202 protein-coding genes and 9 pseudogenes (2 of these 211 only partly in view) are annotated in these 227471 nt (G+C 71.0%); 125 read left to right on the top strand and 86 right to left on the bottom strand.

Annotated features, from left to right (window positions below; all coding sequences use genetic code 11):
• The 3 genes from AC2XR2_RS42685 to AC2XR2_RS42695 all read right to left on the bottom strand — a co-directional run.
• Positions 1-183: the 5' end (the start) of an amidohydrolase family protein gene (locus tag AC2XR2_RS42685; RefSeq protein ID WP_449350638.1), read on the bottom strand. The gene continues 897 nt to the left of window position 1, outside the view; 183 of the gene's 1080 nt are visible here — the first part of the coding sequence; the start codon lies at positions 181-183; its stop codon lies off the left edge, out of view.
• A gap of 126 nt (positions 184-309) precedes the next feature.
• Positions 310-1272, bottom strand: a complete 963-nt coding sequence (locus tag AC2XR2_RS42690) for an electron transfer flavoprotein subunit alpha/FixB family protein (RefSeq protein WP_491518117.1) — start codon at positions 1270-1272, stop codon at positions 310-312.
• Positions 1273-1346: 74 nt separating this feature from the next.
• Positions 1347-2108, bottom strand: a complete 762-nt coding sequence (locus AC2XR2_RS42695) for an electron transfer flavoprotein subunit beta/FixA family protein (RefSeq protein ID WP_491518604.1) — start codon at positions 2106-2108, stop codon at positions 1347-1349.
• 161 nt (positions 2109-2269) lie between these two features.
• Here AC2XR2_RS42695 and AC2XR2_RS42700 point away from each other — a divergent pair, with 161 nt between their 5' ends.
• The 7 genes from AC2XR2_RS42700 to AC2XR2_RS42730 are packed head-to-tail and all read left to right on the top strand — an operon-like array spanning position 2270 to position 9185.
• Complete coding sequence (locus tag AC2XR2_RS42700; RefSeq protein WP_491518118.1) at positions 2270-3592, top strand: phenylacetate--CoA ligase family protein; 1323 nt, start codon at positions 2270-2272, stop codon at positions 3590-3592.
• Positions 3592-4302 (top strand): hypothetical protein, encoded by a 711-nt coding sequence (locus tag AC2XR2_RS42705; protein ID WP_491518119.1) that lies wholly within the window; start codon positions 3592-3594, stop codon positions 4300-4302. The genes AC2XR2_RS42700 and AC2XR2_RS42705 overlap by 1 nt, the downstream gene beginning before the upstream one ends.
• 23 nt (positions 4303-4325) lie before the next feature.
• Positions 4326-5237, top strand: a complete 912-nt coding sequence (locus AC2XR2_RS42710; RefSeq protein WP_381297618.1) for an SDR family oxidoreductase — start codon at positions 4326-4328, stop codon at positions 5235-5237.
• Position 5238: 1 nt separating this feature from the next.
• Positions 5239-5688 (top strand): Zn-ribbon domain-containing OB-fold protein, encoded by a 450-nt coding sequence (locus AC2XR2_RS42715; protein ID WP_491518120.1) that lies wholly within the window; start codon positions 5239-5241, stop codon positions 5686-5688.
• Complete coding sequence (locus AC2XR2_RS42720; protein WP_491518121.1) at positions 5685-6833, top strand: thiolase family protein; 1149 nt, start codon at positions 5685-5687, stop codon at positions 6831-6833. The genes AC2XR2_RS42715 and AC2XR2_RS42720 overlap by 4 nt, the downstream gene beginning before the upstream one ends.
• Positions 6834-6849: 16 nt before the next feature.
• Positions 6850-8073, top strand: a complete 1224-nt coding sequence (locus AC2XR2_RS42725; RefSeq protein WP_491518122.1) for an acyl-CoA dehydrogenase family protein — start codon at positions 6850-6852, stop codon at positions 8071-8073.
• Positions 8070-9185 carry an acyl-CoA dehydrogenase family protein gene (locus AC2XR2_RS42730; RefSeq protein ID WP_491518123.1) on the top strand — a complete coding sequence of 372 codons (1116 nt, stop codon included), beginning with the start codon at positions 8070-8072 and terminating at the stop codon, positions 9183-9185. The genes AC2XR2_RS42725 and AC2XR2_RS42730 overlap by 4 nt, the downstream gene beginning before the upstream one ends.
• Here AC2XR2_RS42730 and AC2XR2_RS42735 read toward each other — a convergent pair.
• The 7 genes from AC2XR2_RS42735 to AC2XR2_RS42765 form a co-directional block, all read right to left on the bottom strand.
• Positions 9152-9628, bottom strand: a complete 477-nt coding sequence (locus AC2XR2_RS42735) for an SRPBCC family protein (protein WP_491518124.1) — start codon at positions 9626-9628, stop codon at positions 9152-9154. The two genes, AC2XR2_RS42730 and AC2XR2_RS42735, sit on opposite strands and share 34 nt — an antisense overlap.
• Before the next feature lie 153 nt (positions 9629-9781).
• Positions 9782-10939: an acyl-CoA dehydrogenase family protein gene (locus tag AC2XR2_RS42740; RefSeq protein ID WP_491518125.1), complete on the bottom strand. Its 1158-nt coding sequence runs from the start codon at positions 10937-10939 to the stop codon at positions 9782-9784.
• Positions 10940-10953: 14 nt separating this feature from the next.
• Positions 10954-11502, bottom strand: coding sequence for a DoxX family protein (locus tag AC2XR2_RS42745; protein ID WP_491518126.1), 549 nt, complete (start codon positions 11500-11502; stop codon positions 10954-10956).
• The gene (locus AC2XR2_RS42750) at positions 11499-12410 is read right to left on the bottom strand and encodes an SDR family NAD(P)-dependent oxidoreductase (RefSeq protein WP_491518127.1); all 912 of its coding nucleotides are present in this window, start codon (positions 12408-12410) and stop codon (positions 11499-11501) included. Before AC2XR2_RS42750 ends, AC2XR2_RS42745 begins: the two co-directional genes overlap by 4 nt.
• A gap of 31 nt (positions 12411-12441) precedes the next feature.
• Positions 12442-13596 carry a CaiB/BaiF CoA transferase family protein gene (locus AC2XR2_RS42755; RefSeq protein WP_491518128.1) on the bottom strand — a complete coding sequence of 385 codons (1155 nt, stop codon included), beginning with the start codon at positions 13594-13596 and terminating at the stop codon, positions 12442-12444.
• A gap of 27 nt (positions 13597-13623) precedes the next feature.
• Positions 13624-14403, bottom strand: coding sequence for an enoyl-CoA hydratase/isomerase family protein (locus AC2XR2_RS42760; RefSeq protein ID WP_491518129.1), 780 nt, complete (start codon positions 14401-14403; stop codon positions 13624-13626).
• Between the two features lie 10 nt (positions 14404-14413).
• Positions 14414-15169: an SDR family NAD(P)-dependent oxidoreductase gene (locus tag AC2XR2_RS42765; RefSeq protein WP_391192163.1), complete on the bottom strand. Its 756-nt coding sequence runs from the start codon at positions 15167-15169 to the stop codon at positions 14414-14416.
• Between the two features lie 101 nt (positions 15170-15270).
• Here AC2XR2_RS42765 and AC2XR2_RS42770 point away from each other — a divergent pair, with 101 nt between their 5' ends.
• The 10 genes from AC2XR2_RS42770 (at position 15271) to AC2XR2_RS42815 (ending at position 26310) form a co-directional block, all read left to right on the top strand.
• Entirely contained in the window at positions 15271-16413 is a 1143-nt protein-coding gene (locus AC2XR2_RS42770; protein ID WP_491518130.1) for an acyl-CoA dehydrogenase family protein, read from the top strand.
• 104 nt (positions 16414-16517) lie between these two features.
• The gene (locus AC2XR2_RS42775) at positions 16518-18008 is read left to right on the top strand and encodes an aldehyde dehydrogenase family protein (RefSeq protein ID WP_491518131.1); all 1491 of its coding nucleotides are present in this window, start codon (positions 16518-16520) and stop codon (positions 18006-18008) included.
• A gap of 25 nt (positions 18009-18033) precedes the next feature.
• Entirely contained in the window at positions 18034-19608 is a 1575-nt protein-coding gene (locus AC2XR2_RS42780; RefSeq protein ID WP_491518132.1) for an AMP-binding protein, read from the top strand.
• Entirely contained in the window at positions 19605-20765 is a 1161-nt protein-coding gene (locus AC2XR2_RS42785; protein ID WP_491518133.1) for a thiolase family protein, read from the top strand. The genes AC2XR2_RS42780 and AC2XR2_RS42785 overlap by 4 nt, the downstream gene beginning before the upstream one ends.
• Positions 20762-21157, top strand: a complete 396-nt coding sequence (locus AC2XR2_RS42790; RefSeq protein WP_491518134.1) for a Zn-ribbon domain-containing OB-fold protein — start codon at positions 20762-20764, stop codon at positions 21155-21157. Before AC2XR2_RS42785 ends, AC2XR2_RS42790 begins: the two co-directional genes overlap by 4 nt.
• A gap of 150 nt (positions 21158-21307) precedes the next feature.
• Positions 21308-24046: a sensor histidine kinase gene (locus AC2XR2_RS42795; RefSeq protein ID WP_491518135.1), complete on the top strand. Its 2739-nt coding sequence runs from the start codon at positions 21308-21310 to the stop codon at positions 24044-24046.
• Positions 24047-24048: 2 nt separating this feature from the next.
• Complete coding sequence (locus AC2XR2_RS42800) at positions 24049-24483, top strand: roadblock/LC7 domain-containing protein (RefSeq protein ID WP_330262219.1); 435 nt, start codon at positions 24049-24051, stop codon at positions 24481-24483.
• A complete protein-coding gene (locus AC2XR2_RS42805) occupies positions 24480-24869 on the top strand; it encodes a DUF742 domain-containing protein (protein WP_381297652.1) in 390 nt (129 codons plus the stop codon). Before AC2XR2_RS42800 ends, AC2XR2_RS42805 begins: the two co-directional genes overlap by 4 nt.
• Complete coding sequence (locus AC2XR2_RS42810; protein WP_330262218.1) at positions 24850-25443, top strand: GTP-binding protein; 594 nt, start codon at positions 24850-24852, stop codon at positions 25441-25443. The genes AC2XR2_RS42805 and AC2XR2_RS42810 overlap by 20 nt, the downstream gene beginning before the upstream one ends.
• Positions 25444-25527: 84 nt before the next feature.
• On the top strand, positions 25528-26310 hold the full coding sequence (locus tag AC2XR2_RS42815; RefSeq protein ID WP_491518136.1) for a FadR/GntR family transcriptional regulator: 783 nt from the start codon (positions 25528-25530) through the stop codon (positions 26308-26310).
• A gap of 20 nt (positions 26311-26330) precedes the next feature.
• Here AC2XR2_RS42815 and AC2XR2_RS42820 read toward each other — a convergent pair whose 3' ends face one another.
• The 3 genes from AC2XR2_RS42820 to AC2XR2_RS42830 all read right to left on the bottom strand — a co-directional run bounded on the left by AC2XR2_RS42820 (position 26331) and on the right by AC2XR2_RS42830 (position 29321).
• Positions 26331-27353, bottom strand: coding sequence for an LLM class F420-dependent oxidoreductase (locus AC2XR2_RS42820; protein WP_491518137.1), 1023 nt, complete (start codon positions 27351-27353; stop codon positions 26331-26333).
• A complete protein-coding gene (locus AC2XR2_RS42825; protein ID WP_491518138.1) occupies positions 27350-28486 on the bottom strand; it encodes an acyl-CoA dehydrogenase family protein in 1137 nt (378 codons plus the stop codon). The genes AC2XR2_RS42820 and AC2XR2_RS42825 overlap by 4 nt, the downstream gene beginning before the upstream one ends.
• Positions 28487-28553: 67 nt before the next feature.
• Positions 28554-29321 (bottom strand): enoyl-CoA hydratase/isomerase family protein, encoded by a 768-nt coding sequence (locus tag AC2XR2_RS42830; RefSeq protein WP_449350657.1) that lies wholly within the window; start codon positions 29319-29321, stop codon positions 28554-28556.
• Positions 29322-29457: 136 nt separating this feature from the next.
• On the opposite strand from AC2XR2_RS42830, the gene AC2XR2_RS42835 reads away from it, so the two are divergent.
• Together AC2XR2_RS42835 and AC2XR2_RS42840 are read left to right on the top strand one after the other, a co-directional pair.
• Positions 29458-30324, top strand: a complete 867-nt coding sequence (locus AC2XR2_RS42835; RefSeq protein ID WP_491518139.1) for a crotonase/enoyl-CoA hydratase family protein — start codon at positions 29458-29460, stop codon at positions 30322-30324.
• A 128-nt stretch (positions 30325-30452) separates the two neighbouring features.
• A complete protein-coding gene (locus AC2XR2_RS42840; protein WP_491518140.1) occupies positions 30453-31862 on the top strand; it encodes a family 1 glycosylhydrolase in 1410 nt (469 codons plus the stop codon).
• Here AC2XR2_RS42840 and AC2XR2_RS42845 read toward each other — a convergent pair.
• Together AC2XR2_RS42845 and AC2XR2_RS42850 are read right to left on the bottom strand one after the other, a co-directional pair.
• The gene (locus AC2XR2_RS42845) at positions 31841-32341 is read right to left on the bottom strand and encodes a MaoC family dehydratase (RefSeq protein WP_381297666.1); all 501 of its coding nucleotides are present in this window, start codon (positions 32339-32341) and stop codon (positions 31841-31843) included. The two genes, AC2XR2_RS42840 and AC2XR2_RS42845, sit on opposite strands and share 22 nt — an antisense overlap.
• A 111-nt stretch (positions 32342-32452) precedes the next feature.
• Entirely contained in the window at positions 32453-33274 is an 822-nt protein-coding gene (locus AC2XR2_RS42850) for an enoyl-CoA hydratase/isomerase family protein (RefSeq protein WP_491518141.1), read from the bottom strand.
• A gap of 108 nt (positions 33275-33382) precedes the next feature.
• Between AC2XR2_RS42850 and AC2XR2_RS42855 the strand changes: the two genes are divergently transcribed.
• The 4 genes from AC2XR2_RS42855 to AC2XR2_RS42870 all read left to right on the top strand — a co-directional run bounded on the left by AC2XR2_RS42855 (position 33383) and on the right by AC2XR2_RS42870 (position 37007).
• Entirely contained in the window at positions 33383-34501 is a 1119-nt protein-coding gene (locus AC2XR2_RS42855; RefSeq protein WP_491518142.1) for an acyl-CoA dehydrogenase family protein, read from the top strand.
• 63 nt (positions 34502-34564) lie between these two features.
• Positions 34565-35743: an acyl-CoA dehydrogenase family protein gene (locus AC2XR2_RS42860; protein WP_491518143.1), complete on the top strand. Its 1179-nt coding sequence runs from the start codon at positions 34565-34567 to the stop codon at positions 35741-35743.
• Positions 35740-36252: a nuclear transport factor 2 family protein gene (locus AC2XR2_RS42865; RefSeq protein ID WP_491518144.1), complete on the top strand. Its 513-nt coding sequence runs from the start codon at positions 35740-35742 to the stop codon at positions 36250-36252. Before AC2XR2_RS42860 ends, AC2XR2_RS42865 begins: the two co-directional genes overlap by 4 nt.
• Positions 36252-37007, top strand: a complete 756-nt coding sequence (locus tag AC2XR2_RS42870) for an SDR family NAD(P)-dependent oxidoreductase (RefSeq protein WP_491518145.1) — start codon at positions 36252-36254, stop codon at positions 37005-37007. Before AC2XR2_RS42865 ends, AC2XR2_RS42870 begins: the two co-directional genes overlap by 1 nt.
• Positions 37008-37028: 21 nt before the next feature.
• On the opposite strand, the gene AC2XR2_RS42875 is transcribed toward AC2XR2_RS42870, so the two are convergent.
• Complete coding sequence (locus tag AC2XR2_RS42875; protein WP_491518146.1) at positions 37029-38225, bottom strand: CaiB/BaiF CoA transferase family protein; 1197 nt, start codon at positions 38223-38225, stop codon at positions 37029-37031.
• 146 nt (positions 38226-38371) lie between these two features.
• Here AC2XR2_RS42875 and AC2XR2_RS42880 point away from each other — a divergent pair, with 146 nt between their 5' ends.
• From AC2XR2_RS42880 to AC2XR2_RS42905, 6 genes are all read left to right on the top strand, one after another.
• Entirely contained in the window at positions 38372-38923 is a 552-nt protein-coding gene (locus tag AC2XR2_RS42880) for a PaaI family thioesterase (protein WP_491518147.1), read from the top strand.
• 4 nt (positions 38924-38927) lie between these two features.
• Positions 38928-39776, top strand: coding sequence for an enoyl-CoA hydratase-related protein (locus AC2XR2_RS42885; protein WP_491518148.1), 849 nt, complete (start codon positions 38928-38930; stop codon positions 39774-39776).
• Between the two features lie 18 nt (positions 39777-39794).
• Positions 39795-40247, top strand: coding sequence for an FAS1-like dehydratase domain-containing protein (locus AC2XR2_RS42890; RefSeq protein ID WP_449348949.1), 453 nt, complete (start codon positions 39795-39797; stop codon positions 40245-40247).
• Positions 40244-40666 (top strand): MaoC/PaaZ C-terminal domain-containing protein, encoded by a 423-nt coding sequence (locus tag AC2XR2_RS42895; protein ID WP_330262202.1) that lies wholly within the window; start codon positions 40244-40246, stop codon positions 40664-40666. The genes AC2XR2_RS42890 and AC2XR2_RS42895 overlap by 4 nt, the downstream gene beginning before the upstream one ends.
• Before the next feature lie 199 nt (positions 40667-40865).
• Positions 40866-42317 carry a class I adenylate-forming enzyme family protein gene (locus AC2XR2_RS42900; protein ID WP_491518149.1) on the top strand — a complete coding sequence of 484 codons (1452 nt, stop codon included), beginning with the start codon at positions 40866-40868 and terminating at the stop codon, positions 42315-42317.
• Entirely contained in the window at positions 42310-43416 is a 1107-nt protein-coding gene (locus tag AC2XR2_RS42905; RefSeq protein ID WP_491518150.1) for a serine hydrolase domain-containing protein, read from the top strand. The genes AC2XR2_RS42900 and AC2XR2_RS42905 overlap by 8 nt, the downstream gene beginning before the upstream one ends.
• A gap of 190 nt (positions 43417-43606) precedes the next feature.
• On the opposite strand, the gene AC2XR2_RS42910 is transcribed toward AC2XR2_RS42905, so the two are convergent.
• The gene (locus tag AC2XR2_RS42910; RefSeq protein ID WP_491518151.1) at positions 43607-44788 is read right to left on the bottom strand and encodes an amidohydrolase family protein; all 1182 of its coding nucleotides are present in this window, start codon (positions 44786-44788) and stop codon (positions 43607-43609) included.
• Between the two features lie 139 nt (positions 44789-44927).
• A complete protein-coding gene (locus tag AC2XR2_RS42915) occupies positions 44928-45731 on the bottom strand; it encodes a FadR/GntR family transcriptional regulator (RefSeq protein WP_381297691.1) in 804 nt (267 codons plus the stop codon).
• A 167-nt stretch (positions 45732-45898) separates the two neighbouring features.
• On the opposite strand from AC2XR2_RS42915, the gene AC2XR2_RS42920 reads away from it, so the two are divergent.
• On the top strand, positions 45899-46741 hold the full coding sequence (locus AC2XR2_RS42920; protein ID WP_491518152.1) for an enoyl-CoA hydratase-related protein: 843 nt from the start codon (positions 45899-45901) through the stop codon (positions 46739-46741).
• The gene (locus AC2XR2_RS42925) at positions 46738-47310 is read left to right on the top strand and encodes a DUF2889 domain-containing protein (RefSeq protein WP_491518153.1); all 573 of its coding nucleotides are present in this window, start codon (positions 46738-46740) and stop codon (positions 47308-47310) included. Before AC2XR2_RS42920 ends, AC2XR2_RS42925 begins: the two co-directional genes overlap by 4 nt.
• On the opposite strand, the gene AC2XR2_RS42930 is transcribed toward AC2XR2_RS42925, so the two are convergent.
• Positions 47297-48523 (bottom strand): acyl-CoA dehydrogenase family protein, encoded by a 1227-nt coding sequence (locus tag AC2XR2_RS42930; RefSeq protein WP_491518154.1) that lies wholly within the window; start codon positions 48521-48523, stop codon positions 47297-47299. The two genes, AC2XR2_RS42925 and AC2XR2_RS42930, sit on opposite strands and share 14 nt — an antisense overlap.
• Positions 48524-48636: 113 nt before the next feature.
• On the opposite strand from AC2XR2_RS42930, the gene fabG reads away from it, so the two are divergent.
• The 5 genes from fabG to AC2XR2_RS42955 are packed head-to-tail and all read left to right on the top strand — an operon-like array spanning position 48637 to position 54109.
• Positions 48637-49383, top strand: coding sequence for a 3-oxoacyl-ACP reductase FabG (fabG, locus tag AC2XR2_RS42935; protein ID WP_491518155.1), 747 nt, complete (start codon positions 48637-48639; stop codon positions 49381-49383).
• Between the two features lie 45 nt (positions 49384-49428).
• Entirely contained in the window at positions 49429-50652 is a 1224-nt protein-coding gene (locus tag AC2XR2_RS42940; protein WP_491518156.1) for an acetyl-CoA C-acetyltransferase, read from the top strand.
• A 1-nt stretch (position 50653) separates the two neighbouring features.
• Entirely contained in the window at positions 50654-52093 is a 1440-nt protein-coding gene (locus tag AC2XR2_RS42945; RefSeq protein ID WP_491518157.1) for an OB-fold domain-containing protein, read from the top strand.
• Positions 52090-53298 (top strand): acetyl-CoA acetyltransferase, encoded by a 1209-nt coding sequence (locus AC2XR2_RS42950; RefSeq protein WP_491518158.1) that lies wholly within the window; start codon positions 52090-52092, stop codon positions 53296-53298. The genes AC2XR2_RS42945 and AC2XR2_RS42950 overlap by 4 nt, the downstream gene beginning before the upstream one ends.
• A 16-nt stretch (positions 53299-53314) precedes the next feature.
• The gene (locus AC2XR2_RS42955) at positions 53315-54109 is read left to right on the top strand and encodes an SDR family NAD(P)-dependent oxidoreductase (protein ID WP_491518159.1); all 795 of its coding nucleotides are present in this window, start codon (positions 53315-53317) and stop codon (positions 54107-54109) included.
• Positions 54110-54170: 61 nt separating this feature from the next.
• On the opposite strand, the gene AC2XR2_RS42960 is transcribed toward AC2XR2_RS42955, so the two are convergent.
• Positions 54171-56876, bottom strand: a complete 2706-nt coding sequence (locus AC2XR2_RS42960; protein ID WP_491518160.1) for an ABC transporter permease subunit — start codon at positions 56874-56876, stop codon at positions 54171-54173.
• Positions 56877-57004: 128 nt separating this feature from the next.
• Between AC2XR2_RS42960 and AC2XR2_RS42965 the strand changes: the two genes are divergently transcribed.
• The 4 genes from AC2XR2_RS42965 to AC2XR2_RS42980 are packed head-to-tail and all read left to right on the top strand — an operon-like array spanning position 57005 to position 61711.
• On the top strand, positions 57005-58246 hold the full coding sequence (locus tag AC2XR2_RS42965; RefSeq protein ID WP_381297710.1) for an ABC transporter substrate-binding protein: 1242 nt from the start codon (positions 57005-57007) through the stop codon (positions 58244-58246).
• 15 nt (positions 58247-58261) lie between these two features.
• Positions 58262-58972 carry an ABC transporter ATP-binding protein gene (locus tag AC2XR2_RS42970; RefSeq protein WP_491518161.1) on the top strand — a complete coding sequence of 237 codons (711 nt, stop codon included), beginning with the start codon at positions 58262-58264 and terminating at the stop codon, positions 58970-58972.
• A 10-nt stretch (positions 58973-58982) separates the two neighbouring features.
• Complete coding sequence (locus AC2XR2_RS42975) at positions 58983-60326, top strand: hypothetical protein (RefSeq protein ID WP_491518162.1); 1344 nt, start codon at positions 58983-58985, stop codon at positions 60324-60326.
• On the top strand, positions 60323-61711 hold the full coding sequence (locus tag AC2XR2_RS42980) for an acyl-CoA reductase (protein ID WP_491518163.1): 1389 nt from the start codon (positions 60323-60325) through the stop codon (positions 61709-61711). Before AC2XR2_RS42975 ends, AC2XR2_RS42980 begins: the two co-directional genes overlap by 4 nt.
• A 76-nt stretch (positions 61712-61787) precedes the next feature.
• On the opposite strand, the gene AC2XR2_RS42985 is transcribed toward AC2XR2_RS42980, so the two are convergent.
• The 3 genes from AC2XR2_RS42985 to AC2XR2_RS42995 all read right to left on the bottom strand — a co-directional run bounded on the left by AC2XR2_RS42985 (position 61788) and on the right by AC2XR2_RS42995 (position 66873).
• Positions 61788-62720, bottom strand: a complete 933-nt coding sequence (locus AC2XR2_RS42985) for an aldo/keto reductase (RefSeq protein WP_491518164.1) — start codon at positions 62718-62720, stop codon at positions 61788-61790.
• 140 nt (positions 62721-62860) lie between these two features.
• A complete protein-coding gene (locus AC2XR2_RS42990) occupies positions 62861-66562 on the bottom strand; it encodes a trypsin-like peptidase domain-containing protein (RefSeq protein ID WP_491518165.1) in 3702 nt (1233 codons plus the stop codon).
• Positions 66559-66873 (bottom strand): trypco2 family protein, encoded by a 315-nt coding sequence (locus AC2XR2_RS42995; RefSeq protein WP_491518166.1) that lies wholly within the window; start codon positions 66871-66873, stop codon positions 66559-66561. The genes AC2XR2_RS42990 and AC2XR2_RS42995 overlap by 4 nt, the downstream gene beginning before the upstream one ends.
• A gap of 216 nt (positions 66874-67089) precedes the next feature.
• On the opposite strand from AC2XR2_RS42995, the gene AC2XR2_RS43000 reads away from it, so the two are divergent.
• On the top strand, positions 67090-67953 hold the full coding sequence (locus AC2XR2_RS43000; protein ID WP_449351543.1) for a leishmanolysin-related zinc metalloendopeptidase: 864 nt from the start codon (positions 67090-67092) through the stop codon (positions 67951-67953).
• Positions 67954-68219: 266 nt separating this feature from the next.
• On the opposite strand, the gene AC2XR2_RS43005 is transcribed toward AC2XR2_RS43000, so the two are convergent.
• The 7 genes from AC2XR2_RS43005 to AC2XR2_RS43035 all read right to left on the bottom strand — a co-directional run bounded on the left by AC2XR2_RS43005 (position 68220) and on the right by AC2XR2_RS43035 (position 75190).
• Positions 68220-68987 (bottom strand): SDR family NAD(P)-dependent oxidoreductase, encoded by a 768-nt coding sequence (locus AC2XR2_RS43005; protein WP_491518167.1) that lies wholly within the window; start codon positions 68985-68987, stop codon positions 68220-68222.
• Entirely contained in the window at positions 68984-69961 is a 978-nt protein-coding gene (locus AC2XR2_RS43010; protein WP_381297728.1) for a fumarylacetoacetate hydrolase family protein, read from the bottom strand. Before AC2XR2_RS43010 ends, AC2XR2_RS43005 begins: the two co-directional genes overlap by 4 nt.
• A 107-nt stretch (positions 69962-70068) precedes the next feature.
• The gene (locus AC2XR2_RS43015; RefSeq protein ID WP_491518168.1) at positions 70069-71001 is read right to left on the bottom strand and encodes a VOC family protein; all 933 of its coding nucleotides are present in this window, start codon (positions 70999-71001) and stop codon (positions 70069-70071) included.
• 4 nt (positions 71002-71005) lie between these two features.
• The gene (locus AC2XR2_RS43020) at positions 71006-72082 is read right to left on the bottom strand and encodes an amidohydrolase family protein (RefSeq protein ID WP_491518169.1); all 1077 of its coding nucleotides are present in this window, start codon (positions 72080-72082) and stop codon (positions 71006-71008) included.
• Positions 72079-73200 carry an FAD-dependent oxidoreductase gene (locus tag AC2XR2_RS43025; protein WP_491518170.1) on the bottom strand — a complete coding sequence of 374 codons (1122 nt, stop codon included), beginning with the start codon at positions 73198-73200 and terminating at the stop codon, positions 72079-72081. Before AC2XR2_RS43025 ends, AC2XR2_RS43020 begins: the two co-directional genes overlap by 4 nt.
• Before the next feature lie 23 nt (positions 73201-73223).
• Positions 73224-74195 carry a cyclase family protein gene (locus AC2XR2_RS43030; protein WP_491518171.1) on the bottom strand — a complete coding sequence of 324 codons (972 nt, stop codon included), beginning with the start codon at positions 74193-74195 and terminating at the stop codon, positions 73224-73226.
• On the bottom strand, positions 74192-75190 hold the full coding sequence (locus AC2XR2_RS43035) for a fumarylacetoacetate hydrolase family protein (RefSeq protein ID WP_491518172.1): 999 nt from the start codon (positions 75188-75190) through the stop codon (positions 74192-74194). Before AC2XR2_RS43035 ends, AC2XR2_RS43030 begins: the two co-directional genes overlap by 4 nt.
• Positions 75191-75319: 129 nt before the next feature.
• Here AC2XR2_RS43035 and AC2XR2_RS43040 point away from each other — a divergent pair, with 129 nt between their 5' ends.
• Both AC2XR2_RS43040 and AC2XR2_RS43045 read left to right on the top strand, forming a co-directional pair.
• Positions 75320-76261 carry a LysR family transcriptional regulator gene (locus AC2XR2_RS43040; protein WP_491518173.1) on the top strand — a complete coding sequence of 314 codons (942 nt, stop codon included), beginning with the start codon at positions 75320-75322 and terminating at the stop codon, positions 76259-76261.
• 287 nt (positions 76262-76548) lie between these two features.
• Entirely contained in the window at positions 76549-77844 is a 1296-nt protein-coding gene (locus AC2XR2_RS43045) for an MFS transporter (protein ID WP_491518174.1), read from the top strand.
• A 233-nt stretch (positions 77845-78077) separates the two neighbouring features.
• Here the strand turns inward: AC2XR2_RS43045 and AC2XR2_RS43050 are convergent, their stop codons facing one another.
• Positions 78078-79208, bottom strand: a complete 1131-nt coding sequence (locus AC2XR2_RS43050; RefSeq protein WP_491518175.1) for an FAD-dependent oxidoreductase — start codon at positions 79206-79208, stop codon at positions 78078-78080.
• 126 nt (positions 79209-79334) lie between these two features.
• Between AC2XR2_RS43050 and AC2XR2_RS43055 the strand changes: the two genes are divergently transcribed.
• Positions 79335-79916 carry a TetR/AcrR family transcriptional regulator gene (locus tag AC2XR2_RS43055; RefSeq protein ID WP_491518176.1) on the top strand — a complete coding sequence of 194 codons (582 nt, stop codon included), beginning with the start codon at positions 79335-79337 and terminating at the stop codon, positions 79914-79916.
• A 143-nt stretch (positions 79917-80059) separates the two neighbouring features.
• Positions 80060-80197, top strand: a complete 138-nt coding sequence (locus AC2XR2_RS43060; protein ID WP_491518177.1) for a hypothetical protein — start codon at positions 80060-80062, stop codon at positions 80195-80197.
• A gap of 78 nt (positions 80198-80275) precedes the next feature.
• Here AC2XR2_RS43060 and AC2XR2_RS43065 read toward each other — a convergent pair whose 3' ends face one another.
• From AC2XR2_RS43065 to AC2XR2_RS43085, 5 genes are all read right to left on the bottom strand, one after another.
• Positions 80276-80473, bottom strand: coding sequence for a hypothetical protein (locus tag AC2XR2_RS43065; protein ID WP_491518178.1), 198 nt, complete (start codon positions 80471-80473; stop codon positions 80276-80278).
• A 580-nt stretch (positions 80474-81053) separates the two neighbouring features.
• On the bottom strand, positions 81054-82013 hold the full coding sequence (locus tag AC2XR2_RS43070; protein ID WP_491518179.1) for an expansin EXLX1 family cellulose-binding protein: 960 nt from the start codon (positions 82011-82013) through the stop codon (positions 81054-81056).
• 182 nt (positions 82014-82195) lie between these two features.
• Positions 82196-83218, bottom strand: a complete 1023-nt coding sequence (locus tag AC2XR2_RS43075; protein ID WP_491518180.1) for a LacI family DNA-binding transcriptional regulator — start codon at positions 83216-83218, stop codon at positions 82196-82198.
• A gap of 223 nt (positions 83219-83441) precedes the next feature.
• Positions 83442-84578 (bottom strand): glycoside hydrolase family 12 protein, encoded by a 1137-nt coding sequence (locus AC2XR2_RS43080; protein ID WP_491518181.1) that lies wholly within the window; start codon positions 84576-84578, stop codon positions 83442-83444.
• A 285-nt stretch (positions 84579-84863) separates the two neighbouring features.
• On the bottom strand, positions 84864-87779 hold the full coding sequence (locus AC2XR2_RS43085; RefSeq protein WP_491518182.1) for a glycoside hydrolase family 48 protein: 2916 nt from the start codon (positions 87777-87779) through the stop codon (positions 84864-84866).
• A 618-nt stretch (positions 87780-88397) separates the two neighbouring features.
• Here AC2XR2_RS43085 and AC2XR2_RS43090 point away from each other — a divergent pair.
• Positions 88398-90146, top strand: a complete 1749-nt coding sequence (locus AC2XR2_RS43090) for a glycoside hydrolase family 6 protein (RefSeq protein WP_491518183.1) — start codon at positions 88398-88400, stop codon at positions 90144-90146.
• Between the two features lie 169 nt (positions 90147-90315).
• Here AC2XR2_RS43090 and AC2XR2_RS43095 read toward each other — a convergent pair whose 3' ends face one another.
• On the bottom strand, positions 90316-90606 hold the full coding sequence (locus AC2XR2_RS43095; protein ID WP_491518184.1) for a discoidin domain-containing protein: 291 nt from the start codon (positions 90604-90606) through the stop codon (positions 90316-90318).
• 308 nt (positions 90607-90914) lie between these two features.
• On the opposite strand from AC2XR2_RS43095, the gene AC2XR2_RS43100 reads away from it, so the two are divergent.
• Positions 90915-91541, top strand: a complete 627-nt coding sequence (locus AC2XR2_RS43100; RefSeq protein ID WP_491518185.1) for a TetR/AcrR family transcriptional regulator — start codon at positions 90915-90917, stop codon at positions 91539-91541.
• Positions 91542-91634: 93 nt separating this feature from the next.
• Here the strand turns inward: AC2XR2_RS43100 and AC2XR2_RS43105 are convergent, their stop codons facing one another.
• The 6 genes from AC2XR2_RS43105 to AC2XR2_RS43130 all read right to left on the bottom strand — a co-directional run bounded on the left by AC2XR2_RS43105 (position 91635) and on the right by AC2XR2_RS43130 (position 99598).
• Entirely contained in the window at positions 91635-92960 is a 1326-nt protein-coding gene (locus AC2XR2_RS43105) for an amidohydrolase family protein (RefSeq protein WP_491518186.1), read from the bottom strand.
• Entirely contained in the window at positions 92957-94537 is a 1581-nt protein-coding gene (locus AC2XR2_RS43110) for an FAD-dependent oxidoreductase (protein ID WP_491518187.1), read from the bottom strand. The genes AC2XR2_RS43105 and AC2XR2_RS43110 overlap by 4 nt, the downstream gene beginning before the upstream one ends.
• Positions 94534-95439: an alpha/beta fold hydrolase gene (locus AC2XR2_RS43115; protein ID WP_491518188.1), complete on the bottom strand. Its 906-nt coding sequence runs from the start codon at positions 95437-95439 to the stop codon at positions 94534-94536. The genes AC2XR2_RS43110 and AC2XR2_RS43115 overlap by 4 nt, the downstream gene beginning before the upstream one ends.
• A 19-nt stretch (positions 95440-95458) precedes the next feature.
• On the bottom strand, positions 95459-96292 hold the full coding sequence (locus AC2XR2_RS43120) for an alpha/beta fold hydrolase (RefSeq protein WP_491518189.1): 834 nt from the start codon (positions 96290-96292) through the stop codon (positions 95459-95461).
• Between the two features lie 515 nt (positions 96293-96807).
• Positions 96808-98346: an MFS transporter gene (locus tag AC2XR2_RS43125; RefSeq protein ID WP_491518190.1), complete on the bottom strand. Its 1539-nt coding sequence runs from the start codon at positions 98344-98346 to the stop codon at positions 96808-96810.
• A 595-nt stretch (positions 98347-98941) separates the two neighbouring features.
• The gene (locus AC2XR2_RS43130; RefSeq protein WP_449351527.1) at positions 98942-99598 is read right to left on the bottom strand and encodes a TetR/AcrR family transcriptional regulator; all 657 of its coding nucleotides are present in this window, start codon (positions 99596-99598) and stop codon (positions 98942-98944) included.
• Positions 99599-99733: 135 nt separating this feature from the next.
• Between AC2XR2_RS43130 and AC2XR2_RS43135 the strand changes: the two genes are divergently transcribed.
• The 10 genes from AC2XR2_RS43135 (at position 99734) to AC2XR2_RS43180 (ending at position 112052) form a co-directional block, all read left to right on the top strand.
• Positions 99734-100879 (top strand): VOC family protein, encoded by a 1146-nt coding sequence (locus AC2XR2_RS43135; RefSeq protein WP_491518191.1) that lies wholly within the window; start codon positions 99734-99736, stop codon positions 100877-100879.
• Complete coding sequence (locus tag AC2XR2_RS43140) at positions 100876-101814, top strand: fumarylacetoacetate hydrolase family protein (protein WP_491518192.1); 939 nt, start codon at positions 100876-100878, stop codon at positions 101812-101814. Before AC2XR2_RS43135 ends, AC2XR2_RS43140 begins: the two co-directional genes overlap by 4 nt.
• Positions 101815-101826: 12 nt before the next feature.
• Positions 101827-103413 (top strand): bifunctional 3-(3-hydroxy-phenyl)propionate/3-hydroxycinnamic acid hydroxylase MhpA, encoded by a 1587-nt coding sequence (gene mhpA / locus AC2XR2_RS43145; protein ID WP_491518193.1) that lies wholly within the window; start codon positions 101827-101829, stop codon positions 103411-103413.
• Positions 103410-105377 (top strand): acetoacetate--CoA ligase, encoded by a 1968-nt coding sequence (locus AC2XR2_RS43150; protein ID WP_491518194.1) that lies wholly within the window; start codon positions 103410-103412, stop codon positions 105375-105377. Before mhpA ends, AC2XR2_RS43150 begins: the two co-directional genes overlap by 4 nt.
• Positions 105374-105727, top strand: coding sequence for a DoxX family protein (locus AC2XR2_RS43155; RefSeq protein WP_491518195.1), 354 nt, complete (start codon positions 105374-105376; stop codon positions 105725-105727). Before AC2XR2_RS43150 ends, AC2XR2_RS43155 begins: the two co-directional genes overlap by 4 nt.
• Before the next feature lie 85 nt (positions 105728-105812).
• Positions 105813-107972 carry a SpoIIE family protein phosphatase gene (locus AC2XR2_RS43160; protein WP_491518196.1) on the top strand — a complete coding sequence of 720 codons (2160 nt, stop codon included), beginning with the start codon at positions 105813-105815 and terminating at the stop codon, positions 107970-107972.
• A 235-nt stretch (positions 107973-108207) separates the two neighbouring features.
• The gene (locus AC2XR2_RS43165) at positions 108208-109392 is read left to right on the top strand and encodes a cytochrome P450 (protein ID WP_491518197.1); all 1185 of its coding nucleotides are present in this window, start codon (positions 108208-108210) and stop codon (positions 109390-109392) included.
• A 42-nt stretch (positions 109393-109434) separates the two neighbouring features.
• Positions 109435-109632, top strand: a complete 198-nt coding sequence (locus AC2XR2_RS43170; protein WP_449351519.1) for a ferredoxin — start codon at positions 109435-109437, stop codon at positions 109630-109632.
• Positions 109629-110771 carry an NAD(P)/FAD-dependent oxidoreductase gene (locus AC2XR2_RS43175; protein WP_491518198.1) on the top strand — a complete coding sequence of 381 codons (1143 nt, stop codon included), beginning with the start codon at positions 109629-109631 and terminating at the stop codon, positions 110769-110771. The genes AC2XR2_RS43170 and AC2XR2_RS43175 overlap by 4 nt, the downstream gene beginning before the upstream one ends.
• A gap of 279 nt (positions 110772-111050) precedes the next feature.
• Positions 111051-112052, top strand: a complete 1002-nt coding sequence (locus tag AC2XR2_RS43180; RefSeq protein ID WP_491518199.1) for an Acg family FMN-binding oxidoreductase — start codon at positions 111051-111053, stop codon at positions 112050-112052.
• Positions 112053-112244: 192 nt separating this feature from the next.
• Here the strand turns inward: AC2XR2_RS43180 and AC2XR2_RS43185 are convergent, their stop codons facing one another.
• The 5 genes and pseudogenes from AC2XR2_RS43185 to AC2XR2_RS43205 form a co-directional block, all read right to left on the bottom strand.
• Positions 112245-112484: a hypothetical protein gene (locus AC2XR2_RS43185; protein WP_491518605.1), complete on the bottom strand. Its 240-nt coding sequence runs from the start codon at positions 112482-112484 to the stop codon at positions 112245-112247.
• 11 nt (positions 112485-112495) lie between these two features.
• Positions 112496-112849: a hypothetical protein gene (locus tag AC2XR2_RS43190; protein ID WP_491518200.1), complete on the bottom strand. Its 354-nt coding sequence runs from the start codon at positions 112847-112849 to the stop codon at positions 112496-112498.
• Positions 112850-112874: 25 nt separating this feature from the next.
• Positions 112875-113156 (bottom strand): annotated as a pseudogene (locus AC2XR2_RS43195) (class I fructose-bisphosphate aldolase); the annotation flags it as partial.
• A 141-nt stretch (positions 113157-113297) separates the two neighbouring features.
• On the bottom strand, positions 113298-114323 hold the full coding sequence (locus AC2XR2_RS43200) for a 6-phosphofructokinase (protein ID WP_491518201.1): 1026 nt from the start codon (positions 114321-114323) through the stop codon (positions 113298-113300).
• Positions 114324-114351: 28 nt separating this feature from the next.
• Positions 114352-114723, bottom strand: coding sequence for a CBS domain-containing protein (locus AC2XR2_RS43205; protein WP_491518202.1), 372 nt, complete (start codon positions 114721-114723; stop codon positions 114352-114354).
• A gap of 1839 nt (positions 114724-116562) precedes the next feature.
• Here AC2XR2_RS43205 and AC2XR2_RS43210 point away from each other — a divergent pair.
• Entirely contained in the window at positions 116563-117636 is a 1074-nt protein-coding gene (locus AC2XR2_RS43210) for a zinc-dependent alcohol dehydrogenase family protein (protein WP_491518203.1), read from the top strand.
• A 475-nt stretch (positions 117637-118111) separates the two neighbouring features.
• A pseudogene (locus tag AC2XR2_RS43215) lies at positions 118112-118939 on the top strand (universal stress protein).
• 11 nt (positions 118940-118950) lie between these two features.
• Here AC2XR2_RS43215 and AC2XR2_RS43220 read toward each other — a convergent pair.
• A pseudogene (locus AC2XR2_RS43220) lies at positions 118951-119118 on the bottom strand (cytochrome ubiquinol oxidase subunit I); the annotation flags it as partial.
• A 633-nt stretch (positions 119119-119751) separates the two neighbouring features.
• Here AC2XR2_RS43220 and pflB point away from each other — a divergent pair.
• The 4 genes from pflB (at position 119752) to AC2XR2_RS43240 (ending at position 125204) form a co-directional block, all read left to right on the top strand.
• Positions 119752-122028, top strand: a complete 2277-nt coding sequence (gene pflB / locus AC2XR2_RS43225; RefSeq protein ID WP_491518204.1) for a formate C-acetyltransferase — start codon at positions 119752-119754, stop codon at positions 122026-122028.
• Positions 122025-122783, top strand: a complete 759-nt coding sequence (gene pflA / locus AC2XR2_RS43230) for a pyruvate formate-lyase-activating protein (protein WP_491518205.1) — start codon at positions 122025-122027, stop codon at positions 122781-122783. Before pflB ends, pflA begins: the two co-directional genes overlap by 4 nt.
• Before the next feature lie 212 nt (positions 122784-122995).
• Positions 122996-124729 carry a SulP family inorganic anion transporter gene (locus tag AC2XR2_RS43235; protein ID WP_491518206.1) on the top strand — a complete coding sequence of 578 codons (1734 nt, stop codon included), beginning with the start codon at positions 122996-122998 and terminating at the stop codon, positions 124727-124729.
• Between the two features lie 124 nt (positions 124730-124853).
• Positions 124854-125204: an ArsR/SmtB family transcription factor gene (locus AC2XR2_RS43240; RefSeq protein WP_491518207.1), complete on the top strand. Its 351-nt coding sequence runs from the start codon at positions 124854-124856 to the stop codon at positions 125202-125204.
• An 82-nt stretch (positions 125205-125286) separates the two neighbouring features.
• Here AC2XR2_RS43240 and adhE read toward each other — a convergent pair whose 3' ends face one another.
• The 3 genes from adhE to AC2XR2_RS43255 all read right to left on the bottom strand — a co-directional run bounded on the left by adhE (position 125287) and on the right by AC2XR2_RS43255 (position 129372).
• Entirely contained in the window at positions 125287-127965 is a 2679-nt protein-coding gene (gene adhE / locus AC2XR2_RS43245; protein ID WP_491518208.1) for a bifunctional acetaldehyde-CoA/alcohol dehydrogenase, read from the bottom strand.
• 222 nt (positions 127966-128187) lie between these two features.
• A complete protein-coding gene (locus AC2XR2_RS43250) occupies positions 128188-128895 on the bottom strand; it encodes a CBS domain-containing protein (protein WP_491518209.1) in 708 nt (235 codons plus the stop codon).
• An 81-nt stretch (positions 128896-128976) separates the two neighbouring features.
• Complete coding sequence (locus tag AC2XR2_RS43255) at positions 128977-129372, bottom strand: hypothetical protein (protein ID WP_491518210.1); 396 nt, start codon at positions 129370-129372, stop codon at positions 128977-128979.
• 289 nt (positions 129373-129661) lie between these two features.
• On the opposite strand from AC2XR2_RS43255, the gene AC2XR2_RS43260 reads away from it, so the two are divergent.
• The 4 genes from AC2XR2_RS43260 (at position 129662) to AC2XR2_RS43275 (ending at position 133069) form a co-directional block, all read left to right on the top strand.
• On the top strand, positions 129662-130354 hold the full coding sequence (locus tag AC2XR2_RS43260; RefSeq protein WP_491518211.1) for a response regulator: 693 nt from the start codon (positions 129662-129664) through the stop codon (positions 130352-130354).
• Between the two features lie 160 nt (positions 130355-130514).
• Entirely contained in the window at positions 130515-131543 is a 1029-nt protein-coding gene (gene gap / locus AC2XR2_RS43265; protein WP_491518212.1) for a type I glyceraldehyde-3-phosphate dehydrogenase, read from the top strand.
• Between the two features lie 86 nt (positions 131544-131629).
• The gene (locus tag AC2XR2_RS43270) at positions 131630-132064 is read left to right on the top strand and encodes a hypothetical protein (RefSeq protein WP_491518213.1); all 435 of its coding nucleotides are present in this window, start codon (positions 131630-131632) and stop codon (positions 132062-132064) included.
• A gap of 15 nt (positions 132065-132079) precedes the next feature.
• Positions 132080-133069 (top strand): Acg family FMN-binding oxidoreductase, encoded by a 990-nt coding sequence (locus AC2XR2_RS43275; RefSeq protein WP_491518214.1) that lies wholly within the window; start codon positions 132080-132082, stop codon positions 133067-133069.
• 463 nt (positions 133070-133532) lie between these two features.
• Here the strand turns inward: AC2XR2_RS43275 and AC2XR2_RS43280 are convergent.
• Positions 133533-133880 (bottom strand): annotated as a pseudogene (locus tag AC2XR2_RS43280) (cyclic nucleotide-binding domain-containing protein); the annotation flags it as partial.
• Between the two features lie 130 nt (positions 133881-134010).
• Here AC2XR2_RS43280 and AC2XR2_RS43285 point away from each other — a divergent pair.
• From AC2XR2_RS43285 to AC2XR2_RS43295, 3 genes and pseudogenes are all read left to right on the top strand, one after another.
• Positions 134011-134922 (top strand): universal stress protein, encoded by a 912-nt coding sequence (locus tag AC2XR2_RS43285; RefSeq protein ID WP_491518215.1) that lies wholly within the window; start codon positions 134011-134013, stop codon positions 134920-134922.
• A 477-nt stretch (positions 134923-135399) separates the two neighbouring features.
• Positions 135400-136323: a carbamate kinase gene (locus tag AC2XR2_RS43290; RefSeq protein ID WP_491518216.1), complete on the top strand. Its 924-nt coding sequence runs from the start codon at positions 135400-135402 to the stop codon at positions 136321-136323.
• Between the two features lie 145 nt (positions 136324-136468).
• Positions 136469-137382 (top strand): annotated as a pseudogene (locus AC2XR2_RS43295) (universal stress protein).
• 22 nt (positions 137383-137404) lie between these two features.
• On the opposite strand, the gene AC2XR2_RS43300 reads toward AC2XR2_RS43295, so the two are convergent.
• The gene (locus tag AC2XR2_RS43300; protein WP_491518217.1) at positions 137405-137791 is read right to left on the bottom strand and encodes a hypothetical protein; all 387 of its coding nucleotides are present in this window, start codon (positions 137789-137791) and stop codon (positions 137405-137407) included.
• Complete coding sequence (locus AC2XR2_RS43305; RefSeq protein ID WP_381297790.1) at positions 137788-138453, bottom strand: DUF4389 domain-containing protein; 666 nt, start codon at positions 138451-138453, stop codon at positions 137788-137790. Before AC2XR2_RS43305 ends, AC2XR2_RS43300 begins: the two co-directional genes overlap by 4 nt.
• Positions 138454-139222: 769 nt before the next feature.
• Here AC2XR2_RS43305 and AC2XR2_RS43310 point away from each other — a divergent pair.
• Entirely contained in the window at positions 139223-139939 is a 717-nt protein-coding gene (locus tag AC2XR2_RS43310) for a hypothetical protein (protein ID WP_491518218.1), read from the top strand.
• Between the two features lie 164 nt (positions 139940-140103).
• Positions 140104-140616 carry a DUF2231 domain-containing protein gene (locus AC2XR2_RS43315; protein WP_491518219.1) on the top strand — a complete coding sequence of 171 codons (513 nt, stop codon included), beginning with the start codon at positions 140104-140106 and terminating at the stop codon, positions 140614-140616.
• Positions 140617-140878: 262 nt separating this feature from the next.
• Here AC2XR2_RS43315 and AC2XR2_RS43320 read toward each other — a convergent pair whose 3' ends face one another.
• Complete coding sequence (locus tag AC2XR2_RS43320; RefSeq protein WP_491518220.1) at positions 140879-141769, bottom strand: universal stress protein; 891 nt, start codon at positions 141767-141769, stop codon at positions 140879-140881.
• Between the two features lie 270 nt (positions 141770-142039).
• On the opposite strand from AC2XR2_RS43320, the gene AC2XR2_RS43325 reads away from it, so the two are divergent.
• The 4 genes from AC2XR2_RS43325 to AC2XR2_RS43340 all read left to right on the top strand — a co-directional run bounded on the left by AC2XR2_RS43325 (position 142040) and on the right by AC2XR2_RS43340 (position 144338).
• Complete coding sequence (locus tag AC2XR2_RS43325; RefSeq protein ID WP_491518606.1) at positions 142040-142762, top strand: CBS domain-containing protein; 723 nt, start codon at positions 142040-142042, stop codon at positions 142760-142762.
• Between the two features lie 139 nt (positions 142763-142901).
• Positions 142902-143324: an Hsp20/alpha crystallin family protein gene (locus AC2XR2_RS43330; protein ID WP_381297800.1), complete on the top strand. Its 423-nt coding sequence runs from the start codon at positions 142902-142904 to the stop codon at positions 143322-143324.
• Positions 143325-143521: 197 nt separating this feature from the next.
• Positions 143522-144037 (top strand): hydrogenase maturation protease, encoded by a 516-nt coding sequence (locus AC2XR2_RS43335; protein WP_491518221.1) that lies wholly within the window; start codon positions 143522-143524, stop codon positions 144035-144037.
• A 46-nt stretch (positions 144038-144083) separates the two neighbouring features.
• Positions 144084-144338 (top strand): hypothetical protein, encoded by a 255-nt coding sequence (locus tag AC2XR2_RS43340; protein WP_491518222.1) that lies wholly within the window; start codon positions 144084-144086, stop codon positions 144336-144338.
• Between the two features lie 282 nt (positions 144339-144620).
• Here AC2XR2_RS43340 and AC2XR2_RS43345 read toward each other — a convergent pair whose 3' ends face one another.
• Positions 144621-144881 (bottom strand): DUF1876 domain-containing protein, encoded by a 261-nt coding sequence (locus tag AC2XR2_RS43345; RefSeq protein WP_391192005.1) that lies wholly within the window; start codon positions 144879-144881, stop codon positions 144621-144623.
• A gap of 681 nt (positions 144882-145562) precedes the next feature.
• Positions 145563-146888 carry a phosphoribosyltransferase family protein gene (locus AC2XR2_RS43350; RefSeq protein ID WP_491518223.1) on the bottom strand — a complete coding sequence of 442 codons (1326 nt, stop codon included), beginning with the start codon at positions 146886-146888 and terminating at the stop codon, positions 145563-145565.
• A gap of 1238 nt (positions 146889-148126) precedes the next feature.
• Here AC2XR2_RS43350 and AC2XR2_RS43355 point away from each other — a divergent pair.
• From AC2XR2_RS43355 to AC2XR2_RS43365, 3 genes are all read left to right on the top strand, one after another.
• On the top strand, positions 148127-149002 hold the full coding sequence (locus AC2XR2_RS43355) for a universal stress protein (protein ID WP_381301628.1): 876 nt from the start codon (positions 148127-148129) through the stop codon (positions 149000-149002).
• 257 nt (positions 149003-149259) lie between these two features.
• A complete protein-coding gene (locus AC2XR2_RS43360) occupies positions 149260-151629 on the top strand; it encodes a glycoside hydrolase family 65 protein (protein WP_491518224.1) in 2370 nt (789 codons plus the stop codon).
• A 142-nt stretch (positions 151630-151771) separates the two neighbouring features.
• Positions 151772-152554: a universal stress protein gene (locus AC2XR2_RS43365; protein WP_491518225.1), complete on the top strand. Its 783-nt coding sequence runs from the start codon at positions 151772-151774 to the stop codon at positions 152552-152554.
• 22 nt (positions 152555-152576) lie between these two features.
• Here the strand turns inward: AC2XR2_RS43365 and AC2XR2_RS43370 are convergent.
• The 3 genes and pseudogenes from AC2XR2_RS43370 to AC2XR2_RS43380 all read right to left on the bottom strand — a co-directional run.
• Positions 152577-153014, bottom strand: a pseudogene (locus AC2XR2_RS43370) (response regulator transcription factor); the annotation flags it as partial.
• A gap of 105 nt (positions 153015-153119) precedes the next feature.
• On the bottom strand, positions 153120-153779 hold the full coding sequence (locus tag AC2XR2_RS43375; protein ID WP_491518226.1) for a CBS domain-containing protein: 660 nt from the start codon (positions 153777-153779) through the stop codon (positions 153120-153122).
• A gap of 44 nt (positions 153780-153823) precedes the next feature.
• Complete coding sequence (locus tag AC2XR2_RS43380) at positions 153824-154288, bottom strand: cyclic nucleotide-binding domain-containing protein (protein ID WP_491518227.1); 465 nt, start codon at positions 154286-154288, stop codon at positions 153824-153826.
• Positions 154289-154499: 211 nt separating this feature from the next.
• Between AC2XR2_RS43380 and AC2XR2_RS43385 the strand changes: the two genes are divergently transcribed.
• The 9 genes from AC2XR2_RS43385 to AC2XR2_RS43425 all read left to right on the top strand — a co-directional run bounded on the left by AC2XR2_RS43385 (position 154500) and on the right by AC2XR2_RS43425 (position 164512).
• Positions 154500-154712: a hypothetical protein gene (locus AC2XR2_RS43385; protein ID WP_491518228.1), complete on the top strand. Its 213-nt coding sequence runs from the start codon at positions 154500-154502 to the stop codon at positions 154710-154712.
• A 163-nt stretch (positions 154713-154875) separates the two neighbouring features.
• Positions 154876-155781 carry a universal stress protein gene (locus AC2XR2_RS43390; protein WP_491518229.1) on the top strand — a complete coding sequence of 302 codons (906 nt, stop codon included), beginning with the start codon at positions 154876-154878 and terminating at the stop codon, positions 155779-155781.
• A gap of 25 nt (positions 155782-155806) precedes the next feature.
• Positions 155807-156829, top strand: a complete 1023-nt coding sequence (locus AC2XR2_RS43395) for a zinc-dependent alcohol dehydrogenase (RefSeq protein ID WP_491518230.1) — start codon at positions 155807-155809, stop codon at positions 156827-156829.
• Between the two features lie 5 nt (positions 156830-156834).
• Positions 156835-157725: a universal stress protein gene (locus tag AC2XR2_RS43400; RefSeq protein ID WP_491518231.1), complete on the top strand. Its 891-nt coding sequence runs from the start codon at positions 156835-156837 to the stop codon at positions 157723-157725.
• Between the two features lie 108 nt (positions 157726-157833).
• Positions 157834-160215, top strand: coding sequence for a phosphoketolase family protein (locus AC2XR2_RS43405; protein ID WP_491518232.1), 2382 nt, complete (start codon positions 157834-157836; stop codon positions 160213-160215).
• A 130-nt stretch (positions 160216-160345) separates the two neighbouring features.
• Positions 160346-163036: a bifunctional acetate--CoA ligase family protein/GNAT family N-acetyltransferase gene (locus AC2XR2_RS43410; protein WP_491518233.1), complete on the top strand. Its 2691-nt coding sequence runs from the start codon at positions 160346-160348 to the stop codon at positions 163034-163036.
• A 13-nt stretch (positions 163037-163049) separates the two neighbouring features.
• The gene (locus tag AC2XR2_RS43415; RefSeq protein WP_491518234.1) at positions 163050-163781 is read left to right on the top strand and encodes a CBS domain-containing protein; all 732 of its coding nucleotides are present in this window, start codon (positions 163050-163052) and stop codon (positions 163779-163781) included.
• Between the two features lie 21 nt (positions 163782-163802).
• Positions 163803-164312, top strand: coding sequence for a flavodoxin domain-containing protein (locus tag AC2XR2_RS43420; RefSeq protein ID WP_381301652.1), 510 nt, complete (start codon positions 163803-163805; stop codon positions 164310-164312).
• 35 nt (positions 164313-164347) lie between these two features.
• On the top strand, positions 164348-164512 hold the full coding sequence (locus AC2XR2_RS43425; RefSeq protein WP_491518235.1) for a hypothetical protein: 165 nt from the start codon (positions 164348-164350) through the stop codon (positions 164510-164512).
• 92 nt (positions 164513-164604) lie between these two features.
• Here the strand turns inward: AC2XR2_RS43425 and AC2XR2_RS43430 are convergent, their stop codons facing one another.
• The gene (locus tag AC2XR2_RS43430; RefSeq protein ID WP_491518236.1) at positions 164605-164841 is read right to left on the bottom strand and encodes a Gmad2 immunoglobulin-like domain-containing protein; all 237 of its coding nucleotides are present in this window, start codon (positions 164839-164841) and stop codon (positions 164605-164607) included.
• 212 nt (positions 164842-165053) lie between these two features.
• Here AC2XR2_RS43430 and AC2XR2_RS43435 point away from each other — a divergent pair, with 212 nt between their 5' ends.
• Entirely contained in the window at positions 165054-166049 is a 996-nt protein-coding gene (locus AC2XR2_RS43435; RefSeq protein WP_491518237.1) for an Acg family FMN-binding oxidoreductase, read from the top strand.
• A 2-nt stretch (positions 166050-166051) separates the two neighbouring features.
• Positions 166052-166642, top strand: coding sequence for an Rv1733c family protein (locus AC2XR2_RS43440; RefSeq protein WP_491518238.1), 591 nt, complete (start codon positions 166052-166054; stop codon positions 166640-166642).
• A gap of 68 nt (positions 166643-166710) precedes the next feature.
• Here AC2XR2_RS43440 and hypE read toward each other — a convergent pair.
• The 5 genes and pseudogenes from hypE to AC2XR2_RS43465 form a co-directional block, all read right to left on the bottom strand.
• Positions 166711-167641, bottom strand: a pseudogene (gene hypE, locus AC2XR2_RS43445) (hydrogenase expression/formation protein HypE).
• Positions 167638-168739, bottom strand: a pseudogene (gene hypD / locus AC2XR2_RS43450) (hydrogenase formation protein HypD). The pseudogenes hypE and hypD overlap by 4 nt, the downstream one beginning before the upstream one ends.
• Positions 168740-168755: 16 nt before the next feature.
• Positions 168756-169376 (bottom strand): CBS domain-containing protein, encoded by a 621-nt coding sequence (locus AC2XR2_RS43455; RefSeq protein WP_491518239.1) that lies wholly within the window; start codon positions 169374-169376, stop codon positions 168756-168758.
• Positions 169369-171786 carry a carbamoyltransferase HypF gene (gene hypF, locus AC2XR2_RS43460; protein ID WP_491518240.1) on the bottom strand — a complete coding sequence of 806 codons (2418 nt, stop codon included), beginning with the start codon at positions 171784-171786 and terminating at the stop codon, positions 169369-169371. Before hypF ends, AC2XR2_RS43455 begins: the two co-directional genes overlap by 8 nt.
• Complete coding sequence (locus AC2XR2_RS43465; protein ID WP_491518241.1) at positions 171783-172814, bottom strand: hydrogenase maturation protease; 1032 nt, start codon at positions 172812-172814, stop codon at positions 171783-171785. Before AC2XR2_RS43465 ends, hypF begins: the two co-directional genes overlap by 4 nt.
• Before the next feature lie 192 nt (positions 172815-173006).
• On the opposite strand from AC2XR2_RS43465, the gene AC2XR2_RS43470 reads away from it, so the two are divergent.
• Together AC2XR2_RS43470 and ppdK are read left to right on the top strand one after the other, a co-directional pair.
• The gene (locus tag AC2XR2_RS43470; RefSeq protein WP_491518242.1) at positions 173007-173669 is read left to right on the top strand and encodes an adenine nucleotide alpha hydrolase family protein; all 663 of its coding nucleotides are present in this window, start codon (positions 173007-173009) and stop codon (positions 173667-173669) included.
• Positions 173666-176353, top strand: a complete 2688-nt coding sequence (ppdK, locus tag AC2XR2_RS43475; protein WP_491518243.1) for a pyruvate, phosphate dikinase — start codon at positions 173666-173668, stop codon at positions 176351-176353. Before AC2XR2_RS43470 ends, ppdK begins: the two co-directional genes overlap by 4 nt.
• Before the next feature lie 226 nt (positions 176354-176579).
• Here ppdK and AC2XR2_RS43480 read toward each other — a convergent pair whose 3' ends face one another.
• Positions 176580-177479: a LysR family transcriptional regulator gene (locus AC2XR2_RS43480; RefSeq protein ID WP_491518244.1), complete on the bottom strand. Its 900-nt coding sequence runs from the start codon at positions 177477-177479 to the stop codon at positions 176580-176582.
• A gap of 204 nt (positions 177480-177683) precedes the next feature.
• The gene (locus AC2XR2_RS43485; protein WP_491518245.1) at positions 177684-178541 is read right to left on the bottom strand and encodes an NAD-dependent epimerase/dehydratase family protein; all 858 of its coding nucleotides are present in this window, start codon (positions 178539-178541) and stop codon (positions 177684-177686) included.
• A gap of 91 nt (positions 178542-178632) precedes the next feature.
• Between AC2XR2_RS43485 and AC2XR2_RS43490 the strand changes: the two genes are divergently transcribed.
• Positions 178633-178899 (top strand): hypothetical protein, encoded by a 267-nt coding sequence (locus AC2XR2_RS43490; protein ID WP_491518246.1) that lies wholly within the window; start codon positions 178633-178635, stop codon positions 178897-178899.
• Positions 178900-178968: 69 nt separating this feature from the next.
• Here the strand turns inward: AC2XR2_RS43490 and AC2XR2_RS43495 are convergent, their stop codons facing one another.
• Entirely contained in the window at positions 178969-179382 is a 414-nt protein-coding gene (locus AC2XR2_RS43495) for a hypothetical protein (protein ID WP_381301683.1), read from the bottom strand.
• Between the two features lie 438 nt (positions 179383-179820).
• Here AC2XR2_RS43495 and rpmG point away from each other — a divergent pair.
• From rpmG to AC2XR2_RS43515, 4 genes and pseudogenes are all read left to right on the top strand, one after another.
• Positions 179821-179986, top strand: a pseudogene (gene rpmG, locus AC2XR2_RS43500) (50S ribosomal protein L33).
• Between the two features lie 57 nt (positions 179987-180043).
• The gene (locus tag AC2XR2_RS43505) at positions 180044-180304 is read left to right on the top strand and encodes a type B 50S ribosomal protein L31 (RefSeq protein ID WP_381301687.1); all 261 of its coding nucleotides are present in this window, start codon (positions 180044-180046) and stop codon (positions 180302-180304) included.
• Between the two features lie 37 nt (positions 180305-180341).
• Positions 180342-180464, top strand: coding sequence for a type B 50S ribosomal protein L36 (gene ykgO / locus AC2XR2_RS43510; protein ID WP_046258531.1), 123 nt, complete (start codon positions 180342-180344; stop codon positions 180462-180464).
• Between the two features lie 305 nt (positions 180465-180769).
• Positions 180770-181801, top strand: a complete 1032-nt coding sequence (locus AC2XR2_RS43515; RefSeq protein ID WP_381301690.1) for a C40 family peptidase — start codon at positions 180770-180772, stop codon at positions 181799-181801.
• A 179-nt stretch (positions 181802-181980) separates the two neighbouring features.
• Here AC2XR2_RS43515 and AC2XR2_RS43520 read toward each other — a convergent pair whose 3' ends face one another.
• Positions 181981-182916 carry a helix-turn-helix domain-containing protein gene (locus tag AC2XR2_RS43520; protein ID WP_491518247.1) on the bottom strand — a complete coding sequence of 312 codons (936 nt, stop codon included), beginning with the start codon at positions 182914-182916 and terminating at the stop codon, positions 181981-181983.
• A gap of 128 nt (positions 182917-183044) precedes the next feature.
• Here AC2XR2_RS43520 and AC2XR2_RS43525 point away from each other — a divergent pair, with 128 nt between their 5' ends.
• From AC2XR2_RS43525 to AC2XR2_RS43545, 5 genes are all read left to right on the top strand, one after another.
• Complete coding sequence (locus AC2XR2_RS43525; RefSeq protein ID WP_491518248.1) at positions 183045-184088, top strand: saccharopine dehydrogenase family protein; 1044 nt, start codon at positions 183045-183047, stop codon at positions 184086-184088.
• Positions 184089-184516: 428 nt separating this feature from the next.
• Entirely contained in the window at positions 184517-185710 is a 1194-nt protein-coding gene (locus tag AC2XR2_RS43530) for a hypothetical protein (protein WP_491518249.1), read from the top strand.
• Between the two features lie 338 nt (positions 185711-186048).
• On the top strand, positions 186049-188169 hold the full coding sequence (locus tag AC2XR2_RS43535; RefSeq protein ID WP_491518250.1) for an MMPL family transporter: 2121 nt from the start codon (positions 186049-186051) through the stop codon (positions 188167-188169).
• Positions 188170-188423: 254 nt separating this feature from the next.
• Complete coding sequence (locus AC2XR2_RS43540; RefSeq protein WP_491518251.1) at positions 188424-189665, top strand: sensor histidine kinase; 1242 nt, start codon at positions 188424-188426, stop codon at positions 189663-189665.
• 286 nt (positions 189666-189951) lie between these two features.
• On the top strand, positions 189952-190260 hold the full coding sequence (locus tag AC2XR2_RS43545; protein ID WP_491518252.1) for a hypothetical protein: 309 nt from the start codon (positions 189952-189954) through the stop codon (positions 190258-190260).
• A gap of 398 nt (positions 190261-190658) precedes the next feature.
• Here AC2XR2_RS43545 and AC2XR2_RS43550 read toward each other — a convergent pair whose 3' ends face one another.
• From AC2XR2_RS43550 to AC2XR2_RS43560, 3 genes are all read right to left on the bottom strand, one after another.
• Positions 190659-191423 carry an N-acetylmuramoyl-L-alanine amidase gene (locus AC2XR2_RS43550; RefSeq protein WP_491518253.1) on the bottom strand — a complete coding sequence of 255 codons (765 nt, stop codon included), beginning with the start codon at positions 191421-191423 and terminating at the stop codon, positions 190659-190661.
• Between the two features lie 624 nt (positions 191424-192047).
• Positions 192048-192557 carry a hypothetical protein gene (locus tag AC2XR2_RS43555; protein WP_491518254.1) on the bottom strand — a complete coding sequence of 170 codons (510 nt, stop codon included), beginning with the start codon at positions 192555-192557 and terminating at the stop codon, positions 192048-192050.
• 695 nt (positions 192558-193252) lie between these two features.
• Positions 193253-195037, bottom strand: coding sequence for a PucR family transcriptional regulator (locus tag AC2XR2_RS43560; protein WP_491518255.1), 1785 nt, complete (start codon positions 195035-195037; stop codon positions 193253-193255).
• A 248-nt stretch (positions 195038-195285) separates the two neighbouring features.
• Between AC2XR2_RS43560 and AC2XR2_RS43565 the strand changes: the two genes are divergently transcribed.
• The 11 genes from AC2XR2_RS43565 (at position 195286) to AC2XR2_RS43615 (ending at position 205840) form a co-directional block, all read left to right on the top strand.
• Entirely contained in the window at positions 195286-195813 is a 528-nt protein-coding gene (locus AC2XR2_RS43565; protein ID WP_491518256.1) for a YflT domain-containing protein, read from the top strand.
• A 66-nt stretch (positions 195814-195879) separates the two neighbouring features.
• On the top strand, positions 195880-197796 hold the full coding sequence (gene dnaK / locus AC2XR2_RS43570; protein ID WP_491518257.1) for a molecular chaperone DnaK: 1917 nt from the start codon (positions 195880-195882) through the stop codon (positions 197794-197796).
• 6 nt (positions 197797-197802) lie between these two features.
• A complete protein-coding gene (locus AC2XR2_RS43575) occupies positions 197803-198390 on the top strand; it encodes a nucleotide exchange factor GrpE (protein WP_491518258.1) in 588 nt (195 codons plus the stop codon).
• Between the two features lie 6 nt (positions 198391-198396).
• Positions 198397-199335, top strand: a complete 939-nt coding sequence (locus tag AC2XR2_RS43580) for a DnaJ C-terminal domain-containing protein (protein ID WP_491518259.1) — start codon at positions 198397-198399, stop codon at positions 199333-199335.
• On the top strand, positions 199335-199703 hold the full coding sequence (locus tag AC2XR2_RS43585; RefSeq protein ID WP_491518260.1) for a chaperone modulator CbpM: 369 nt from the start codon (positions 199335-199337) through the stop codon (positions 199701-199703). The genes AC2XR2_RS43580 and AC2XR2_RS43585 overlap by 1 nt, the downstream gene beginning before the upstream one ends.
• On the top strand, positions 199694-202333 hold the full coding sequence (gene clpB, locus AC2XR2_RS43590) for an ATP-dependent chaperone ClpB (protein ID WP_491518261.1): 2640 nt from the start codon (positions 199694-199696) through the stop codon (positions 202331-202333). Before AC2XR2_RS43585 ends, clpB begins: the two co-directional genes overlap by 10 nt.
• Positions 202330-202776 carry a thioredoxin gene (gene trxA, locus AC2XR2_RS43595; RefSeq protein ID WP_328484205.1) on the top strand — a complete coding sequence of 149 codons (447 nt, stop codon included), beginning with the start codon at positions 202330-202332 and terminating at the stop codon, positions 202774-202776. Before clpB ends, trxA begins: the two co-directional genes overlap by 4 nt.
• 5 nt (positions 202777-202781) lie before the next feature.
• On the top strand, positions 202782-203045 hold the full coding sequence (locus AC2XR2_RS43600) for a UBP-type zinc finger domain-containing protein (protein ID WP_491518262.1): 264 nt from the start codon (positions 202782-202784) through the stop codon (positions 203043-203045).
• Complete coding sequence (locus AC2XR2_RS43605; protein WP_491518263.1) at positions 203045-204844, top strand: FAD-dependent oxidoreductase; 1800 nt, start codon at positions 203045-203047, stop codon at positions 204842-204844. Before AC2XR2_RS43600 ends, AC2XR2_RS43605 begins: the two co-directional genes overlap by 1 nt.
• 41 nt (positions 204845-204885) lie before the next feature.
• Positions 204886-205383, top strand: coding sequence for an Hsp20/alpha crystallin family protein (locus AC2XR2_RS43610; protein ID WP_491518264.1), 498 nt, complete (start codon positions 204886-204888; stop codon positions 205381-205383).
• Positions 205384-205447: 64 nt separating this feature from the next.
• Positions 205448-205840 carry a DUF2267 domain-containing protein gene (locus AC2XR2_RS43615; RefSeq protein WP_491518265.1) on the top strand — a complete coding sequence of 131 codons (393 nt, stop codon included), beginning with the start codon at positions 205448-205450 and terminating at the stop codon, positions 205838-205840.
• A gap of 30 nt (positions 205841-205870) precedes the next feature.
• Here AC2XR2_RS43615 and AC2XR2_RS43620 read toward each other — a convergent pair whose 3' ends face one another.
• Complete coding sequence (locus AC2XR2_RS43620) at positions 205871-206320, bottom strand: DUF1931 family protein (protein ID WP_491518266.1); 450 nt, start codon at positions 206318-206320, stop codon at positions 205871-205873.
• Between the two features lie 356 nt (positions 206321-206676).
• Between AC2XR2_RS43620 and AC2XR2_RS43625 the strand changes: the two genes are divergently transcribed.
• The 3 genes from AC2XR2_RS43625 (at position 206677) to AC2XR2_RS43635 (ending at position 210582) form a co-directional block, all read left to right on the top strand.
• The gene (locus tag AC2XR2_RS43625; protein WP_491518267.1) at positions 206677-208851 is read left to right on the top strand and encodes an FUSC family protein; all 2175 of its coding nucleotides are present in this window, start codon (positions 206677-206679) and stop codon (positions 208849-208851) included.
• 503 nt (positions 208852-209354) lie between these two features.
• Positions 209355-210392 (top strand): acetate/propionate family kinase, encoded by a 1038-nt coding sequence (locus AC2XR2_RS43630; protein WP_491518268.1) that lies wholly within the window; start codon positions 209355-209357, stop codon positions 210390-210392.
• A gap of 64 nt (positions 210393-210456) precedes the next feature.
• The gene (locus AC2XR2_RS43635) at positions 210457-210582 is read left to right on the top strand and encodes a hypothetical protein (RefSeq protein WP_491518269.1); all 126 of its coding nucleotides are present in this window, start codon (positions 210457-210459) and stop codon (positions 210580-210582) included.
• A gap of 244 nt (positions 210583-210826) precedes the next feature.
• On the opposite strand, the gene AC2XR2_RS43640 is transcribed toward AC2XR2_RS43635, so the two are convergent.
• From AC2XR2_RS43640 to AC2XR2_RS43655, 4 genes are all read right to left on the bottom strand, one after another.
• Positions 210827-211285: a hypothetical protein gene (locus AC2XR2_RS43640; protein WP_491518270.1), complete on the bottom strand. Its 459-nt coding sequence runs from the start codon at positions 211283-211285 to the stop codon at positions 210827-210829.
• 133 nt (positions 211286-211418) lie between these two features.
• Entirely contained in the window at positions 211419-211811 is a 393-nt protein-coding gene (locus AC2XR2_RS43645; protein ID WP_491518271.1) for a hypothetical protein, read from the bottom strand.
• Positions 211812-212292: 481 nt separating this feature from the next.
• On the bottom strand, positions 212293-212565 hold the full coding sequence (locus AC2XR2_RS43650; RefSeq protein ID WP_381301718.1) for an SHOCT domain-containing protein: 273 nt from the start codon (positions 212563-212565) through the stop codon (positions 212293-212295).
• 73 nt (positions 212566-212638) lie between these two features.
• On the bottom strand, positions 212639-213082 hold the full coding sequence (locus tag AC2XR2_RS43655; protein WP_381301720.1) for a DUF6325 family protein: 444 nt from the start codon (positions 213080-213082) through the stop codon (positions 212639-212641).
• A 168-nt stretch (positions 213083-213250) separates the two neighbouring features.
• On the opposite strand from AC2XR2_RS43655, the gene AC2XR2_RS43660 reads away from it, so the two are divergent.
• From AC2XR2_RS43660 to AC2XR2_RS43675, 4 genes are all read left to right on the top strand, one after another.
• A complete protein-coding gene (locus AC2XR2_RS43660) occupies positions 213251-214636 on the top strand; it encodes a hypothetical protein (protein WP_491518272.1) in 1386 nt (461 codons plus the stop codon).
• Between the two features lie 321 nt (positions 214637-214957).
• Positions 214958-216376 (top strand): DUF2252 domain-containing protein, encoded by a 1419-nt coding sequence (locus AC2XR2_RS43665; RefSeq protein ID WP_491518273.1) that lies wholly within the window; start codon positions 214958-214960, stop codon positions 216374-216376.
• Between the two features lie 115 nt (positions 216377-216491).
• On the top strand, positions 216492-216902 hold the full coding sequence (locus tag AC2XR2_RS43670) for a DUF7144 family membrane protein (RefSeq protein WP_491518274.1): 411 nt from the start codon (positions 216492-216494) through the stop codon (positions 216900-216902).
• Between the two features lie 172 nt (positions 216903-217074).
• Positions 217075-218442, top strand: a complete 1368-nt coding sequence (locus AC2XR2_RS43675; RefSeq protein ID WP_491518275.1) for a chloride channel protein — start codon at positions 217075-217077, stop codon at positions 218440-218442.
• On the opposite strand, the gene AC2XR2_RS43680 is transcribed toward AC2XR2_RS43675, so the two are convergent.
• Complete coding sequence (locus tag AC2XR2_RS43680) at positions 218410-219246, bottom strand: YhjD/YihY/BrkB family envelope integrity protein (RefSeq protein WP_491518607.1); 837 nt, start codon at positions 219244-219246, stop codon at positions 218410-218412. The genes AC2XR2_RS43675 and AC2XR2_RS43680 overlap by 33 nt on opposite strands.
• A gap of 294 nt (positions 219247-219540) precedes the next feature.
• On the opposite strand from AC2XR2_RS43680, the gene AC2XR2_RS43685 reads away from it, so the two are divergent.
• Positions 219541-220221 carry a GAP family protein gene (locus tag AC2XR2_RS43685; RefSeq protein ID WP_491518276.1) on the top strand — a complete coding sequence of 227 codons (681 nt, stop codon included), beginning with the start codon at positions 219541-219543 and terminating at the stop codon, positions 220219-220221.
• A 192-nt stretch (positions 220222-220413) separates the two neighbouring features.
• Here the strand turns inward: AC2XR2_RS43685 and AC2XR2_RS43690 are convergent, their stop codons facing one another.
• Positions 220414-220815, bottom strand: a complete 402-nt coding sequence (locus tag AC2XR2_RS43690; protein WP_491518277.1) for a hypothetical protein — start codon at positions 220813-220815, stop codon at positions 220414-220416.
• A 330-nt stretch (positions 220816-221145) separates the two neighbouring features.
• Here AC2XR2_RS43690 and AC2XR2_RS43695 point away from each other — a divergent pair, with 330 nt between their 5' ends.
• Positions 221146-221274, top strand: coding sequence for a hypothetical protein (locus tag AC2XR2_RS43695; protein ID WP_391191945.1), 129 nt, complete (start codon positions 221146-221148; stop codon positions 221272-221274).
• Between the two features lie 15 nt (positions 221275-221289).
• Positions 221290-221481 carry a hypothetical protein gene (locus tag AC2XR2_RS43700; RefSeq protein ID WP_491518278.1) on the top strand — a complete coding sequence of 64 codons (192 nt, stop codon included), beginning with the start codon at positions 221290-221292 and terminating at the stop codon, positions 221479-221481.
• Positions 221482-221592: 111 nt separating this feature from the next.
• On the opposite strand, the gene AC2XR2_RS43705 is transcribed toward AC2XR2_RS43700, so the two are convergent.
• The gene (locus AC2XR2_RS43705; protein WP_491518279.1) at positions 221593-221922 is read right to left on the bottom strand and encodes a hypothetical protein; all 330 of its coding nucleotides are present in this window, start codon (positions 221920-221922) and stop codon (positions 221593-221595) included.
• A 105-nt stretch (positions 221923-222027) separates the two neighbouring features.
• Positions 222028-222921, bottom strand: a complete 894-nt coding sequence (locus tag AC2XR2_RS43710; RefSeq protein ID WP_491518280.1) for a class I SAM-dependent methyltransferase — start codon at positions 222919-222921, stop codon at positions 222028-222030.
• A 531-nt stretch (positions 222922-223452) separates the two neighbouring features.
• Between AC2XR2_RS43710 and AC2XR2_RS43715 the strand changes: the two genes are divergently transcribed.
• Positions 223453-223560: a DUF397 domain-containing protein gene (locus AC2XR2_RS43715; RefSeq protein WP_491518281.1), complete on the top strand. Its 108-nt coding sequence runs from the start codon at positions 223453-223455 to the stop codon at positions 223558-223560.
• Positions 223561-223609: 49 nt separating this feature from the next.
• On the opposite strand, the gene AC2XR2_RS43720 is transcribed toward AC2XR2_RS43715, so the two are convergent.
• Positions 223610-224068 (bottom strand): peptidoglycan-binding domain-containing protein, encoded by a 459-nt coding sequence (locus AC2XR2_RS43720; RefSeq protein ID WP_330262105.1) that lies wholly within the window; start codon positions 224066-224068, stop codon positions 223610-223612.
• Between the two features lie 38 nt (positions 224069-224106).
• Positions 224107-224568, bottom strand: coding sequence for a peptidoglycan-binding domain-containing protein (locus AC2XR2_RS43725; protein ID WP_491518282.1), 462 nt, complete (start codon positions 224566-224568; stop codon positions 224107-224109).
• A gap of 128 nt (positions 224569-224696) precedes the next feature.
• Between AC2XR2_RS43725 and AC2XR2_RS43730 the strand changes: the two genes are divergently transcribed.
• Positions 224697-225707 carry an ArsR/SmtB family transcription factor gene (locus AC2XR2_RS43730; RefSeq protein ID WP_491518283.1) on the top strand — a complete coding sequence of 337 codons (1011 nt, stop codon included), beginning with the start codon at positions 224697-224699 and terminating at the stop codon, positions 225705-225707.
• A 464-nt stretch (positions 225708-226171) separates the two neighbouring features.
• On the opposite strand, the gene AC2XR2_RS43735 is transcribed toward AC2XR2_RS43730, so the two are convergent.
• Positions 226172-227471, bottom strand: partial view of a SpoIIE family protein phosphatase gene (locus AC2XR2_RS43735; protein ID WP_491518284.1) — the 3' portion only. 812 nt of this gene lie beyond the right edge of the window; only the last 1300 of its 2112 coding nucleotides appear in the window; its start codon lies beyond the right edge, outside the window; the stop codon is at positions 226172-226174.

A 227471-nucleotide genomic window follows, 5' to 3' on the forward strand; every position in this document is an offset into this window, starting at 1 on the left:
CGCGTCCATGAAGTCGCCGAGCTGGCGGTCGATGCGCTCGCCGTCGATGTAGAGCATCTCGTACTTCTCACCGCGCTCACTGCGCGGCGCCCGCGCGCCCAGCCGCGCGGGCAGCCGCTCGGTCCACACGTCCGCGGGTTCCATCACGTGGGAGTCCCCGGAGTTGACCCAGATCTTCGTCATGACGCTCCTTCGGGTCACGGTTGCAAGCTCGACGGATACAAGCTCGACGGTACAAGCTCAATGGTTGTAATCAGTCAGCTATTTTAATTGTATGGATGGCTGAAGGGAAGGCCGGCCCGGGAAAGATCAGCTCCGGCGCCGCTCGATCTCTTCCACCAGCTGGGGCAGCACCGCGAAGAGGTCCCCGACGACGCCGTGGTCGGCGAGCTCGAAGATCGGTGCGTCGGCGTCCTTGTTGACGGCGACGATGGTCTTGGACGTCTGCATGCCCGCCCGGTGCTGGATCGCGCCGGAGATGCCGGCGGCGAGGTAGAGCTGCGGGGAGACCTGGGTGCCGGTCTGGCCGACCTGGTGGCTGTGCGGATACCAGCCGGCGTCCACGGCCGCGCGGGACGCCCCGACGGCCGCGCCGAGCGCGTCGGCGACCCGTTCGATGAGGGCGAAGTTCTCGGCGCCGTTCACCCCACGACCGCCGGAGACGACGATGTCGGCCTCGGTCAGCTCGGGCCGCTCGCCACGCTCGCGCGGTGTGCGGGACAGGATCCGGACGGCGTGCGAGGCCGGGCCGAAGGTGACGTCCTGCTTCTCGACGACGGGTTCGACGGGGGCGGGTTCGGGGACGGCGGCGTTCGGCTTGACCGTGATCACCGGCACGCCCTGGGTGACATGCGCGGTGACCTGGTACGTCGCGGCGAACGCCGACTGCTCGGTGACCGGTCCTTCCGGCCCCGCGGCGACATCCACGGCGTCGGTGATGAGTCCGGAGCCGAGCCGCAGCGCGACCCGCGCGGCGATCTCCTTGCCGTCCGATCCGGACGGCAGCAGGATCGCGGCCGGGCCGGTGCGCTCGGCGACCTGCGTGAGCGCGTCCACGGCCGGGGTGACGAGGTACTCGTCGACCTCGGGGGCGTCCACGACGTAGACCTTCCGGGCGCCGTACCGACCGAGCACCTCGGTCGCGCTGTCCGCGCCCGACCCCAGAAGGACGGCCGAGGGTTCGCCCAATCGGCGGGCCAGGGTGAGCAGTTCGAGGGTCGGCTTGCGTACGGCACCGTCGACGTGGTCGACGAGGACGAGGATCTCGGCCACGGTGATGCAACTCCTTCAGTCGGCTGTTTCGGGGCGGGGTGCGGGCAGGCGGGGTGCGGTGCGGGCGGGTGCGGTCAGACGAACTTCTTGGCCGTGAGGAACGCGGCCAGTCCGATGCCGCCCGTCCCCTCGTCGGCGACGATCTGGCCCTTGGTGCGCGGCGGGCGCCGGGTGACGGTGTCCACGGCCGACCGCGCCCCGGCTCGGCCGACTTCTGCGGCCTCGATGCCCAGGTCGGAGAGACCGAGGACCTCCACCGGCTTCTTCTTCGCGGCCATGATCCCCTTGAAGGAGGGGTAACGGGCGTCCCCCGAGCGGTCGGTCACCGAGACCACGGCCGGCAGGGCACCCTGGATCCGTACGGTGGCGCCGTCCCCCTCGCGGCGCCCGGTGACCGTTCCGTCCTCGATCGCCAGCTCTTCGAGGTGGGTGACGGCCGGGACGCCGAGCCGCTCGGCCAGCAGCGCGGGCAGCACGCCCATGGTGCCGTCCGTCGAGGCCATCCCGCACAGCACGAGATCGAAGCCGTGCCGCTCGATCGCCTTGGCCAGTACCAGTGACGTACCGAACGCGTCGCTGCCCTCGATGTCCTCGTCGCTGACATGGACGGCCGTGTCACCGCCCATGGCCAGGGCCTTGCGCAGGGCGTCGCGCGCGTCGTCGGGTCCGACGGTGAGACAGCAGATCTCGGCGTCGGCGTCCGACTCGGTCAGGCGCAGCGCCTGCTCGACGGCGTACTCGTCGAGTTCGGACAGCAGCGAGTCGACCGACGCCCGGTCGGTGGTGCCGTCCTCGGTGAAGGTGCGGTCCGCCGTGGCGTCGGGCACGTGCTTCACACAGACAACGATCTTCACGACGGCCCTCCTGTGGTTGAATGAGTGTTAATAGTTAACTATATAGATCGGTAGAGCGCGAGTCATGAGGTCAATCCGTCGAATTGGTTGACTGATTGCGCTGATAGCTGGAAGATCTGGGCACTGAGCCGCGAGGAGGCGCCATGGTCGGTGACAGGGACACCGCTGACAGGTACTTCGAGCCCCAGGTGGAGACCATGCCGCGCGAGGAACTGCGCGCGCGGCAGCAGGAACGGCTCCTGGAGCTCGTGGAGTACGCCTACGCCAACTCGGCCTTCTACCGCGAGCTGTGGGACGAGCACGGCACCCACCCGCGGGACATCCGCTCCCTGGAGGACTTCCGGGCACGCGTCCCGTTCATCACCAAGGACATGATCCGCGCCTACCGGAGCCGCACCGGCGACCCCTTCGCCGGCCTGCTGTGTGTCCCGGTCGAGGAGCTGACCTCGGTCTCCTCCAGTTCCGGCACCACCGGCGACCCGGAGTTCTTCGCCGAGATCTGGCAGGACGCCCCGCCCCTGGTGACCGCACAGGTGCGGGACCTGTGGGAGCTGGGCCTCAGGCCCGGCGACCGGGTCCTGAGCCCGCCCGGCACCTTCCGCAACTTCATGGACGCCGGCTTCCAGGCGCTGGGCGCGGTGGTCATCGAGATCGACACCTGGATGGGCAACATGCCCGAGGTCGTCGAGGCCCTGCGTACCTACCGACCGGCCTATCTGCAGATGATGTATCCGCAGATGGTGGAGCTGGAACACCTGGCCGAGAAGACCGACCTCAGGGAAGCCTTCTCCTCCCTCAAGGGCGCCTCCTGCGCCGGCCAGCCGCTGAGCCGCAGGATGCGCGAGCGGATCCGCGACGACTGGGGCATCGACGTCTACGAGTACACCAGCGCCGCCGACACCGGCACCGCCTGGGAGTGCCGTGAGCACGACGGCTTCCACCTGTGGGAGGACACCGTCTTCGCCGAGTGCGTCGAGGTCGACGGGCACGCCTGGCGGGACGTCCCCGAGAGCGATCTCGGCGAACTGGTCGCCACCGACCTGGACAACCGGGCCGCCCCGCTGATCCGTTACCGCAGCGAGGACCTCGTCCGCCTCTCCCGCGACACCTGCGGCTGCGGCCGCACCCACGCCCGTATGTGGGTGGCCGGGCGGCGCGGCGACGAGACGGTGGTCCAGGGACGCTCCGTCGTGCTGCGGGACATCTGGCAGGCGGTCGAGGACCAGCCGGAGACCGTCGCGGGCGTCTTCCAGATCGTCCGGGACCGGCGCGAGGTCGACGAACTGCGGCTGCGCGTCGGCTACGACCCCCAACTCACCGGCGACGTCGACGCCCTGGCCGGACGCCTGAGCGAGGCCGTGCGCGAGCGGACCGGAGTCAAGCCGGTGCTCGACATGCGCACCGAGGAGGACCTGTTGAAGACCATGACCAGCGTCGCCAAGTTCCCCCGGGTGGTGAGGACCTGATGGCCCGCGCCGACACCCTGGCCCGCGCCAGGACGCTCGACCACCCCGAACTCGCCTACCTCCTGCGCTTTTCCACCGCCGACGGCGTCCGGGACCTGGAGCTCACCTGGGCGGAACTCGCCCGCGACACCGAGTGGGCCACCGCACGGCTGCGGCAACACGGCCTCGCCGCCGGACAGCGGGCCCTGCTGACGGCCTCCGGCTTCGAGGGGTTCTGGGGACTCGCGGTGGTCGGCGCCCTGCGCGCGCTGAAGGTGCCGTACGGCATCGCCGAGGCGATGGGCTGGGACCACCGCCGCACCGCGGTCTTCCACCGCGAACTGACCCCGCACGCGGTGATCGGCCTGTCGGCCCAGACGCTGGAAGGGCTCTCCGGCTCCGCCGACATCGGCGCGATGTTCCGGTCCACGCCCGTCGTGCTGGCCCGGCCCGCCGCCGTACCCGTCCTGCGCACGGCGGGAGTCACCGCCTCCGTGATCTCGGCGGTGGGACCGGCTCTCGCACTGGAGTGCCCCGAGCGCGAGGGCGCACATGTCAACGCCGCCGAATGGCGGTTCGGCGAGCGGGACGGACAGCTGACCGTGGCCGCGGGGGAACTGCGCACCTCGCCCCTGACCGAGACACCGCTCGGCATCACCGGGCGCCTCGTCACGGGCCGCTGCGGGTGTGGCAGCGACGACCCGCGAGTTCTGCTCGCCGAGGCCAACTGACCTTTCCGATGGAGGAACTGAGCATGTCTGAAGGAGTGGTCGAAGGCCGGATCGCGGTCGTCACCGGAGCCGGCAACGGCATCGGCCGGGCCCACGCCCTGGCCTTCGCCGCGCACGGCGCGAAGGTCGTGGTCAACGACCTGGGCGGCGCACGCGACGGCGGGGGCGCCTCGGCCGGACCCGCGCAGACCGTGGTGGACGAGATCGTCGCGGCCGGCGGCGAGGCCGTGGCCAACACGGACGACATCTCCACCTGGGACGGCGCGGGCCGCCTCGTCCAGCAGGCCGTGGACACCTACGGCGGCCTGGACGTGCTGGTCAACAACGCGGGCATCCTGCGCGACCGGATGATCGTGTCGATGACCGAGCAGGACTGGGACAGCGTGCTCGCCGTCCACCTCAAGGGCAGCTTCGCCACCCTGCACCACGCGGCCGCCCACTGGCGCGAGCGCGCCAAGTCCGGTCACGCCAACGACGCCCGGGTGATCAACACGACCTCCCCGTCCGGCATCTTCGGCAACCCCGGACAGTCCAACTACGGCTCCGCCAAGGCCGGCCTCGCGAGCCTCACGATCATCGCCGCCGCCGAACTCGCCCGCTACGGCGTGACGGTGAACGCCATCGCACCCACCGCGCTCACCCGGCTGACCGAGGACATCGAGATGATGCGGCAGGCCGCACAGAGCCAGGACCTCACCCCCGAGGCCATCTCGCCGCTCGTGGTGTGGCTCGGCTCGGCCGCCTCGCGCGAGGTCACCGGCCGGGTCTTCGGCGTCGTCGGCAACCGGATCACCGTACTGGAGGGCTGGGTCAACGGCCCCGGCGTGGGTTCCGAGAACCGGTGGACCCCCGAGGAACTGTCCTCCGTCGTCCCGAACCTGGTGGCCAAGGCGGCACCCAACGCCGACGCCCTCGGCAACCGGAACGGGGCCTGAGGTGACCACTCGTACGGAACAACTCCCCGTCGCCGAGGGCCTGTTCACCTGGCCGCCCGGGGACGACAACCCGCTGCGGCTCATCGGCTCCGAATGCGCCGACTGCGGTCTGGTCAGCTTCCCCGCCGCCCCCGCCTGCGTGCGGTGTGCGAGCACGGAGTCGAAGCGGCGGCTGCTCGCCGACCGCGGCACCCTGTGGACGTACACCACCCAGGACTTCCGCCCGCCGTCACCGCCGTACGACGGACCCGCGGCCTTCGAGCCCTACGCGGTCGGCTACGTCGAACTCCCGGGTGAACTCCTGGTCGAGGCCCGGCTCACCGGACCCGACCCGGACAAGCTGCGCATCGGTCAGCCCATGCGGCTGACGCTCGTGCCCTACACCGTCCGGGACGACGGCACCGAGGTCGTCACGTTCGCGTTCACCCCGGCTGAGGAGGAGACATCGTGACCGAGGCCGTCATCATCGGAGTGGGGCTCCACCCCTTCGGGCGCTTCCCCGGGAAACCGGCGCTGGACATGGGCGCGGACGCGGTACGCCTCGCGCTCGCCGACGCGGGCGTCAACTGGCCGCAGATCCAGGGCGGTTACATCGGCAGCTACGAGGTCGCCAACCCGGACGCCATCGTGGGACGGCTCGGTCTGACCGGCATCCCGCTGCGCGGGGTGTTCAACGGCTGCGCCACCGCCGGTACGGCCGTCGCGCTGGCCGCCCGCGCCATCGAGACCGGCGAGCACGACCTGACCATCGCGATCGGCCTCGACAAGCACCCGCGCGGCGCCTTCGCGGCCGACCCGTCCGTGGCCGGCATCCCCGCCTGGTACGGGCAGACCGGCCTGTTCCTCACCACCCACTTCTTCGGGATGAAGATCAACCGCTATATGCACGAGCACGGCATCTCGCACGAGACCCTCGCCCGGGTGGCCTCGAAGAACTTCGGCAACGCGGCCGCCAACGAGAAGGCCTGGCGCCGCACCCCCCTCACCCCGGAGGAGGTCCTGGCCTCCCCGGTGCTCAACTACCCGCTGCGCCAGTTCATGTACTGCGGCCCGAACGAGGGCGCCGCGGCGATCGTGCTGTGCCGCGCCGACCAGGCCCACAAGTACACCGGGAAGCCGGTACGGGTCCGTGCCACCGCACTGCGCAGCCGCAGACTCGGTGCCTTCGAGGTGCAGAGCCCCTCGTTCCCGGTCGGCGAGGTCGTCGACAGCCCCACGGTGGACGCCTCCCGGGCGGCCTACGAAAGCGCGGGCATCGGCCCGGAGGACGTCGACGTCGCCCAGCTCCAGGACACCGACGCCGGGTCGGAGGTCATCCACATGGCGGAGAACGGCCTTTGCAAGGACGGCGAGCAGGAACGCCTCATCGCCGAGGGCGCCACCGCGATCGGCGGTCGGCTCCCCGTCAACACCGACGGCGGACTCCTCGGCAACGGCGAGCCCATCGGCGCGTCCGGCCTCCGGCAGATCCACGAGATCGTCCTCCAGCTCCGCGGTACGGCGGGGGACCGGCAGATCCCCGGCACCCCCCGCGTCGGCTACACCCACCTGTACGGCGCGCCGGGCGCGTCGGCGGTGACGATCCTCTCGACCTGACAGCGGAGCGAACGCGATGGAATCGGATGACATGCGGGACTTCGCCGCCGAGGCGCGCCGCTTCCTCGACGCCCACGCGGCGAAGGCAGCCGACCGGGCCGCCGTCACCTGGGGTGAGGGCGACGACTCGATGGCGTACTTCAGCAGCCTCCCGCCCGAGGAGGAGGCGGAGCAGGTGCGGCGGGCGCGCGCGTGGCAGCGCACCCGCCACGAGAACGGCTTCGGCTGGATCACCGGCCCGCCCGAGTACGGCGGCCGGGGCCTGACCCCCGTCCACGACCTGCTCTACGACAGCATCGAGTCCGAGTACGACGTCCCGGACACCGGGGTCCTCGGCGTGGTCGGACTCGGCATGATCGGACCGACGATCCTCGCCCACGCCCAACCCGCTCTGCGGGAGCGCTGGTTGCCCGCGATGTACCGCGGCGACGCCATCGCCTGCCAGCTGTTCAGCGAACCCGGCGCCGGATCCGACCTGGCGGCCGTGGCGACCCGGGCCGTCCGCGAGGGCGAGGGCTGGGTGCTCAACGGGCAGAAGGTGTGGACGTCGGTCGCCCAGCACAGCCAGATCGGCCTCGCCCTGACCCGCACCGACCCCGACGCGCCCAAGCACCGGGGCATCACCGCCTTCCTGGTCCCCATGGACGCCCCCGGCGTCGAGGTCCGCCCGCTGCGTCAGATGACCGGCGGCGCCGACTTCAACGAGGTCTTCCTCACCGACGTCCGCATCCCCGACGACCACCGCCTCGGCGAGGTCGACGGCGGCTGGACGGTCGCCCTGACCACCCTGATGAACGAGCGCAACACGGTCGGCAGCGAAGGCGCGGGCCCCGTGGCCGCCGCCCTGTCCCCGGACCACCTCTCGGCCCTCATGCGCGCCACCTGGACCTGGGACGACCGCGCCCTGCGCGGACGGCTCGCCGAACTCCTCGTGGACGCGATGGCCACCGGCTACCTCAACGACCGCGCCCAGCGCACCCTTCGGGCCGGCATCGCCCCCGGCCCCGAGCGGTCCGTCGCCAAGCTGATGTACGGCCAGAACCTGACCCGCGCAGCCCACTTCGTGTCCGAGTGCCTCGGCCCGCGCATCATCGCCGACACCGGCCGCTGGGGCATGTACTCCTGGTCCGAACTCCTGCTGGCCACACCGGCGTTGCGCATCCTCGGCGGCACCGAGGAGATCATGAAGAACATCCTCGCCGAGCGGGTCCTCGGTCTGCCCAAGGAGGCACGCGCATGAGCGCCGACGAGAGCGGACTGAAAGAACTCCGCGCGTCCGTCAGGGAGTTCCTCGAAGCGAAGTCGTCCGAGGAGGCCGTACGCAAACTCCTCGACAGCGAGCCCCGCTTCGACCCGGACGTATGGGCGCAGGCCGCCGACCAGCTGCGCCTGCCGGCCCTGGCGATCCCCGAGGAGTACGGCGGCGACGGCTTCGGACCGGTCGAACTCGGCGTCGTACTGGAGGAGATGGGCCGCGCCCTGTTCTGCGCCCCCTTCTTCGCCACCGTCGTCCTGGCGGTCCAGGCGCTGCTGGCCACGGGAGACCGCGAGGCCTGCGCACGCCATCTGCCCGGCATCGCCGCAGGGCGGACCACCGCCACCCTCGCGGTCGCCGAGGAAGGCGGATCCTGGGACCCCGCCCTGATCACCGCCCGCGCGATCCCGGACGGGGACGGCGGCTGGAGGATAAGCGGCCACAAGAGCTTCGTCATCGACGGCACCACGGCCGACCTGATCCTCGTCGTGGCCCGTACCGTCGCCGGACCCACGTTCTTCGCGGTGGACCGAACGGCCCCCGGAGTGACGGCCGAGGCGATGCGGACCCTGGACGCCACCAGAGCGATGGCCCGGCTCACGTTCGACGCCGTGCCCGCTACGGCCCTCGGCGCCGAAGGGGCAGGCGGGCGCGTCATGGCCGACGTCCTCGACATCGCCTCCGTGGGGCTCGCCGCCGAGCAGTCCGGCGGGGCGCGCCGGTGCCTGGAGATGAGCGCGGAGTACGCCCGCACCCGGTACCAGTTCGGCCGGCCCATCGGCTCCTTCCAGGCCGTCAAGCACAAGTGCGCGGACATGCTGGTCCAGGTCGAACTCGCGGAGGCCGCCTCACGAGAGGCCGCGCTGCTGGCCGCCGAGTGCTCCGCCGCCTTCCCGGTCGCCTCGGCGGTCGCGCACGCGAGCTGCTCCAAGGCGTACATGTTCGCCGCCATGGAGAACATCCAGGTCCATGGCGGCATCGGCTTCACCTGGGAGCACCCGGCGCACCTGTACTTCCGGCGGGCCAAGTCCTCCCAGCTGCTCTTCGGCGGCCCGGCGGTCTATCACGAGCGGCTGCTGGACCGGCTCGGGATCTGAGCGGGGTCGCCGTGCTCGCGTACGGCGATCCGGGCCAGCTTCGTCAGCATCATGCCGTTGCGGATCGAGACGGCGTAGTCCACGGGAAGCCCGTGCATCCGGATGCCGGGCCCCCGGAGGGGATGCCAGTCCAGGACGAACAGGGTGTGCTCGCCCCAGGGAATCAGCCGCATGGCGATGCGGGCCGCTCCGAAGGGCTCCGCCCTGGCCTCCAGCTCCAGACGGGACTGTGGCTCGCAGATGCGGACGACGCAGGTGTCGTCGAGCGTGAGGGGGCCCACGCCCACCCGGACCCGCAGCCGCGCGCCCACCTCCGGCCAGTGCGGATCCGCGGCGAGGACCTGCTGCGTCCCGGTCACCCACTCGCCGTAGCGGTGCCCGTCGGCCAGCAGGCTCCAGACCTCGGACGGCGAGCTCAGGATCAGACGGCGGTTCCGGGCCACGCGGATCACGCTCCTTGCGGACGACCTCGGTCTACGGCACGGACCGCCTCTTCGGCTGCGCACGTGCTCTTCGACCGTAGCCACGCGGTGCGCGTCCGGTACCGGTCGGCTGGTCCGATCAGGTGAGGGCGGCGACCGAGGTCGCCGCCCCGTTCAGCCGCGCGCCGCCTCGCCCAGCAGGGCCTTCGCGATGATGACCTGCTGGATCTGGCTGGTGCCCTCGTAGATGCGGAACAGGCGGGCGTCACGGTAGAACCGCTCGACCGCGACCCCGCGCATGTAGCCCGCGCCGCCGTGGACCTGGACCGCGCGGTCGGCGACCCGGCACACCATCTCGCTCGCGAAGTACTTCGCACACGACGGGCCGACCTTGGTGTCCGTCCCGGCGTCGAAGGCGCGCGCGGCCTCCAGGACGGTGGCCCGGCCGGCGTAGTAGTCGGTCTGCGAGTCCGCGATGAGGCCCTGGACGAGCTGGAAGGAGCCGATGAGGTGTCCGGACTGCCTGCGGGTACTCGCGTACGCGACCGACTCGTCGACCAGGCGCTCGGCCATCCCGACCATCAGCGCGGAGATGTGCACCCGCCCGTGCGCGATGCAGCCCATCGCGGTGGAGAAGCCCCGGTTGAGCCCGTCCGCGCCGCCGACCAGGGCGGAGGCCGGTACCCGTACGTCGTCGAAGTACACGTCCGCCGTCCACGCGCCCAGCTGGCCCATCTTGTGGTCCCGGGGGGCCACGGTCAGGCCGGGGGTGCCGGCGGGGACCAGGAAGGTCGAGATGCCGCGGGTGCGCGGGGCGTCGGGGTCGGTGCGGGCGAAGACCATGAAGACGTCGGCGAGGGGGGCGTTGGTGATGTACCGCTTGGCGCCGTTGATCACCCACTCGTCACCGTCGAGATACGCCTTCGTGGTGAGCGTCGAGGGGTCGGAGCCCGCGTCCGGCTCGGTGAGCGCGAATGACGCCAGCACCTCGCCCGAGGCGATCCTCGGCAGCCACTGCGCCTTCTGCTCCTCCGTCCCGCCGACCATCAGGACGTGCCCGGCGATCCCGTTGTTCGTCCCGAACATCGAGCGCAACGACGGTGTCGTGTAACCGAGTTCGAACATCAGCTGGGTCTCTTCGTACATCGAGAGCCCCAGGCCGCCGTACTCCTCGGGCAGCGCGAAGCCGAACAGGCCCATCTTCTTGGCCGCCTCGCGGATGTCCGCGGGCATCTCGTCCTTCTCGTCGATCTCCGCCTCGAGCGGCACGACTCGGTCCCGGACGAAACGCCGGACCTCGGACAGCACGTCGCTGAAGTCAGCCGCGTCCATGTCGACTCCCTTATCTAGTGATCCGTTTGTGTCTCGTCCAGTGGGGGCGAGTCGGGCGGGGCCGCGTCCGGCGTGCGCTCGGGCCGGTAGCAGACGGTCAGCAGTGCCGCCGCGCTCGCCGTGCCGAGGCCCGCCGCCAGCAACGCGGGCCCCACGCCCGCACGTTGCCGGCGCAGCAGCCCGTCGAGGGAGTACCTGCCGTGGCCCAGCCCCGCCAGCGCGACGGCCGCGCCGCCCACCACACCGACGTACTCCCAGCCGCCCTTGAAGACGAAGAAGCCCTTGCCCCGGTGGTCGGTGCGCGCGGCCACGGCCATCAGACCGACGGCGGCGGCCGCGGGGAGGGGGTTGGCCGCACCCAGGGTGATGCCGACCCCGGCCGCCATCTCGGTACCGGCGGCCATCCACGCGTGCACCTCGGCCGGTCTGAGGCCGAGTGCCTCGAACCAGCCCGTGGTGCCCTTGAGGCCGCCCGGCCCCGCGACCTTGTTCCAGCCGTGGGCGAAGAGCATCGGACCGAGTGTGCCCCGCAGGACGAGTGCGGCGGCGTCATGACCCTTCACTGGCCCACTCCGGTGGCCCGGCCCGCCGGTGCGACGCCGTACAACCGCGGTACGGCGTCCACGAGTTCGTCGTAGGTGAGGGCCTGTCCCGACTCGCTCGGGTGGACCGCGGCGACCGTCCAGCCCTGCAACCGGTTCAGCCGGTTGCCCTCGATCCGCAGGACCTGGCCGGTCAGCCAGGCCGCGCTGTCGGAGGCGAGGTAGACGACGACCCCCGAGGCGTTGGCGGGATCGCGCGGATCGAAGTCACCGGTGGCCCGGAGGTTCTCGCCGACGGCCAGCCCGTCCGTCATCCGGGTGGCCGCGATCGGCGAGATGGCGTTGGCGGTGACGCCGTACTTGCTCATCTCCAGGGCGGTCAGGACGGTGAGCCCGGCGATTCCGGCCTTCGCGGCACCGTAGTTGGACTGGCCCTGGTTGCCGAACAGGCCTGTTCCGGACGTCGTGTTGATGACGCGACCGGTCACGCGCTCACCGCGCTTGTGCGCCTCGCGCCAGTAAGCGCACGCGTGCCGGGTGAGCGCGAACGTGCCCTTGAGATGGACCGCGATCACCGAGTCGAACTCGGCCTCGCTCATCGAGAACAGCATCCGGTCGCGCACGATGCCCGCGTTGTTGACGATGACGTCCAGCCGGCCGAACTCGGCGACCGTGTCCGCCACCATCGTCTCGGTGGCCGCCCAGTCGGTGACCGACGCGTGGTTGGCGACGGCCCGGCCGCCGAGCTTGGTGATCTCCGCGACCACGTCGTCGGCGGGGGAGTCCCCGGTGCGCTCGCCGTGTACGCCCGAGCCGAGGTCGTTCACGACCACGGTCGCGCCGGCCTCGGCGAGCGCCAGGCAGTGCGCCCGGCCCAGGCCCCGGCCACCACCGGTCACGATGGCGACCTTGTCGTCGAGGATGCCCACGCCGTACCTCCAAAGCAGCAGATGTGTCAGGTCAGTTGAGTTCGCGCAGCACGTCGTCGGTGTGCTCACCGAGCGTCGGCGCGCCGGTGCGGGGTTTCTCGTCCACGCCCCAGAAGCGCACCGGGGTCGCCACGGTCCGCAGTGGCGGCGCGTCGCCCATCCCGGGCTGCTCGACGAACGCCCCCACGGCCTCGGCCTGTGGATCGGCGGACACCTCCGCGAGGGTCTGCACGGGGGCCCACCACACGCCCTCGGCGTCGAACCGTGCCGCCCACTCGTCGAGCGGCCTTTTGGTGAACTCCTCGTCGAACACGGCGATCAGCTCGCGTACGTGGCCGCGCCGGGCCTTGCCGGTCGCGAACCGCTCGTCGGCAAGGAGGTCCTCGCGGCCGAGCGCCTTGACCACGCCCGGCCAGTGCCGGTTGCCCTCCAGGCCGACCAGCCAGAACCAGCGGTCGTCCGCGGCCCGGTAGCAGTTGTAGAGCGGGGACTCGTGCTCGGTGCGGTGACGGGTACGGCCACGCTTGCCGAAGAAGTTCTGCAGGGCGAGATCGTTACCGTTGGCGTACGTCCCGGAACGCAGCAGGGACACGTCGACGACGCCGCCCTCACCGGTGCGTTCGCGCCGGAGCAGCGCGGCCAGCACACCGGCCACCAGGTTGGCGGCGGCGGTGCGGTCTCCGAGCCCGGGTCGGATACCTGGCGGCGGCTCCCCGGCCGGGTTGAGCATGCCGGCGATGCCGGGCCGCGCCCAGAAGGCGGAGACGTCGTATCCGGCGCGGTCGCGCTCGGCACCCGTCCAGCCGTAGCCGGTCAGCGTGCCGACGACCAGCCGGGGGTGCCGCTCCCGCAGCTCGTCCGGGTCCAGCCCCAACCGCTCCAGCGCGCCCGGGCGGAGGTTGGTGACGAAGACGTCGGCGCGTTCCAGCAGCCGCTCCAGCACGTCCTTGCCGTCCGGCGAACGCAGGTCGAGGACGATCCCGCGCTTGCCGCGGTTGTCGGTCTCGAACGGGGGCGCGCTGTCGATGTCCTGGCCGACGTGCTTGAGCGTGTACCGGTTGGGGTCGCCGGTCGGTGCCTCCACCTTCACGACGTCCGCTCCCCAGTCGGCGAGCATGGTGGCCGCGGCCGGAGCGGCCACCCACATGCCCAGCTCGACGATGGAAATGCCTTCCAGTGGCCGCACGGCCCACCTCCAGATACGTAGAAACGCCTACACGCCGCGGAACTCGCCCGGGCGGCGCTCGCGGAAGGCCTTGAGCCCCTCGGCCCGGTCCTCGGTGGTGAACAGCACCGAGACGGTCTCGCGCTCGTACGCGATCGCCGCCTCCAGGTCCATGCCGAGCCCGTAGTCGACCAGCCGCTTGCCCGCCGCGAGGGCGAGCGGTGCCCCGGCCGTCAGTCCGCCGGCCAGCTTCTCGGCGGCGGCGAGCGCCCCACCGGGTTCGGCCAGCTCGTTGACCAGGCCGAGCTGCCAGGCGCGCTCCGCGTCGATCGGTTCGCCGGTGAGGATCATCTGCTTGGCGATCGCGGGCGGCATCAGGCGCGGGAGCCGCTGGGTACCGCCGGCGCCGGGGAGGACGCCGAGCTTCATCTCGGGCAGGCCCAGCCTGGCGCCGCGCTCCACGACCCGCAGGTCACAGGCGAGCGCCAGCTCCAGTCCACCGCCGAACGCGAACCCGTGAACCGCGGCGACGGACGGCTTGGGGAAGTCCTCCAGCAGTGCGTACGCCTGCGTCAGCCGCCCCACGAAGGCCCGGAACTGCCCGGCGGAGGTGAACGACTCGATCTCGCCCAGGTCGGCACCGGCCGAGAAGGCCCGGCCCGCTCCGGCCACGATCAGGGCGCGTACGTCGTCGTTGTCGCGCAGGTCGTCCAGTGCCCGGGTGAGCAGGTCCACCGTCTCGGAGCCGATGGCGTTGAGCCGTTCCGGCCGGTCAAGCGTCAACACGGCGATCCGGTCCCGGAGTTCGACACGCAGCACGGTGCTCACGGTGTCCACCTCAGACCATCGTCAGGCCGCCGCTGACCGAGAGCGTCTGCCCGGTCATGTAGGCGGCGTCGTCGGACGCGAGGAAGGACACCACACCGGCGATCTCCGCGGGCTGGGCGACGCGGCGCAGCGGGATCGCCCGCACGGTCGCGTCGTACATCTTCTGGCTGAAGTCGGCGACCTGGCCGAGCAGCGCCGTGTCGGTCGGTCCGGGGCAGACCGTGTTCACGGTGATGGCGTGCCGGGCGACCTCGCGGGCGAGGGCCTTGCCGAAGGCGATGACCCCGCCCTTCGTCGCCGAGTACACGACCTCACCGGAGGAGCCGACCCGGCCGGCGTCCGAGGCGATGTGCACGATCCGGCCGCCGCCGCGCTCGATCATCGAGTCGAGCACCGCCCGGGTCATGGTGATCGTGCCCCGGAGGTTGACGGCGATGATCCGGTCCCAGGTCTCCTCGTCGCTGTCGACGAACCGGCCGATGACGTCGATGGCCGCGTTGTTCACCAGCACGTCCACCGGGCCGAGTTCGGCCGTCACCCGCCGCACCGCCGCACGCACGGCCGCGCTGTCGGAGATGTCGGCGCCGACTCCCGTGGCGGGTACCCCGTGCCGTTCCGTGAGCCGGGCCGCGACCTTGGCCGCTGCCTGGGCGTCCACGTCGCAGACGGCGACCGAGGCGCCGTGGGCGGCCAGTGTGTCGGCGATCGCCTCGCCGATGCCCCGTCCCGCCCCGGTGACGAGCGCCACCTTGTCCCGTACGCTCACGCGCCCTCCCTCGCCCAGGTCCAGAAACAGCGCTATCGTATAACTACTTCAGCTAAATAAGCGAGATGCCGAGTGCGTGAGATGCGGGAGTGGAGCCGAGCATGCGCCGTACGATCTTCACCGAGGAGCACGAGCTGTTCCGGGAGACCGCCCGCTCCTACTACCTGCGGGAATGCGTCCCGCACACCGAGGAGTGGGAGCGTGACGGGCAGGTCGGCCGGGCCGCGTGGGCGGCGGCGGGCAAGGCCGGGCTCATCGGCTGGGAGTTCCCGGAGGAGTACGGCGGTCAGGGCATCCGGGACTTCCGCTACAACGCGATCATGGCCGAGGAGATGGCCGCCACCGGCGCGGTCGGCATCGGGCTCGGCCTGCAGAACGACGTCCTCCCGCCCTACCTCATGAACCTCACCACTCCCGAACAGAAGGCCCGCTGGCTCCCCGGAGTGATCGCGGGCGAGACGATCTGCGCGCTCGCGCTGTCCGAGCCCGCCGCCGGATCCGACCTCAAGGGCATCCGCACCACCGCCCGCCGCGACGGCGACGAGTGGGTGATCGACGGCTCCAAGACCTTCATCACCAACGGCATCCTGGCCGACCTGGTCGTCGTCGCCTGCAAGACCGATCCCGAGGCCGGGCACAAGGGCATCAGCCTGTTCGTCGTGGAGCGCGGTGCCGAGGGCTTCGAGCGCGGACGCAAGCTCGACAAGGTCGGCATGAAGGCCCAGGACACCGCCGAACTCTTCTTCCGTGAGGTGCGCGTGCCCGCCGAGAACCTCCTCGGGCAGGAAGGGCGCGGTTTCTACCACATGATGGGCAACCTCCCCACCGAGCGGCTCGCCATCGCGGTGGCCGCGCTCGCCTCGGCCGAGCGGGCCTTCGGCTTCGCGCTGGAGTACGCCAAGGACCGCACCGCCTTCGGCCGGCCCATCGGGCAGTTCCAGGCGAACAGGTTCGCGCTCGCCGACATCAAGGCCAAGCTCGGCGTGGCCAGGGTCTTCCTCGACGGCTGCATCATGGCCCTGGTCCAGGGCGAGCTGACGGCCGAGGAGGCCGCCGCCGCCAAGTACTGGACCACGGAGACCGGCTGGGAGGTCATCGACCGCTGCATGCAGCTCTTCGGGGGCTACGGCTACATCAACGAGTACGAGATCGCCCGCATCTGGCGGGACAGCCGGGTCCAGCGGGTGTTCGGCGGTACCTCGGAGATCATGCAGGAGATCGTCGGGCGGTCGCTGGGGCTGTGAAAGCCGGGACGTTAATTGACGATCCGTTCCATTGATTGGTTCGGCTAAATAGGTTATCTATTTAAGCTGTACGCAAGTCAGGGCGGCGGGCTCCAGGAGGCACCGTGGTCACGGTCGATGTGAAGCTGCACCAGGAACGGGCCGAGCAGGACCTGCCCCGCCCCCGGCTCGTGATCGGCGGCAAGGACCTGCACGACACCAGCGGCGGGCTGTACGAGCACGTCAACCCCGCCACCGGACGCGTCCAGGCCCTCGTCCCGCTCGCCGGCCCCGCCGAGGTGGACCGGGCCGTGGCCGCCGCCCGGCAGGCCTTCGAGGTGTGGGGGCCCATGCGGCCCGCCGAGCGCCGCCGACTGCTCACCCGCTTCGCGCAGCTCCTGCGCGAGCACATCCAGGACTTCGCGGCGATCTGCCCGCTGGAGAACGGCGTCTGCATCGGCGGCTGGGCGGAGAACGTCGGACCGCACGTCGCCGAGTGGACCGAGTACTACGCCGGCTGGGCCGACAAGATCGAGGGCATGGTCGGGGCCGCCTACAGCCCGCACGAGAACGTCGAGTACACCCTGGCGGAGCCGTACGGCGTCATCGGCCACATCATCACCTGGAACTCACCCGCGCTCTCCCTGGCGATGAAGGTCCCGCCCTCGCTCGCCGCCGGGAACACCGTGGTCATCAAGCCGGCCGAGTCCACGCCGTTCTCCGCCCTGCTCTTCGCCGACCTGGCCCGCGAGGCGGGCATCCCCGACGGCGTGATCAACGTCGTCACCGGACTCGGCGACGCGGGCGAGGCCCTGGTGACCCACCCCGGTGTCGACAAGATCTCCTTCACGGGCGGTCCGGCCACCGCGCGCCGCATCATGGCGTCCGCGGCCCAGAGCCTCAAGCCCGTCCTGTTCGAGCTGGGCGGCAAGTCCGCCAACCTGCTCTTCGCCGACACCGACCTGGAAACCGTCGTGCCGTACTGCGCGGCCTTCGCCATGAGCAACACCGGCCAGGGCTGCGCGCTGCCCACCCGCCTGCTGGTCGAGCGCCCGATCTACGACGAGGTGGTCGCCCGGGTCACCGGGGTCGTCGCCCACCTGCCGGTCGGCGACCCGCTGGACCCGGCGACCTACATCGGGCCGCTGATCGACCGGGCCGCCCGCGACCGCGTCCAGGGCGTCATCGACAAGGCGGTCGAGGACGGCGCCGGACGTCTCGTCCTCGGCGGTGAACGCATCGACGCCGACGGCTGCTTCGTCTCCCCGACCGTCTTCGCCGACGTCGACAACAAGAGCGACCTCGCCCAGCGGGAGATCTTCGGCCCGGTCCTCGCCCTCACCCCGTTCGACACGGAGGAAGAGGCCGTCGCCCTCGCCAACGACACCGAGTACGGCCTGTCCGCCTACATCCAGTCCCGCGACATAGCCCGCGTGAACCGTCTGGTGCCGCGCCTGAAGGCCGGGACGGTCTACGTGAACCCCGGCCCGAACCCGATCACCTCACCTGCCACACCCTTCGGGGGCGTCGGCATCAGCGGGTTCGGACGGGAAGGCGGCAGGGCCGGGCTGGAGGAGTTCATCCACGTCAAGGGCGTCGGCGTCGGCCGCGTCTGACGAGATCCCACAGGAGTCATCGACCGTGAATCCCGCCCGCCGCCTGACGTTCGGCGACCTCATCCGCGAACATCGCAGGTCCTACCCGGACGGCGTCGCCCTCGTCGACGGCGACACCCGGCTGACCTGGCCCCAGCTCGACGAGCGCACCAACCGCCTCGCCCACGCCCTCACCGACGCGGGCGTCGGCCCCGGAGACCGCATCCTGTGGCTGGGCCAGAACTCCCTCCGCATCTGGGAGCTGCTGGGCGCCGCGGCGAAGACCGGCGCCATGGTCTGCCCCGGCTACTGGCGCTGGGCCGCTCCCGAAATGGCCTTCGCCGTCGAGGACTTCGACCCCAAGGTCGTCGTCTGGCAGGACGAGGAGATCGGCGACACCGTCGCCAAGGCACGGGCCGAACTGGGCACCGACCACCGGGCGTTGTGGCTGCGCCACGACACCGACGGGCCCGGCTCCTACGAGTCCTTCCTGGCCTCCGGCTCACCCGAGGACCCGGCCGCGGACGTCGACCCCGACTCCGCGCTGCTGGTCATCTACACCGCGGCGATCTCCGGACGGCAGTCCGGCTCGATGCTCTCGCACCGCAACCTGCTGGCCATGGGCGTGAGTTCCGCCTGGATGGGGGACATCGGCGCGGAGGCCGCCTTCCTCGGCGCGGGGCCGATGTTCCACATCGGCAACTACCAGTTCTGGGGCGTCCCTGCCTTTGTCCACGGCGGCAAGAACGTCATCGTGCGCCGCGTGGTCGCCGAGGAACTGCTCCCGCTGCTCGCGGCGGAGGAGTGCACCCACGCCTACCTGATGCCGCCGACCATCGCGCAACTCGTCGCCCTGAACCGCGAGGCCGGCCACGACCTCTCCCACCTCCGGGCGAGCGTCGCCGCCCCCCTGTGGCAGGGCACCGTGCCCACCGACACCAGCCGCTTCACCCGCAACGGCGGCGGCGAGGGCCGCGGGTACGGGCAGACCGAGGTGACCGGCTTCGCCGTGACCGGCGCCTACGGAGGCACGGGCACCGGCAACGCGGGACGCCCCGGCCCCTTCACGGCCGTACGCATCCTGGACAGCGCCGGCGAGGAGTGCGCGACCGGGGTGGCCGGTGAGATCTGCGTCCGCGGTGACCTCGTGCACCTCGGCTACTGGAACCGGCCCGAGATCAACGAGGAGCGCTTCCGTTTCGGCTGGTGGCACACCACCGACCTCGGCCGGCGCGAGGCCGACGGCACGATCAGCTTCCTCGGCACGACCACCCGGATGCTCAAGTCGGCGGCCGAGAACATCTTTCCGGCCGAGGTCGAGAACTGCATCGAGGCGCACCCCGCGGTGAAGGAGGCCGCCGTGATCGGCGTCCCCAACGAGCGCTGGGCACAGGACGTCAAGGCCGTCGTCGTGCTCCACCAGGACGCGGGCGACATCACGGCGGCGGACGTCATCGAGCACTGCCGGGCGCGGATCGCGTCGTACAAGAAGCCGAAGACGGTGGAGTTCGTCGACGCCCTGCCCCGCACCAAGGACTACGCGAAGGACTACGAGGTGCTCGACGAGCGCTTCGGCGGGGGCGGTTACCCGGGTGGCGACACGCTCGGCGCGGGACGATGACCCCCGCGGACCGTCGCCTGCCGGTCGTCGTCGGTGTGTACGCCACCGAACAGGCGCTGTCCCTCCCGGACCGGGGCGCCATGGACCTCGCGCTGGAAGCCGTGACCGGCGCCGTCGCGGACGCCGGGCTGACACCCGCCGACGTCGACGGCGCCCAGGTCGACTGGCCCGGCCCGGGCGGCGTGCCCGGCGAGGGCAGCTCCTGGGCCCGCCTGCTCGGCCGGGACCTGCGCTGGACCAGCGACTCGATGCTCGACAACGCCGGCTCGCGGGGCCTGCTGAAAGCGGCGGCGGCGATCCGGGCCGGATTCTCGGACACCGTCGTCGTCGGCGGCTGCAAGCTGGTCTCGCGCGGGACGGGGCCCGTCGGGGCCGGGGTGGCGTTGGAGTTCGCCGATGTGTGGGGCAGCTATGTCGTCGCCCAGTTCGCGCTGGTGGCGGCACGGCACATGCACGAGTACGGGACGACTTCGCGCCAGCTCGCGGAGGTCGCCGCCACCATCCGCAACAACGGCACCACCAACCCGGAGGCGATGATGTACGGGCGCGGCCCCTACACCGCCGAGGACGTGCTCGCCTCGCGCATGGTGGCCACGCCCTTCCACCTGCTGGACTGCTGCATCGTCGGCGAAGGCGGTGCCGCGCTCGTCCTGACCACCGCCGAGCGGGCCCGCGACCTGCCGCACCCGCCCGTCGCCGTGCTCGGCGGCGGCATGGAGTACCACCAGGCCGCGTACGCCAACCCGGCCCTGCACCGGGAGGTCGGCGGGCTCGGCCGTGACGCAGCGACGCGCGCGTACGCGATGGCCGGTGTGAGTGCGCACGACGTGGACGTGTTCTCGCTGTACGACCCCAACTCCTTCGAGGTCATCCGGCAGTTGGAGATCCTCGGGCTGTGCGGCGAGGGCGAGGGCGGTCCGCTGGCCGCGAGCGGGGCCATCGCCGTCGGCGGCAAGCACCCCGTCAACCCGGACGGCGGCTGTCTGGCCTACGCGTGGAACGGCACCCAGCAGATGACGCTCAAAGTGGTCGAAGCCGTACGGCAGTTGCGCGGCACGGCGGTGCATCAGGTAGAGGGCGCGGAACTGGCCGTCGTGGGCAACGCCGGCTCCGGGGCTCAGCACTACGAGATGAGCGTGCTGGGGAGGACGCGATGAACCGGCCCGTCCCCGTCCCGACCGAGCTGTCCCGGCCGTTCTGGGAGGCCGCCCGGCGCGGGGAGCTGGTCGTGCCGCAGTGCCCGGCCTGCGGCCTGCGCTTCTTCGTCCCTGAACCGGCCTGTCCCGGCTGTCTGTCACGGGAGTGGCGGTACACGCCGAGTGCGGGCAGCGGGACCGTCTACTCGGTGACCGTCGTGCACCGGGCGCCCGGCTCCGGCTTCGACGCGCCCTTCGCGCTGGCCGTCGTCGACCTGGACGACGGGGGCACCCTGCTGTCGCACGTGGACGCGGGTGACCCCGACCGGGTCGTCATCGGATTGCGCGTCCGCGTGGACTTCCGCACCCTCACCGACGAGATCGCGCTGCCGTACTTCGTACCGGAGAGGTGAACGGCCCCCGGGTCGCTCACCACCTCACTACAATTTAAACACCGATTACTCTAAGTGTATTGAGTTAGCGGTTTACAGCGATAGCATCTCCCGCATCGTGCGGGCCCCACTGGGGCGGCCCGCCCCTGTGAGCATCGCTGAGGTCCTGAAGTGGCAGTGCATGCCCGAGCGTCGAAGAGACAGGGCCGACGGGAACCCCGAGCCGGACGCCAGCCGGCCCTGCGGACGGTCCTGCTCGTGCTGGCCCTGGTGCCCATCGTGACCCTGGTGGCGCTGTGGGCGGTCGACTCCGCACAGCTCTACACCGACTGGCGACGCCAGCAGGACCGCAACGACGTGTCCACGCAGGCCGCCCGGCCGGTCCTGGGGGCCTTCTTCAGCCTCCAGGAGGAACGACGGCTGAGCGAGGCGGCCCAGGCCGACCCCGCCGGGTACCGGAAGCAGCTGAGCGCCCAGCGGGCCCGCACCGACGCGGCCGTCAAAGCCGTCGAGGCGCTGCCCGACAGCGGGTGGAACGCGCCGGACGACATCCGCGGCGACGTCGTCGACCTGGGCAGGGCCCTGCGGAACCTGGCCGGCTACCGCGCGGGCGTCGACGGGCGGACCGCGTCGCCGCAGCAGACGTTCGACGAGTACACGGGTCTGATCTCCCGGCACCTGAAGGTGTTCAACACACTCAGCACCGTCGGCCTGCCCGGCATCGACCACCTGGTGCGCCCGGTCATCGACGAGGACTGGGGCGCCGAGATGATCTCGCGTGAGGACGCGCTGCTCACCCGCGCCTCGGTGAGCGGCAAGTTCACCGGTGACGAGCGGGCACAGCTCGCCGCCTGGATCGGCGCCCAGCAGTTCATCTACGACGACAAGGTCGTGCCGCTGCTGTCGGACGACGAGGCGCGGCAGTTCCGCAAGCTCATGGCGGGCAGCGCCTGGAAGAGGAAGACCGCCGTCGAACAGGCCGTGCTGGCGGGCTCCGCCACCGGCGGCGACACGGACCGCTTCTCCAAGGATCTCGGGCGGAAGTGGCGCGACAGCGTCCAGCAGGTCAGCGCGCAACTCCAGGAGCGCAACGCCGCCTACGCGAAGACCCTCACGGCCGCCACCGACGAGCAGTTGCGGTCGATGGAGACCCGGCTGATCGTCACGAGCGTCACCAACGCCGTAGCCGTGCTCGTGGTCGCCCTGATCACCGCCCTGTTCACCCGCATGCTGCGCCGCAGGATCTCCGCCCTGCGCACCGCCGCCCTGGACCTGCAGACCCGGCTGCCGGACGTGGTGGCCCGCCTGCGCCGGGGCGAGGTCGTCGACCAGGACGCCGAACTCCCGGCGATCCAGCACGGCGGAGACGAACTCGGACAGCTCGGCCGGGCCCTCAACCTCGCCCGCCGCACCGCCCTCGACACCACGGTGACCCAGGTGGGCCAGCTCCACGGCTTCGAGAAGCTCCTCCAGCGCATCGCCCGCCGCACCCAGCTGCTCATCGGCCTCCAGATGAAGAAGCTCAGCGAACTGGAGCGCAAGCACGAGGACCCCGAGGTCCTGGAGGACCTCTTCGACCTCGACCACCTCACCGCCCGCCTGCGCCGGTACGAGGAGAACCTGGTCATCCTCGGCGGCGGCCAGCCCCAACGGCGCTGGCGCAAGCCGGTGTTGGTGCTGGACGTGCTGCGCTCCGCACAGAGCGAGGTGCAGGACTACCGGCGGATCCAGATCGAGGTGCAGGGCCGCGTCTGGCTGTCCGAGCGCGCCGTCGGCCTCGTCATCCACGTCCTGGCCGAGCTGATGGAGAACGCGGTCGGCTTCTCCCGGCCTCCGACTCCCGTGGAGGTGTACGCCGCCCAGGTCGGCCGGGGTCTCGCGGTGGAGATCGAGGACCGCGGAGTGGGCATGGACGCCGAGCAGTACGAGGCGGTCAACCGGATGATGGCCGACCCGCCCCGCATGGACGTGATGTCGCGGGCCGACGACGTGAGACTCGGCCTGTACGTCGTCGCCCGGCTCGCGCAGGGCCTGGGCATCCAGGTGGAGCTGCGGCCCTCGGCGTTCGGCGGGACGCGGGTGGTCGTCCTCATCCCGGACGAACTGGTCGTCATCGACGACTCCGCGCCCGTCGAGGAGATCGTCAGCTCCTGGCCGCCCGCGCCGGCGCCCGTGCCCGATCCTGTGGCGTCGGACGTCGAGTCGGCTCCGGGCGCGGCGGTCCAGGACCCGGACCCGCGTGTCCCACGGCCGGCCACGACCGGTGCGCCGCCCGGCGCGGCCGCGCTGCGCGAGAGGCTGCAGAACGGCTCAGGCCGGCCCCGTCCCGTACCGCGTCAGTTCGGCGCGCCGGGCCCGGGCGACGGTCCGGCCCCGGGCGACGGTCCGGCCCCGGGTGACGGTGCGGCCCCGGGTGACGGTGCGGACCCGGTCACCCCACCGCGCCGGCGCCTCCCGTCCCAGCCGTTCGGCCCGGCACCGGTCCATGCGGCATCGGCCCGGCCCACGCCGGCCCACCCCACCCCGGTCCACTCGACGCCGGACCATCCGGCACCAGGGCATTCGACGAGGCCGGACCATCCGGCACCAGCGCATTCGATGACGCCGGGCCATCCGGCACCGGCCGCCCTCGGCGCATCAGCGCGGACCGCCGGCCCGGACGTGATACGACCGCTGCCCAAACGCGTCCGCCAGGCCAGCCTCGCCGACGAGCTGCGTGACCCCGACGCGGCCGTACGGCCCCCCTCGGACGAGCGGGAGGCCGGGCCCCGGCCCATCCCGGCCCGCTCCGGCGCCACCATCGGCGCCTTCCAACGCCAGTCCCGGATGGCCCGGCGTACGACCCCCACGGCAGACCGCGGCCCCGCCGACGCCCTGCCGACCCGCAGAAGTTCCCCGACGGAAGACTGACCATGACGCTGCGCACGACCGCCACTTTTCAGGATCTCGACTGGCTGCTGGACGGCCTGGTCGAACAGGTCCCGGGCACCCGGCACGCCATCGTGCTGTCCGACGACGGCCTGGTGGTGAGCCAGTCCAGCACCATCGCCCGGGGCGACGCGGAGCGCCTCGCCGCCGTGGCCACCGGTCAGCAGAGCCTGGCCCGCGGGGTCGGCACGCTCTTCGACGGGGGGCCGGTCCACCAGGTCATCGTCGAGCTGGCCGACCTGTGGCTGTTCATCTCGGCCGCCGGCCGCGGCACCCACCTGGCGGTCGTGGCCTCCCAGGAGGTGGACGCCGAACTCATGGCCGTCGCCATGCACACGCTCATGCAGCAGGTCGGCCAGCGCCTCGGCGCGGAGGCCCGCGTCGTCCTGCCCACCCTCGAGGGCGGTGTACGTGAGTGAGCCACTGGACGGACGGCCTGGAGCCGGACGACGCGGACGCCCAGTCCGTGCGGCCCTACACGATCACCCAGGGCCGCACCGCCCCGGGCCGTGACGACCTCACCCTGATCACCCTCGTCACGACCGTCGAACCGGAGGTCGCGGGCCGCTCCTCGCGCGGTCTGCAACCCGAACACCGCGCCATCCTGCGGCAGTGCCGTACGCCGGCCGCGGTGGCCGAGATCGCCGCCGGACTGGACCTGCCGATCTCGGTGGCCAAGATACTGATCGACGACCTGGTCGCCCTGGGCAGGGCGACCACCCGTCCGCCGCTCGCAGTAGCGGCAGGAAGCACCGTGGACATGAACCTGCTCAGGGCGGTGAGGGATGGTCTCCGTAGACTCTGACTTCACCTCACGCACCGTCGGCGCCGCTCCCGCGGCCGTCAAGATCCTCGTGGCCGGCGGCTTCGGCGTCGGCAAGACGACCCTCGTCGGCGCGGTCAGCGAGGTGGCGCCGCTGCGCACCGAGGAGTACCTCACCGTGGCCAGTGTCGGCGTCGACGACGTCGAGGGCGTCGAGCGCAAGACCACGACCACCGTCGCCATGGACTTCGGCCGCATCATGGTCAGCCCCCGGCTGGTGGTCTACCTCTTCGGCACGCCCGGGCAGGAGCGCTTCTGGTTCATGTGGAACGACCTCGTGCACGGCGCCCTGGGCGCGGTCGTCCTCGCCGACACCCGCAGGCTGGAGAGCAGCTTCGCGTCCATCGACTTCTTCGAGAGCCGGCGCATCCCCTTCGTGGTGGGCGTCAACTGCTTCCACGGTCGCCGGGACCGGGACGAGGGCGAGGTCCGTGAGGCGCTCGACCTCGACCCCGAAGTCCCGCTGATGATGGGGGACATGCGGGAACGGTCGGTCGGCCGCGACCTGCTGCTGTCCCTGGCCGACCATCTCATCCGAACAAACTCGATAACCTAGTTGAAATAGTTATCTAGTTGTAGAGTGGGGCCACCGGTACGCGCCGCGCTGCGCGCCTGCCGGCCGGACGGAGGTGGTCCCGCGATGAGTGAGACCGGAAGACGGGGCGGAGGCGGGCTGGGCGGCGTCCAGGTGCGGGTCCCCAAGATGGCCGAGCTGGTCGCGGCACGACTGCGCCGGATGATCGTGCGCGGCGAACTCGCCGAGGGCGACGCGCTGCCGTCCGAGACGGCCCTCATGGAGGAGTTCGCCGTGTCCCGCCCCACCCTGCGCGAGGCGTTCCGGGTGCTGGAGTCCGAGTCGCTGATCACCGTGCGCCGGGGCGCCCGGGGCGGGGCACGGGTCCAGATCCCGGAGGGCACGGTGGCGGCCCGGTACGCGGGCGTGGTGCTGGAGTACCGGGGGACGACCCTGAAGGACGTGTACGACGCCCGTACGGTGATCGAGGCGCCGTGCGCCGGTCTGCTGGCGGAGCGGCGCACGGACGGGGACCTGCGGCGGCTGCGGGACGCCGTTGACGAGGCCGAGGGGCTCATGGACGACCCGTCGGCCTTCATCCGCGCCCACATGGAGTTCCACGCACTCGTCGTCGAACTGGCGGGCAACGAGACCATCGGCGTCCTCAACGGCATGGTCCGGCACATCATCGACCAGGCGAACTGGTCCCATGTCGACCTCGACGCCGGCAGCCCCGAGAACATCCGGGCCAACCGGCGGGGTTTCCGCGCCCACCGCGCGCTCGTCGACCTGGTCGCCGCGCGCAGCGCCGAGGCCGCGGAGGAACTGTGGCGGGTCCATCTCCAGGAGGCCGAGGACTACCTGCTGCGCAGCAGGTCCATGACGACCGTCCTGGACCTGCTCGGCTGACCGTCCGGCTCTCCTGCTGCTCAGCTCTCGCGGAGCTCCGCCACGATCGGCTCCCACACCTCGGCGTCGATCTCGTACGCGGTGTAGAAGGACACCCGGTCGACCAGCGCCCCGTACCGGCGCCGGATCTCGCCCGCCACCCGCTCCGGCTCCGCGACCACGGCGAAGGTGTTGAGCACCTCGTCGTCCACGAGCCCGGTCATCGCCTCCCACTTGTCCTCGCGCCGGGACGTCGACAACGCGTGCAGCTCGTCGCCGAGTTCGCCCCAGCCGTGCAGCTCCAGCACGCCCCGATAGGCGGGCGTGCTGCCGTAGAAGGCGATCTGCCCGCGGGTGCCGTCGATCGCGCGGGCCATCTCCTCCTCGGTGCGGCCGGTCGCGGTCAGCAGCAGGTGGGAGACGGAGAAGTCGGAGCGCGTACGGCCCGACGCGGCCAGCCCGGCCTCGACGGTCGGCAGTGTGACCTCGCGCAGATAGCGCTCCGTGGTGAAGCCGTGCGCGAGCAGTCCGTCGGCCACCTCGCCCGCCACCCGCGTCATCGCCGACCCGACCGCGGCCACGAAGACCTTGGGCGCCCCTCCGGTCGCGGGCGGGGGAGAGAAGAACGGCGACATGAGCGTGTGCGAGTAGAAGTCACCGCGGAAATTGAGCCGTTCGCCCTCGTTCCAGGCGGCCCAGATGGCGTGCAGCGCACTCACGTACTCCCGCATACGGGCCGCCGGCCGGCTCCACGGCATGGCGAAACGCCGCTCGATGTGCGGCTTGATCTGGCTGCCGAGGCCGAGCGAGAACCGCCCGCCCGCATACGTCTGCAAGTCGTGCGCGGTGTACGCGAGTTGCATGGGGGAGCGGGCGAAGGCCACTGCGATGGCGGTGCCCACCTCGAGGCGGTCGGTGTGCTCGGCGGCCAGCGTCAGCGGCAGGAAGGGGTCGTGCTTGGACTCCGAGGCCCACAGGCCGTCGTAGCCCACCTTCTCGTGGTGCCTGGCCTCCTCCACGACCTCCGCGGTGCTCCACACGTTGAGCTTGCCGTCGACCTTCATGCCGCTCCTCCGACTGCTTCCATGCCGATGCGCTGTGCGAGCAGTTCGCGATGGTACGCGGGGTCGCCGAACAGCAACTGCGATGTCTTGGCCCGCTTCAGATAGAGGTGGGCCGGGTGTTCCCAGGTGAAGCCGATACCGCCGTGGACCTGGATGTTCTCCTCGGTCGCCTGGAGACAGGCGTCGGAGCAGAACGCCTTGGCCAGGCTCGCCACGGCGGGCAGGTCCGGCGCGTCGTCCGAGGCCGCGAGCAGTCCGTAGTGCGCGGCGGCCCGCGCCGACTCGACCTCCAGCAGGACGTCGGCCAGCAGGTGCTTGACGGCCTGGAAGGAGCCGATGGGCCGCCCGAACTGGTGCCGCACCTTGGCGTACTCCACCGCCATCTCCAGCGCGCGGGATGCCACCCCGACCTGTTCGGCGGCCAGCGCGACGGCGGCCCGGTCCAGGACCTGTGCGACCAGGTCCCAGCCGTCACCGTGCGTCCGCAGCCGGGTCGCCGGTACGTCGGCGTAGTCGAGGCGCGCCTGTCTGCGGGTCGGGTCCAGGGTGGGCAGCGGCTCACGCGTCAGCCCGGGTGCGTCGCCGTCCACCAGGAAGACGCCGATCCCGTCGTCGGCCCGTGCCACGGTGAGGACGACATCGGCGGCCGCGCCGTCCAGGACGAACGTCTTGTGCCCGGTCAGCAGCCAACTCCCGGCGGACGCACGGGCGGTGAGCCGCACGCCCACCGCGTCCCAGCGCGCGGAGTCCTCGGTCAGGGCCAGTGTGCCGACCAGCTCCCCGGAGGCCAGGCCCGGCAACAGCCGCTTGCGGGCCTCCTCGTCGGCGCAGCGCAGCAGCGTGGTGGTCGCCAGGACGGCCGAGGACAGGAAGGGCGCGCACAGCAGCGCACGGCCCGCCTCCTCCATGACCACGCCCACTTCGACCGGCCCGTACCCGGCGCCGCCGTACTCCTCGGGCACGGCCAGTCCCTGAAGGCCCAGCTCCGTGCCCATACGGCGCCACAGCGCACGGTCGAAGCCCTCAGGGGTCTCCATGAGGCGCCGTACCTCGGTCTCGGGCGAGGTGTCCGCGAGGAACGCCCTCACCGTGCGCCCGAGTTCCTCCTGCTCCTCGCTGAACGCGAAGTCCATGCGGGTACTCCTTTCCGGCTGCGGCTGCGGCTGCGGCTGCGGCTCTGCGGTTGTAAGGCTCTGGGGATCAGCGGCGGCCGCGTGCCGCGATCATCCGCTCGACCGCCGCGATGTGGTCCGGTGCGTGCATGGTGTCCCGCTCGGCGAGCAGGGCCGGTTCCATCACGGTGTCGAGGGCCTGCTCCAGGTGCCGGTTGACCGCGCGCTTGGTCTCGCGCAGCGCCTGCGCGGGCAGGGCCGCCAGCCGCCCGGCCAGGTCCATGGCCTCGTCCATCAGCTTGTCCCTCGGCACGGCGCGGTTGGCGATGCCCAGCCGCACGGCGTCCTCGGCGCTCACCCGGTCACCCAGGAACAGCAGTTCCTTCGCGCGGGTCAGGCCCACGAGCAGCGGCAGGACGTACGCGCCGCCGTCGCCCGCGACGAGTCCGACCTGGACGTGCGGATCGGCGAGGTAGGTGTCGTCGGCGATCAGCACGAGGTCGCTCAGCAGGGCCAGGCTGCAACCGAGGCCGACGGCCGGGCCGTTGACCGCCGCGATCACGGGCAGGGGGCAGCGGACCAGGCCCGTGATGATCCTGCGGGCCTCGTCGACCTGCCGCTCCCGGAAAGCCCTGTCGCGCTGAACCCGGGTCATGGTGTCGAGGTTGCCGCCCGCACTGAAGGCCGGGCCGCGCCCGGTGAGCACGATCACCCGGGCTTCCGGGTCGGCGGCGACCTCGTCCCACACCGACGCCAGGCCGGTGTGCAGTTCGTCGCTCATCGCGTTCCGCTGCTCGGGCCGGTTCAGCTCGATCAGCCGGACCGGCCCGGCGGCCGTCACCACCAGATCCGTCATGTCCACCGCCCTTGTTCGGACTCACTCGTTCCGGATCGACGTCCAGGAACGCCCGTCCAGGATCTTTCCTTAGAGTTGAATGCTATAACTAATTAAGCTTTCTGGAAACGGGCTCGTGGAGCGACGGAGGACACGCATGGCGCAGCAGGAGTACGAGACCGTGCGGGCCGAGACGGCGGACCGGATCCTCACCGTCACCCTCGACCGGCCCGAGCGGCTCAACGCCTTCAACCCGCAGATGATGCAGGACCTGCTCGACGTGCTGGACGCGGCCGACGCGGACGACGAGGTACGGGTGGTCGTGGTGACGGGCGCCGGCCGTGGCTTCTGCGCGGGCGCCGACGTCAGCTCCGGCGGCTCGTCCTTCGACCACCGCAGGGCGGGCGCCTGGCACCGGGACACCGGCGGCCGGGTCGCGCTGCGGATCTTCTCCAGCACGAAACCGGTCATCGCGGCGATCAACGGCCCGGCGGCGGGCGTCGGGGCGAGCATGACCCTGCCGATGGACATCCGGCTGGCGTCGACGACGGCGAAGTTCGGCTTCGTCTTCGCGCGCCGCGGCATCGTGCCGGAGTCGGCGGCGAGCTGGTTCCTGCCCCGGGCGGTCGGCATGCAGCGGGCCATGGAGTGGGTGGCGACGGGCCGCGTCTTCGGTCCCGACGAGGCGCTCGAGGCCGGTCTGGTCCGCTCCGTCCACCCGCCGGAGGACCTGCTGCCGGCGGCGTACGAACTCGCCCGGGAGATCGCCGGGACCACCTCGGCGATCTCGGTCGCCCTGGCCCGCCAGATGATGTGGCGGATGCTGGGCGAGCCCCACCCCATGACCGCGCACCGGCTCGACTCCCGCATCATGAGCCAGATAGGCGGCGGCCCGGACCCGGTCGAGGGAGTCGAGTCGTTCCTGGCCAAGAGGCCGCCCGCCTTCCCCGGCCGGGTCAGCACGGACATGCCGGACGTCTACCCCTGGTGGCAGGACGAGGACTTCCGGCCCTTCGGGGAGTAGGCGGCCGTGGGGTTTACACATCCAGGAGATCTGGCCGAAACATTGTCGTGGTTTGCATGAAGTGTTAGCGTCCGGGCGGCGGACATTCAGTTGAATGCGCTAAACCATTGACCGCCTGGACGGTGCCCATGAGCGATGGTTTCCTGCATGAGTCCTTGCGCGGTGTCGACTGGGGGGTCGCCACGGCGGACACCATCGCGGCTCCACCGCCGCCCCCGCCGGAACGCGGCGGGCACTTCCGGCAGTGGACGGACGACATCCGGCAGCTGCTCGGCGTCACCCCGGACACACACCGCATGGTCGCCGGGTGGCCCCAGCTCCAGCCCGACGGCCCAGGCCGTTGGGACCGGCAAGCCCTGGACCGCTGCGAGCGCGCGCTCGACGCCCTGCTCGCACAGGGCAGGCGCCCCGCACTCACCCTGTTCGACCGCACCCTGCCCCCCTGGCTGGACGCCGCGGGCGGCTGGCTCAGCCGCGACACCGCGGAGCACTTCGCCGCGTACGCCGCCGAGCTGGGCCGCCGCTTCGGCGACCGGGTGGACCGCTGGATCACCTCCACCGACCTCGCCGGTCCCACACTCGCCGACCACGTGGCCGGAATGTACTCACCGGGCCGGGGCGCGGGCCGCGCCGGGCTGCCGGCGGTCCACCACATCCTGCTCGCGAACGGGCTCGCCACCCAGGCCCTCAGGTCCGTCGGCGCCACGGGCCGGGTCGGGACGACGGTCACCCTCGTCGGCGGCTACGCGGCCACCGACGACCCCTTCGACCGGCTCGCACTGGAGCGTCTGGACAGCTGGACGAACCGGCTCTTCCTGGACCCCCTGCTGCTCGGTGAGCACATGGTGACCGAGGACGACGAAGCCCCGGTGGCGGCCTCCGGCTGCGTACGCCCCGGCGACCTGGAGGTCATCGCCACCGCCCAGGACCTGCTGGGACTGTCCTGGCACACGCCGTTCCGCGTCACCGCGCCGGAGAACCTGCCGCGCGTGCTGCCGACCGCCAAGTGCCGCAGTGCCCTCAACGAGGTCAACCGCCTGCTCGTGGGGCTCGGCTTCGCGATCGTGCCCTTCGACGACGTGGAGACGACCGCCTACGGCTGGCCGATCATCCCCGAGGGGCTCGCCGACGCCGTAGCCGGGCTGTGCGACCAGTACGGGGACCTGCTGCCCCCGCTGTCGATCGTCGACAACGGCATGGGCGACCTGGACCTGGTGGACGAGACGGGACACAGCGACGACACCCGGCGTCGGGCCCTGCTGCGGGCCCGGCTCGCCTGGCTGGCGGGACTCGTCGGCGCCGGTGTCGAGGTGTGCGGCTACGAGTACTGGTCGGTCCTCGACAACCTGGAGGCCAAGTTCCGCTACACCCGCCTGTACGCGATGGCGATCCCGGACCACGAGCTCGCGCCCCGGCCCGCGATGCCGTCCGACTGGGTGCACGGAGGGGCGTTCGCCACCGAGACCGCCACGGACTCCGCCGATCCGAAGCCCGGACTGTCCCTCGTCCCCCGCACTCACGGCGCCGGCGCCTTGTAGTCCCGGCCGCGGATCAGCCGCACCGGGCAGTAGACCAGGACGTCCTCGTCCCGCTGGTTGCGCACGGTGATCCGGCTGGTCACCACGCCCCGGCCGGGCTTGCTGGAGGGGCGGCAGCCCGTGGTCTCCACGACGGCGTACAGCGTGTCGCCGACGTAGACCGGTCCCAGCACGTCGAGCTCCATGTGGAGGAAGGCGAGTCCGGTGCCGTGCAGCACGTTGGTCTGCAGCACGAGCCCCTCGGCGAGGCAGTACGTCAGACCGCCCGGCACCAGCCGGCCCGTGTACCCGCCCTCGGCCGCGTGCGTGGCGTCCCAGAAGAGCGGCTCGGTGAAGCCGCCCCAGGTGACGAAGTTGACCAGGTCGGTCTCGGTGACGGTCCGGCGGGCGGTGCGGAAGACCTGCCCGACCGGCATCTCCTCGTAGGTCAACCCCCGTACCAGCGGCGGGACTTCGGTGGTGATCTGCTCAGCAGTCATGATCGGTTCCTCTTGTACGGCGGTCGGGGAGCCAGGGGGTTCTTGTGCGGCGGTCAGTGAGCCGGGGGTTCTCGGGCGGCGGTCAGTGAGCCGGGGATTCTTGAGCGGTGGTCACAGAGCCAGCGGGTTCTTGTCGCCCACGCCCTCGAAGTCCGGGGCGCGCTTGTCGCGGTGGGCGGCCAGGCCCTCGACGACCTCGTGACCCGCGAACCCGAAGAACTCCAGCCCGAGCGAGGCCTCGAAGATCGGCTGGGCGGTGCGGTACCAGTGGTTGAGGGACCGCTTGGTCCAGCTGATCGCGCTGGTGGGACCGGCGGCCAGGACGCTCGCCACCCGCAGCGCCTCCGCGTGCACGTCCTCGTCGGCCACGCACTTCGACACCAGCCCGATCCGCTCGGCCTCCTCGCCGGTCAGCGCCTCACAGGTGAGCAGGTAGTACTTGGCCTTGGCCATGCCGCACAGCAACGGCCAGCAGATCGCCGCGTGATCACCCGCCGCGACCCCGAGCCGGGTGTGCCCGTCGACGATCTTCGCGGTGCGGGCGGCGATCGAGATGTCCGCCAGCATGCCGATGACCAGCCCCGCACCGACCGCCGGACCGTGGATCGCGGAGACCACGGGCTTGGAGCAGTTCATCACCCCGTAGACCATGTCCCGCGCCTCGCGCATCACCCGGGCGCGCACCGCGTAGTCCTCGGTCATGGCCTCGATGGAGTCGAAGGTCCCGCCCGCCGAGAACGCCCGGCCGGCCCCCTGGACCAGCACCGCCCGGGTCCGTTCGTCCCGGTCGATGACCGGCCAGATGTCGGCCAGCTCGCCGTGCATCCGCGGATCGACCGCGTTGAGGTTCGGGGCGTCGAGCACGACGCGCAGCACGCCGGGCGCGGGCCGCTCGAAGGTCAGGCTCGTGAACGGGGCGTAGAGATCGGTCACGTCGCGCTCCTGGTGTATTCAGTGTGGATACTATAATTATCTAACTGTATCGAGCGGAGAGCGGCAAGCGATCGGCAGACGCGTCGCACCGAGGACGGGAAGCTCGGCATGGATCTCACCTTCAGCCAGGAACAGGACGAACTGCGCAAGGTCGTACGGTCGTTCCTGGCCAAGCACTCCGACGAGGCGGCCGTGCGTCGCCTGGCCGCCGAACCGCTGGGCCACGACCCGGTCCTCTGGCGACGGATGGCCGGCGAACTCGGCCTCCAGGGGCTCGCTATCCCGGAGGAGTACGGCGGTCACGGCTTCGGCTACGTCGACCTCGGCATCGTCTTCGAGGAGGCCGGCCGGGCACTGCTGTGCGGGCCGTACTTCGCCACCGTCGCCCTGGCGGCCGAATCCCTCCTGCGCTGCGGCGACGAACAGGCCCGGTGCGATCTTCTGCCAGGCATCGCGTCCGGCGGGACGGTGGCCACGCTGGCGCTCACCGAGGACAGCGGCCGCTGGGACGAGCCGGGCATCCGGCTCACCGCCCGCACCACCGCCGACGGTCCGAGGCTGACCGGGACCAAGACCTACGTCCCCGACGGACACCTCGCCGACCTGGTCCTGGTCGCCGCCCGCACCCCTGGGGGCATCAGCCTCTTCGCGGTCGAGGGCGGCGCACCGGGTCTGGTCCGCACCGCCCTGCCGACCCTCGACCAGACCCGCAAGCAGGCGCGGCTGGAGTTCACCGACACCCCCGCACGCCTGATCGGCAGCCAGGACACGGCGTGGCCCGCACTCGAACGCACCCTCGCCACCGCGTCCGTCCTCCTCGCCGCCGAACAGGTCGGGGGAGCTGCCGCCGCTCTGGACGCCGCCGTGGACTACGCCAGGATCCGGGTGCAGTACGGGCGCCCCATCGGCTCCTTCCAGGGAATCAAGCACAAGTGCGCCGACATGCTGGTGGAGATCGAGTCCGCCCGCTCCGCCGCATACGCCGGACTGTGGGCCCTGGACGCGGACGACGACACGGAGACCGCCGTCGCGGCGGCCCTGGCACAGGCCTTCTGCTCGGAGGCGTTCACCAAGGTCGCCGGCGACACCATCCAGGTCCACGGCGGGATCGGCTTCACCTGGGAACACCCCGCCCACCTGTACTTCAAGCGGGCCAAGAGCTCCGAGGTGCTGCTCGGCACACCGTCGTACCACCGCGAGCTGCTGGCCACCCGGCTCGGCATCTGAACCCCTGAACCCCCTCTGGGCCTCTGCATCTCTGGACCTCCGGAACTCTGGAAGGAAGTCGGCATGGAGCTGGACTTCGGACCCGCCGTACGCGACTTCCGCGACGAGCTGCGGGACTGGCTGGCGGACCACCTCGTCGGCGAGTACGCGGCACACCGCGGCGTCGGCGGCCCCACCGACGGGGAGGCCTGGGAGGTCCGGCTGGCCTGGGACCGCGAGCTCTCGAACGGCGGTTGGCTGGGTGTGGGCTGGCCCAAGGAGTACGGGGGACGAGGACTCGGACTCCTGGAGGAGATCGTCTTCGAGTACGAGTACGCCCGCGCGAACGCCCCCTACCGGGCCACCGGGAACGCCCTCGACCTCCTCGGCCCGATGCTCCTCAAGATGGGCGGCGAGGAGCAGAAGGAGCGCTTCCTGCCGCCGATCCTCGCCGTCGAGGAACTGTGGGGCCAGGGCTTCAGCGAGCCCGGCGCCGGGTCCGACCTGGCCTCGGTCCGCACCAGGGCCGAGCGCGACGGCGACGAATGGGTGGTCAGCGGGCAGAAGGTGTGGACCTCCTTCGGCATCCACGCCGACTGGCTCTACGTCCTCGCCCGCACCGACCCCGACTCGGCACGTCACAAGGGCCTGACCATGCTGCTCCTGCCCACGGACCAGCCCGGTGTGGAGATCCGCCCCATCCGCAACCTCGCCGGCCAGGACGAGTTCGCCGAGGTCTTCCTCTCCGACGCGCGCACCGGCGCGGACATGATCGTCGGCGAGGTCGGCCAGGGCTGGCGCACCGCGATGGCCACCCTCGGCATCGAACGCGGCACCACGCTCCTGCCCCAGCAGCTCACCTTCGAACGGGAGGCCGAGGCGCTGATCGACCTGGCCCGGGAGCGAGGCGCTCTCGACGACCCGATGCTGCGCCGACGCATCATCGACGCCTGGATCTCCGTACGCATCATGCGCACCACCAACCTGCGCACCCTCGCCGAACTGACCGCGGGCCGCACCCCCGGCGCCCAGTCCACCACGGCCAAGCTCTACGCCTCCACCCGCCACCAGCAACTCGGTCACCTGGCCCAGGAGTTGGCGGGCCCGGCCGGTCAGATCGTCGGCGAGGACTACGGCCTGGACACACGGCAGCGCTCCTTCCTGCTCTCCCTGGCGGAGACGATCTACGGCGGATCCAGCGAGATCCAGCGCAACATCATCGGCGAGCAACTCCTCGGCCTGCCCAAGGAGCCCCGGCCATGACACCGCTGGAGGAACGCCTCGACCGCATCGAGTCGCACCTCGCCGTCCAGCAGTTGCCCGTGCGGTACGCCCTCGCCGTGGACGCCCGCGACCTCGACGCCTGGGTGGGCTGCTTCCGGCCCGACGTCGATCTGGGCCGCCACGGCCGTGGCCGCGAGGCGCTGCTGGCCTACATCGAGCCTCTCGTCCGGGGCTTCCGCGGGTCGGTCCACCAGATCTGCGGTCACCGCATCGAGTTCACCGGCCGCGACACGGCCACCGGTTCCGTGTACTGCCGTGCCGAGCACGAGGTGGGGGAGCGGTGGATCGTGATGGCCATCCGCTACCTCGACGAGTACGCGCGCGTGGACGGCGAGTGGTTCTTCTCCAGGCGCCGGGAGCAGCACTGGTACGCGGCGGACGTGACCGAGCGTCCCCAGCAGGTCGGCTTCGAGGGCTGGGCGGGCGCCGGACGACCGGCGCTGCCGGAGGCCTTCCCCACCTGGGATCCCTTCTGGAAGGAGACGTGATGGAGCGGCTGGCGGGCAAGACGGCCCTGGTCACCGGCGGCGGGCAGGGCGTGGGCCGCGGAATCGCCCTCGCCCTGGCGGCCGAAGGGGCGGCGGTGGTGATCACGGGCCGTACCGAGGACAAGCTGAAGGACACCGCGCACGTGATCGCCGAGCGCGGCGGGCGGGTGCGCACGGTCGTCGGGGACGTGGGCGAGCGGGCCGACGTCGACCGCATGGTGGCGGAGACGGTACGGGAGTTCGGCGGCCTCGACGTGCTCGTCAACAACGCGCAGAGCTCCGTGCAGCGCCGGCTGGAGGAGACGTCGTACGACGACGTTGAACTCGCCTACCGCAGTGGTCCGTTGGCGGCCTTTCACGCGATGCGGTCCGCCCTGCCCCACCTGAAGGCCGGCCGCGGCAGCGTCGTCAACCTCGGTTCGTCGGCCGCGGTACAGGGCGAGGCGGGCTTCGCGGCCTACGCGATGGCGAAGGAGGCCATCCGGGGACTCACGCGCGTGGCCGCGCGGGAGTGGGGCCCGTACGGGATCCGGGTGAACGTGGTCTGCCCGGCCGCCCTGAGCCCGGCCGCGGAGGCGTACTTCGCCGCCCGTCCGGACCAGGCCGAGAAGGTGGTGGCCGGTATCCCGCTGGGCAGGATGGGCGACCCGGAGACGGACATCGGCCGGGCGGTGGCCGCGCTCGTCAGCGACGACATGGCCTATCTGACCGGCGCGACACTGATGCTGGAGGGCGGCAGGACACTGCTCGGGTAGTCGGACAGGCGCCGGGGTCGGTCAGACGACGCCCCGCGCGCGCAGTCCCGCTATCTGATCCCGCGTCAACCCCGCTACCTCGCCGAGCACTTCATCGGTGTGCTCGCCCAGCCCCGGTGGCGGGGCGTACCCGTCGACCGGCGTCGCCGCGAACCGGATCGGATTGGCGAGCAACGGCAGTCGCCCCGACACCGGGTCCTCGACCTCCACCAGCATCCCCCGGTGCCGTATCTGCGGGTCGGAGAAGACCTCGGGCATCTCGTTGAACGGGCCGGCCGGCACGTCGTGTGCGTCGAGGACCGTCAGCCAGTCGTCCCGGGTCCGGGTGCGCAGGATCGCCTCCAGCACCGGCAGGATCTCCTCGCGGTGCGCGATCCGGGCCGAGGTGGTGACGAACCGCGGGTCCTGGAGGAGATCGGTGCGGTCGGCGGCCGCGCAGAACGCGGCGAACTGCTTGTCGTTGCCCGCGACGAGGAAGATCGGCTTGTCCGCACACTGGAACGCCTGGGACGGGATGCCGCCGTATCCGCCATTGCCGCGCCGCGCGGGCACCTGGCCGGAGACCAGGTAGTTCATCGCGAAGTGCGACAGCGAGGCCAGCCCGCAGTCCAGCAGGGACAGGTCGATGAACTGGCCCTCTCCGGTGGCGTCACGGTGCCGCAGGGCCGCCAGGACGGCCGTCGCGGCGTACAGGCCGGTGAGGATGTCGACCATGCTGACCCCGACCTTCATCGGTTCCTCGGGGTGCCCGGAGACGCTCATCATCCCGGACATGGCCTGGAAGATGCCGTCGTAGCCGGGCCGTTCGGCGTACGGCCCGGTCTGCCCGAAGCCCGTCACCGAGAGGTAGACGAGGCGTGGATCGAGCTCCCGCAGGCTCTCGTGGTCCAGGCCGTACTTCGCCAGTGTGCCGGTCCGGAAGTTCTCGACGACCACGTCCGAGCGGGCGGCGAGCGCACGGATCACCTCCTGCCCCTCGGCGGTGGCGTGGTTGACCGTGACCGACCGCTTGTTGCGATTGCAGGAGAGGTAGAAGGCGGCCGTGTCCGTGCCGGGCGCGAACGGCGGCCCGTACGTCCGTGAGTCGTCCCCCACCCCCGGCCGTTCGACCTTGATCACCTCTGCGCCGAGGTCGGCCAGCATCTGGGTGGCCAGGGGCGCGGCGAGGATGCGGGACAGATCGAGGACGCGGATCCCGGCCAGGGCGGTCGACGGCATCGAGGTCTCCCTCTGTTCACGAGCGGCCAATGAGTTATATAAATAATACATCTAGCGACTGGATCGCATCTCGCTTGATTGCTTGAACTATTCAATTCATGTAACTATATGGATCGGTCGCCGGACCGAGACCGGAGGGCGTGCTGATGACCGTCGCGGCGAGGACCCTCAGCGACCAGGAACAGCGTGAACGCCGGATCTGGTTCCGGGCCCGCTGGGAACGCGGGGTCGCCTTCAACCGGCACTGCCACATCCGCGTCACCCGCTGGGACGCGGAGGTCGTGGAGATCGTGCTGCCCTACGCCGAGGCCCTCTCCGCTCACGAGGACGTCTTCCACGGCGGGGTGATCTCGGCGCTCATCGACACCGCGGGCGCCGGAGCCGTGATCGCCGGGCACGACTTCGCCAAGGGCAGCCGCCTGAGCACCGTGTCGATGTCGGTGCAGTTCCTCGCACCCGCCCGCGGCCGCGAGGCCGTCGCCTACGCGCGCTGCGTACGGCGGGGCCGCAGGCTGCACTTCGCCGACGTCGACGTGATGACCGACGGACGCCTCTGCGCCCGGGGGCAGGTGGTGGTGAGCATCGCCGGGGAGCGACCGGGCGTCGGCGAACCGATAGCCCCCGCGGACCCGGCCGACGCCGAGCCCGGCAACCCCATGTATCCCATTGGCCCCATCGACTCTCTGACGGAGGAGTGACCCGATGACCGAGGAGCCCGCCCAGGACGACCTGGTGCTGTACGAGGTCGACGAGGACGGCGTCGCGACCGTCACCCTCAACCGCCCCGAGCGCAAGAACGCCTGGAGCATCCCCATGGAGCGCCGCTTCTTCGCGCTCCTCGACGAGGCCGCGAACGACCCGGCCGTCCGCGTCGTGATCGTCACGGGCGCGGGCAGGGCCTTCTGCCCCGGCATGGACGTCCAGCGCCTGGAACAGAACTCCCAGCCGGGCCAGTCCCTCAACCTCCAGGCCCGCGTCCCCATGTACAGCAGGCGCCTGCTGCCGAAGCCGATGATCGCCGCCGTCAACGGCGCCTGCGCCGGCATCGGCCTGGTCCAGGCGCTGATCTGCGACGTCCGCTTCGCCGCCCGCGGCGCCCGCTTCACCACCGCCTTCACCCGGCGCGGCCTGGCCGGCGAGTACAACCTGCCGTACGTGCTGCCCCGCGTCATCGGCCTGGAGAACGCCCTGGACCTGCTGCTGTCGGGCCGGGTCTTCGACGCTGACGAGGCCAAGGAGCTCGGCCTCGTCAGCCGCGTCGTCGAACCCGAGGACCTGCTGGACGCCGCCCGTGCCTACGCCCGGGCCATCGCCCGCAACTGCTCACCGCGCGCGATGGCCGTCGTACGGCACCAGGTGTACGGCGATCTCGACCGCCCCTTCACCGACGCGCTCGCCCGCTCCTACTCCGCCATGGAGTTCTTCGCGGGCTCACCCGACTTCCGGGAGGGCGTCGCGAGCTTCGTGGAGAAGCGCGAGCCGAAGTTCGAGGGCCTGCCGCCGGACTTCGACCCGGACGAGGCCACCCGCGACGCGTTCCTGCCGTACTGACCGAGGAGGTTCTTGATCATGACTGGGCAGCCGTTCCCCGTCGAGGCCGGGCACATCATGATGTTCGCCCGCGCCATCGGCGACGAACACCCCGCGTACCAGGGCGAGTCGGCCCTCGCCCCACCGACCTTCACCATGGCGAGCGCCCACTACGATCCCGACTACCACCTGCGTCCCAAGCCGGACGAGGAGTGGTTCGGATCCGGCGGCGGCCCCGGGGTGATGGCCGAGGGCGGCGGTGGACTCCACGCCGAGCAGCACTTCGAGTACCACCGCCCGGTGCGCGCCGGCGAGACGCTCTACGCCCACACCGTTCCCGGACGCAGCTGGGAGAAGCAGGGCCGCAGCGGCCGTCTGCTCTTCAGTGAGCGCGTCACCGAGTACCGGGACGCCGACGGCGAGCCCGTCGTCAGCGCCGTGACCGTGGCCGTCGTACCCGAGGGCCCCGCGACCCCTAAGGACGCGCGATGAGCCTGAGCAGCAACGACATCAAGGTCGGCGAGACCCGCGAGAGCGTCCTCGTCGAGGACCTCAAGCGCACCCGGATCGTGCAGTACGCGGGCGCCTCCGGCGACTTCAACCCGCTGCACACCGACGAGCGGTTCGCCGTCGAGGCCGCGGGATACCCCGGCGTCTTCGCCCACGGCATGCTCTCCATGGGCATGACCGGCCGCGTCCTGACCGACTGGGTCGGTCCCGAGTCGCTGCTGCGCTACGGCGTGCGCTTCAAGGCCCAGGTCTGGCCGGGAGACACCCTCACCGCCACGGTGACGGTCGACTCGATCGACGACACCCCGGACGCCCCGGTAGCCCACTTCACCCTGCGCACGGTCAACCAGAACGGCGTCGAGGTGGTCACCGGCACGGCGGCGGCCCGCCTGGAGCCGTGACCCGGTGACCGCGGCACGGGATGCGGGGGGTGCGGTGCGGGTGGGGGAGGACCCGGCGGCCGCTCTGGAGGGTTTGGCAGGATCGGTGCCGGTCGTTGGGCCGGTGGGGGAGGCGGGTGCTGGGGCAGTGGGTGTGCCTCCCCGGGGCCTCGGGCCCGCGCGGGAGACCGAGGTGGCTGGAGGAAACGGCCCCGCCCCGATGGCTCAGGCGGTAGGCGTCACCTGGACCGCCATGGTCAGCCGTGCCTACGACCACCCCCGCCCCGCCGTCCGGTTCGGGGACTCGACCTGGACCGGGCGAGAACTCCTGGACCGCGCGGCCGGCGCCGCCGACTGGCTGGACTCGCTCGGACTGGAGCCCGGCGCCCCGGTCCCGGCCCTGGTCGCCACCTCCGCCGACGCCCTCGCGCTGGTGATCGGCGCCGCCGGATCCGGTCACCCGCTCGCCCCGCTCGGCGTCCGCATGACCGCGCACGAGATCGCCGCCGTGGTCCGACAACTCCCGTGCCAAGTCGTGCTGACCCAGCCCGAGTTCACCGAACTCGCGGAGCAGGTGGCCCAACTCTCCGGCCGGTGCGTCGCCACCGTGCCCGAACTACCCGGCAGCACCCGCACCTTGACGGCTCGCCCCGACGAACTCGCCGCCGTCCTGCACACCTCCGGCACCACCGGCCTGCCCAAACCCGTCCCGATGACCCAGCGGCGACTGGCCGCCCGCGCCCGCGTCAACGGGAGCCTCTGCGGCCTGGACCCCGACAGCTTCTACGGCGGCAGCGCGCCCTTCCACCACATCGCGGGCCTCGGCAACCTCGCCGTCGCCCTCGCCGCCGGCGCGCTGATCACCGGCCTGCCCCGCTTCACCGTCGAGGGCTGGACCCTGCTCAGGGACCTCGGCACCACCCACACCAGCATGGTCCCGGCGATGCTGGAGACCCTGCTGGCCGCGGGCGAGGCACGGCACGAGACCCTGCGGACCCTGCAGTACGGGGGCGCGCCCGTCCGCCCCGGCACCCTGCGGCGGACGTACGAGGCGATGCCGGGTGTCCGCATGCTCAACATGTTCGGCCAGACCGAGGGTTCACCCATCAGCGTGCTCACCCCCGAGGACCACCGCGAAGCGATCGCGGGACGCACCGAACTGCTCCGCTCGGTCGGGCGGCCCGCCCCCGGGGTCGAGGTCAGGGTCGACGCCGCCGGGCCGGACGGCATCGGCGAGATCCACGCCCGCGCCGACCACTTCTTCCGGATCGACGCCGAAGGCTGGCTGCACAGCGGTGACCTGGGCCGGATCGCGCAGGACGGCTACCTCTACCTCCTCGGCCGCGGCACCGACATGATCATCCGAGGCGGCGAGAACGTGCACCCGCTGGAGGTCGAGACCGTCCTGGCCGACCATCCCGGCGTGGCGGACGCCGCGGTGATCGGCGTACCGGACGAGCGCCTGGGCCAGACGGTCGTCGCCTTCGTCGTGCCGACCGACCCGCACGCCCCGCCCGGTCCGGCCGCCCTCAGAAGCCACACCCGCGCCCGGCTGTCCGGGTTCAAGGTCCCCGTCCGCTGGTGGTTCGTGGACGACCTGCCCCGCAACGCCAACGGCAAGGTCGTTCGCCGCGGCCTGCGGGAGCCGTACGAAGGAGGAACAGGTGTCTGACCTCGTCGACCCAAAGCGACTCGACGTCCTGCTGCGCCGGATCCGCCGGGAGGTCGAACGCGGCCCCCTGCCGTCCGCGCAGGTCGCCGTCGCCCGCGCCGGCCGTCTGGTGGCCTTCGAGACGTACGGCGACGCGGGCCCCGACACCCGGTACGTGCTGCAGTCCGTCGGGCGGTCGATCGTCGCGGGCGTGGTGTGGAAGCTGATCGGCGACGGGCTTCTCGACGTGGGAGAGCAAGTCGCCGCGATCATGCCGGAGTTCGCACCGAACGGGAAGGAGGAGGTCACGGTCGAGCAGGTGCTGACGCACACCGCGGGCTTTCCCTTCGCCCCCCTGGGATTCCCCAAGATGCTCGACCGTGAGCAGCGGCTCGCCGCCTTCGGACGCTGGCGGCTGGACTACCCGCCGGGCACCCGCTTCCAGTTCCACCTCACCTCGGCGGCCTGGTTGATCGCCGAGATCGTCGAGCGCCGCACCGGCCTGGCCTTCGCCGACTACCTGCGGGAGCGGCTGGTGCGGCCGCTGGGCCTGGAGTCGATCGAACTGGGGGTGCCGGAGGACCGTCAGCCCGGCACCGTCGCCCCGATGACCGCCACCGACCGCACCAGCGACGAACAGGAACCCGACCCCTGGGGACCGTGGTACCTCTCCGACCCGAAAGTCCTCGCGGCCGGAGAGCCCAGCCACGCCCTCGTCGCCACCGCCGCGGACGTCGCCCTGTACTTCCAGGCACTGGAGCACTCCGGTCTGTGGAAGCCGGAGGCGGTGGCGGAGGGCACCCGGATCCGGCTCACGGACCACCCGTACGGGGACCAGATCTACGGCGGCGGCGACGAACGGCGCACCAGCATGGGCCTGTTCGTGACGGTGGCCGGCCCGGACTCCGGAAGCAACCTGCCGTCGACCGGCTCCCCGTCCCTCTTCGGCAGCGCCGGCGCCGCGTACCAACTGGGCTTCATGGACCCGGAGTCGGGCCTCTCCTTCGCCTGCCTGTCCAACGGCTACCCACTCGCCGGCTACGACCACTCCCCGCACGGTACGGCCCTGCTCAGGGACATCGCGGACCTGGCGGGGGGCTTGGCCACCGAACTGCCCTGACCTACGACCGAATGCCGAGCCACTGCTCGGCGCCCCGTGCCACGCGGCCCGGCTCTGCCGTCCGGGCACGCTGGCGAATGGGCAGGCACCAGGGCAGGTGACCAATGGAACAACACTTGGCTCCCCGGCGCGACGCTCGGGGAGCCGTCCTACGTCGCGCCCGCTCCCACCCACAGAGCGGCGGTCCGGCTCAGCGGCTGATCAGCTGCTGCGCGTTGTGGAACATGATGTCGTCCTGAGCGGACTCGTCGAGCTCCGCGATGAGCTTGCGGAAGTCGGCCGGGGAGGCCAGGCCCTCCGCGTGCGGGAAGTCGGAGCCCATGACGATGGACTCGTGGTAACCGAGTCGCCGCACGACGTCCACGATGTCGTCCTCGGGGTAGGGCACCACGCGCACGTGCTTGCGGAACACCTGGCTGGGACGCTCGGTCAACTGCCCGCCGATCCAGGGGCCGTTGCGGCCCATGCCCCGGCTCTTGTCCATGTGGCGGACGAAGTGCGGCACCCACTCGGAGCCGAACTCGGAGACCAGGACGTTGATGTCGGGGAAGCGGCCGAAGAGGTTGTCGAAGATGAGCGCGCTCAGCGTCTCCTCGATGGGGCGCTGGCCGTAGGTGTTCTGCCACTGCCAGGCCGACATCCGGAAGTGGATCGGGTTGGGGTCGAAGCCCCAGGAGGGGGCGACCTGCGAGTTGTAGTAGAACTCGCTGATGTGGTAGCAGACGCTCGCCTTGGCCTCGTTGACCAGCTTCCAGAACGGGTCGAAGTACGGGTCGCCCGGCGAGCGGCCGTACACCGGGCCGGTGGGCAGCAGGATGAAGCGGGCGCCCTGGTTCAGGACGTACTCCAGCTCCTTGACCGCGTGGTCCAGGTCGCGCAGGGAGAGCAGGGCGGGGGCGTAGATGCGGCCCTGGTGGTCGAAGCCCCAGACCTCGTTCATGTAGCGGTTGAACGAGTGGTAGTTGGCGTAGAGCGGCTCGACGCCCTTCACGTACTCCTCGGCGACCAGGGCCCAGCCGCCCGGGTACATGATCGACTGGTCGAGGCCCTGCTCGTCCATGACCCGCAGCCGGGCGTCCCGGTTCTGGTAGGACTCGTGCATCGGCTCGAACTGGTACGTCTCCTCCGGATTGCCCGAGGCCATCGCCTTGAGCATCTCCTTCAGCGAGCCGGGGCGGTAGACCTGCCCGAACTCGGGCTCCAGGCAGACGACGATCCGGTCGCCGGCGAGGATCACCTCCCGCCCGTCGGCCAGGGTGACCGGCGCGACCGCCGAGCCGAGGAACTCCTTCGGGAGGTAGCGGGTGAAGGAGTCCCGCTCCTCGTACATGTGCTGGTCGCAGTCGAAGATTCGCTTGCGCTGTTCGGCCATGCCGTCGCCTCCGGACCCCGGATCTAATCGGTACGCCTCCTATAATTATCTAACTGTTTCTTGGAGGCAAGGGGGTGGTGGCGACCGGGGTCGGGATGCGGTCGGTCGTGCGCGGGCGCGGTCGGTCGCGGGGGCGCGGTCAGTCCAGAAGTTCGAGCACCGTCTTGGGCCCGGCGGAGTTCACGACGTCGTCGGCGCTGGAGATGTGGCGCTGCCAGAGCTTCTCGGCCTCGTCCGCCTTGCCGGCCTCGATCAGGCCGACCAGCCGGACGTGCGCCCGGTGTCCCTTGAGTGCCTGCGCCTTCTGCGTCTCGGCGTCGGTGGCGGCGGCGGTGTAGGACGCGTTGGCCCGGTCGATGATGTTGCGGACCATGCTGCACAGCAGGATCAGGGTCTGGTTGCCGGTGAGCTCGACCAGCAGCGCGTGGAAGGCGTCCTGCGCCTCGACCAGCGCCAGGGGGTCCTCCAGGACGGCCTTCTCGGCGGCCACCGCGTCACGCAGCCGCTTGATGTCGGTGGCGGTGGGCTTGGTGGCGAGCTGGCGGGCGCAGGGCGGCTCGATGAGGGCCGCCGCGCGGTAGAGGTCGCCCAGGGTGGCCCCCCGGTACTCGAGGATCAGACCGGCGAAGCGGGCGGCGACATCGGCGTCGGGCGCGCTCACCCGGGCGCCGCCGTGCGCGCCACGGCGCACCGTGATCAGGGACTCCGACTCCAGGACGCGGAAGGCCTCGCGCAGCGTCGGGCGCGAGATGCCGAACTGCTCCATCAGCCCCGACTCCGGCGGCAGCGCGTCGCCCGGCTTCAGCTCACCCCGTACGATCTGGCGGCGCAGGTGGCCCGCGACCAGCTCGGCGGTCTTCGGGACCCGCACCTGGCGTCCGACGCGGCTGCGGGAAGGTGCGGGTACGGCCACCGTTTCACTTGCGCGGGCTGCCTCGGACACGATGGGGCTCCTCATATAGCCAAATGAATCGTCTTAGTGCATCGAGGGTACCAGGTCAAGGGATGGTTGGATCTTCTCTCGTCAGGGGGATCTGGCGCCGCGGCTGCAGCTGGTATATAGATGATTCATCTATCTATTAAATCAGCAGGCCCGTGGGAGTGACCTCGATGACCGAGAATGCGGCCCCGGTGATCCTCACCGAACTCACCGACGACGGGGTCATGCTCCTCACCCTGAACCGTCCGGAGCGGCACAACGCCTGGACGCTGGAGATGGAGCTGCTCTACAACGAGCTGTTCGACCGGGCGGAGGCGGACCCGCGGGTACGGGCGGTGGTGATCACCGGCGCCGGGCGCAGCTTCTGCCCCGGGATGGACATGAGCGTGCTCGACGGCGCGTCGTCCGGCGCCCGCCCGTGGCCCACCGGCCAGCTGCCCCCGCGCACCCGCCCCATGTCCTTCCCGAAACCCGTCATAGCGGCCGTCAACGGCGCCTGCGCCGGCATCGGGTTCAACCAGGCCCTGATGTGCGACGTCCGGTTCGCCGTGCCGCACGCCAAGTTCGCCGCGGCCTTCAGCGCGCGCGGCCTGGTGGCCGAGGACGGCGTGTCCTGGATCCTGCCCCGGCTCGTCGGCTACGGCAACGCCGCCGACCTGCTCCTGTCCTCGCGCCGTGTCACCGGCACGGAGGCCCTGTCGATGGGCCTCGTCAACCGCCTGGCCGAGCCGGACGACCTGCTCCCGCAGGCCCTCGCCTACGCGACCGAACTGGCGCGCTCGGCGAGCCCGTACGCGATGTCCCTCATCAAACGCCAGCTCGCCGACGACCAGGCGAGAACCTTCACCGAGAGCAGTGAGTCCGCGGCCGCCCTGCTGGCCACGGCGAAGCGCGCACCGGACTACCGCGAGGGCGTGCTCAGCTTCATCGAGCGCCGCCCACCGGCCTTCCCGGCACTGGGGGAGGGCGCGTCGGCGGTGGAGAAGAACGAGCTGAAGGAGGCCTCGTCATGACCCGCACCGAACTCCCGCTGCACCGTCGGACGATCACCGTCACCGCCTACGAGGAGGACGGCGGCGAGATCTCGGTCGAGGCGGAACTGCGTGACGAGCGTCCCTGGGAGGAGCCGCCGGGCGGTGTCGTCCACCGCATGGTGCTGGCGGTGCGGGTGCGCCTCGCGGACATGACGATCACGGCCGCCGAGGCGGGCATGAAGGACTTCCCGCACACCGAGTGCCCCCTGATCGCACCGGCCTTCGACGGCCTGGTGGGGCTCAGCGTGGCGAGCGGCTACAACCGGGCCGTCCAGGAGCGCTTCCACGGGGTGTCCGGCTGCACCCACCTGTACGAACTGACCCGCGCGCTCGGCCCCGCCGTCGTTCAGTCGGCCATCTCGGCCCGCAGCCGCGCGGCCGGCCCCCGCTCCCACGACCCGCGCGCCAGCGCCTGGGTGATGAACAGCTGCCACATCTGGGCACCCGACGGCGTGGGTCTGCGCAAGCTCGACGCGGGCTGGGTCCCGGGACCCGGCCCCCGCCCGGTCCCGGAACTCGGCAGCTTCCAAAGCCCTACGGAGTCGTGAGCCGCGGCTCGCGCGGAAGGCCGAGCACCTTCTCCGCGAGGATGTTGCGCTGCACCTGGGAGGTCCCCGCGTAGATCGTTCCGGAGCGGGCGATCAGATACGTCGTTGACCAGGACCCCGAGGAGTTGGCCGCGCCGGGGTCGTCCGTGCGGTAGGTGCGCAGCGGGCCCCGGCCGACCGGGACCTGGCCGTGCAGGCCCATGATGTCCATGGCCAGGTCGGTGACCTCGGTGTGGTACTCGCTCCAGTACAGCTTGGCGATCGACGTCTCGGGCCCCGGCTCCGCCCCCTTCAGCCACCCGGTGAGGATCCGGTAGCCGAGGCAGCGCATGATCTCGACCTTGGACCAGCACCAGGCGATCCGCTGCCGGATCACCGGGTCCTGGTCCTTGCCGTACTGCCGCGCGAGCGCGACGAGGCGTTCCACCTCGGCGCGGAAGAGGATCGGGTTGGTCGCCGCCTCCTCGCCGCGTTCGACACCCAGCAGGCTCTGAGCGACCGCCCAGCCGTTGTCCACGCCGCCGACGACCAGATCGGCGCGGGTCCGGGCGCCGCTGAAGAAGACCTCGTTGAAGTGCAGCTGCCCGCTCATCATGCGGAACGGCCGTACCTCGACGCCGGGTTGGTCCAGCGGCACGAGGAGGAAGGAGATGCCGCGGTGCTTGGGCGCGTCCCGGTTCGTACGGGCCAGGACGAAGATCCAGTCGCTGTGGTGGGCGCCGGAGGTCCACACCTTCTGGCCGTCGATCACCCACTGGTCGCCGTCGCGCACCGCCCGGGTCTTCAGGGAGGCCAGGTCGGACCCCGCGTCCGGCTCCGAGTACCCCTGGCACCAGGTGTCCTCGCCGCTCAGGATGCGGGGGAGGAAATGGCTCTTCTGCTCCTCCGTGCCCCAGCGCAGCAGCGTGTTCGCCAGCATCTTCACGCCGAAGGTGTCCTGCGGCAGCCCGAACGGGACACCGGCCAGGGCGAGTTCCTCCATCAGGACGACCTGGTGGAGCTTGGACAGGCCCAGGCCGCCGTATCGCTCGGGCCAGGTGAGGGAGAGGAAGCCGCGCTCGACGAGCCTGCGGCGCCAGTCCCGGGCGAAGGACCAGGCGGCGTCCTCGTCCAGGGCGCCGATGCCCTTCCAGTCCGGCGGCAGGTTCTCGGCGAGGAACGTCCTGACCTCGGCCCGGAACGTCTCGGTCTCCGGGGGATAGCTGATGTCCACCTGTGGTCGCTCCTCGTCCGGGCCCGCCCGCACAGCTGATCGCTGTATTGATTGTTTCAGCATAATAGGTTATCTATTTAGCTGGGAAGAGCGTCGAGCCAGGGCGGGCTGACATGGGACTGCTGGACGGACGGAACGCCGTGATCACCGGCGGCGCGCAGGGCATCGGCTACGAGATCGCCGGCGTCCTCGGCGACGCGGGCGCGGCCGTCGTCCTCGGCGACATCAACGAGGACGCGGCACACGAAGCCGCCGAGCGCCTCGCCGCGAACGGCATCAAGGCCACCTCACTGCGCTGCGACGTCACCGACGAGGACGAGGTCGCCGCCCTCGTCGCCCACTGCACCGACACCTTCGGCCCGGTCGGCGTCATGGTCAACAACGCCGGCATCACCCGGGACGCGACCCTGCGCAAGATGCCCCTCACCGACTTCCGCGCCGTCCTCGACGTCCACGTCACCGGCGCCTGGAACGGCACCAGGTACGCAGCCGAGGCGATGCGGGCGCACGGACAGGGCGGCAGCATCGTCAACATCTCCTCCATCGCCGGCAAGGTCGGCAACTTCGGCCAGACCAACTACAGCGCCGCCAAGGCCGCGCTCGTGGGACTCACCAAGGCCTCCGCCAAGGAGCTGGCGAAGGCGGGCGTCCGCGTCAACGCCGTCCAGCCCGGTCTGATCCGCACCGCCATGACCGAGGCGATGCCCCCGGCCGCCTGGGACGCCAAGCTCGCCGAGATCCCCCTGGGCCGCGCGGGCGAACCCGCCGAGGTCGCCCAGGTCGTCCTCTTCCTCGCCTCCGACATGGCGAGCTACATCACCGGAGCCGTGGTCGAGGTGACCGGCGGCCGGTACATGTGAGCCCTCCGATGAGGCCCCCCATCCCGCTGATGAAAGGCATGACCGATGCGTGACGCGGTGATCTGCGAACCGATACGGACCCCGGTCGGGGGCTACGGGGGAGCCTTCCGGGACGTCACCGCGGCCGCACTCGCCGCCACCGTCGTGCGGGCCCTCCTGGACCGCACCGGCATCCCGGCCACGGCCGTCGACGACGTGCTCCTCGGCCAGTGCTACCCCAACGGCGAGGCCCCGGCCATCGGCCGCGTGGCCGCCCTGGACGCCGGACTGCCCGTCGAGGTGCCCGGCCTGCAGATCGACCGCCGCTGCGGCTCCGGACTCCAGGCGGTCATCACCGCGGCGATGCAGGTGCAGACCGGCGCGAGCGACCTCGTGCTGGCCGGGGGCGTCGAGTCCATGAGCCAGGCCGAGTTCTACACCACCGACGTCCGCTGGGGCGTGCGCGGCGCGGGCACCACCCTGCACGACCGCCTCGCACGGGGCCGGGTCACCTCCGGCGGCGTCAACCACCCCGTCCCCGGGGGCATGCTGGAGACCGCGGAGAACCTGCGCCGCGAGTACGGCATCTCCCGCGAGGAGCAGGACCTGCTCGCCGTGCGCTCGCACGAGAAGGCGGTCGCGGCCCAGCGCGAGGGCCGCTTCGCCGACGAGATCGTCCCCGTCACCGTACGGTCCCGCAAAGGCGAGACCGTGGTGGACACCGACGAACACCCGCGCCCCGACTCCTCGTTGGAGAAGCTCGCGAAGCTGCGTCCGGTGCTCGGCCGCCAGGACCCGGAGGCGACCGTGACCGCGGGCAACGCGAGCGGACAGAACGACGGCGCCGCCCTGTGCGTCGTGACCCACCCCGAGCGCGCCGCCGAACTCGGGCTGCGGCCACTGGGCCGCCTGGTCTCCTGGGCCGTCGTCGGCGTACCACCCGAGACGATGGGCATCGGCCCGGTGCCCGCCACGGCAAGGGCCCTCGAACGAGCCGGGCTCAAGCTCGCCGACATCGACCTGATCGAACTCAACGAGGCCTTCGCCGCCCAGGTGCTCGCCTGCACCCGTGAATGGGCCCTGACCGAGACCGACTTCGAGCGGTTCAACGTCAACGGCTCCGGCATCTCGCTGGGCCACCCCGTCGGCGCCACCGGCGGCCGCATCCTCGCCACCCTGCTGCGTGAACTCGACCGCCGTCAGGCCCGCTACGGCCTGGAGACCATGTGCCTCGGCGGCGGCCAGGGCCTGGCAGCCATCTTCGAAAACACCGCTCAGGGAGGACGCTGACATGGCCGGACTGATCGCATACGGCGCCCACGTGCCGTACCACCGCCTGGCCCGCGCCGATGTCGCCGCCACGCTGGGGACACCGCCCGGACGCGGCACCCGTGCGGTCGCGGGCTACGACGAGGACACCACCTCCATGGCCGTGGAGGCGGCCCGCGTGGCCCTCGCCCGTGACTGCCTGCGCCCCCGCATCGGCCAGCTCTTCCTCGCCACGGCCGCACCCGCCTACCTCGACAAGACCAACGCGACCGCCGTCCACGCCGCGCTCCGCCTCGACGAGCACGTCCTCGCCGTCGACATGGCCGGCTCGGTCCGCTCCGGCCTCGGCGCCCTGGTCACCGCCGCCCGCTCCGCCGTTCCCACCCTCACCGTCCTCTCCGACCTGCGCACCGGCCTGCCCGGCGGCAGCGACGAGGTCGCCGGCGGTGACGGCGCGGCGGCGTTCGTCTTCGGCGGCCACCGCAACGGCGCACCCGTCCTGGCGGAACTGCTCGCCCACGACACCGTCAGCGACGAGATCCTGGACCGCTGGCGGCTGCCGGGCGCTCCCGCCTCCCGCGCCTGGGAGGAGCGTTTCGCCGAGGAGATCTACGTGTCCCTCGCGGACAAGGCCCTGACGGCCGCCCTCGACCAGGCGGGCCTGGAACGGGGCGCGATCGACCACCTCATCGTCTCCGGCCTGCACGCACGCGCGGGCGCGACGGTACGGCGTACGGCCGGTGCCCGCCCCGAGGCGGCCGTGCCGGACCTCACCGGGGTGATCGGCAACGCCGGCACCGCCCAGCCCGGCCTGCTCCTGGCCGACGTCCTCGACCGCGCGGAGCCCGGTGAGGTCATCGCCCTCGTCGTCCTCGGCGACGGCGCCGGAGTCGTCCTGCTGCGCACCACCGACGCGCTCCCGGCGCACCGCAGCGCCCGCCCGGTCGCCGCGCAGATCACCGCGGGCAGCGCCCCGATGCCGTACGCCACCTACCTCTCCTGGCGCGGCCTCCTCGACCGCGAACCACCCCGGCGCCCCGACCCCGAGCCGCCCTACGCCCCGCCCGCGCACCGCCGCACCGCCTGGAAGTACGGCTTCGTCGCCTCCCGTTGCGAGAAGTGCGGCACCCGGCATCTGCCGCCGGACCGGGTGTGCACCTCCTGCCGGAGCGTCGACGCCATGACCGACGAGCCGATGGAGCACGTGCGGGGCACGGTCGCCACGTTCACCGTCGACCGGCTGGCCCACACACCGAGCCCGCCGATGCTCGTCGTGGTCGTCGACTACGACGGCGGCGGCCGCTTCCGCTGCCAGCTCACCGACGCCACCGAGGCCGACGCCGTCATCGGCGCCCGCGTCGAGATGACCTTCCGGCGCACGGTCACCGCGTCCGGCATCCACAACTACTTCTGGAAGGCCCGGCCGCTGCGCACGGGCGAGACCGAGGAGACACACGGATGAGCTCGCACGGAATCCGGGACCGGGTCGCGATCGTCGGCATGGGCTGCACGCCCTTCGGCGAGCACTGGACCCGATCGGCCGACGATCTGCTGGTGGACGCCGTGGGCGAGGCGGTGACCTCGGCCGGCATCACGATCGACGACATCGACGCGTTCTGGTTCGGCACCCAGGCCTCCGGCGTGTCCGGACTGACCCTGAGCCGGGCGCTGCGCCTGCCCCACAAGCCGGTCACCCGCGTCGAGAACATGTGCGCGACCGGCTCCGAGGCGCTGCGCAACGCCTGCTACGCCGTCGCCTCCGGCGCGTACGACGTGGCGATGGCGGTCGGCGTGGAGAAGCTCAAGGACTCCGGCATGTCAGGCCTCTCCGGTACGGCGATCCCGGGCGCCGGCGACGACAGCCGCGGCGAGGTCACCGCCCCCGCGAACTTCTCCCTCCTGGCCCCCGCCTACGCGGCCAAGTACGGCCTCGCGGAAGAGGAGTTGAAGGACGTCATCACCCGGATCGCCTGGAAGAACCACGTCAACGGCGCCCGCAACCCCCGCGCCCAGTTCCGCAAGGAGGTGCCGCTGGAACGCATCCGGTCGGCGCCCATCGTCGCGGGCATGCTCGGCGTGTTCGACTGCTCGGGTGTCTCGGACGGTTCGGCGGCGGCGATCGTCGTACGCGCCGAGGACGCCTACAAGTACACCGACAGGCCGATCTTCGTGAAGGCCCTGTCCTTTGTCGCCGGCCCGGCCGACGGGCTCCTCGACCCGGAGTACGACTTCACCACCTTCCCCGAGGTCGTCGCCTCCGCCCAGGAGGCCTACCGGCAGGCCGGCGTCACCGACCCGCGTGCCGAACTCGCCCTCGCCGAGGTCCACGACTGCTTCACCCCAACGGAGTTGGTCCTGATGGAGGACCTGGGCTTCGCCGAGCGCGGCCAGGCGTGGAAGGACGTGACGAGCGGGTCGTTCGACCTCGACGGCTCGCTGCCGGTCAATCCGGACGGCGGGCTCAAGGCCTTCGGCCACCCCATCGGCGCCTCGGGCCTGCGCATGATGTTCGAGGCCTGGCTGCAACTGCGGGGCGAGGCGCCCGCCGAGCGGACCGTGAAGTCCGTGGCCGAGGGGCGCTCGCTCGCCCTCACCCACAACCTGGGCGGCGGCCCCGGCGAATGCGTGTCCTTCGTGTCCATCGTCGGCAGCGAACTCAGCTCATAGACAAGGCGGTTGGGGCATGGGACGACTCGACGGCAAGATCGCCGTCGTGACCGGGGCGGCGTCGGGCATCGGCGCCACCACGGCACGTCGGGTGGCGGCCGAGGGCGCGCACACGGTGCTCGCCGACCTGAACCTCGACGGCGCCGAGGCGGTGACGAAGGAGATCCGGGCCGCCGGGGGATCCGCCACGGCGGTCCAGGTCGACCTCGGGGACGTGGCGAGCGTACGGGCCATGGTGGCCACGGCGGTCGAGACGTACGGCGGCCTCGACGTCCTGCACAACAACGCGGCGGCCACCCACCTGGCGGCCCGCCAGGACCTCGCCGTCGCGGAGGCCGACCCGGCGGTCTGGGACGACACGATGCGCGTCAACCTGCGCGGCACCATGGTGGCCATCCAGGCCGCCGTCCCGCACCTGATCGCCCGGGGCGGAGGCTCTATCATCAACACCTCGTCCGGGTCCGGCCTCGCGGGCGATCTGCGCAATCCCGCGTACGGCGCGTCCAAGGCCGCCCTGATCAACCTCACGCAGTACGTCGCCACCCAGTACGGCAAGCAGGGCGTGCGCTGCAACGCCATCGCGCCCGGCTTCATCGTCACGCCGGCCAGTTCCGGTTCGGCGCACGGCGTGATCCGGGAGGCGATGCTGCGCCATCACCTCACCCCGCGCCTCGGGACCCCGGAGGACGTCGCCTCCGCGGTGGTCTTCCTGGCCTCCGACGAGTCCGCCTTCATCACCGGCCACACCCTGCGCGTGGACGGCGGACTGCTGTCCCACGCGCCGTACGTCGCGGACCTGCGGGACGCCTGACAGGGACCTGTTTGAGCCGGAGGCGCCGAGGGGCGCCTCCGGCTCAAAGCCGTGCCGGCTCTCAGGCGAGCGTCTCCGGCTCCAGGTCGCCCAGGTAGGCCGCCCGCACCGCGGGATCGCGGCGCACTTCCTCCGGCGTGCCCGCGCAGATACGGCGTCCGAAGTCGAGGACCACGACCTGGTCGCAGACGCTCATCACCATGTCGACGTCGTGCTCGACGAGCAGGACCCCCATGCCCCAGTCCTCGGCCAGTCGCCGTACCAGGTGCGCCAGTTCCCGCGTCTCGTCGTCCGACAGCCCGGCGGCGGGTTCGTCGAGGAGCAGCACGGACGGCGAGGCCGCCACCGCCCGGGCGATGGCCAGCAGCCTGCGTTCGCCGTACGACAGATCGCCCACCGGCCGGTCCAGACTGTCCTGGAGACCGAACTCCCGCACGGCGATGAGCACATGGGACGGCAGCGGGCGGCTGCCGGGACGGATCAGGTCCGTGAGCCAGGCCCATCTGCCGGGCCGGTCGCAGGCCGCGTAGAGGTTGTCCAGCACGGTCATGTCCTCGAACAGCTCCAGCGACTGGAAGGAGCGGCTCAGTCCGGCCGCGGCCCGCCGGTGCACGGGCGCACGGGTCACGTCCCGCTGGTCCAGGCGCACACTGCCGGACGCGGCCTTGGTGAAGCCGGTGACGGCGTCGATGGCGGAGGTCTTGCCTGCCCCGTTGGGTCCGATGAGGCCCACGATCCGGCCCGGTTCGACGTCCAGCGAGAGCCCGTCGACGGCGACGACACCGCCGTAGCGGACCGTCAGATCCCTGACGTGGAGGGAGAGCGGCGCTGCGCGGGGGACGTCCGGTGTGACGGTCTCCTCCTCCGGCGGCGCGACGGTGGTGCGTTGGCGCGCTGTCGGGAACAGCCTGCGTCGGACGCCCGCGGCCTGCCGTCCGACCTCCTTGCCGATGCCGTCCTGGTTGCCCACCAGCGTCAGCACCAGGATGATCCCGCCGATCAGCGGCATCCACGCGCTCAGACCCGGCAGCACCCAGTCCCCGAACCGCGCGCCGACCGTGCCCGCGGCGAAGACGGCGCCGAACAGGGGGCCGACGAGGAAGCCGACACCGCCGATGACGGCCAGACCGAGCGCGGTGATGGAGTCGAAGCTGGCGAAGTCGGAGAAGACCACCGAGGTAGAGCGGAATCCGGTGAGCACTCCGGCCAGCGCGGCGACGGCGGAGGAGAGGCCGAAGGCGTACAGCTTGGCGGCGCGGACGTCGATGCCGAGGGCGGCGGCGGCCCGTTCGTTCGCGCGTACGGCGATGAGCCGGCGGCCGGTCCTGCTGCGCCGTACGTTGGCGACCACGAGCGTGGCGGCGACGAACAGCACCAGCACTACGGCGGCGTACCGCTGCGGATGGTCGACCCCGGAGATGCTGATGCCGAAGAGGGTCTGCTTGCCCACCGCGATGCCGTCGCTGCCGGTGGTCGTGGACAGGTCGGTGTTCTGGAAGACCATCGCCTCCAGCGTGGTGCCGAGACCGAGGGTGATGATCGCGAGGTTGACTCCGCGGGTGCGGACGGCCGGGAGCGCGAACAGCAGGCCGATCGGGACGGTGCCCAACACGCCTGCCAGCAGGGCGAGTTCGAACGGCCAGCCCCAGTCCGCGGCGGCATGTCCGGCGATGAAGGCGCCGGTGCCGGCCAGGGCGTAGGCCGCGAGGGAGACCTGTCCCGCGTACCCGGTGACCACGATGATCGACAGGATGATCAGGCCGAGGACCAGGGTGCTGGTGATCGCGTCGGCCCACAGCGGTGTCGACAGACTCACCAGCAGCAGGCCGACCGCGACGGTGCACGCCAGCGGCACGGGCCGCACCCGGCCGCTGCCCAGCGCGGGCAGCCGTTCCAGGAAGGTGCCGCGCAGTGGCAGCGCCCGGCCGCGCGCGACCAGCACCAGGGCGATGAAGAGGAAGGGGACGGAGGAGGCGAGACCGGTGACGCCGGTGCCGAATCGGGTCAGCTCGGACTGCACGACGCCGATGGCCAGGCCGCCCGCCAGGGTGACGGGGAACGAGGAGAACCGGCCGACCAGGGCGGCGGCCAGCGCGCTCAGCAGGAGGGTGGTCAGGCCGGTGACCGACAGTCCGATGACCGGCACGATGAGGATGCCCGTCAGCCCGGCGAGCGCCGAGCCCAGGGCCCAGTTGCCGGTGGCGACGAGGTCGGGGGACCAGCCGAGGGAGGCGGCGACGTGCTCGTTCTCCGCGACCGCGGTGGTGCCCAGGCCGAACAGGGTGCGCCGGTAGAGGAGATGGAGCACCGCGGTGACGGCGAGGGCGATGCCGAGCAGCCAGAGACGGTCCTCCGAGACGGTGGCCCCGGCGATCGTCAGCAGCCGGGTGGGCAGCTTGCCCGGCACCAACTGCAGGCTGTCGCCGTACCGTTTGACGGCGACGGCGGTGAGCACGATGAACACCGCGAGCGTGCCGACCAGCCGGGCCAGTGACGACGCCCGGCGCAGGGGCCTGATCACCAGGAGATGGGTGAGCACGCCCAGTGCCGCGGAGGTGAGCACCCCGCAGGCGACGGCCGGCCAGTACGGCACGCCCTCGTTCACGGCGAGTTCCCACTGCACGTAGGCGCCCGCCATGCCGATCGCGCCGTGCGCGAGGTTGAGGACCCCGGAGCCCCGGTAGACCAGCACGATGCCGTGCGCGGTGAGGGCGTAGAGCGCGCCGAGGCCCAGGCCCAGCAGTGCGAAACGCAGGATGTCGGCCATCGGGTGAACCTCCCAGGGATGTGCCAGACAGCGTATTTATTTAAATAATTGTGCCGAGAGTACTTCACTAACCAGAAAACGCACCCCATGCTGTTCGCCATCTCGATGACGAGCCCCGCGGAGGGACCATGAACGACTCACGCCGACACAGAACCGCAGCAGCGACCTGTCTCGCGGTCACCGGAGCACTGCTCGCCGCCGGCTGCGGGGGTGAGGCGTCCGGCAGCGCGGCCGAGACCTCCTCGCTCAAGGGCGCCCCGGTCAAGGTGATGGTCTGGAACCCGGAGGACACCCAGGGCAGCGCCCAGCCCGGGGTGCGGCTCACCGCCCAGGCCTACGAGAAGTGGATCAATGCCCACGGCGGCATCAAGGGCGGCCCGCTGAAGGTGCTGACCTGCAACGAGAAGAACGACCCCGACGAGGCCGAGAAGTGCGCCCAGCAGGCCGTGGCCGACAAGGTGGTCGCGGTGGTGGGGTCGTACAGCCTCGCGGGCGACCGCTACATGCCCATCCTGCAGAAGGCCGGCATCCCCTACATCGGCGGCACCGGGGTCTCCGCGGCCGAGTTCTCCAACCCGCTGTCGTTCCCGGTCAACGGCGGCACCCCGGTGGTGTTCGCGGCCCACGGCCGGCAGCTGGTGCAGGACGGCTGCAAGAAGATCTCCGGCGTACGGTACGACCTGGCGGCCGCCGCCATCGTGTCGCAGTTCCTCACCCTCGGCGCGGTATCGGCCGGCGGGGCCCCGCCCAAGGACCTCAAGGTGCCGGTCACCGCCACCGACCTCGCCCCGCAGGTCGCCGCCGCCACCAAGGGCAGCGACTGCGTCAGCGTCATCCTCGGCACGCACTCCGACCTTTTCGTGAAGTCGTACGTCCAGTCCGGCGCGAAGACGAAGCTCGGCAGTGTCGTCGGCAACCTCACCCCGCAGCTCGCCGCGAGCACCGGCGGAAGCGGCAGTCCGCTGGAGGGCGCCGCGATCACCGGCTACTTCCCGCCGACCTCCGACCCGGCCTGGAAGGACTTCCTGGCAGCCACCAAGGGCGACAAGGACATCGACGTCTCCAACGGCGCCAACGAGACGACCTGGGTGGCCTTCAAGGTCCTCACCGAGGCGGCCGCCAAGCTGCCCTCGATCTCGGCCAAGACCCTCGTCCAGGAGCTGAACACCACCTCGGGCATCGACACCGGCGGCCTGACCCCCGCCCTGAACTGGCAGACCTCGACCGCCCTGCCCATCAAGGGCCTGAACCGCATCCACAACACCACCGCCACCGAACTCACCATCCGCAACGGCCAGATCGAGTGGGCGAAGCCGGGGTCGACCTTCGTCGACGTCCGCAAGGTCCTCGCGGCCATCCCGGCCGGCTGACCGGAGGGAACGTCCGTGCACGACACCGAGCCCCTGATCGAAGCCCGCGTCCTGTCCGCCGGATACGGCAGCCGACCCGTCCTGCGCGACCTCGACCTCGAGGTCCGCCCGGGCGAGGTCGTCGCCCTCCTCGGACCGAACGGCGCGGGCAAGACCACCACCCTGCGGGTGCTGTCGGGCGAGATGGCCCCGATGGGCGGCGAGGTGCGCTGGCTGGGCGACACCGCCCGCACTCCGCTGCACCGCCGCGCCCGCCAGGGCCTGGCGTACGTCGGCGAGCGGGCGGTCCTCACCCGCCTCGACACCGCGGACAACCTACGGGTCGGCCGGGTGACGACCGCCCAGGCCCTGGAACTCTTCCCCGAACTCGAAAAGCGCCTGAGGACCGGCGCGGGCATGCTGTCCGGCGGCGAACAGCAGATGCTGTCACTGGCACGCGCCCTGGGCCGGGCCCCCAGACTCCTCCTCGCCGACGAACTCTCCCTCGGACTCGCCCCGTTGGTGGTCGACCGCCTGCTGCGCGCCGTGCGCGAGGCGGCCGACCGCGGCCTGGGCGCCCTGCTGGTCGAACAGCATGTGCGCAAGGTCCTGGACATCGCGGACCGCGTCTACGTCCTGCACCGCGGCCGCGTCACCCTGACCGGCACCCCGGAGGAACTGCGCGGAAACCTGGCCGCGATCGAGTCGTCGTACCTCGCCGAGAAGACCACGTACGCAACTGATTGAGGTAGATGCTGTGGCAAGCGCACGCGAACAGATCCGATCCCTGGCCCTGTCCGGCGACACCTTCGAGCAACCCGCCGCCACATTGAGGGAGTTGCAGCTCGAAGCGGCACGGGAGGCCTTCGCCGCCCACCGCGAGCGCATCCCCCTGCTGCGGACCCGGGCCGACGAGACCGGCGTACGCGAGGTGACGACCCTGGCCGACCTCGTGCCCCTTCTCTTCTCCCACACCAGCTACAAGTCGTACCCCGTCTCCCTCATCACCGCCGGCCGCTGGGACCGGCTGCTGCGCTGGTACACCACCGTCTCGGCGCTCGAACCGACGGACGTGGACGTCGAGGGCGTATGCGACATCGACGAGTGGACCGAACGCATCACGGCCGCCGGCCACCGCCCGTACATCACCAGCGGCACCTCCGGAAAGGTCTCCTTCCTCAACTGCGCCGAGAGCGACCTGAGTTTCCTGCACGACATCCTGGAGAACCTCACCTGCTGGCCCGACCCCCTCCCGCCGAAACCCACCCGCCACGGCTACCTCCTCGCACCGGCGAGCGGCCCGATGCGCTCCATCGACGGCTTCCGCTGGCACGCGGAGGTCTTCGCGCTCCCCGGCGGGACCCGCCTGCTGACCGAGGACCCGCTGCGGGTCTCCGAGCTGATGAGCAGCGCCCTGCTGCGCCGCCGGATGGCGGAGGGCACCGCGACCCCGCAGGAGATCAGCTCCTTCGAAAGTGTCTCGGCGGCGCGGGAACAGGAACTAGACGCGGCCGTGGCCCGCATCGTCGACGACATCTGGGAGCACCGCGACGAGCCGCTGCTGATCGCCGGGATGAACAACCAGCAGTTCACCCTGATCCAGGCCCTGCGGGCCCGCGGCGTCCAGGACGGCAGCCTCCACCCCGACACCCTGGTGCTCAGCGGCGGCGGCAACAAGGGCCGCGCCCTGCCCGACGACTACCAGCAGCAGCTCGCCGCCTTCTACGAAGGTGTCCGCCGCGTCCGCAGCTACGGCATGACCGAGCTCCAGGGCTCCTGCCTCGCCTGCGAGAAGGGCACCTACCACGTGCCGCCGTGGGTGATCCCGCTAATCCTCGACCAGGAGGGCGAGACCCTGCTCAACCCCGAACACGGCGTCATCGAGGGCCGGTTCGCCTTCCTCGACATCTCCCTCGAAGGCCGCTGGGGCGGACTGATCAGCGGCGACCGGGTCCTCGTCGACTTCTCGGAGTGCGGCTGCGGCCGGCCGGGACCGGCGGTCCTGCCGGACATCCAGCGCTACGGCGACCTCGGCGGCGACGACAAGATCACTTGTGCGGCGACACTCGACTCCTATGTGCGGGGGATGATCCACGGATGAGCCGTACGACACTCGACGACCACGCCACGGCCCCCGTGACCGTCGTCCACATGATCCGCGGCGAGGTCGACCACAGCACCCCCGTCGACCTCGGCCGGTTCACCGCACCGGCCCTCGACCTGGACCGCCTCGTGTGGCCCCGCACCGAACCAGGCCCCGCCTTCCACGTGCCCGTGGCGGAGATCGTCGACCTGCTGGTGGAGACCGGCGAGGCCCTCAAGGCGGACCGCGCGGGCCTGCTCGCCGAAGCCCTGGAACGGATGGCCCCGGTCAGCCCACTGCCCGCGGAGGTGCTGGAACGTGCCTACGCCGTGCTGTGGCGCAGCTTCCAACGCCCCGGCCTGTACGCCCAGATCGACCATGAACTCGGCGGAGCGGACGTCCTCGACGGCTGGCGCGAGGTGCGCCTCCCCGACGACCGGGTCGCGGCCATCCGCGCGTTCCCGCCCCGTCTGGTGCACATCATCGCGGGCAACGCACCCGGCGTCGCGGCGATGTCGGTCGTGCGCGGCGCGCTCACCAAGGGCGTCAACCTCCTGAAACTGCCCTCGAACGACCTGTTCACCGCGACCGCGATCCTGCGCACCATGGCCGCCGTCGCCCCCGGGCACCCGGTGGTGCGGTCGTTCTCCGCGGCGTACTGGCGCGGCGGCGACGAGGTGGTGGAGAGCGCGCTGTTCCGCCCCCAGTTCTTCGACAAGCTGGTCGCCTGGGGCGGCGAGGCCACCATCCGCAGCGCGCTGAAGTACGTCGGTCCGGGGTTCGAGCTCGTCTCCTTCGACCCCAAGACCTCCATCTCGATGATCGGCCGCGAGGCCTTCGCGTCCGAGGAGACCTTGGCACGGGCGGCCGACGCGGGCGCCGCCGACGCGACCTTCTTCAACCAGCAGGCCTGCGTGGCCAGCCGCTTCCAGTTCGTCGAGGGATCCCGGGACGACGCCGACCGCTACGCCGCCCTGCTGTGCGAACGCCTGGGCACGGCAAGGGAGTTCAGCTCGGCCGGCGGCCCGCGGGTCGCCCCGGAACTGCGTGAGGAGATCGACGTCCTGCGGTCCATGGCACCCGACTACCGGGTGTGGGGCGGCTACGACGGCACGGGCCTGGTCATCCGCTCCCCGGAACCCGTGGACTTCCACCCCGACGGGAAGATCGTCGACGTCGTCCCGGTCGGCGCACTGTCCGAGGCCGTCGCCCATGCCGGGGTCGCCACCCAGACGGTCGGCGTGTACCCGGACACCCGCAAGGCGGAACTGCGCGACGCCCTCGCCTGCGCCGGCGTACAACGCGTGGTCTCCCTCGGCAGGGCGGGCGGCATGCCACCGGGCCTCTCGCACGACGGCTTCTACCCCCTGCAACGGCTCATGAGGTGGGTGAACGACGAGTAACGGCTCCGCTGTGGTCGGCGACCGCGCGGCGGCTGGAGGAGACGCTGCGGGCGTGGCTGCGCGAAGGGGGTCGAGGCTACGGCACCTTGTATCCGGCCGCGCGGAACAGTTCGTACCACTCGGACCGGGTGAGCGGGAGGTCGGAACCGAGCGCCGCGGCCTTGACGCGTTCCGGCGTCGTCGTGCCGAGCACGACCTGCATCTGCGCCGGGTGGCGCGTGATCCAGGCGACCGCGATCGCCTCGGCCGGCACTCCGTACTTCTCGCTCAGCCGGTCGACCACCGCGTTCAACTCGGGGAAGCGCTCGGAACCGAGGAAGGGGCCGTCGAAGAATCCGGCCTGGAAGGGCGACCACGCCTGGATGGTGATGTCGTGCAGTCGGCAGTAGTCGACGATTCCGTCATCGCGTACGACCGACTGGTCGAGGTCCTGCATGTTCGCCGCGATGCCCTGCGCGATCATCGGCGCGTGCGTGATCGACAGCTGCAGCTGGTTCGCCACCATGGGCTGCGTCACGTACTTGCGCAGCAGGTCGAGCTGTCGCGGGGTCTGGTTGGAGACGCCGAAGGCACGGACCTTTCCTGCGGCCGACAGCTCGTCGAAGGCGCGGGCCACCTCCTCCGGCTCGACGAGGGCGTCAGGGCGGTGCAGCAGCAGAATGTCGAGATAGTCCGTGTCCAGCGCCCGGAGTGAACCGTTCACGGACTCGATGATGTGGTCGTAGGAGAAGTCGAAGTACGGCCCGTCCTTGACGATTCCGGCCTTCGACTGAATGACGAACTGCTCGCGCTCCGACGAGCTGAGTTTCATGGCTTCGGCGAAACGGCGCTCGCAACCGTGGTCGTCCGAGCCGTAGATGTCGGCGTGGTCGAGGAAAGTGATGCCGACGTCGCGCGCGGTGTGCACGAGCTCGCGCACCGCCTCGTCGCTCATGTCCTGGATACGCATCAGCCCGAGGACGACGTTGGGGACCACCATGTCGGTGCCGGGCAGAGTGAAGGTCTTCATGGGACTCTTTCGCCGCGATGTGAGTTTTCAGGGGGACGAGTGCCCACTCTAGAAATCACCGATCTGGAAATCCAACAGCAATTGGTTCTGATATTGAGAACTGCGGGATGTGAATCAGTCCTGAGGGCGGCCGTGACGTGTCACCGGTGTCTCCTGCGCCCGGCCGCACCCTGACGGCCCTGGCGGCCGCGGAGGCGGGGCTTCGGCTGGTGTCGCTTGCGTCGTTTGCCCGAGGGGTTCACGGCCGTCTGCGCACGCGCCTGGGCGGGCGGACCGGATTGCCGCAGGCTCTCGATCGTGTCCTCGATCGCGCGCAACTCCGCCTCGGCACGCCCCGGTTCCTCCGCGTCGAGCCGGGCGAACGCGTTGCGCGCCTGCTCGTGCGCGCGCAGCACCTTGGCCCGGGGCCGGCCCCGGCCTCCGTACGACTGGGCCAGCACCGCCTGCGCCCGGGCCCTGTTGAACCTGAGCCGCCAGGCACGTACGTCCAATTCGTCGTACAGCGTCAGTGCCCGGCGGGCCGCGGCCTCGGCCCGTCCGCAGGTCTGCCGGATCGCGGGTGCGGCACGCTGCGGCCGGCCTGTCGCGTCCAGCGCGAGCAGAACCTCCGCCTCCAGACAGCTCGTCCATGCCTCGTGGACGCGGTTGGCCCACCGGTCCTCCTTGCGCATTCCCTCGTACTGTTTCAGGGCCTGCTCGACGTGTTCCAGTGCCTCGAGCAGGTCCTGCCGGCTCTCCGTCGGACGGGCGCCCGCCCTGCCCAGGTGTGCCTCCGCCAGCCGGCCCAGCGCCAGGGCGTGCTGCGGCCGTACGGCCTCGCGGTACTCCCGCTCCAGGGCGTCGTAATGACGGGTCAGGGCTTCGGTGTGCCGGTCGACGCTCTCGTCCCACTCCTGCCGGGCGGCATGCTGGACGCCCAGGATGGACAGGGCCTCGGCGATGTCCCGTTTCCACAGGCCCGGACACCTCTCGCGCAGGGCCTCGTAGATCTCCACGCTCTGCGAGGCCCGGGCCACCGCATCGTCGACGCGTCCGCTCGCACCGAGCTGCCATGCCAGACAGCGCAGCGCGAACGCCCGCAAGCCCTGGATCTCGTCCGGCCCGTGCCCGTCGTTCTCCTGGGCCTGCGGCAGCCGTTCGATCAGTTCGCACGCCTCGGTCGCCGCCTGCAGGGCCTCGCGCTGGCGGCCGATGCGGTGGGTGGCAGTGGCCAGCGTGCACAGGGACTTCACCAGACCGAAGGCGTTCCGGCGGCTGGGGTTGCGCTGGAACAGCGGTTCCAGACGCCGTATGGAGTCCCGGGCACACAGGTCCGCGTCCTCGAACCGACCCACGTCGACGAGCCGGTCGGCGAGGTCCTTGAGGGCCTCCGCCAGGGCGAACTCGTGCTCCTCGGACGGACTGAGCTGGTGCAGCGCGTGGTACATGTCCACCGCCTGCCCGGCGACCTCGTGCGCCTGGATGCGCAGCCCCGAACTGGCCAGGTACAGCGACCAGCGCTGAAGGGCCCGGGCCAGCTCTCCCCGGTGGTCCTGGGCGGGCGCTCCGCCGCCCTGGCGGTAGTGCTGCACCGCGTGTTCCGCGACGGCCGTGGCGAGCTCCAACAGGACGTCCGGGCAGGCGAGGTCGGGTTCCCCGAGGACCTGGGCGGCGACCTCCTGCGCGGACTCCTTGCGCAGCGTGGAGTTCAGCGCGCAGGCCAGCGAGGTGCCGATGGCGCTCGCGAACTGGTCCTGATCGGTGGCCGCGACCTGCTTGACCAGCCGGACGAGGGGGCGGGCGTGACTGCGCAGCGCGGCGTCCAGCGCCTCACGGGCCCGCTGCTGGGCCGACGGCTCACCCGTGCCGTCGGTCCGGCAGCCGTCGGAGCCGGCGGTGAGCTGAAGGACGTGCAGCACGTTCAGTATCTGGCGCGCCTGGTCCGTCGCGTCCTGGGGGATCCCCGGGCCGTCGCCGCTGACGTCGAGCAGTTGCGGGGCGATGTCGGGAAACGCGGCGATGACCTTCGCGCCGAGCCGCTCGGCGAGCCTCAGCGGCTGGAGCGACCGCAGGTAGCCCTCTCCGGCCAGTTCCGCGTGCTGCCAGCGGGCGAAGGCACGCGTGAGCCACTCCGGTTCGTCGGCGAGGTCGGGCACGAGCCGCAGCCGGCGCGCCGCCTCGGTCTCCCGCTCGCCGTCGGTCTCGCCGTCGGCCACCGCCAGACTGGAGACGGCGACGATCCGTTCGAGCAGGACCGGGTCGTGCGGCAGTCTCTGGCGCTCGGCGGACGCCTGCCATCTCTGGCGTTCCACGTCCAGGGCGTAGTCCAGCAACGCGTTGGCGCGTGAGCGGGTGGGCGGTCCCGCGGTGGCCGAGTGCGTCTTGTGCAGCAGGGTGCGGGCGTCCACCAGTGCCTGGATGAGGACGAGCAGATAGCTGCCGAAGTCGGGCTCGTCGAGGCCCGGGGCAGCGGTTACGGCGGGCGCGGCGCCGTCCGTCGAGGTCTCGGCTTCCGGTACGGCACCCGCGCGCGCGGTGGCGTCGTCCTTGCTGTCGCTCTCCTCGTACCAGCCCCGGAACGCGGCGTAGGCCGCCCGGTAGACGTCCTCACGGTCGGTTTCCGGCAGGGGCGGAAGCGGGGCGGGATCCTCCGCGTCGACCAGGGCCTCGTAGCGCCGCCTGACCGCGTCCCACCACGGGCCGCCGCGGTGGGCGACCGCCAGGACGCGCAGCGGATGGTGGCCGCCGCGCTCGGTGGCCTGGGCGAGGAGGACGTGCAGTTGTCCGGCGTGGGCGTCGGCGTCGTCGATGACGAGCAACCGGTCCTCGGGCAGGGCGCAGACACCGGAGAAGTCCACGTGCAGCGGGTCGACGACACCGGCAACCCACCCTTTCCCCGCCATCGTGCGGCACAGCTCACGGGCGAGACGGGTCTTGCCGACCGTGCTGCCGCCCGTGAGCAGCCGTATGCGTGGTCCGCCGCCCCGGTCGTCCTCGTGCTCGCACCAGTCGACCAGCGCTCGGAGCTGCTGCGCGCGCCCCCGGAAGGGCACGACACCGTGGCGGGATTCGAGCAGGTCCGCCTCGGACCACTGATCGCGTGGCGGCAGGGGGCTGTACGCGGGCTGGAGGATCTCGCCACCCGCCCAGACGGGGTCCAGCGTGACGCGGTCCTCGGGTGCCGTCGTGTCGCGGGCCGCCAGCAGGCAGGCGTTCGCCTCGGCCTGCCCGTCGTCGCCGAAGACCGCGCCGACGGGCAGCGCGATCAGCCGTCCCTCGATCGTGGCGCGGTCCTCCGTGATCACGCCGATGAGGTGATCCCCGCTGAACAGGGCCGCACCCGACATGCCGCTCCAGAGCGACGCACCCCGGGCGAGCGGCGACGAGCCTGTCCTGATCTGCAGGTTCAGCCGACGCACCTGGCGCCTCCACCCGGTGAGGGGAAGGACGCGCCCCCGCACGTCCTCCGGGTTCAACAACCGTCTCTCCCCGGCCTGCTGCACCCCTGACTTCGGGAAGCCCAGCGCCTGCGCGGCTACGGCGCCCTCGCCGATGAGCCGGCCCAGGCGCACCTCGCCCGACGGGCCGTCCCGTGCCGTCCGGAACGGATCGTCGGCGGTGGATGCCAGCAGCGCGTAGTCGGGCTCGTCATCCCCCCGGACCGCCACCCGGAAGGTGTGCCGCTCCTCCGAGAGGTCGTAACTCCCCTCACGGCGCACGTAGGCGCGGGCGGTGACCGCGGAGCCCTTCGGCCCGACGCAGTGTCCCGCGGTGAGGATGAGCTCCGGTGTCAGCAGATACCCCGAGCCTCGTCTGCCGTCCGCGGTGAGCGAGACCAGCCGCTCGGCGTCGAGCCCGGTCATTCGACGCCGTCTTCCTTGTCCGAGACGCGCGTGTCGGGCGGCAGCGTGAGGTTCAGTTTGATCCGGTGCGTGGTGGCGTTGCCGCGCGCGTAGTCGCCACCGGCCTGGACCACCCAGAACTGGATGCCCGCCCGGCCCTCGGCGGTCCGGGTGATCTGGACGGTGGCCTCCACCTCGACATCGGCGACGCCGAAGCGCAGCTCTTCCCCCGCGGCTCGCCGCTGTGCCTCTTCCAGCTCCCGTCGCAGCCCGCCGAGCATGTCCGCGAGCCCCAACTCGCCGGTACTGAGCGTTTGTTGCTTGATTCCCATTGCCTTACTCCTTCGCAGGGCAGTTCCCGATCAGGAGGAGCGGAAGGGCCCGCGACGGAAGGCGGCGACACCGTCAATTGTCCGATTCACGTCGAGGGCGGGCAACTCGATCACCCGGGACCGGCACGGGTCCTCGACGCGCACCCCCTCACCCTGTCGGCCTAGTGTGGGAAGAGGGGTGACTCTTCGTCCGGACCGACATGGAGGAGAACCGTGATGAGCAAGGTCGCCACCAACACCTTCCAGACGTATCGGGCGGTCGCCAGTTTCGAGCGGGCCAGAGAGCTGGCCCGCACGACGTCGCCGTTCACCATCGAGATCCGCTTCCTCGGCGGACTGACGACCACTCAGCAGGACGCGTTCGCCGCGGCGGCCGACCGCTGGGCCAGGGTCATCGTCGGGGATCTGGACACCGCGCTCGTCAACGGCGACGTCATCGACGACCTGCTCATCGAAGCCGAAGGCGTCACCATCGACGGTCCCGGCCGGGTACTGGGGATGGCCGGTCCCACGGACTTCCGCGACGAATCCGCGCAGTTCGGTGCGTTCCTGCCGGCGAAGGGCGTCATGCGGTTCGACTCCGCCGATCTCGCCCGGATGGAAGCGGACGGCACGCTCGTCGACGTGATCACGCACGAGATGGGCCACGTCCTGGGTGTCGGCACCCTGTGGACGGCCTTCGACCTCCTCAAGGGCGCCGGCACCCAGAACCCCACCTTCGTCGGCGCCGGCGCGATGGCCGAGTTCGCCGCGCTCCTCGGTGAGGAGGACCCGGTGCCGGTACCGGTCGCCAACTTCGGCGGGCCCGGAACCCAGGACAGCCACTGGCGTGAGGCGGTCTTCGTCACCGAACTCATGTCGCCGTTCATCTCCGGAGCCGGGAACCCGCTGAGCCGGATGACCGCGGCGAGCCTCGGCGACCTCGGCTACCAGGTCGACCTGGAGGGGGCCGAACCCTACACACTGCCCAACCTGCTCCAGATCGCCAGGGAGGGCGCGCTCGTGCCGCACACGGCACCACTCGATGACGGCATGGTGCTCCCGGTGGTACCGACACGGCTTCCCGCCGCGACACCCTAGGCGGTCCTGCGCGGAGAGGTCCGCACGGGGCAGACCTCTTCGCGCGCGGTAGTCGCAGAAGGATGTCGATGCCCCGGAGACGTCCGAGGCCGGCTGGCGGCCGGAGGCGACGGCCGTGCCCCGGCCCGTGCGACGAGACGCTGGGTCACCAGCGCGCACTCGTGCCCCAGGTCGCCGCCGACGCCGATCGCGCCCTCGGCCGCGAACCGCAGCGCCGCCGCTGCTCTCTGACCGCGGACCTCAGGGCCACCTTCCCTGCCGGCGTCTCAATGCCCCTCCGAACGCGGCGCAGCCGAACCCAGAGCGTCCGAGAGGGACTTGACGCCGCCGTGCGCGGTGAGGCCGCCGTCGACCGGGATCTCGGCGCCGGTGATGAAGGATGACTCTTCGGACAGGAGGAAGACCACGAGCGGGGCGACCTCGTCCACCGTGCCGGTACGGCCGAGGGGTGTCTCGCGGATGTTCGCCTCACGGAAGGCGGGCGCGGCGGAGGCGGTCATCTCGGTCTCGATGAAACCGGGGTGGATCGTGTTGACGCGGATGCCGCGCGGGCCCAGCTCCATGGCGGCGGTCTTCGACAGGCCGCGCAGGGCCCATTTGCTGGTCGTGTAGGCGACCGGGTAATGGCCGCTGAGCGCGGCGGTGGAGCCGACGTTGACGATGGACGAGCCGGGCGGCATCAGCGGCGTCAGGTGCTGGATGGCGAGGAGCGGGCCCGTGACGTTGACGGCGTGGACCCGGGCGAAGTCGTCGGGGGCCACCTCGCCGAGGCGGGCACGCCAGGTGATGCCCGCGTTGTTGACCAGGCCGTGCACCTGACCGTACGACTCCCGCAACTCGGCGGCCAACCGTGCCCAGTGCTCCTCGTCGGTGACGTCGAGGCGTCGGCAGCCGGGGGCATCGGTCACGTCGGTGGCGACGACGCGGGCGCCCTCGCGGGCCAGGGCCTCGGCCTCGGCGGCGCCCTGACCGCGCGCGGCGCCGGTGACGACGACGACCTTGCCGAGGAGCCTCCTGGGGTGCCGGTCGTTCAAGGCCGCTCCCTGGTACGGCGGCGGGCGGTCGGCAGCGGCTGCGGATCCCTGCCCGCCACCACGGTGTTGGAGACGGTCCCGATGCCCTCCACGGTGAGGGTGACGGTGTCGCCCGGCTTCAGCGGGGGCGGGGACTGCTCGCCACGGACGCCCCACAGCTCGGCGAGGCAGCCGCCGTTGCCGCAGGTGCCGGAGCCGAGCACGTCGCCGGGGCGGACGACGGTGCCGCGCGAGGCGTAGGCGACCATCTCCTCGAAGGTCCAGCTCATGTTGGACAGCAGGTCCTTGCCGACGACCTCGCCGTTCACCGAGGCGGTCAGCGCCAGGCGCAGAAAGCCGTCGGTGTCGCGGTACGGCTCCAGTTCGTCGGCGGTGACCAGGTACGGGCCGAGGGTGGCGGCGGTGTCCTTGCCCTTGCACGGGCCGAGGCGGACCTGCATCTCGCGGGACTGCAGGTCGCGGGCCGACCAGTCGTTGAAGACCGTGTAGCCGATGATGTGCTCCCGTGCCGCCTCTGGCGTCAGGTCCCGCCCCTCCTGGCCGATGACGGCGGCGACCTCCAGCTCGAAGTCGAGGACTGCGCTGCCCGGCGGCACCGGGACGTCGTCGTGGGCGCCGATGACGGCGTACGGGTTGGTGAAGTAGAACGTCGGGGCGTCGTACCAGGCTTCGGGCACCCCGCCGGCGCCGTCCCCGTCGACGGATCGCCGTACTCCTTCGACGTGCTCCTCGAAGGTGACGAAGTCCCGCACGGTGGGCGGCTGAAGCGGTGGCAGCAGTCGCACCTCGGACACGTGGGGGCCCGGCGGGACGTCGAGCGTGACGGCGCCGGCGTGCAGGAGCGCGTCGAGTCCGCCGCCGGAGCGGATCAGCTCGGTGAGCGAGCGCGCTCCGGGGATCGGGTACAGGGTGCCGTCCTCCTCGACGACGGCGACGCGGTGTTGTTGCTCGTGTTCGTAGGCGGCGAATCGCATGTGCGGCTCCAGGTTCCGACGACGGGCGTCGGCAGAAGGGGACCGGTGACGCGGGGCGGGGAGTCAGAGCAGAGGACAGGGCCACCGCGCCCCCGGCACCTGACGGATCAGACCGGCGGGGCGACGAACACGCCGCGGTCGACGTCGTTGAACGACTCCTTGGCGACCAGCTCGTTCATCGGGTTCGCCGTTCCCCACTGGTCGGTGACCTCGGGCCGGGAGAAGTCGTAGACGTGCGGGTGCCAGGTGTCCTCGTCCAGCAGCTCGAGCTCGGTGGTGTACTCCACGGTGTTGCCGTGCGGGTCGAGGAAGTAGGTGAAGGTGTTGTCGCCGGCGAGGTGCCGGCCCGGGCCCCAGATCTTCTTGAAGCCGGCCCGGATCACCCGGCCGGAGCCCCGCATGTACTCGTCGATGCCGCGCATCTCGAAGGAGATGTGGTGCAGGGCGGTGTGCGGCCCCTGGGCGATGGCCATGGAGTGGTGCTGGTTGCTGATACGCATGAAGTGCATCGCTTCGCCCATCCTGGGATGCATCAGCGTGTCGGAGAGCCGGAACCCGAGGTGACGCTCGTACCACTCCCGAGTGCGGTTCAGGTCCGGGGAGTTGAGGACGACGTGCGACAGCTTGACCGGGATCGACTCCTTCTCCTCGATCTTGCGGTGCTGCCTGACCTCGACGTCCGCCGAGACCTCGATGGTGCGTCCGTCGACGTCGAAGAAGCGGAAGCCGTAGCCGCCGCCGGGCGTGTCCACCTTGCCGGGCTGGGAGATCAACTGGACGCCGCCCGCGAGCAGTTGCTCGGCGAGGGTGTCCACGTCCTCGGCGGAACCGGCACCGTAGGACACCAGGTCGAGGCGCTTCTCCTCGGCCTTGCGCAGCCGCACGACGTACTGCTCCGGGGAGCCCTCGGCGGCCAGGAACGAGATCCCGGAGTCCTCGGTGACCTTGGTCAGGCCCCACACGCCGGAGTAGAAGTCGAGCTGCTTGTCGTAGTCGGGCACGGCCAGGTCGACATGCCGCAGATGGGTGAGCAGACGCATGATGTCAGTCCTTCCGAAGGAGGGCGGCGGCGTTGCCGCCTCGTACGGCGTGGAAGTCCGGGTCGGACAGCCCCGCCGCGCGCAGCGCGCCCACGGGGTCGTCGGTGCCCATGTCGAAGGGGAAGTCGGAGCCGAGCAGCACCCGGTCCGCGCCTACCGCGCGGACCAGCTCCCGCAGCACGTGGGGGTCGTGGACGAGGGAGTCGAAGTAGATCCGCTCGAGGTAGCTGCTGGGCCGGTGGGCGCAGCCGGCGCCCGCGTCGGAGCGGGCCGACCAGGCGTGGTCGCTGCGGCCGATGTGAGTGGGCAGGTAGCCGCCGCCATGAGCCGCGACGATCTTCAGCTCGGGATGCCGGTCCAGCACTCCGGAGAAGATCAGATGGGACAGGGCGACGGCGTTCTCGGTGGGTTGTCCAACGGTGTTGGACAGGTACCACTGGTCCAGGCGCTCGTCGAGCGTGCAGCCGAAGGGGTGCAGGAAGAGGATCGCGCCCGTCTCCTCGGCCCGCTGCCAGAAGGGTTCGTACACAGGGTCGGACAGCTCGCGGCCCGGCGCGTGACTGGAGATCTCGACACCCAGAAGGTCCTGGTCCAGGGCATGTTCGAGGGCCCGCACGGCCTGATCCGGATGTTGGAGGGGGGCGAGGCCGAGCCCCCGCAGCCGGTCGGGCGCCTGTGCGCAGTGCGCGGCCGTCGCCTCGCCCGCGAGCCGGTAGAGCTTCTCGGCCGTGTCCTCGTCCGCCCAGTAGTGGTAGTGCGATGGGGACGGGCTGACCAGCTGGACGTCCACGCCCTGCGCGTCCATGGCGGCCAGACGTAGGCGCACGTCGGTCAGCCGCGGGACGCGTTCGCGGACCATGGGGCCGCTGACGGCCAGGGCAGCGGGCCCGTTGCGGCGGGCGTCGAGAGCCCTGGCCTCCGCCAGGCCCGGCAGGTCGGCCACCAGGGCCTCGACCTCGGGGATCAGGATGTGCGCGTGTACGTCGACGGTCGGGGAAGTGTGTGCGTCGGCGCTCGGCGATGGGCGGGTATCGGGTTGGGGGCGGCTGCCGGCGGTGGCCCGGGGAGGCTGGGTTGTCACGGCAGCTCCCTGAGCACCGGCAGGGTGGCGTCCAGCAGCCCGGGCACGTCACCCGGCACGCCGTCGAGCTGCCACTGCCCGATCTGCACGGAGGCGTCGACGACCATCCGGACCCGGTCGATCCGCCGCTCGTAGTAGCGCGTGAGCAGTTCCTCGTCCCAGGCGGATCCGCTGGTCAGCAGCTGGGACAGCACCCAGGCGTCCTCCAAGGCCATCGCCGCGCCCTGGGCCATCGTGGGCGGGCAGCAGTGCGCGGCGTCGCCGACGAGGACGACCCGGCCCCGGTGCCAGGAACCCTCGACCAGCATCCGGTCGAACCAGGTGTAGTTCACCTGCGCCGGGTCGGTGATCGAGTCGCGGATCTCGTCCCAGGCACCGCCGTAGCCCTCGGCGAGGCGGCGCATCTCCTGCGCGTAGGACTCGGGCGGGATCGTGGCGCGGTCGCGGCCGGCCTCCACCAGATAGGCGTAGATCGTGTCCTTGCTGGTGGGCGTGTAGCCGGCGATGTAGCAGGGGCCGCCGTGGGAGAGGTCGCTGCGCTCCACGCCTGCCGGGCGGGGGGCCGGGACACGCCAGATGGCCATGCCGGTCGGCTCGGGTTTGACGTCGATGCCGATGGCGGCGCGGGTCGCGGAGTTGAGGCCGTCTGCGGCCACGACGAGGTCGTAGCCGCCCTCGGTGCCGTCACTGAACCGGACGGTCACTGACGTGTCGTCCTGGGTGAGGATCTCGGCGGTGGTGCCGAGCCGGACGTGCGCGCCGGATGCCCGGACGGCGTCGGCGAGGATGCGCTGGAGTACCGGGCGCTGCATGCCGAGGGTGGCGGGGAGGTCGTCTCCGCCGGTGCGCAGGACGTCACCCACGTGGAGCACGGTGCCGTCGGGTGTGGTCAGCCCCAGGGCGTCGAAGCCGAAGCCGTGCTCGCGGACCTCGTCCCAGACGCCGATCTCGCGCAGCACGCGAAGGGCGTTGCCCTGAAGGGTGATGCCGGAACCGCGTACGTTCCAGTCCGGTCCGACCTCGACCAGGTCGACGTCGATGCCGGCCCGCCGCAGCAGCACGGTCATGACGTTGCCGGAGGTGCCCCCTCCGATGACCAGGACTCTCTTTCCTTCCATGGCCAACTCCTTTGTTGGACAGGTCACTTGACGGCGACCGGATTGACGGGGGAGCCGACGGCTCCGGTGATGGGCAGGGGCGCGGCGGTGAGCCAGAACTCGTACACGCCGTCATAGGCGCAGTCGGCCGCGAGGGCGTCGGGGTCCCACATCTCGCCGATCAGCAGGCCCATGTTGGGGATGGCGACCTGGTGCAGCGGCTGGAAGGCGCCGTCGAACTCGTTCGGCCGTACCTCGAAGCCCCAGGTGTCGGTGGCGATGGCGGCGATCTCGCTCGCGTGCAGCCAGCCGGCAATGGTGAAGGACAGACCGGGCGAGTCTCCGCCCGCGTAGTCGCCCCAGCCTTCGCGGCGGGTGCGCGCCAGCCGCCCGGTCCGTACGACGACGATGTCCCCGCGGCCGACGGCCACGCCGTGCGCCTGGGCGGTCGCGGTCAGGTGGTCCTCGGTGATGGCGAAACCGTCGGGCAGTTCTCCGCGTTCGTCGCCGATCACCCGGCCGACGTCGAGGAGGACGCCGCGCCCGGCGACGTACGGAGCCATGTGCTCGATGCCGGTGACCAGATCACCCTCGGAGGTGACGGTCTTCGCGGCGTCGCGTCCGTTCCACGCCTTGCCGTGGTCGAAGATGTGCCCGAGTCCGTCCCACTGGGTGGAGCACTGCAGGGGCATCGCGATCACGTCGTCGGCGCCGCCGATGCCGTGCGGGAAGCCCTGGTTGCCGAGGGCCGCGTCCGTTCCCGTGTCCAGCATGGTGTGGACGGGGTTGGTGCGGCGGCGCCAGCCCTTCTGCGGGCCGTTCATGTCGAACCGTTGCGACAGCGAGAAGCTGACACCCCGGCGGACCAGGGCCGCGCCCTCACGCCGCTTGGCCTCGTCGAGGAAGTTGAGGGTGCCGAGGACGTCGTCCTCGCCCCAACGCCCCCAGTTGGAAACCCGCTTGGCGGCCTCGTTGATCGCGCCCTCGGCATCCGTGGGGTCGAGCGGGGCCGTCACGACGCGGTCCCCTCCGCGACACAGCGGGTGCGCTGGGTGCCCAGGCCCGTGATGGAGCCCTCCATGACGTCGCCGTCGCGCAGCAGCCGCCCCCAGTGCATGCCGTTGCCGGCCGGACTGCCGGTGAGCACCAGGTCGCCGGGCAGGAGCCGGGAGGTCTGCGAGATGTACGACACCAGCCGCGCGACGCCGAAGAGCATGTCCTTGGTGGACTCGTCCTGCATGGTCTCGCCGTTGAGCTTCAGCGTGACGCGCAGGTCACCCGGGTCGGCGATCGACTCGGCGGGCACGATCCAGGGGCCGAGCGGGGTGAAGCCGGGGGCGTTCTTGCTGCGCAGCCAGTCGGTGCCGATGGCTTTCATGTCCCGGCGGAAGACGGTGGCGCGGTCGGTGAGGTCGTTGGCGATCGTGTAGCCCGCGACGTACTCCAGGGCCTCCTCGACCGTCACCCGGTAGGCGGGCCTTGCGATGACGGCCGCCAACTCCAGCTCCCAGTCGGGCTGTTCGGCCCAGTCCGGAAGTACGACGTCGTCGTAGGGGCCGGTGATCGCGCTCGGCAGGCCGGTGAACACGTACGGCAGGTCCTCGGCCGCCCTGCGGTCCATGATCGCGGCAATTTCGGCGCGCGCCTCCTCCACGGTGCGGCGGTCGTCGGGGGCACGGTGGGCGACCTCCAGGTCGATCACGTGCTGCCGGTAGTTGGCGCCGGACTGGAAGACCTGGCGCGGCTCGACCGGCGCGTGCGCCCGCAGGTGCTCCAACGGTCGCCAGTCGGCCGTCTCGTCGGCCGCGAGCTGGTGCAGGCGAGGGAGTATCTCGTCCCAGCGCTCAAGGATCTCCCGGGTCGTCAGGCCCGGCTCTGCGAGGGCCGTGGGAAGATCCAGCACGCGCCTCCCGGGGATCACGAGACCGGGGAAAGATACCTGGTCAGGGGCGGAGAAGACGCCCAGGGCGAAGGGTCCGGAGAAGGACGTGGAAGAGGCTGCGGGTTTCACGGGAATGTCCTCCAGATTGCGGTGAGACCAATGTGGCCCCCACCGCGTAATCTGTGAAATAGATTCTTTAGATGTTGATCATCTGCCGTGTATATGTCGCTGCCGCAGCGGCCTCGCTCTGGAGGCGTCGTGTCCCTCTCCGGCCTCGATCTCAATCTCGTCCTGTCCCTGCGGGCCCTGTTGGAGGAGCGCAACGTCACCCGTGCCGGGCAGCGCGTCGGTCTCAGTCAGCCGGCGATGAGCGCGGCCCTGGCCCGCCTGCGCCGCCACTTCGACGACGACCTGCTCTCGCGCGTCGGCAAGCAGTACGAACTGACCGCCCTCGGCCGCGCTCTGCTGAACCGCACCTCGACCGCCTGCGACCTGCTGGAACGGGTCTTCAGCAGCAGGGCCGACTTCGCCGCGGGCACCGAGGAGCACGAGTTCACCCTGCTCACCTCCGACTACGCCCTCTCCGTGTTCGGCGCAGAGCTCGCGCGGACCGTGCACGCTGAGGCCCCGGGGGTGCGGCTGCGCTTCCAACGGACGCCCATCGACGTCACCGAGGACACGACACCGCTGCTCAGTACGGCCGACGGGCTGTTGATGCCGCGTGGCGTCATCAGCGGTTTCCCCGCCGTCGACCTGTTCACCGACCGCTGGGCCTTCCTGGTGGCCGAGACGAACGACGAGGTCGGCGACCAGCTGACCATGGACGACCTCGCACGGTTGCCGTGGGTCGTGTACCAGCGCGCCTACGACGCTCCGGCCGCCCGGCAGCTGAGCATGCTCGGCGTCGATCCCCGCGTGGAGATCTCCGTCGACAGCTTCCAGGCGCTGCCCTTCCTGGTCGCCGGCACCCGCCGGATCGCCCTGGTGCAGCAGCGCCTGGCCGAGCTGCTGCGCGGCGTGGCCGCCGTACGCCTCATGGAACCGCCCTACGGGGCGGTCCCGCTCCAGGAGGCACTGTGGTGGCACCCGGTGCACACCCACGACGCGGCCCACATCTGGCTGCGCGAGACCGCGGCCCGCGTGGGAGCGGAGCTGGCCGCTTCAGAGCCCGCTCGTATCGCCGCGGTCGCGCCGAGATAGCGGGCTCCTACAGGTGCCCGGCATCCAGACGCCGGATGATCCACATCTTCGATATCGATCGGATGAGGGCTAGGCAGGACCTGCCCCTTGGCCCATAGTCGTCTCAACCCGGCGCCGGAGCCGCACCATCACCCCCCGGCCGGGACACGCAGGCGCCCGGCGCGCCTGCCCGTCGCGACGCCGGCAGTCATCGGCACTCCGCTCCGAACCTGCCACCGGTACCGGGCGGCCCGACCACGACGGCCGCACCCCTCGTCCCCTCCCGACCCGCCACGTGGAGTTCCCGCATGCCTGCACCCGTGTCTCCGCTCCCGTCCCCGACGCACAGAGCCGTCGAGGACACCCCGACCGAACAGCCGGTGTCCGGCCCCGGTCACCGGCTTCGCCTCACGCTGCTGATGGCCGGCAGCTGCCTGCCCATCCTGGGCGCCGTACTCATCGCCCCCGTCCTGCCGCAGATGGAGGCTCACTTCGCCGACGTGCCGGGCGTCGACGCCCTCGTCCCCATGGCCCTGACCATCCCCGCCCTCTCCCTGGCGCTGCTGGCCCCCTTCGCCGGCGTCATCGTCGACCGGCTCGGACGCAAACGCCTGCTCGTCGTCTCGACCGTGCTGTACGCGATCCTCGGCACCGCCCCCCTGTGGCTGGACTCCCTCGGCGCCATCGTCGCCAGCCGCGCCCTGGTCGGTGTCGCCGAGGCCGCCATCATGACCTGCAGCACCACGCTGATCGGCGACTACTACTCCGGCCGGCAGCGCGATCGCTACCTCGCGATGCAGACGATGTGCGCCTCGATCTCCGCGACGGCCTTCTTCGTCCTGGGCGGCGCCGCCGGATCGGCCGGGTGGCGCATGCCGTTCTGGGCCTACGCCGTGAGCCTGCTGCTCGCTCCCGCCATGGCAGCCTTCCTGCCCCGGCCCCGACCGGCCGACCAGGCGAACGAGCCTTCCCCCACCGCCTCCGAACCGACGGAGCAGGCGGTCAAGCGGCCCTTCCCCTGGCGTCCGCTGGCCGGGACGTGCGCGCTGACCGTCTTCGGCGCCATCCTCTTCTACACCGTCCAGGTGGAGATGGCGTTCCTCCTGGACGACATGGGCGTGACCAACTCCGGCGTGATCGGACTGGCCACAGCCAGCTCCAGTGCCGCGGTCGTGGTCGGCGCCGTCGTCTTCGCCAAGGCCGGCCGCAGCCCGCAGGTCTGGCTGCCCACCGCTTTCGGCCTGTGCGCCCTGGGCTTCGCGGTGATCTGGCTCGCCCCCAACCCGGTCGTCTTGACCGTCGGCGCCGTGATCAACTGCCTCGGCAGCGGCATCATGCTGCCGAGCCTGCTCACGCTCGCCATGTCCAAGCTCGACTACGCCGACCGCGGACGCGGCACCGGCCTGTGGACGGGCTCCTTCTTCCTCGGCCAGTTCATCTGCCCCCTCGCGGTCCTCGCACTGACCTCGGCCGTCGGCACCCTGGCGAACGCCCTGGGCGTCCTCGCCCTCGCCGGAACCGTCGCCACCGCCGCACTCGGCCTCACCGCGCGGCGCCGCAGGACGGGAGCCACGCCGGAACCGGTCCGCCACATGGCGGGCTGACCTGGCGCGGCGGCGACGACCGGCATCTGCTGTCGCGACGGAGGTGCTGCCGGGGCCGCAACGGGCCATCGCGACCTGTTCGTCAGTGCCGCGCCGCGCGAACGCACGATCTCCCGCACCTTGCTGGACGTGATCCCGAACAGGTTCCCTGCTGGCCCTGCTCCGGGACACCGGCCCCATGTACTGGCCTTCGAGGAGACACCAGCCTGAGAGGCCGATGAACGACGTTCGCACTACCGGTAGTTGATCTCGGCCAGCTCGGTGGCGAGCTTCTTCGGCATGGCCGTGTGGCCGAGCAGAGGGAGCACGGTGTTGCGTGCCCCGCGGGCCATCGGGTTGCGCGTGGTGGCCACGCGGGTCATCCGGTGGGTGAAGGCGACAACCCGCTGGGCCACGGGGCGGCGCCGCGCCTCGTAACCGTCGAGCTGTCCGGACGCGATCGCCCGGCCGAGGGCGTAGCCGTCCTGGATGCCGGTGTTCATCCCCTGCCCGCCCGCGGGGCTGTGCACATGGGCGGCGTCGCCGGCCAGCAGCAGACGGCCGGCACGGTAGCGGTCGGCGACCCGGTGGTGCACCCGGAACCGTGACGACCACGCCAGCCCGGTGACCTTGGCCTGGCCGGGGGCGCGCTCATCGAGCAGTTGCTGGACGAAGTGGATGTCCGGTGCGGCGGGCGCGTCGTCGACGGTGGCGACGACCCGGTAGTGGTCGCCGGGGAGCGGGGCGACGACGGTGAGCCCCGCGGTGCCGAAGGTGAGCGAGACCTCGCTGGGGCCGGGGGCCCAGTCCATCACGACGTCGGCGAGCACGAAGGACTCGGCGTAGGCGTTGCCGGTGAACCCGATGCCCGCCGCTTCGCGCACGGTGCTGTGCATACCGTCCGCGCCGACGGCGTACGAGGCGCGCAGCGTCTCGCCGGTGGTCATGGTGAGTGTCACGCCGTCGTCGTCCTGGACGACGGAGGCGACCTCGTAGGGGCGGTGCACATCGCCGCCGAGCGCCCGCAGCCGGTCCAGCAGCACGCTTTCGGTCTCGTACTGGGGAACCATCAGCGTGTACGGGTGAGGAGTGGGGAGCTGGTCGAACGGCACGGTCAGCAGGCGGCGGGCGCCGTCACGGACGGCGAACCGGGTGACCCGGACGCCTCGCGCGATCAGCTCCTCGGAGGCTCCGAGCTCGTCGAGGACCTCCAGGGTGCGGGCGTGGACGACGGCGGCACGCGAAGTGTTCGCGCCCTCGGCCAGCTTGTCCAGGACGACGAAGTCGATCCCGGCGGCAGCGAGCGTGACGGCGAGCGCGAGCCCGGTCGGACCGCCGCCGACGACGGCGACCTCGGTACGGCCGGGGAGTGCGGTGGTGTTCATGGCGGGGATCCCCCTCTGTCCAGCACAGTCAACAGTCGTTTGCCAACGGTTGTTGGCCAACGTTCGTTGACATGGTGCATGGTGCCGCGCTGGAAAGTCAACAGGTGTTGGCCTACAGTTGTTGACGTGAATCAGGACACCGAGACCGGCACCACCGACAGGCGATCGGACCGCACCAAGGCCACGATCCTGCGCGCCGCACGCGAACGATTCGCGGCCCAGGGATACGAGCGCACCACCATCAGAGCCGTGGCTTCGGACGCGGGCATCGACCCGTCCATGGTCATGCGCTACTTCGGCAACAAGGCACAGCTCTTCGACGCGACGCTCGCCATCGACCTGCGACTTCCCGACCTCACAGGAGTCCCGGCGGACGAAATCGCCCAGGCCCTGGTGCGTCACTTCCTCGAACGCTGGGAAGGCGACCCGGCCGACGACGCCCTGCTGGTCCTGATGCGTTCGGCGGTCACCAACGAACAGGCCGCGGCACGGATGCACGAGATCTTCGCGGCCCAGGTCGCCCCGACGCTGGCCGCGGCCCTCGGCCCGGAACTCGCCGGACGCCGGGCCGGTTTGGTCTCCGCGCAACTCCTGGGCCTGGGACTCACCCGCTACCTGCTACGCCTCCCGGCAGTGACCACCCTGACGCCGGACGACATCGAAGCCGGCCTCGCCCCGGCCATCCAGGCCATCCTGGACCCGACCTAGGGCAAAACCCTCAGCTGCCCGAGGAGTGACCGCGCAGCGCATACCCTCCATCGCTGCCCTGGCCACCCACGTCATACGACTCCCAAGGTCGGGTCATCAAGACCGCCCTGCCGAAGTCGCCCGGCTCGGACACGGACGCCACGGTGACCGAGCACTACTCGGCCACGAGCACCTACGACCCCGACAGCGGTGACGACGCGGTGGTGGCCCAGCACCACAGGGCGCAAGGAGTTGGAGCCGCGCAGTGCGAACGGCTTCACGTCGACTTCGAGGAGCCCTGAGTCCATTCCACTTCGACGCCTGCCTGAGACCTCGCCCCGCTCTCACGGTGTCGGCTGGGGCGATCAGCGCGCGGCCTCCTACTGGTAACAGCCGCCGGTGCACAGCACGGTGACCATGCCGTGCTCGCGGGCTGTCGTGGAGGTGTGATGGCTGACGGCCGTGGGGGTCTTGCTGGTCTCCCAGGGCATGGGGGCGGCCATGGCCTGTGGTCCGAGGGCAGTGAACACCGAGGTGGCCACGAACATGACCGCCAGCGCCCGCTTGCGCAGATGCATCTGAACTCCTTTGCCGCCGGCTGGGGTTCGGCCGCTGGCACCTGTCCTGGAGCAAGCCGGAGGCCGGCTGCCAGTCTCACCATGCGGCTCGCTCCAGTGGAAGGTCTTTGGCCGGGCGCAGGTACATCTCCCCACGATCACCTCGACTGGCGGCTCATGCTCCGCACACGGCCGAAACGGCAGCAGTCGCTCCCGAGCTTATCCACGTTGATCACGGGCATGCGCCCACCGACGATGACGTTCGCTTCCACACGGCATTGGCACACCCGCCATGCCCCTGCGCGACACCTGTCTGGCCCGGGGTGACCTGCGCAAGGAGCCCGCCTGGCCGACAACGCGCCCGTCCCCTCGGGGCCGCGCGGACAAGGCGTACGCCTCCCGCGGGAACCGCGCCGATCTGCGCCGCCGCGGAATCCGCTGCACCGTCCCCGACAAGTCGGACGAGGATCGCAACCGGCGGAAGCGCGGCTCCCGCGGTGGCCGGTCACCGCGAGCGTCATGCAGTCGAGTGCGGGATCCACCGACTCGAGAGGCACCGCACTGTCGCCACGCGATACGGCTCGGAAGGGCCGGTCACACCTCAGTGCCGGGCGAACTGGACCCGTGTCGGTTGTGCGACGTTCGGCCGCACCGCGAGCCCGCTCACGGTCAGCTGTTCCCCGTAGATGTCGGTGACTCTGATCGCCTTGCCGCAGCCACTGCCGTCGGCGGAGATGAAGTAGTTGAAGCTGGTGCGGGGCAACGACCGCCAGCCGCCCCCGGTGCTGACCTCCAGGCGCGCGACCGGGTTGCGGTGACCGATCACCTGGATGCCGCACCAGTAGGCGCTGGAACCGGTCTTGTACCTGATGGACATCGTGCCGATGGAGCTCGGGCTCACCAGGCTCCAGGTGATGGGGAGCCGGCCGACCTTGAGGTCGGCGAGCTTGGCGAAGGCCTGCTGGCTCAGGTCGATCTGCCCCGGGGCGCAGGGCAGAGGGCATTCGTTGGTGATCCGTACCGTGATCGACTTGCCGTTGGCCGCGCGGACCAGCACGTACGCTCCGCAGGCCCGGGAGGTCTCGTAGTCGGTGGTGTTCATCGCCGCGATCATCATGTCCGGGCTCGGACCGAACAGACACGCCCCGTCCCCGACGCCGGCCTCGTAGGCGGTCGCGACGCCCTGATACGACGTGTTGGGCCGGATCCGTCCCGCCGCCGGGGGAGTGGTCGACCCGCGCGAGGACTTCTGAGCGCCCGTGGCCGAGGGCTTCGCCGCCTTTGGGCTTGCCGTGTCCTTCGGACTGGCCGAGCTGCTCGCACTCTGACGTGGCGACGGACTGGACGTCGCCCTCGGAGACGGCGTGCCGGCGGTTTCGGCGACCTTTGGCTGGCTGGTCACGAGGGGAGTGGCCGCGGCCGGCCCCGCATCGACCTTGTGGCCAGGGAGCAACGCCATGACCAGATACACGAGGACGCCGACGGAGGTGACCGCCACTGTGGCGCCCAGCATGAGCCTGCGTCGGCGCCTGCGTTGCCGTATGACCTGCCTCGTTGCCATGATTACCTGTCCGTTCAGGGTCGAGCCGATGGTGCACTGGTCAGTGGCCGCCCGCGGCGAAAAGGTTGCCGACGACTTTGCGGGAACTTTCGGGGCATCCGGCGGACGTACGAGCGGGCAGCGGGACGGGAGCGCTCCCGAGCGCTGGGCGGTCAAGACCGGTGCAGAGCGGTGGGCGTTCCTCAGGCCGATTCGCGGACGACCAGCGCTGTACGGAGGATGACGTGGCGGTAGGCCACGGACGGCTCCTCCATGTCCTCGAGGAGCAGCCGGATCATGGCCCGGCCCATCTCCTCCAGTGGTTGACGCACCGTGGTGAGCCGTGGCTTGGTGCGCTGAGCCAGCGAAAAGTCGTCGAAGCCGATCACGGCGACGTCCTGAGGCACACGTCGTCCTGCCGCGCGCAGGGCCTGCAGAGCCCCTGCGGCCGTGGTGTCCGACGCGGCGAGCACACCGTCGATCTCCGGGTGAAGTTCGAGCAGTTCGGTCATGGCGCGGCGCCCGCTGTCCTGCGTGAAGTCACCTTCGGCCACCAGTGACTTCTCGCTGTCCAGGCCGGCCAGTGCCAGAGCGTCCTGATAGCCGCGCAGTCTGCACCGGGCGGCGTCCATGTCCAGTGGCCCGGTGATGGTGGCGATGGTCCTACGGCCCCGTGCCAACAGGTGGGAAACGGCGCTGCGGGCGCCCCCCACGTTGTCCGCGTCCACATAACTGACGTACTCGTCGCCCGAGCGGCGCCCCAGCATCACGGTCGGCAACCGCGCCTCGGCGAGCATGTCCGGCAGCCGGTCCCCGGCGCGCACGGACAACAGCAGAACTCCGTCGACCCGGCTGCCGCGCGCGTACTCCAGGAAGCGCTTCCGATCGGCGTCCGAGCGGACCAGGGTCAGCATCAGCTGCATGCCGATGCCCGCGAGCGCGTCCCCGAGCGAGCGGACGATCTCGGAGAAGAAGGGCTCCGCGAACACTCGCCAGTCGGGTTCGGTCAGGACGAGAGCGACGGCGTTGCTTCGCTGACCGGCCAGTGAGCGGGCAGCGAGATTGGGGACGTACCCCAGCTCTTCGATGGCCCGCTGCACGGCCAGGCGCGTCGATTCCTTCACGCCCGCCGCGTTGTTGATGACGCGGGAGACCGTTCCCCGCCCCACCCCGGCGTGAGCGGCCACCTCTTCCAGCGTCGGCGTGCCGGGGCGTCGCGTGCCCATGACCACCTCCCCCACGAGATAGCCGATCTTACGGGCCGAAGGAACCGTGTACACGTCTTCCGGGGAACCTGCCGCGTCGGCCAAGGGGTGGGGTACTGGTCGTTGCGGAGTGTCTGATCTGCACTCCTCGCCGGATTGGGAGAGGCCGGGAGGAGCAGCGGGGCCCGCCCGGTCGGCAGTTGGCCGACGGAGCAGGCCCCGGGCGGAGGAAGCCTCCTGTGGGTTACGCGGTGGCGCAGGAGGTGCCGTTGAGGCTGAAGGCAGTCGGCTTGGCGAAGCTGCCGCTGTAGGTGCCCTGGAACCCGAAGGAGACCTGCCCACCTGGCGTGATGGACGCGTTGTGTGCGACGTTGGCGGCCGTCACGGATCCCATCGACGACGACACGGTGGCATTCCAGGCGTTGGAGATCCGCTGCCCGGAGGGCAGCGTGAACGCGACCTTCCAGCCATCGACCGGGGAGGAACCCGTGTTGGCCACGGTGATCTCGGCAGTGAAGCCGTCCTGCCAGACGTTCGTGCCGTAGGTCACCTTGCACGCGGCGGGCCCGCTGGGGGTGCCGGGGCCGCCGGGGGTGCTACCGCCGAGGTTCACGCTGGAGGAGAACGAGTTCACGGCCAGGCCCGCGCCGTTCTGCCACGGCTCGAAACCCGCCTGAATGCTCGTCAGGTACCAGTTGTCCTGCGCGAGTCCGCGCGATACGGCCTGCCGGACGAAGTCCATCACGTCGAAGTTCCAGCTGTCGATCGCCGACGGCGCGACGAAGGACAGGACGTCGTTGGAGCCGTTGTTGCCGGACCACACCTGCCACTGGCGCCCGGCCACCGTGGCGGAACCGACGGGCGAGCCCACCGGCTGCACGGACCCCACACGGTTGAACCAGATCATGATCTCGGTCCGGTTCACGCCGTCGGTGCGCGGGGTCGGGTCCAGCCAGATGTCGTAGGCGGCGTCGTAGGCCGCACCGCTCACGTAGCTGTAGGAGATACCCGTGGGAGCGCTCGAGATGGAGCTGAGCCGGGCCGGGAGGTTCGTGCCGGGCGAGCAGTTGGTGTAGTGGCAGCCGTTGTACACGGACGGGTACGACTTCGGGGCCCCGTTCGTCGGAACGGAACCGTCGGCCTGGGTGACCCTGAAGCCCGAGTCCGTGACGGAGATGCACTGGGTGGCACTGGTGCCCCAGCGGTTGTTCTGCACGACGTATCGGCCCTGGATGGTGGTGGTGCCGAACGCATCGCAGATCGTCGTGTCGGCCTGGGAGACCGTAGCGCCGGTCAGCAGTGCGGCCAGGGCGACGAGCGTGGTCAGCAGCGCACCGCAGAGCGCGCGCGTCCTGTGGGCTTGGGGGCGTGAAGGCTGCATGCGGGTCCTCCGCGAGGGATGTGGGGGGCGAGGGCTTCTGCAAGGGATTGGGAGCGCTCCCAAAAAGCGAACTCGCTGGGACTGTAGGAGAGGATCATGTTCCTGACAAGGAGGGCGACTCGGGTGTCTTGAGGTGACTCCCGAAGCGGCTGGTGATGCGGGGTGGGACGGGTTGCGACAGCTTGTGGATCCGGGGTACCGGGCGGCCCCCAAGGGGGCGGAGGCCGCCCGGCTGGTGACCCCGTCGTCGGGTGACGGGGTCGCGCACGCGGTCTCAGCGAGGGGCTACTCGAGGAGTTCCGCGTACGAGCCCATGGCCAGGGCGATGTCCGCCTGGGCCCAGAACCGGTGATACGTGAACGACGGCACCGCGCCGCCCTTCAAATAGGCCTCGATCTTCGACCAGGCCGGGTCGCTCTTGTAGAACGACCGCAGCGAGGCGAAGGTGGAGGAGGAGCTGATGGCGTCGCCGTTGGGCATGGTCCCAGTCCACCCGCTCGGCACGTACACCGCGTCGTCGAACCGGTTGTAGTCCGCCCGGTTCTCCGGCACCGCGATCCCCAGCGCGTCCTGGTAGTTGTTCCACATGCCGTCCAGCAGGGACTTCGCGGTCGAGGCGGCGGCCGTGTCACCGGACCGGTCCGCGTAGTACGTCAGCGTCTTGGCGTACGCGGCGGTCACGCCGACGTCGTTCGTGTAGTCGGCGACCGTGACGTGAAGTCCGCTGTTGGCGCCGGGACTCGACGCGTTCCAGGTGTCGGGCTGCCCCGACCACTGGAGGGTCGACGGGATCCGGTAGGTGCCGTCCGGGTTGATCGTGGTCTTGGACAGTGCCCACTTGACCCACTTGTCGAGGACGGCCTTGGCCTGCGCGTTCCCCGTCTGCTGGTACAGCTCGGCGACCCGCTCCATCGACCACGCCTGGAAGCCGAACCACTGGTTGGACGGCGGGTCGTGGTAGACGGGCTGCTCGTCGTAGTACATGCCGTAGAACGTCGACTTCCCGGCCGGGGGAGGCGCGTAGCGGCCCGCCCAGCTGTTGGTCGCACCGCCCGCGATGGCGCCCTCGTCGGACTGGAGCCAGCGGTAGAACTCCAGCTGCCGCCCGAGGGACTTGGCCCAGTCCGCCTGCCCAGTCGCCGACTTCGGCTTCAGGTCGGCAGACGAGCTCAACGCATAGGCCGCGAGAGGGTTCTGGTAGCCGCCGTGTGCGTGACTGGACCCGATGCGCCAGGCCCAGCCCGCCGAGGTGTCGGTCGCCCCGCCCCAGGCGTAGTACCAGGACAGCAGGTACATGGAGGCGTCCTTGCCGGTGCCGGCCTGGCAGGTGGACGGACCGACGCAGTTGCCGATCTTCTTGAAGTACTTGTCGTACATGGCGTAGCGCAGGTAGTCGCCCATCTTCGCGGCCTTGCCCACGGTCGCGGAGACGTCCGAGCCCTTGCCCTGCTCCTTCGCCCAGATGTCGGCCCAGTACGCGGCCTGCACGGCCCGCGCGTCGGCGTCGGGGGCGTTGGTGAACTTCCACTGCTTGGCGTAGGAGGCGTCACCGGTGAACAGGTCCAGGTACCCGTTCTTGCCGCCGTACTTGAAGGCGTCACAGGTCGGCTGCGGCACCGTCTCCCATACCGACTCCTGCACACCGCGCTGGAAGGTGTTGATGTACGACGGTCCGGTGTCCGCAGGCCCCGCCTCGCACTTGCCGGGCGAGTTGCCGTAGCCGTAGACGTTGTCGACGTCCTGGAGCCAATGCATGCCGTAGACGTCGTCCGTGCCGTACGCCGACTTCAGCTCACCGGCGATGGGATCCGAACCGGAGGCTACCGAGGAGTCGAGTTTCGCCGGGTACTCGTTCGGGGTGTCCAGCTCGGGCGCGTAGGTGGCCGGCTTGGAGGCGTTGTAGAAGGAGTTGGTCGGCTGGTCGGCGTGCGTGGGGATCATGTACTTCTCCATGATGTCCCAGGCACCGTTGAACTTGGACCAGTCGCCGGTGACCTTGCCGTACATGGCCTGGAGCCACAGGAGGTAGCTGTACGCCTCCGACGTGGTCTCGTGGCCGTGGTCCGGCGCCTCGACGATCAGCGTCTCGACCGAGTGGTAGGGGATGCCCTCGGGGGAGAAGTAGCCGTTCGCCGGGTTGGTGATCTTGCCGTACAGCTCCAGGAAACGGGCGTCGTACGCCTTCGTCGCGCCGAGCTGCGTAACGGTGACCGAGGCCTTCGCGTGCCCGGGGGCGGCCGACTCGAAGGTCGCGGCTCCCGTGCCGGAGGAGTCGGCGGCGATGGTCACCGTCTGCGCGGTGTTCCAGTTCGACGGCGTGAAAGTGAGCGAGGCCCCACCGGTCACCGACAGGCCGGAGTTGCCGTTCGCGCGAGTCGTCGTGACCGTCACGTTCGCGCTCGGCTGCTTCGACAACTTCACCTCGTACGTGCCCGTCTTGCCCTGCTGGACGCCCAGTTGGGAGGGCGTGGCGACCACGGACGGGCCTGAGGCGACCGTGATGCCGACAGGCGTACTTTCCGCGGAGGCGCCCAGGCTGTCGTACGCCTTCGCCAGCAGCGAATGACTGCCCACGGTCAAGCCGGAGGCGGAGAGCGTGTACGGCGCCGTGGTGTCCGTGCCCAGCAGTTCGGTGTCGTCGTAGAACTCCACCTTGCTGATCGTCGCGTTGTCCGCGGCGGCGGCCGTCGCGGCGAGCGGCACCGCCTCCCCCAGGGTGTAGACCGCGCCCGCGGCCGGACTGGTCAGCACGGTGATCGGCGGCTGGTGCGCGCCGGTGCAACTGGTGCCGTTGATCGCGAAGTTGGTGGGCGCGGCATTGGTGCCGCTGTAGCTGAACTGGGCGCCGGCGGAGGCGGACGCGCCAGCGGCGATCTTGCCGTTGTAACCGGCGTCCTTGACGCTGATGTTCTGGCCGGACTGGGACCAGGTGCCGTTCCAGCCGTTCATCAGCTTCTGGTTGCCGGTGTAGGCGTACGTCAGCGTCCAGCCGTCGATGGTGTCCGTACCGCGGTTGGTGATCGTGACGTCCGTAGTGAAACCGGAGCCCCAGTCGTTCGTCTTGTAGTCCACGCTGCACTGAACGCCCGCTGCACGCGCGGTCGTCGCACCCGTGGCCAGCATCGACAGGGGCAGGGCCAGGGCGGTTGCCGAGGCGGTCAACACCCTCCGAAAGGTTCTGCGTTTGCGTCCGGGATCCATGAACTGGTTCCTCCAAGCGGCTCAAAGCACGGGGGAAGCACAAGTCTTGGCCAGTGGGAGCGCTCCCATCATGGGGATGACGACGGCGGGGGTCAAGGAGCTTGAAGAGTCGAACACACGAAAGGGTTTAGTTCAAAGGAAGTTCAGCCGTACCTCTGGGCAACCGCGCCACTTGGCGCTACCTTCCTTCGCACCAGTGGGAGCGGTTCCCATCAGTCGACGCGCCGGACACGGCGCGCCACACTGCGAGGAGTCGCTCATGCGACACCCCCCACGTTCATTTCTCCACGTCACCGCACGCGCCGTGGCCGATCGCGGGACCTCGGCTGCCAAGGATCTGTGTCGAACCGCAATGCCCTGCCCGCGTCCGGCACTCGTGGACCGGCCGTCGGCTCTCGCCGACGATGCGTCATGAATGACAGCTGGTCAGGCTTGGTCCTGACCGACGCGAGCGTCGGCTGCTTCGCCCGTTGAACTCCCATTCGGGAGCGCTCCCAAAGTCAGTTCGTCCCTGACTTTCGCCACGAGGCCATGTCGGCCCGTTCGCATCAAGGTGCGCGATCACCTGCGCGTGCTCGATCAGCGGAGAAATCCTCCAACCAGAAGGAACCCGTCATCATGAGTCGCACCAAAACCTCATTGCTCGCAGCGCTCGCGCTGCTCAGCGGGACCTCGGCAGCCGCACTCGTCTCGGCGCCGGCCGGCGCCGTCGCGGCGGCCGCGCCCTGCACGGTGGACTACAAGGTGCAGAACCAGTGGGACACCGGCTTCACCACCGCCGTCACGATCACCAACAACGGTGCTGCCAAGTCGAGTTGGTCGCTGAAGTGGTCGTACGACGGGAATCAGAAGATCAGCAATGGCTGGAACGCGAAGGTCAGCCAGAGCGGCACTTCTGTGACGGCCGCCAACGAGAGTTACAACGGCACGCTCGCCACCGGTGGTTCGGTCGGCTTCGGTTTCCAGGCGTCCTACAGCGGGACCAACGCGATTCCGGCCACGTTCACCCTCGATGGCGTGACCTGCAACGTCGACGGCGGTGGGCCGACCGACCCCGGACCCACGGACCCGGGGCCCACCGATCCGGGACCGACGGATCCGGGTCCGGGTGGGCCGAAGGCCGCCAACCCGTACGTGGGCGCGAAGGTCTACGTGAACCCGGAGTGGTCGGCCAAGGCGGCCGCCGAACCGGGCGGCAGCCGCATAGCGAACCAGCCCACCGCCGTGTGGCTGGACCGCATCGCCGCCATCAACGGCGTGAACGGCGGCATGGGCCTGCGCGCCCACCTGGACGAGGCGCTGAAGCAGAAGGGCAGCGGTGAACTCGTCGTCCAGCTGGTCATCTACGACCTGCCGGGCCGTGACTGCGCCGCCCTCGCCTCCAACGGCGAACTGGGGCCGAACGACCTCGACAAGTACAAGAGCCAGTACATCGACCCGATCACGTCGATCCTCTCGGACGCGAAGTACGCGGGTCTGCGGATCGCCACCGTCATCGAGCCCGACTCGCTGCCCAACCTGGTCACCAACGCCGGCGGTACGAACACCACCACCGACGCCTGCGTGACGATGAAGAGCAACGGCAACTACGAGAAGGGCGTCTCCTACGCTCTCGACAAGCTCGGCGCCCTGGCGAACGTGTACAACTACATCGATGCCGGCCACCACGGCTGGCTGGGCTGGGACAGCAACCTGGGCCCGTCCGTGCAGGAGTTCGCCAAGGTCGCCACGACCAACGGCGCGAGCGTGAGCGACGTGGCCGGTTTCATCGTCAACACCGCGAACACCAGCCCCACCAAGGAGCCGTACTACAAGGTCACCGACATGGTGAACGGTCAGACCGTGCGCCAGTCGAAGTGGGTGGACTGGAACCAGTACGTGGACGAGCAGTCCTTCGCCCAGGCGCTGCGGGACAAGCTGGTCGCGGCCGGGTTCGACTCCGGTCTCGGCATGCTGATCGACACCTCCCGCAACGGCTGGGGCGGCTCCGCCCGGCCCACCAAGGCGGGCCCGACGACCTCCGTCGACGACTACGTCAACGGCAGCCGCATCGACCGGCGCATCCACGCCGGCAACTGGTGCAACCAGAGCGGCGCGGGGATCGGCGAGCGGCCCGCCGCGGCCCCGGCCACCGGGATCGACGCCTATGTGTGGGTCAAGCCGCCGGGGGAGTCCGACGGATCCAGCTCCGCCGTGCCCAACGACGAGGGCAAGGGCTTCGACCGGATGTGTGACCCCACCTACGGCGGCAACGCCCGCAACGGCAACAACCCCACCGGCGCCCTGCCGAACGCGCCGGTGGCGGGGCACTGGTTCTCCGCCCAGTTCCAGCAGTTGATGCAGAACGCCTACCCGCCGCTGCCGTAGCGGCGTGTCCGCCACGGTGAACTCTCACTGAGGGGAGCGCCCGTGTCCCTCCGGCCGTCTTGCCGGGGCTCAGAGTCTGGGTCCCGGCAAGACGGTTGGCTTCGGCCACCTCTGCGGGGAGGTCGTGGTGAAGGACGACCTGCACCACCGCCTGTTTCGGGATGGACCGCTACTTGACGCGAATCTCGGCGATTTGGAGGCGGTACCTCGTGGACTCGTCCGAGGCGGGCTTGCCGAGCCTCGAGACCTTCAGGCGTACGTAGCGGCCGGTGGCGGACGTCAGGGTGTAGGTCTGAGCGGCTCCACCCGGGTTGGGTTCGGCGGTGACGGTGCGGGCGGTGGTGTAGCTGCCCGCTCCATCGGGGCGGGTCTGGAAGGCGAAGTCGACGGGGAAGCCGGCGGTGCCGCCGCCGGTGACCGTGGAGGCTGTCGCGCTTGGCCTGCCAGGCGGCGACGTCACCGCTGTTGCCGCTGAGTCCGGCGAGGGTGATGGCCGTGTCGAGCGCCAGGTAGTACCAGCTGTTGTCCAGGACGCGGGCGTTACCGGCGAGTAGAGGGCGCCGCCGGGCTTCTGCCAGGCGGTGAGCTGGGCGGTGGCCTTGGCGCCGAGGGCGTAATGCGCACGCGTCTCGGCCGCCCGACGCTCCTCATATCGGCTACGGCGTTGCTGTTATGGTGCTGTGCGAGGAGGTGGGACGTCCCGTGGCAGAACATGGTCCTGCGCGAGCGGACGCGGCATCGGCCCGGCGTTCCCCGGGACGGCCGGCCGTGCCGCTGGAGCGCATCGTTGCCACCGCACTGCGGATCGTGGACGAGGAGGGCTCCGACGCCCTGTCCATGCGGACGCTGGCCCAGCGTCTGGGATCCGGCACGGCGACGCTGTACCGGCACTTCGACAACCGGGCAGCTCTGGTCGCTCACGTGGTGGACCGCATGTTCGGCGTTGTCGAGCTGAACGGCGACGAGCTTCTCGCGATGGGCTGGGAGCGGGCGCTGCGAACGGTCGCGCACACCATGTTCGACGCCTTGGCCCGGCACCGGAACGCGGCGCGCCTGCTGGTCGAGCAGACTCCCATGGGGGCGAACGCCATGGTGCTGCGGGAGCGCTGTGTAGCGGTGCTTCTGGACAGTGGTTTCCCGCCGCGAGCGGCCGCGTACGCGTATGCGACCCTGGCCCGCTATGTCCTCGGGTTCGCCGTACAGACCAACAGACACGGTGGCGCAGGACAATCCGGCGACACACAGTCCGCGGCCGCCTTTCAGAGCGTGGATCCGGACCGGTTCCCGGCCACCGCCACCGTGGCCGGCTCGATGCCGGTTCCGATCGAGGAGGAGTTCTCCTTCGGCCTTGAACTTCTTCTCAGCGGGCTTGCCCGCCTGCGTGACGAGGCCTGACCGAGTGACGTGATCACGCGGACAACGTCTGGCACGGGTTCTCGACACCTCGTCTTCGGCGCGCGGTGCCCGTATCGAGATTGCTGCGGGGCGTCAGCCCTGCGTGTCGGCGGGCCCGATGGTGCGTAGCAGCCGTTCTCCGGACTCGCGTAGCCGGTCCTTGACCTCGTCGAGCCGGGATGTGAGCAGGGTGTGATCGCGCTTGCGCCAGGTGCCGCCGACCATCACGGCTTCGATGTTGGCGATGTCGGCGTGCAGGACCGTGGCGACCGGGTCGTGGGCCGGCCACAGGTTGAGGGCCCGGGCGTCGACGGCGACCAGGTCCGCTTGCATGCCCACCTCGATCCGGCCCACCTGGTCGGTAAGGCCCAATGCCTTCGCTCCTTCGACCGTGGCCCAGGCAAGTGCCTGTCGGGCGGTGACCGAAGCGGTGCCGGCGTGCGTGCCGGTCGTCTGTCGGTGCTGGGCGTGGTCCAGGCTGCGCTGGTGGGCCAGGGCGATGCGGGCCGCCGTGAGGACCTTGCCGGGTACGGCGGTGTCGATGTCGGTGCCCAGGGAGGGCGCCGAGTCCAGGCGTAGCAGGGACCCGGTGATGGGCGTGCCGTGTCCCTGGCCGAGTTCGTTCTCCGGGGTGGTGGTGAAGGTGACGCCCGCTTCGATGAGCATCTTCAGCCAGTCGTCGGGCAGGTCGATCCCGTGCACGATGTTGGTCAGGGGGCTGAACAGTCCGGCGTCGCGCACGGCTTCCCAGCCGGGCGAGGGTTCTCCGCCGCTCTGGTGCATCGAGACGACCAGGCCGCGTTCCGCGCCGGCCCGGAAGTCCGCCACCGCGGTGTCGACGGAGGAGTACTGCGGCCCTTGGAGCGCCATGCCCAGGGTGAGGAGGGCGTGCTCGCGCACGGGCCCGTCGAGCAGCCGGTCGATCTCGGTGAGCGGGTGGGGTGTGTCCGGCGAGCGGTAGGGGGTGCCGTGCAGGAACACCGCGCGGATCCCGGCCTGGAGCAGGCCCTCGACGGCCGCGTCGGCGTGTTCGGGCGACAGGGCGTTGTGGCACCAGTCGCCCACGGTGGTCGTACCGCAGTTGAGCTGGGTCAGTGCGCCGGCGAGGTTGCTGATGTGCATGTCGGCCGGGGTGTAGTGACCGACGCACTCGCCGTGGAGGTGGGTGAGGTACTCCATCAGCGTCCAGTCGGCGCCGACGGAGCGCAGTGCGGTCTGCCAGGTGTGCAGGTGGGCGTTGACCAGGCCGGGGATGACGATACGGCCGGAGAAGTCGACGACCTCGGCGTCGAGCGCCTCGATGTTGCCGCCGATGCCGGCGATGCGGTCCCCGTCCACGAGGACATCGGCGTGCTCGGCGTCGGGACGGCCCGGGGCCATCGTGATGACCTGCGCTCCGCGCAGCAGTACACGGCTCATGCGTCGGCCCCCGAATCGGGGGAGGTGCGGCTCTGCTGGGACATGGTGCGGCTCCTTGCTCGTGGCGTCATTGCCCGCGCGGCGGATTGTGTGCTGGTGAGGAAGTCCCGGGTGGCGATGTGCCCGACGTAGCCGTCGGGACGAATCAGCAGCAGCGTGTCGCCGTTCAGGCCGTAGGCACTGCGCAGCGTGTTCCGGGGGTCGGAGAAGCCCGCAGCCGATCCGACCGTGAGTCGCTTCAGCTGCGCGCCTGTCGTCGGCCAGTTGAGGAGTTCGAGGTCCCGGGCGGCGCCGGGGCCGTAGGCGATGGCAGTGAAGTGCGGTCCCTGGAAGAAGTCGAACAGGCGGGTCTCAGCGCCGTCGGCGCCGAGCAGTCGGGCGTCCGGGGCGCGGTCGCCCACGTGCAGCGTGCTGGTGTCGCTGCTGTCGGCGGGGGCGAGCGGGCCGCCGTAGTAGGTCAGGGAGAGCTGCTGCTCGTCCTTGCCGCGCTTCATGCTGGAGGGGTCGAGCGTGGCGAGGCCGCCCCATTTCTCCGTGGACAGTCCCAGGACCCCGGCGGCGATCGGCTGCCGCTCGGCCTCGTAGGTGTCCAGCAGGGCCGGGTCGGCTCCGGCGAGGACCTGGCCGAGCTTCCAGCCGAGGTTGTAGCCGTCCTGCATGCCGGTGTTCAGGCCCTGGGCACCGGCCGGGGTGTGGACGTGCGCGGCGTCGCCGACTAGGAAGACACGTCCGCGGCCGTAGCGCTCGGCAAGACGGATGTTGGGCCGGAACACGGACTGCCAGTGGACGTCGTGCAGCTGGATGTGCCGGTTGCGGGTGTGGGAGTGGATCCGGTCGATGATGGCGCCGATCTCCTGGGGCGGCTTCTCGTCGGGCGTGAGCCGGATCATCCACTGGAACATGTCGCTGTGGGGCAGCGGGCAGGCGCCGATGAGCTTGCCGCCGAGGCCGGGCCACATGTGCCACCGGTTGCGGGCCAGGCCACTGACGGAGGCATCCACGATCAGCACGCGGTCGGCCTCGTCCGTCGTCCCCACGAAAGCGATGTCGAGCTGCTTGCGCACCGCACTGGAGCCGCCGTCGGCCCCGACGGCATAGCGGGCGACGATCTCCTCGACCCCGTCCGGGCCCACCACCTTGGCGACCACCGTGTCCTCGTCCTGCGTCAGCTCGGTCAGTTCCCTGCCGAACTCGATCTCCCGGCCGAGCTCGCCCAGCCGGGCGTGCAGGGCGCGGTCCGTGCGGAACTGAGGGATCAGCCAGGTGTTCGGGTACGGGACGTCCGGGGTCGCCTCCCGGTGGGTGAACATCTTCCAGGGCACGGCAAGGGGGCCCGCGTGGATCCCGAGCTTGGGGTAGGTGCTGCCGCCGGCCAGCACCTCGTCGAGGGCACCCAGGTCCTCGAGGACTTCGAGGCTGCGGGGCTGGATTCCCTTGGCACGCGAGCCGTCGAATGCATGCGGGGACCTGTCGACGATCCGTACGTCGAATCCGCGCCGTACGAGGTCGATCGCCACGGTAGAGCCCGAGGGACCCGCCCCGATGACCAGTACATCGATGACCTGCCGGTTCCTCATGAGTCGAGCCTTTCGGCGCGTGCGGCCACGAACGGGACGATCTGATCGGCCACGAGGCCCGGGCGCTCGAACGGGGCCATGTGCCCACAGCGAGGAACGACATGCCGTTGCTGGGGCGCCAGCAGGGCGCGAGCCGTGTCGAGGTGGGTCAGTGGGGTGACGTCGTCCTCGTCGCCCCACAGGAGCAGCGTGGGAATGCCCAGCGCGCCCGTCTGCCGGAAGAGGTCGTCCCGGCCGGAGACCGGCAGGTGCTGCAACGTGTCGAAGACCGCGTACAGCGAGCCCTCGAAGCGGAAGGCGTCGAGGACCATGTCCGTCAGTTTCGCGCCGAGTTGAGGGTCGCGGACGTTGTGCCCGAGATGGCCCTGGAGTATCTGGCGGCCACGCCGACGGGCGACGACTCCGGCGAGCAGGTCGTTGCGCAGGAGCCGGTGAGGTGAGGTCGGTCGCGGTCTGGCGAGACCGGCGGGTCCGACGACGGTCAGGGTGGACACCGACGCGCGGTACCGGGCGGCGTAGGTCATGGCGACCAGCGCGCCCATGGAGGTGCCGATGAGGTGCAGTGGGCGCGTCGACAGGCCGAGCCGTTCGATCAACTCGGCCAGCTGTCGCGTGAAGAGGGTTTCGTCGTATCGCGCCCGCACCCGGTCCGAGTAGCCCCGGCCGTACGCGCTGCAGGTCAGGGTCCGCAGCCCGCGGGCGTTCAGCTCGGTCACGAGGGCGTCCCAGTAGAAGAGCGGGACGGTCAGGCCGCCCGCCATCACGACCAGCTCGCCGTCCTCGGGGCCCTTCAGCTCGTAGTGCGTGACGCCGTCGGAGAGCTCGGCGAAACTGCCGCGCAGGGCTTGCCGCGATTCAGCGGTGAGCTGTCGGTCCTCGCCCGGTGCGACGAAGTACTTCATGAGACGGACCTCCTTGGCCTCAGTGCGTGGGGGTGTCGGTGGAGGAGCGGAGGAACTGCGTTATCGCGTCCGAGACCCACCGGGGCTCCTCTTCGGGCAGCAGGTGACCGCCGTGCGGGTGCACGAGCTCCTCGGCGCCGGGGATGTCGCGGGTGAAGTGCTGACCGTCGATGGCCGCGCTGCGCAGGACGAGCGTGGGTGCGGTGATGCGGGGGATCTGCGCGCTGCGGTCGGGCTGGTCGGTGTTGCAGAAGTCGACGAACGCCGAGCGGTTGCCCGGTCGGTTCATGAGCTGGTGGGCGCGGTCCACCATGGCGTCGTCCACGATCGTCGAGTGTGGGCCGACGTTCGCGCGCAGGTTGCGCTCGATGGCGGCGCGGGGCATCACTCGCCGCAGCAGAGGGCGCAGGAGCGGGTTGCGGGTCAGGCGCATGCCTGCCGGTACCTCCTTTTCCGGATAGCCGGTGGCATTGACCAGCACCAGGCCGGTCACCCGCTCCGGCTGGTCCAGCGCGAGGTTCCAGGCGATGTTGCCGCCCAGTGAGTTGCCCGCCACCGCGTAGTGCGGCACGCCCAGTGCCTCCAGGAAGTCCGCCACCGTCGCGGTGTAGGCGGGGATGCGGTAGTCGCGATCCGTGCGAGGGCCTGTCAGGCCGCACCCCGGCAGGTCGGGGCGGATGACGTCGAACGACTCCGACAGCAGGCCCGCCGCGTGGTCGAAGTGTTGAAGCGACGAGGCGCTGCCGTGCAGCAGGACGAGTGCGGGGCCGCGTCCGGCGCGCTTGTAGTGGATCTGCAGTCCATCCACTGCAACGAACCGGGAATCGGGTTGCGGCTCAGACCAGATAGTCATAATGGCTACACTGTTACCGATAAGGTGATCGTGTCAAGCGCAGGTCCAAGGACGCCACGGGTGTGCGGTCCGCGATTCGAGCACGCGCCGCGGAAGAGCGGGTGGCAGGTCATGAGGACTCCGCCGCGGAGGGATGCGGGCCCGTGCTGCCGGTCGACCGGCGCGATCACTGCCCGGCGCCAACGTGACCGGGGAAGGAGACTCGCCCGGCAGCCTGACCCGACTGGGCCGGGTGTCTCGCCGCTCTTTGGCCGGGCGGCCGCCGGTTCCGACGGCCTCAGCTGCCCTGGGAGCAGGGGTATGAGGTCGCGGGTCGGCCCGACGGCTGCGCTCTGCGCAGCTGCGCCGCGGAGCGAGTCGTTGTCCGTGCAGGGCCGCCGATTCGGACCAGCCGATTCGGACCAGCCGCGGTCGCCCGAGGCCCGTGATGCTGCATCAGACGTCTGCGGCCCCTTGCGGAGTGTCTGGTCCGCAGTGCCTCGATCACATCGCCACGGGCCTCGGTGCCGCAGGGGTCAGTCGGCCGTCGGCGGTGTCTTCGGCGCGCGCAGCAGGGCGCCGATCGCTGCGGCGACCACGACGACGCTCACGGCGATCAGGGAGGCGGACAAGCCGTCCATGAAGGCGCTCTTGACGCCCTCGGCGAGGGTGGCTCCCCGGGTGCCGAGCTGGTCGGCGACGTGGAGGCCGGCGGCCGCCGAGTGACGTACGGACTCGGCCGCGCCGGCGGGGAGTTGATCGACGGAGTGAGGCAGGGAGGAGCGGTAGTGGCTTCCGTAGATCGAGCCCATGAGGGCGATCCCGATCGCCGAACCGACCTCGCGCGTGGTGTCGTTCATGGCGGAGGCGACGCCCTGCTGCCCCCGGCCGAGGGAGCCGGTGATGGCCGCCGTGCCGACGGCGCCGCTCAGGCCGATGCCGAAGCCCGCCAGGACCAGGCCGCCGAGGAAGGGCAGGTAGCCGGAGTCGACACCGAGAAGAGAGATCGCGTACAGGCCGGTGGCGAGCAGCAGCAGGCCGACGGACATGACCGCCTTCATGCCGAACCGGTGGACCAGGTGCGGGGTGACCAGCGAGGTGGGCAGCACCGCCAGCGCGACCGGGACAAGGGCGACGGCGGCCTTCAACGGGCTGTAGTCCAGGATGAGTTGCAGGTACTGCAGGCCGACGAAGAAGAACCCGAAGACGGCCATGAACTGCACCAGGACGGTGATGGCGCCGGCCCGGAAGCCCCGGATGCCGAACAGCGCGGGGTCGAGCAGCGGGTGCTCGGTGCGCAGGCCGAGGTAGGCGTATGCGGCGAAGGAGGCGGCCGTCACGACGAAGGCGCCGATCACCACGGGCTCCGTCCAGCCCTGCTCGTTGCCCTCGATGATCGCGAAGACCAGGGTGCCGATGGCCACGGCGGTGGTGATCGCTCCGGTCACGTCCGGGCGGTGCGGGTGGGCGTCCTTGGTGTTGGGGGCCAGCAGGGCGGCGGCGAGCGCGGCGGCCAGGGCGACGGCGGCACTGGTGACGAAGATCGAACGCCAGGAGAACTGTTCCAACAGGGCGCCGGCGGCGAGCATGCCGATGATCGCGCCGGCGGCCGCGAAGCCCGACCAGGTGGCCACGCCCTTGGAGCGCTCCTCGGGCGGGAAGGCCGCGGTGATCGTCGACAGCGTTCCCGGCATGATCATCGCGGCGCCCAGGCCCATGACGGCACGCCAGACGATCAGCGTGCTGGTGGAGTCCGCGAACGAGGCGGCCAGGGACGCGGTGCCGAAGACCACTGTGCCGACGATCAGCACGTTGCGGCGGCCGAGGCGGTCACCGATCGCGCCGAGCGGCAGCACGAGGGCGGCCAGGGCGACGGTGTAGGCGTCGGCGATCCAGGTCAGGGCCCCGTTGGAGGCCGACAGGTCGATGGCCAGGTCGGGCAGGGCGAGGTTGAGAGCGGAGACGGACGCGACGACCAGGACGAGCGACAGGCACATCGCGAACAGCACACCGCGGGTTCCGCCGCGTCCGGTGGCGACGGGCGCCTCGGTGTCCTGGTGGGGGGTGGTGGTCATGGGGCCTCAGTAAGTGCGGGGGTCGGATGACACGCTGACCGTACGGACGCATTGAGGAAACTATCAAGTCTGATGTTTCTCGGGTCAAGCACGGTGGGCATCGCTCGGCACCACACGTCGGCTGGGATCGGAAGGTCGTGGTGTCGGCCGGGCCGTCTGGTCGAGCTCGGGCGCGGCGCAGGTGCGAGCCTCGTCGGTAACCGTCCGCCGGCCATCGGTTCCGCTGTGACGTCGAGCTCGGTCGAACCACAGGCACTCGGCTCCCGGAGACGCCGGGCAGCGTCGTCACCGGAGCGTCGGGCCCGACCACGTCTTGGACGGGAATCTCAGTCCGCTGGTGGACGAAGCCGCCCAGCGCGAGCCGCTCCCGGTACTGAAGGTGCGGCTGGACGCTGCGGACAAGACCGTCACTCGACCCCTCCCGCCGTAGCGGAGCCCTCCCGGGGCTGCATCTGCGCGCCAGTCGTACGCCACCCGCCGTTGCGGAGCGCTCCCGGGGGTTGCACCGGCACGCCAGTCGTACACCACCCGCGGGGGACGCGATCAGGTGGGCTTTGGTCGGCCGCTCAGCTCCTCCCGGGGCCTGCCCCGCCGCTTACCGAGTGGGGGTGGCCTGCGCGGCGGTGTCGGGGAGGGGGCGCCGGGCGACCTCGTGCGCGTCGGACGGGGGTACGCCCAGCATGCGCAGGACCATCTCGGCGAGGTCGATCGCGGCCTGGTCACCGTCCAGGTCGGGGCGGGCGAATCTCAGTTCCGCCAAGGACAGCAGGGTGCCGCCGAGTGCGGACAGGGCGACCACCGGGTCGACGGGGGTGAAGCGGCCGGAGGCCAGGCCGGCCTCGAGGTCGCGCAGGGCCCGGCGGGCCAGGCCGTTGTCCGAGTGGATGTGGCCGAGACCGCGGCGGCGCAGGACCTGCATCAGCTCCGGGTGGGAATCGGCCATGCGGGCACTGAGCCGGAAGCCGGACGCGACGAGTTCCGCCGGGTCGTCGATCCCCGTCAGGTGCTCGTCGAAGTTCTGGCCGAACTCCTCCAGGGCGTCCACCACCGCCGCCTCGAACAGCTCCGTCTTGGAGTCGAAGTGGTTGTAGAAGGAGCCGAAGCCGACATCCGCGCGTTCGGCGATGGCCTGGATGCTGGCGCTGGTGTCGCCGTTCTCGGCGAGTATCTGCCGGGCGGCGCGAATGAGCGCGTGACGGGTCACGGCGCGGCGCCGCTCGAACCGGTTGCTGGAGGCGGCTGGGCTAGGCATGCACAGAGTCTAGCCGCGCTTTCGATGACGACTGCAGCTCTGATGAGTTCATCATTTGCTCTGAGCAGCCCCTTGACGAGGATGTCGTCAACCTTGATGATTTCCTCACTATGACGATGCCGCTCGGAGAGCACCATGTCTGAAACCCGCAGTCCCGGGGCCGATGTCAGAACCGCCCACCAGGACTTGCACAGCGAACAGGGCGCCCTGCGAGGTGAACACCCGGGCCGTTCCCGGAACCCCGTGATCAAGGTGGCGGACCTGGCCTGGCTGGAGTTCGAGAAGCCCGACCTGGACTGCGCCGAGGTCTTCGCGCGGGACTTCGGGTTCGGCGTCGCGGCGCGCACGGAGTGCGAACTGTGGCTGCGCGGCACCTTCGCCGGCTCACCGTGCATGGTGATCCGGCGCGGACGGTCCTCCCGTTTCATCGGCCCGGCGTTCCGGGCCGCCGAGCGGTCCGACCTGGAGCGGCTGGCCAGCGCCACCGGGTCCGACGTGCGAGATGTGGACGCGCCCGGCGGCGGCAAGGTGGTCGACCTGCTCGACCCGTCCGGCTTCCCGGTGCGGGTGGTGCACTGCGGCGAACAGTTGGCGGCGCTCCCCGAGCAGCAGCCGCGGCTCCTGAACTTCGGCACCGCTCACCGTCGCACGAACACCGCGCAGCGCCCGCCGCGCGAGCCGTCCCGGATCCAACGGCTCGGTCATCTGGTGCTGGAGACACGGGTGTTCGCGCGGGCGCTGGACTGGTACCTGGACACCCTCGGGATGATCGTGTCCGACTTCCTGTTCCTGGACGGGCAGCGAGACCGGGGCCCGACGATGGCGTTCATCCGCTGCGACCTGGGCAGCGTGCCCGCCGACCACCACACGCTCGCGATGCACCTGGGCCCGGGCACGGGATACGTCCACTCCGCCTACCAGGTCACCGACCTGGACTCGATCGCGGTGGGCGGCGAGTACCTCAAGGAACGTGGCTACCGGCGCAGTTGGGGTATCGGCCGGCACATCCAGGGCAGCCAGCTGTTCGACTACTGGCGCGACCCGGACCACTTCATGCTGGAGCACTTCGCCGACGGCGACCTGTTCTCCCACGACGTCGAGCCCGGCTGGGCGCCGCTGTCGGCGAGCGGGCTGGCCCAGTGGGGGCCGCCCGCCACCCGGGACTTCCTGGGCGCGAGCCCGTCCCCCGCCAAGGTCCGCGAGGTGCTGCACGCCCTGCGCGGCGACAACGAACTCGACGCCGACCGTCTGCTGGGCCTGATGAAAGCGATGAACTCATGAGCACCAACGTCCTGCGTACCGCCGACGGCTGGTGGGTGATCCGCGGCGACCGGGCCGTCCCGGTCGACACCAAGGCCGGCACCACCGCCGAGCTGATCGCCGACCGCGACGCCGTACGGCAGGCGGCTCTCTCCGGTGAGGCGGGCACTCCGGTCGCCGGCCTGGACGCGCTCTCGCCCGTCACCACGCCCTGCCGCGTGGTCGCCCAGATGGTCAACTACCGCAGCCACGCCCGTGACTCGGGCTTCACCGGCGACATCCCGCCCGCCTTCTTCCGCAAGGCGTCCGGCTCGGTCAGTGGCCCGGGCGAGGCCGTCGTCCGTCCCTCCCACGTCAAGTTCCTCGACTACGAGATCGAGCTCGGCCTGGTCATGGGGGCACCGCTGCCCGTCGGCACCGTGGTCGGGGAACGGGACCTGCCGACGTACGTCGCCGGACTGGTGATCACGAACGACGTCAGCGCCCGCGAGATCCAACTGACCAAGACGCAGTTCTACGAGAGCAAGTCGTACCCCACCTTCACGCCGACCGGGCCCTGCCTGGCCCTGCTGGAGCCGGAGGACTTCGACCATCTCCCGGACCTGCGGCTGAAGTTGTCCGTCAACGGCGAGCTGCGTCAGGACCGCACCCTCGCCGACATGATCGTCCGCCCGGCCCAGGCCCTGACCCTCCTGGCGCGCTTCCAGACACTGGACCCCGGTGACCTGCTGCTCACCGGGACGCCCGGCGGTACGGCACTCAAGGCCCCGCCGAAGCCGGTCGAGAAGATCGGCGCGCTGCTGCCGCCCGCCGTGAAATGGAAGGCGTTCTTCAAGAGCCAGGCGAAGAACCCGCACTACCTCAGCCCGGGTGACGTGATCGCGGCGACGATCGCGACCCCGGACGGCCGGATCGACCTCGGCGAGCAGCGCACCCCCGTCACGGACGCGAAATGAGACCCCAGGCACATGATCTTCGAACGTGATGGGGCGGACGTACCCGTGGTGATCGTCGGCGCCGGGCCGGTGGGCGTGACCGCCGCCCTCCTCCTGGCCCGGCGCGGAGTCCGCAGCGTCGTCCTCGAGCGCCACAGAGGCATCTACCCGCTCCCGCGGGCCGCCGCCACCGACGACGAGGTGCGCAGGATCCTCCAGGCCGCGGGCGTGGGGGAGGAGTTCGCCGCGATGGCCCGCCCGGCGAACGGGCTGCGGCTGCTGGACGCCCGGCACCGGGTGATGGCCGAGTTCCGGCGCACCGAGCACGGACTGCACGGCTACCCGCAGACCAGCATGTTCGACCAGCCCGAGCTGGAGCGGGTGCTGCGCGACGCCCTGGCCCGGTACCCGGAATGCGAACTGCGGGCAGGAGTGGAGGTCACCGGCATCGGCCCGGACACCGAGGGCCCGGTGCGCGTGACGTACCGGGACGACGACGGTGAGCATCACCTGCGGGCCGACGCGGTGCTCGGCTGCGACGGCGCGAACAGCCTCACTCGCGAGGCGATCGGCGCCGTGTGGGAGGACATGCGTTTCGAGGAACGCTGGACCGTCGTCGACGTCCGCACGACGGCCGACGTGCGCTCCTGGGAGGGGGTCGACCAGGTCTGTGACCCGGACCGGCCGGCGACCTTCGCGCGCATCGGCGAGGACCGTTACCGCTGGGAGTTCCGGCTGCGCGAGGGGGTGGAGCAGCCGGTCCGCGAGTTGGTCGCTCCGTGGCTGCCGCCCTCGTACCAGGGGGACTTCGAGATCATCCGCGAGGCGCAGTACACCTTCCTGGCCTGCGTCGCCGATCGTTGGCGCAGCGGACGGGTCTTCCTGCTCGGCGATGCCGCCCACCTCACCCCGCCGTTCATCGGGCAGGGGCTGTGCGCGGGCCTGCGGGACGCCTGCAACCTCACCTGGAAGCTCGCCCGAGTCCTCCAACAGGGCGGTTCCGAGCGGATGTTGGACACCTACGAGAGTGAACGCAAGCCGCATGCCCGGCACATGATCCGGCTCGCGGTCACCATGGGCTGGGCCATGACCGGCGGCCAGGACAGTGCCGCCGCGCTCCGCCGCAGGGCCCTGGCCGCGGCCTGCCGCATACCCGGCCTGACCGAACGGGCCGGCCGCGACCTCAGCCCGCCCCTGACCACGGGACCCCTCATACGCCGCCGCCTCCGCAGGGGCCTTGCGGGAACGCACTGCCCCCAACCATGGATCATCGCCGACGGACGGCGCACCCGCCTCGACGAGGTGCTCGGCGACTCCTTCACCATCCTGACCGCCACCGATCCCTCGCCCTCGCTGAACGCCCTCGCCCACGCACTCGGCATCCGGGCGATCCCCGTCACCGGCCTCGGCGACGACGGCACCCTCGCCGCCTGGCTGCGCGCCGGCCGCGCGGACGCCGTCCTGTTGCGCCCCGACCGCGTCGTCATGGACGTCGTCCCGACCGGCGGCCGCGACTTCACCGGAAGCCCCGACTGGGCGTCCCTCCTGCACACCACGCGCAGCCCCCACCCTCTCCGCCGGACCGCCGGCGAAAGCCTGCTGAGGAGCGCCACCCCATGACCGTGCCCAGCCCTTTCACCACACCTGATCCGCGGGCCGTCGCGGACAGCAACATCATGGACTTCGCCCGTCACGCCGGGATGGCGGGCTCCGGCTACGCCGCCCTGCACCGCTGGTCGGTCACCGACCTGGAGGGCTTCTGGGCGGCGGTGTGGGAGTACTTCGACATCGACGCGGACACCCCCTACGAGCATGTCCTGGCACAGGAGCGGATGCCCGGCGCCCGGTGGTTTCCCGGCTCCACGCTCAACTACGCCCATCACGCCCTGCGCAACCTCGCCGACGACGCCGTGGCGATCATCGCCCTCGACGAGACCGGCTCGTGCTACGAGATGACCGCGGGCCGGCTGCGCGCCCAGGTGGCCTCCGTCGCCGCGACCCTGCGCGATCTGGGTGTCGGCAAGGGGGACCGCGTGGTGGGCTACCTGCCCAACACCCCGCACGCCATCGTCGCGTTCCTCGCCACCGCGAGCCTGGGCGCTGTGTGGTCGGTGTGCGGACAGGACTACGCCCCCAAGGCCGCCGCCGACCGCTTCGCCCAGCTCGAACCCACCGTGCTGATCGCCGCCGACGGCTATCTGTTCAACGGCACCACGCACGACCGCCGCGACGCCGCCCTCGAACTCGCCGGAGCGCTGCCGACGTTGAAGGCGACGCTGCTGGTGGACCACACGGGCCTGCCGTGGCCGTCGCAGGCGTATCCGTCCTTGGTGATTCCGTGGGAGGACGCCTCGACCCGTACCGAGGAACTCGCCTGCACGCCGGTGCCGTTCGACCACCCGCTGTGGGTCGTGTTCTCCTCCGGCACCACCGGCCTGCCCAAAGGCATCGTCCACGGCCACGGCGGCGTCCTGCTGGAACACCTCAAGACCCTCGGCCTGCACTCCGACCTCGGCCCCGGCGACCGCCTCCTGTGGTACACCACCACCCACTGGATGATGTGGAACCTGGTCGCCTCCACCCTCCTGACCGGCGCCACCACCTGCACCTACGACGGCAGCCCGGCACCCCTCGCCCAGCCCGACACCCTGTGGAAACTGGCCGCGCGCCACCGGGTGACCGTCTTCGGCACCAGCCCCCAGTACCTGCTGGGCATGGCCAAGTTCGGCATCGACCCGTCCGTGCACGACCTGTCGTCGATCCGCGTGGTCGGCTGCACCGGCTCCGCGCTGCCCGCCTCCGCCTACCCCTGGGTCCGCGACCATGTCGGTGACCATGTACGGCTGGCGTCCATCAGCGGCGGGACGGACGTGGTGTCCGGCTTCGCCGGCAGCGCGCCCAACACGCCCATCTGGGCGGGCGAGTTGTCGGCGCCCCATCTGGGCGTGGCGCTGGCCGCGTACGACACCGAGGGCTTCCCGGTGGTGGACCGGGTCGGCGAGCTGGTCGTCACCCGCCCGATGCCGTCGATGCCGCTGTACTTCTGGAACGACCCCGACGGCAGCCGCTACCGGGAGGCCTACTTCTCCTCCTACCCCGGTGTGTGGCGGCACGGCGACTGGATCACGGTCACCGGACACGGCTCGGTGATCGTGCACGGCCGCTCCGACTCCACGCTGAACCGCAACGGCGTCCGCCTGGGCAGCGCCGACATCCACGACGTCGTCGAGCGCCTTCCCGAGATCGCCGAGGCCCTCGTCATCGGCGCGGAGGAGCCGGACGGCGGCTACTGGATGCCGCTGTTCGTGGTCCTCGCCGCCGGCGTGACTCTGGACGACCCGCTGGGCGAGAAGATCAAGGAGGCGATCCGGACCGGGGTCTCACCCCGCCACGTCCCCGACGACATCCTCGAAGTACCGGGCATCCCGCACACCCGCACCGGCAAGAAACTCGAAGTCCCCGTCAAAAGGCTGCTCCAGGGAGCTCCTGTCGAACAGGTCGTCAACCCGGCCGTCGTGGATGCCCCCGACCTCATCGACTACTACGCCCGCCTGGGTGCTGAACGCAGGGACCGATCGGCATGAGCACCGCACAGACCGTCCTCGCCGTCGCGCTGTCGCTGATCTTCCTCCCACTGGGGCTGGCGAAGATCGCCGCGGTGCCGTTCATGCGCCAGGCGGCAGCCCACCTCGGTATGTCGCCGGGCCGCTACCGAGTGATCGGCCTGCTGGAGACCGCCGGAGCCGCCGGACTGCTGCTCGGCCTGGCTGCGGTCCCGCTGGGGGTGGCCGCCGCTACTGGGCTGACCGTCCTGATGGTGGCTGCCGCGGTGGTTCACCTGCGCCGTGGCGACCCGCCCGGGCGAGCGCTGCCCGCCGCGGTACTCGCTCTGACGGCGGTGGCGTACGCCGGGGTGGCGATCGCCGCCGGCTGACGGCCTGAGTGGCCGCCGGTCAGAGACGGGCAGCAGCTGGTGCTCGACCGTTCACGTGCCTCCCGTGGGGCGTACCGTCGACAGTGTGGAGTACACGGCGGCATCCCTTGTGTCCCGTGTCGCCGGCGACCTCGGGCCGAAGGCGGACGAGGTGATCGCCGACGTGGTGCGGTGCCTGCGGCGTGAGGTTCCCGACCTGTGGAGCAATCCGGAGCTCGCCCGCATGACGTCCGAGAACGTCGCCGAGCATGTCGTCGGCGTGTTGGCCGGCCTCGAACACGGCATCGACCCGGGCGAGATGGACCCGCCGGCCGCCGAGCTGGAACGAGCACGTGGACTGGCCCGGCACGGCGCGCCGGTCACAGCGCTGCTGCGGGCCTTCCGGCTCGGACAGGGCGTGGTCCTGGACAGACTGCTTGCCGAAATGCCGCGGCTGACGAAGGACGCGGAGTTGGTCAGCTCGGCATCGCGCCTGTTGCTGGGGATGGCGAAGAGCTATGTGGACGACGCGTCCGAGCAGGGCGTCATGGCGTTCCAGGAGGAGCGGGACCGGCGACTGCGGTGGCGTCTGTCCCTGGTGAACGAGGCCGGTCTGCGCATCGGGACCACGCTGGACATCGCTCGCACCGCCCAGGAACTGGCAGACCTCGCCGTCGACCACTTCGCCGACGTGGTCACCGTCGACCTGCTCGACTCCGTGGTGCACGCGAACGGCACTCCGGCGCCGGGCCCCCTCGTACTGCACCGCATCGCCCATGCGTCGACGGCGCAGGGAGGTCAGGAGCCGACGACTCGGGTGGGGGAGCGCCACACCTGCCCGGATGACGCGGCCACGGCTCGCGCCCTGACCACCGGTGGGCCTTCCCTGCACGCGGTGACGCCGACGGATCCGGCCGACACATTCGGCGCCCGTTCTGCCCGTTCGGCTCTGGTGGTGCCGCTGAGCGCGCGCGGCGCCACTCTCGGCGTCGCGCGGTTCTGCCGTCACCGCAGCCCGCTTCCCTTCGACGACGAGGATCTGTTCCTCGCCCAGGAGATCGCGGCCAGGGCGGCCGTGGCCATCGACAACGCCCGCCACTACACACACGCCCGGGCCACGGCCCTCACTCTCCAGCGCAGTCTGCTGCCACGGCGACCGGCGGAGCAGGCCGCCGTCGAGGTCGCCTGCCGCTACCTGCCGGCCGGTGACGAGGCCGGGGTGGGCGGCGACTGGTACGACGTGATCCCGCTGTCGGGCGCCCGGGTCGCCCTCGTGGTGGGGGATGTGGTCGGCCATGGCATCCACGCCGCTGCCACGATGGGGCGCCTGCGGACCGCGGTCCGTACCCTCGCCGACATCGACCTGCCTCCCGAGGAACTGCTGACCCACCTGGACGACGTCGTCGTCCGCCTGTCCGCCGAAGCCTCGGCCGACCCCGACACCGAAACGGCCGGGGACATCGGCGCGACCTGCCTGTACGCCGTCCACGACCCTGTCGACGGCCGCTGCTCCCTGGCTCGCGCGGGGCACCCGCTGCCCGCAGTGGTGAGCGCCGACGGCACCGTCGATCTCCTGGACATGCCGCCCGGCCCACCGCTCGGGCTGGGGGGCCTGCCGTTCGAGGCAGCGGAGACCGAGCTGCCGGAAGGCAGCCTCCTCGCCCTGTACACCGATGGCCTGGTCGAAGCCCGTGACCGCGATGTCGACGCGGGCACAGCTCTCCTCTGCCAGGCTCTCGCACAGCCTTCCGCGTCCCTGGATGACGTCTGTGACCGCGTGCTCCAGGCCCTGCTGCCCGCGGCAGGGCGGCCCCACGACGACGTCGCCCTGTTGCTGGCCCGCACCCGCGCCCTCGGGGACGGCCAGGTCGCGGCCTGGGACGTGGAGGCCGCCCCGGCAGCCGTTGCCCAAGCCCGTCAAAGCGTTGCACGGCAGCTGGCCGCCTGGGGACTGGACGACCTCGGCTTCGTCACCGAACTGGTGGTCAGCGAACTGGTCACCAACGCCGTCCGCTACGGCCGGCCGCCCATCCGTCTACGTCTCATCCGTGACTCCTCCCTGCTGTGCGAGGTGTCCGACGCGGGCAGCACCACCCCCCACCTGCGCCGGGCCCGCGCCTTCGACGAAGGCGGACGCGGCCTGCTGCTCGTCGCCCAGCTCGCCGAGCGTTGGGGGACGCGTCATGCCCGACAGGGCAAGACGGTCTGGGCCGAGCTGGGGGAGGAGCCTCACGCCGGGCGCTCGGAGCCTGCTGCCGTGCTTTAGCCGACGACGGGCAGTGTGAAGAGATCCAGCAGTTCTGATGATTTCATCGTTTTTCTCAGCCGCAACCCTTGACGAGGTATTCTATCAAGCTTGATTATTTCGTCATTATGGCGCTGTTGCGCTGACGGCACGGGCGCACACCGGGGCTGTGCTCAGGCAACCGCCCACGGACCAGCCCGCTCCACCCCCACCTTCTCGCCCCGCTCTTTCACGGCTCCTTCAGGAGGGCTCCCGCATGCCCGTACGTACGGAGATCCCCGTCTACCGCCCCGACCTGTACGCGGCGTCGGCCATCCGTGACACGTATCCGCACTATGCCGCGCTGCGCGACCTCGGTCCTGTGGTCCGGCTCAGCAAGCACAAGGTCTACGCCCTGCCGCGCTACGCCGAATGCAAGCAGGTACTGTTGGACGACGAGACCTTCGTCTCCTCGGACGGCGTCGCACTCAACCCCGTCGCCAACCGCGCTGGCCAGGGCACCACACTGTGCAGTGACGGCGAGGAGCACACCCGCCGCCGTTCCCTTCTCGCCCACCGCCTGACCCCCAGGGCACTCCGCGCGATGAAGGACACGGTCGAGCAGCAGGCGGCCGCCGTGGTCGAGGCAGCCGTGGCCCGCCGGGCGGTGGACGCGGTGGAGGTGGCCACGGCGTTGCCGATGGCTGTCGTCCCCGACCTGGTCGGCTGGCCTCAGCAGGGCCGCGAGCACCTGCTGCGCTGGGCCGGTGCCACCTTCGACGCCATGGGCCCCATCAACCGCCAGGCGGTCCGCACACTCCCCGCGTCCCTTGGCATGCTGCGCTACGCCCGAGGTGTCGTCCGTGACCGGTCCGTGCTGGACGGCAGCATGGGCCACGACCTGCTGCGCGCCGCCGACGAGGGCCGGATCATGCCCGCCGAGTGCGTCACCATGATGATCGACTACCTGGCACCCTCCCTGGACACCACCATCAGCGCCATCTCCAGCGCTCTGTACCTGTTCGCCCTCCACCCCGACCAGTGGCGCCTGCTGAAGGCGGACCCGGACCTCGTCCCGAAAGCGGTCAACGAGGTCGTCCGCTACGAATCCCCGATCCGCGCCTTCTCCCGCACCGCTGCCCGTGACACGGAACTGGCGGGCATCGCCCTCCCCAAGGGCTCCCGCGTGCTGGTCCTGTACGGCTCCGCCAACCGCGACCCACTGGAGTGGGACGACCCGGACACGTTCGACATCCGCCGTGACGCCGCCCGCCAACTCGGTTTTGGGCAGGGCACACACGGCTGCGCCGGCCAGGGACTGGCGCGCATGGAAACGTCCGCGATCCTGCGCGCCCTGGTCGAACGCGTCGACCGCATCGAGGTCACCGGCCCACCCGAGTGGGCCCTGAACAACGTCATCCACCGCCTCGAGCGCCTTCCGCTCGAACTCATCCCGGCCTGAACCCCGCCGCACGCCCCCTTGAGGACTGCTGAGGACAGCACCATGAAGATCTCCGTCGACCATCCACGCTGCGAAGGCCACGGCCTGTGCGCCGACCAGGCTCCCGACGTCTTCAGCCTGGACGACGACGCCGAACTCACCTACCGCTTCGAGGGAGCCGAAGTCCCCGACGCGCATCAGCTCGCCGCTCGCGCTGCTGTCAACGCCTGCCCGGTCGCCGCCCTGCGGGTCCTGTCGTGACGGCACGGCGCTCGGTGCTCGTCGTCGGCGAGTCCCTCGCCGGCATCACCGCGGCCCGCCACCTGCGCGCTCTCGGCCACACCGGCCCCCTCACGATCATCGGAGCGGAGGAACACGGCGCCTACTCCCGCCCACCCCTGTCCAAGGCCGTTCTCAAAGACCCGGCTGCCGACCACACCCTCGGTCTGGCCCTCGACGGACTCGACGCCGAGATCATCCGCTCGCCCGCGGTCACCGCCGACACCCGGCGTCGCACCGTCACCACCGCCGACGACCGCCAGGTCGGCTACGACGCGCTGATCGTCGCCACCGGAGCGGCGGCCCGCAGGCTCGCCGCCCCCGGGCAGCGCGGCGAACTCGTCCTGCGCACCCTGGACGACGCCCGCCTGCTCCGTGCCCGCCTGGCGGACGCCGGCTCGGCGATCGTGATCGGCGCCGGCTTCCTCGGCATGGAGGTGGCCGGCGCCTGCGCCGCCCGCGGCATCCCGGTCACCGTCGTGGACACCGACCGGCCGCTGCAACGCATCCTCGGCGACCATCTGTCCGCGGCGATCACCGCACGCGCCGAGGCGTACGGCATCCGCTTCCTCCAGGCCACCGGCTTCGCGACCCTGGCCGGCGACCCCGTGTGCGGCGTGGCGCTCTCCGACGGCACCGAACTCACCGCGGACCTCGTGGTCACCTGCGCCGGAGAAGTCCCCTGCGTCGACTGGCTGGCAGGGACGGGCCTCGCCGACCGTCTCGGCGTCGGTATCGACCATGCCTGCGCCACCACCGTGCCCGGCGTGTTCGCCGCCGGCGACGTCACCTACCTCCGCGGCGACGGCACCCGGCCCGACCGGCGTGCGCCGTTCTGGGCCAACGCCGTCGCCCAGGGCAGGACCGCGGCGGCCTCCGTCCTCGGTCTGCCTTCGCCCGGACCGCCGCAGGACGACTACTTCTGGACCGAGGTCGCCGGGCTCACCGTCAAAATCGTCGGCCGCCTCCCGCTCATCGGCGAACCGACCACGGTGCAGGGCAGCGTGGCAGAAGGGCGGGCGCTGCTGACTTGGAGCCATGCCGACGGAACGTCGACGGCAGTCGCCTATGGACTGCGCAAACCGGTCACCGCGCTCCGGGCCCTGGCCGCCGCGTCGTAGGCGGCGATCGCCTGCGTCCTGTGTCGCGGCGGCTGACTCTGCTGTACGCGCGCGGGTGAGGGGCCGTGCTTGCGCAATCACCCCGCGCTGTCCGCGGCTTGAACGCCGTGGTGGAACACATCGGCCGTATGTCCCGGCCGTTGCCGCGCCGTCGACGGCGGCCTGTGTACTGACCGGCCGGCGGTGAGGGACCATCGGCCCCTCACGTCATGGCCGCCGGGCTCGCACCCTCGAAGGACCACAGCACCCGTTCCGAAAAATGTGGGGGAGGAGGGCATCATGCGATCCGTGCCCCTCGACGCCGAGGCCCTGGAAACCTGCATCGCGGCGGCCGTGGCCGCACCCTCGTACTTCAACACCCAGCCGTGGCGCTTCAGGCTTGACGCCGAGAACGTCGCTTTCGAGGTACGCGCGGCCCCGGAGCGAAGCCTGCGCCACGCCGACCACGCCGGCCGGGCCCTTCACCTCTCGGTGGGCGCCTCTGTCTTCAACCTCCGCGTGGCGGTGTCCCACTTCGGCTGGTCCCCCGTCGTACGTCTGCTGCCGCGCCCCGAGGATCCTGGACTGCTCGCTGTCGTCCGGCCGACGGGAGCCCCGCCCCGGGCCACCACGGCGCACCGCGCCGACCTCTACGCGGCCATCTGGCGCAGGCACAGCAGCCGCTTCCCGTTCACGGGCACACCACTGCCGCCGCAGGCACGCGCCGAACTCGCCGAGGCGGCTCAAGCGGAAGGCGCCGCACTGACCTTTCCCGAGGCCGCCGACACCGCGCGTCTGCTGCGCGTGACCGCGGAGGCAGAGCAGCGCAACCGGCTCGACGCCGACCGCGGTGCCGAGAGTCGCCGTTGGGTGCACAGGGTCCAGGACGAGGCGGCCGACGCCGGGCTCCCGCGGTCGGCGCTCGGCCCGCAGGACGCACGCGAAAAGCTTCCCATGCGGGACTTCACCGCCGAACGGCACCCAGAGCGGCTGCCGGCCCGGGACTTCGAGACCGCCCCGGTCATCGCTCTGCTCAGGACCGAGCACGACCGTCGTACGGACTGGCTGCGCGCCGGAGAGGCGCTCGAACACGTCCTGCTGGTCGCCACGGTCCTCGGGCTGCGGGCGTCCCTTCTGCATCAGGCGATGGAATGGGGTGACCTGCGGCGGTCCCTCAGCCCGGCCCCCGAGCACACGGGTCATGCGCAGATGCTGATCCGCCTGGGCTACGGCCCGGAAGGCGCCGGCACCCCGCGGCGTAGCCCGCACACGGCGTTCGGCACGGGACTGCCGAAGCGCTGACCCACTCGGTGCTTCGAGCAGCCTGTGACGGACTCGACGTCCTCACGGGACAGGACCGACGGCCCCGCGGGCCGCTTCGCACATGTCGGGCACGAAAGCACAGAAGAGAACAGACAGATGACTTCCCACCACGTGGTCGCCGGCTGGGACGGCCGCGCCGATACTCGCCTCGGCCGCCGCGCGGATTCGCGCTCACCACCCGGAGCTGCCGGTCGAGACGGTGTCGTCGAGGTAGACGTCCTGGACGGCGTGGAGCAGGTCGACGCCCTCCCCGGTCGGGCGCTGGAAGGCCTTGCGGCCGGTGATGAGGCCGGTGCGGCCGGTCCGCTTGTTGATCACCGCGGTCCTGACCGCCTGCGCCAGGTCTCCCTGGCCGACCGAGGCTCCGCCGCTGTTGAGCAGACCCACCCGGCCCCTGTAGCAGTTGGCCACCTGCCAGCGGGTCAGGTCGATCGGGTGGTCGGAGGTGAGCCGGTCGTACAGCAGGTCGTGGGACCCTCCGAAGCCCAGCGTCCGGTAGCCGCCGTCGTCACGCCCGGGTGATTGGCCTGCCCGGTGAGGTCTGCCGAGGCCGCGTAGTCCACACCGTCCTTCTTGAACGCCGAGTTGCGCAGGTAGCACCACAGCACGGTGAACATGCCCAGTTCGTGAGCGCGGGCGAAGACGGTGCCGACCTCGCGCAGTTGCCGGTCGGACTCCTCCGAGCCGAAGTACACGGTGGCGCCGACACCGGCCGCGCCGAGGTCGAGGTCGTAGTGGTTGGGGCAGGTCAGCAGCTCGTCGTGGTTGAGCTTCACGATGAACGGGATGCGGGTGCGCGTAGAGACGCGACACGGCTCCCAGGACGCCGAGCGCGCTGGCGACCGCGTTGCAGCCGCCCTCGACAGCGAGTTCGACGATGTTCTTCGGGTCGAGGTAACGGGGGTTGGGGGCGAACGCGGAGGCCGCGGAGTGCGCGATGCCCTGGTCGACAGGCAGGATCGACAGGTATCCCGTGTCGGCCAGGCGGCCGTGGCGGAAGAGGGACTGGAGGTTGCGCAGCACAGCCGGCGGGCGGTCCGTCGCGGCCACGACCCGGTCGGCCACGTCGGGTCCCGGCAGCACCGGATCCTGCTTGGGGATGCCCTGGGCCGTTTACGTCAGCAGGTCCTTGGCCTCGTCTCCCAGCAGGCTCGGGATGTCGGTCATCGTTCCACCTCTTCCGTCGATTCGGTGTCGGCTGGTCCGGGGTGGACTGAGGGGCAGTCAGCCGAAGAACACCCCGAATTCGTCGTACAGCGACGGGTTCACCGGCTTGATCCGCCCTCTGGTCTCGTCGAGGGGAACACGGACGACGTCCGTGCCGCGCAGGGCCGTCATCGTGCCGAAGTCGCCGTCCTTGACCGCGTCGATCGCGTGCAGTCCGAAACGGGTCGCCAGCCACCGGTCGAAGGCGCTGGGCGTGCCGCCACGCTGGACGTGGCCGAGCACCGTGGTGCGAGCCTCCGTGCCGGTGCGCTGCGAGATTTCCCGGGCCAGCCACTCGCCGACGCCGGACAGCCGCACATGGCCGTACTCGTCGCGCGAACTGTCCTTGAGGACCAGCTCACCCTCCTTGGGCACCGCTCCCTCGGCGACCACGACGATCGGCGCGTAGTGGGTCCGGAACCGGCTCTTCACCCAGCCGCACACCTGGTGGATGTCGAACGGCAGCTCCGGGATCAGGATGACGTTGGCGCCGCCCGCCACCCCGGCGTGCAGAGCGATCCAGCCCGAGTGCCGGCCCATCACCTCCACCACCAGGGTGCGCATGTGCGACTCGGCGGTGGTGTGCAGACGATCGATGGCCTCGGTGGCGATGCCCACGGCGGTGTCGAAGCCGAAGGTGAAGTCGGTGCCGGCCACGTCGTTGTCGATGGTCTTCGGGACGCCGACGATCCTGAGGCCCTGGCCGCTGAGTTCGCTCGCAACCCCAAGGGTGTCCTCGCCGCCGATCACGACGAGCGCGTCCACGCCGTGTGCGGCGAGGTTCTCGCGGACCTGTTCCACCCCACCCTCCTGCTTGAGCGGGTTGGTGCGGGAGGAGCCGAGGATCGTACCTCCGCGGGGCAGAATTCCCCGTACGTCGGCGATGTCCAGCGAGACCACAGGGCCCTCGAGGGCACCGCGCCAGCCGTCCCGGAGTCCGGCGATCTCGAAGCCGTACTCCTGGATGCCCTTGCGGACGATTCCGCGGATCACGGCGTTGAGGCCCGGGCAGTCCCCGCCGCCGGTCAGTATTCCGACCTTCATGGCTGGTTCCCCTTTCTGACGAGTGACGTCAGTCGGCGGCGTCCACCCGGTGATCCAGGTGTGCCTGCACCGAGACCACGCCGTCGACGTCCTGGCACAGCCGCTCGATCACAGGGACGAGGCTGGGCGTGAGATTCAGCGTCTCGTGGAGCACGGACAGGGTGATCTCGTCGCGGATCGTGTCGTCCCGGCGCAGGAACACCCGCAACAGGTCGCCGCGACCCCTGCGCAGCAGGTCGGCCTCGGACACCAGGCCCACGGGGCGGTCCAGCTGGTCCATCACGGGTACGGCGGTGACGTCGTTGGCCCTGAGCAGCCGGACGATCTCCTTGAAGGGTGTGTCGGGCCGGACCCGGACGACGTCGTGGGCCATCAGATCGGCGACCGTACGGTGACGCATGGCACGCCTCCTCGTTCCGGGTGACGGACGGCGGCCGTCACTCTTCCAGCGTGCCAGAGGGGTGTGTGGGGGAGGAGGGCCACCCGGGACCCGGACAGGGCTGAACGGCCTGGAAAGAGGGAGTCTCTGAGTGAGGGGGCGACGACTATGTGGGCAGAGTTCGGATGGGGTCTGGTTTTCGGTGCCGCGATGTAAGTGGTGGCGTCTGGCTGTCGTGATGTGGCGTGGCGAATCCACGGCTCCAAGTCGAACGCGGGCCAGGTGTCCGCCGGTTGCTCGTGTCCCCGTGGTCGGCCCGGCTCCGTAGAAGTGCCGTCGCGGCGCATCGTGCAGAGGACGTCGGCTCTGCGGCGGGCGAGGCAGAGCAGGTGGACGGGCTGCCGGCCTCGGGGGGTGGGGGACGTGCCCGCGCGGGTGCGAATCGTGCGACCGCCGTACGGCGTCCCACGGAGCTGGAGATCACCTGGACGTGGACGATGGGTGTGCGGTAGTCCCGCACCGTCTCATGTGCGGTGCCGGAGCCGGTCCCGGACGAACCGGCACCGGCCGGCACCGCGCTGGTGCTCGCCGAGGCCGTCTCTGCGGAAGTGGCACGCGCGGCTGGAGACGGCCCTCGCCCGCGTCGACGCGGAGCTGGAACAGGACGAGCACGAGGACGCGGTGCGCAGGAGACGGGTGGCGGACCTGTCGGCTCGGATCCGCTGACGGATGCGGGCCGCGCCTGCCGTCCTGGGCCGGGACGGTACGGGGCGGGAAGGGCTCATCCGCTTCTCGCGGATCCTGATTGCGCGGTGCGTGCCCCGAAGACACTTCCCCGCGTCCATCGGCGAGCCCTTCCCGTCACAACCAGCACACCATCTCGACGGCCCGCCGGCCAGGGCCGACCGGCCCCTCTTCGTGATCGACGCGGCCAGGACCACGGACGGCCTCAGGAGGGCGGGCGCAAGTCCTGCGGCTCCGGCTCACGCGGGCGTCCGTCTTCACCCTGCGCGTCGCCGCTCAACACTTCGGCTGGTCGCCCGTCGTACGTCTGCTGCCCGGCCCCGACGACGCCGGCCTGCTTGCCGCCATACGGACAACGGCCCCCGTCCACCGGAACACAACCGGATTCCGTGCCGACCTCTGCGCTGCGGTCTGGCGCCGGCACAGCAGCCGTATGCCTGTCTGCGGCCGTCCGGTGCCACCGCCGGTCCGCGCCGAACTCCCGACGTCGCCCCACGTGGAAGCGCTCTGATCGTCTTCCCTGCGCCCGCCGAGACGGGCCGTCTGCTTCGGGTGGCTGCCGAGGCCGAGCACCGCGATTGTGCCGACGCCGACCGCGGCATGGAAAGCCGTCGCCGGCGGCACCCGGACGAGGACGAGACCGCCGACATCGGCCATCCGAGGACGGCCCTCGGGCCGCAGGAGCAGCCTGAACAGATTCCGATGCGGAACTTCTCCGTCCAGCGGCATCGCGAACGGCCGGCGTGGCTGACGGTGGGTCGGCCAGGCCCTCCAGCACCTCCTGCTCGTGGCCACCGCTCGTGGTCTGCCTGCCTCGCCGCTGCACCAGCCGATGGAGTGGCCCGGCGTGCGCCGCGACCTGAATCCCGACCCTGACCACACCGGGCACGCCCAGATGCCATCCGCCTCGGCTACGGCCCCGAAGGCACCGCCACCCCGCGGCGGAAAGCGCACGCGGTCGCCGACCCGGGCACGTTCCGGTGACGTCGATCTGTGGGCCGGGCAGTACCGCCCTGCCGCGCGGTGGGGACCGATCGGCCCAAGCGGAAGCCGGTCACCCGGCCCACGCTGGAGACATGGCGCATTCCCGATGCCCGGAGCGAAGGAGGAACGGTCATGAAGGGCTTGGTTTTCCATGGCCCCGGTCAGTCCGCCTGGGAGGAGGTCCCGGACCCGGCCGTCCAGGACCCCACCGACGCGATCGTCAGGGTCAAGGCCGTCACCATCTGCGGGACGGATCTCCACATCCTCAAGGGCGACGTGCCCGAGGTGGAACCCGGCACGATTCTGGGCCACGAGGCGGTCGGCGAGATCGTCGAGGTCGGGAGCGATGTGCGCACCGTCCGTCCCGGTGACAGGGTCCTGGTGTCCTGCATCACCGCCTGCGGCCGCTGCCGTTACTGTCGGCAGGCCATGTACGGCCAGTGCCTGGGCGGCGGAGGCTGGATCCTGGGTCACCGGATCCACGGAACGCAGGCCGAGTACGTGCGCGTGCCCTTCGCGGACCTGTCCGTGCACGCGCTGCCCGGCGGGCTGAGCGCATCGGACGCGGTCCTGTTCGCCGACATCTTCCCGACCGCGTACGAGGTCGGCGTGCTCAACGGAGCCGTACGGCCCGGGGACACCGTCGCCATCGTCGGAGCCGGACCCATCGGGCTGGCCGCGATCCGCACGGCGCAGCTGTACAGCCCTGAGCGGATCATCGCCGTCGACCTCGCCGACTCCCGGCTGGACGCCGCCAAGCGGCTCGGCGCCGACGTCGTCGTCGCCGTCCGGGACGACCCCGGGCAACTGGTCGCCGACCTCACCGACGACCTGGGCGCCGATGTCGTGATCGAGGCCGTAGGTGTCCCGGAGAGCTTCGAGCTCTGCACGCGCATGGTGCGCCCCGGGGGGCATGTGGCGAATGTCGGTGTGCACGGCAAGCCCGCCACCCTGCACCTCGAAGAACTCTGGATCAAGAACGTGACCATGACGACCGGGCTGGTCGACACCTCGTCCACCCCCACGCTGCTTCGCATGGCGGCGGCCGGCCGACTGCCCACCTCGTCGATGGTGACCCACACCTTCCCGCTGGACAGCATGGAGGAGGCGTACGACGTCTTCGGACGCGCGTCGGAGACCGGCGCCCTCAAGGTCGTGCTGGGCGACCCGCGCCACGACGTCCTCGCCGTCCCATCGGATGCGTGACGGAGGATGAGAGTTACGGCCGCTGTCAGGAGGAGCCTCCGGGCGTCGCGCCGTGGATCAGCACCCTGCTGCGGCTCGCCGGCGCGCTGGACACCGGCGTTACGCTCACCGGCGGTGATGTGGGTCTGCCGCTGGGCCGGAGCAGGGTTCCCGCAACCGCGGAGACGGTGGAGCGCGGCGCCGACGAGTGCTGGTGCAGACCGTCGACCCACGGGGTGGGAAGGCTCGGGGTGGTCACCGCCGAGGGCGTGACGATCCGTCCCGTCCGAAAAACCCTCGTCGACCGGCCATCGCCTTCAGGCAACCCTGACCCCCGTCCGCCGACCCGCGAGGCCGGTCCGAACGGTCCGCTCCTGAAGGGTCGCACGGCACGCGCGTCGGCCCGCCCGGGCCCTGCCCCGCGCCCCGTGCAGGGACGAGCATCGTCGACAGCCCGGTGAACCAACCGCCGACGTGCACAGGAGGGGACAGGGACATGACTGCACAGCGCGTGGTCGTCGGAGTGGACGGCACACTGATCGCGATACGGGCAATGGACTGAGCGGCCGAGGAGGCCGAGCGGCGCGGCGCCACCTTGCACGTCCTCTACGCCGTGTCCGATCACGACGAGGCCGGACCGGTGCTGGCGGTGGCCGCCGCGCGGATGCGCGACCACCATCCCCGGGTGCCCGTCGTGACCGCCGCCGAGGGCAGCGCGGTACAGGCACTCGTGCGGGAGAGCGAGGCCGCCGCCCTCACCGTGGTCGGCACGCGGGGTCTCGGGCGGGTGGGCGGCACGCTGTTCGGGTCGGTGAGTCTGCGGCTCGCCGGGCGCACTCACAGCCCTCTGCTGGTCGTCCGTGGCGATCACCGATGCGACGGCGAGCGCCAGGTGCTGCTCGGCCTGGAGAGCGACACCCACGTGGACGCGGCGGTCTACGCCTTTCAGGAGGCGGAGCGTCGTGGGACCCGGCTCACGGTCCTGCACTCCTGGACCCACCGGCACACGACCCCCGAACTCCCCTCGGTGATGCCGGGGACGCCCCCCGGGCCACGGGAGGTGGCCCGGCAGTCCGCGCGCGAAGAGGCGGTGGCGCGCTTCGACGTGGCCGCGCTGCGTCAGCAGCACTCCGGGGTCGGCGTCGAGACCTTGACGGTGCGTACCGCCCCCGCGCGGGCTCTGCTGGAGGCGACACGCGAGGCCGGCCTCGTGGTCATCGGGGCCAACCGCCACGGGCACGGCACCACCCCGCGACTGGGCATGGTCGGACACACCCTCCTTCACCGCTCGCACTGCCCGGTGGTCGTGGTGCCCAGCCGATAGGGGGCGTTCAACCGGGTGGCCTTGAAGTACTTGTCCTTCCCGCTGCGTACCCAGGCGGTCTGCAGCCCGGCGATCAGGAAGGCCAGGCTGATGGTGATCGGGACGAACAGGAAGTGGTAGACCGTCGTGATGCCGAACTGCCATCGCACAACGGTCTCCTGAGCCAGCGCCAGTTCCACGGCGGGTCTCCTCGCGTACGGGCCGAGCGCCCTCCGAGGGCGGGGTCGGCTGGGGACATGCGGGGCCGACCGGACAGGCCCCGGCTCATGGAGGACACCTTCCGGTGTGGGGAAGTGGCCGGGACAGCACCCGACTGGACCGCGCCACGGGGCCGAACGGCCCTCACACCCAGGCCCGCCCCGCGCCGACCGGCTCCACCGGCCGCCCCGACCGTCAGCAGCCGGCTTCTCCGCACCCACTATTCGGGCCCACCGGGCCGGCCCCGGTACTCAGAGGCCGACGCCGACCAGGCTGCACCGTCATCAGGCGGACCGGGCAGGCCCGCGGTGCCCTGGTGTCGGTCGGCCGCATCGTGTCCGACCGGCCGGGCCGGTCCACCGTCCTGCCGCTCGACTTCTGTCTGGACTTCGGTGGTGCGGTGCTGCCGCACGGGGTGCGGCTCTTCGCCTGACCGGGGCCCTGACCGGGGCCCTGCGTGGAGGGCCGAAGGGCCCCATGGCAAAGGGGCCGGACGGGCGCGGCGACAGGTTCCTGGCGGCCCTGCCCCCGGGAACGGCGGGCGACGAGCATCGTCAGTGGAGCCGAACACGCAGATCCCGTGGACGGCGTCGTGAACGAATGCGGAGGCTGTGATGACGCTGGCACCCCACGCACAGGTGACCAAGACCGACCTGGACGCACCCGCAGAAGCGTGGCGCCGGTTCGCCGGGGCACGGTGGCGGGAGCACGTCGACGTGCGTGACTTCATCCAGGCCAACTACACGCCGTACGAGGGCGACTCGGATTTCCTGGTCGGTCCGACCGGGCGGACTCTCGCGGTCTGGGACAAGGTCAGCGCCCTGTTCCCCGAGGAGCGGGAGAGGGGCATCCTCGATGTCGACACGGCCACTCCGTCCACGATCACCTCGCACGCGCCCGGTTACATCGACCCCGACCGTGAGCTGGTCGTGGGCCTGCAGACCGACGCCCCGCTCAAGCGTGCGATCATGCCGAACGGCGGCCTGCGGATGGTCGAGAACGGGCTGGCGGCCTACGGCTACGAGGTCGATCCGTTCGTGACGCGGGTCTTCGGTACGTACCGCAAGACCCACAACGACGGCGTGTTCGACGCCTACACACCGGAGATGCGCGCCGCCCGCAAGGCGGGGATCATCACGGGGCTGCCGGACGCCTACGGCCGCGGCCGGATCATCGGCGACTACCGACGTGTCGCGCTGTACGGCACGGCGCGGCTGATCGAGGCCAAGCGTGGCGAGCGCGCCCTGCTGGACGCGCGACCCTCCGGCCAGGACGTCATCCGGGACCGTGAGGAGCTCGCCGAGCAGATCCGCGCGCTGGGGGAGCTTGCCGAGATGGCCGCCTCCTACGGCTGCGACGTCACCCGCCCCGCCACCACCGCGCACGAGGCCGTGCAGTGGCTCTACCTGGGCTTTCTCGCCGCGGTGAAGGAGCAGAACGGCGCCGCGATGTCCCTGGGGCGCACCTCCACCTTCCTGGACGTGTACCTGCAACGGGACCTGGACGAGGGCCGCATCGACGAGACCCGCGCCCAGGAGCTGATCGACGACTTCGTGATCAAGCTGCGGATCGTACGGTTCCTGCGCACCCCCGAGTACGACGCGCTGTTCTCCGGCGATCCGACGTGGGTGACGGAGTCCATCGGCGGCATGGGCGCGGACGGCCGGACCCTGGTCACCCGCACCTCCTTCCGCTTCCTGCAGACCCTGTACAACCTGGGTCCGGCCCCGGAGCCCAATCTCACGGTGCTGTGGTCGCCGCGGCTGCCCGAGGGCTTCAAGCGGTTCTGCGCCCAGGTCTCGATCGACACCAGCGCCATCCAGTACGAGTCCGACGAGCTGATGCGTCCGCGCACCGGGGACGACACGGCGATCGCCTGCTGCGTGTCCGCGATGGCGGTGGGCAAGCAGATGCAGTTCTTCGGCGCGCGGGTCAACCTGGCCAAGGCGCTGCTGTACGCGGTCAACGGTGGCCGGGACGAGATGACCGGCGAGCAGACAGCGCCCAGGACTCCCGCGCTGACAGGCGAGTACCTGGACTACGGCGAGCTCTCCCGGGCGTACGACCGGGTGCTGGACTGGCTGGCGGAGACCTACGTCGACGTGCTCAACATCATCCACTACATGCACGACAAGTACGCCTACGAGCGCATCGAGATGGCGCTGCACGACCACCCGGTGCACCGGTTCATGGCGTGCGGCATCGCGGGCCTGTCGGTCGCCGTGGACAGCCTGTCCGCCGTCAAGTACGCGCGGGTGAAGGTGTTCCGGGATGCCACGGGTCTCGCGGTCGACTTCCGTACCGAGGGAGAGTTCCCCGCGTACGGCAACAACGACGACCGCGCCGACGACATCGCCGTCGGGCTGGTGGAGTCGTTCATGGCCAAGGTGCGCAAGCACCCCACCTACCGGGGCGCCGAGCACACCCAGTCGGTCCTCACCATCACCTCCAACGTCGTCTACGGCAAGCACACCGGCAACACCCCGGACGGCCGGCGTGCGGGCGCCCCCTTCGCGCCGGGCGCGAACCCGATGAACGGCCGGGACCGGCACGGCATGGTCGCCTCGGCACTGTCGGTGGCGAAGCTGCCGTACGAGGCCGCCCGGGACGGGATTTCCCTCACCTCGACCGTCACGCCCGAGGGGCTCGGCCACGACCCGACCGAGCGTGCCGCGAACCTGGCGGGCATCCTCGACGCCTACATGGCCTCCGGCGGCTTCCACATGAACGTCAACGTGCTGAACCGGGCGACGCTCGAGGACGCCATGGAACACCCGGAGAAGTACCCGGAGTTGACGATCCGGGTGTCCGGGTACGCCGTCAACTTCGTCCGTCTGACCCGCGAGCAGCAGCTCGACGTGATCAGCCGCACCTTCCACGGAGCAATGTGAACACCGTGCCGCGGCTCGCCGCCGGACAGGTCTCGGGCCGGATCCACTCCTGGGACCTGTCGACCGGCGTGGACGGCCCCGGCACGCGGTTCGTGCTGTTCACCAGCGGCTGCCCGCTGCGCTGCCTGTACTGCGCCAATCCCGACACCTGGCACATGCGCGACGGCCGGGAGGCCACCGTCGACGAGGTGATGGCCGAGATCGACAAGTACCGGCCCTTCATCACCACGGCCGGCGGGGGAGTGACGCTCACAGGAGGTGAGCCCCTGCTCCAGCCTGATTTCACGGCCGCGGTGCTGCGCCGCTGCAAGGAGGCCGGCCTGCACACAGCCCTGGACACGTCCGGCTTCCTGGGCACCCGCGCGACCGACGAACTGCTCGCCGACACCGACCTGGTGCTGCTCGACATCAAGTCCTTCGACGTCGCCACCTACCGCAAGCTCACCGGCGGTTCGCTCGCCCCCACGCTGAACTTCGCGACCCGCCTCGACCGGCTCGGCGTTCCGCTGTGGATCCGGTACGTCCTGGTGCCCGGCTGGACCGACGACCCGGAAGCCGTCGACGGCCTGGGCGCGTTCCTGGCCGGGCTGGGCACCGTCGACCGGGTCGACGTCCTGCCGTTCCACAAGCTGGGCGCTCACAAGTACGACGCCCTCGGGCTGCCCTTCCCCCTGCGCGACACTGCCTCACCCGCTCCGGAGCTGATCGAGCGCGTGCGTGAGCAGTTCCGGGAGCACGGGCTCCGGGCCCTGTGACCCCTGGCGCGGCATGACGCCAGGATCGGTCAGCTCCTGCCTGATGTAGCAGATTACTAATTGCATAATTTCGCAATTGATTAGATGCTGTGTCGGGTGCGCCTGCGGTAGCCGCAGGCAGAGCGTTCTGTCAGTGCCCCCCGAGCGGGGCGTTGTAAGAGAAGCCGAGGGGTTGTGTCTGTTCCGCTGTACCAGGCCGAGGCCGCCGAGCGATGACCTCGGGAATCACGGGGCTCGGACGGGCTCGGGCGCGGATCGCCACGCTGCTGCCCACCCGTACCGACCTGGCTCCCATGCGGCGCGCTCCGCGCCGGGACCTGCTCGCCGGTCTGACCGTCGCGATCGTCGCGCTGCCCCTCGCGCTGGGCTTCGGCGTCTCCTCAGGGCTGGGAGCCGAGGCCGGGCTGGCGACCGCGGTGGTCGCGGGCGCGCTCGCCGCACTGTTCGGCGGGTCGAATCTCCAGGTGTCCGGGCCCACGGGGGCCATGACGGTGGTGCTGGTGCCGATCGTCGGTCAGTACGGGCCGACCGGGGTGCTCACGGTCGGGCTGATGGCCGGCGTCATGCTCGTCGCACTGGCCGCGCTGCGGGCCGGCCGGTACATGCGGTACGTGCCCGCACCGGTCGTGGAAGGCTTCACGCTCGGCATCGCCTGTGTGATCGGGCTGCAGCAGGTCCCGAACGCGCTCGGGGTGGACAAGCCCGAGGGCGACCGTGTGCTGGTGGTGGCCTGGCGGGCGGTCGAGGAGTTCACCCGGCACCCGAACTGGACCGCCGTCGGCCTCGCGGTCGCGGTAGCCGCGGTCATGCTGGCAGGAGCCCGCCGGTGGCCGGCGATTCCCTTCTCCATCCTGGCCGTGATCGCCGCGACGGTCGTCGCGCGGCTCGCTCACCTGGACGCGGCAGATCCGATCGGCGATCTGCCCTCCGGCCTGCCGGCACCCTCGCTCGGCTTCCTGGACCTCGCGTCGCTGGGCACGCTTCTCGCCCCGGCCGTGGCGGTCGCCGCGCTGGCCGCGCTGGAGTCACTGCTGTCCGCCTCGGTCGCCGACGGCATGACCGTCGGCCAGCAGCACGACCCCGACCGCGAACTGTTCGGCCAGGGCCTGGCCAACATCGCCGCCCCGCTGTTCGGCGGTGTACCGGCGACGGGGGCCATCGCCCGCACCGCCGTCAACGTCCGCACCGGCGCCGGGTCCCGGCTCGCGGCGCTCACCCACGCCGCGGTCCTCGCCGTGATCGTCTTCGCGGCCGCGCCGTTGGTCTCGAAGATCCCGCTCGCCGCACTGGCGGGCGTGCTCCTGGCCACCGCCGTCCGGATGGTCGAGGTCGGCTCCCTGAAAGCGATGGCCAAGGCCACCCGCTCCGACGCGCTGATCCTCGTCCTGACCGCGGTCGCCACCCTCGCCCTCGACCTGGTCCAAGCGGTGATCATCGGCCTGGTCGTCGCCGGTGGCCTGGCCCTGCGCGCGGTCGCCCAGCAGGCCCGCCTCGACCAGGTGCCCCTGGACCGAGGCGACCACAGCGCCGAGGAGCACGCCCTGCTGGCCGAGCACATCGTGGCGTACCGCATCGACGGTCCACTGTTCTTCGCCGCCGCGCACCGCTTCCTGCTGGAGCTGACCGATGTGGCCGACGTCCGGGTCGTCATCCTGCGCATGTCCCGGATCAGCACCATCGACGCGACCGGCGCACTCGTCCTCAAGGACGCGGTGGAGAAGCTGCGGCGCCGCGGCATCGTCGTCATGGTGTCCGGTGTACGTGCCGGTCAGCGTCAGGTTCTGGACTCCGTCGGGGCCCTGGAACCGCTGCGGCACGACGGCCGGGAGTACGCCACCACACCCGAGGCGATCCTCGGCGCCCGGGACTACCTCAAGGGCGCCGGTCTGCTGCCGGCCGCCCCGGCTCCAGCGTCCCGGTCCGTCGGTGACGGGGCCCGCCGATGAACAGGTCCGGTTTGACCGGCGTCGGAGGCGAGGATGGGCTCATGGCGTTGACGAGTAAGTGGACGCGATGCGTCGGGGTACGGTCGGCAGGGCCGTTCTGTGAGGTCAGGGAGGGGATGGCACGGTGCGCACGCCGCTGTACCAGCTGAAGGCCGAGTTCTTCAAGACGCTCGGCCATCCGGCGCGTATCCGGGTCCTGGAGCTGCTCAGCGAGCGTGAGCACGCGGTCGCGGAGATGTTGCCCGAGGTGGGCATCGAGCCTGCCCATCTCTCCCAGCAGCTGGCAGTGCTGCGGCGGGCCAACCTGGTGGTCAGCCGCAAAGAGGGGTCGACCGTGTACTACTCGCTGACCAGCCCGCAGGTGGCCGAGTTGCTGAGGGTGGCACGGAGCATCCTGTCCGGGGTGCTGGCCGGGCAGGCCGAACTGCTCGCCGACCTGCAGGCGGCCCAGGACGAAGCGAAACCGCCGCCGTAGCGACAGTCTCGTCGTCGACGGTCGCCTTCGCCGGGCGTGGACAGCCCTCCGAGGACGCGCCCTGCCGGGGGCTTCGGTAGGCCTATGCGCTGGGAACATCCTTCTCGCCGTAGTAGGCCGCGCGCATCAGTTCCCGCATGTCGTCGAGCATCGGCATCCGTGGATTCGCGGGCGCGCACTGGTCCTCGTAGGCGTTCAGGGCCTGCTGGGGCAGGGCGTCGAGGAACGCCCGCTCGTCGATGCCGAGGGCGCGGAACGACGGCTCGATGCCCACGGCGTCACGCAGGCGTTCCACGGCCCCGGCGAGCGACTCCACGCCCTCCTGAGGGGTGGCGGCCGGCAGGCCGAGGGTGCGTGCGATGTCCTGGAAGCGTTCGGGGGCACGGTAGTTCTCGTACTTGGGCCAGCCCGTGAGCTTCGTCGGAACGGTGCCGTTGTAGCGGATGACGCGTGGCAGCAGGACCGCGTTGGTGCGGCCGTGCGCGATGTGGAAGGTGGCGCCGAGGGTGTGGGACATGGCGTGGACGATGCCGAGGAAGGCGTTGCCGAAGGCCATGCCCGCGATGGTGCCGGCGTTGTGCATCTTCTCCCGCGCCCGAGGACTGCCCGCGCCGTCTGTGACGGAGGCCGTGATGTTGTCGAAGATCAGCCGGATCGCGTGCAGCGCCAGGCCGTCGGTGAAGTCGTTCGCGTAGACCGACACGTACGCCTCGATGGCGTGGGTGAGGGCGTCGAAGCCGCTGTCGGCGGCCAGCGCCGGGGGCAGCCCGGCGGTCAGCAGCGGATCGACGATGGCCACGCTGGGGGTGAGCGCGTAGTCGGCCAGCGGGTACTTCTTGCCCGTGGCCGGGTCGGAGATGACGGCGAAGGGGGTGACCTCGGCGCCGGTGCCGGACGTGGTGGGCACGCACACCAGGCGGGCGAGCCTGCCCAGAACGGGGAAACGGAAGGCGCGCTTGCGGATGTCGGAGAACTTGTGCCGCATGTCGGCGAAGTCGACGTCCTTGCCGTCGGCCTGTTGCTCGTACAGCAGCCACATCACCTTGGCCGCGTCCATGGGGGAGCCGCCGCCCAGCGCGATGATCGTGTCGGGGCGGAAGTCGCCCATGAGGCGGGCGCCGCGCCGGACGGAGTCGATGCTCGGTTCGGGTTCGACGTTGTCGATGATCTGCACGGTGACCGGTTCGCGGCGCCGCCGCAGGATGCGGGTGACACGGTCGACGAAGCCGAGGCGGGTCATGGTGGCGTCGGTGACGATCGTGACGCGGTGGACGTCCGGCATGGACTGCAGATAGCGCAGGGCCTGGGGCTCGAAGTAGATCTTCGGCGGGACCTTGAACCACTGGATGTTGTTGCGGCGGGTGGAGACCCGCTTGATGTTGAGCAGCTGGGCGGCGGAGACGTTGTTGGACACCGAGGTGCTGCCCCAGGAGCCGCAGCCGAGCGTCAGCGACGGCAGCAGGCTGTTGTAGATGCCGCCGATCGCGCCGTGCGAGGACGGCGAGTTGACGATGATCCGTACGGTCTTGATGCGGCGGCCGTATTCCTCGGCGAGGTCACGGTCCTCGGTGTGGATGACCGCGCTGTGGCCCTGTCCGTGGAAGGCGACCATGTCCGCGGCGAGGTCGAAGCCCTGCTCTGCGGAACCGGCCCGCAGCACGGCGAGCACCGGGCAGAGCTTCTCGCGGGTCAGCGGCTCGTCCGGGCCGACCCGCCCGGCCTCGACCAGGATGAGCGAGGTGTCGGCGGGCACGGTGAACCCGGCCCGCTCGGCGATCCAGGCGGGACTCTGTCCTACGGCCGCCGAGTTGACCTTGGGCTCGCAGCCGCCGTCCGCCGCCTTGCCGGTCGGGAAGAGGAAGGCCTCCAGCTTCTCCTTCTCCTCGGCCGTCGCCAGATGCGCGTGCAGGGTGCGGAACTCCGCGAGGGCGGCGTCGTAGATCTCGTCGTCCAGGATGACCGCCTGCTCGGAGGCGCAGATCATCCCGTTGTCGAACGACTTCGACAGCACCAGGTCGTTGACGGCCCGCCGCAGCTTCGCGTCCCTGTGCACGTACGCGGGGACGTTGCCGGCGCCGACGCCGAGGGCGGGCTTGCCGGCCGAGTATGCGGCCTTGACCATGGCGTTGCCGCCGGTGGCGAGGATGAGGGAGACGCCGGGGTGGTGCATCAGGGTGCGGGTGGCCTCGACGGACGGAGTCTCGATCCACTGGATGCAGTGATCGGGGGCACCGGCGGCGACGGCGGCGTCGCGCACGACGCGCGCCGCCGCGGTGCTGCACCGCTGGGCGGAGGGGTGGAAGGCGAAGACGACCGGGTTGCGGGTCTTCAGCGCCATCAGCGCCTTGAAGACCGTGGTGGAGGTCGGGTTGGTGACCGGGGTGACCGCGGCGATCACGCCGACCGGTTCCGCGATCTCCACCAGGTCCTCGACGTCGTCGCGGGCGATCACGCCGACGGTCTTCATGTGGCCCATGCTGTGCGTGACGTGCTCGCACGCGAACATGTTCTTGGCCGCCTTGTCCTCGAACAGGCCGCGTCCGGTCTCCTCCACCGCGAGGCGGGCGAGAGCGATGTGCTGGTCCAGCGCGGCGACCGAGGCCTTCCTGACGATGTGGTCGACCTGGGTCTGGTCGAGTTCCTCGTAGTCGGCGAGCGCCTTCGCCCCGGCCGTCACCAGCCGGTCCACCGCGACGGCGGTGTCGGACGGAGCCTCCACGAGAGGAGTCGTGATCGTGGTCCCGGCTTCCTGGCGGGTCATGGGAGTGCGCCTCCGGTACGTCGGTGCCGCGGGAGGTGATCCGGCGGGCGGAACGGGAGCGGCGGCGTCGAGGGAAGCCGGTGCCGTACCGCATCCCACTCCCGCGCCGCTCCGCTCCCACTCTCGTCCGCGGTGCGGCCCGGCCGCAGACGCCGTTGGTCCCCTTCTCGGGCCGTGCGGCCCTGCGGCGAAGGGCCGGACGGCCCTGCCGGGCCCGGGACCTCACGCGGGCGGTCCCGGAACGGGTTCGCCGATGGGGCGCGGCGCGGTCGGGTGACAGTCGTCGACGCGGTAAGTCAGGCCGTTGACCACTCCCACGGCTCCTTCCACCCGCCAGGCCGACCGGATCGCCAGGGGGATGTCGCTACGGCGTTCGAGGCGTCCCTTGAGCGTGACCACGCCGTCCCGGACGAACACGGTGACCGCGTCGGAGGGCAGACCCAGGCCGGCGACCAGAACATCGTCGATCACCTCCCGGCGGATCTCCTCGTCCGTGCGCAGAAAGACCCGCAACAGGTCGCGGCGCGTGGCGATGCCGATGAGACGGTCCTCCTCGTCCACCACGGGCAGCCGCTCGATGTGGTGACGCTCCATCATGCGTGCCGCCTCCGGGACCAGTTGCTCCGGATGCACCGTGACGGCAGGTGAGGACATCAGCTCCGCCGCGACGAGCCCCGGGCTCCCGCCCGCCTCGGCGCGTACCGGACGGCGCAGGCCCGGCAGCCGGAGTCGCCGGTCGGCGCGGTCCGCCTGCCCGCGCACGAGGTCCGTCGCGGAGATCACGCCGACCACCTTGTCGTCCGCGTCGACGACGGGCAGTCCGCCGATCCGGTGCCGGTCGAGCAGCCGTACGAGATCCTTGAACGTCGTCCGCCGGTCGGCCTGGACTACCTCACGGGTCATCACTTCTCCGACGGTGCGGGTCTTCACGCCGCCCTCCTTCTCTCTCAGGGCCGCTGGCCGGGCCGGGCGCGAGGAGGGCGAAACCCTCCCGCACCCGGCTCCAGGTCCCTACTCCTGCCGTCCGTCCGCCGGGCCGCCTCGCCAGGGCGGCGGCGTGGCCGACTTGTGGGCCGTGTGCTCGCGGTGCACGACCCGGTCCACCTGGCCGCGCAGCCGGTCCTGCAACCGGTCCGCCAGCTCGTGGACGGTGGCCTCCTCGGCGTGTACGAGCACGAGGTCGCGCCCCACCCGGATCTCCGCCCCCGCCTTCCACAGGTGCCCTGCGTGGCGCGTCGCCGACTTCTCGATCCGCACCTCACCACTGACGGGCGGCAGTCCTGACCGGCCGAGGACCGCGTCGACCTTGGTGCGGACGTATACGAGCGCCTGCTCGTCCATGTCGCCCGTGCCTCGGACCCGTACGGTGCTGGGCGCCTGCTGGATGTCGGTGTCCCTGACGGTCATCTGTTCCACTCCTTGTGATCGTTCCGCGGCTCCAGCCTGATGCGAGCACCTGTCCGGGCCCCAGGGGCCACCCGGCCCCGGAACGGGGACCGTGGGCCCCTCATCGACTGCCGGCCTCCGTCCCTGTCCGTCGACGGTGTCGACCAGCGGCGGCGTGAAACCCGGGGAACAGGGGCCGACCGGCCCTGGGCATTCGGCCCCGGACCGGCAAGGATCTTCCATGAGACGGCTCATGGCGTCCCCGCGGACATGGGCGTGGGACGCGGCACACGCTGAACAGGAGCATTCGATGGCGGACGGCGAGCAGCCCGGACCCGACAACCCGATCCGGGTCTTCCTGCTGGACGATCACGAGGTGGTACGGCGCGGGGTGCACGACCTGCTGAACGACGAACCGGACATCACCGTGGTCGGTGAGGCCGCCACGGCGGAGCAGGCCCTCGTCCGCGTCCCCGCCCTGCGCCCGCAGGTCGCGGTCCTCGACGTGCGTCTGCCCGATGGTGACGGCGTGACCGTGTGCCGCGAGCTCCGCTCGAGCATGCCCGACCTGGCCTGCCTGATGCTGACCTCCTTCGACGACGAGGAGGCGCTGCTCGACTCGATCATGGCGGGCGCGTCCGGCTACGTACTGAAGCAGATCCAGGGCTCCGACCTGGTGACGGCCGTACGCACGGTCGCCCGGGGCCAGTCCCTGCTGGACCCGAGCGCCACCACCAAGCTGATGGCCCGGCTGCGCGGCGGACAGCAGAAGGAGGAGGAGCCGGACGCACTGCCGGGTCTGACCGACCGGGAGCGGGAGATCCTGGCCCTGATCGGCGAGGGCCTGACCAACCGTCAGATCGGCCAGCGGCTCTTCCTCGCCGAGAAGACGGTGAAGAACCACATTTCCCGGCTGCTCGCCAAGCTGGGCGTGGAGCGGCGTATCCAGGCCGCCGTGATCGCCGCCGAGGCGCGGGACCGGCTGCGGCGGGAAGGCCGCTGACGCGACGCGGCAGTCGGCGCCGGACAACGGGTGAAGCCCCCTCGGGGCCGAAGGTCCCTCAGCCCGCCCCCGTCCGGCCCCTGCCCCTCCCGATCAACCGCGCGCAGCCTGGACATCCACCCCGGCACACCGCCGGGCATCGATCGGGAGGACGACGGACATGAGCGTGCGCGTCGGCATCAACGGCTTCGGCCGCATCGGCCGCAACTACCTGCGCTGCCTGCTGGAACGCGCGGAGCGCGGCACCGGCACCCCCATCGAGGTCGTGGCGGTGAACGACATCACCTCGCCGGCCGCGCTGGCGCACCTGCTGGCGTACGACTCGACGTACGGCCGCCTGAACCGCACCGTCGAACACGACGACGACTCACTGACCGTCGACGGCCACCGCATCGTCGTGACCGCCGAACGTGACCCGGCCGCGCTGGCCTGGGGCGGCCTCGGTGTGGACGTCGTCATCGAGTCCACCGGCCGTTTCCGTACCCGCGAGCAGGCCGGAGCGCACCTGGGGGCCGGCGCCCGCAAGGTGCTGCTGTCCGTGCCGGGCAAGGGCGTCGACGCCACCGTGGTCATGGGCGTCAACGAGGGCACCTACGACCCGGAACGGCACCATGTGGTCTCCAACGCCTCGTGCACCACCAACTGCGTGGCCCCGATGGTCAAGGTCCTCGACGAGTCCTTCGGGATCGACAAGGGCCTGATGACCACGATCCACGGCTACACCAACGACCAGGTGGTCCTCGACGGCCCGCACAAGGACCTGCGCCGCGGCCGCAGCGCCGCCGTGAACATCATCCCCACCAGCACCGGTGCGGCACGCGCCGTCGGCCTGGTCCTGCCGGAGCTGTCCGGCACCCTGGACGGCATCGCCGTACGGGTGCCCGTGGAGGACGGTTCGCTGACCGACCTGAGCGTGGTCCTCGACCGGGCCGTCACCGCGGAGGAGGTCAACTCCGCCTTCCGGGAGGCCGCCGACGGGCCGCTGAAGGGCGTCCTGCGGGTCTCCGACGCCCCGATCGTCTCCCGGGACGTCGTGGGTGACCCCGCCTCCTGCGTCTTCGACGCCCCGCTGACCCAGGCGCACGGCGACCTGGTGAAGGTCTTCGGCTGGTACGACAACGAGTGGGGCTACACCAACCGCCTGCTCGACCTCACCGAGTACGTCGCCGCCCGTCTGCCGCTGGGCTGACCGCGCGATCGGCGGGCCGTGGGCCCGACACGAACCCACGGCCCCCAGGGTCGGTGACGATCGACTTCCCCTCGGAAGGTGCCCACATGGAGATCGTCGCGTACGGCGTCCTCGCCGACGAGGAGACTCTGCTGCGCCGGGCGCTCGACCGAGCCTTCGCCGGCCGTCATGAGCTGCGCTGCCTGGGGATGTTCCCGGACCGGGACAGCGCCCCGACCGCGGCGGGCCACGAGGTCGTGCTCAGCGGGGTCAACGACACCCCGGACGCGCAGGTCCTGCGAACGGTGACGGACAACGGAACCAGGATGATCGCCCAGCGGTCGACCGGCTACAGCGACATCGACCTTTTCGCCTGGGCGCCGACGCTCCCGGTCGAGCAGCTGTTCCCCGAGTCCGACCTGGTCAGCTGCATGTGCCGCTCCTGCCCGACCCCTCACCTGGGGTGTACGTCGGTGAGGCGGACCGGGCTCTTCGTCGGAACACTGGAAGGATCCGCCCCCGAGCAGGCACTCGTCAGGTGAGGAGGTCGTACGGCCATGCCACAGCTGGACACGAAAACGGTGACCACTCTGGTCGCTGACGCCACGGCCGCCCCTTCCATGCACAACGCGCAGCCGTGGAGCTTCCGCTTCGTCCCCGACGAGGGCGTGCTGCTGCTGCGCGCCGATCTCGAGCGGGCCATGCACCGCACCGACCCCGGCCACCGGGCCCTGCACATCGGGTGCGGGGCGGCACTGCTCAATCTGCGCGTCGCCGCCGCACACGCCGACATCACCGCTGAGGTACGGCTGCTTCCCGAGCCCGCGGATCCGCTGCTGCTGGCCGCCGTACTCCTGGGCTCCTCCGCGGCGCCGGAGCCGGACGGGGACGACCTCGCGCGGTTGCATCCGGCGATCGGACAGCGCCACACCAGCCGCTATCCCTTCGAGGAGAAGGACATCCCGGAGGACGTACGGGCCACACTGCGGGCAGCGGCTGCTCGGGAGGGTGCCGAGCTGCTCTTCCCGGGGGCCTGGCACACCGAGTCCCTGCTGGAACTGGTGCGTGACGCGGAGAGCCGCGACGTTCTGGACCCCAGCGGGACGGAGGACCTGCGCCGCTGGACCCGGCTCGGCGCGGAAGCCGACGTCGCCACCGACGGCGTCCCCGAGTACGCCTTCGGGCCGCGTCGGCGGGACGGCAAGGCGCCCCTTCGCGACTTCGCGGGACGGCGGCCGGTGGCAGACCGCGGTACCACCGCGTTCGAGCAGCACCCGCACCTCGCACTGCTCAGCACCCGCGGCGACGGGCACGCCGACTGGCTGGTCGCGGGACAGGCTCTGGAACGCGTCCTGCTCGAAGCCACCCTCGCCGGCCTCGCCACCTCCCTGACGTCCCACCCGCTGGAGACACCCGAGCTGCGTCTGCTGGCCCGCGATCCGGTGTCGGGCACGGGCCACGTCCAGATGGTGCTGCGCGTCGGATACGGACCACAGGGCCCCGCCACGCCCCGCCGCCCCGTCCGGGAAGTCCTCGACATCGCATAGAGCCCCGGGCGGCTGGGCCGGGCGTGGGCGGGAGGGCGTGCGGGAGCGCGTTTGCCCTCCCGCCGTGCCGTGGGCCCGGGCACGACCTGGGCACGACCTGGGCCCGTCAAACGGTCGCCAGGGTGGCCGAGGCTCCGGAGGGCGAGGCGACACGCCGACCGCTCTCCGGCCGACCACTCACTGTGAACTGCCGGATGCCCGGGCCCGGTTCTGGTACGAGCAGGACGCCGCCGACGAACCCGGCGCCCGCACCGGCCTGATGGATCTCGACGGCCTGGACCTCCCGGAGCACGCGGACGTCCATCTGTGCGGTTCGGTGCCCTTCATGCGCGCGGTGCGCTCACAGCTGCTGCGTGACGGTGCTCCGGCCCGGCACATCCGGTACGAGGTCTTCTGCCCGGACCAGTGGCTGGACCGTGCGGAGGGCCGAGAACCGACGACCGCACAAGTCGATCCCGCCGTTTCACCGGAGGCCGCCGCCGTGGGGTGCGTACAGGTCCAGCAGCCGGGTGCGGGCCGAGCGCAGCCGGTGGGCGATCACGTCTCCCACCCACATCGCGACCGTCCGCCCCAGCTCGGGGTCGTCCGCTCACATCGAGCGGACCGCGGCGGCGTCGAACTCGTACGCCCGCACCGGGGTCACGGCCTCGGCGCCCAGGTGCCAGGAGTGCAGGGCGAACAGCTAGGACCACCCGACGAGTTCGTCGTGCCCCAGCGACTCGATCACGGCCGGCTGACGGCCCGGCACACGCATGTCGAGCTCGATCGTGCCCGTACGGATGATCCAGAAGCGGTCGGCGCGTCCGCCCTGGGCCACTGGGGCCTGGGAGTGGGCCGGTCGGCAAGCAACGAGAGCCCTTCGGCGCCCTGTGCCGGAGGACGGGCGCGGTGTTCGCTGGTCGTCGGAGAACAGACAGGGCTGAATGCAGGAGGTGCCCACCATGGAGCGACACGTCGTCGCCGGAGTCGACGGAACCGCGGCGAGTCTCGCGGCCGCACACTGGGCGGCGAGGGAAGCACAGCGCCGCGGTGTCCCACTGCGGCTCGTGCACGCCTGGCAGTTGACCCCGCGTCCCGCCGCCTCCGTACCGCTCGGCACCACTCAGGTCGGATGGGCCACACAGACCCTGGACGCCGCGGTCGGGAGCGTCCGCGCCGCGCACCCCGGGCTGCGGGTCGACGGGCAACTGGTGAAGCATCACTCCACGGTTGCCGCGCTGACCGAGGCGGCCGGGGACGCGGAGCTGGTGGTGCTCGGCTCGCACGGCCTCGGAGTCTTCGCGGGCTTCGTGCTCGGCTCGGTTTCCCAGCGGGTCGTCGCCAGGTCTCCGCGTCCGGTGGTGCTCGTCCGCGCGGGGCAGGGGCCGACGGGCGAGCACCTGCCGGCCGCGGACGGCGTCTCGCCCGAGGAGATCCCCGAAACGCCCTACCGTGATGTGGTCCTCGGACTGGACACCAGCCGTCCCTGTGACGAACTGATCGAGTTCGCCTTCGAGTCGGCCCGCCGCCGCGAGGCCAGGCTGCACGCGATCCACGTCTTCAGCGCGTCGTCCGAGCTCACCGAGGACAGCCGACCGGACCCCGTGCCCGGACCGGAGCTGCTCGCCGCGCAGGAACGCGCCGTCGTCGCGACGCTGCGTCCGTGGTGTGCGAAGTTCCCCGGTGTTCCTGTCGTCGAGACCGTGGCCGAAGGCAGGGTCTCCGCCGAGATCGTGCGCGCGGCGACGGGGGCCTCCCTCCTCGTCGTGGGCCGCAGGACGCGGGACGGCCGTCCGGGCAACCACATCGGCCCCGTCACGCACGCGGTGCTGCACCACGTCGGCTGCCCCGTGGCCGTCGTCCCGCACGGCTGAATCCACACTGCGGGGCAACACCATTCCGTGGATCGACCTCCCTTCGACCACCGGCGCAAGGAGCACAGCCGTGTCCACGCCCCCAGGAGACCTGAAGCCGACGGCGGTTCACCAGCCGCCCCGCAGGCGGCACTTGGCCTTCCCGCCGCCTCCGCGCTCGTGATCGGCAGCACCATCGGAACCGGCCTCTTCGCCCTGCCATCGGTCCTCGCACCATATGAGCCGGGCCAGCGCTGGGCGCGATCTCCGCGGCCGGGGCCATCGTCCTCTTCGGCTGGCTCGGCTCGGAGGTCGCCTCCGTCGTGACCGGCCGGGGCGCGAGCCGGGGCGCAACGTGCCGCGCGCCACCGCCCACAACTGGGTGCCTCCACCACAGCGGAGACCGCTGTACGCGGGACCGACTTCCTGCACACCGAGGCGGAGAACCGGCTGCACACCATCAAGGCCGTTCTCGTCACCACCCTGGAGAGCTGAACCATGCGTATCGTCATCGCCCTCGGCGGCAACGCCCTGCTGCACCGAGGTGAACGCCCCGACGCGAACGTCCAGCAGAGGAACATCGACCGCGTCACCACCGCGATCGCCGCGCTCGCGGTGGAACACGAGGTCGTCCTCACTCACGGCAACGGCCCGCAGATAGGCCTGCTCGCCGTGGAGAGCGCATCGGATCCCGCTCTGAGCGCTCCCTGTCCGCTCGATCTGCTCGGCGCCCAGACCCAGGGCATGATCGGCTCCCTGCTGGTGCGCGCCCTGCACGACACGCTGCCCGGGCACCGGATCGCCGCGCTGGTCACCCACACCGTCGTCCGGGCCGACGACCCCGCGTTCCGGCACCCCGCGAAGTACGTCGGCCAGGTCTACCCGCTGGACGCGGCACGGTCACGCGCACGGGCGCGCGGCTGGCACATCGCCCAGGACACCACCGGGTGGCGGCGCGTCGTCGCCTCGCCGGTACCCGAGCGGATCGTGGAGACCGACACGATCCGCGACCTGCTCGACATCGGCACGCTGGTGATCTGCGCCGGCGGCGGGGGAGTCCCCGTCACCGCCGACAAGGACACCGGTGCGTTGAGCGGCGTCGAGGCCGTCGTCGACAAAGACCTCACAGCCGCACTGCTCGCCGAGGACATCAAGGCCGACTTCCTGCTGATCCTCACCGATGTGCCGAACGTCTACGCCGACTACGGCACCCCCAAGCAGCGGCCCGTTCTCGACGCCACCCCCACCGAGCTGCGCCGCGGCGGCTTCCCGGCCGGCTCGATGGGCCCCAAGGCCGAGGCAGCCGCCCGGTTCGTGGAACGCACCGGGGGCCTGGCCGCGATCGGCGCGCTCGATGCGGCGTACGAGATCGTGCACGGCCGCTCGGGCACGCTCGTCCGTCCGGAGATGCCGGCGGTCTGACGAGTGTGGGGCCGGGCCGCTGATCTGATGCCACGTCACAAACAGTCGCCCTGTGGGCCGTTCGGCCCCCAGCAGGGACGTCAGGCCCCTCCTGCCCCACGAGGTGGGACCGGAGACTGAGGGTGCATCCCCGAAGGAGGCCCACATGTCCACCCTCACCGTCGGTCTCGACGGCTCACCCCAGAGCCTCTCCGCGGCCGACTGGGCCGCCCGCGAAGCAGTGCAGCGCGAAGCGTCTTTGCGTCTGGTCCATGCCTGGGAACCTCAGCCCCCCACCTACGCGCCCCTGGTCGGTGCCTTCACCCCGGTCGCCATCGACGCGCGGCGCGAATGGGCCGCCTACATGCTGCGCGAGGCCCGGTCCCGGCTGGCCGAGAGCCACCCCGATCTACCGATCACCACGCATCAGCTCGCCGGACCGCCCGCCGTCGCCCTGCTGACCGCCGCCGAGGACGCCGACCTGCTGGTCCTCGGCTCCCGGGGGCTGAGCGGGGTGGTCGGGTTCCTGGTCGGCTCCGTCGCGCTCGCCGCGGTGGCCCGCAGCGAGCGGCCCGTGGTCCTTGTACGCGCCGGTGAGGACGCCGCGGACGAGCACCTGGCGGACGCCACGGGATCCGCGTCCACCGACACGCCCTTCCGCGACGTCGTGCTGGGCCTGGATCTGGAGAACCCCGGTGAGGCCGCCGTCGGGTTCGCGTTCGAGGCGGCCCAGCGCCGCGCGGCCGGCCTACGGGTGGTGCACGGCTGGACTCCGCCGCCCTCCCACGGCTACGGAGCGGCCTTCGACGCCGGGCCCGACGCCGAGCCGTCCGAAGAGGTGCGCCGCCGGCTGGCCGAGGTGCTGCAGCCCTGGAAGGACAAGTTCCCCGGCGTCCAGGTGCGCGAGCAGGCCGTGGTCGGCAGCGCGGCCGGCACCTCGTTCATGTCTCCCGCGACGCGGCCCTGCTCGTCGTGGGCCGACGCAACCGCAAAGCCCACGTCGGGGGACACATCGGACCGGTGACGCATGCGGCGCTGCGGCACGCCGCCGTCCCGGTCGCGGTGGTCCCGCACGACTGAAGCACCCGCGCTCCACAGGGAGTCAGTACTCGGAGGCGGGCCAGGTGCAGGCCACCGCGACGACGACGCCCACGTCCAGCAGCACGCCGAAACCGAGCCACGGATCGAACCAGACGGCCTTGAGGAGGAGGCCGGTCGAGGCGGCGACCAGAGCCGCGGTGGGCCACCATCCCGCGCCCGCCAGAACGCCGGCGCCGGCAAGGACGTACACGACCGCCGTGTACCAGGCGAGCGCCAGTGCCACGGCCCCGGCGGCCGCGGCGGGCACACCGGACGCCGAGAGCGCCCACGAGTGCCCGGGGACGAACGGTGCCGGGGTGCCGTCGGGCTGCTGCCGCGGTGCCGTCCACACGACGGGGTGCAGCAGCCCGTGCGTGATCAGGAACGCCGCGACCAGGAAGACGGTCACAGCTGGTCCTCGGGCTCGTACGGCTCGGTTCCGCCCATGTCGAGGCGGAACGGCGGGTAGACATCCGTCATCAGGGCGGCGTAGGCGGCCACCCGCAGCACCCAGCGGTTCAGCCCGAGGATCAGGTCGAACAGGCTGCGGGGGTACTTCGCGGTGAAGGCCAGTGTCACGGCCGCGATCAGCGCCAGCACGGCGACCAGACCGCCGTCCCACCAGCCGAGGTGCCAGCCGCCGAGGAAGAACCCGATGACGATGTAGTGCGGGACGGCCAGCAGCCACCACTTCACCAGCACCAGCCCCCGGGAGAGCCGCTCGGGGTGGGCGATGTCCAGCCGCGCCGGGTAATCGGGTTCCTCACCCAGGCTGAACGGGGGATAACGGTCGGTGCCCAGGGCGCCGTACGAGTAGTAGGCGACGCGCCAACTCCAGCGCAGCACGCCCAGGTTGAAATCGAAGAGGGACCGCGGGTAGCGCTCGGTGAACAGGATGCTGAAGAACGCGACCACGCTGACCAGGGTGAATCCGATCCAGAGGAAGAACAGCGCCACGTAATGAGGAATCACCAGGATCCACTTCACCAGCCACAGCCACCGGGACAGCGGCGTGTCGAGCACCGCGTTCACGCGCACGGGACGGCCCGGGGTTCCCGCCAGGGTTGTCATGGTGATCAACTCCTTCGGCCCACGACGTCGTACGCGCCGGCTGGGCCCAAACCCAGCGTCACCCTCGGGTGAGCGTCGACGCGAGGGCCGGTGGGGGCCGTTCGAGGGCCATCGGTCCCGGTCGGAGGATCACTCGGCTTGCGGGCGTCGTCCCGCTCCGAGGGAAACCGGCGAGCGCGCGGGGCGGGTACGCGCAAGGACGGACGGCCGGGGATCAGGCCGGGCCCCGGTCCTTCGGTCCGGAACGGGAAGGACGACCACGAGCCTGACCTGACGGTGCTCGGCGAGACCTCGACCGTTGTGCACAGGCGCCCGGCGGCCGACGTCTGCGTCGAAGAAGAGGAGGACACGGCACCGGCGGCCGGGGTCTGCCGTCCGCGGAAGCCGCCGCCGTAGGGCCGACTCCCGCGTGGTCGGGCTCCGCCTGCCGTATGAGGGTGGTTGCCGGTCGTCGCCGGTCGACAAGGCGCAGGTTGCCGGGCGGGGGAGCGGGCGGGACGTACTTGGTCCCGGTTTCCCGTAGGTCATGGCCACGAGGTGCGGTGCCGATCCCGTTCGGCGTCGCGCTGTGTGCCGAGTGATCAGCAGGCGTCTTGCGGTCCCCGCACATGTGGGCCGTCCGGCTGCGGGTGCGGGCCTGATGGCCCCTGGGGCGATGGCATGCGCGGCGGAAGGCTGGAGGCAGAGCCGGACGCGGCCCCGGTCTGGAGGCCCGTGACCGAGCAACGGGCAGGTGAGGATCATGACATACAGGTGTGCACGATCCGCAATGGCTGCGACCCTTGCCCTGACCGGCACGGTGGCTTTGGGCGCCTGCGGGGCCGGCAGCGTGGTCTCCGGCCTTGTCCCCACTTCCGTCCCCGCCGTCTCGGCCACCGTCGGCCCGACCAGCGGGTGGGGGCCAGGCATGTGGGGTGGTCACGGGGCTTCCGCAATGATGGGCGGCGACGACGGGGGCTCCTGGGCACCCGGCAGGATGGGCCGGGCCATGATGGGTGACTGGTACCTGGCGGGCAACGCCAGTCGGGTGCAGACCCTCGGGGAGGCGCGGCAGCGGGCCGAGGCTTTCGCCGGGAGGCTCGGACTGCGGGTCGGTGAGGTGATGCAGTTCTCCCGCAACTTCTACGCCCAGCTGAACACCATGGGAGGCCGCCCGGCCACCGAGGTGCTCGTCAACCCGGTTGACGGCGCCGTGCAGATCGAATACGGGCCGGCGATGATGTGGAACACTGACTACGGCATGCACTACGGCAGCCAGACCCAGGAACGGATCACGGCCTGGCAGGCCCACGGCATTGCCCAGGAGTGGCTGCGCGGACGGGACACCGGCCTCACCGTGGACGGGACGGAGTCGTTCCCCGGCTACTACACACTGCACGTGCTGAAGTACGGGGTGATCACCGGCATGTTGTCGGTCAACGCCTCCACCGGACAGGTCTGGTACCACAACTGGCACGGCGAATTCATCGCGATGAGCCACGGCTGAGCGGCGGGTGGGGCGGATCCTCCGGACGACTGCCGATCATGATGTGGCCCTTTTTGTAGTGAATCAAGAGTGTTTGGCCTCAGAGGGAGCTGAGAAATTCCTGTGCCAGGCTGGCCGCGCCTGATCAACACCTTCGTGGCCAACATGCTGAAGGAGACTTCCCGATGAGCCTCGTCAACGGCCTGCCTGCGCACGTTCTGCTCGTGCATTTCGTCGTCGTGCTCGTTCCCCTGGCCGCCCTGGCACTCGTGGCCTGTGCGACCTGGCCGGGTGCGGCACAGCGCATGGGCCTCGTCCTGCCCCTTCTCGCGCTGGTGACACTGGCGAGCGTGCCGGTCACCACGGGGGCCGGGGAGTGGCTGGAGGAGCACGTCGCCGCCGATGCGCTGGTGCGTCGGCACGCCGAGCTCGGCGACGGTCTGCTCCCCTGGGCCGGAGGCCTGTTCCTGCTGGCGGTCGTGGTCTGGTGGACGGGCCGTCGCAACGCCACGGCCGGTGCTTCGCGTGGCGCGCGCTGGTCCGCCACGCCAGTGCGCATCGCGGTGGCGGTTCTGTCGCTCGCCGTGGCCACCGGAGCCGTTGTGGATGTCTACCGCATAGGCGACTCAGGGGCGAAGGCCGCGTGGCACGACGGCTACTCCAAGACGGCGATCGGCGGCCATGGGGACGACGACTGACCCGCCGCGGGCTCGCCCCGAACGTCGAAGGCGGGCGGATGGGTTCGCATGGCGCTCCTGTCCGCCCCGTCGCCCGGGAACCGCTCGATCGAGTTGACTCCGCCGGCGGTGTCGACCTGGACGCGGTTGCAGTCCGTCTCACACGGGTGGCAGCAGACTCGCTCACACGGGTGGCAGCAGACCCGCCGGCAGAGGCTGCACGTCCCCGATGCTCGGCGAGGGTCCTCGGTCTGACCGATGCGGACGGACCGGGAGCTAGGCGTCACTCGTGCGGGACCACCGCGACAGGACAGCGCACATGGTGCATCACGGCGTGCGTGACCGGCCCGGTGTGCGCGCCGAGCCCGGGCGGCCGGACTCTGCGGCCCACGACCAGAAGGCCGGCGCCCTGCGAGGCCTCCAGTAGCAGCTGCGACGGACGTGCATGCTCCACGCGTTCCTGAATCTGCACGCTCGGATACTTCTCCCGCCACGGCCGAAGCATCCCCTCCAGCGCCAGCTCCGCGGCCTGCCTCGCCACCGCGCTCATCCTGGCCACCGCCGCCCTCTGCGCGTAGGGCACGTGCCACGCGTGCACCACCCGCAGCGGCGCGGAGCGCAGCGCCGCGCTCTCCAGGGCGAACGCGAGCAGTTCATCGCACGGGTGCGCGGTGTCCACACCGACCACGACCTCTCGGTACGGGGTTCGCGTCGACGGCCGACCGTCCCCATCAGGCAGATGGTCGTCCTCAGCGGTCCTGTCGGCCCGTACGAGGATGACCGGCCGGGTCACGTGGGCTACGGTCGTGAGTGCCACGGAACCGGCCATGAACCCGCCGAGCCCGCTGAAGGCCCTGCTGCCCAGAACCAACAACTCGCCCTCGGCACCTGCCGCGACGAGGGCGTCGGCGGCGGGCCGCGCGATCTGCTCGGCGCCGAGACGGACCTGCGGGTGGCGTTCGTGGAGCCGGTCCATGGACCCGCGCAGAATCCGTCGCGCCCAGTGTCGCGGTGCCTCGAGTTCGGGCAGCGACGACGCGTCGGACGGCAGACCCTCCCACGCGTGCACCAGAAGCAGTGGCAGACCGCGCCGCAATGCCTCTCCGGCCGCCCAGTCGGCGGCGGCGAGGCTCTCGGGTGAACCGTCCGCACCAACGACAACGGGGCGAAGCACGGCCAACACCTCCCCGGATGGATGTCCGCACACCTTCCGGTGGACCTCTGCACCACCAGGGTCCGGCGAGGAAGCGAGCCAGGGCAGGGGCCGCACGGCCTCGGCAGCGGGTCGAACGGTCCATTGCGCCTGATCCGGCCATGTCCGGAGAAGGAGCCCACCAGAGCCCGGAAGGGGGCCACTCGGCCCATGCCGCGGCCCGGTCCCTGCCGGAGTCTGAAGGTGTCGCGGGTGAGCGTGCCGCGCGACGCGAACACTCTGGAGGATGCCATGCACGGCACTCCGCACATCGTGAGCGATGTGATGACCCGCACCGTCGTCGCCCTCGGCCGCCAAGCGACGTTCAAGGACATCGTCAAGACCATGCAGCGGTGGAACGTCAGCGCCATGCCCGTGCTGGAGGGCGACAGCCGGGTGATCGGGGTCGTCTCCGAGGCCGACCTGCTGCCCAAAGAGGAGTTCCGCGACGGCGACCCGGACCGGTACACCCAACTGCGGCGCCTGGCCGACCTGGTGAAAGCCGGCGCGGTGACCGCCGAGGAGCTGATGAGCGCCCCGGCACTGACCGTCCCCGCGGACGCGTCCCTGGGACAGGCCGCTCGGATCATGGCGCTCCACAAGGTGAAACGTCTGCCCGTGGTTGACGACGAGGGCGAGTTGCAGGGCATCGTCAGCCGGTCCGACCTGCTGACGGTCTTCCTGCGGGACGACGAGGACATCGCGGAGGGGGTCCGACGAGGGATCGTCGCCCCTCTTTTCCCCGCACCGCTGGATCCGATCCGGGTGGAGGTACACGAAGGGGTCGTGACGCTCACCGGAACGATCGCTGACACCAGCCTCGTGCCCGTCACCACACGCCTGGTGCGGACCGTCGCAGGTGTGGTGGACGTCGACTGCGCCCTCGTGAGCCCCCGCCGCCGCCCCGACCTCGACCCGGATCTGCCGGACGCGGGCACGCGTACGCAGCCATCGGGAGTCGGCGGCGAGTTATGAGGGGGAGGGCCCGAACAGCAGTCGGCGCAAGGACATCGGACGCCAAGGCCTTCCGGGTCCAGTAGTGCACCGGTCGGCCCACGCTCGCCCGGCCGCCGCGCGGGACGCTGGAAATGGCCAAGAAGAGGAGGCGGAAGAGATGGCTGGCATGATCGAGCGACTGCCGGGCTGGCCGACCCTGCCCGACCTGTTCAGCTGGGTCGAGACCGGCTTCCCCGGGGCGCACACTGTCCCTGGTCTGCACGGCATCCGCATCGAGGAGCACCTGGCGGAGGAGCAGTACGTGCTGCGGGCGGAACTCCCGGGCATCGACCCCGCCAAGGATGTCGAGATCACCGTTACGGAAGGCGTTCTGACCCTGCGGGCGGAGCGCAGCGAGGAGTCGACACAGAAGCACCGCACGGAGTTCCACTACGGCACCTTCGCCCGGTCCGTCCGGCTGCCGGCCGGCGCCAGGGGCGACGAGGCCACTGCTGATTACAAGGACGGCGTTCTGACCGTCACGATCCCGGTGCCCGAGACGAAGACGGGCACGAAGACCATACCGGTACGGCACGGCTGAGTGCGGGCAGGAGCTCAGCCGTACCCCGTGTGCGCGGCCGGTTCACCGGCCGCGCACACGCCGGTCCGGACCAGGAAGGTGCAGCGCTCCGGATTCGGGGCAGGGCCGGCCGGGCCCTCCCGAGGTCCTTCGGCCCAATGACCGGAACGCTCCGCTCCGCCGAGTCTGGAGACACCCGAAGTGGAGGGAGAGGAACGATGACTGTCTCCACCCGCATCGCGATCATCGGTGTCGGCGACCCGGGCCGCCATGACGAGGGCGTCGCCCGAGCGGTGCTCTCCCGGCTGAGGGAGCGGACCGACGAACGCCCCCTGCCCCCAGGCACACTGCTCGCCGAATGCGACCCCGATCCGGCCCGGCTGATCCGCCTGTGGGAGAACGCGGAGCTGGCCGTCGTGCTGGAGCCCGCCCACGCCCGTCCGCGCCATCCCGGCCGCATCTACCGCCTCGAACTGAACAGCGCGGCGCTGTGGCGGGCGGGCACGATGCGTCCACACGGCCTGGGTGCGGCCGTCAACCTGGCCCGGGCGCTCGGGCGGCTGCCGGGACACCTGGTGGCGTACGCCGTCGACGGCGCGGACATCTCGCTCGGTCACGGGCTGTCCGAGCCGGTCGCTGCGACGGTGGGCCAACTGGTCGAATACGTCGAGGCGGACATCGTCCGCCACCGCGGCGCCGCGGCCCGGGGCACGGCCGACGGGGTCCGGGCATGAGCGACGGGAAGGGCTCCACCCGCTTCTCGCGGCAAGGAGACCGTTCGTGAAGCGACAGCGCCCGGCGCAACCCAAGGCAGCGCACGTCAGGCCCGCACTGCTCAGCTTCCCGGGCGGAGTCGGCGCGGTCACCGGCAGCAAGTTCCTCGTCGAGAGCGGCCACGCCCGCGTCCTCGTCGACTGCGGGCTCTTCCAGGGCCTGGCCGATCTGCGCAGGCGGCGCCGTGACGGCCCTGCACCGTGGTCCTGCCGGCCCTGGCCCGTCCGGTCTGCGGCACGGAACCGCGCCGACTGGCGTTGACCGCGTCGTCCGGTTCCAGCTGTGCAACTCGCTGCGCGCCCGTGTGGACGACGTCCCCTGCTCGGCCGTCACCAACTCCGCAACCGCGAACTGCGGCTGTGCCTGGCAGGCGTCTTCACCCTACGGGCCGCCGCCGTACAACTACCCTGGGCCCGAACGGCCTTCGGCGCTGTGCCGCTGGCCGGCCGTGTTGTCGGATACCTCGCAACCGCGCTTCAGGGCCGGTTGCGCACGGCGGCTCGCGTGCAGCGGCCCGCCGAAGAGCGACGCGCCCTCAGGCCGTCACGGTTGTGCCGGGCCCGCCAGCTGGACGATGTCGTCGGAGGCGACGTCGTGGAGCCGGATGGCCAGGTCCTCCAGCGCGCGGCTGGCGGCGAGCTCGTCACCGATCTCCGGGATGGAGCGGTCGACGGGGTTGCGGCGGGCCACTCCCCGGCCGGTGACGGTCGACGTGTCTCCGGTCGTCAGGACAGCCCTGGCATGCGTGTCGTCGCCGTCCTCGGAGATGTAGATCTGCACGGACCACTGTTTGGCTTCCATCATGATCACTCCCGAGCGGAAAGTGCGGGCACGGGCTACCGGACGGATCGACTCTGTGCCCTCTTTCAGGGTGCGCGCATCTGGGGCGCCGGGCCAGTGCCGAAGGGCCCACCCGGGAGGCGGCATGGTCTTTGTCGGGCTCATTCGGGGATCGGCACGTCCTGCGCGACCCGTGTGGCCGTCCCCCGTGGACTGTTGTAGCCCCTCATTGCCGGGGTCGTTCGGACGCGGCACCGGCGCACGGACGGGTGGGGCTGGTCTCCGGCGTCCTCCCAGGTGAGGGTGACCCGGCTCCGCAGTGCCCCGTGCCGCTGTCGTTGTGTTCGACTCGCCAGCCGGTCGGGGTGCCCGCGGCGCGCAGCACCCCCTCCCGGTGGTGTGCCGCCCCCCAGCGGGTCAGACTGCGGCGCAGCTGGGGCGTGAGGTAATGGCGGCGCAGGGCGTCGACGAGCTGCCCACGGCCCCGGTGCCCGCACGCGTGGCCGTGCCGAGCGTGAGTGCGGCCGCGGCCGACGTGTCCGGCCGGGTAGGTGGCAACGTTGCGCCAGGCGTGACGTGCACCGTGGGCCGAAGGTGGGGCGGGAGGCCCAAGGGGCTTGTTCTGAGGGGATGTTCGACCCCGAAAGGGCGGTCCCCCGGTGGGTCGAGGGGAGACTCCGTCGAGGCCGGACGGTTGGGCCGTGATCATGCCCACCGGCGTGGCGGCGTGCTGTTCGTCTGCCGGGTGAGGTGCGCGGTGAGCCAGTCCCGGGACAGTTCGGCCACGGTGGCCAGGGCTCCGGGTTCCTCGAAGAGATGATCAGCGCCGGGGACCACGGCGATCCGGTGCTCGCAACGCAACTGGTCGGCGGCGAGTCGGTTGAGGCTGAGCACCCGGGTGTCGCGGCTGCCGACGATCAGCAGGGTAGGGGCCCGCACCCGCGCCAGTGCCGCCGGACTGGCCAGCCCCGGACGGCCGCCGCGGGAGACGATCGCGCGGATGTCGGCGCCGGGGAGGACCGCGGCCTCCAGGGCCGCGGCCGCACCGGTGCCGGCCCCGAAGAAGCCCACCGGCAGAGCGATCTCGCGGCGCAGCCACAAAGCGGCCGCGTGCAGACGCCTGGCCAGCAGCACGACGTCGAAGGCGTTGTGCCGGTCGCGTTCCTCGTCGTCGGAGAGCAGGTCGAGCAGGAGTGTGCCGAGTCCGGCGTGGCTGAGGGCGGCCGCGAGATACCGGTCGCGGGGACTGTGGCGGCTGCTGCCGCTGCCGTGCGCGAACGCCACTACCGCCGAGGCTGCGTCGGGAGCGGCGAACCGTGCGGCCAGTTCCAGCCTGCCGACCGGCACCTGCAGCTCCCGGTCGGCCGTTGGTCGGGTGACCGAGGACGCCGCTGCCGGACGGCCGGCCCGGGCGAGCAGGGCGGCCACCTCGGCGTCGGAGATCTGGGTGAAGTCGCGGTACCAGGTGCCGACCGAACCCAGGAACCGGAGTGTCTGCAGGCAGATCACCTGGTCGGCCGTCCCGCGCAGCCGCTCGACCGTCCCAGCCGGCCCCACGGGCACGGCGAGGACGACCCTGGCCGCGCCCCGGTCACGTACGATCCGGCAGGCGGCCTCGGCGGTGGCACCGGTGGCCAGGCCGTCGTCCACGACGACCACGGTGCGGCCGGCCAGGGGGACGGGCACGCGTCCGTTGCGATAGCGGCGGACTCGCCGCTCCACTTCGGCCCGTTCGGTTCGTTCCACGGCGTCCTGGGCGGCGGGACTCAATGCAGCCTCCTGGAGCACGTCCGGGTTGAGAACGCGGCCCCCGTTCTCGCCGACGGCGCCGAAGCCCCGCTCCGGCCGCCGGGGCACCCCCAGTTTGCGGACCACGAGCACATCCAGCGGCACGTCCAGTCCCCGGGCCACCTCGAAGGCCACGGGCACGCCGCCGCGCGGCAGCCCCAGCACCACCAGGTCCTGCCCGCGCAGGAAGTCCAAGCACCGGGCCAGCCGTAGTCCGGCTGCCCTGCGGTCGTCGTAACGCATACGCGGCACCCCCGACCGAGCGTCACGGCGCGGCGGACTCGGCCACCGCACCGGGGCAGGGAGTCCTCCCTGTTTCCTCCATTGCAGCGCGCTCCCGAGGTGCGCGGCAGAGGCGTTCGGCCCTGGCCAGGGACCCATGGGGCCCTGTCTACGGCCGAACACGCTCACGCCGACCTGCCGTTGATCTCGGGATCAATCGGCTTTGCGGCCACCCCACTGCGGGCCGACCAGTTCCCACTCCCCGTCCCACCGGGCGAAGCGCCGCTGCCTCGACCGGACCGGTCGGTTCGGTGATGAGGGTTCCGCGGTCGTCCTGCCCGACTGTGAGCGGGGCACCGGCCTGTACGGCAGGCCCGGGCGGTGCGCCCACGGCCCGCATCGCAAGGATGGTCCAGGCGTCGATGACCTCGTCGGGCCGTCGCAGCGGATTGCTCATCCACCGCCGCAATTGCTCCGCCCGTCGTCCTCGCCGCTCTCCGAAGGTGACTTGGGCCAGCGAAGCATGACGGGGGCCGATCGGGCGGGATCCGGGCGGGGCCACCCGACGGGTCGACGATCCGGTGCGGATGACACGGACCCGGGACGACCTGGAGGTGCACGACATACCAGCCGCATTGAATGCTCGAATCCTGCACGCCTGTGCTGGAGAGGGGTCGACCGGCGCGCCGGCGACGTCGGACGCCCATACGCCGATTGCGGCCCAGTCGCCGTAGTACCCGAAGCGGCCGCCGACGAGCCCGAACGCCATGCGCCCGGTGCACCTCAGTCGGTCCCTGGCAATGACGCTGGAGTACAGCCGGTGCTCGCGGAAGTGCAGACCGATGGGCAAGAGTCTCTCGGCACCTCTCGTGCCCGGCCGGCGGTCACGGGCCGCCCGGCCCCTCTCGCCGGCCGTGCGCACTGCCCACGAAGCCCGCGCCCCGAGGCGTGCGACCGCGTGGTCCCGGTGCGGCTGTGGGGAGCTTCTTCGAAGAGGTGCGCCTGGCGAGAATCCATCGGTGCCGGAAACTCGCTGTCGTTCCGTTCCAGCGTCCGAGCGGAAGAGCGGGCTCCCCAGGGGCTGAGCGGGCAGGCGACCGGGCCGAGTGGCCCTCGTCCCGTGAGACATGGTGCGGTATGGGCCGAACGGCCCTGTCCGGGGCCGAACCACCCCTGCCGTGTCCCCGCTGCGGGTGCCACGGTGAAAGTGGAGCTCTGGGCTGAATTCCCGTGCAGACCGACGAAAGGCGGTGGGGAAGATGGAGCTGCCCCTGGTTGTGGGCGTCGACGGATCGGACGGGAGCCTCACGGCGGTCGACTGGGCCGTCGACGAGGCGGCCAGGCACGGTCTGCCGTTGCGGCTGGTGTACGCCTCGAAGTGGGAACGCTACGAACGTACCGTTCCGTCCGACAGCCTCGGACGCCCCTCTGAGCGGGTGATGGCAGAGCACGTCGTCGCTTCCGCGGCGGAGCGCGCCCGTCGGCGGAATCCGGATACGAAGGTCAGCGCCGAGGTGGTCCCCGAGGAAGCGGCGGCCGCACTGCTCCGTGAAGGCCGCAATGCGTCCGTGCTGGTCACGGGCTCGCGCGGCCGTGGTGAGCTGGCGGGTCTGCTCCTCGGCTCCGTCGGACTGGCGGTGGCTGCCCGTGCCCACGGGCCTGTGATCGTCGTCCGTGGCGACAAGGCCGGGCTCGAGGCCACTCACGAACGGATCGTGCTCGGTGCGGGTGAGTCGGCGACCAGCGGTGAGGCGGTGCGGTTCGCCTTCCGTGAGGCCGAGGCGCGCGGGTGCACCCTGGACGTCGTCCGGGCCTGGCGCTGCCCCGCGCACGAAGGCGCCGACCACCCCCAGTTGGCGGAGGATCCAGCGCACCGCCACGAGGAGCGGGCCTCCGCACTGCTCGACTCCCTGCTGGAGGAGGCGGTCGCGGACCATCCGCGGGTGCGGGTGCGTCGTAGCACGGTCGAAGGACCGGCGCGCAAGGTGCTCCTGGCCCGGTCGGCCGCCGCGGACCTCCTGATCGTCGGAGCGCAACGCCGCACCGGGCACGTCGGCCTCCAACTCGGAAGGGTGGCACACACGTTGCTGCACCACTCCGACTGCCCGGTCGCGGTCGTGCCGCAGCAGGCGTGACCGTGCGGCACCCGTCAACCCCCGACACGTCCCGCAGCTCGTCCGCAACGGCGGTGCGGAACGTGCGAGCTGTCGCCCCCGACACCGCCGGCATCCTGGACCGGCCTCACCCCGAATACGGCCCGCCGCGGCGGATGCGCCCTGATGATCGGCGTGGACCGGCCGGTCGGCCCGGGCACGGGGGAGAGGCTGTGGTGGTACGAAGCCAAGATGGTCGTACCCGACCTGGGAGAACTGGTCGCACGAGGAGCGCCGAAGTGACCGACTGGACCTGGGAGTACGAGGGCTACGAGCCCGCCGACGAACGCATGAGGGAAGCTCTGTGCACGCTGGGCAACGGCTACTTCGCCACGCGGGGGGCCCTGCCCGAGTGCGCCGCCGACGAGGTGCACTACCCCGGCACCTATGTGGCCGGCTGCTACAACCGCCTCACCTCCGATGTGGCCGGTCATCAGGTCGAGAACGAGGACATGGTCAACGTACCGAACTGGCTGCCCCTGCGCTTCCGCCTGTCCGGGAGGCCCTGGATCACCCCTGACACCGCGACCGTGCTCGAGCACCGCATGACCCTGCGCCTGTCCACAGGGCTGCTGGAGCGGCGGACGCGGTACGGCCTCGGCGAGGGCCAGGTGCTGGCGGTGCGCCAGCAGCGGCTCGTGCACATGGCCGACTCCCATCTCGCCGCGCTGCGCACCGAGTTCACCGCCGAGGGTTTTTCCGCCAGGCTCGACGTCGAGGCGGCACTCGACGGCGGAGTCGCCAACTCCGGCGTGCCGCGCTACCGAGACCTCGCCGGCCACCACCTCACTCACACGCACACCGGTACGGCGGCCCCGGACACGGTGTGGCTGCGCTGCCGCACCCGTACCTCCGACATCCGTATCGGCATGGCGTCCCGCCTCCGTGCCGGTACGGCCGCCACGATCAGCCACGAAGTCCCGCGAGCCGTCCAGCGGTTGAACCTGGATCTCGCCGCCGGGCACACCGCCGTCGTCGACAAGACGGTCGCCCTGCACACCTCGCGCGACCCGGCGATCAGCGACCCGCTCTTCGCGGCCGTCGACCGGGTGCAGCGGGCGCCGGGCTTCGACGAGCTCCTGGAGCCGCATCTCACGGCCTGGGACCAGATCTGGCGCCGCGCGGAGCTCCAGGTCGAGGGCGAGGCGGGCCGTATCCTGCGGCTGCACCTCTTCCACGTCCTGCAGACGCTCTCCCCGCACACGGCCGACCTCGATGTCGGCGTACCCGCCCGCGGACTGCATGGCGAGGCCTACCGCGGACACGTCTTCTGGGACGAACTGTTCGTCCTGCCCTACCTCAACCTGCACTTCCCCGAGGTCTCCCGCGCCCTGCTCCGCTACCGGCACCGCCGGCTCGAACAGGCCTGCACCGCCGCTTCGGAGTTGGGTCGCCGGGGTGCGCTCTATCCCTGGCAGAGCGGCAGTGACGGGCGTGAGGAGACCCAGCAGCTGCACCTCAACCCGCGCTCGGGACGCTGGCTGCCCGACCACTCCCGACTCCAGCACCACGTCGGATCGGCCATCGCCTACAACGTGTGGCAGTACTGCGAGGCAAGCGGCGACGACGAGTTCCGGCACACCAAGGGCGCCGAGATGCTGCTGCAGATCGCCCGCTTCTGGGCGGACTCCGCCGTCTACGACGAGACGCTCGGCCGTCATCGCATCAAGGGTGTGGTCGGTCCCGACGAGTACCACGACGGGTATCCCGACGCGGCGGAACCCGGCCTGGACGACAACGCGTACACGAACGTCACCGCCGTCTGGGTGCTGGCCCGCACGCTGGAGCTGCTGGAGTCGCTCCCCGAGCCGCGCCGACGCGAACTCGTCGAGCGCGCAGGGCTGGACAGCGGCGAACTCGAACTGTGGCAGGACGTCTCGCGGACGCTCCACGTGCCCTTCCACGAGGGTGTCATCAGCCAGTTCGAGGGCTATGGCGACCTCGCCGAACTCGACTGGGACGGTTATCGCGAACGCTACGGCGACATCCGGCGCCTCGACCGGATCCTGGAGTCGGAGGGCGACACCGTCAACCGCTACCGGGCCTCCAAGCAGGCCGACGTCCTGATGCTCGGCTACCTCTTCGCCCCGGCCGAACTGGAGGGCCTGTTCCGCCGGTTGGGGCTGCGGCTCGACGAGGACATCTGGCGGCGCACGGTCGACCACTACCTGCGGCGCACCAGCCACGGTTCCACGCTCAGCGGGCTGGTGCACGGCTGGGTGCTGGCCCGGGACCGGCGCGCGGAGGCATGGAAGTTCTGTCTGGAGGCACTCCAGGGCGACATCGCCGACGTCCAGGGCGGCACCACGGGTGAGGGAGTCCATCTCGGCGCCATGGCCGGCACCCTCGACCTCGTCCAGCGCGGGCTGACCGGACTGGAGACACGCGGCAGGGCGCTGTGGCTCGATCCAGTGCCGTTGCCGGAGCTGTCCTCCTACGGCTTCGCACTGCGCTATCAGGGCCACTGGGGCGTACAACTCAGGCTGGAGCGCGGACTCCTGGAGATCGCGGTGCCGTCGTCCGACGGCTCACCGATCGACGTGCGGCTGCCGGACCGGACGGTCTGCCTGCAGCCGGGGGAGACCGGCCGGATGGTACTCGGAAGCTGACGGCTATCTCGCGTGCTGTCGCCGAGGTTCCCGGCACCGGGCCGGTCGGGGGGCCGTTCGGTGTGGCGATGGGACCCGTACGGCCCAGTGCCGGCAGGGCATCTGCGGACGCAGGCTGGGACGTCTGGAAGGGAGAGCTGCCATGAACGGTCCGGTTGTGGTGGGAGTGGACGGTTCGCCGTCCGGTCTGGCGGCTGCGGCGCGCGAGGCCGAACGGCGTGGAGTCGGACTGGAGTTGGCGCATGCCCTGGTGTGGTCTTGGGGACCGGTGCCAGCTGGTGTGGCGCCCTGGGATCCGGACGGCGTGCGGCAGCGGGACCGGGTGAATGAGGCATTGACCGACGCCGAGTGGCGGGCCCGCAAGGTGGCGCCCGAGCTTGTCATCACCCGTGAAGTCCTGGTGGGCGAAGCCGTGTCGGTGCTGGAGCGCGAGGCGCGTGCCGCGTCACTGGCCGTGGTGGGCACTCATCGGGTGCGCGGATTGCGCCGGTTGCTGCACGGCTCGACCGCCGGGCACCTCAGCGCTCACGGGTCCTGTCCGGTGCTGGTTGTGCGCGGCAGGCAGAACGGAACCGGCCCCGTCGTGCTGGTGGACATGGCGGCGGCTCGGGAGGCGACCGAGTTCGCCTTCGCCGAGGCCGCGGAGCGCGGCGTGGATCTGGTGGTCCTGCACCACCCAGCCCGGCGCTCGGGTACCGGCTCGCTGTCGGGGCTGCGTGAGAGGTACCCGGACGTCACCGTGCGCTTGCGGCCGGTCCGCCGCCGTCACCGTGCCCTCGCCGAAACCAGCGTGGGTGCACAGCTCGTCGTGGTGGGCGTGCGGCGTCGGAACGGCACGACGGGTGTGCTCTCGGTTCGGGAAGGCCGGGCGATCCTGCGGTACTCGCACTGCTCCGTCGCTCTGGTGCCCTCCGGGAAGGTATGAAGGCAGGCGGCCCAGATGGCGACAGACGACACGGGCCGTTCTCGACGGTCTTCTTGGACAGGTGGCGCCTCTTGCGGTTCACGCGGTCGGTGAGGCCGTCGCCGATCAGCCCGAGGATCTCCCGCTCGCGCGGCGACGGGCCCCTCTCGGCACGCAGGGACCGCATCAGCCGGGCCGTGGTCGCGGGACCCGCCGGGACCGCCAGCATCCGGCCGCGCGGCTCCCGGCAGACGGAGATGCCGTCCCCCGTGCGGCAGCCGTACGTCCAGGACGGCCGCCACGACCGGCCGCACCGCCGGTGCCCGCACGAGCTCGTGCCCCACGTTCCCGGCGTCACCGACGACTGGGAGTCCGGCTCGGTTGCCGGCAGGTCGGCGTTGCCCCGTCGGACGACCCCGTGGCCGTCGAGGAGGAGGACGCGGATCGGATCCGGTGCCGAGAGCATGCGTGCCTCAGTCAGGTCGACCCCTTGTTCCCGGGGGATGTGGCACACGGACGCGCGGGCGCGCGGCTACCCGTACCTGGGCCGTGGGCCTTGAAGGATCCGTGATGAGAGCGCGTCGCTTCAGACCGCGGTGCGGTCCGGGCCGTCCAGGGCGAACTGAACGTCCACCACTCCCTCGACCGCCCGCACCAGGCGCGCCGCCACGGGCACGAGCGAGGTGTCGTGGACCCGGCCGCCGAGCGTCACGACACCGTCCCGGACCTCGACCAGCACCGTCGAGGCGGGCGAAGGAAACAGATACGAGACGACCTCTCGCCTGACCTCTTCGGCGATGTCCTCGTCGTCCCGCAGGAACACCTTCAACAAGTCCGCCCGGCTGACGATGCCCTCCAGGTGCCCGGTCTCGTCGACGACCGGCAGCCGCTTGACCCGTGCCCGGGCCATCTCCCGCGCGGCCAGTGCGAGCGTGGCGTCCGCCCGGACGGTGAGGGCAGGTGAGGTCATCAGCTCGCCGGCGGTGACCGAGCCGGCCTTCGCCAGGTCGGACAACCGCCGCAGCTGCGTGTACCGGTCGGGGTCGCTGTCGCGGAACTCTTCCTTGGGCAGCAGGTCGGCCTCGGAGACGACCCCCACGACCTCGTTCCCGTCATCCACGACGGGCACCGCGCTGACCTTGCGGTCCTGCATGGTGCGCACGATGTCCTTGAAGACAGTCGTCCGGCCGACCACGGCGACCGACCGGGTCATCACGTCACTGACGATGTGCGGGGATGTGTGCACGGCGTCTCCTTGATCGCTTGGGCACTCTGGACGGCCAGGGGTGTTCACAGCCGGGGCCCGCTGCCGTGGGGGCCGTACAGGTCCAGCAGCCGGATGCGGGCCGCCTGCAGACGGTGGGCAACGACCTCGCCCACCCAACGGGCGATGGTCCGGCCGAACTCGGGGTCCTCCTGGCAGATCTCCCGTACGGCATTGGCGTCGAACTCGAACGCCCGTAGCGGCGAAGCCGTCTCGGCGCCCAGGTGCCAGGTGTACGGAGGGAACAGCCAGGACCAGCCGACCAGTTCGTTGTGCCCGAGGGAGTCGATGACGGCGGCCCGGCGACCGGGTACGCGCATGTCGAGATCGACCGTGCCGGTGCGGATGATCCAGAACCGGTCGGCGCGGCCGCCCTCCTCGAAGAGCCGGGTGCCCTCGGGGCAGGCCACCTCGCGGGCGATCCGCATCAGCCTCTGCCGGTGCTCGGCGGTCAGCGCCCGCGGCATGCTCGTGGTTGCTGAAGCGTTCATGGCGTACCTCCAGCAAGGCGTACGGAACTACCACCTTCAGTGTGTGCGTGCGGGGCTGTACGGACCATGGGCCACCCGGCCCCAGGAACAGGCCACCCGGCGATGTGTTTCACCCCGGTGACACCCTGTGCCACCCCATGGTCCGCGGTTCGATGGTGGTGACAGAGCCGATCGGCACAACGGAAGCCAGAGCGGAATGGGGTGGAACACCATGGGCACGAGCCTGACTCCGGAGTTCTGGCGGCTGTTCGCCGTCCTCCTTGTGACCGCCATGGCCGTCACCATCGTGCTCAGCGCGACGCTCGACGCGCTGTACCTGCGGCGCCAGCGGCGCCGCGCCGCGCGGCGGTCGACTGGCACCGGTACGCCCCGGGCGACGACCCTGCCGCAGCGGCCCGCGGTGCGCACCTCCGTACCGCGCTGACGAGGGCTTTCGCTGACCGGAACACAACCGGTACGCGACCACGGTCACGCTCCGGCAGGAACGCCGTGGGGCCGGTTGGCCCCGGTTGGGGACCTGCGGCCCCTGCAACCCTGGCCAGTCTGCCACCCACGCTGGACACACACCCGGACCAGGAGGCGGAACCATGATGCGCACCGTTGTCTCAGGGCTGGACGGCTCGTCCGAGAGCCGTGCTGCGGTGGAGTGGGCGGCCCGCGAAGCGACACTGCGTGGCCTGCCGTTGAAGGTCGTCCACGTGTGGGAGCCCGTACCCGAGCCCATGGCCCAGGCCCCGCTGCTCGGCGCCGAGACCCAGCAGCACTGGAGCGAGCGCATTCCCCGCGAGACCACCGAGGGTCTGCGCCTGCGTCATCCCGGCATCGAGATCACCATGGAGCAGTCGAGCGGCCGACCCGCCGAGACCCTGGTCAAGGCGGCACAGGACGCCGAACTGCTCGTCCTCGGCTCTCGCGGACTCAGCGGCATCGGCGGGTTCATGATGGGCTCCGTCGGCCTCGCCGTCATAGCGCATGCCGAACGTCCGGTGGTGCTGGTCCGGGCCGGCGAGCAGGCCGCGGACGAGCACCAGTCGGACCCCGTCGGCATCCCGTCGGCCGCCGCCCCCTACCGGCCCGTCGTGCTCGGTCTCGACCCCGACGGCCCGGACGACTCGGTGATCGAGTTCGCGTTCGACGCCGCTGCCCGGCGGTCCGCGCTCCTGCGGGTCGTACACGGCTGGAACCTGCCGCCCTACTACACCTACGGTCTGGCCGCCGACCCGGAGTACCACGACGAGATCGTGCGGCAGCAGTCCGCCGCTCTCTCCGCGGTCCTGCGCCCCTGGCGCCAGAAGCACCCGGACGTCGAGGTCGTCGAGTACTCCCGCCCCGGCAGCGGAGCCAACCACCTGGCCGACGCCTCGCGCGAGGCGTCCCTGGTCGTCGTCGGGCGTCGCGTCCGTCGGGGACCGGTCGGCTTCCACATCGGCCCGGTCACCCACGCCGTCCTGCACCACGCCACCGCACCCGTCGCGGTCGTCGCCCACAACTGACGTTCAAACCAACGGAGTTGACTTCATGAAGGCAGCAGTCGTACGAGCTTTCGGCGAGCCCCTCGTCATCGAGGAGCGCCCCGATCCCGAGCCCGGCCCCGGTCAGGTCCGCATCCGCGTCGAGGCCTCCGGTCTGTGCCACACCGACATCCACGCCGCCCACGGGGACTGGCCCGTCAAGCCGAACCCGCCGTTCGTGCCCGGCCACGAGGGCGTCGGCCTGGTCGAGAAGCTCGGTGACGGCGTCACCCACCTGAGCGTCGGACAGCGCGTCGCCGTGCCGTGGCTGGGCAAGGCCTGCGGGCGCTGCGAGCACTGCCTGTCCGGCTGGGAGACGCTGTGCGAGCGGCAGGTCAACACGGGGTACGGCTGTGACGGCGGGTACGCCGAGAAGATGCTGGCCTGGGCCGACTTCGCCCAGCCCGTACCCGAGGGCGTCAGTGCTGTCGAGGCCGCCCCGCTCACTTGCGCCGGCGTCACCACCTACAAGGCGCTCAAGGTCGCCGGCGTACGGCCCACCCAGCTCGTCGCGATCTCCGGGATCGGCGGGCTCGGTCACCTGGCCGTGCAGTACGCGAAGATCGCCGGAGCCACCGTCGCGGCGATCGACGTCACCGACGAGAAGCTCGAACTCGCCGCGTCACTCGGCGCGGACCTGGTCATCGACGCCCGCAAGGACGACGTCGGCAAGGTGCTCAAGGAGCACGGCGGCGCGCACGCGGCGATCGCCCTGGCGGTGGACGAGGAAGCGTTCGCCGCCGTCAACTCCGGGCTGCGGCGCGGCGGAAAGCTCGTCATGGTCGCCCTGCCGGCCCGGGGCACGATCCAGGTCCCGATCTTCGACACCGTCCTGAACGGGACGAGCGTGATCGGCTCGATCGTCGGCACCCGGCAGGACCTCGCCGAGGTCTTCCGGCTGCACGCGACGGGCCGCACGAAGGTCATCTACGACACCCGTCCGCTCACCGCGGTGAACGAGGCCATCGCCGAGGTGCTGCGCGGCGAGGTCAAGGCCCGCATCGTGTTCGACTTCGCACGGGAAGGGTGAGGACAGTGGAGACGAATGGACTGCCCCTGGTCGTGGGCACGGACGGCTCCGAGCCGAGCCTGAGGGCCGTCGACTGGGCCGCCGACGAGGCCTCGTCGCGAGGCGTGCCGCTCAGGGTGGTGTTCGCCTCGTTGTGGGAGCACTACGAGGGCACTGCCCTCGCCTCCGACCTCCGCAAGCCGTCGGAGGAGGTGCTGGCCGACGACATCGTCGACAGCGCGGCCCGGAGGGCGCGCCGCCACCATCCGGACCTGAAGGTCGTCACCGAAGTGCTGCCGGAGGAACCCGAGTACGCGCTGGTGCGGGAGAGCCGTGACGCTGCCGCGCTGGTGGTGGGCTCGCGTGGCCGCAGCGGCCTTGCCGAACTGCTGCTGGGTTCTGTCAGCCTGTCCGTGGCCGCCCACGCCGAGTGCCCGGTGATCGTGCTGCGCGGCAGCCACGACAACCGGGCGACGCCGGGGACCCGCGGCCGGGTCGTCGTGGGCGTCGGCGAGGACGGGAAGGAGTCCCCGGCCGTGCGGTTCGCGGTCGAGGAGGCGCGGCGCCGCGGGGTGCCGCTCGAGGCCGTACGGGCCTGGAGATGCCCCGCGCACGAGACCACCGACCACCCGCTGATGGCCGGTGAACCCGCCCGGCTGCACCAGGAGCGTGCCGTGGAGGCGCTGGAGAGCGCACTGCAGGACGTCCCGGCCGATGTCGAGGTGCGGCGCCGGACCGTGGAGGGCCACGCCCGCCGTGTGCTGGTGGACGCCTCGTACCAGGCCGACCTGCTGGTCGTCGGGGCCACGCGTCGCGCGGGCCACTTCGGGCTCCAGCTCGGCCGCGTCGCCCACGCGGTGCTGCACCATTCCGGCTGCCCCGTCGCCGTCGTACCGCACCGGGTGCCGTCTCCCTGACCCTGCTGACAGGCTCACCGCGTGATCCAGGACGCAGGTCCGCCGATCGCGCTGCGGGCGCTGGAAGCCCTGCCCGACGACCCACATCGCTGACTTCCGGAGTCACTCATGCCCAAGGCCGAACACCTGGACGCCGCCGTACTGTCCGACGAGGAGCTGCGCACCCTGGACGCCCACTGGCGTGCCGCCAACTACCTGGCCGTCGGACAGATCTATCTGATGTCCAACCCGCTGCTGCGCGAGCCCCTCAAGCCGGAGCACATCAAGCCCCGTCTGCTCGGTCACTGGGGCACCTCGCCCGGCCTGAACCTCGTGTACACACACCTCAACCGCGTCATCAAGGCCCGTGGCCTGGACGCGCTGTGCATCTGGGGGCCGGGACACGGCGGCCCGTCCGTACTGGCCAACTCCTGGCTGGAGGGCACCTACAGCGAGACGTACCCGGATGTGAGCCGGGACGGGGCCGGCATGGAACGGCTGTTCCACCAGTTCTCCTTCCCGGGCGGGGTGCCGAGCCATGTGGCGCCGGAGACCCCCGGCTCCATCCATGAGGGCGGCGAACTGGGCTACTCGCTCTCGCACGCCTACGGAGCAGCGCTCGACAACCCGGACCTGCTGGTCGCCTGCGTGATCGGCGACGGAGAGGCGGAGACCGGCCCGCTGGCCGCGTCCTGGCACTCCAACAAGTTCCTCGACCCCGTCCACGACGGCGCGGTCCTGCCGATCCTCCACCTCAACGGCTACAAGATCGCCAATCCGACGGTGCTGTCCCGGCTGCCCGAGCCGGAACTCGACGAGCTGCTGCGCGGTTACGGCCACTCGCCCATCCACGTCAGCGGCGACGACCCGGCGACCGTGCACCGTGCGATGGCGCTAGCCATGGACGACGCCCTGGAACGCATCACCGCGCTCCAGCAGTCCGCCCGTGAGGACGGCGTGGCCGAGCGCGCGCACTGGCCCGTCATCGTCCTGCGAACGCCCAAGGGCTGGACCGGTCCCGCCGAGGTCGACGGGGTCCCGGTCGAAGGGACGTGGCGTGCGCATCAGGTCCCGCTGGCGGCCGTACGCGAAAACCCCGCACACCTGCGGCAGTTGGAGGCATGGCTGCGTTCGTACCGTCCCGACGAGCTGTTCGACGCCGACGGCCGCCCCGTCGACGACGTGCTCGCCTGCGTCCCCGAGGGCACCGCGCGGCTGGGGGCCACCCCGCACGCCAACGGCGGCCTGATCCTGCGTGACCTGCCGATCCCGCCCCTCGACCGGTTTGCCGTGCCCGTCGACAAGCCCGGCACGACCCTCCATGAGCCCACGCGGGTCCTCGGGGACCTCCTGGAGAAGGTCATGGAGGACACCTCGGCCCGCCGCGACTTCCGGGTCGTCGGCCCCGACGAGACCGCCTCCAACCGGCTGCAGGCCGTCTTCGACGCCAGCGGCAAGGTCTGGCAGGCCCAGCACCTCCCGGTCGACGAACACCTCGACCGGCACGGCCGGGTGATGGAGATCCTCTCCGAACACACCTGCCAGGGCTGGCTGGAGGGGTATCTGCTGACCGGCAGGCACGGGCTGTTCTCCTGCTACGAGGCCTTCGTGCACATCGTCGACTCGATGGTCAACCAGCACATCAAGTGGCTGAAGACGTCCAGGCGGTTGTCGTGGCGCGCGCCGATCGCCTCGCTCAACTACCTGCTCACCTCGCACGTGTGGCGCCAGGACCACAACGGGTTCTCGCACCAGGATCCCGGCTTCGTCGACCACGTCCTCAACAAGAGTCCCGAGGTCGTACGGGTGTACCTGCCACCGGACACCAACACGCTGCTGTCGGTGGCCGATCATGCGCTGAGCAGCCGTGACTACGTGAACGTGATCGTGGCCGGCAAGCAGCCCTGCTTCGACTGGCTGTCCATGGACGAGGCCCGGGTGCACTGCGCGCGGGGTGCCGGTGTCTGGGAGTGGGCGGGTACCGAGAACGGCGACGAACCGGACGTCGTGCTGGCCTGCGCCGGTGACGTGCCCACCCAGGAGGTCCTGGCCGCCGCTCAGCTGCTGCGCCGGCACCTGCCCGGCCTGGCGGTCCGCGTGGTCAACGTCGTCGACATGGCCCGGTTGATGCCGCGCGAGGAGCATCCGCACGGCATGAGCGACTTCAAGTACGACGGTCTGTTCACCAAGGACAAGCCGGTGATCTTCGCGTACCACGGCTACCCGTGGCTGATCCACCGGCTCGCCTATCGGCGCACCGGTCACAAGAACCTGCACGTGCGCGGCTACAAGGAGTCCGGCACCACGACCACGCCCTTCGACATGGTCGTCCGCAACGACCTGGACCGCTTCCGCCTGGTCATGGACGTCATCGACCGTGTCCCCGGTCTGGCGGTACGCGCCGCCGCCGTACGCCAGCAGATGGCCGACGCACGCCAGCGCCACCAGGTCTGGATCCGCGCCCATGGCACCGACCTGCCCGAGGTCGCGGACTGGACCTGGAACGCGTGAACCCCGCCGGGCGGATCGCGGCATCTGCGAGGGCCGATCGGCCCACCCGCGGCGCCCGGACAGCCCCTGTGGCCGCCGTCCGTTCCGGTGGACGCTCGAAGTGTCAGGTGACCCGGAGGAGAGAGTTGCGATGACGCACGAGACACTCAGCCGTCCCACGGTTCACGCCCTGCTGGCGGACGGCACCACGGTGCGTATCCGTCCCGTGCGGCCGGGCGACCATGACCAGCTGCACGGGCTGTACGAGGAGATGTCCCCGGAGAACCTGCGACTGCGGTTCTTCGCGGCCAGCCGCCGCTCCGCCGAAATGGCGGCCGACCGGGCCTGCGGTACGCCCCGCCCCGGATACCGCGCCCTGCTGGCGGAGACGAAGGGCCAGGTGATCGGGCTCGCCGAGTACGACACCGGCGGCACCGGGACCACGGCCGAGATCTCCATCGCGGTCGCCGACGGGCTGCACCACCGCGGCGTCGGCACGCTCCTCGTCGAGCACCTCGTCTCCGCCGCCCGTGCCGAGGGCGTCACCGCCTTCACGGCCGATGCCCTCAGTGAGAACCGCGAGGTGCTGCGGCTCTTCGCGGACCTGGGCCTGCGCACCGCACGGCGGTTCGAGGGCCCGGAGGTGCGCTGCACCATCGAGCTCGACGAGAGCGACGCCTACCTGTCGGCGGTCGAGGAACGGGGCCGGTCCGCAGACGTGGCCAGCCTCGAACCGCTGCTGCGGCCGAAGGCGGTCGCCGTGATCGGGGCCGGCCGCAGGCCGGGTTCGGTGGGCCGGGCGATCCTGCACCACCTGCACTCGGGCCGGTTCGGCGGGCGTCTGTTCGCGGTGAACCCCGGCGCGTCCGCGATCCTGGGTGTGCCTTCCCACCCGTCCGTGGCCGCCCTGCCCGTGACACCCGACCTCGGGGTCCTGGCGGTCCCCGCCGCCGCGATTCCGGACACCGCCGAGGAGTGCGGCAAGGCCGGCGTACGCGCCCTCCTCGTGGTGACCGCGGGGCTCGACGCCGACCAGGCCCGGAGGCTGACGGCGACCTGCCGCACGTACGGCATGCGGCTCGTCGGCCCCAACTGCCTCGGGATCTGCCACACCGACCCGAACCTGTCCCTGGACGCCACCTTCGCCGCCGGCCGTCCGCTCCCCGGCACCGCGGGCGTCGCTGTTCAGTCCGGGGGAGTGGGCATCGCCCTGCTCGACGGGTTGTCCCGGCTCGGCATCGGTGTCTCCAGCTTCGTCTCCCTCGGCGACAAGTACGACGTCAGCGGCAACGACATGCTCCAGTGGTGGGAGAGCGACGGTCGCACCGATCTCGCCCTGCTGCACCTGGAGTCCTTCGGCAACCCGCGCGCCTTCTCCCGTACCGCCCGCCGCGTGACCCGCCGCATACCGCTGCTGACGGTCGACGCGGGCCGCACCGACGCGGGACGGCGCGCCGCGGCCTCGCACACCGCGGCCGCGGCCACCCGCACCATGACCCGGGGTGCGCTGTTCAGCCAGGCGGGCATCACCGCGACTCGCTCGGTCGGCGAACTCCTGGAAGCCGCCGCCCTGTTGCACTCCCAGCCTTTGCCCGACGGTTCCCGCGTCGCGATCGTCACCAACGCGGGCGGAGCGGGCGTGCTCGCGGCGGACGCCTGCGCCGAGGCCGGGCTGACTCTGCCGCCGCCGACCCCGCGGCTGGTCGACGACCTGCTCGCCGTCCTGCCCGAGGGTGCCGCCGTGGGCAACCCCGTCGACGCGACGGCCGCCGTGACGGAGGAGGAACTCGCCAACTGCGTGGACCGGATCATGCGGCACAGCGGTGTGGACGCGGTGCTGGTGGCCCTCGTCCCCACCGCGGTCGCAGTGGCGACCGGCGACGACCTCGGCCGGGCCCTCACCCGGGGCCCGGCCCGGCGGGCCAAGCCCGCCGCCGTGATACGGCTCGAACAAGCCCTGCCCGTCGAACTGCTGCCGGCCGACGGCGGCACCGTGCCGTCGTACGCCGAACCGCAGGCGGCGGCACGAGCCCTCGCCCACGCCGGGCGGCGCGCAGCGTGGCTGGCCCGGCCCGCCGGCACCCTCCCCACCCTCGACGGAGTCGACACGACGCGCGCCCACGCCGTTGTCGAGACCTACCTGGAGGCGCACCCGGACGGTGGCTGGCTCGACCCGCGGACCTGCGCCGCACTCCTGGACTGCTACGGCATCCCGCAGTCGCCGTGGGCCTGGGCGGAGACCGAGGACGACGCCGTCCTCGCCGCCGACCGGCTGCGCGGCGCCGACGGCCGGGTGGTCATGAAGGGCCACTGGCCGGGCCTGCTGCACAAGAGCGCCGAGCGCGCCGTCCACCTCGACCTGCGCGGCGACTCCCAGATCCGGGCGGCCTTCCGCGATCTGGAGACCCGGTTCGCCGGCCTGCTGACGGGCGTCCTGCTGCAGCCGCTCGCCGACCGCGGCACCGAGCTGTTCGCGGGTGTCGTCCAGGACGAGGTCTTCGGACCGCTGGTCCTGTTCGGCCTGGGCGGCACGGCCACCGAGGTCCTCGCCGACCACGCCGCCCGGCTCGCCCCGCTCACCGACCACGACGTGCACGACCTGATCACGGCCCCGCGCTGCGCCCCGCTCCTGTTCGGGGCGAACGGCGCGCGGCCCGTCGACCTCGAACGCCTGGAACAGCTGCTGCTGCGGCTGTCCCGTATGGCGAGCGACCTGCCGCAGCTCGCCGAGGCCGACTTCAACCCCGTACTCGCCACACCGGGCGGAGCAACCGTGCTGGACGCACGGGTGCGCCTGGTGCCGCGCAGGCCCCAGGACCCGTATCTGCGGCGACTTCGCTGAGGAGGCATCTGATATGAAGCACAACAAGGTCGGCTCCGTGATGACCACGGAGGTCGTACGCGCCACGTACGCGACCCCGTTCAAGGAGGTGGCACGCCTGCTCGGTGAGCACCGCGTCAGCGGACTCCCGGTGGTCGACGAGGACGACAAGGTCATCGGGGTCATCTCAGAAACGGACCTGATGATCCGGCAGGCCGAGACGCCGGACCGGCATGAGCCGAAGAAGCGCCACCTCCTCGCCTCGCTCACCCACGCGGGCAGGACGCGGGCCGCGAAGTCCCGGGCGCGCATCGCCGGCCGGCTGATGACCGAGCCACCCATCACGGTGCGCGCGGACGACAGCATCGTCGAGGCCGCCCGGACGATGGCCCAGCACCGAGTGGAGCGGCTGCCGGTCCTCGACGAGGAGAACCGGCTTGTCGGCATCGTCACCCGCCGCGACCTGCTGACGGTCTTCTTGCGGCCCGACGAGGAGATCCGCAGGGCGATTGTCGAAGGGGTGCTGGTGCACGCGCTGTGGCTGCCGCCGCTCAGCGTCGACGTCTTCGTGACCGAAGGCGTGGTCACGCTCTCCGGCGACATGGAACGCAAGAGCGAGAAGGAGATCGCCGTCTCCATGACCCGGCAGATCGACGGAGTGGTCGCGGTGGTCGACAAGCTCACGTACCGGATGGACGACTCCCGGATGCGGCCCGACGAGCCCGCGCTCCACGGTGTCGCCGACAACTGGCTGCGCAAGCTGTGAGGTGAGAGGAGGCGGACCGCCATGCCGGTAACCGTGTTGGTCGCCTATGGGACGACGAACGGATCCACCGCGCGGATCGCCGAGACCGTGGCCGAGGTCATGTCCAAGGAAGGACTCGCCGCCGAGGCACTCCCGGCCGGGTCCGTCGAGGATGTGACGCGCTACGACGCGGTCGTCGTGGGCGGCGGGCTGTACGCCGGCCGCTGGCACAGGGACGCCCGCCGGTTCGTGCGCCGCAACCGTCGCGAACTCGCCGTTCGGCCGCTGTGGTTCTTCAGCAGCGGCCCGCTCGACGCCTCGGCGACCGAGAAGGACATCCCGCCCGTGCAGGGTGTACGCCGCGCCATGACACGGCTCGACGCCCGGGGGCATGTCACCTTCGGCGGCTGTCTGCAGGAGGGCGCCAAGGGACGCATCGCCAAGATGATCGTCCGCAACGGCAAAGGCGGCGACTTCCGCGACTTCCCCGCCATCGAGGCGTGGGCGGCGCGGGTCGCCGGCGAACTGATCGAGGAGCGGGCGAAGGACTGACCCGCACCGCGGATCCCCGCGATCACGGCCGAGACGTGCCGTACCTCATCGCCGCGGTCCTGATGTTCTCCTGCATCGGGCTGACCGCCTCGGTGGTGGACCTGCCCCTGGTCCCGCTCGTGATCCCGGTCGTCGTCGCTCTGGTCCTTCTCGCCCGGCGGCTGGGCCGAGGGCGCCACCCTCCGGCCGCCAAGGCGTAGGGCAGGGGCGTGCGGGGGATGGCAGTGGATGACTCCGGCGCACCGGCTGCGCCGGGGTTCTCGTGTCGTCGGCCGGCGTCGGCGGTCCAGGGTCAGCGGCACGGTGTCGCGGTCACGGGCCGGCCGTCCGCGGGCGACACGGAGTACGCCGTGAGCAGGCCAGGTCCGGAACGAGCAGCCTTGTAGGGGAACGTCACGTCGAAGGTGCCGCGGGTGCCCGCGCCCGACGTCGCCCTGACCAGGACGTCGGCTGCGGTGCGGCCCGTGCTGTCGGTGACTTTCGGCCGGAACTCGGCCTCGACGGTGTCGGCGCTGTCCCGGACCCGCACTGGGGCCGCCGGCCGGCGAGCAGCGCCCGTGCAGCCGCGGTGCGGGTGCGGTCACGGTGCGGGACGCGGGCGAGACCTTCTCGCCGTGCAGGAAGTGGACGGCAGGGGGGACCGAAGCAGGGGCCGGTCAGGCGGGACGGACGGCCCATGTGCCGCAGGACCGGTGAGAGCGGACGCTAGAGGTGAACGTTTCGCGAAAGGCGGGATGCATCATGTCGGTCACCCACGACAAGCACGGTCGTGCCGCACTCCACCTGGCCCGCGCCGCATCCCTCGCACCCTCGCCGCACAACAGCCAGCCCTGGTTCTTCGCCGAGGAGGGCCATGACCACGGCTTCCAGGTGCGTCTGGACGGCGGGCGGAGGATGCCGCTGACCGACCCGTTCGAAAGAGAGGCCGTCATCGCCTGCGGGGCGGCACTGTTCAACGTACGCGTCGCCGTACGGCAGCTCGGCTTCCGGCCTGTCGTCGAGCTCCTGCCGGCCCCCGGGGACTCCCACCACCTGGCCCGCGTCGGCTTCGCGGCCCACCTGCCCAGTACCCCCGAGGAGGAGCTGCTCGCCCGGGTGATGCCGCACCGGCACACTCACCGGGGACGGTTCGCCGCCGCGCCCCTCTCGGCCGAGCTCCTCGCCGAGCTGCACGAGCGGGCCCGCGCCGAGGGTGCCACCCTGCAGGTCGTGGACGACCCGGAGCAGCTGGATCTGGTCGCGGAGCTGGTGCGCACCGCCGAGGACGCGCACCGTGCGGACTTCGGCCACGTCGACGAGCTGGAGCGCCAGGTCGGCGCGTACGGGGTTCCCGTCGAGGCGTGCGCGCAGCACCCCGACGCCACCCTGCTGGCCGGCCGCGACTACCTGTCCCTGGCCCGGCGCTGCCTCATCTCCGCCCGCAGCCGGGGCAGGGGGACCGGCACCGTCGTCGTCCTGTCCACTCCGCACGACCGCCGCCCGGACTGGCTCCGGGCAGGGCAGGCGCTGCAACGAGTGCTGCTGTACGCGGCGGCGCACGACGTGATCGCCGCCTTCCACACGCAACCCCTCGAGCTACCCGCACCGCGTGCCCGCCTGCGGACGGAATTCACCGCCGGCCGCTACCCGCAGCTGGTCCTGCGCCTCGGACATGTGCCGCTGCCGCAGACCTGGCGCACACGGCGGCGTACGCCCGTACAGGTGCTCGTCCGCGGCGACGCAACGGCCCGGTGGTGACGATGAACCGGACCACGAGCCGACGGCAGGGCCGGGCGCGTTGGTGGCGGCTGCGCCGCAACCCGCTCAGGCGCCCCAGCTACGTCGTAGAGGCATGGCTGCGGCTGGCGACCGGGATCCTCGCGGTGACGGCCGCGATCGTCGCGGGCGTGCTGACCGCGCGAGCTGTGGAAAGCGACCTTGACGGACTGCGCGCCGAGCGGCACGCCGTGCCGGCGGTAGTCACCACGGACGCGCGGGCGACCGTCGGGGTCGAGGGCACCGACGCCGACCGGGCGTGGGCCCACGTGCGCTGGACCGCGGCGGACGGCACGGCCCGGACGGGCATCGCGCGCGTCGACTCCGCGAGCGAGGTCGGCAGCACCACCCTCGTGTGGCTGGACGCCAAGGGCCGTCTCGTGCCCGAGCCCGCTACGGCCGGCGAGGCGGAGCTGCAGGGCGTGGTACTGGGCACCTTGGCCGCCGTGGGCGCGGGCACGGTTGTGGTCCTCCTCGGCTGCCTTGCTTGCGCGCGCCTGGACCGGCGGCGGCAGGAGCAGTGGGACGTGGAGTGGGCCCTGATCGGCCCGCAATGGGGCCGGAAGACCAGCTGACCTGGGGAGTCCTCCCGGCCCCGTGCAGATCGAAGGCCGCGGCCTGAACGGCTGCACGGATCAGCGCTTCAGCAGATGCGGGGGAGCTGCTCACCCAGCGGCATGTCCACGATGCGCCGTGCGCCGACCAGGGTCCGCACGGTGACCTGCCCGGCCGGTCCCGTGGGGAGCACCTCGCCGATCCGTACCGCCTGCGCGCCCTCGGGCAGCGATCGCAGGCACGCCACGGCGTCCTCGGCAGCGGACGCGTCCACGAAGACGACCATGCAGCCCTCGTTGGCGACGACCAGCGGGTCCAGGCCGAGCAGGTCGCAGGCGGAGGCCACCGCCTCCGGGACCGGGACGGATCCCTCCTCGATCTCGACGGCGACGGACGAGTCCCGGGCGATCTCGTTCAGAGCGGCGGCCAGCCCGCCCCGCGTCGGGTCGCGCAGCACGTGGACGCAGTCGCCGAGCGGGGCCAGGGTCCGCACCAGCCTGTGCAGCGGTCGGCTGTCCAAGGCGATGTCGCTCTCGAACCCGAGGCCCTCGCGGGTACTGAGCACGGTCGTGCCGTGCAGGCCGATCGGCCCGGACAGCAGTACCGCGTCGCCGGGTCGGGCCAGGGCGGCGGACGGATGCAGAGGGCCGTGCCGCCGTCCGACCCCCGTGGTGTTGATGAAGAGCTTGTCGGCGGCGCCACGCCCCACGACCTTGGTGTCACCGGTGATGACGGGCACGCCGACGTCCTGCGCGGCCTTGCCCAACGAGTCCAGGACGGAGCGTAGTTCGGCCAGCGGCAGGCCCTCCTCGACGACTGACCACGAAACTGTCGGTGCTCACCACCAGTTCCCGGTACCCGGGCAGCAGTGCCGCATCCTCCAGCGGGCCCGCCGACCCACCGAAGGCGGGCAGGACATTCCGGTCGAGCAGTTCAGCGGTGAGGCGGCCGCCGGCGCCGTGGCCCAGCAGGACGACTTCGTCCTCCTCGCGGGGGGGGGCGGGACATTGGATGCTCATGCCGTGCTCCTCGCAGGAGTGCGTCCGGCCGCGTGGAACGCGGCGCATGTGCCCTCGGACGACACCATGGGCGCGCCGAGGGGATGGCGAGGGGTGCAGCGGGTGCCGTACGCGGCGCAGTCGGTCGGCAGCTTGGCCCCGGTGAGTATGGCGCCCGCGATGCACTGAGGGTCCTCGACGGGGCACAGCCCGACCACGTCGAAGCGGCGGGCGGCATCGAACTCGCGGTAGTCCTCGACGAGTTCGAGCCCGCTGTCGGGCAGCGCCCCGATGCCGCGCCAGGCCCGGTCGGTGACCCGGAACACCCTGCGGACCGCGTCCTGCGCCTCGGTGTTGCCCGCGCGGCGGACGGCTCGTACGTACTGGTTCTCGACCTCGTAGCGGCCGGACTCCAGCTGTCGTACGGCCATCAGGATGCCCTCCAGCAGGTCGAGCGGCTCGAAACCGGTGACCACGATCGGCACCCGGTGGCGGGTGGCGATCGGCTCGTACTCGGTCCAGCCCATCACCGCGCACACGTGCCCCGCGGCCAGGAATGCCTGCACCTCGCAGTCCGGGTCGTCGAGCAGTGCGGTCATCGCGGGTGGTACCAGGACGTGGCTGACGATCATCGAGAAGTTCGTCAGTCCGAGGCGGGCCGCGCGCAGGACCGCCATGGCGTCGGCAGGGGCCGTCGTCTCGAAGCCGACCGCCAGGAAGACCACTTCGCGGTCCGGATGCGCGGCCGCCAGACGGACGGCGTCCATCGGCGCGTACACCACCCGTACGTCCGCTCCCCTGGCCCGCAGGGACAGCAGGTCGGTGTCCGTGCCGGGCACGCGCAGTGTCGCCGAAGCTGGTCAGGATCACGCCCGGCCGGGCGGCGATGGACATGGCCCGGTCCAGTGTCTCCAGCGGGGTCACGCAGACCGGGCAGCCCGGGCCGTGGATCATCCGCATCCCGGCGGGCAGCAGCTCGTCGATGCCCTGGCGGACCAGGGTGTGGGTCTGGCCGCCGCACACCTCCATGATCCGCCATGGGCGGGTGGCCGTCTGCCGCAGCTCGTCCAACAGCCGGCGGGCGAGGACGGGATCGCGGTACTCGTCGAGGTATTTCATCGGTCCTCCGGGCGCATCATCGATGCGTGAGATCGAGCCGGATGTCCACGACCCCCTCCACCGCCCGTACCGCCCGGGCGATCACGGGGACCAGCATCCGGTCCGTTAGGGCCCCGCCCAGCGTGACCACGCCCTCGGACACACTCACCGTCAGCGGGCTGGTGACCGGGAGCTGCCCCAGCACGCTGCCCCGGATCTCCTGGGCGATCTCCTCGTCGTCACGGAGGAAGACCTTCAGCAGATCACTGCGGCTGACCACACCCTGCAGCAGGCCGACCCCGTCCACGACGGGCAACCGCTTGACGTGCCGACGGGCCATGATCCGGGCGGCTTCCGCGAGCGAGGCATCGGCGTGCACGGTCACGGCGGGGGCGCTCATCAGCTCGCCCGCCGTCATCGCACCGGCCTTGTGCCGTTCGGCCGGATCGCCCTCCTCGGTGTCCCGGAACTCCTCCTTGGCCATCAGATCGGCCTCGGAGACCACCCCTACGACGCGGCCCTCGCCCGCCAGGACTGGCAGGGCGCTGACCTTCCACTGGTCGAGCAGTTCGACGATCTCCTTGAAGGACGCCTCACTGCCGACGGCGACGACGGTGTGCGTCATCACATCGCTCACGGTGTACGGAGATTCAGGCATCGCAGCCTCCCGAAGCTTGCCCTGAGGTACGGACGACCGTCAGGTCGAGGAAGTGGGTGGAACACGAGATGCACGGGTCGTGGTTGCGGATCGCCCGCTCGCACAAAGCCGTCAACTCGGCGTCGTCCGGATCGTGTTCGCCGATCGCACGCTGGGTCAGGCGACGCAGGTCGTCCTCGATCGCACCCTGGTTCTGTGCCGTCGGCGGCACCAGCAGGGCACTGGTCACGAGACCGTCCGCGTCCAGTTCGTAGCGGTGATGCCAGCGGTTGACGAAGCAGCCGCCGCCCAGGCACACCGTGCGTGGCGCTCCCTCGGACACGGCCCGCGCGACGAGGTCGGCGGTGACGTTCGCGAGCGTCCAATGAAAGGCTGCGGCCAGCCGGGCCACCGGCTCCCCGTCGAGCTGCCGCTCCAGCAGATCGGCCAGCGTCGGCGCCGGGTCGTACACCCACAGGCCCTGGGCCCGAACGACACGGTGGGCGAGGGCGGCGTGCTCGGTGCCGGCCGTCGCCTCGAGCAGGACGGCGGCCTCGCCCTCGTAACCGGCCCGGTCGCACAGACCCAGCAGTGAGGCGACGGTGTCGAAGAGCCGGCCCGCGCTGGACGCCCGCGGGCAGTTCACGTCCCTGGCGATCATGGTGCGCACGACGGCGACCTCGGCCGGATCGAATCGCTCGATGAACGATCCGGTGAGCCATGGATACGGGCGTGGCAGGCCGAGCTTCTCGCCGCCGAACAGCCGGCCCAGTGCCGTACGGGAAGGATGGCGTACCGCCGCGTCGCCGCCGGGCAGGGGCGCGGTCGCGAACCTGCCCACGCGGCGGTAGCCGCTCAGATCGGCGACGAGGATCTCGCCACCCCACAGGGTGCCGTCGTCGCCCAGCCCCAGACCGTCGTAGGCGACGCCGAGGAAGCGCCCCCGTACGCCGTGCTCGGCCGCACAGGCGGCCACGTGCGCGTGATGGTGCTGCACCGGAATGCGGCGCAGAGGCTGCGCCTGGGCCCACTGCGTGGACAGGTAGCCGGGGTGCAGATCGTGGGCCAGGATTGTCGGCTCGATGCCGGTGAGCCGCTTGAGGTGCTCGTACGACGCCAGGAACGCGTCGTGGGTCGCCCGGTCGGCCAGGTCCCCGGTGTGCGGGCCGAGATGCGCTCGGCCGTCGGCCGCGAGCGTGAACGTGTGCTTGAGCTGGGCACCGACCCCGGCGACCGGCTCACGCACGGAAAGCGGCAGGGGGTCGGGAGCGAGCCCGCGGGCCCGCCGGACGGTGATCCGCGTCCGTCCGGCGAACTGCACCACGGAGTCGTCGTAGCGGGAGCGGATCGGCCGGTCGTGGGTGAGGAAGCCGTCCACGAGGCCGGCCAGGGCGCGCCTGGCCTCGGCGTCGTCCACGGCGATGGGCTCGTCGCCGAGGTTGCCGCTGGTGACCACGAGGGGGCGGACCAGCTCGTCGAGGAGAAGATGGTGCAGGCCGCTGGTGGGCAGGAACAGGCCCACGCGGGTCAGTTCCGGGTGCACCTCACGGGCGAGCGGGTCGGGGCCGGTGCGGCGGCGCCGGGCGAGCAGCACCACCGGGCGCTCCGGGGATGTCAGAGCACGCTCCTCGGCGGCGCCGATCCGCGCCATGCCGGCAGCCGTCTCGATGTCGCGGACCATGACGGCGAACGGCTTCGCCGGACGGCGCTTGCGGTGCCGGAGCTCGGCCACAGCCGCGGAATCGCCCGCGTCACAGACGAGCTGGTAGCCGCCGATCCCTTTCAACGCGACGATCCCGCCCGCCTCGACGGCCTTGACCGCGGCCCGCAGGGCCTGCTCGCCGCGCAGCTCCTCCCAGGCCGGCCGGGGTCCGCAGTCGGGACAGGCCACGGCTTCGGCGTGAAAGCGCCGGTCGGCCGGATCGGTGTACTCGGCCGCGCAGCGTGCGCACAGGGGAAAGCGGCGCATGGTGGTGCGGGTCCGGTCGTACGGCAGGTCTTCGATGATCGTGGCACGGGGTCCGCAGTCCGTGCAGGTGATGAAGGGGTAGCGGTGGCGGCGGTCACGCGGATCGCGCAGCTCGTCCAGGCAGGCCGCGCAGATCGCCGCGTCGGGCGGGATCTCGCGCGGCGCCGGGTGCGCGGCGGCGGGAGCGCTGTGCCGCACCCGGAAGGCCGGGCCGTACGCGGCCCGCGGCATGTCGCCGGTCAGGCGCACGCGGCGCACTCGCGCCAGAGCCGGTGCCCCGGTGCGCAGGCGGGCGGCGAACTCGTCGATAGCCTCCCGCGGCCCGACGACCTCCCCCTCCACGCGCCCGTCGACGTTGGCCACCCAGCCGTCCAGACCCAGAGCGCACGCGGTGCGGTACACGAACGGCCGGAAGCCGACGCCTTGCACGATCCCCTCCACGTGGAAACGGCGCACGGTCATACCGGCCCCCTCCCCGCAGTCCGACGGTGCCGGGCGATCTCGGACTCGACGGCCCTCACGAGCGGTTCCACGGCCGCCGCGACAGCGGGGGAGAGGCCGGTGCCGAGCGTGCTGTCGGCGCCCTCCACGGCGTACACCACGAGGTGGTCCGGCAACTGGCCCAGAGCACGGGCGAGTTCGACTGCCTCGCCGAGGCCGAGGCCGTGGGAGCTCGTCGTCGGCGGCTGCGCGGGATGACCGGCGTCGAGCTCGAGACGGTGCACCCGGCCGGGCACACCCGGGTGGGCATGGGCGGCGTCCACGACCACCGCGAGCTCGGCGTCCTGCCACAGGCCGATCAGCCGTCCGGGATCGCCGTCGCAGGTGGCGAGCACCGTGTCCGACGGCAGAGGCCGCTCGCTGGCACGTTTGCGCAGTCCGGCGAGGACGGCCCAGCCCGCGCCGTCGTCGCGCCGGAACTCGTTGCCGACGCCGATGACGGCGATGCGCTGGCGAGAGCCCATGCCCTTCACGGTGCGCCTGGGGCACTCACGCTCACAGGGGCCGAACGGCCCCACCGCAGGGCCGACCCTCCCTGGGCAGCGGCCGGCCGTCCCGGCCCATGAGGGCACGACGGCGACCGGGAACCGGGAGTGCTCCAGCAGGTGCCGGAGGGCGGGAGCGGTGTCGTTCCGGCGTCCGACCACCACCCGCTCGGCGCTGTTCGAGGCATGGGTGGGGGCTTGCCGCGGGGTGAACAGTACGACGTCCGCCAGGACGTCGACGTCCGGGGGCAGCTTCCAGGCGTAGACAGCGTGCAGGCGGGCGCCGCACAGCCGGGCCGCCTCGAAGGCGAAGGCGAGGGCGGCGGCCGACGGGGCATGGGCGTCGACGCCAACGGTCACGCCGGCGGTCGAGCGTTGCGGCCCTTGGACGGGCCACGTCCTGGGGACCAGGCCCACCGGCCCGGCGGACCCTACGGCCAGGTGCGCCGCCGTCGAGCCTACGGCGACACCGGCCCGGCCGGCTTCGCCGCGCAGCCCAGGCACCAGCAGCTCCGCGTCCTCTCCCCGCGATGCGCAGTGCCGGGCCCGGCGTGGGATGCCGCTGGGTCCTTGCGTGCCGTCGGCGTGCGCAGGGGCCGAATGGTCCCGCTCGCAGACCTGGCGGCCCATACCCGCCGGTGGACCGTGTGGACACGCTGGTGGCGAGGAGCAGACCGAGCGCTGGAGGTGCGCATCATGCTTCCGCCCGTCATCGCCGGGGTCGACGGCTCCGCCGAGAGCCTCGCCTCAGCCGAATGGGCCGCCCGAGAAGCCGTACGCCGCGACCGTCCGCTGCGGCTCGGGCACGCCCGGAACTGGCATCCGCGCCAGGAGGACGGAGAGATGGCCATCGCCGCCCCGCTCAAGGCCGCCGACGAGCACTTCCCCGACGAGCGGGGCAACGCCTCCACCCGCACCGCGTACCGGGACGTGATCCTTGGCGTCGACCTCGCCGACCCCTGCGACGAGATGATCGGGTTCGCCTTCCAGGAGGCCCGGCTGCGCCGGTCCCGGCTGAAGGTCGTGCACGCCCGGCAGCACCCGTCGCCGACCGGGCTCGGCCCTGGGGAACCCGGTCTCATGAGCGGACCGGAGCGAGCCGGGGAGTGGCTGGGGTTCCTGACCGCCGTCCTGCAGGTGTGGCGCGACAAGTACCCCGGTGTCGTGGTCACCGAGACCGTCGCGGGCCGCCCTCAGTCCGCGTTGCTGCGGATCGCCTCCGGCGCGGGCCTGCTCGTCGTCGGCCGCCGCACCACCGACCGTCCGACGGGCCCGCGACCGGTCCCGTCGCCCACCCCACCATCCATCACGTCGGCTGCCCCGTGGCCGTCGTACCCCATGACTGAGAGGCTGCCATGACCAAGCCGACGAAGTTCGTGTACGGATTCGCCGAGGGCAGCCGCGACATGGCGGCTCTGCTGGGCGGCAAGGGTGCCGGGCTCGCCGAGATGACGCGGATCGGCCTGCCCGTGCCGCCCGGCTTCACCGTCACCACCGAAGCCTGCAAGGTCTACCTGCGGACGGGGGAGGAGCCGCCCGATCTCGGCGTGGAGGCGGCGCGCGCCCTGGCCGGCTTGGAGCACGCCATGGGGCGCACGCTCGGCGCCCCCGACAACCCGCTGCTGGTGTCCGTTCGCTCCGGCGCCCGCTTCTCCATGCCCGGCATGATGGACACGATCCTGGACATCGGACTCAACGACCGCTCGGTCACCGGGCTCGCCAAGGCGTCAGGGCAGGAGCGGTTCGCCTGGGACTCCTACCGCAGGCTCATCCAGATGTTCGGTCACACCGTGATGGGCGTGGACGGCGACCTGTTCGAAGAGGCCATCGCCGCGCACAAGGCCCGGCGAGCGGTCGCGGACGACCACCTGCTCGACACCGGCGAACTCGTCCTGCTCACCGAGGAGTTCAAGGCCGTCATCCGCAAGGAGACCGGCGAGGACTTCCCGCAGGACCCGGCCGACCAGCTCTCCCGCGCCATCCGCGCGGTGTTCGACTCCTGGAACACCGAGCGAGCCCGCGTCTACCGCCACCGCGAGCACATCCCCGAGGACCTCGGCACCGCCGTCAACGTGCAGGCCATGGTGTTCGGCAACCTGGGCTCCGACTCCGGCACCGGCGTCGCCTTCACCCGGGACCCCGCCACCGGCGAACGCGGCAGGTACGGCGACTATCTGCCCGACGCGCAGGGCGAGGACGTCGTCGCCGGCGTGCGCGACGCCCTGCCGCTGGCCGAGCTCGAGATGCTCGACCCGCGTGCGTACGCCGAACTCGGCGACCACCTGCACACCCTGGAGAACCACTACCGCGACCTGTGCGACGTCGAGTTCACCGTCGAGCGCGGCAAGCTGTGGATCCTGCAGACCCGCATCGGCAAGCGCACCGCCGAGGCCGCCTTCCGTATCGCCCACGACCTGCGCGAGGAGAAGGCGATCACCGCCGACGAGGCGTTGACCCGCGTGGACGGTGCGGAACTGACGCGGCTGATGTTCCCCCGCTTCGAGACCCGTGCCACCGACGTCCCTCTCGCTCATGGCGTGCCCGCTTCACCGGGCGCGGCGGTGGGCGCCGTGGTCTTCGACTCCGCGGAGGCCGTCCGCCGCGCCGCGGCCGGTGAGCACACGGTCCTCGTCCGCCGGGAGACGACCCCGGACGACCTGCCCGGCATGATCGCCGCAGAGGCGGTACTGACCAGCCGGGGCGGCAAGACCAGTCACGCCGCTGTCGTCGCGCGCGGCATGGGCAAGGTGTGCGTCTGCGGCGCCGAGTCACTCACCGTCGACACGCTCGCTCGTCAGCTCACCACGGAGTCCGGGGTGGTCGTGCGCGAGGGTGACACCGTCTCCGTCGACGGCACCGCGGGCACCGTCCATCTCGGCGAACTCCCGCTCACGGCCTCCGATGTCGGGCACGCGCTCGAGACCGGAGCGAGCACCGGCCCGCTCACCGAGGCGGTACAGGGAGCACTCGCGCACGCCGACGCCGTACGCCGCTTGGAGGTGCGGGCCAACGCCGACACGCCGGAAGATGCCGCGCGCGCCCGTGCTCTCGGCGCCCAGGGCATCGGACTGTGCCGGACGGAGCACATGTTCCTCGGTGAGCGCCGGGCACTCGTCGAGGCGATGATCCTCGCGCGCGACGAGACCGCCCGCGAGAAGGCCCTCGCCGCACTGCTGCCCCTGCAGCGGGCCGACTTCACCGGAATTTTCGAGGCGATGGACGGCCTGCCGGTGACGATCCGCCTGCTGGATCCGCCGCTGCACGAGTTCCTGCCCGACCGTACGGAACTGGCCGTCCGCCTGGCGAGTGCCGTCCACCCGGACGTCCACGACCGCGAACTGCTGGACGCCGTCGAGCGGATGCACGAACAGAACCCGATGCTGGGCCTGCGGGGCGTACGCCTCGGTCTGGCCGTCCCCGGCTTGATGGCCATGCAGGTACGGGCCGTCGCCGAGGCGGTGGTCCGGCGGGTGCGCGACGGTGGCCGGCCGCGCGCCGAGATCATGATCCCGCTCGTCGGCACCGTCGAGGAACTGCACTTGGCCCGGACCGAGGCCGAGCGTGTCCTGGCCGAGGTCGCGGCCGAGACCGGCGAGACGCTGGACTGCCCGATCGGCACCATGATCGAGCTGCCCCGTGCGGCGCTCACCGCCGGCCGTATCGCCGAGTTCGCCGACTTCTTCTCCTTCGGCACCAACGACCTCACCCAGACGACCTGGGGCCTGTCCAGGGACGACGCGGAGGCATCGTTCTTCCCGCTGTACCTGGAGAAGGAGGTCTTCGGGGTGTCGCCGTTCGAGACGATCGACGAGGAGGGCGTAGGGCGTCTCGTCCAACTGGCCACCGAGGCGGGGCGCGCCGTCAACCCCCGCCTGGAGACGGGAGTGTGCGGCGAGCACGGTGGAGATCCGGAGTCCATCCACTTCTTCCACCGCGTGGGACTGGACTACGTCTCCTGCTCGCCCTTCAGGATCCCCGCGGCCCGGCTGGAGTCCGGGCGTGCGGCCCTGGCGGACACCACCGCGATCAGCGACAGCCGGTGATGACGCGGACGTGGCGGCGTGATGTGTCGGACGAACTGTGGTCGCTGGTCGAGCCGTTGCTGCCCGTGCGGTCCGGCACACCGGTCCCGACGACGGAGGGGAGCTCTCGCCCACCGGGCGCGCCGGGCTTGCTCATCACGCTCCCGCAGTTGCGGGACAGCCTTCGGCGGCCTGCCTCCTGCGACCAGAACGGAGGGGGGCGAGTTCCACTCGCCTGAAGGCCGCCTCAGTTCGAGGGCGACTGCCTCTCGTTCACATAGGGACGGGCAAGTGCGCTGGTCGCGACCTCGATGAAGTCGTGGATCAGCCGGGAGCGTCGGGTCGCCACCCAGGCCAGGGCCACTTCGCTGGGGCCGATGTCCTCCACGCGCAGCGGGATCACGTCCGGCCGGGTGTAGAAGCCGGCGGTCGACAGCGGCAGCACGCAGATGCCCGCACCGGCGGCCACCAGTTCGAGCTTCTCCTCCACCTGATGGATCACCGGGCCCTCGTGGCGCCGGCGACCGTGGGGTTCCAGTGCGACGTCCCGCCACTCGGGAACGGCGTTCGGATCCTGGAGCAGGTGCTCGGCGGCGAGATCCCTGACGCTCACCGACTGTCTGTCGGCCAGGGGATGCCCCCTCGGCACCATCACCACGCGGGGCTCCCGGAAGAGTGGGCGCATCCGCAGGCCGCCGCTGTCGATGGGCAACCGCACGATGCCGACGTCGACCCGGCCGTCCAGGAGCACTTCCACCTGGTCGTCCCAACTGGTGCGCAGCAGACGTACGTTCACGCCCGGATGGTCCGCCGTGAACGCGACCGTGGCCGGGGTGACCGTGATGCCGGGCATGAAGCCGACGGTCAGCGCCTGAGTGCCCTGGGCCGCCGACTTCACGCGCCTTGTCAGTGCCTGGGCCGAGGCGAGCAGGGGAAGCGCGTCCTCCAGCAACTGCTCCCCGGCCGCGGTGAGCAGCGTCCCGCGTCGGCCACGGTCGAACACCTCCACCCCGAGGTCGTCCTCCAGACTGCGGATCTGCCGGGACAGCGCCGGCTGGGCGATGTGCAACCGCTCCGCCGCCCGTCCGAAATGGAGTTCCTCCGCCACGGCCACGAAATAACGCAGCTTCCGCAGATCAAGATCCACCCGGAATCACCGCCTGCTCTGTTGCCCTGGCACGCCTGGTCGCCCGGACGTCCAGGACCGTGACAGTGACAGTGACGGCGACAGACAGCGCCGGCGACGGTGACAGTCCAGGACGGCCCCTTCCAGGCCAGTCGATCAACAATCTACCGGGCCCGCGGGAATTGCCTCGGGAGGCGACCGGCGGACGGTACGCGGCCGCCGTACTCAGGCACGGGCGAGGACGGCCAGAGGGTCGGTGTGGGCGGGGCTCCAGCCCAGATCCTTCCGCGCCCGGTCCGCGGTGAACTGCTGGTCGAGAGCGAAGGCATCGGCGATCGGGCCCATCTGCGCACGGGCTTGTTCCAGACTGATCGACGCGACCTTGCCCTCGATGCCCGCGGCCCGGCTGAGTGCCAGGGCGCAGTCCCTGGCCGTGGGATTGACGCCGCCGACGCCCACGTACACCGAACCCGGCTCGGCCTTGAGCGCGGCCACGTACAGCTCCGCGATGTCGTCGACGTGCACCAACGCCCAGTGGTTCGCCCCGTCGCCGATGCAGGGGATGGCGCCGGCTTCCCTCCCCGGGGTGGTGTAAAAGATGTCGATCAGGCGGTTCTCCCCGCCGTACAGCAGGCCGGGCTGCACCACGACGGGACGGCCACCGCGCTGGGCACGGCCGAGGACGGCGTCCTCCACGGACCTGCGCCAGGCGACCAGGGGCGGTGGGTTCCATGGGGCGGTCTCGTCCGTCACGCCCAGGGTGTCGCCGTAGACCCAGGTACCGCCCGTGTGCACGTACGGACCGCCGCCGACACCGTCCTGCATGGCACCGGCCGCCTCCAGGTCCTCGGCACCGGTTTCCGCCTGAGCCAGGTGTACGACAGCCTCCGCGCGGGCGGCTGCCGCGTTCAGCACGCCGAGGTCCCGCAGCCCGCCCCGCACCGGCGTCGCTCCGAGGGCCCGGACGGTCCCGGTGGCGCGGTCGCTGCGGACCAGGGCCTCGACGGTGTGTCCCCGCCGGATCAGGGCTGTGATGGTCGCCTTGCCGATGTATCCGGATCCGCCGGTGAGGAAGACTTTCATGCTGTTCGTTCCCGTCAGTCGCTCGGTGTCTGGCCCTGCCAGCCTCCGACCGGCGAGGGGGCGCCGTCCAAGACCTGTTTCGGCTGCGCTGATGCCCGTTGGGTATCAGGGGCGCCACGACCCCGAGATGCTCGCCGCCTTCTGGTGCGAGGTCCTGGACGTCAAGGTGATCGGCCGCAGCGAGGGCAATGTCGAGATCGGCTCCTGGGTACCGACCGTCGAGGACGTCCGGCACCTCGACGTCAGCCCCATCGACGGCAGTACCGAGGACGAGGCGACCAGACTTCTCGGGCTGGGTGCCGCCGGTCCAGGGATCGCCGGGGTGCGAACTCGAACCGGGCCATTGAACGGTTGCTGATTCCGGCTTCTGAGGGTGGTCGGCTCCACATCTTCGTCGGGAGTGCAGTGGCCGTTGCCTTGCCTCCGGTCAGGTCAACCTGGCTCCGGCGGCGGTCAGTCGGGCGTGCCAGTCGCGCATCCGCGCCCCCGCACCGCCGTTGAACAGTTGGTCCACCGCGCCGCCGGCCGCAGCCGGTAGTGGTGATCCGTGTCCGGCGTTCGCCAGGGCCCGCTGCTGCTCGGGGCTCGGCGCGGGGGACAGGGAGGCGCCCCGCCCGACGAAGGCATAGCGCCGCCCGTCGATGGTCAGGAGGAGGGTGCCCAACCGGGTGAGGCGTCCGGTGACCGTGTGCGGGTCGGCTCGCAGAACGGTGTGCAGGGAACGATCTTGCATCTGCAGGCCGTCGGGGCGCAGGGTGAGCAGGACGGGCTCACAGCGGGCGCCGTTCCATATGCTGCGCCGCCAGTGGACGATCGCCGCGTGGCCGGTGTCTGTGCTCATACCGCAGATGATGGCATGAGCACGACGGTTGCCGTCTCGGGCCCGGCTGACCCGGATCCGCCCGGACCACCCTGTAGGCGTCGGTGACCGCGGTGGCCGTGGTCCCCGACTGTCGGGGAGACCTCGGCGGCGAACAACACCACCCCGCGCAGTACCAGCGCAGCCCGCTGCCGCGCCGGCAGGACCTGTCCTTGCCGGAAATGCCGACAGATGTGGGCGAGTTGAACGCACCCTGGGAGGGAAGGGTCGGCGGCCGCGGACCTTGCCCCCTCACGTCGGGGTCGGTCGTGTGGTTGAAGCCGGCAGAATCCTCCGCCGCGATGGTGACCGCACGTCGCCCCACGCTCCGTCGGGAATGAGGCGCCGCCCGGCGCTGTTGAAGAAGGCGTCTGACATGTCCGAGTCAAGAGGCTCGGGTGGTGGCGGAAGGAGCACCTCGTGGCACGCGGCACCATACGCGCCGTCGTCAAGCTGAAGTCGACGGCTGCTACCCGGAGTCACCTACGTGACCCGCAAGAACCGTCTGAACGATTCCGACCGGATGGCCCTGCGCAAGTACGACCCCCGGGCCGGCGCGCACGTCCTCTTCCGTGAAGAACGCTGAAATCCCTCGCGACGACTCCCCGACAGAGGCCGACGCAGGCGACAGAAAGGCCAAGCCATGAGGCACACCATTCACCCCGTCTCCCGTCCGGTCGTCTTCCGCGACCGCGCGGCCGGCTTCCAGTTGCTCACCCGCTCCACCGTCCGGACGGAGCGCACGGTCGAGTGGGAGGACGGAAACACCTACCCCGTCGTCGACGTCGAGATCTCGTCGGCGAGCCACCCGCTCTACACCGGCAGCACGCGCGTCGTGGACACCGCGGGCCGGGTGGAACGCTTCCAGAGGCGCTACGGCGCCACGGCCCCCGTCGGCCTCTGACCGCGGACTCGTTCGATCCTGCCGGGAGGAGACTGCTGTGAAGGTGCGCAAGTCCCTGCGTTCGTTGAAGGCCAAACCGGGTGCCCAGGTGGTGCGCCGGCGGGGCGTGACCTTCGTGCTGAACAAGAAGGACCCGCGCTTCAAGGCCCGCCAGGGCTGACCCCCTGAACCGCGACATCGGACCGCCCAGGCAGACCCCGCGCGCATGGATCCGGGTGGGGAACAGTTCGGGCTTGTAGACGTAGAGATCAGATGTTGCCGCCGAGAAAGTGATCGCTTTGTGCGTGAACGATGGGGAAAGTGACCGGAGTTGTGCGCGGCGGCCTTTGATTTGGTCACAGGAAGATCACTAGGGTGGCCTGGACCCCTCGTTCAAAGGGTCGCTCGCACGAGGCGGGTGACGGCGGCGGGGCGCCGTCCACCGTGCGTCGTGTGGGTGGTTGGAGGAGCAAGGAGTTCGTCTTCGTGGCGTCCCACCGTCGACCGAAACAGCCCGGCCGAGCCCGCGTGACCGTACTGACCGCGACAGCCGCCGCTGCCGTGGCACTGGCCTCACAGTCCGCCAACGCGGCCCCCAAGCCCACGAAGGCCGAGGTCAAGGCCAAGGTCGACAAGCTTTACGAAGAGACCGAGCGCGCCTCCAACCAGTACGACGAGGCGAAGGAGGGGCAGGACAAGCTGGAGAAGGAGATCGGCCTGCTCCAGGACAAGGTCGCCCGCGAGCAGGACGAGCTCAACGAACTGCGCTCGGAGCTCGGTTCGATGGCCAGTGAGCAGTACCGTTCCGGCGGTATCGATCCCTCGATCCAGCTCTTCCTCTCCGCCGACCCGGACGACTACCTCGACAAGGCCTCCACACTCGAGTCGCTGTCCGCGCAGCAGGTCGAGTCGCTCAAGAAGGTTCAGGCGAAGCAGCGGGAGCTGGCGCAGGAACGCGCGGAGGCCTCGGACAAGCTCAAGGACCTTGCCGTTGCCCGCACCACGCTCGGTGAGAAGAAGAAGGAGATCCAGAGCAAGCTCAGGAAGGCGCAGGCACTGCTGAACACCCTGACCGCCGCTGAGCGTCAGGAGATCGCCGACGCCGAGCAGCGCGCCAGCCGGTCCGCCGCGAGCCGTGTCGACCTCGGCAGCGAGGCGGCAGCCTCCCCGTTCGGTGCCTCGGCCCTGAACGCGGCCGCCTCGCAGATCGGCAAGCCGTACGCCCGCGGCGGAACGGGCCCCAACTCCTATGACTGCTCCGGCCTTACGCAGTGGGCGTACGCGCAGGCGGGTGTGCACATATCCCGGGTCACCTATACCCAGGTCAACGACGGAGCCCACGTCGGCATGAACGCACTCAAGCCCGGTGACCTCGTCTTCTTCAACAACACCGAGCACGTCGGGCTCTACGCGGGCAACGGCCAGGTACTGCACGCGCCTTACCCGGGCGCCTACGTCCGCTACGAGTCGATGAGCACGATCGGTTCCTTCCAGTTCGGCGTACGCGTGGCCGGCTGACGAAACCCGGTACCGCACTGGGGCAAGCGGCCCTCCGCACGCGTGCGTGCAGGGGGCCGCTGCGTGGCCAACTGATCGTTTCAGCATGCGATGCCGCCCCGATCGTTGCGCACCGGAGCCGCGGCGCATATACGGCTGAGGCCCGCGATCAGCGTGAGAACCGCCTGTCCCTTGTTCCTTCAGGGGCGGAAGGTGCGGCGGTAGGTGTCGGGCGGGACACCGACGGTGCGGTGGAAGTGGCGGCGCAAGGTGGTGGCGGTGCCCATGCCGGTGGCGGCGGCGACGGTGTCCATGGTGGCGTCCGTGGTCTCCAGCAGTACCTGGGCATGGCGGATGCGCTGGGTGTGGAGCCAGCGCAGCGGGGTCGTGCCGGTGAGGTGTCTGAAGTGGCGGCCGAGGTGGCGTGTGCTCATGCGGGCCTGGCGGGCCAGGTCCTCCACGGTCAGCGGCTGGTTCAGTCGTTCCAGGGCCCAGGGGAAGAGCTCGTCCAGGGGGTGGTTGCCCGGGGCGGGGAGCGGGGTGGCGATGAACTGGGCCTGGCCGCCGTCTCGGTGGGGAGGGATGACCAGGCGGCGGGCGATCGCGTTGGCGTGGGCCGAGCCGTGGTCGAGGCGGACGAGGTGCAGGCACAGGTCCATGGCGGCGGCCTTGCCCGCGGAGGTGAGGACGTCGCCGTTGTCGACATAGAGGACGTCCGGGTCGACGGTGGCTCTCGGGTGGCGCCGGGCCAGTTCCCGCGTGTGGGCCCAGTGTGTGGTGGCACGCCGCCCGTCCAGCAGTCCTGCCGCTCCCAGGACGAAGGCGCCCGTGCACAGTGACGCGACGCGCGCTCCGGCCGCGTGGGCCGCCCGCACCGCCTCGATCAGCTCGGCGGGCGGGTCGATGTCGGTGTCACTCCAGCCGGGGACGATCACCGTGTCCGCGTGCGCGAGGTGGTCGAGCCCGTGGTCGGGCTCCAGGTGGAAGCGGCCGATGCGTACCGGCCCGCTCCCGCACAGGGCGAAGTCGTACCAGGGGTTCACGATGTGGGTCAGATCGGATCCGAAGACCTCGACGGCCACGGCCAGTTCGTAGTGGAGCATGCCGTCGGTGACGGCGAGGGCGACAGCGGGCATGTCCGAAACTGTACGCGGCATGTCGTTTCCGACACTCGTGCGGGATGTCGGCGCCGGGACAGGATGGGGAGGTCAGGCCGCGGCGGATCGACTCCGCAGCGGGCGTCTGCATACACGGGAGCGGTTTCATGGGGGCAGGTCAGCTGGTGACGGTGTACGGCGCCTACGGTCACACCGGGCGGTTCGTGGTCGCGGAACTGCTCGCGCGGGGGTTCGTCCCGGTGCTGTCCGGCCGCAACGCACAGGCCCTGGACGAGGTGGCCCGCGAGCACGGCCTGGAGGCGCGGGCGGCAGCGGTCGATGACGCGGCGTCGCTGGACGGGGCCCTGGCGGGAACAGTGGCGGTCATCAACTGCGCCGGCCCCTTCGCCTCGACCACCGGCCCGGTGATCGAGGCCGCGCTGCGCGCGAAGATCCCCTACCTGGACGTGGCCGCCGAACTCGAGGCGAACCTCGACACCTTCGCCCACTACCGCGAGCGCGCCCAGGACGCAGGTGCGGTGATCGTTCCGGCCATGGCGTTCTTCGGCGGCCTGGGCGACCTGCTGGCCACCGCGGCCATGGGCGACTGGACCGAGGCCGACGAGGCACACATCGCCTACGCGCTCAGCGACTGGCACCCCACCGCCGGTACCCGACGCTCCGGCGCGGTCTCCCGTGAGCGACGCGGTGCCCAGCGGCTGCGCTACCGCGGAGGACAGTGGGAGCGTCGCACCGACGCGGCGCCCACGACGGAGTGGGCCTTCCCCGAACCGATGGGATCCCAGCCCGTGATCGGGGAGTTCACGATGGCGGACGTCGTCACCGTGGCCCAGCACCTCGCCATCCCCGACGTGACCACCTACATGACCACCCAGGCCGTCCGAGACATCGCCGCGCCCGACACGCCTGCCCCGACCGCCGCGGACGAGAGCGGGCGCTCGCACCAGACCTTCCTCGTGGACGTCGTCGTCCGCTCCGACGGAGCCGAGCGCCGGGCCACCGCCCGGGGCCAGGACATCTACGCCGTCACCGCGCCCCTCGTCGCCGAGGCCCTCGAACGTGTCCTGGCCGGCCGCACCAAGACCGCCGGTGTCGTCTCCGCAGGCGAGACCTTCGACGCCACCGACTTCCTGCGCGCCCTGGCCCCGCACATCACCTTCGACCTGCACCCGCAGAAGCAGTACGCCTGACCGAGGCGCTGACGAGGTGAGACGTCGCAGACCTTTCGCAGCGGCACAGAACGCCGTTACGTCGACAACCCCGCCCTGAGTGAACCGGTGGAGCATGCCGGGCGGCACCTGGCTGCCCGAAGGACTGTCTGAGCGAGCAGGTCACCGCCCTGGTCGAGCCGCAATCACCACGCGGCGGCCACGACCGCTTGGGGAGTTCGTCACCTGACCGGCAGCTCCACCACCATCACGAGGCGGCCCGCCGCCGGTGCGCAATGTGGTCCTCGACGACTCCAGCGTTCCCCTGCGACCCCGCCCGACATCGTGAAGACTGACTGAAGTTCCTGTGCGGCGAGCAGTGTTGCCCACGGGAACTCTCCATGCGCGACGTGACACAGCACCACCACAGTGCCATTCCGACGAAGTCCACGAGACGGGGAATTCGCGTCATGAGCATCGGTATCAGAGCCCTGCGGTCCGCGGCCGCCGCCATCACCCTGGCCGCCGTCTGTACCCTCACGCCGGCCACGGCCGGCAGCGCGTCGGCCGACACCGGCCCCACGGCCAACACGGCAACCGACCTGCCCCTCCCGCCCGGCGCCATCTCGAGCCACCCCGCCGCAATCAACGACGACGGGGTGATCGTCGGCTACACCCAAGGTTCCAACAACCAGATGTCTCCGACCCGTTGGGACCCGGACCTCAGCCCCACGACACTCCCGCTGCTGCCCGGCGACCCGATGGGCTATGTCGAGGCCGTGAGCGACGACGGCACCGCCGCCGGCTGGTCGGGGAGCCACCCGGTGCGCTGGGCGCCCGACGGCACGGTCACCCCACTGCAGCCGCTGCCCGGCGACGCCAGGACCGACTTCCGCGCGATGAGCCGCACCGGTATCGCGGTGGGAGAGTCCGCGCTCGGTGGGACCTACCGCGCGGTGAAGTGGCTCCCGGACGGCCAGGCCGTCCAGCTCGCTCCCCTCGCGGGTGACACCCTTGCCATGGCCCTCTCGGTCAACAGCTCGGGCACGGTCGCCGGTGTGTCCTTCTCCGACTACAGCGCCTATCACCCCGTGAAGTGGCTGCCGGACGGCACCTTGGTCCCGCTCGACCCGACCTCGGCCTACTCCACCGCGTGGGTCGTCCAGATCAACGACGCCGGCACCGTGGTGGCGCGGGGGGCCGTGCCGACCGGTGGCCCGAGGAACCGGTCCCACTCCGTGACGTGGGGCGCCGACGGCACCGTCACGGACCTGGGCCCGGGCTCGAACGCGAATGCCATCAACGCCTCGGGCACCGTCGTCGGTTACGAGCTCGGAGCGGACAGCATCGACTACACCGCCACGAGTTGGAGCCCCGACGGGACCGCCACGGCGATCGGCTCCGCGTTCGAGTACACCACGGCCGTCGACGTCAACGACGCCGGTGTCTCCGTCGGGCACACCGGGGTCATGGTCCCGTCCGACCAGCACCGCTACGCCCTCCGCTACGAATCCGACGGAAGCCTGACCGAACTGGACGTGACACCGAGCGACAACTACTCCTACACCACGTCCATCAACAACGCCGGCGTGGCCGTCGGCGTCCGGCTCACCTTCCCGACACCGGGAAGCTCCACGCGCACCGCGGTGATCTGGCGACCGTAGCCCCACCCTCCCGTGCGGGCTCGCCCACCCGTCCGGGCTCGCCCGCCCGTCCGGGGCCGCCGACCCGTCGGAGCCCGCCCACCTGTCCGGGCCCACCCACCCGTCCGGGGGCCCGCCCACCCGCGGCGGCCCCCGGGTAGTCCGCGTCGGTGAGGGCTGGTCGCGGCACCCCGCGCCCCTTCCGGGGCGGCGTCCGCGGATTACTCCCCGGGGAGTAATCCGCGGACGCCGCCGCCCCCAGCAGTACGCGCCACCTCGCCCTCCCGCCCGACGAAAGCCGTGGTTCTCACCGGAAGTCTGGAGACCGAAGCAGACGTCACCCGGAGGGAGATCGGTCGATGAGGGCCGGAGAGACAACCACGTCGAGGACGGGACGCAGGCGAGCCGTTCCATGGGCGGTGCTCGGGCTGTGGATTGCCGTGATCGCGCTCGTCGGGCCGTTCGCCGCGAAGCTCGGCAGCGTGCAGCACGACAAGGTCACCGACTACCTGCCGGCGAGCGCGGACTCGACGCAGGTGGCGAAGATCGAGGAGAAGTTGCCCGGGGGCGAGACCACCGAGATGGTGCTCGTCTACCACCGGGACGGCGGGCTCAGCGCCGCCGACCGGGAGACCGCGGCCAGGCAGGTCGCGGAGATCACCCGGCAGCACGAGCTGATCGGCGGTGAGCCCAAGGGGATTCCGTCCAAGGACGGCACGACCCTGATGTACCCGGTCGCCAGCAACGAGCCCGGGGCGGACGAGGAGAAGCAGGACCAACTCGTCACCGACGTCCGTGAAGTCGCCCAGGACGAAGGCGGGTTGAGCGTCGATGTGGGCGGCACCAGCGCGCTGGGCACCGACTCCGGCGCGGTCTACGACTCGCTCGGCGGACCGCTGCTCTACACCACCGTCGCCGTCGTCGCCATACTGCTGATCCTGATCTACCGCAGCCCCGTGCTGTGGCTCGTGCCCCTCGTCGTCGCCGGGATCGCCGACTACATGTCGATGGGCGTCGCCTACGGCCTCAACCAGGCCTTCGGCACGACCGTCTCGGGGCAGAGCTCGGGCGTGATGACGATCCTCGTGTTCGGGGCGGGCACGGACTACGCGCTGTTGCTCGTCTCGCGCTACCGGGAGGAGCTGCGGCGCATCGAGCGGCCGTACGAGGCCATGCTCGCCGCCCTGCGCGGCTGCGGGCCCGCCGTGCTCGCCTCCTCCGGCACCGTCGCCGCCGGCCTGCTGTGCCTGCTCGCCGCCGACCTCAACAGCAGCCGGGGCATGGGCCCGCTCGGCACCGTCGGTGTGCTGTGCGCGCTGATCGCGATGATGACACTGCTGCCCGCCCTCCTCGTCCTGGTCGGACGGCGGGTGTTCTGGCCGCTCGTGCCCGCCTTCGGGAGCACGCCCAAGCAGCGGCGGAGCCTGTTCTCGGCGATGGGCAGCTCTGCCGGACGCAGGCCGCTGACCGTCCTCGCGAGCGGTGCCGTGCTGCTCGGCGCCCTCGCCCTCGGCTCACTCAACCTGCCGGGAGCGCTCAAGCAGGAGGACTCCTTCGTCAAGAAGCCGGAGTCCGTCGTCGCGATGGAGACCGCTGCCAAGGCCTATCCCGGGCAGGGCAGCCAGCCCATCGACGTGATCACCCCGCAGGACCGCGCCGACGAGACCCTCGCGACCGTCCGCGGCACACCGGGCGTCGGCAGCGCGGAGAAGGGTCGTACGGGAGACGGCTGGACCGAGATCTCCGTCTTCGCCAAGAGCGCACCCCAGTCGGCGGGGGAGACCGCCACCATCAAGTCCCTGCGGAAGGAACTGAAGGGCTCCTACGTCGGCGGGGACAGCGCCCAGCAGATCGACCTGGAGGTCACCAACGCCCGGGACACGAAGATCGTCGTACCGCTCGTCCTCGTCTCCGTGATGCTCATCCTGATCATGCTGCTGCGGAGTCTGGTGGCCCCGCTGCTCCTTGTGGTCGCGGTCGTCGCGGTGTGGGGCGCCTCCCTCGGGATCGGCGGACTGGTCTTCGAACCGCTCCTCGGCCTCAAGGGCACCGATCCGGGGCTCGGACTGCTGTCCTTCGTGTTCCTGGTCGCCCTCGGCGTCGACTACGGCATCTTCCTCATGCACCGGATGAGGGAGGAGTCCCTGGCGGGAGCGGAACCGGCCACGGCGGCACTCACCGCACTGCGCACCACCGGCGGCGTCATCGCCTCCGCCGGACTCGTCCTCGCCGCGACCTTCGCCGTACTGACGAACATGGGCCTGGTGCAACTGGTCCAGCTCGGCTTCGTGATCGCCGTCGGCGTCCTGCTCGACACCTTCCTCGTCCGGACGTACCTGGTGACCAGCGCCAGCGTCGCCCTGGGCCGGAAGGTGTGGTGGCCGGGCGTGCTCTCACGGCAGCCGGCGCCGGCCGAACCGGCCGGGGCGAGCGGACCGGCCGAGCCGCCCCGGCAGCCGGAAACCGTCAACGCACCCTGAACACCCGGCCGATGGCCTCGATCGAACGCTCTGATCGAGCACGCTGATCGAGCTCGCTGATCGTGCACCTTGATCCGGCGGGCCCGCCCGGGCGCCTCTCCTTCCGGAGGGGCGCCCGGGTTCCCGCACGAGTACCGGAAGATGGAGCCGTGGAAGAACGGGGAACGACCACAGGGGTACGCGACCGGTCGGCGGCGGACATGTCGCATACGGCGGACGATGGCGGCGGACGGTCCCGTCGTGCCGAGCGCATCATGTCCGCCGTCAACCGCGAACCGCTGACCGCACCGCACCGCACCCGCAACGACGCGGTCCTCGCGCTGGGCGTGGCCGTGTTCGCCGTAGCCATCACCCTGACGGGCGGCGAAGGGACCCGGCCCGACCATCTCAGCTGGATGCTGCTGCTCGCCGGGCACGTGCCCCTCGTATGGCGGCGGCGCAGTCCGTTGGTGGCCCTGCTCGGGGTCGTGGCGTGCATGGCCCCGTACTACGCCTTCGACTACAACCCCGCCCTGCCCGCCCCCGCCATCGTCCTGGCGCTCTACACCGTCGCGGCGACCGGCACCGTACGCCGCACGCTGCTCACCGGTGTCGCCGTCCTCGGCCCGACAGTGATCAGCAACGGCCTCACCAACCAGGAGGGGGCTGGGGAGTCCCTGGAGATCTCCGGCTGGATCATCGCGGTGCTGTTCATCGGGATCGCCGTCCGCTACTACCGTTTGTACGTCGCCTCCATCGTCGAGCGGGCCGAACGGGCCGAACGCACCCGGGAGGAGGAGGCCAGGCGCCGCGTCGCCGAGGAGCGGCTGCGGATCGCCCGTGACCTGCACGACCTGCTCGCGCACAGCATCACACTCATCGGCGTGCAGACGTCCGTGGCGGCCCACGTCCTGGCCGCCGACCCCGAGCGCCTCGACCGCGAGGCGGTCGCCCAGGCCCTGGAGGACATCGCGGGGACCTGCCGGACCGCCCGGGGGGAACTCCGTACGACGCTGGAGGTGCTGCGGGCGCACGACACGGCCGCGGGAGCGGACTCGGACCCCGGATCGGGGTCCGGTTCTGTCCCCGGGCCCGAGGACATGCGCGGGCCGCTGCCCGGGATCGACGGACTGGCCGGTCTCGCGGAGACCGGCCGGGTGGCCGGGGCCAAGGTCGAACTGTCCGTCCGCGCGGAGGACATCCCGCCCTCCGTGGGCGCCGCCGCGTACCGGATCGTGCAGGAGGCGCTCACCAACGCCGTACGTCACGGTGGCCGCGAGGACCTCACCGTCCGGGTGGGCCTGTGGACCGCGGACGGCGCACTGCGGGTGAGTGTCAAGGACGACGGTACGGGCGGCGGGGTGGGCCCGTCCGACGGCCCGCCGGGATTCGGACTCATCGGAATGCGGGAGCGGGCCCGGAGCGTGGGCGGCACCCTGAACGCCGGTCCGGCACCCGCAGAGGGCTTCGAGGTGACCGCCACGCTGCCGCTGTCCCTCGAGGACGGGGTTCGATGACCATCCGCGTACTGCCGGCCGACGACCAGAACCCAACTCTCCGTCGCCGCACGGGCATCGCCCTGTTCGGTGCGCAGAAGGCCACGCGTTTCGCTCACGCAGGGGGCCCAAAGGCTGCCCCATCCGCGATGGGCGGCGGGTACGGGGACACGCGCACAGCGTTACGCGTCGACTCCCCGCGGCTCGCGTGAGGCTGTGAGGTTTTCTTGACCCAGCGGTGACGTTGAGAAGGCGATTCGGGGGCACAGGAATCCGGCACGGTCCATGCGTGCGGCAGGAGGAACCAGTGGCCGGTCATGAGGTGTACGCCGTCGGCGCGTCGTCGGCGGTGGCAGCGATTCTGCTCGTGCGATGGTGGCTGGCGGGCCGGAACAGCAGCCCATGTACTGCCGCCGCGTACCGCCGTGCATCCCGACGGGCGACGCTGAGGGATGCCTGGCGCATGGGCTCCGCCACCACCGAAGCCGGGCAGCGCCCGCCGACGGATGCGCCGGGCGCTCAGCGGACGGTACGGGAGGCCGAAGACCTCGTGCGGGGCTATTGGCTTCAGATCAGTCCCCTCTACCTGTCCCAGCATGATCGCCATCCGTACTGAGCTCCGTCGTCCGACCACACAGAGCCGACGGCATGAAGAGCGACGACCCGGTCTTCCTGAGCACCCTCAAGGCAGGCCGCGAGGCATTCACGGCACGCCATCCGGGGGCCACCGGACACCGACGGCGCGCGAGTCCTTCGCAGCGTCCTGATGAAGCCCGAGTCGGGCCTCAAACCGGACGTCAGGCCTCGGCCGGCGTGAGGAAGTCGGGGAAGTAGGACGCGCGGGAGAACAGCGGGATCAGGAGGGTCCGTACGTCGGATCCCAGCTTCCGGTTCGCGATGGCGGCGCGGGCGTCGCGGTACCAGGCGGCATGGGCCCAGCGCCCGGCCTGGGACTGAAGTGAAGTCCTCCGCTACGTCCGGTGGCGGAGAGGCGTCATGCGTACGGCCGAGCCGTCATCCCGGTATCAGGGCGGCCACCTCCGCCCGTATGGCGGGCAGTTGGGACCAGACCGTGCCCGGGCAGTCGGTGGCCGCCCAGTCGAGGTGACCGCCAATGACGGGCGCCGCGCGGGTGACGCCGTTCACCGGATTGCGGTAGAGCACCTTGCCCGCCGGGACGAGCGCGTGACGCCCCACGAGGTCTGCCAGGAGCTGGACGAGTGCGGTACGCGCGGCGGTCGTCGGGGGAGTGGTCGTGAACGTGCCCAGCAGGGCGATCCCGAGGTTCCCGCTGTTGTATCCCTGGACGTGCGCGCCGGTGACCATCCGCCCTGTCGCATCGTGGGCTGCCGTGCCGTCGGTACCGGACCAACGCCCCTCGTACACCAGGCCGTTCCTGCCGATCAGGAAGTTGAACCCGATGTCGCCGTAGCCCTTGCCCACGGTGTCATTGCGGTAGATCGCCCGCACCACGTCGGCCGGATCGGGATCGGTGCTGCCGTCGTCGGTGTGGTGCACGGTGAGCGTCTGGACCGGGTAGTACTCCGGCGGCCAGATCTCCGTACCGCCGGCGGTGTACCGCAGGGTCTCGTCCGCGCCCCACGCGGCGCGCGAGCGCACGGTGTACGCGGCGGAGGCGGCGGCAGCCGCAGCCGCGGGCGGCCGGGGTACGACGCTCAGCGCTCCGGCGGCTCCGAGGGCCCCCAGGAACACGCGGCGCGGCACCAGGGGCACCGGGCGGGAGAGGCGTCGGGAGCCTGCGGGGTTCGGGTCCGTCATCGCGGGGGTCCTCCTGTGCGTGGTCCGGGCCGGTCGAAGCTGTCCGCTTCCTCACACGGAAGCGGACAGCCGTTGGAACGAAGGAGCGCCGACCGCGGGCCTACAACGCGCAGGCGACCTTGGGGCTGTAGAGACGGGACCAGGTGCTGGGTCTTCTGGCCGTAGTCCCCGTCCACGTCGATCCACATGGGGTAGTTGCTGTAGAAGTCGATGAGGGACTGCACCTGGCGGACGTTGTTGCCCTTGTCACCGGGGTGGACCGTGGGCCTGGCGCTGTCGGCGATGTAGTTGCAGTTGTCCTCGGCGGCGGTGGCGCCGAGCGGAGGGCGCGCCCGCGAGGACTCCTCCGGCGGCGAGTGCGAGGGTGCCGAGCAGGAGGGCTGAACGGTGGGTGCGCATGTCGTCTCTCCCGATGCGAGAGGTTCCTGTGACGGAAGAAAGACTGCGCGGTGAGACGACGACCGGTCCACGGTATTCGAACAGCCCGAAAGGACACAGGTCACGGCTGCCAGGCCGGACGGCCACGTCAGCGGGGCCCCTCCCGCGCCAGGAATTTCACGATGCCTGCCGTGGCCCCGGAGCTCGCGGCGCCGGGACCACCGTTTGTGCGGACGGAGCCCGGGCCTACAGGTAGTACCAGTCCACGGCAACGTCCTCGCCGCCATAGCCGGTGTCGATGACGGACACGGTGATGACCGGGTTGCCCTTGGTCTTGCCGCCGACGTACCAGCACTTGATGTACTGGGAGCCGCGCTTGGGCGGGCACGACTGGTCCGAGCGGTAGCCGACCTTTCTGCCGTTGACGGTCTGGACGGAGGCGGCGAGGAGATGGAAGCCGTCCCACTTGGGGTCGGATCCCGCGCCATCGCAGGCGGTCAGCTTGGCCCCGGTCGAGGCGTCGCCCGTCGAACCCGCGGCCTGCTGAGTGCCGTTGTAGAAATGGGTGGAAGCGCAGTTCGCCAGCCGCTTCACCTGCGTCGCACGCCAGCTGAAGTCGCCGCTCCACTGCACCTGCGGGTCCGCCAGGGCCGTTCCGGCGGTGATGCCGAGCACGAGCGCCACGCTACCCACGACCGTGCTGACGAGGGCCGCGGTCTTTGTCGTGAGGGAGCGCCTGGAAGTCGCTGTTGCCATAATCCCGCTCTTTCCTGTGGGGGAGGAAACGATGACTGAAAGAGAAGATGTCTGGCCCGATGAGCGCTCGCGTGACGTGATGATGATTGACCAATTACAAGTTGATCTTTCTTCGACCGGGTCAGGCGTGAGCCCCCGTTGCCCAGATCTTTGCCCTCGATCGTTCCGGCCGGTGAAGGGCGGCGCCGACCCTCACGGCACGACACATCCCCTCCCGGCCCGTGCCCCCTGCGGGGGCGCGTCCTCCCGCTCGACCTGCCCCGCACCGTTGTGAAGGCGACCGCCCCGGATTCGCTTTGATGAGCCTGCTCAAGTGATGTGCAGCGACGCGGGGCTGTCGGCTGTCTCGGGGCGCGGCCCGCCGCGTTCTGGAGGTCGCCTCCGTGGCCGGGCATCTGCCCCGACGCGACCGCGTTCGACGGGGAGCTGGTCGGGAACGGCCGCCCCGCGATCGTGCGGCTCCCACACCGGCTGCGCGCCCGCAGCGCCGGCGCTGCCCGGGCGGCACCCTTTCCTGTGTGGCCAATCGAGTGATCCGCGGCTTCCTTCACCGAAGCTCTCGGACGTGCACCGCATCACGGTTCACCGGGCGGAGACTGATTCGTGGCCGAGCTGAGCAGTCGGCACAGTGCCAGCAGACGTCCACTCCCGAGTGCCGGGCTGACGCGCCGCGCCGGCCCACCGGGTGCCCGACGTCAGCGGCGGCCGCTCAGGATGATCTTCCAGACGCGCGTTGCCACCTGCAGATTGAGCCGGGTGTCCACATCCGCCAGGTCGCGGTCGCCGATCTCACGGATGCGCTGCAGCCGGTAGCGCAGGGTGCTGCGGTGGACCGTCAGGGCGGCGGCCGCTTCGTCGTAGTTGCCTCCGCAGTCGAAGTAGCGCGAGAGCGTCTCCACCAGCTCCGTGTCGTGGCCGGCGTCGTAGTCGATCAGGGGGCCGAGCCACTCCCGCACGAAGTCCTCGAGCTCCCGGAGATCGTTTCCGGGGCCCAGGATCCGGTACAGCCCGAGGTCGTCGAAGAAGGTCGTCCCGCTGCGCTGGCGGGAGTTCTGCCGCACCTTCAGGGCCCGCAGCGCCTCCTGATAGCAGCGCGGAACACCGCCCGGGGAGTCACAGCGGGTGCTGACCCCGATCGCTCCGTCGGCCGTCCCCAGCTCATGGGCCAGTGCCGCGTGCACGGCATCGTCGTCGGGCCTCTCTTCGGTCAGTACGACCATCCGGTCGCCGCGACGGGTGATCAGCGGCCGGGTCGCCGTGGTGGCCGTCGCTTGTTCGACGGCGCGGGTGGTCGCCTGCTCGAGGGCGCGGGTGAAGGAGTCGTCGGCGCCGTTGCCCGGCCAGTGCACCACGACCACGTAGTGGGTACGTTGCAGGTCGTGGCCGACGGCTTCGGCCCGGGCGTAGGCGCTCGCCTCGTCAGTGCCCTCCAGCAGGTCGTCGATCAGCTGGCGGCGCAGCCGCAGTTCGACCTCGGTGAGTTCGCGCAGGTGCATGAGCTCCTGGGCGAGCGAGCGTTGGGCTTGATCCAGGGCGAACATGGTCTGCTCGTCGGCCATCGCCCCGGGGTCATCGAGGGCGAGTACGCCGAGGAGGTCGCCGCGCGGCCGGACCAGGGCGATCAGCCGGTCCTTGAACCTGACCGGGCCCGCCTCACGCATGACCTGTTGCAGCATCTCTTCCTGATGGGTCGAGGACCGCACCGGATAGGGGTCGGGCCGGTCGGGACCGGCCCAGGACCTCAGGTTGCCGAACCGGTCCTCGATGAGTGCCGACAGCCCGGTGAGTTCGTACAGCGCTTCGGTGATGGCGTCCTCGCCGCCGCCCCGGGCAGCGACACGGGCGAGGGTCTCGTGCACGCTCCTCTGCAAGTGCAGCTTGGAGCGCACGGTGTCCAAGCGCTGCAGTGCGACGTCCCGTTCGGTGCGGAGTCGGACCAGTTCGCCGGTGCCCTCGTGCTGCGAGGCGCGCGTGGCCGCCAGTGACAGGGCCGCCGATGTGAGTCCCACAAGGCTCGCGAGGAGGAACTGCCCCTGCTCATCGGGCCCGGAGGGGGAGGAGATCACGAGGTAGCCGAGCAGACAGCCGGCCCCGCGGAGGCCGAACGCCCAGTTCCAGGATCGCTCCGGAAGGGATACGGAGCCGTCGGCCTCGCCGAGCTCCGTCATCTGCACGTCGTCGACCGTCGGCGCTCCCGCGTCGCGGTCTGCAACGCGGGACAAACCGTCGCCCGTCGCGAGGTATCCGGCCTCGGCGCGGTAGGGGCCGAGAATACTGACCTGCCGCATGGCCAACCGCACGATCTCACTCTGCTCCGCGCAGGTGAACAGGGCGTGGGACAGCACCAGCAGTCCGTGGGGGTCCAGCGCCGCGAGCGGACGGGGGTCGTGCCGTTGGGTGCCCGCGGTGTCTCCCGCATGGCCGGTCACGTCCTGGTCGGGGACGTGAGGCGACAGCTTCTGTGACGGACGGCAGGCCATAGATCACTCCCATCTCCGGTCATCGGAGGCGATCATGCGAATCGTGGGATCCACGCCTGGGCGAGCTCTGAGTACCCAGCCCGGGCAGGACCATCCGGCTTGTCTGGATTCTGCCTTGTTCTCCTGGACCGACCGAGGACGCCGAATTCTGACCTGCCGGGTGCAGGCGGACCCCGCTGCTCTGTTGCCACGCTGGGCGCGTCAGCGATCGACGGCGCACCGGGGACGGTGGCAGGAAGGACTGGCTGATGAACGAGCAGGCCCGCAGGACCATCGCCTCGTACACGACCTACCAGGAGGCGGAACGCGCCGTCGATCACTTGTCCGACAGGGGTTTCCCCGTCGAGAGGGTGGCCATCGTCGGGCAGGACGTGCGCCTGGTCGAGCAGGTGACCGGCCGCATGGGACTCGGCGGGGCCGCCCTGCACGGCGCGGCGAGCGGCGCCCTGCCCGGCGCACTGATCGGATGGATTTTCGGGCTGCTGAACTGGGTGGACCCGGTCGTCTCGGGGCTGCTCCTCGCCTTGTACGGGCTGATTTTCGGAGCACTCGTCGGCGCACTGTTCGGCCTGCTGGTGCACGCGGCCCAGCGTGGCCGCCGGGACTTCGCCTCGGTGAGCTTCATGCAGCCCAGCCGGTACGACGTCGTCGCCGACGAGGCGGTCGCCGACGAGGCGGTGCGGCTGCTGGCCGAGCTGCCCAGCGGGACCAGTGCCGGCACCAGCAGCGGGGCATGGAAGGGCAGCCGCCCGCGGAGCGGTCCCGCCACCACCTGAGCGGATGCGGAAGACGGGCGCGGCTCCGAGGGAGAACGGGGGCGCCTGTCACGGAAGGAGTTCCTCATGGCCAAGGCAGTAGGCATCGACCTGGGCACCACGAACTCGGTGATCGCCGTCTGGGAGGGCGGCGAGCCGACGGTCGTACCCAACAGCGAGGGCAACCGGACGACGCCGTCCGTGGTCGGCTTCACCGACACCGGCGAGCGCCTGGTGGGCCAGCTGGCCCGACGGCAGGCGATCCTCAACCCCAAGGGCACCATCTACTCGGCCAAGCGGTTCATCGGCCGGCACTTCGACGAGATCTCCGAAGAGGCCAAGGCCGTCGCGTACGACGTCGTCGAGGGCGACGGCGGGGCGGCCCGCTTCAAGGTGCGCGACAAGCTCTACGCGCCCGAGGAGATCAGCGCGCAGGTGCTGCGCAAGCTCGCCGACGACGCCTCCAAGCAGCTGGGAGAGCGGGTCACGGAGGCGGTCATCACGGTGCCCGCCTACTTCAACGACGCCCAGCGCACCGCCACCAAGGACGCCGGACGGATCGCCGGCCTGGAGGTGCTGCGGATCATCAACGAGCCGACCGCGGCAGCCCTCGCCTACGGCATGGACAAGAAGGAGCACGAGACCGTCCTCGTCTTCGACCTGGGCGGCGGCACCTTCGACGTCAGCATCCTCGACGTCGGCGACGGTGTGGTGGAGGTGCGCTCCACCGCGGGCGACAGCCATCTGGGCGGCGACGACTTCGACCGCCGGCTGGTCGACCAGCTCGCCGACGGCTTCCAGAAGGAGAACGGCATCGACCTGCGCAAGGACCCGCAGGCCCTGCAACGACTCTTCGAGGCCGCCGAGAAGGCCAAGACCGAGCTCAGCTCGGTGACCCAGACACAGGTCAGCCTGCCGTTCATCACCGCCGACGCCTCCGGGCCCAAGCATCTGACCACGACGATCATGCGGTCCACGTTCGAACAGATCACCGCCGACCTGGTGGAGCGCTGCCTGGGCCCGGTGCGCCAGGCCATGGATGACGCCAAGGTCAGTGACAAGGACATCGACGAGGTCATCCTCGTCGGCGGCTCCACCCGCATCCCCGCCGTCCAGGCCCTGGTGCGCCGCCTGACCGGCGGCAAGGACCCGAACATGAGCGTCAACCCCGACGAGGTCGTGGCGATGGGCGCCGCGATCCAGGCCGGGGTCCTCAAGGGCGAGGTCAAGGACGTCCTGCTGCTCGATGTCACTCCGCTGTCGCTGGGCGTGGAGACACGCGGCGGCGTGATGACGAAGATCATCGAGCGGAACACCACCATCCCGGTACGCCGCTCCGAGACCTTCTCCACCGCCGAGGACAACCAGCCCGCCGTCGACGTCGTCGTCCTCCAGGGCGAACGGGAGAGGGCCGCCGACAACCGGGTCCTGGGCCGCTTCCAGCTCACCGACATCCGCCCCGCGCCGCGCGGAGAGCCGCAGATCGAGGTCATCTTCGACATCGACGCCAACGGCATCCTCAACGTCACCGCACGGGACAAGGACACCGGCAAGGAACAGGGCATCACCATCAGCGAGAGCTCCAACCTCGACCGCACCGAGGTCGAGCGGATGGTGCAGGAGGCCGAGCGCAACCAGGGCGAGGACAAGGCCCTGCGCGAGGCGGTCGACGCCCGAAACGAACTGGACGCCATCGCCTACCAGGTCGAGAAGCGCCTCGGCGAGCTCGGCGACGCCGCGCCCGCACACGAGAAGGCCCGCGCCGAGATGCTGGTGTCCGAGGCCCGCGAGGCCGTCAAGAACGAGGTCGGCGCCGACCAGGCCCGGCCTCTGACGTCCGAGCTCCAGCAGGTCTTCGCGGCGCTCGCGTCCCACCAGGCGGGAACCGCCGCGGGCGGCCCGGCGGGCACCGGCTCACCGGACGGATCCGGTCCCGGCGGAGCCGCGCCGGGCGGCGCCGGGGGCGACGACGACGTGATCGACGCCGAGTTCGACAAGAGCTGAGGCGCCATGCCCATCCCACACCGGAGCACAGAGCCCGACCCGGCACCGGAGGGCGCCGTACAGCCGCCGCGCGGGGACCTCGAGCAGCCCGGACCGCCGACCGACCAGGCCGAACCGGGGCCCGACGCCGCAACCGGCACCGCCGCCGACCCCGGCGACGCGTACGCGGCCGCGCTGCGCGAGGCCGAGGACGGCTGGCGCCGCGCCCTGGCCGACCTCGACAACCTCCGCAAACGCCATACCAGGGAGCTGACGGGACAGGCCGCGTCCGAACGCGCCCGTACGGCTGCCGCCTTCCTGCCCGTCATCGACAACCTGGAGCTCGCCCTGAGCCACGCGGCCGCCGACCCCGGCGCGATCGTCGAAGGGGTCCGGGCCGTGCGTGACCAGGCCGTGAACGTCCTGGAGCGGCTGGGCTACCCGCGCCATGCGGAGACCGGCGTGCCGTTCGACCCGGCCCGGCACGAGGTGGTCGGCGTGGTCCAGGAACCCGACGCCGATCCGAACACCGTGGTCCAGGTCCTGCGACCCGGTTACGGGGACGCCGAGCGGCAGCTGCGGCCTGCCGCCGTGACCGTCGCCAAGCGGGAGTGAGCGGCCATGGCACGCGACTTCTACGAGGTGCTCGGTGTTCCGCGCACCGCCGACCGGGACGAGATCCAGCGGTCCTACCGCACCCTCGCCCGCCGGTATCACCCCGACGTCAACAAGGACCCCGAGGCGGAGGAGCGGTTCAAGGAGATCAACGAGGCCTTCAGCGTCCTGTCCGACCCGGAGCAGCGAGCCCGCTACGACCGCTTCGGCGAGGACTTCCGGAAGATCCCGGAGGACTGGGAGGAACGGGTCGGTGCCGGCGCGGGCGCGGGAGCCGGCGGTGGCTTCCGGTGGTCCACCGGGGGCGGCCCCCGGGTCCGGTACGCCACCAGCGGCTTCGGTGGCGAGGGCGTCGATGTGGACGACCTGTTCGGCTCGTTCTTCGGGGGCGCCGGACGGATGCGTGTCCCCGGAGCCGACCAGGAGGCCGAACTGCCGCTCACCGTCGAGGAGGCCTACCGCGGAGGCCGCCGCGCCGTCACCCTCGCCGGGCCCGACGGGCAGCGGCGCTACGAGGTGGACGTACCGCCCGGCGTCATCGACGGCCAACGCATCCGGCTGGCGGGCGAGGGCGGCCGCGGCGGCGGCGACGGTTCCGCGGGGGATCTGTATCTGCGGGTGCGGATCCAGCCGCACCCCCGGTTCCGCCTCGAGGGCCGGGACGTGTACGTGCAGCTTCCGGTCACCCCCTGGGAAGCCGCGCTGGGCGCGACCGTGCCGGTGCCCACGCCGAGCGGTGACATGGCGAAGGTGACCGTGCCCGCCGGATCCTCCAGCGGACGGCGCCTGCGGCTGCGCGGCGAGGGCATGCCGGGCCCGCGCGGCGCGAACGGAGACCTGTACGCGGAGCTGCGGGTCATGGTGCCGCCCCGGCTGAGTGACCGGGAGCGCGAACTGCTGGAGGAACTTGCCGCTGTCTCCCCGTTCGACCCCAGGAGGACGTGATGAGCGACCGACCGGCCAAGGCCCGCCCGTCCCACGCACGCACGACCGAGGTGGGCGCGCGGTACGCGATCGTGCCCGTGCCCGGGCTCTCCCTGGAGACCGTGGCCCGGCGCTCAGGCCTCCATCCCGATCTGATCCGCCGGTTCGTCGCCCTCGGACTGGTGGACGCCGGGTCTGACGCCTCAGGGAGGTTGGCGTTCGCCCCCTCGGCCCCGGCCGCCCTGGCCCGCATCCAGCGATTGCGCACCGGGCTGTGCCTGAACTACGCATCCCTCGGTCTGGTGCTCGACCTGCTCGACCGCATCAGCCTGCTCGAAGCCACGCTGCGGCGTGCAGGCATGAGGAGTGATCTTCCACCATGGACATGAACCGCCTGACCCAGAAGTCACAGGAAGCCCTGCAGGAGGCGCAGAGCGCCGCCGGCAGTCTGGGCCACACCGAGGTCGACGGCGAGCATCTGCTGCTCGCCCTCCTGGACCAGGAGGAGGGCCTGATCCCTCGGCTGCTGCAGCAGGCGGGCACCGAGCCCGAGGAGTTGCGCGCGGCCGTACGCGAGGAACTCTCCCGCAGGCCCAAGGTGACCGGCCCGGGCGCGGCGCCCGGGCAGGTCTACGTCACCCAGCGCCTGGCCCGGCTGCTGGACGCGGCCGAGCGGGAGGCCAAACGCCTCAAGGACGAGTACGTGTCCGTGGAGCACCTGCTGCTGGCCCTGGCGGAGGAGGGCTCGGCGACCGCCGCCGGGCGGCTGCTGAAGGAGCGCGGCGTGACCCGGGATGCGTTCCTCGGCGCGCTCACCAAGGTCCGCGGCAACCAGCGGGTGACCTCGGCCAACCCCGAGGTGGCCTACGAGGCCCTGGAGAAGTACGGCCGCGACCTGGTCCTCGAGGCCCGGTCCGGGAGGCTCGACCCCGTCATCGGCCGGGACGCCGAGATCCGCCGGGTCACGCAGATCCTCAGCCGCAAGACCAAGAACAACCCCGTCCTGATCGGCGACCCCGGCGTCGGCAAGACCGCCATCGTCGAGGGCCTTGCCCAGCGCATCGTCCGTGGTGACGTGCCCGAGGGCCTGCGCGACAAGATCGTGTTCGCCCTCGACATGGGCTCCCTGGTCGCCGGCGCCAAGTACCGCGGCGAGTTCGAGGAACGCCTCAAGGCCGTGCTCAGCGAGGTCAAGGCCGCCCAAGGGGGCATCCTGCTCTTCGTCGACGAACTGCACACCGTCGTCGGCGCGGGCGCCGCCGAAGGGGCCATGGACGCGGGCAACATGCTCAAGCCGATGCTCGCGCGCGGCGAACTGCACATGATCGGCGCCACCACCCTCGACGAGTACCGCAAGCACATAGAGAAGGACGCGGCCCTCGAACGCCGGTTCCAGCAGGTCGTGGTCGACGAGCCGGACGTGGAGGACACCATCTCCATCCTGCGCGGACTGCGCGAACGCCTGGAGGTCTTCCACGGCGTCAAGATCCAGGACACGTCGCTGGTCGCGGCGGCGACGCTCTCCCACCGCTACATCACCGACCGGTTCCTGCCCGACAAGGCCATCGACCTCGTCGACGAGGCCTGCGCCCGGCTGCGCACCGAGATCGACACCATGCCCGCCGAACTCGACGAGATCACCCGCCGCGTGACCCGCCTGGAGATCGAGGAGGCGGCCCTGTCCAAGGAGACCGACCCCGCCAGCAAGGCCCGCCTGGAGGAACTGCGCAGGGAACTGGCCGACCTGCGCGGCGAGGCCGACGCCAAACACGCCCAGTGGGAGGCCGAACGTCAAGCGATCCGCCGTGTGCAGGAGCTGCGCCAGGAACTGGAGCAGGTCCGCCACGAGGCGGAGGAGGCCGAACGCACCTACGACCTCAACCGCGCCGCCGAACTGCGCTACGGCCGCCTCCAGGACCTGGAGCGCCGGCTCGCCGCGGAGGAGGAGCAACTGGCCACCAAACAAGGGCAGAACCGGCTCCTGCGCGAGGTCGTCACCGAGGAGGAGATCGCCGACATCGTCGCCGCCTGGACCGGCATCCCCGTCGCCCGCCTCCAGGAGGGCGAACGCGAGAAACTGCTGCGCCTCGACGAGATCCTGCGCGAGCGCGTCATCGGCCAGGACGAGGCCGTCCAGCTCGTCACCGACGCCATCATCCGCGCCCGCTCCGGCATCCGCGACCCACGCCGCCCCATCGGCTCGTTCATCTTCCTCGGTCCCACCGGCGTCGGGAAGACCGAGCTGGCCAAGACCCTCGCCCGGGCCCTGTTCGACTCCGAGGAGAACATGGTCCGCCTCGACATGAGCGAGTACCAGGAGCGGCACACCGTCAGCCGCCTCATGGGCGCACCGCCCGGATACGTCGGCTACGAGGAAGGCGGCCAGCTCACCGAGGCCGTGCGCCGCAAGCCGTACTCGGTCGTCCTGTTCGACGAGATCGAGAAGGCGCACACCGATGTCTTCAACACCCTGCTGCAGATGCTCGACGACGGCCGCATCACCGACGCTCAGGGCCGCACGGTCGACTTCCGCAACACCGTGATCATCATGACCTCCAACATCGGCTCCGAGTACCTCCTCGACGGCGCCACCGCCGACGGCGACATCAAGCCGGACGCCCGCGCGCTGGTGATGGGCGAGCTGCGCGGGCACTTCCGCCCGGAGTTCCTCAACCGCGTCGACGACATCGTGCTGTTCAAGCCGCTCGGTGAGCGGCAGATCGAGCGGATCGTGGAGCTGCAGTTCGACGAGCTGCGGCGGCGGCTCGCCGAGCGCCGCATCACCGTAGAACTCACCGAGGCGGCCCGGAAGCTGATCGCCCACCAGGGCTACGACCCGGTGTACGGGGCCCGGCCGCTGCGGCGTTACATCTCCCACGAGGTCGAGACCATGGTCGGGCGCGCCCTGCTGCGCGGTGACGTCCAGGACGGCGCGACGGTCCGCGTCGAAGCCGAACACGGAGAACTGGTGGTCACCTACGACAAGCCCGAGGATGTGAAGGAGGCGAGGGCGGCATGAGCACCCTGCAAGCCACCAACGTCGTCTGCCCGCACTGCGGGCGCACCAACCGGGTGCCGGTGGCCGCCGAGGGCCGCCCCACGTGCGGCAACTGCAAGCAGCCGCTGCCGTGGATGGCCGACGCGGGCGACGACGACTTCACCGAGGTCGTCGAGCAGGCCACTGTGCCCGTCGTGGTCGACCTGTGGGCCACCTGGTGCGGCCCCTGCCGCATGGTGAGCCCCGCGCTGGAGCAGGTCGCCACCGACCTTGCAGGAACGATCAAGCTGGTCAAGGTCGACATCGACAAGAACCCGCGGCTGGCGCAGCGGTTCGAGGTCCAGGCGGTACCGACGCTGCTGGTCCTCGACAAGGGACAGACCATCGCCCGCCAGGCGGGTGCCGCACCTGCCCCTGCCCTTCGGCGGTGGGTCGAGCAGTCGATCGCGGCCCGGAAGGAGTGATCCGCATGACCCTGCACGCAGATCCCCACCTCGCGCTGGTCCGCCCGGTTCAGCCGCTGACCCCGGAAGGGTGTCAGGAGTGCCTGCAGCTCGGTTCCCCCTGGGTCCACCTCAGGCTCTGCCTGACCTGCGGCCATGTCGGCTGCTGCGACTCCTCACCGAACAAGCACGCGCGTAAGCACGCGGCGGCCGACGCCCATCCGATCGTGCAGTCGTTCCAGCCCGGCGAGGACTGGCGGTGGTGCTACGTCCACGAGGCGTTCGTGTGATGCCCGGCGACGAGACGCGGCCCGGCGCGCCGCCGGTGCCGGACGAGGCGCAGGAGCCTGACGAGGCGCAGGAAAGCGTCCCCTTCGAGACTCCCGACATCTACGGCGCCTATCCCCGCCTGAAAGACGACCAGATCGCCCGCCTTGCGCAGCACGGCCGGCGGCGTGCGGTCGACGCCGGTGACGAGCTGATCCGGGAGGGGGAGCGGTGCGAGACGTTCTACGTCGTCCTCAGTGGCTCTGTCGCCATCGTCGAGAACTACGGCACGCCCGACGAACACCTGCTGCGTGTGCACGGACCCGGCCGCTTCATCGGCGAACTCGGCCTCCTGAACGGACAGGTGGCGTTCTACACCGCTGTGGTCAGGGACCCCGGCGAGATCCTCGCCCTGTCCATGGACCAGCTCCGTGACCTGGTGACCCGGGACGCCACCCTCGGTGACGTGGTGCTGCGCGCCTGCCTGGGCCGCCGTGCTCTGCTCGTCGGGCAGGGCGCCGGTTTCCGCATCATCGGCTCGCGCTACTCGCCCGACACCCGGCGGCTGCGCGAGTTCGCCGCCCGCAACCGACTGCCGCACCGCTGGATCGATCTCGAGACGGACAAGGAGGCCGAGGCACTGCTGCGCCGCTTCGGCGTCGGTCCGGAGCAGACACCGCTGGTGATCTGGCGGGACACGACCCTGCTGCGCAATCCGAGCAACGCCGAACTGGCCCGGTTCATCGGCCTGCCGGCCCTGGAACCGGGCAACGGCCGCGGCGACCTCCTCATCGTCGGCTCCGGTCCAGCCGGTCTGGCCGCCGCGGTGAACGCCGCCTCGGAAGGCCTCGGCACCACCGTGGTCGAGGCACTGGCCACCGGCGGCCAGGCCGGGACGTCGTCCCGCATCGAGAATCTGCTCGGCTTCCCTTCGGGCATCTCCGGCGCCGAACTCACCGAGCGCGCCGTGCTCCAGGCGGAGAAATTCGGCGCCCGGATCAGCGTCCCGGCGGAGGCGGCCCGGCTCGAACGGCGGGACGACCACTACGCCGTCGCCTTCGCCGACGGCAGCGAGGTCACCGCCCGTACCGTCGTCCTGGCCACCGGTGCCCACTACCGCCGCCTCCGTGTGCCCGGCATCGAGCCGTTGGAGGGCACGAGCGTCCACTACTCGGCGACCCTCTACGAGGCCCAGCAGTGCCGTACCGACCCGGTGGCGGTGGTCGGCGGCGGCAACTCCGCGGGCCAGGCGGTGCTGTTCCTGGCCGGATACACACCGCAGGTGTATCTGCTCGTCCGTGGTCCGAGCCTCGACGCACACATGTCCCGCTATCTGATCGACCAGATCGAGCGCCACCCGCGAGTGCGCGTGCTGCTGCGCACCGAGGTGACCGAGGCACTGGGCGACAAGACGCTCGAGGGGGTCACCGTGATCGACCACCGTACGGGCGAGCACCGCCACCTCGACGTGCGGGCCCTGTTCGTCTTCACCGGCGCCGACCCGCACACCGACTGGCTGTCGGACGTGCTCGCCCTCGACGCGCGCGGCTTCGTGCTCACCGGCGCGGAGGCGCAGGCCTGCTCCGTTCCCGAACTGTGGCAGAGCCAGGGCCGCGACTGCCTGACGCTGGAGACCAGCCTGCCCGGCGTCTTCGCCGCCGGCGATCTGCGCAGCGGCTCGGTGAAGCGCGTGGCCTCCGCGGTCGGCGAAGGCGCGATGAGCATCCACTTCGTGCACCGCTACCTGGGCCACACCGCCGCGCCCGGCAACACCGACACCTCCCCGCACACCCGTCCGAAGCAGTCCGCCTGGCTCGCATGACGCCCGGCGGGCGACGACATCACGAGAAGGAGGCGATGGCCATGGCCACGCCCGTCCGGCGCCACCACGGTGCCGCAATGCAGGACAGGCCCGTCGGCTGGGCACGCAATCCACTGACGGAGTTCGATCAACTGCTCAGCGAGATGAGCGGGTTGATGGAATCCACGGTGGGAGGCGCGGCGCCCGCAGTCGCGTGGACACCCCTGGCGGATGTCACGGAGTCCGACGACGCCTTCCACGTCGAGATCGAACTCCCCGGCGTCAAGAAGAAGGACATCAACGTCGAAGCGAACGGCCAGGAGCTGGTGGTCACCGGCGACATCAAGAAGAAGGAACGCAAAGGCGTCCTGCGCCGGAGCACCCGCCGTACCGGGTCCTTCGAGTACCGGCTGCGGCTGCCCGGAGAGGTCGACACCGAGAAGATCAATGCGCAGATCTCGGACGGGATGCTCACCGTCACCGTCCCCAAGGCCGAGGTCGCAAGGCCCCGGCACATCGAGATCAGCGAGACGAGTGAAAGCACCGAGAGCAGCGGCTGAGTTGCGAACGCCGTGGAGCCGGACACACCGTCCGGCTCCACGGCGGAGCCTGAGGGAGGCAGCGATGAAATACGACGGATTCCTCGCCCGTGTGCGCGAACGAGGCGAATACAACGATCAGCAAGAAGCCGCGGATGTCACCAACTCCGTGTTGCAGGTCCTGGCCCAACGCATCAGCCCGGGAGAGGTCAAGGACCTCGCGTCCCAGCTGCCCGATCCGCTTGGACACGTTCTGAACGAGGCAACGCCTCAACAGGCGCAGAGCTTCGGAATCGAGGAGTTCTACCGCCGGGTCGCCGTGCGCACCGGTGCCCGGCCGCGCACGGCGCAGTGGGATGCCGGTGCTGTCCTGACCACCGTCGCCGACGCTGTCACCGGTGGAGAACTGAACCAGATCATCAGCCAACTCCCCTCCAGTTACGCGGTGATGTTCGGCAAGGCCGACCTCGCGGACTGAGCGGTCCGACCGAGCGGTCCGGCGGCTGAGTCACAGCAGGAGGTCGAAGACGGCTCGGGCCTCGTCCCAGTGCTGGGTCTGAGGGTTCTTCAGGTCGGGGTGGAGGATCTTGAAGCTCTGGGCAAGGGCCAGGCTGAGCCCGCCGATGATGTCCGGATAGGCCGCCTCGGTCTCCTCGTCGGGCGTGCGGTCCAGAGCGGGATGAGTGGCGATCTGCTCCAGGATCGGCTTGAGTTCCACTTCCTGGTCGATCTTCCGGAAGCGATGAATGCTCTCCTGCAGACCTTTTGTGATCGGCAGGTCACAGGTCAGGATGACGTCGCGCCCATTGGCCTTGGCGGTGGCCTGGGCGACGGTCAGGAGATCGTAGAGCTTGGCATCGACGAAGTCGCTGTAGCGCTTGAGATCGTTCTTGTCGACGTCCAGCCCCGCGGCCGCGCGGAAGAACCTTTCGAACCTGGCGATGGACATCACGGTCATGACAGTAACCTCCGGCTGCGGACGTCGGGGTGGCCCCCGGCCCTCTGGGCTTTCCAGTCAGCCTGGCCGACGGGGTGCGCGAACGCATGCGTATGCCGGGCCCAATTTGCCTCCCTGCATTGCCCTGCCAGGCCCAGGCGTCCGACTGCCCGGGAGTTCGGACGGAGGTGCGGCCTCGCGTGGAGGACGCCCACAGGTATGGCTGCGAGAGCGACGACTCGTAGTAGACCGGCCGTGGAGAACGGCACCCGGACGCGCCTGCGGCATCACCGCTCACCGCTGGCCGACGTACCGGGAATTGCACGGCGGCCGCGGCCGACGCGACCCGGCCGGGCATTCCGGCTAGGCTCGCACCCGTGAGGTGGCTGCGGACCTTCGCGGAGGTCGTGCGATCAGGGCTCACGATCGAGGAGACGCGGCTGGAGCCCCTGCTCGCGCTGCGCACGGCCGCCGGGGTGGCGATCGTCGTCGGGTCGGCGCTGTGGCTGGCCTCCCCCGCGTACGCCGCGTCCGCCGCCCTCGGTGCCTACTCCGCGGGTGGAGCCACCTTCCAGCGCACCTGGCGTCCGCGCAAGGTGATCGCGCTCGGTGCGGGCGCGGGTCTGGCACTCAGCACCTTCGTGGGTTACATGGCGGCGGGGCGACTCGTGACGTTCCTCCCGCTGCTGGCCGTATGGGCCTTTGCCGCGGGGATGGCGTGGGCCCTCGGATCGACCGCCGGGATCGTCGCCGCGACGACGGTCGGCAGCATGCTGGTGACCATCACCCTGCCCACGAGTGTGGGGCGAGCCCTGGAGCACGCCGGGGTCATCGCACTCGGGGGCGTGGTGCAGGCCATCCTGATCCTGCTGTTCCCGATCCGCCGTTGGGGGGCGCATCGTGACGCGCTCGCCGACGCCCTGGCCGCCGTGGCGGACCACGCCCGTCGGCTGCGGCACGACCCCACCGCGCCGTTCGAACCGGAGCCATTGATGACGGCCCGGGACGCGGCCGCCGTGACGCCGTCACAGGCTCGCACGCGTCCCCCCGTCCTGCACGGCCCCCGGGGCCTCGCCGAGCACATTCTGCCGGTGATCGCCGCGCTCGCCGACCCGGACGTCGGCGCCCCGGCAGAGGGGCCCGGACGGGACCGCGCACGGGAATTGCTCGACGCGGCCGCCGACGTCCTGGACGCGGCCGCCCGTACGGTCCGACACGGCACTCCCGCCGAGGTGCCGGCCGGGGCAGCGGAAGTCCTGCACATCGACGAGGACCACGAGGTGCTGGAGGGGCCCGCGCGGCAGGCCGCCGAGCGGCTCGTGGAGCTGCTCGGCGAGGCGTTGGAGATCGCCGGGAGCGGCGGGAAGCGCGACGAGGCGCCTCCACCGCACGGACCCGCGAGTGCCCATTTCCTGGTGCGCCCGACCATGTTCCGGCTCCTCCCGGTCGTCGTCCGGGCGGTCCGCCGTGAGCTCCGCGTGGACTCGCCCGTCTTCCGGCACGCCGTCCGCCTGGCGGCGGTGGCCACGCTCGGCTACCTGATCGCTTCCCGGCTGCCCCTGAACCACGGCTACTGGGCGCCCATCGCCTCGGTGATGGTGATGCGGCCGGACTTCCACCGGACGTACGCGCGTGCGGTGGCCCGTCTCGCCGGGACCCTGGCGGGAGTCGCGCTCGCCACCGGGATGGTGCGGGCCCTGGGACCGGACGCCCAGGTGTTCGGCGCGCTGGCGGTGGTCTCGGCGGCCCTGTCGTACACGCTGATCCGTACCGGCTACGCCTACTCCCAGTCCTTCACTGCCGCCTACGTCGTCTTCCTGCTCGGCATGGGCGGCCAGGCTTGGGAGCAGACAGTCCCGGAGCGGGTGGCGCTCACCCTGATCGGCGGGGTCCTGGCCATGCTGGCGTACGTGGTGTTCCCCGCATGGGAGACCCCCCGGTTGCCGGCCCGACTGGCGGACTGGCTCGCCGCCAACGGCCGCTACGCGGCCGCAGTGCTCCGCAGCTACGCCGAACCGACCCGGGAGCATCGCGCCGCCATGCGCAGGGCGCTGCTGGCGAGCAGGGAGGCACGTGCCGCCTGGCGGGAGGCCTACGACCAGGCACGGCAGGAACCGGTCCGCCCCAGAGGTCTGACGTCGCGCGAGGCGGAGGAGGCGGAGGAGGCGCTCAAGGGGTTCGACCGGGCGGCGATGGTCCTGGAGAGCCACGTCCCGCAGGGCGACAGCCGTTTCGCCCCCGAGGCGGAGCGGCTCGCCGAGGCCCTGGAGGCAGACACCGCACAGGCGGCAGTCGACGTGCGCGAGCACAGGAATCCGGACTGGGGGCGGGTGGAGGAGGCGCTCCACGCCTGGCAGGGCGCCGCCAGGGACCCGAGCCCCGTGCTACGGCGCGGCGCTGAACTGCAGAAGCGGGCCTTGGAGGATCTCGCTACAGCCGTCAGCCGCACACCCTTGGAACGGGACGTGGGCTCCGCTCGCGAGGAGCAGCGAGTGCGGGCGGCCGTGGCTGCGGAAGGCGACGGATCAGGACCAGCGCACCCGGGCGGATGACAACGCCGGCGACACGGAGCGCCCCGCCTGCTGGAGCGGGAAGCGGTCTCCTGGCCGTGCCGAGGGTCGACGAGGAACTGCTTCCCCCCAGGACCCCGCACGCGAGCAGCCCGAGTCTCAAATCCGGATGCCTGGGCCTGTCCCGCGCTCCGGCGGACGTCTTGGCCGCCGCGGCCATCAGGCTCATCACTGGCAGGACCTGGCAGGACCTGGCAGGTCGTCGGCGCTGAGTCCCGGGGCGTCCGCAACCTGCCGAGTTCTTACCGCTGGCGCGCAATGGCGGAGACTCCGCGTCGCCGGAGTGGCGCGAAGCGATGCGGGGAACCTGTACGGGGCCCGTTGCTGTGCGGGCGGGCGCACCGCGCCGGAGGACGCCGCGCGTGGACTGGAGGTGTGTGATGAAGGCTGACCGCTCCCACGAGAGCCGTGAGGGTCACGTACTGGTCCTCGATGCCGGTTCTTCGAGCCTTCACATCGCCCTGTTCGCGGCGGACGGTGAACGAGTGGCCGCTCGACACGCTTCGCAGCCCCCGGGGCCTGCTGCGGCGGCGGAACTGCGGAACTTCCTCAGCGAGGTGCCCGCTCCTGCGGCGGTCGGTCACCGCATCGTCCACAGCGGTCCGCATCTGACTGGACATACGCTGATCGACGCACGCGTACGGGCTCTGCTGGCGGACGTCGCCGATCTCGCGCCGCTGCACGTGACCCCTGCCCTGCCTGTAGTCGATGCCGCCCGGGAACTCCTGCCTGACGTTCCTCATGTCGCCTGCTTCGACACGGCCTTCCACAAGGATCTTCCGGTACAGGCGCGCACCTACGCCGTGCCGGAGCGATGGCGAGCCGAATACGGGCTGCGCCGGTACGGCTTCCACGGGCTTTCCTACTCCTGGGCACTGCAGAGGACGGCGCAGGCCCTGGGCCGACCCGTCGACGACCTCCAGGTCGTACTCGCCCACCTGGGCGGTGGCTGCTCGGCCTGCGCTGTCCGCAACGGACGCAGCGTGGACACGACCATGGGCCTCACTCCGCTGGAAGGCCTGGTGATGAGCCGGCGCAGCGGCAGCCTCGACCCCGGCGCGCTGCTGTGGCTGCAGCGGCGGCACGGTCTGAGCACGGACGAATTGGATGACGCTCTCCACCGGCAGTCCGGTCTGCTCGGCCTCTCCGGTACCTCGGGAGACACCCGGGACCTGGTGCGCGCCCGCGCGGAGGGTGATGCCTCGGCCGCGCTGGCGCTGGCGACGTTCACACTCAGCTGCCGCAGAGGCATCGCCTCGATGGCCGCCTCGCTGGACCGGCTGGACGCGCTGGTCTTCACCGGTGAGATCGGCGAGGACCAACCCGAGGTCCGCGAGGAGATCTGCTCGGCCCTGACTGTTCTCGGTGTTCGGGGCGGGCTGCTCGTCCCCGAACTGGATGAGCTGATGCGGGAAGGCATCCGACGCATCGATCAGCCGGGGAGAGGTGTCCCGGTCCTCGTGGTCGCAACCGGCGAGACACAGCAGATCGCCGCCGAGACCCGCGGGGTGCTCGACATGTGACTGGCCAAGGTACTGCCGGCACATGGGTACTCGCCTGGCCCCTTGAACTACTCCGACAATCCCCGTGATCGTCACAGGCTTCCACGCCAGCCGCACCCACAAGCTCACACCCGGCCAGAAGCACGCCAACCGCGTCCTCGCCGTCGGACGGGCACCGGTCGAGCGCGGCTTCGTCCGTCTCAGGAACTGACGGCGCAGACTCCCGCCCACGACCGGCGTGAGCACCCCGAGAAGCGGTCACACCAGTCCTTCGGCCTGCGACTACACATTGGCTGAAACCCATGGTCGACCGGTGGGGTCGCCCTCGAAATGGTCTTCAAGCTCGTCGAATCCGCCCAAGCCCGCTGGTGGGCCGTGAACGCGCCCCACCTCTTCGTCGAACGGCCCGAAGCACAAGGCCTCAATGGCCGCAACAAGCGTGCATATGACGTGTCTTAACCCAAGGCTGTCGCGCGGGCCCAATACTCGCGGACCACCGCCAGGTCGTGTTCGAAGACCTCGTCGCCACGACGGCTGGTGAAGATCCCCGGGATCGCGAGCGATCGTCCCCTTGCCCGATGCACGCGCACCTCCCACCATGTCCCGCCGCGCGTCTGGTGACTCTTCGACTCAATCTTGGTGATCTCACTCCACGCTATGGATCTGCGACTGACGAAGGTGGAGAACTGCATCCGGTCAGGCGCGAGGAGCGTTCGGCCATATCCGCGGTTGATCATGTAGAAGAGTGAAGCCAGCCAAACGGCGCCGACCACGCCGGCCCACCACCAGCGGCCCGTCGTGGCTGTCGCCTGCGTCGCCACCGCCATGCCCGCGAAAAGCAGCGTCGAGACCGCGGTCCACCACCAGTTCCTACGCCGGGCGGCGACATCGAGACCGATCCATATCTCCGGCACGCGCTGATGCTACAGACAGCCAGGATGAGACCCCATCCGCATTCCTTGACAAGGCCTCGTGCGCTGGCAACCGCTGCACGTGATGCTGAGTGCGTACGCGTTGCGCAGGGGCCGCGGCTGTTCGGCGTCCGTTTCATGCCGTGTGGGCCAGCCAGCGCTGCAGGGTGGTGTTGATGCTGGAGGGCAGGGTGCTGAGTTGGTCGATGGCGTCGCGGTCTTCGGGCCGCGGCGGGACGCCGGCGGCGGTCAGCGCCGCGTGCAGGGCCAGGCGGCGCTGGTCGCGGGGGGTGATGAGGATGCTGAGGCGCTCGGCGGGGTTGGGCGGTGGCAGCAGACAGTCCGTGTCCTGGCCGGCCACCGGAGGCCAGGGGGTCTGTGCCGGGTCGGCGGCGTAGGGGTCGACGAAGGCCTGCGGCGTGTGGTGGTCGGGGGCGATGCTCACGTAGGTCTCCTCCAGCGTCGGGTGGATGTGCAGGGGGAGAGCCCCGCATGGCTGTCTGCGGTTGCGGTTGGCGGGCGATGTCACGCTGACAGCGTCATCGGCGGCTCATCGTCTTCTCCGACCAGCACAGCGGCAGGCGGACCGCGCGTGAACCGCTGAGGTGGCGTGTCCTGGCAACAAGCGGGGCTGCTCGCGGCCGGAGCCTTGAGTCCTTCGAAGCCACGCCGTGGCCGTGCAGTTCGCCCCGCATCGTCGCCGTGTGGGGATCCCCATAGCAGCTGGAATTCCTCGCTCACGCCGAGGCGCTGGCGCACAGTGTCGGCGTAGCACCCCGCAAGAGGTACGGGCCGGCCCGCGTCTGTAAGCATGCGCAGTTCACCGACGCCCAATGAGCGAGAGCATCGGCACCATCGATCGGTGACACCTCACGGAACCGGGTGGCAGGCACTCCGCATGCGTGTCACGGGCGGGATCCTCCGCTGCGGCCACCCGATCCGAACTCCCCACCACCAACCACACATCATGGCATCCTGCATGAAGTCCGCTCCGCCGTGAGCGACAGCGCTCACGCCTCCAGGAGCCGGCGCTTCTGTTCCGCGAACTCGGCCTCGGTGAGTACACCTTGGGTCTTGAGCTCACCCAGCTGCTTCAGCTGTTCGATCTTGCTGGTCATGTCGGGGGCCGCCGGAGCCGCCGGCGGTGCGGCGTAGGACGGCGCTTGGGGTTCCTGCTGGGCCGCCCATCGTCCCTGCTGTCGGCGACTCACCCGGTTCGACACGGCGGTCGCCGTTCCGGCGACGACGGCGGTGCGCGCGACCCCGCGGAGGAGACCTGGCATGGCTGTGTCCCTTCAGTCCGTCAGCTGCCCGTCCTCTGTGCGTCAGCAGCCCGTACGTGTCGTCGGCCGTCGTTCAGCCGGCGGTCTCGATCGCGTCGAGGGCGGCGACGACCGAAGGCACCGGGATCCGCCCGGAGGCGATCATCCTGGCCCCGCCCCGGCGCAGGGCGGCGGCGAAGGGTGCGGCCCACCGGTTCTCGTAGAGCAGGATGCCGGCGGAACAGCCGGGCTCCAGCGCTTTGGCGGCCTCGCCGATGTCGTCCTGGCCGAGCAGTCCGGAGGAGGCTCCCTCGAAGACGGCGAGGTCGAGTTCGCCGTCGCCGGTGAAGTCGCCGATCTCCAGGCCTGCCACCGAACCGTCGTCGTCCTTCCTGATGAACACGAGGTCCAGGATCCGGATGAGTCCGCGGTCCACCAGGTCGACCAGGATGGGCAAGCCCTCGCCCGTCATCCGGTTGCCGGGGAACTCGACGACCAGATAGTCGATCGGACCCACGTCTTCGAATTCGTCGCTCACGGCGTCACCTCTGGTGCTCGTGGCTGTCGTCGCCCCTCGTGGCCCTCGCCCCGGAGCTCCCTGACCCCATTGCATCACCGCGGCCCGGCACCCGCACCTCGGTGTGGCGTTCACCCGTCCGCTCCGCCCGGGTCGCGCCCGCCACGACGGGCGGTTGTGCTGCTGACCATGAGCGCTAGCGGTGACGAACAGCTCTCGGCCACGGAGCGCGGTGAACTGGCCGAGCTCCGGCAGCGGGTCCATGCCCTGGAGAGCTCCGGGCCGCCCCGAGCCGCCCGGCACCACCCGCTGCGGACACTCGGCTCGGTCGTGCTGATCCTGCTGGCCGCGCTGCTGGCGATGCTGTCCGTGGTCGCGGTATGGGCGAACAGCATCGTGCAGGACACCGACCGCTACGTCGACACCGTCGGCCCGCTGGCGAGCGACCCCGATGTGCAGAAGGCGGCCACCAACCGGATCACTGCCGCCGTGCTGGCCCAGATCGACGTGGAGGCGCTGGTCAAGCAGCTCACGGACGCCGCCTCGGCGAAGGGCGTGCCACCGAGGACGACGAAGCTGATCAACAACCTGGACGGTCCGATCGAGAGCGGCCTCAAGCAGCTGGTCAGCGGCACGGTGGAGCGGGTCGTCACCAGCAGTGCCTTCGAGACGGTCTGGGTCAACGGCAACCGCAGGGCGCACGCGGCGCTGGACAAGGCCCTGACCGGCCAGGCGGACGGCACCGTCAAGGTGGAGAACAACCAGGTCGTCGTCGACCTGGGCCCGATCGTCGCCCAGGTCAAGGACCAGCTGGTCGCCGCGGGCTTCTCGGCTGCCGCCAAGATCCCGGACGTCCACACGAACTTCGTGGTGTTCGCGTCGAAGGACGTCGGCAAGATCAGGTCCTATGTGCGCGTGCTGCAACTCCTCGGGGGCTGGCTGCCCCTCATCGCGCTGCTGGTCGCGGCGGCGGGTGTCTACGTGGCGTTCAACCGTCGGCACGCGCTGATCGGGGCCGCCCTGGCGGTGTTCGCCGCCATGCTGGTCCTCGGCATCGGGCTCACCGTCTTCCGCGACGTCTACCTCAACCACCTGCCGGCCGGCGTCTCCCAGTCCGCCGCGGGCTCCGTGTACGACGCCCTGATCAAGTTCCTGCGTGCCGGTATCCGCGCCCTCGCCGCGGTCGCCCTCTTCACCGCCATCGGCGCCTTCCTCGCCGGCCCGTCGCGGATCGCCGTCGTGACGCGCACGGGCTGCCGCAGGAGCATCGGCGCGCTGCGCGACGTGACGACCTCGGCGGGCCTGCGTCTCGGGGCGGTCGGGCGGTTCGTCCATCGCTTCAAGCGCTGGATCGGGGTGGCCATCCTGGTGGTCGCCGCGATCGTCCTGTTCACCTGGACCTATCCGACCATCGCGGTCGTGGTGTGGACGGCGGTGATCACCCTGGTCGCTCTCGCGATCCGCGAGTTCCTTGACGACGACGGCTCCACGCCACCGCCCGGCGCGGGCGGCGAGGACTTCAAGCCGGACTCCGACGCAGGACCCGGCAAGGCCGCCGGGGCCGCCGCGCACTGACTCGGCTCGCAGGGTGCCTTCCCAGGGACTACGTTGAGAGCTGGAGCCCGTCGTCGTCCCGCAGACGCAGGACCGCAGACGCAGGACCGCGGACGCGCTGTCGCAGGTCCGCGACCACGGCGAGGACGGAGCACGCTCCGAGCCCGACCCGGGCATGGTCGCGCCGGACGCGGCGTCGGCCGTAACACGGCCCACGGCCGGCGGCCGGTGGGCGACCACCCGGCGGCCAACTCGCAGCGCACAGCCCACAACTGACGACCCGCCGTCCCCGTGTGGCGATCCGGCTCATCGCGGAGGCGACCATCCCCGGGAGCCGCAGCCATGACCGAGAACCACCTGGACGGCCGCCAGTTGCGGCACCGCACCCCGCAGGAACGGGCCGCGCTCGGCAAGGCAGCACGGGCCACCGTCCCGCGCTCCAGCCACGCCGAGTTTGCGCCGGGACCGAAGCGACCGGACCCGCTGGAGATCATCGAGAAGCAGTCGGCGACACGGCTGCCCGAGCTCGTACCGGTCCGCTACGGACGGATGTCCGAGTCACCGTTCCGCTTCTACCGGGGAGCCGCCGCCATCATGGCGTCCGATCTCGCGGAGACACCGAGGACGGGCTTTCGTACCCAACTGTGCGGCGACGCCCACATGTTGAACTTCCGGCTGCTGGCCTCACCCGAGCGCCGCCTCATGTTCGACATCAACGACTTCGACGAGACCCTGCCGGGGCCCTGGGAGTGGGACGTCAAACGCCTGGCCGCCAGTCTCGTCATCGCCGGCCGGGCGAACGGCTTCAGCACCAAGGAGCGGGCCGCGATCGTACGGGCCACCGTGCGGTCGTACCGCGAGAACATGCGTGCCTTCGCCGGCCTCGGCAACCTGGCCGTCTGGTACGCCCAGTTCGACGAGAAGTGGGTGGAGGAGCGGTTCGGGGACGACGTCTCCCACAGGGGCCGCGACCGCTGGACGAAGGCCTTGGCCAAGGCGCGTTCGCACGACACCCTGCAGGTCTTCGACAAACTCACCGTCGTCGTCGACGGCAAGCGCCGTATCGCCCCCGACCCGCCGCTCATCACCCGCCTCGAGGACCTGCTGCCGGACAACCGGCGCGGCCCGCTCGAGCAGCAGATCACGCGGTTGATAGAGCGCTACGGCAAGACCCTGACGTCGGATCGGCGGTACCTGCTGGAGCAGTACCGGGTGGCCGACATGGCGCGCAAGGTCGTAGGGGTCGGGAGTGTCGGCACCCGCTGCTGGATCGTGCTCCTGCTGGGGCGGGACGACGAGGACCCGCTGTTCCTCCAGGCGAAGGAGGCCGACGAGTCGGTGCTGGGGCAGCACGTCGGAGCCACCACGTACCCGACCCAGGGCGAGCGGGTGGTGTCCGGGCAGCGGCTGATGCAGGCCACCAGCGACATCTTCCTGGGCTGGGAGCGGGTCGAGGGACTCGACGGCCGGCGCCGGGACTTCTACGTACGGCAGCTGCGTGACTGGAAGTGGGTCGCCGTGGCCGAGGACATGGTGCCGCGGGGCATGCGGACCTTCGGCGCGCTGTGCGGGGTGACGCTGGCCCGCGCCCACGCCAGGTCCGGCGACCGCGTCGCCATCGCCGCGTACCTGGGCGGCGGCGACTCCTTCGACCGGGCCCTGGTGACGTTCGCCGAGGCCTACGCCGACCAGAACGAACGGGACCACCAGGCGCTCGTCGACGCCATCGGCACCGGAAAACTCCCCGCGGAGGCCGCCTGAGCAGACGCCCGGCCCGGCTCACCCGTCACGGGTGATCACCGGTGCCGGATCCCTCCGCACGCTTGTGGAAGAGGCGCTGAGTGCGACCTCTCGCCAAGGAAGTGAGGAATCGACCATGGCCACCACCACGACGCACCGCCGCTCGGAAACCGCCGAGGCGACCGCCGGCGGACTGACGGTGTTCGCCGCCGTCCTGCTGTTCATCGCCGGTGTCCTGGACCTCTTCCGGGGCATCATGGCCATCGCCAACGACGACGTGTACGTGAACACCCCCAACTACGTCTTCAAGTTCGACCTGACCAGCTGGGGCTGGATCCAACTGGTCCTCGGAGTGATCGCCATGTGCGTGAGCGCCGGCCTGTTCACCCGTGCCACCTGGGCCCGGGTCGCCGGAGTCGGCATCGCGGGACTGGCGATCATCGGCAACTTCCTGTCGCTCCCGTACTACCCCTTCTGGTCACTCACCCTGATCGCGATGTACGGCTTCGTCATCTGGGGCCTGTGCGTCGTGCGCCGGGAGCGCTGAGCGACGTAGGAGCTCCTACTGCCCGTAAGAGTCGCCACGCGATGGTGGTGACACCGCCGCACCTCGTCGTGCGGCGCCGAACCCGGGAGGACCCATCGCCGAAGCGACCTCGGAGAGCGGCTCCGGCCCCGCGGCGGGGAGTCAGCCGTCGGAAGCCGACCTGCTGAGAACCATGCTCGGCCGGCCGGAGTACCGCAGGGCCCTGGTGTTCTGCGGCCTGATCGGTGTCCCGGTCGCGCTGATCGCCTTCTGGTTCCTCGTGGCGGTCCAGCAGCTGGAGCAGCTGATCTGGACGGACTGGCCCAAGGGCCTGGGCTGGGAGCGGGCCCCCTGGTGGTGGGCGCTTCCCCTGCTCACCCTCGCCGGTCTCGTGATCGGCGTGGTGGTCGCCCGGTTTCCGGGGCGGGGCGGACACGTGCCCGCGGGCGGCCTGCATTCGGGCGGCGTCACGAGAAGGGCCCTGCCGGGCGTCGTGCTCGCCGCCATGGCCGGTCTGCCGCTCGGCGCCGTACTGGGACCCGAGGCACCGCTGATCGCGATGGGCGGCGGACTGGCGCTGCTCTTCGCTCGCCTGGCCCGGGCTCCGGAGACCGAGGCGAGCACCGCGCTGCTGGGCGCGGCCGGAGCGGCGGCCGCCGTCTCCGCGCTCTTCGGGAACCCGATCGTGGGCGCGGTGCTGCTGATGGAGGTGGCCGGGGTGGGCGGCCCGCAGCTGTTCGCGGTGATGCTGCCGGCCCTGCTGGCCAGCGGCGTCGGGGACCTGATCTTCACCGGGTTCGTCCACTGGACCGGCTTCGAGACGGGGAGCCTGGACATCGGCCTGCCCACGCCGCCGCCGCTCGACTGGGCGGACGTGCTGTGGGTGCCGGTGCTGGCGCCCGCCCTCGCCCTGTTCGTCCACTGGGCCTTCGTGGGCGGTCGCTTCGCGGCACGCTTCGTGGCGGTCCGGACGGTACGGAACACCGCCCTGTGCGCGCTGGCCGCGGCGGTCTGCATCACGCTCTACGCCGTCGCCACGGGGCGCTCGCCCGCCGAGGCGGCCCTGTCGGGCGAGTCCACCCTCTCCGATCTGGCGCGGGACCCGCACGCCTGGCCGGTGGGGGCCCTGATCGCGGTGCTGGCCTTCAAGGGACTGGCGTACGCGGTGTGTCTGGGCAGTCTGCGCGGTGGCCCCGTCTTCCCCGCCCTGTTCCTGGGCGGAGCGGCCGGTGTGCTGCTGGCGCCGCTGCCCGGTCTGGGCCTGGTCCCGGCGATGGCGATCGGGATGGCGGCCTCGGTGACCGCGGCCCTGCGGCTGCCCGTGAGCAGCGTCGTCCTGGTCGTGCTCCTGCTGGGCAACGTGGACACGGTCGCCCTGGTGGTGCTGGCCGCGGTCGTGTCCTTCGTGCTCGTCCAGCGGCTGCCACAGGGGCCGGACGTCCCGGCGGTCGCTGAGCGACCGGCCGACCGGACACCTGATCGGGCGGCTCACCGAGCGGACCCCGTCGGTGCTCCTCGCAAAGGCGGGTCACCCCGGGGGCGGGCCCGCCGGTCCGGGTGAGCCCAGACGGCGGACCGCCCAGGGTTCACGGGCGATGACGGCACCGGCCGTCAGACACAGGGTGATGACCACGCAGAGCGTGATGAGCCAGGACAGCAGGGTGAAGACGGCGCCGAGGGAGCCGTACTTCTCCAGGCTGTGGTTGAGGGCCCGGGGCACGTACAGCGACGCGGTGGAGGTGAGGACGGCCAGGGCCGTCCCGGTCAACAGCGCGCCCGGCAGCAGCGGCCGCCAGGGCACGCGTGCGACCAGCAGCAGGTGCTGTGTCCACCACCAGATGCCGACCTCCGCGATCAGCAGCAGGGGCACGCCGAGCCACAGGCCGAGGCCGAACCCGTCGCGCAGGCTCCCCTGGATCGCGAACATGCCCAGCCAGGTCGCGAGCCAGGCGACCCAGCGCCAGGCCGCGACCCGCGCGCTCGCCTTGGGCAGGCTCCAGGCGCGTTGGCACAGCCGTTGCATGGCGCGGCTGCACGCGGTGGCGGACAGGAGCACCATCAGCCCGCCGACCACGCCGGTGGTCTGCCGCAGCTCGTCGGAGGGCTGGCCGGTGCCCTGGAGAACCTTGTGCAGCTCGTCGTTCGCGCTTCCGGTCAGCCCGAAGGCGTCGTGCAGGGAGGCGACGAACTGGTCGCGCAGCCACTGCGGGGCGAGGGAGGCCACCACGAACAGCAGGGGCACGGCCGTGAGGAAGGTCTGGGCGGCCAGCCGGGTCGCCGAGTCGAACACGTTCACCGAGATCAGGTGCGTCAGCAGCCGCGTGATCACGGGGAACCGTTCCTCGGCCCGGGTGCGCAGTTCCATCAGCCGGGCCCCGGCCGAGGCGGCGCGCCGCCGAAGCGCCGCCCGCCGGGACGGACGGCCCGGCCGCTCGTCTCCGGTCCCTGTCCCTGGCTGCATGCCGCCAGAGTGCCGCGCCTGCGTGCGCATGGCCCCGGCAGGTGTACGACACAGGGCCGAATGGGTCAACATTCCCGCGCGAACAGGTGCGAGGAGGCCACGGGGCCGGACGAGCCTTCGGTACGGCCCGCCCTCGCCGCCGCCCGTTTGTGGGGTGTCGGCACGGCGGTGAGACTGGAGGCATGACCGGGAGCCGCGATGGTGCTTGACCTGGTGGTCATCGGCCTCGCGATCACCGTGTTCCCCCTGTCGGTGACCGCGTTCGTCCTGGTGCTGTCGGCGCATCGTGGGGTCCGGAACGGCCTGGTCTTCATCCTCGCCTGGCTTGCCTGCTTCGTGGCCGTCCTGGCCGCCGTCCTGCTCACCACCGGCGGCAAACCACCGGCACCGCGCTCCCCGCCCTCCACCGCCTCGTCCGCCGTCAAGCTGGCCATCGGGGTGGGACTCCTCGGATACGGCTGGTACCGGCACCGGTCCCGGCGCAGGAACCGCGAGCGCCCGCGCGCTCCGGCCGGCCGACGGCACAAGTCCTCCGGCGGCCTGATGGGGCGCCTCGACCGCATCTCCCTGTGGACCGCGGCGGGGCTGGCTCCGCTGCTCCAGCCGTGGGGGCTGGTGGCGGCCGGCGCGGCGACGGTGGTCAGCGCCGACCTGTCCCACGCGTCCTCCTACCTGGCCCTGTTCGGATACTGCCTCCTCGCCACGAGCAGCCTGCTGGCGATGGAGGTCTACACGACGTTCGCCCCGGACTCGGCCAGGGTCCGCCTGGGCACACTCCGCACATGGATCGAGACCCACCAGGAGCAGGCCCTGGTCGCGGTGGCGCTGGTGGCGGGACTGTTCCTGGTGAGCAGGAGCATCCCCCAGCTGACGTCCTGAGGGTGCCACGCCTGATCTGGCATTTCCGGCCCGGTCCCGGTCAAAGGAGTCCGGGCGCCCTGGATGCCGGTGTCATCTCACATCCTCGCTCCGCCGGTCATCGTGTCCACCCCTTCGTCTCCTTGGCCTGCGGACTCATCTGCTGGAGGCGACTGAAGAAGCACCGGTCGTGATCGTGTCACGAGCTTTTCGCTACAACTCACACCACTTCCCCGGAGGGTCGGCCGCCCACGTCTGCGTGAAGTCGTGCACCAGCTCCCACGCCCGATCGGTATCCAGGACAAAGTTGCCCGTGAACACAGCGAGTTCGTCCATGATCGGGACTTCGACCTCGGAACCCGGGGGGACGGTGCCGTCTCCTACGAGCAGAGACATCCGGTCGATGTCACTCATCAGGTGAACGACCGCGTGACTGGCTCGGAAGGCCAGGGACAGCACCGGGAACTCCCTGTCCGGCGACCGAACCTCGAGGTACCCCTGGCCACAGGAACGCAGGTCGTTGAAGTGAACGGACAGATCCTTCACCTCTGAACGTCTCTCAACCAGATGGAACATGCCAGACTCCAGCGACGTCGCCGCCCACATCACGCTCATCCAGCCCCTCTTCCCCACGCAAGTCGTCGCCCACCATCCCGAGCCACGCTCCCACGCTCCACCACGACAGGACTGCTGGGGCTGGGCTGCATGATCGTGTTACGAGCTATTAGCACTGGGGGAAGCCGTGGCCAAGAGGCAGTCATCGTCCAAACAATGTTCGCGCTGGCGTAATCCAGCTGCAGGTTGTCCTTCTTGCCACAGTCGGCGCAGCGACCGGCGCCGTTTCGGGCTTCGTTCACCCCGTCAGTTGATCCCGTAACAACAACCCTTGGCTGGGCTCCCGGCCCCGAGGGTTTGCGCGGGAAGACACCGGACAGGTGATTACGCATGCTTGGGCTCATCAACCTCGCGAACGACCGGCCCGACGGCCCCTCGTGGTCCCCCTACCTCGCTATCGGGCTGTTCCTCGCGGCCGCGATCTTCGTAGGCGTCATGTATGCCAAGCGCCGTCGATGAACCAGGAGGGCCGACATGCAAGTTGTCGTGGGCTTCCTGATCGCTCTTTTCGGGCTCGTCACCGGATTCATGGGCCCGCGCATGGCGACTACGCTTGCCGGCCGGTCCAATGGGCGGTTCGGAGCGTCCAATGCGCTTGCCTTCCGCCTGATGGGGACAGTCCTGGCCGTCCTGGGGTTGCTCTATGCGACGGGGGTGGTGGGCTGAGACTCCCGATGGCATCCGCTGACGCACGCGTGCCGTCAAGCGAGTGCGATTTCGCGGTACGACCACTGAAGCGGTGTCTCAGCCGTTCCGCTGCAGCGGCGCTACGTCGGCCTACGGGTCTGTACGAGATGGGCGCTCGCTACTGGCCAGGCTAGCCAGAGCCTCCACGACCACCGCTGCCGTCGCCGCATCGAGTCCGACGACCCCACCGGCCGCAGACCAAGCCGCGGCCGCAGCCACAAGGTCATCCTCTGTGGCGGAGACCAGGACATCGCACAACGTGTCCGACACGGTCAGCACGAACGGGCTGTCGACGTCCTCAGAGGTCAGCAGCTGTCCCACCCTCGGGCGCTGGCTTGCCTCTTCATAACCGCAGCCGGACATCACAGCCTCGACCTGGGCGATGGCAACGACCGGATCGATGTCCTTGAGGAAGATCACGTCCAGCCCTGCACGGACTGGCATCCGCCGCTGACGATCAAGGCTCACGGGCCTGACCAGAGCTTCACACAATCTGAGGGTCAAATTTCGGAGACTGCCAGAGGGTCACTTTTCGCGAAGCGTTGACAACGGCGAGCTTTGGACGCGTTGAGCGGTGTAGGTGACCGTCAGGCGCGGGTCGGCGACTTGGCCGCCGAGCTCGTCGACGAGTGCACCGAGGCGAGTGAGGAACTCTTCCCGGTCGGGCGCGGAGAGTTCCGCGATGTTCGGGAACGTGGACCACTGATCCCGTGCGGTCTGCGCGGTCAGGATCTGCTCCCATTCGACGATCTCGACGGAGACGTTGTCGAAGTAGCCGCCCGTGGTCAACTGGCTGCGCCACCGGTCGGTGTCGAGGACGTGCGAGCGGCTGTTCCGGTAGCCGGTCCCGCCAGGCAGCAGGTCGTGGTAGACCTCGTCGAGCCGGTCGCGGAAGAGCGTCGGCCGCTTGACGTCGCCGAAGTCGTTCCACCACGCCGCCAGCCAGCCGCCCGGACGCACCAACCGGGCGATCTTCGCGGTCGACGTGGCCGGGTCGAGCCAATGCAGCGCTGTCGCCGCCACCGCGAGGTCGAACCCGCCTGGCAGGTCTACAGCCTCGAAGTCACTGACGAGGACCTCCAGCCGGTCACACGCGTGATCGGCGACGAGGATCGCGGCCAGGCTTTCGCCGGGCTCGACCGCTATCACGTGCGCGCCGGCCGCCAGCAGCGGCTCGGTGGCCAGGCCCGTACCGGCACCGATCTCGAGCACCCGCGCACCGGGCCGCAGCCCGCAGCGCTCTGCCAACAGGTCGAAGACCGCGTCCGGGTACCGTGGTCTGCCTCGTTTATAGGTCAGCGCATCAGCGTTGAACGACATCCGGCGAGCTGCGCGCGTTATGTCAGCCATCATCGATCGCTCGGCGGTGACAGCATCCTGAGCAGCTTCGGTGTCGAGGTCAGATTCTTGATCGTCCACTTTGGCAGTCTGCCAGCTACGCCTTACGGGGCCACGGGATTTTCCCCCTGAATCCCATGCGCAGCTGGGAGCCACAGGTGGTCGCGACACCTCGTGACCATGTTCTTGATCACGACGGCAGGAATAGCAGTGAACGACCGGGCCGGTGAATGATCGGGTCTCTTTGTCGACCGGTTGACTGAACGGCTTCACCGCCGAACCGTTCCGCCCCTTCACCCGATGGGCGCCGCTGCCCGCCGGTGCCACGTCCGGGAGCAGCACGGGCGGGATGAGCGGCGCGGACGGGGCCGGACAGCGAGCGCCGCAATGACGTCGTTTTCGGGAACGGCCGGACGATGGGCTGTGGTGGACACAGCGCGCATCCGATGCTCAGGGGCACCGCACTGTCGCCAGAGATGTCCCTGTACCTGATCGCGTCGGTGGTGGAGGACCTCAGACGATGCGCGAGTACGACCTGATCAACGCCCACCGGCGCACAAGCAGCCACAACGACGGCGAGGGCGGCCACTGCGTCGAGGTCGCCGACGGGGCGTGGGTGTCGTCCGCGTCCGGGACAGCAAGACTCCGGACGGCCCCGTCCTGCTGTTGTCCCCGCTCGCATGGCACATGTTCGTGCGGACAGCGAGGCAGTCCCGCTGAGGGACGAACCTCGCTGCCCGCACCGGCGTCCTATCGGACGGTGCCCAGGTCAGCAGAACTGGGCGGTCCATCCGGCGAACCTCTTGAAGGCAGCCACGGAGTTGGGACCGAAGATCCCGTCGATGGAGTCGGTGTAGTTCCACTGGGACTTGAGGTAGCGCTGCAGGGCCCTGTTGGTGTTGGGACCGGGGTCTCCGTCGATGTTCCCTGTGTACCCGTGGTACGTCGCGAGGAAGCGCTGCATCGCCTTCCAGCTGTTGGTGCCCAGCTGGCCGTCGAGCGGGCCGGGGTAGCTCCAGTAGTCCATCAGCCAGCACTGGACCCACCTGGCTTCCGTGGTGTTCAGACCGTGGTTGTCCACCGCGAGCGGGCTGACTTCCTTGGTGCTGACCGCCGGCTTCGTGGCCACGCCGGTTGTCGCGAAGCTGCTGCTCGCTCCCGCCAGGCTCCCGACGAGGATCCCGGCCACGGCGGTGGCGCTGACGAAGGTGCGTGTCAAAGCCCTCATGAAATTCCCCCTTCTCAGTTTTCCGACTGGAGTGAACGTCAGTCCGTACAGGCTTCGGAGCACGAGCGGGCGAACCTCTTCATGGCGGCCTGGGCAGCGGGCCCCCAGACGCCGTCGATCGCGCCGGCGTAGCCGTGCTCCGCCCTCAGAAAGAGCTGCAACGACCGAACGATTCCGCTTCCGAAGATGCCGTCGATCGGGCCGGTGTACCCCCACTCGGCCTGGAGGAAGCGCTGCAACGCCTTCCAGGTCTCGGTGTTGAACTGGCCGTCGATCGGGCCGGGAAAGTCCCAGTGGTCCATCAGCCAGCACTGCAGCCACCGGACTTCCGTCTGGGTCAGTCCGAGGTCCACCGCGAGGGGACTGACGGCGCGAGTGCTGACCGCCGGCTTCGTGGCCACCTCGGTCGCTGCGAAGCCACTTCCCGCACTCGCCAGGCTCCCGGCGAGGATCCCGACGGCTGCGGTGGCGCCGACAAGCGTTCTCGTCAACGTCCGCATTCGTCTCCCCTTCCTCAGTTCTCCGACTGGCGCGAACTCATGTTCCCCACTCTCTGCTGCCGCTGTCATGCTCCAACGAACCTGCTGACACAACGCAGGTCGGAGCCGACGCACGTAGGGGGAACGGGATGCTCCGCTTTCATTTCACGCCCGAAGACCTGATCAGGCTCAGAGTGGCCGACCGTCCCCATCTGCTCTGGGAGATCGTCGCCAGCCTGCACCGATTACAGACCCGTGAGGGACGCTGGGCCTATGCCGGTTGGCATCGGACCGCCGTATCCGCGCTCCGCGACACCGGCCTGGACCGCGCGGTGAGAAACGTGCTGCTGCCACTTTTCCCCCGAGCCCGCTATTTCCCGGACTTCCTCACTCCGCTCGAGGGAAAAGAAGGACTCGATTCTGGACTCGACGCCATCCTCGCGACTCCTCGCGCACGGGTGGCGAAGGAGATCTCTCGGCTGGAGCAGACGGTCGGCGCCCCGGCGTGGACCCGCGGACTCGCCGACGGGGAGACGCGCGGCAGGGTCACCCGCGTACTGCGCGCGTACTACGACACCGTGATCGCCCCGCACGAGGAAACCCTCCACGAGCGCCTGCACACCGAGCGTGCGAATCGTGCCGGTGCCTTCCTCCGCAGAGGGAGCGAGGACGTGCTCCGGACCCTGACGCCGACGGTCCGCTGGCGTCATCCCGTACTGGAGATCGCCCCCTACCCGAACCACCGCGACGTCTACCTGAACGGCCGCGGACTGCTCCTCGTCCCCTCCTACTTCTGCTGGTCGACCCCGGTCACACTGGCCGACCCGCAGCTGCCTCCCGTACTGCTGTACCCCCTCCACCACCCCCGAGCTCTGCCTCCACCCACCGGCAGGAACTCCCTGCACGCCCTCCTCGGCACCACCCGCGCCGCCGTCCTCCGTGCCGCCGCCACCGGCGTCACCACCGGTGAGGCCGCCCGCCGTTCCGGCGTCACCCCCACCACGGCCAGCCACCACACCACCGTGCTGCGCGACGCCGGCCTCATCGCAAGCCACCGCCACGCCAACACCGTCCTGCACACCCTCACCCCCCTCGGCGCCGCCCTCCTGAAACAGCACGCGAAGCACGCCGGTACGCTCACCGAGCCTCCTACGGGGTAAGTCCGGTGAGAGTCCGGCGCTGACCCGCAACTCGCGGGCGGGCCGGGGCTCGCATGACGGATGTCTTCGGGACCCGCGTCACTCGGAACACCCTGCTGAGACTGATCGCCTCGCTCCCGGATCCGCGCCCAATGCCCCTCGCCGCGTGGTCGGTGTGGACAAAGAAAGCCCAGCGCAAAGAAAGGTCATCACCACCGCGGCCAACGGGCCGCCTTCCGGTCTCACGTAAAAGAAGGGCTGCTCAACCGGCGGCATCCTGAAGTGGTCGAGAGATCCGCTCGTCCGATGGCGAAGCGCTGGTTCTGGGCGCCTCGGTCGCAGCCAGCGGTGCGGTAATTGCCGTTGTCCTGCGGGTAGAGGCGGCGGCCCGTGCCGACCACGGCTGGTCAGCGGGACGCGGTCGCTCGCCCGCAGTCCTACGAGTCGGGTACCTGAAGCAGATCCACAGAGAAGCGCAGCGCGGTTCAGGATCCGTCGTGCAGGACCAGGATGGCGACGTCGTCGGTGCGCTGCCCGGCTGTGTCGGCCTTGCTGAGCAGGTCGTCGATGAGCAGATCCAGGTTCTGCTCGTCGGCTTGGGCGAGGTGGTGCGCGAGGCGGGTGAAGGAGTCGTCGAGATCGACTCCGGGTGTTTCGACGAGGCCGTCGGTGTACAGGACGAGCATCAGGCCTGGAGTCAGTGGGATCTCGGTCAGGGGGAAGTCGGCGTCGGGATCGATTCCCAGGAGTGGTCCTGGTGGGACGACTGCGGGTCGGGTGACACGGTCGGGCAACCGCAAAAGGGGTGGCGGGTGGCCTGCGCTGGCCAGGCACACGCGTCGGCGGGTGAAGTCGAAGTGGGCGTAGAGGCAGCTGGTGAAGAGCTCGGGGGCCAGGTCGGTGAGGAGCTCGTTGGTCCGGGCGAGGACCTGGTCGGGGGGCGTACCGAGAGTCGCATGGGCGTAGACAGCGGTGCGGACCTGCCCCATCAGGGCGGCGGCGGCGACGTTGTGTCCCTGGACGTCGCCGATGACGGCCGCGGCCGCGGTGTCACCGAGGCGGATCAGGTCGTAGAAGTCTCCGCCGATGTCCATGCCCTGGGTGGCGGGCAGGTAGCGGGCGGCTACCCGCAATCCGTCGACCTGGGGAAGGACGCGCGGCAGCAGGGCCTGCTGAAGGCCGTGGGCGAGCTCGTGTTTGGCGTCGTAGAGGCGGGCGCGGTCCAGAGCCTGTGCGATCAGCCTGGCGAGCGACGTCAGGACGGCGCGTTCCTCGGCCGGGAACAGGTGCGGCTGGTCGTAGGACAGGACGCAGCAGCCCACGGGCCTGCCGGAGATGATCAGGGGCAGGAACGCCCATGCCTGTCTCCCGCTGACCTGTCGAGCTTCCGGGTACATGCGGTGCATCTCCTCCGGGGCGGCGAAGAACGCGGGGATGCCGCTGGCCAGGGCCTGCCCGGCCGGGGTGAAGTCGGTGCCGAGAGGCAGTGCGTCGAGGCGCTCGATGATGCGGGGGTCGTAGCCGCGCTGGCCGGTGATCCGCAGTCGGCCGGCCTCGGCGGTGGACACGACCAGGCCTTGTGCGCCGAAGGCGGGCATGATCTGGTCGGCGATCAGGGCAATGACGTCCTGGACTCCGACGACTTCGGTCAGACCCGCGGCCAGGTGAGTGAGTTGGTACAGCTGGCCCGCGCCGGCCGGTGTGACCGTCCTTGTGGAGCGCTCGGGCGCCGGGGACGGCAGGGCCTGGGCGCCGCTGGGAACGATCCGGACGCTGATGCCGCTG

This window comes from Streptomyces sp. LS-MS-L19 (assembly GCF_058382285.1).

Bases quoted from the DNA above. Each gene is read 5' to 3' on its own strand.
- AC2XR2_RS42700 (WP_491518118.1), top strand. From the start codon at position 2,270: ATGGTCGGTGACAGGGACACCGCTGACAGGTACTTCGAGCCCCAGGTG.
- AC2XR2_RS42705 (WP_491518119.1), top strand. From the start codon at position 3,592: ATGGCCCGCGCCGACACCCTGGCCCGCGCCAGGACGCTCGACCACCCC.
- AC2XR2_RS42710 (WP_381297618.1), top strand. From the start codon at position 4,326: ATGTCTGAAGGAGTGGTCGAAGGCCGGATCGCGGTCGTCACCGGAGCC.
- AC2XR2_RS42725 (WP_491518122.1), top strand. From the start codon at position 6,850: ATGGAATCGGATGACATGCGGGACTTCGCCGCCGAGGCGCGCCGCTTC.
- AC2XR2_RS42730 (WP_491518123.1), top strand. From the start codon at position 8,070: ATGAGCGCCGACGAGAGCGGACTGAAAGAACTCCGCGCGTCCGTCAGG.
- AC2XR2_RS42740 (WP_491518125.1), bottom strand. From the start codon at position 10,939: ATGGACGCGGCTGACTTCAGCGACGTGCTGTCCGAGGTCCGGCGTTTC.
- AC2XR2_RS42770 (WP_491518130.1), top strand. From the start codon at position 15,271: ATGCGCCGTACGATCTTCACCGAGGAGCACGAGCTGTTCCGGGAGACC.
- AC2XR2_RS42785 (WP_491518133.1), top strand. From the start codon at position 19,605: ATGACCCCCGCGGACCGTCGCCTGCCGGTCGTCGTCGGTGTGTACGCC.
- AC2XR2_RS42790 (WP_491518134.1), top strand. From the start codon at position 20,762: ATGAACCGGCCCGTCCCCGTCCCGACCGAGCTGTCCCGGCCGTTCTGG.
- AC2XR2_RS42800 (WP_330262219.1), top strand. From the start codon at position 24,049: ATGACGCTGCGCACGACCGCCACTTTTCAGGATCTCGACTGGCTGCTG.
- AC2XR2_RS42810 (WP_330262218.1), top strand. From the start codon at position 24,850: ATGGTCTCCGTAGACTCTGACTTCACCTCACGCACCGTCGGCGCCGCT.
- AC2XR2_RS42815 (WP_491518136.1), top strand. From the start codon at position 25,528: ATGAGTGAGACCGGAAGACGGGGCGGAGGCGGGCTGGGCGGCGTCCAG.
- AC2XR2_RS42820 (WP_491518137.1), bottom strand. From the start codon at position 27,353: ATGAAGGTCGACGGCAAGCTCAACGTGTGGAGCACCGCGGAGGTCGTG.
- AC2XR2_RS42825 (WP_491518138.1), bottom strand. From the start codon at position 28,486: ATGGACTTCGCGTTCAGCGAGGAGCAGGAGGAACTCGGGCGCACGGTG.
- AC2XR2_RS42830 (WP_449350657.1), bottom strand. From the start codon at position 29,321: ATGACGGATCTGGTGGTGACGGCCGCCGGGCCGGTCCGGCTGATCGAG.
- AC2XR2_RS42835 (WP_491518139.1), top strand. From the start codon at position 29,458: ATGGCGCAGCAGGAGTACGAGACCGTGCGGGCCGAGACGGCGGACCGG.
- AC2XR2_RS42840 (WP_491518140.1), top strand. From the start codon at position 30,453: ATGAGCGATGGTTTCCTGCATGAGTCCTTGCGCGGTGTCGACTGGGGG.
- AC2XR2_RS42845 (WP_381297666.1), bottom strand. From the start codon at position 32,341: ATGACTGCTGAGCAGATCACCACCGAAGTCCCGCCGCTGGTACGGGGG.
- AC2XR2_RS42855 (WP_491518142.1), top strand. From the start codon at position 33,383: ATGGATCTCACCTTCAGCCAGGAACAGGACGAACTGCGCAAGGTCGTA.
- AC2XR2_RS42860 (WP_491518143.1), top strand. From the start codon at position 34,565: ATGGAGCTGGACTTCGGACCCGCCGTACGCGACTTCCGCGACGAGCTG.
- AC2XR2_RS42865 (WP_491518144.1), top strand. From the start codon at position 35,740: ATGACACCGCTGGAGGAACGCCTCGACCGCATCGAGTCGCACCTCGCC.
- AC2XR2_RS42870 (WP_491518145.1), top strand. From the start codon at position 36,252: ATGGAGCGGCTGGCGGGCAAGACGGCCCTGGTCACCGGCGGCGGGCAG.
- AC2XR2_RS42875 (WP_491518146.1), bottom strand. From the start codon at position 38,225: ATGCCGTCGACCGCCCTGGCCGGGATCCGCGTCCTCGATCTGTCCCGC.
- AC2XR2_RS42880 (WP_491518147.1), top strand. From the start codon at position 38,372: ATGACCGTCGCGGCGAGGACCCTCAGCGACCAGGAACAGCGTGAACGC.
- AC2XR2_RS42885 (WP_491518148.1), top strand. From the start codon at position 38,928: ATGACCGAGGAGCCCGCCCAGGACGACCTGGTGCTGTACGAGGTCGAC.
- AC2XR2_RS42890 (WP_449348949.1), top strand. From the start codon at position 39,795: ATGACTGGGCAGCCGTTCCCCGTCGAGGCCGGGCACATCATGATGTTC.
- AC2XR2_RS42895 (WP_330262202.1), top strand. From the start codon at position 40,244: ATGAGCCTGAGCAGCAACGACATCAAGGTCGGCGAGACCCGCGAGAGC.
- AC2XR2_RS42900 (WP_491518149.1), top strand. From the start codon at position 40,866: ATGGCTCAGGCGGTAGGCGTCACCTGGACCGCCATGGTCAGCCGTGCC.
- AC2XR2_RS42910 (WP_491518151.1), bottom strand. From the start codon at position 44,788: ATGGCCGAACAGCGCAAGCGAATCTTCGACTGCGACCAGCACATGTAC.
- AC2XR2_RS42920 (WP_491518152.1), top strand. From the start codon at position 45,899: ATGACCGAGAATGCGGCCCCGGTGATCCTCACCGAACTCACCGACGAC.
- AC2XR2_RS42925 (WP_491518153.1), top strand. From the start codon at position 46,738: ATGACCCGCACCGAACTCCCGCTGCACCGTCGGACGATCACCGTCACC.
- fabG (WP_491518155.1), top strand. From the start codon at position 48,637: ATGGGACTGCTGGACGGACGGAACGCCGTGATCACCGGCGGCGCGCAG.
- AC2XR2_RS42940 (WP_491518156.1), top strand. From the start codon at position 49,429: ATGCGTGACGCGGTGATCTGCGAACCGATACGGACCCCGGTCGGGGGC.
- AC2XR2_RS42945 (WP_491518157.1), top strand. From the start codon at position 50,654: ATGGCCGGACTGATCGCATACGGCGCCCACGTGCCGTACCACCGCCTG.
- AC2XR2_RS42950 (WP_491518158.1), top strand. From the start codon at position 52,090: ATGAGCTCGCACGGAATCCGGGACCGGGTCGCGATCGTCGGCATGGGC.
- AC2XR2_RS42955 (WP_491518159.1), top strand. From the start codon at position 53,315: ATGGGACGACTCGACGGCAAGATCGCCGTCGTGACCGGGGCGGCGTCG.
- AC2XR2_RS42960 (WP_491518160.1), bottom strand. From the start codon at position 56,876: ATGGCCGACATCCTGCGTTTCGCACTGCTGGGCCTGGGCCTCGGCGCG.
- AC2XR2_RS42965 (WP_381297710.1), top strand. From the start codon at position 57,005: ATGAACGACTCACGCCGACACAGAACCGCAGCAGCGACCTGTCTCGCG.
- AC2XR2_RS42980 (WP_491518163.1), top strand. From the start codon at position 60,323: ATGAGCCGTACGACACTCGACGACCACGCCACGGCCCCCGTGACCGTC.
- AC2XR2_RS42985 (WP_491518164.1), bottom strand. From the start codon at position 62,720: ATGAAGACCTTCACTCTGCCCGGCACCGACATGGTGGTCCCCAACGTC.
- AC2XR2_RS42990 (WP_491518165.1), bottom strand. From the start codon at position 66,562: ATGACCGGGCTCGACGCCGAGCGGCTGGTCTCGCTCACCGCGGACGGC.
- AC2XR2_RS42995 (WP_491518166.1), bottom strand. From the start codon at position 66,873: ATGGGAATCAAGCAACAAACGCTCAGTACCGGCGAGTTGGGGCTCGCG.
- AC2XR2_RS43000 (WP_449351543.1), top strand. From the start codon at position 67,090: ATGAGCAAGGTCGCCACCAACACCTTCCAGACGTATCGGGCGGTCGCC.
- AC2XR2_RS43010 (WP_381297728.1), bottom strand. From the start codon at position 69,961: ATGCGATTCGCCGCCTACGAACACGAGCAACAACACCGCGTCGCCGTC.
- AC2XR2_RS43015 (WP_491518168.1), bottom strand. From the start codon at position 71,001: ATGCGTCTGCTCACCCATCTGCGGCATGTCGACCTGGCCGTGCCCGAC.
- AC2XR2_RS43025 (WP_491518170.1), bottom strand. From the start codon at position 73,200: ATGGAAGGAAAGAGAGTCCTGGTCATCGGAGGGGGCACCTCCGGCAAC.
- AC2XR2_RS43045 (WP_491518174.1), top strand. From the start codon at position 76,549: ATGCCTGCACCCGTGTCTCCGCTCCCGTCCCCGACGCACAGAGCCGTC.
- AC2XR2_RS43050 (WP_491518175.1), bottom strand. From the start codon at position 79,208: ATGAACACCACCGCACTCCCCGGCCGTACCGAGGTCGCCGTCGTCGGC.
- AC2XR2_RS43065 (WP_491518178.1), bottom strand. From the start codon at position 80,473: ATGCATCTGCGCAAGCGGGCGCTGGCGGTCATGTTCGTGGCCACCTCG.
- AC2XR2_RS43070 (WP_491518179.1), bottom strand. From the start codon at position 82,013: ATGGCAACGAGGCAGGTCATACGGCAACGCAGGCGCCGACGCAGGCTC.
- AC2XR2_RS43075 (WP_491518180.1), bottom strand. From the start codon at position 83,218: ATGGGCACGCGACGCCCCGGCACGCCGACGCTGGAAGAGGTGGCCGCT.
- AC2XR2_RS43080 (WP_491518181.1), bottom strand. From the start codon at position 84,578: ATGCAGCCTTCACGCCCCCAAGCCCACAGGACGCGCGCGCTCTGCGGT.
- AC2XR2_RS43085 (WP_491518182.1), bottom strand. From the start codon at position 87,779: ATGGATCCCGGACGCAAACGCAGAACCTTTCGGAGGGTGTTGACCGCC.
- AC2XR2_RS43090 (WP_491518183.1), top strand. From the start codon at position 88,398: ATGAGTCGCACCAAAACCTCATTGCTCGCAGCGCTCGCGCTGCTCAGC.
- AC2XR2_RS43105 (WP_491518186.1), bottom strand. From the start codon at position 92,960: ATGAGCCGTGTACTGCTGCGCGGAGCGCAGGTCATCACGATGGCCCCG.
- AC2XR2_RS43110 (WP_491518187.1), bottom strand. From the start codon at position 94,537: ATGAGGAACCGGCAGGTCATCGATGTACTGGTCATCGGGGCGGGTCCC.
- AC2XR2_RS43115 (WP_491518188.1), bottom strand. From the start codon at position 95,439: ATGAAGTACTTCGTCGCACCGGGCGAGGACCGACAGCTCACCGCTGAA.
- AC2XR2_RS43120 (WP_491518189.1), bottom strand. From the start codon at position 96,292: ATGACTATCTGGTCTGAGCCGCAACCCGATTCCCGGTTCGTTGCAGTG.
- AC2XR2_RS43125 (WP_491518190.1), bottom strand. From the start codon at position 98,346: ATGACCACCACCCCCCACCAGGACACCGAGGCGCCCGTCGCCACCGGA.
- AC2XR2_RS43130 (WP_449351527.1), bottom strand. From the start codon at position 99,598: ATGCCTAGCCCAGCCGCCTCCAGCAACCGGTTCGAGCGGCGCCGCGCC.
- AC2XR2_RS43135 (WP_491518191.1), top strand. From the start codon at position 99,734: ATGTCTGAAACCCGCAGTCCCGGGGCCGATGTCAGAACCGCCCACCAG.
- AC2XR2_RS43140 (WP_491518192.1), top strand. From the start codon at position 100,876: ATGAGCACCAACGTCCTGCGTACCGCCGACGGCTGGTGGGTGATCCGC.
- mhpA (WP_491518193.1), top strand. From the start codon at position 101,827: ATGATCTTCGAACGTGATGGGGCGGACGTACCCGTGGTGATCGTCGGC.
- AC2XR2_RS43150 (WP_491518194.1), top strand. From the start codon at position 103,410: ATGACCGTGCCCAGCCCTTTCACCACACCTGATCCGCGGGCCGTCGCG.
- AC2XR2_RS43155 (WP_491518195.1), top strand. From the start codon at position 105,374: ATGAGCACCGCACAGACCGTCCTCGCCGTCGCGCTGTCGCTGATCTTC.
- AC2XR2_RS43165 (WP_491518197.1), top strand. From the start codon at position 108,208: ATGCCCGTACGTACGGAGATCCCCGTCTACCGCCCCGACCTGTACGCG.
- AC2XR2_RS43170 (WP_449351519.1), top strand. From the start codon at position 109,435: ATGAAGATCTCCGTCGACCATCCACGCTGCGAAGGCCACGGCCTGTGC.
- AC2XR2_RS43180 (WP_491518199.1), top strand. From the start codon at position 111,051: ATGCGATCCGTGCCCCTCGACGCCGAGGCCCTGGAAACCTGCATCGCG.
- AC2XR2_RS43200 (WP_491518201.1), bottom strand. From the start codon at position 114,323: ATGAAGGTCGGAATACTGACCGGCGGCGGGGACTGCCCGGGCCTCAAC.
- AC2XR2_RS43205 (WP_491518202.1), bottom strand. From the start codon at position 114,723: ATGCGTCACCGTACGGTCGCCGATCTGATGGCCCACGACGTCGTCCGG.
- AC2XR2_RS43210 (WP_491518203.1), top strand. From the start codon at position 116,563: ATGAAGGGCTTGGTTTTCCATGGCCCCGGTCAGTCCGCCTGGGAGGAG.
- pflB (WP_491518204.1), top strand. From the start codon at position 119,752: ATGACGCTGGCACCCCACGCACAGGTGACCAAGACCGACCTGGACGCA.
- AC2XR2_RS43235 (WP_491518206.1), top strand. From the start codon at position 122,996: ATGACCTCGGGAATCACGGGGCTCGGACGGGCTCGGGCGCGGATCGCC.
- adhE (WP_491518208.1), bottom strand. From the start codon at position 127,965: ATGACCCGCCAGGAAGCCGGGACCACGATCACGACTCCTCTCGTGGAG.
- AC2XR2_RS43255 (WP_491518210.1), bottom strand. From the start codon at position 129,372: ATGACCGTCAGGGACACCGACATCCAGCAGGCGCCCAGCACCGTACGG.
- AC2XR2_RS43260 (WP_491518211.1), top strand. From the start codon at position 129,662: ATGGCGGACGGCGAGCAGCCCGGACCCGACAACCCGATCCGGGTCTTC.
- gap (WP_491518212.1), top strand. From the start codon at position 130,515: ATGAGCGTGCGCGTCGGCATCAACGGCTTCGGCCGCATCGGCCGCAAC.
- AC2XR2_RS43270 (WP_491518213.1), top strand. From the start codon at position 131,630: ATGGAGATCGTCGCGTACGGCGTCCTCGCCGACGAGGAGACTCTGCTG.
- AC2XR2_RS43275 (WP_491518214.1), top strand. From the start codon at position 132,080: ATGCCACAGCTGGACACGAAAACGGTGACCACTCTGGTCGCTGACGCC.
- AC2XR2_RS43285 (WP_491518215.1), top strand. From the start codon at position 134,011: ATGGAGCGACACGTCGTCGCCGGAGTCGACGGAACCGCGGCGAGTCTC.
- AC2XR2_RS43290 (WP_491518216.1), top strand. From the start codon at position 135,400: ATGCGTATCGTCATCGCCCTCGGCGGCAACGCCCTGCTGCACCGAGGT.
- AC2XR2_RS43305 (WP_381297790.1), bottom strand. From the start codon at position 138,453: ATGACAACCCTGGCGGGAACCCCGGGCCGTCCCGTGCGCGTGAACGCG.
- AC2XR2_RS43310 (WP_491518218.1), top strand. From the start codon at position 139,223: ATGGCTGCGACCCTTGCCCTGACCGGCACGGTGGCTTTGGGCGCCTGC.
- AC2XR2_RS43315 (WP_491518219.1), top strand. From the start codon at position 140,104: ATGAGCCTCGTCAACGGCCTGCCTGCGCACGTTCTGCTCGTGCATTTC.
- AC2XR2_RS43325 (WP_491518606.1), top strand. From the start codon at position 142,040: ATGCACGGCACTCCGCACATCGTGAGCGATGTGATGACCCGCACCGTC.
- AC2XR2_RS43330 (WP_381297800.1), top strand. From the start codon at position 142,902: ATGGCTGGCATGATCGAGCGACTGCCGGGCTGGCCGACCCTGCCCGAC.
- AC2XR2_RS43335 (WP_491518221.1), top strand. From the start codon at position 143,522: ATGACTGTCTCCACCCGCATCGCGATCATCGGTGTCGGCGACCCGGGC.
- AC2XR2_RS43345 (WP_391192005.1), bottom strand. From the start codon at position 144,881: ATGATGGAAGCCAAACAGTGGTCCGTGCAGATCTACATCTCCGAGGAC.
- AC2XR2_RS43350 (WP_491518223.1), bottom strand. From the start codon at position 146,888: ATGCGTTACGACGACCGCAGGGCAGCCGGACTACGGCTGGCCCGGTGC.
- AC2XR2_RS43355 (WP_381301628.1), top strand. From the start codon at position 148,127: ATGGAGCTGCCCCTGGTTGTGGGCGTCGACGGATCGGACGGGAGCCTC.
- AC2XR2_RS43365 (WP_491518225.1), top strand. From the start codon at position 151,772: ATGAACGGTCCGGTTGTGGTGGGAGTGGACGGTTCGCCGTCCGGTCTG.
- AC2XR2_RS43380 (WP_491518227.1), bottom strand. From the start codon at position 154,288: ATGAACGCTTCAGCAACCACGAGCATGCCGCGGGCGCTGACCGCCGAG.
- AC2XR2_RS43385 (WP_491518228.1), top strand. From the start codon at position 154,500: ATGGGCACGAGCCTGACTCCGGAGTTCTGGCGGCTGTTCGCCGTCCTC.
- AC2XR2_RS43390 (WP_491518229.1), top strand. From the start codon at position 154,876: ATGATGCGCACCGTTGTCTCAGGGCTGGACGGCTCGTCCGAGAGCCGT.
- AC2XR2_RS43395 (WP_491518230.1), top strand. From the start codon at position 155,807: ATGAAGGCAGCAGTCGTACGAGCTTTCGGCGAGCCCCTCGTCATCGAG.
- AC2XR2_RS43405 (WP_491518232.1), top strand. From the start codon at position 157,834: ATGCCCAAGGCCGAACACCTGGACGCCGCCGTACTGTCCGACGAGGAG.
- AC2XR2_RS43410 (WP_491518233.1), top strand. From the start codon at position 160,346: ATGACGCACGAGACACTCAGCCGTCCCACGGTTCACGCCCTGCTGGCG.
- AC2XR2_RS43415 (WP_491518234.1), top strand. From the start codon at position 163,050: ATGAAGCACAACAAGGTCGGCTCCGTGATGACCACGGAGGTCGTACGC.
- AC2XR2_RS43420 (WP_381301652.1), top strand. From the start codon at position 163,803: ATGCCGGTAACCGTGTTGGTCGCCTATGGGACGACGAACGGATCCACC.
- AC2XR2_RS43435 (WP_491518237.1), top strand. From the start codon at position 165,054: ATGTCGGTCACCCACGACAAGCACGGTCGTGCCGCACTCCACCTGGCC.
- AC2XR2_RS43440 (WP_491518238.1), top strand. From the start codon at position 166,052: ATGAACCGGACCACGAGCCGACGGCAGGGCCGGGCGCGTTGGTGGCGG.
- AC2XR2_RS43455 (WP_491518239.1), bottom strand. From the start codon at position 169,376: ATGCCTGAATCTCCGTACACCGTGAGCGATGTGATGACGCACACCGTC.
- hypF (WP_491518240.1), bottom strand. From the start codon at position 171,786: ATGACCGTGCGCCGTTTCCACGTGGAGGGGATCGTGCAAGGCGTCGGC.
- AC2XR2_RS43470 (WP_491518242.1), top strand. From the start codon at position 173,007: ATGCTTCCGCCCGTCATCGCCGGGGTCGACGGCTCCGCCGAGAGCCTC.
- ppdK (WP_491518243.1), top strand. From the start codon at position 173,666: ATGACCAAGCCGACGAAGTTCGTGTACGGATTCGCCGAGGGCAGCCGC.
- AC2XR2_RS43485 (WP_491518245.1), bottom strand. From the start codon at position 178,541: ATGAAAGTCTTCCTCACCGGCGGATCCGGATACATCGGCAAGGCGACC.
- AC2XR2_RS43490 (WP_491518246.1), top strand. From the start codon at position 178,633: ATGCCCGTTGGGTATCAGGGGCGCCACGACCCCGAGATGCTCGCCGCC.
- AC2XR2_RS43495 (WP_381301683.1), bottom strand. From the start codon at position 179,382: ATGAGCACAGACACCGGCCACGCGGCGATCGTCCACTGGCGGCGCAGC.
- AC2XR2_RS43505 (WP_381301687.1), top strand. From the start codon at position 180,044: ATGAGGCACACCATTCACCCCGTCTCCCGTCCGGTCGTCTTCCGCGAC.
- AC2XR2_RS43520 (WP_491518247.1), bottom strand. From the start codon at position 182,916: ATGCCCGCTGTCGCCCTCGCCGTCACCGACGGCATGCTCCACTACGAA.
- AC2XR2_RS43525 (WP_491518248.1), top strand. From the start codon at position 183,045: ATGGGGGCAGGTCAGCTGGTGACGGTGTACGGCGCCTACGGTCACACC.
- AC2XR2_RS43530 (WP_491518249.1), top strand. From the start codon at position 184,517: ATGAGCATCGGTATCAGAGCCCTGCGGTCCGCGGCCGCCGCCATCACC.
- AC2XR2_RS43535 (WP_491518250.1), top strand. From the start codon at position 186,049: ATGAGGGCCGGAGAGACAACCACGTCGAGGACGGGACGCAGGCGAGCC.
- AC2XR2_RS43540 (WP_491518251.1), top strand. From the start codon at position 188,424: ATGTCCGCCGTCAACCGCGAACCGCTGACCGCACCGCACCGCACCCGC.
- AC2XR2_RS43550 (WP_491518253.1), bottom strand. From the start codon at position 191,423: ATGACGGACCCGAACCCCGCAGGCTCCCGACGCCTCTCCCGCCCGGTG.
- AC2XR2_RS43555 (WP_491518254.1), bottom strand. From the start codon at position 192,557: ATGGCAACAGCGACTTCCAGGCGCTCCCTCACGACAAAGACCGCGGCC.
- AC2XR2_RS43560 (WP_491518255.1), bottom strand. From the start codon at position 195,037: ATGGCCTGCCGTCCGTCACAGAAGCTGTCGCCTCACGTCCCCGACCAG.
- AC2XR2_RS43565 (WP_491518256.1), top strand. From the start codon at position 195,286: ATGAACGAGCAGGCCCGCAGGACCATCGCCTCGTACACGACCTACCAG.
- dnaK (WP_491518257.1), top strand. From the start codon at position 195,880: ATGGCCAAGGCAGTAGGCATCGACCTGGGCACCACGAACTCGGTGATC.
- AC2XR2_RS43575 (WP_491518258.1), top strand. From the start codon at position 197,803: ATGCCCATCCCACACCGGAGCACAGAGCCCGACCCGGCACCGGAGGGC.
- AC2XR2_RS43580 (WP_491518259.1), top strand. From the start codon at position 198,397: ATGGCACGCGACTTCTACGAGGTGCTCGGTGTTCCGCGCACCGCCGAC.
- AC2XR2_RS43585 (WP_491518260.1), top strand. From the start codon at position 199,335: ATGAGCGACCGACCGGCCAAGGCCCGCCCGTCCCACGCACGCACGACC.
- clpB (WP_491518261.1), top strand. From the start codon at position 199,694: ATGGACATGAACCGCCTGACCCAGAAGTCACAGGAAGCCCTGCAGGAG.
- trxA (WP_328484205.1), top strand. From the start codon at position 202,330: ATGAGCACCCTGCAAGCCACCAACGTCGTCTGCCCGCACTGCGGGCGC.
- AC2XR2_RS43600 (WP_491518262.1), top strand. From the start codon at position 202,782: ATGACCCTGCACGCAGATCCCCACCTCGCGCTGGTCCGCCCGGTTCAG.
- AC2XR2_RS43605 (WP_491518263.1), top strand. From the start codon at position 203,045: ATGCCCGGCGACGAGACGCGGCCCGGCGCGCCGCCGGTGCCGGACGAG.
- AC2XR2_RS43610 (WP_491518264.1), top strand. From the start codon at position 204,886: ATGGCCACGCCCGTCCGGCGCCACCACGGTGCCGCAATGCAGGACAGG.
- AC2XR2_RS43615 (WP_491518265.1), top strand. From the start codon at position 205,448: ATGAAATACGACGGATTCCTCGCCCGTGTGCGCGAACGAGGCGAATAC.
- AC2XR2_RS43620 (WP_491518266.1), bottom strand. From the start codon at position 206,320: ATGACCGTGATGTCCATCGCCAGGTTCGAAAGGTTCTTCCGCGCGGCC.
- AC2XR2_RS43650 (WP_381301718.1), bottom strand. From the start codon at position 212,565: ATGCCAGGTCTCCTCCGCGGGGTCGCGCGCACCGCCGTCGTCGCCGGA.
- AC2XR2_RS43660 (WP_491518272.1), top strand. From the start codon at position 213,251: ATGAGCGCTAGCGGTGACGAACAGCTCTCGGCCACGGAGCGCGGTGAA.
- AC2XR2_RS43665 (WP_491518273.1), top strand. From the start codon at position 214,958: ATGACCGAGAACCACCTGGACGGCCGCCAGTTGCGGCACCGCACCCCG.
- AC2XR2_RS43670 (WP_491518274.1), top strand. From the start codon at position 216,492: ATGGCCACCACCACGACGCACCGCCGCTCGGAAACCGCCGAGGCGACC.
- AC2XR2_RS43675 (WP_491518275.1), top strand. From the start codon at position 217,075: ATGCTCGGCCGGCCGGAGTACCGCAGGGCCCTGGTGTTCTGCGGCCTG.
- AC2XR2_RS43680 (WP_491518607.1), bottom strand. From the start codon at position 219,246: ATGGAACTGCGCACCCGGGCCGAGGAACGGTTCCCCGTGATCACGCGG.
- AC2XR2_RS43685 (WP_491518276.1), top strand. From the start codon at position 219,541: ATGGTGCTTGACCTGGTGGTCATCGGCCTCGCGATCACCGTGTTCCCC.
- AC2XR2_RS43690 (WP_491518277.1), bottom strand. From the start codon at position 220,815: ATGAGCGTGATGTGGGCGGCGACGTCGCTGGAGTCTGGCATGTTCCAT.
- AC2XR2_RS43695 (WP_391191945.1), top strand. From the start codon at position 221,146: ATGCTTGGGCTCATCAACCTCGCGAACGACCGGCCCGACGGCCCCTCG.
- AC2XR2_RS43700 (WP_491518278.1), top strand. From the start codon at position 221,290: ATGCAAGTTGTCGTGGGCTTCCTGATCGCTCTTTTCGGGCTCGTCACC.
- AC2XR2_RS43720 (WP_330262105.1), bottom strand. From the start codon at position 224,068: ATGAGGGCTTTGACACGCACCTTCGTCAGCGCCACCGCCGTGGCCGGG.
- AC2XR2_RS43725 (WP_491518282.1), bottom strand. From the start codon at position 224,568: ATGCGGACGTTGACGAGAACGCTTGTCGGCGCCACCGCAGCCGTCGGG.
- AC2XR2_RS43730 (WP_491518283.1), top strand. From the start codon at position 224,697: ATGCTCCGCTTTCATTTCACGCCCGAAGACCTGATCAGGCTCAGAGTG.